The 230686-nt window shown below is 65.4% G+C and carries 181 protein-coding genes, 2 pseudogenes and 1 CRISPR repeat array; of the genes and pseudogenes, 96 read left to right on the top strand and 87 right to left on the bottom strand.

The features are described 5' to 3' along the window. Nucleotides 1-60 precede the first annotated feature (60 nt). Nucleotides 61-1053, top strand: coding sequence for an aldo/keto reductase (locus tag RYH80_RS15465; RefSeq protein ID WP_370904919.1), 993 nt, complete (start codon nt 61-63; stop codon nt 1051-1053). Nucleotides 1054-1080: 27 nt separating this feature from the next. On the opposite strand, the gene RYH80_RS15460 is transcribed toward RYH80_RS15465, so the two are convergent. From RYH80_RS15460 to thiE, 3 genes are all read right to left on the bottom strand, one after another. Then, complete coding sequence (locus RYH80_RS15460; RefSeq protein ID WP_370904918.1) at nt 1081-3039, bottom strand: ATP-binding protein; 1959 nt, start codon at nt 3037-3039, stop codon at nt 1081-1083. Nucleotides 3040-3148: 109 nt separating this feature from the next. Next, nucleotides 3149-3373 (bottom strand): hypothetical protein, encoded by a 225-nt coding sequence (locus RYH80_RS15455; protein ID WP_370904917.1) that lies wholly within the window; start codon nt 3371-3373, stop codon nt 3149-3151. Between the two features lie 6 nt (nt 3374-3379). Further along, nucleotides 3380-4087, bottom strand: a complete 708-nt coding sequence (gene thiE, locus RYH80_RS15450) for a thiamine phosphate synthase (protein ID WP_370904916.1) — start codon at nt 4085-4087, stop codon at nt 3380-3382. Between the two features lie 169 nt (nt 4088-4256). Here thiE and RYH80_RS15445 point away from each other — a divergent pair, with 169 nt between their 5' ends. Beyond that, complete coding sequence (locus tag RYH80_RS15445) at nt 4257-5003, top strand: SDR family oxidoreductase (RefSeq protein ID WP_370904915.1); 747 nt, start codon at nt 4257-4259, stop codon at nt 5001-5003. A 93-nt stretch (nt 5004-5096) separates the two neighbouring features. Here RYH80_RS15445 and RYH80_RS15440 read toward each other — a convergent pair whose 3' ends face one another. Further along, nucleotides 5097-7751: a PAS domain-containing protein gene (locus RYH80_RS15440; RefSeq protein WP_370904914.1), complete on the bottom strand. Its 2655-nt coding sequence runs from the start codon at nt 7749-7751 to the stop codon at nt 5097-5099. 97 nt (nt 7752-7848) lie between these two features. Beyond that, nucleotides 7849-10185, bottom strand: a complete 2337-nt coding sequence (locus RYH80_RS15435) for a PAS domain-containing protein (protein ID WP_370904913.1) — start codon at nt 10183-10185, stop codon at nt 7849-7851. Between the two features lie 1245 nt (nt 10186-11430). Between RYH80_RS15435 and RYH80_RS15430 the strand changes: the two genes are divergently transcribed. Further along, nucleotides 11431-21516 carry a DUF8128 domain-containing protein gene (locus tag RYH80_RS15430; protein WP_370904912.1) on the top strand — a complete coding sequence of 3362 codons (10086 nt, stop codon included), beginning with the start codon at nt 11431-11433 and terminating at the stop codon, nt 21514-21516. Between the two features lie 2184 nt (nt 21517-23700). Here RYH80_RS15430 and RYH80_RS15425 read toward each other — a convergent pair. The 3 genes from RYH80_RS15425 to RYH80_RS15415 all read right to left on the bottom strand — a co-directional run bounded on the left by RYH80_RS15425 (nt 23701) and on the right by RYH80_RS15415 (nt 31454). Next, nucleotides 23701-25965 carry an ATP-binding protein gene (locus RYH80_RS15425; RefSeq protein WP_489753333.1) on the bottom strand — a complete coding sequence of 755 codons (2265 nt, stop codon included), beginning with the start codon at nt 25963-25965 and terminating at the stop codon, nt 23701-23703. A gap of 1908 nt (nt 25966-27873) precedes the next feature. Continuing rightward, complete coding sequence (locus RYH80_RS15420) at nt 27874-30309, bottom strand: PAS domain-containing sensor histidine kinase (RefSeq protein ID WP_370904911.1); 2436 nt, start codon at nt 30307-30309, stop codon at nt 27874-27876. After that, on the bottom strand, nt 30306-31454 hold the full coding sequence (locus RYH80_RS15415) for an FIST signal transduction protein (RefSeq protein ID WP_370904910.1): 1149 nt from the start codon (nt 31452-31454) through the stop codon (nt 30306-30308). The genes RYH80_RS15420 and RYH80_RS15415 overlap by 4 nt, the downstream gene beginning before the upstream one ends. 518 nt (nt 31455-31972) lie before the next feature. On the opposite strand from RYH80_RS15415, the gene RYH80_RS15410 reads away from it, so the two are divergent. After that, nucleotides 31973-32209, top strand: a complete 237-nt coding sequence (locus RYH80_RS15410; protein ID WP_370904909.1) for an antitoxin VapB family protein — start codon at nt 31973-31975, stop codon at nt 32207-32209. A 1-nt stretch (nt 32210) separates the two neighbouring features. Further along, a complete protein-coding gene (locus RYH80_RS15405; protein WP_370904908.1) occupies nt 32211-32600 on the top strand; it encodes a type II toxin-antitoxin system VapC family toxin in 390 nt (129 codons plus the stop codon). Between the two features lie 14 nt (nt 32601-32614). On the opposite strand, the gene RYH80_RS15400 is transcribed toward RYH80_RS15405, so the two are convergent. From RYH80_RS15400 to RYH80_RS15375, 6 genes are all read right to left on the bottom strand, one after another. Then, complete coding sequence (locus tag RYH80_RS15400) at nt 32615-33421, bottom strand: transcriptional regulator TbsP domain-containing protein (RefSeq protein ID WP_370904907.1); 807 nt, start codon at nt 33419-33421, stop codon at nt 32615-32617. Between the two features lie 215 nt (nt 33422-33636). Next, the gene (locus RYH80_RS15395; RefSeq protein WP_370904906.1) at nt 33637-34671 is read right to left on the bottom strand and encodes a Cdc6/Cdc18 family protein; all 1035 of its coding nucleotides are present in this window, start codon (nt 34669-34671) and stop codon (nt 33637-33639) included. Nucleotides 34672-34900: 229 nt separating this feature from the next. Next, nucleotides 34901-35743: a hypothetical protein gene (locus RYH80_RS15390; RefSeq protein ID WP_370904905.1), complete on the bottom strand. Its 843-nt coding sequence runs from the start codon at nt 35741-35743 to the stop codon at nt 34901-34903. Nucleotides 35744-35786: 43 nt separating this feature from the next. Beyond that, nucleotides 35787-37265 carry a hypothetical protein gene (locus RYH80_RS15385; protein WP_370904904.1) on the bottom strand — a complete coding sequence of 493 codons (1479 nt, stop codon included), beginning with the start codon at nt 37263-37265 and terminating at the stop codon, nt 35787-35789. Between the two features lie 124 nt (nt 37266-37389). Further along, nucleotides 37390-40632 carry a tubulin-like doman-containing protein gene (locus RYH80_RS15380; protein ID WP_370904903.1) on the bottom strand — a complete coding sequence of 1081 codons (3243 nt, stop codon included), beginning with the start codon at nt 40630-40632 and terminating at the stop codon, nt 37390-37392. Between the two features lie 325 nt (nt 40633-40957). Continuing rightward, a complete protein-coding gene (locus tag RYH80_RS15375; RefSeq protein ID WP_370904902.1) occupies nt 40958-42799 on the bottom strand; it encodes an AAA family ATPase in 1842 nt (613 codons plus the stop codon). A gap of 201 nt (nt 42800-43000) precedes the next feature. On the opposite strand from RYH80_RS15375, the gene RYH80_RS15370 reads away from it, so the two are divergent. The 4 genes from RYH80_RS15370 (at nt 43001) to RYH80_RS15355 (ending at nt 47723) form a co-directional block, all read left to right on the top strand. Beyond that, entirely contained in the window at nt 43001-43780 is a 780-nt protein-coding gene (locus tag RYH80_RS15370; protein WP_370904901.1) for an HFX_2341 family transcriptional regulator domain-containing protein, read from the top strand. A gap of 363 nt (nt 43781-44143) precedes the next feature. Then, nucleotides 44144-45853 carry a pentapeptide repeat-containing protein gene (locus RYH80_RS15365; RefSeq protein WP_370904900.1) on the top strand — a complete coding sequence of 570 codons (1710 nt, stop codon included), beginning with the start codon at nt 44144-44146 and terminating at the stop codon, nt 45851-45853. A gap of 219 nt (nt 45854-46072) precedes the next feature. Then, nucleotides 46073-46594 carry a pentapeptide repeat-containing protein gene (locus tag RYH80_RS15360; RefSeq protein WP_370904899.1) on the top strand — a complete coding sequence of 174 codons (522 nt, stop codon included), beginning with the start codon at nt 46073-46075 and terminating at the stop codon, nt 46592-46594. Between the two features lie 748 nt (nt 46595-47342). Further along, nucleotides 47343-47723: a hypothetical protein gene (locus RYH80_RS15355; RefSeq protein WP_370904898.1), complete on the top strand. Its 381-nt coding sequence runs from the start codon at nt 47343-47345 to the stop codon at nt 47721-47723. 66 nt (nt 47724-47789) lie between these two features. On the opposite strand, the gene RYH80_RS15350 is transcribed toward RYH80_RS15355, so the two are convergent. Then, nucleotides 47790-48002 (bottom strand): hypothetical protein, encoded by a 213-nt coding sequence (locus RYH80_RS15350; RefSeq protein WP_370904897.1) that lies wholly within the window; start codon nt 48000-48002, stop codon nt 47790-47792. A gap of 405 nt (nt 48003-48407) precedes the next feature. Here RYH80_RS15350 and cas6 point away from each other — a divergent pair, with 405 nt between their 5' ends. The 7 genes from cas6 to RYH80_RS15315 all read left to right on the top strand — a co-directional run bounded on the left by cas6 (nt 48408) and on the right by RYH80_RS15315 (nt 62856). Continuing rightward, a complete protein-coding gene (cas6, locus tag RYH80_RS15345; RefSeq protein WP_370905126.1) occupies nt 48408-49118 on the top strand; it encodes a CRISPR-associated endoribonuclease Cas6 in 711 nt (236 codons plus the stop codon). After that, nucleotides 49115-51229 carry a type I-B CRISPR-associated protein Cas8b/Csh1 gene (cas8b, locus tag RYH80_RS15340; protein WP_370904896.1) on the top strand — a complete coding sequence of 705 codons (2115 nt, stop codon included), beginning with the start codon at nt 49115-49117 and terminating at the stop codon, nt 51227-51229. The genes cas6 and cas8b overlap by 4 nt, the downstream gene beginning before the upstream one ends. Beyond that, complete coding sequence (cas7b, locus tag RYH80_RS15335) at nt 51226-52251, top strand: type I-B CRISPR-associated protein Cas7/Csh2 (RefSeq protein WP_370904895.1); 1026 nt, start codon at nt 51226-51228, stop codon at nt 52249-52251. The genes cas8b and cas7b overlap by 4 nt, the downstream gene beginning before the upstream one ends. Nucleotide 52252: 1 nt before the next feature. Then, a complete protein-coding gene (gene cas5b / locus RYH80_RS15330) occupies nt 52253-53056 on the top strand; it encodes a type I-B CRISPR-associated protein Cas5b (RefSeq protein ID WP_370904894.1) in 804 nt (267 codons plus the stop codon). After that, nucleotides 53053-55734 carry a CRISPR-associated endonuclease Cas3'' gene (locus RYH80_RS15325; RefSeq protein WP_370904893.1) on the top strand — a complete coding sequence of 894 codons (2682 nt, stop codon included), beginning with the start codon at nt 53053-53055 and terminating at the stop codon, nt 55732-55734. The genes cas5b and RYH80_RS15325 overlap by 4 nt, the downstream gene beginning before the upstream one ends. Before the next feature lie 309 nt (nt 55735-56043). Further along, a CRISPR array of direct repeats spans nt 56044-61626; the repeat unit is 31 nt; unit sequence GTTCCAGCAGGACCCCACGAGGGGTTGAAGC. Nucleotides 61627-61783: 157 nt separating this feature from the next. After that, entirely contained in the window at nt 61784-62584 is an 801-nt protein-coding gene (locus tag RYH80_RS15320; protein WP_370904892.1) for a CAP domain-containing protein, read from the top strand. Between the two features lie 20 nt (nt 62585-62604). Next, the gene (locus RYH80_RS15315; RefSeq protein ID WP_370904891.1) at nt 62605-62856 is read left to right on the top strand and encodes a hypothetical protein; all 252 of its coding nucleotides are present in this window, start codon (nt 62605-62607) and stop codon (nt 62854-62856) included. A 606-nt stretch (nt 62857-63462) separates the two neighbouring features. On the opposite strand, the gene RYH80_RS15310 is transcribed toward RYH80_RS15315, so the two are convergent. Together RYH80_RS15310 and RYH80_RS15305 are read right to left on the bottom strand one after the other, a co-directional pair. Then, nucleotides 63463-63816, bottom strand: coding sequence for a hypothetical protein (locus RYH80_RS15310; protein ID WP_370904890.1), 354 nt, complete (start codon nt 63814-63816; stop codon nt 63463-63465). A gap of 78 nt (nt 63817-63894) precedes the next feature. Further along, nucleotides 63895-64218 (bottom strand): hypothetical protein, encoded by a 324-nt coding sequence (locus RYH80_RS15305; RefSeq protein WP_370904889.1) that lies wholly within the window; start codon nt 64216-64218, stop codon nt 63895-63897. 78 nt (nt 64219-64296) lie between these two features. Here RYH80_RS15305 and RYH80_RS15300 point away from each other — a divergent pair, with 78 nt between their 5' ends. The 3 genes from RYH80_RS15300 to RYH80_RS15290 all read left to right on the top strand — a co-directional run bounded on the left by RYH80_RS15300 (nt 64297) and on the right by RYH80_RS15290 (nt 67997). Continuing rightward, a complete protein-coding gene (locus RYH80_RS15300; protein ID WP_370904888.1) occupies nt 64297-64812 on the top strand; it encodes a winged helix-turn-helix domain-containing protein in 516 nt (171 codons plus the stop codon). Then, entirely contained in the window at nt 64802-65461 is a 660-nt protein-coding gene (locus RYH80_RS15295; protein ID WP_370904887.1) for a hypothetical protein, read from the top strand. Before RYH80_RS15300 ends, RYH80_RS15295 begins: the two co-directional genes overlap by 11 nt. A gap of 2290 nt (nt 65462-67751) precedes the next feature. Further along, on the top strand, nt 67752-67997 hold the full coding sequence (locus RYH80_RS15290) for a hypothetical protein (protein ID WP_370904886.1): 246 nt from the start codon (nt 67752-67754) through the stop codon (nt 67995-67997). Between the two features lie 2 nt (nt 67998-67999). Here the strand turns inward: RYH80_RS15290 and RYH80_RS15285 are convergent, their stop codons facing one another. After that, nucleotides 68000-68308 carry a hypothetical protein gene (locus RYH80_RS15285; protein ID WP_370904885.1) on the bottom strand — a complete coding sequence of 103 codons (309 nt, stop codon included), beginning with the start codon at nt 68306-68308 and terminating at the stop codon, nt 68000-68002. A 526-nt stretch (nt 68309-68834) separates the two neighbouring features. On the opposite strand from RYH80_RS15285, the gene RYH80_RS15280 reads away from it, so the two are divergent. The 8 genes from RYH80_RS15280 (at nt 68835) to RYH80_RS15245 (ending at nt 76499) form a co-directional block, all read left to right on the top strand. Beyond that, on the top strand, nt 68835-69215 hold the full coding sequence (locus tag RYH80_RS15280; protein WP_370904884.1) for a hypothetical protein: 381 nt from the start codon (nt 68835-68837) through the stop codon (nt 69213-69215). Next, a complete protein-coding gene (locus RYH80_RS15275; protein WP_370904883.1) occupies nt 69202-69906 on the top strand; it encodes a hypothetical protein in 705 nt (234 codons plus the stop codon). The genes RYH80_RS15280 and RYH80_RS15275 overlap by 14 nt, the downstream gene beginning before the upstream one ends. A gap of 97 nt (nt 69907-70003) precedes the next feature. Next, nucleotides 70004-70900: an FtsB family cell division protein gene (locus RYH80_RS15270; protein ID WP_370904882.1), complete on the top strand. Its 897-nt coding sequence runs from the start codon at nt 70004-70006 to the stop codon at nt 70898-70900. Nucleotides 70901-72291: 1391 nt separating this feature from the next. Continuing rightward, on the top strand, nt 72292-72486 hold the full coding sequence (locus RYH80_RS15265; RefSeq protein WP_370904881.1) for a hypothetical protein: 195 nt from the start codon (nt 72292-72294) through the stop codon (nt 72484-72486). A 159-nt stretch (nt 72487-72645) separates the two neighbouring features. Next, nucleotides 72646-73266, top strand: a complete 621-nt coding sequence (locus tag RYH80_RS15260) for a hypothetical protein (protein ID WP_370904880.1) — start codon at nt 72646-72648, stop codon at nt 73264-73266. Next, on the top strand, nt 73263-74552 hold the full coding sequence (locus RYH80_RS15255; protein ID WP_370904879.1) for a hypothetical protein: 1290 nt from the start codon (nt 73263-73265) through the stop codon (nt 74550-74552). The genes RYH80_RS15260 and RYH80_RS15255 overlap by 4 nt, the downstream gene beginning before the upstream one ends. A 139-nt stretch (nt 74553-74691) precedes the next feature. Beyond that, nucleotides 74692-75690, top strand: a complete 999-nt coding sequence (locus RYH80_RS15250; protein WP_370904878.1) for an ABC transporter ATP-binding protein — start codon at nt 74692-74694, stop codon at nt 75688-75690. Further along, nucleotides 75687-76499, top strand: a complete 813-nt coding sequence (locus RYH80_RS15245) for an ABC transporter permease subunit (protein ID WP_370904877.1) — start codon at nt 75687-75689, stop codon at nt 76497-76499. Before RYH80_RS15250 ends, RYH80_RS15245 begins: the two co-directional genes overlap by 4 nt. A 351-nt stretch (nt 76500-76850) precedes the next feature. On the opposite strand, the gene RYH80_RS15240 is transcribed toward RYH80_RS15245, so the two are convergent. From RYH80_RS15240 to RYH80_RS15230, 3 genes are all read right to left on the bottom strand, one after another. Then, nucleotides 76851-78761 carry a methyl-accepting chemotaxis protein gene (locus RYH80_RS15240; protein ID WP_370904876.1) on the bottom strand — a complete coding sequence of 637 codons (1911 nt, stop codon included), beginning with the start codon at nt 78759-78761 and terminating at the stop codon, nt 76851-76853. A gap of 130 nt (nt 78762-78891) precedes the next feature. Continuing rightward, on the bottom strand, nt 78892-80352 hold the full coding sequence (locus RYH80_RS15235; RefSeq protein WP_370904875.1) for an ICP22 family protein: 1461 nt from the start codon (nt 80350-80352) through the stop codon (nt 78892-78894). A gap of 16 nt (nt 80353-80368) precedes the next feature. Next, nucleotides 80369-82159 (bottom strand): hypothetical protein, encoded by a 1791-nt coding sequence (locus RYH80_RS15230; RefSeq protein ID WP_370904874.1) that lies wholly within the window; start codon nt 82157-82159, stop codon nt 80369-80371. Between the two features lie 120 nt (nt 82160-82279). Between RYH80_RS15230 and RYH80_RS15225 the strand changes: the two genes are divergently transcribed. Continuing rightward, the gene (locus RYH80_RS15225) at nt 82280-82879 is read left to right on the top strand and encodes a DUF7437 domain-containing protein (protein WP_370904873.1); all 600 of its coding nucleotides are present in this window, start codon (nt 82280-82282) and stop codon (nt 82877-82879) included. Between the two features lie 58 nt (nt 82880-82937). On the opposite strand, the gene RYH80_RS15220 is transcribed toward RYH80_RS15225, so the two are convergent. Then, nucleotides 82938-84179 (bottom strand): carboxypeptidase regulatory-like domain-containing protein, encoded by a 1242-nt coding sequence (locus RYH80_RS15220; protein WP_370904872.1) that lies wholly within the window; start codon nt 84177-84179, stop codon nt 82938-82940. A 240-nt stretch (nt 84180-84419) separates the two neighbouring features. Here RYH80_RS15220 and RYH80_RS15215 point away from each other — a divergent pair, with 240 nt between their 5' ends. Continuing rightward, nucleotides 84420-86819, top strand: a complete 2400-nt coding sequence (locus RYH80_RS15215; RefSeq protein ID WP_370904871.1) for a serine hydrolase domain-containing protein — start codon at nt 84420-84422, stop codon at nt 86817-86819. On the opposite strand, the gene RYH80_RS15210 is transcribed toward RYH80_RS15215, so the two are convergent. Continuing rightward, nucleotides 86752-87201 (bottom strand): CPBP family intramembrane glutamic endopeptidase, encoded by a 450-nt coding sequence (locus RYH80_RS15210; protein ID WP_370904870.1) that lies wholly within the window; start codon nt 87199-87201, stop codon nt 86752-86754. The two genes, RYH80_RS15215 and RYH80_RS15210, sit on opposite strands and share 68 nt — an antisense overlap. Before the next feature lie 56 nt (nt 87202-87257). Here RYH80_RS15210 and purT point away from each other — a divergent pair, with 56 nt between their 5' ends. Continuing rightward, nucleotides 87258-88493 carry a formate-dependent phosphoribosylglycinamide formyltransferase gene (purT, locus tag RYH80_RS15205; protein ID WP_370904869.1) on the top strand — a complete coding sequence of 412 codons (1236 nt, stop codon included), beginning with the start codon at nt 87258-87260 and terminating at the stop codon, nt 88491-88493. Between the two features lie 44 nt (nt 88494-88537). Here the strand turns inward: purT and RYH80_RS15200 are convergent, their stop codons facing one another. After that, a complete protein-coding gene (locus RYH80_RS15200) occupies nt 88538-90478 on the bottom strand; it encodes a sensor histidine kinase (RefSeq protein ID WP_370904868.1) in 1941 nt (646 codons plus the stop codon). Nucleotides 90479-90943: 465 nt separating this feature from the next. Between RYH80_RS15200 and RYH80_RS20165 the strand changes: the two genes are divergently transcribed. The 9 genes from RYH80_RS20165 to nirK all read left to right on the top strand — a co-directional run bounded on the left by RYH80_RS20165 (nt 90944) and on the right by nirK (nt 102732). After that, a complete protein-coding gene (locus RYH80_RS20165) occupies nt 90944-91249 on the top strand; it encodes an HVO_A0114 family putative DNA-binding protein (RefSeq protein WP_489753332.1) in 306 nt (101 codons plus the stop codon). 153 nt (nt 91250-91402) lie between these two features. Beyond that, nucleotides 91403-92095 (top strand): nucleotide exchange factor GrpE, encoded by a 693-nt coding sequence (locus RYH80_RS15190; RefSeq protein ID WP_370904866.1) that lies wholly within the window; start codon nt 91403-91405, stop codon nt 92093-92095. 123 nt (nt 92096-92218) lie between these two features. Further along, entirely contained in the window at nt 92219-93769 is a 1551-nt protein-coding gene (locus RYH80_RS15185) for an Hsp70 family protein (RefSeq protein ID WP_370904865.1), read from the top strand. Nucleotides 93770-93812: 43 nt separating this feature from the next. Then, nucleotides 93813-95717: a hypothetical protein gene (locus RYH80_RS15180; protein ID WP_370904864.1), complete on the top strand. Its 1905-nt coding sequence runs from the start codon at nt 93813-93815 to the stop codon at nt 95715-95717. Nucleotides 95718-95828: 111 nt separating this feature from the next. Continuing rightward, nucleotides 95829-96443: a sodium:calcium antiporter gene (locus RYH80_RS15175; RefSeq protein WP_370904863.1), complete on the top strand. Its 615-nt coding sequence runs from the start codon at nt 95829-95831 to the stop codon at nt 96441-96443. 37 nt (nt 96444-96480) lie between these two features. Beyond that, entirely contained in the window at nt 96481-97932 is a 1452-nt protein-coding gene (locus RYH80_RS15170) for an APC family permease (RefSeq protein ID WP_370904862.1), read from the top strand. Then, on the top strand, nt 97933-98808 hold the full coding sequence (locus RYH80_RS15165) for a universal stress protein (protein ID WP_370904861.1): 876 nt from the start codon (nt 97933-97935) through the stop codon (nt 98806-98808). 144 nt (nt 98809-98952) lie between these two features. Beyond that, nucleotides 98953-101517: a heavy metal translocating P-type ATPase gene (locus RYH80_RS15160; RefSeq protein WP_370904860.1), complete on the top strand. Its 2565-nt coding sequence runs from the start codon at nt 98953-98955 to the stop codon at nt 101515-101517. A gap of 141 nt (nt 101518-101658) precedes the next feature. Further along, a complete protein-coding gene (gene nirK, locus RYH80_RS15155; protein WP_370904859.1) occupies nt 101659-102732 on the top strand; it encodes a copper-containing nitrite reductase in 1074 nt (357 codons plus the stop codon). A gap of 145 nt (nt 102733-102877) precedes the next feature. Here the strand turns inward: nirK and RYH80_RS15150 are convergent, their stop codons facing one another. The 3 genes and pseudogenes from RYH80_RS15150 to RYH80_RS15140 all read right to left on the bottom strand — a co-directional run. Continuing rightward, nucleotides 102878-103540, bottom strand: coding sequence for a helix-turn-helix domain-containing protein (locus tag RYH80_RS15150; RefSeq protein ID WP_370904858.1), 663 nt, complete (start codon nt 103538-103540; stop codon nt 102878-102880). A gap of 120 nt (nt 103541-103660) precedes the next feature. Beyond that, nucleotides 103661-103969 (bottom strand): cupin domain-containing protein, encoded by a 309-nt coding sequence (locus RYH80_RS15145; RefSeq protein WP_370904857.1) that lies wholly within the window; start codon nt 103967-103969, stop codon nt 103661-103663. A 68-nt stretch (nt 103970-104037) separates the two neighbouring features. Then, nucleotides 104038-104304: pseudogene (locus RYH80_RS15140) on the bottom strand (CGCGG family putative rSAM-modified RiPP protein); the annotation flags it as partial. A 217-nt stretch (nt 104305-104521) separates the two neighbouring features. Between RYH80_RS15140 and RYH80_RS15135 the strand changes: the two are divergent. Continuing rightward, nucleotides 104522-105877 (top strand): hypothetical protein, encoded by a 1356-nt coding sequence (locus tag RYH80_RS15135; protein ID WP_370904856.1) that lies wholly within the window; start codon nt 104522-104524, stop codon nt 105875-105877. 21 nt (nt 105878-105898) lie between these two features. Here RYH80_RS15135 and RYH80_RS15130 read toward each other — a convergent pair whose 3' ends face one another. Then, nucleotides 105899-106597, bottom strand: coding sequence for a DUF7998 family protein (locus RYH80_RS15130; protein WP_370904855.1), 699 nt, complete (start codon nt 106595-106597; stop codon nt 105899-105901). 94 nt (nt 106598-106691) lie between these two features. Between RYH80_RS15130 and RYH80_RS15125 the strand changes: the two genes are divergently transcribed. Both RYH80_RS15125 and RYH80_RS15120 read left to right on the top strand, forming a co-directional pair. Further along, on the top strand, nt 106692-106973 hold the full coding sequence (locus RYH80_RS15125; protein WP_370904854.1) for a DUF2249 domain-containing protein: 282 nt from the start codon (nt 106692-106694) through the stop codon (nt 106971-106973). A gap of 108 nt (nt 106974-107081) precedes the next feature. After that, nucleotides 107082-107609: a hypothetical protein gene (locus tag RYH80_RS15120; protein WP_370904853.1), complete on the top strand. Its 528-nt coding sequence runs from the start codon at nt 107082-107084 to the stop codon at nt 107607-107609. A gap of 57 nt (nt 107610-107666) precedes the next feature. Here the strand turns inward: RYH80_RS15120 and RYH80_RS15115 are convergent, their stop codons facing one another. From RYH80_RS15115 to RYH80_RS15105, 3 genes are all read right to left on the bottom strand, one after another. Next, complete coding sequence (locus tag RYH80_RS15115) at nt 107667-108080, bottom strand: SRPBCC family protein (protein ID WP_370904852.1); 414 nt, start codon at nt 108078-108080, stop codon at nt 107667-107669. Then, nucleotides 108061-109251: a TIGR04053 family radical SAM/SPASM domain-containing protein gene (locus RYH80_RS15110; RefSeq protein ID WP_370904851.1), complete on the bottom strand. Its 1191-nt coding sequence runs from the start codon at nt 109249-109251 to the stop codon at nt 108061-108063. The genes RYH80_RS15115 and RYH80_RS15110 overlap by 20 nt, the downstream gene beginning before the upstream one ends. A 75-nt stretch (nt 109252-109326) precedes the next feature. Continuing rightward, the gene (locus tag RYH80_RS15105) at nt 109327-109896 is read right to left on the bottom strand and encodes a halocyanin domain-containing protein (RefSeq protein WP_370904850.1); all 570 of its coding nucleotides are present in this window, start codon (nt 109894-109896) and stop codon (nt 109327-109329) included. A gap of 271 nt (nt 109897-110167) precedes the next feature. On the opposite strand from RYH80_RS15105, the gene RYH80_RS15100 reads away from it, so the two are divergent. Next, nucleotides 110168-112456 carry a nitric-oxide reductase large subunit gene (locus tag RYH80_RS15100; RefSeq protein ID WP_370904849.1) on the top strand — a complete coding sequence of 763 codons (2289 nt, stop codon included), beginning with the start codon at nt 110168-110170 and terminating at the stop codon, nt 112454-112456. Nucleotides 112457-112512: 56 nt separating this feature from the next. Here the strand turns inward: RYH80_RS15100 and RYH80_RS15095 are convergent, their stop codons facing one another. The 5 genes from RYH80_RS15095 to RYH80_RS15075 form a co-directional block, all read right to left on the bottom strand. Continuing rightward, a complete protein-coding gene (locus RYH80_RS15095; protein WP_370904848.1) occupies nt 112513-113085 on the bottom strand; it encodes an HPP family protein in 573 nt (190 codons plus the stop codon). A 64-nt stretch (nt 113086-113149) separates the two neighbouring features. Further along, entirely contained in the window at nt 113150-113854 is a 705-nt protein-coding gene (locus RYH80_RS15090; RefSeq protein WP_370904847.1) for a DUF47 family protein, read from the bottom strand. Between the two features lie 63 nt (nt 113855-113917). Then, nucleotides 113918-116167 carry an LUD domain-containing protein gene (locus tag RYH80_RS15085; RefSeq protein ID WP_370904846.1) on the bottom strand — a complete coding sequence of 750 codons (2250 nt, stop codon included), beginning with the start codon at nt 116165-116167 and terminating at the stop codon, nt 113918-113920. Continuing rightward, nucleotides 116164-116688 (bottom strand): LUD domain-containing protein, encoded by a 525-nt coding sequence (locus RYH80_RS15080; RefSeq protein WP_370904845.1) that lies wholly within the window; start codon nt 116686-116688, stop codon nt 116164-116166. Before RYH80_RS15080 ends, RYH80_RS15085 begins: the two co-directional genes overlap by 4 nt. Nucleotides 116689-116798: 110 nt before the next feature. After that, nucleotides 116799-117812, bottom strand: coding sequence for a phosphotransferase family protein (locus RYH80_RS15075; RefSeq protein ID WP_370904844.1), 1014 nt, complete (start codon nt 117810-117812; stop codon nt 116799-116801). Between the two features lie 382 nt (nt 117813-118194). Here RYH80_RS15075 and RYH80_RS15070 point away from each other — a divergent pair, with 382 nt between their 5' ends. The 4 genes from RYH80_RS15070 to RYH80_RS15055 all read left to right on the top strand — a co-directional run bounded on the left by RYH80_RS15070 (nt 118195) and on the right by RYH80_RS15055 (nt 120781). Beyond that, nucleotides 118195-118812, top strand: coding sequence for a hypothetical protein (locus RYH80_RS15070; protein WP_370904843.1), 618 nt, complete (start codon nt 118195-118197; stop codon nt 118810-118812). A 78-nt stretch (nt 118813-118890) separates the two neighbouring features. After that, on the top strand, nt 118891-119217 hold the full coding sequence (locus RYH80_RS15065; protein WP_370904842.1) for a NifU family protein: 327 nt from the start codon (nt 118891-118893) through the stop codon (nt 119215-119217). Nucleotides 119218-119293: 76 nt separating this feature from the next. Then, entirely contained in the window at nt 119294-120517 is a 1224-nt protein-coding gene (locus RYH80_RS15060) for a cytochrome P450 (protein WP_370904841.1), read from the top strand. A 120-nt stretch (nt 120518-120637) separates the two neighbouring features. Continuing rightward, nucleotides 120638-120781: a hypothetical protein gene (locus tag RYH80_RS15055; RefSeq protein WP_370904840.1), complete on the top strand. Its 144-nt coding sequence runs from the start codon at nt 120638-120640 to the stop codon at nt 120779-120781. Nucleotides 120782-120797: 16 nt separating this feature from the next. On the opposite strand, the gene RYH80_RS15050 is transcribed toward RYH80_RS15055, so the two are convergent. The 4 genes from RYH80_RS15050 to RYH80_RS15035 form a co-directional block, all read right to left on the bottom strand. After that, the gene (locus tag RYH80_RS15050; protein WP_370904839.1) at nt 120798-121223 is read right to left on the bottom strand and encodes a hypothetical protein; all 426 of its coding nucleotides are present in this window, start codon (nt 121221-121223) and stop codon (nt 120798-120800) included. 143 nt (nt 121224-121366) lie between these two features. Beyond that, nucleotides 121367-122839 carry an ABC transporter permease gene (locus RYH80_RS15045; RefSeq protein ID WP_370904838.1) on the bottom strand — a complete coding sequence of 491 codons (1473 nt, stop codon included), beginning with the start codon at nt 122837-122839 and terminating at the stop codon, nt 121367-121369. Beyond that, nucleotides 122836-123861: an ABC transporter permease gene (locus tag RYH80_RS15040; protein ID WP_370904837.1), complete on the bottom strand. Its 1026-nt coding sequence runs from the start codon at nt 123859-123861 to the stop codon at nt 122836-122838. Before RYH80_RS15040 ends, RYH80_RS15045 begins: the two co-directional genes overlap by 4 nt. 39 nt (nt 123862-123900) lie before the next feature. After that, nucleotides 123901-125739, bottom strand: a complete 1839-nt coding sequence (locus RYH80_RS15035; RefSeq protein ID WP_370904836.1) for an ABC transporter substrate-binding protein — start codon at nt 125737-125739, stop codon at nt 123901-123903. 241 nt (nt 125740-125980) lie between these two features. On the opposite strand from RYH80_RS15035, the gene RYH80_RS15030 reads away from it, so the two are divergent. From RYH80_RS15030 to RYH80_RS15020, 3 genes are all read left to right on the top strand, one after another. Beyond that, nucleotides 125981-127024 carry an NAD(P)/FAD-dependent oxidoreductase gene (locus tag RYH80_RS15030; RefSeq protein WP_370904835.1) on the top strand — a complete coding sequence of 348 codons (1044 nt, stop codon included), beginning with the start codon at nt 125981-125983 and terminating at the stop codon, nt 127022-127024. A gap of 136 nt (nt 127025-127160) precedes the next feature. Continuing rightward, nucleotides 127161-129380, top strand: a complete 2220-nt coding sequence (locus tag RYH80_RS15025) for a prolyl oligopeptidase family serine peptidase (protein ID WP_370904834.1) — start codon at nt 127161-127163, stop codon at nt 129378-129380. A gap of 74 nt (nt 129381-129454) precedes the next feature. After that, the gene (locus RYH80_RS15020; RefSeq protein ID WP_370904833.1) at nt 129455-130705 is read left to right on the top strand and encodes an outer membrane protein assembly factor BamB family protein; all 1251 of its coding nucleotides are present in this window, start codon (nt 129455-129457) and stop codon (nt 130703-130705) included. A gap of 173 nt (nt 130706-130878) precedes the next feature. Here the strand turns inward: RYH80_RS15020 and RYH80_RS15015 are convergent, their stop codons facing one another. Further along, a complete protein-coding gene (locus RYH80_RS15015) occupies nt 130879-131361 on the bottom strand; it encodes a hypothetical protein (RefSeq protein ID WP_370904832.1) in 483 nt (160 codons plus the stop codon). 381 nt (nt 131362-131742) lie between these two features. On the opposite strand from RYH80_RS15015, the gene RYH80_RS15010 reads away from it, so the two are divergent. Beyond that, nucleotides 131743-132918: an MFS transporter gene (locus tag RYH80_RS15010; RefSeq protein WP_370905125.1), complete on the top strand. Its 1176-nt coding sequence runs from the start codon at nt 131743-131745 to the stop codon at nt 132916-132918. Nucleotides 132919-132936: 18 nt separating this feature from the next. Here RYH80_RS15010 and RYH80_RS15005 read toward each other — a convergent pair whose 3' ends face one another. Both RYH80_RS15005 and RYH80_RS15000 read right to left on the bottom strand, forming a co-directional pair. Continuing rightward, nucleotides 132937-135309 carry a methyl-accepting chemotaxis protein gene (locus RYH80_RS15005; protein ID WP_370904831.1) on the bottom strand — a complete coding sequence of 791 codons (2373 nt, stop codon included), beginning with the start codon at nt 135307-135309 and terminating at the stop codon, nt 132937-132939. 224 nt (nt 135310-135533) lie between these two features. Continuing rightward, nucleotides 135534-135953, bottom strand: coding sequence for an ATP-binding protein (locus RYH80_RS15000; RefSeq protein WP_370905124.1), 420 nt, complete (start codon nt 135951-135953; stop codon nt 135534-135536). Between the two features lie 193 nt (nt 135954-136146). Between RYH80_RS15000 and RYH80_RS14995 the strand changes: the two genes are divergently transcribed. Beyond that, nucleotides 136147-136857, top strand: a complete 711-nt coding sequence (locus RYH80_RS14995; protein WP_370904830.1) for a hypothetical protein — start codon at nt 136147-136149, stop codon at nt 136855-136857. Next, nucleotides 136850-138334, top strand: coding sequence for a response regulator (locus tag RYH80_RS14990; RefSeq protein WP_370904829.1), 1485 nt, complete (start codon nt 136850-136852; stop codon nt 138332-138334). Before RYH80_RS14995 ends, RYH80_RS14990 begins: the two co-directional genes overlap by 8 nt. A gap of 8 nt (nt 138335-138342) precedes the next feature. Here the strand turns inward: RYH80_RS14990 and RYH80_RS14985 are convergent, their stop codons facing one another. Further along, nucleotides 138343-140751 carry an ATP-binding protein gene (locus tag RYH80_RS14985; protein WP_370904828.1) on the bottom strand — a complete coding sequence of 803 codons (2409 nt, stop codon included), beginning with the start codon at nt 140749-140751 and terminating at the stop codon, nt 138343-138345. Between the two features lie 219 nt (nt 140752-140970). Continuing rightward, nucleotides 140971-141792, bottom strand: a complete 822-nt coding sequence (locus tag RYH80_RS14980; RefSeq protein WP_370904827.1) for a helix-turn-helix transcriptional regulator — start codon at nt 141790-141792, stop codon at nt 140971-140973. 284 nt (nt 141793-142076) lie between these two features. On the opposite strand from RYH80_RS14980, the gene RYH80_RS14975 reads away from it, so the two are divergent. After that, entirely contained in the window at nt 142077-143042 is a 966-nt protein-coding gene (locus RYH80_RS14975; protein ID WP_370904826.1) for a DMT family transporter, read from the top strand. A gap of 31 nt (nt 143043-143073) precedes the next feature. Here RYH80_RS14975 and RYH80_RS14970 read toward each other — a convergent pair whose 3' ends face one another. The 5 genes from RYH80_RS14970 to RYH80_RS14950 form a co-directional block, all read right to left on the bottom strand. Next, nucleotides 143074-143526: a VOC family protein gene (locus RYH80_RS14970; RefSeq protein ID WP_370904825.1), complete on the bottom strand. Its 453-nt coding sequence runs from the start codon at nt 143524-143526 to the stop codon at nt 143074-143076. Between the two features lie 208 nt (nt 143527-143734). After that, on the bottom strand, nt 143735-144511 hold the full coding sequence (locus RYH80_RS14965; protein WP_370904824.1) for an MBL fold metallo-hydrolase: 777 nt from the start codon (nt 144509-144511) through the stop codon (nt 143735-143737). A 62-nt stretch (nt 144512-144573) separates the two neighbouring features. Further along, a complete protein-coding gene (locus tag RYH80_RS14960) occupies nt 144574-145560 on the bottom strand; it encodes a DUF7260 family protein (protein ID WP_370904823.1) in 987 nt (328 codons plus the stop codon). A gap of 1 nt (nt 145561) precedes the next feature. Then, nucleotides 145562-146590: an FAD-dependent oxidoreductase gene (locus RYH80_RS14955; RefSeq protein WP_370904822.1), complete on the bottom strand. Its 1029-nt coding sequence runs from the start codon at nt 146588-146590 to the stop codon at nt 145562-145564. Beyond that, entirely contained in the window at nt 146590-147828 is a 1239-nt protein-coding gene (locus RYH80_RS14950; RefSeq protein WP_370904821.1) for an ABC transporter substrate-binding protein, read from the bottom strand. Before RYH80_RS14950 ends, RYH80_RS14955 begins: the two co-directional genes overlap by 1 nt. A 323-nt stretch (nt 147829-148151) precedes the next feature. Here RYH80_RS14950 and RYH80_RS14945 point away from each other — a divergent pair, with 323 nt between their 5' ends. After that, nucleotides 148152-149780, top strand: coding sequence for a methyl-accepting chemotaxis protein (locus tag RYH80_RS14945; RefSeq protein WP_370905123.1), 1629 nt, complete (start codon nt 148152-148154; stop codon nt 149778-149780). Between the two features lie 54 nt (nt 149781-149834). On the opposite strand, the gene RYH80_RS14940 is transcribed toward RYH80_RS14945, so the two are convergent. Together RYH80_RS14940 and RYH80_RS14935 are read right to left on the bottom strand one after the other, a co-directional pair. Continuing rightward, on the bottom strand, nt 149835-151517 hold the full coding sequence (locus tag RYH80_RS14940) for a histidine kinase N-terminal 7TM domain-containing protein (RefSeq protein WP_370904820.1): 1683 nt from the start codon (nt 151515-151517) through the stop codon (nt 149835-149837). An 86-nt stretch (nt 151518-151603) separates the two neighbouring features. Then, a complete protein-coding gene (locus RYH80_RS14935; RefSeq protein WP_370904819.1) occupies nt 151604-152605 on the bottom strand; it encodes a DUF7351 domain-containing protein in 1002 nt (333 codons plus the stop codon). 102 nt (nt 152606-152707) lie between these two features. On the opposite strand from RYH80_RS14935, the gene RYH80_RS14930 reads away from it, so the two are divergent. Beyond that, nucleotides 152708-154444: a S41 family peptidase gene (locus RYH80_RS14930; RefSeq protein ID WP_370904818.1), complete on the top strand. Its 1737-nt coding sequence runs from the start codon at nt 152708-152710 to the stop codon at nt 154442-154444. 139 nt (nt 154445-154583) lie between these two features. Then, complete coding sequence (locus RYH80_RS14925; RefSeq protein WP_370904817.1) at nt 154584-155123, top strand: hypothetical protein; 540 nt, start codon at nt 154584-154586, stop codon at nt 155121-155123. Between the two features lie 55 nt (nt 155124-155178). Here RYH80_RS14925 and RYH80_RS14920 read toward each other — a convergent pair whose 3' ends face one another. Both RYH80_RS14920 and katG read right to left on the bottom strand, forming a co-directional pair. Beyond that, a complete protein-coding gene (locus RYH80_RS14920) occupies nt 155179-155547 on the bottom strand; it encodes a hypothetical protein (RefSeq protein WP_370904816.1) in 369 nt (122 codons plus the stop codon). Nucleotides 155548-155666: 119 nt separating this feature from the next. Further along, entirely contained in the window at nt 155667-157805 is a 2139-nt protein-coding gene (gene katG, locus RYH80_RS14915) for a catalase/peroxidase HPI (RefSeq protein ID WP_370904815.1), read from the bottom strand. 191 nt (nt 157806-157996) lie between these two features. Here katG and RYH80_RS14910 point away from each other — a divergent pair, with 191 nt between their 5' ends. Both RYH80_RS14910 and RYH80_RS14905 read left to right on the top strand, forming a co-directional pair. Further along, a complete protein-coding gene (locus RYH80_RS14910) occupies nt 157997-158689 on the top strand; it encodes an SDR family oxidoreductase (protein WP_370904814.1) in 693 nt (230 codons plus the stop codon). Nucleotides 158690-158824: 135 nt separating this feature from the next. Beyond that, complete coding sequence (locus RYH80_RS14905; RefSeq protein WP_370904813.1) at nt 158825-160483, top strand: sensor histidine kinase; 1659 nt, start codon at nt 158825-158827, stop codon at nt 160481-160483. Nucleotides 160484-160503: 20 nt separating this feature from the next. Here the strand turns inward: RYH80_RS14905 and RYH80_RS14900 are convergent, their stop codons facing one another. The 5 genes from RYH80_RS14900 to RYH80_RS14880 form a co-directional block, all read right to left on the bottom strand. Beyond that, nucleotides 160504-162537, bottom strand: a complete 2034-nt coding sequence (locus RYH80_RS14900; RefSeq protein ID WP_370904812.1) for a glycosyltransferase family 2 protein — start codon at nt 162535-162537, stop codon at nt 160504-160506. Beyond that, on the bottom strand, nt 162534-163892 hold the full coding sequence (locus tag RYH80_RS14895) for a HEAT repeat domain-containing protein (protein ID WP_370904811.1): 1359 nt from the start codon (nt 163890-163892) through the stop codon (nt 162534-162536). Before RYH80_RS14895 ends, RYH80_RS14900 begins: the two co-directional genes overlap by 4 nt. A 13-nt stretch (nt 163893-163905) precedes the next feature. Continuing rightward, complete coding sequence (locus RYH80_RS14890; protein ID WP_370904810.1) at nt 163906-164280, bottom strand: response regulator; 375 nt, start codon at nt 164278-164280, stop codon at nt 163906-163908. A gap of 304 nt (nt 164281-164584) precedes the next feature. Continuing rightward, complete coding sequence (locus tag RYH80_RS14885) at nt 164585-165754, bottom strand: sensor histidine kinase (RefSeq protein WP_370904809.1); 1170 nt, start codon at nt 165752-165754, stop codon at nt 164585-164587. Nucleotides 165755-165771: 17 nt separating this feature from the next. After that, nucleotides 165772-167427, bottom strand: coding sequence for a glycosyltransferase family 39 protein (locus tag RYH80_RS14880; RefSeq protein WP_370904808.1), 1656 nt, complete (start codon nt 167425-167427; stop codon nt 165772-165774). A 185-nt stretch (nt 167428-167612) separates the two neighbouring features. Here RYH80_RS14880 and RYH80_RS14875 point away from each other — a divergent pair, with 185 nt between their 5' ends. From RYH80_RS14875 to RYH80_RS14865, 3 genes are all read left to right on the top strand, one after another. Continuing rightward, nucleotides 167613-168395 carry an SDR family NAD(P)-dependent oxidoreductase gene (locus tag RYH80_RS14875; protein ID WP_370904807.1) on the top strand — a complete coding sequence of 261 codons (783 nt, stop codon included), beginning with the start codon at nt 167613-167615 and terminating at the stop codon, nt 168393-168395. A gap of 67 nt (nt 168396-168462) precedes the next feature. After that, nucleotides 168463-169548 carry an ABC transporter ATP-binding protein gene (locus tag RYH80_RS14870; RefSeq protein WP_370904806.1) on the top strand — a complete coding sequence of 362 codons (1086 nt, stop codon included), beginning with the start codon at nt 168463-168465 and terminating at the stop codon, nt 169546-169548. Next, on the top strand, nt 169545-170381 hold the full coding sequence (locus tag RYH80_RS14865) for an ABC transporter permease subunit (RefSeq protein WP_370904805.1): 837 nt from the start codon (nt 169545-169547) through the stop codon (nt 170379-170381). Before RYH80_RS14870 ends, RYH80_RS14865 begins: the two co-directional genes overlap by 4 nt. Nucleotides 170382-170396: 15 nt before the next feature. Here the strand turns inward: RYH80_RS14865 and RYH80_RS14860 are convergent, their stop codons facing one another. Further along, nucleotides 170397-172754, bottom strand: a complete 2358-nt coding sequence (locus RYH80_RS14860) for a hypothetical protein (RefSeq protein WP_370904804.1) — start codon at nt 172752-172754, stop codon at nt 170397-170399. A gap of 152 nt (nt 172755-172906) precedes the next feature. On the opposite strand from RYH80_RS14860, the gene RYH80_RS14855 reads away from it, so the two are divergent. From RYH80_RS14855 to RYH80_RS14845, 3 genes are all read left to right on the top strand, one after another. Next, nucleotides 172907-173527: an alpha/beta hydrolase gene (locus RYH80_RS14855; protein WP_370904803.1), complete on the top strand. Its 621-nt coding sequence runs from the start codon at nt 172907-172909 to the stop codon at nt 173525-173527. A 128-nt stretch (nt 173528-173655) separates the two neighbouring features. Continuing rightward, nucleotides 173656-175218 (top strand): M23 family metallopeptidase, encoded by a 1563-nt coding sequence (locus RYH80_RS14850; RefSeq protein WP_370904802.1) that lies wholly within the window; start codon nt 173656-173658, stop codon nt 175216-175218. A gap of 72 nt (nt 175219-175290) precedes the next feature. Continuing rightward, nucleotides 175291-176571: an MFS transporter gene (locus tag RYH80_RS14845; RefSeq protein WP_370904801.1), complete on the top strand. Its 1281-nt coding sequence runs from the start codon at nt 175291-175293 to the stop codon at nt 176569-176571. A 48-nt stretch (nt 176572-176619) separates the two neighbouring features. Here RYH80_RS14845 and RYH80_RS14840 read toward each other — a convergent pair whose 3' ends face one another. Beyond that, the gene (locus RYH80_RS14840; protein ID WP_370904800.1) at nt 176620-177003 is read right to left on the bottom strand and encodes a hypothetical protein; all 384 of its coding nucleotides are present in this window, start codon (nt 177001-177003) and stop codon (nt 176620-176622) included. A 186-nt stretch (nt 177004-177189) separates the two neighbouring features. On the opposite strand from RYH80_RS14840, the gene RYH80_RS14835 reads away from it, so the two are divergent. Continuing rightward, nucleotides 177190-178020: a CPBP family intramembrane glutamic endopeptidase gene (locus RYH80_RS14835; RefSeq protein ID WP_370904799.1), complete on the top strand. Its 831-nt coding sequence runs from the start codon at nt 177190-177192 to the stop codon at nt 178018-178020. A gap of 56 nt (nt 178021-178076) precedes the next feature. Here RYH80_RS14835 and RYH80_RS14830 read toward each other — a convergent pair whose 3' ends face one another. Then, a complete protein-coding gene (locus RYH80_RS14830; RefSeq protein ID WP_370904798.1) occupies nt 178077-178604 on the bottom strand; it encodes a hypothetical protein in 528 nt (175 codons plus the stop codon). A 184-nt stretch (nt 178605-178788) separates the two neighbouring features. Between RYH80_RS14830 and RYH80_RS14825 the strand changes: the two genes are divergently transcribed. Further along, on the top strand, nt 178789-179550 hold the full coding sequence (locus RYH80_RS14825) for an SDR family oxidoreductase (protein ID WP_370904797.1): 762 nt from the start codon (nt 178789-178791) through the stop codon (nt 179548-179550). Between the two features lie 5 nt (nt 179551-179555). Here RYH80_RS14825 and RYH80_RS14820 read toward each other — a convergent pair whose 3' ends face one another. Next, nucleotides 179556-180821: a saccharopine dehydrogenase family protein gene (locus tag RYH80_RS14820; protein ID WP_370904796.1), complete on the bottom strand. Its 1266-nt coding sequence runs from the start codon at nt 180819-180821 to the stop codon at nt 179556-179558. Nucleotides 180822-180968: 147 nt separating this feature from the next. On the opposite strand from RYH80_RS14820, the gene RYH80_RS14815 reads away from it, so the two are divergent. After that, entirely contained in the window at nt 180969-182075 is a 1107-nt protein-coding gene (locus RYH80_RS14815) for a DUF8054 domain-containing protein (RefSeq protein ID WP_370904795.1), read from the top strand. Here the strand turns inward: RYH80_RS14815 and RYH80_RS14810 are convergent, their stop codons facing one another. Continuing rightward, the gene (locus RYH80_RS14810; protein ID WP_370904794.1) at nt 182076-182636 is read right to left on the bottom strand and encodes a DUF7344 domain-containing protein; all 561 of its coding nucleotides are present in this window, start codon (nt 182634-182636) and stop codon (nt 182076-182078) included. It abuts the gene before it with no gap. Nucleotides 182637-182801: 165 nt separating this feature from the next. On the opposite strand from RYH80_RS14810, the gene RYH80_RS14805 reads away from it, so the two are divergent. The 9 genes from RYH80_RS14805 to RYH80_RS14765 all read left to right on the top strand — a co-directional run bounded on the left by RYH80_RS14805 (nt 182802) and on the right by RYH80_RS14765 (nt 195132). Then, on the top strand, nt 182802-183641 hold the full coding sequence (locus tag RYH80_RS14805) for a hypothetical protein (protein ID WP_370904793.1): 840 nt from the start codon (nt 182802-182804) through the stop codon (nt 183639-183641). A 140-nt stretch (nt 183642-183781) separates the two neighbouring features. Next, nucleotides 183782-184783 (top strand): hypothetical protein, encoded by a 1002-nt coding sequence (locus RYH80_RS14800; RefSeq protein WP_370904792.1) that lies wholly within the window; start codon nt 183782-183784, stop codon nt 184781-184783. Between the two features lie 148 nt (nt 184784-184931). Next, nucleotides 184932-186332 carry a signal peptidase I gene (locus tag RYH80_RS14795; RefSeq protein WP_370904791.1) on the top strand — a complete coding sequence of 467 codons (1401 nt, stop codon included), beginning with the start codon at nt 184932-184934 and terminating at the stop codon, nt 186330-186332. After that, complete coding sequence (locus tag RYH80_RS14790; RefSeq protein ID WP_370904790.1) at nt 186325-187278, top strand: hypothetical protein; 954 nt, start codon at nt 186325-186327, stop codon at nt 187276-187278. Before RYH80_RS14795 ends, RYH80_RS14790 begins: the two co-directional genes overlap by 8 nt. A gap of 515 nt (nt 187279-187793) precedes the next feature. Continuing rightward, a complete protein-coding gene (locus RYH80_RS14785) occupies nt 187794-188249 on the top strand; it encodes a hypothetical protein (RefSeq protein WP_370904789.1) in 456 nt (151 codons plus the stop codon). A 34-nt stretch (nt 188250-188283) separates the two neighbouring features. Beyond that, entirely contained in the window at nt 188284-189963 is a 1680-nt protein-coding gene (locus RYH80_RS14780; protein WP_370904788.1) for a vWA domain-containing protein, read from the top strand. Nucleotides 189964-190193: 230 nt separating this feature from the next. Beyond that, nucleotides 190194-192179 carry a vWA domain-containing protein gene (locus RYH80_RS14775; RefSeq protein WP_370904787.1) on the top strand — a complete coding sequence of 662 codons (1986 nt, stop codon included), beginning with the start codon at nt 190194-190196 and terminating at the stop codon, nt 192177-192179. A gap of 91 nt (nt 192180-192270) precedes the next feature. Then, nucleotides 192271-193812 (top strand): SipW-dependent-type signal peptide-containing protein, encoded by a 1542-nt coding sequence (locus tag RYH80_RS14770; protein ID WP_370904786.1) that lies wholly within the window; start codon nt 192271-192273, stop codon nt 193810-193812. A gap of 162 nt (nt 193813-193974) precedes the next feature. Continuing rightward, nucleotides 193975-195132 carry a SipW-dependent-type signal peptide-containing protein gene (locus RYH80_RS14765; protein WP_370904785.1) on the top strand — a complete coding sequence of 386 codons (1158 nt, stop codon included), beginning with the start codon at nt 193975-193977 and terminating at the stop codon, nt 195130-195132. A 178-nt stretch (nt 195133-195310) separates the two neighbouring features. On the opposite strand, the gene RYH80_RS14760 is transcribed toward RYH80_RS14765, so the two are convergent. Together RYH80_RS14760 and RYH80_RS14755 are read right to left on the bottom strand one after the other, a co-directional pair. After that, the gene (locus RYH80_RS14760; RefSeq protein WP_370904784.1) at nt 195311-195532 is read right to left on the bottom strand and encodes a hypothetical protein; all 222 of its coding nucleotides are present in this window, start codon (nt 195530-195532) and stop codon (nt 195311-195313) included. Between the two features lie 125 nt (nt 195533-195657). Beyond that, a complete protein-coding gene (locus tag RYH80_RS14755; protein WP_370904783.1) occupies nt 195658-195945 on the bottom strand; it encodes a HalOD1 output domain-containing protein in 288 nt (95 codons plus the stop codon). A gap of 517 nt (nt 195946-196462) precedes the next feature. Here RYH80_RS14755 and RYH80_RS14750 point away from each other — a divergent pair. Then, nucleotides 196463-197260 carry a TrmB family transcriptional regulator gene (locus RYH80_RS14750; protein WP_370904782.1) on the top strand — a complete coding sequence of 266 codons (798 nt, stop codon included), beginning with the start codon at nt 196463-196465 and terminating at the stop codon, nt 197258-197260. A 60-nt stretch (nt 197261-197320) separates the two neighbouring features. Here the strand turns inward: RYH80_RS14750 and RYH80_RS14745 are convergent, their stop codons facing one another. Beyond that, nucleotides 197321-197761, bottom strand: coding sequence for a DUF7344 domain-containing protein (locus RYH80_RS14745; protein ID WP_370904781.1), 441 nt, complete (start codon nt 197759-197761; stop codon nt 197321-197323). Between the two features lie 195 nt (nt 197762-197956). Between RYH80_RS14745 and RYH80_RS14740 the strand changes: the two genes are divergently transcribed. Further along, nucleotides 197957-198439, top strand: a complete 483-nt coding sequence (locus tag RYH80_RS14740) for a helix-turn-helix domain-containing protein (protein WP_370904780.1) — start codon at nt 197957-197959, stop codon at nt 198437-198439. A gap of 153 nt (nt 198440-198592) precedes the next feature. Here RYH80_RS14740 and RYH80_RS14735 read toward each other — a convergent pair whose 3' ends face one another. Both RYH80_RS14735 and RYH80_RS14730 read right to left on the bottom strand, forming a co-directional pair. Next, complete coding sequence (locus RYH80_RS14735; RefSeq protein ID WP_370904779.1) at nt 198593-199168, bottom strand: DUF2267 domain-containing protein; 576 nt, start codon at nt 199166-199168, stop codon at nt 198593-198595. A 3-nt stretch (nt 199169-199171) separates the two neighbouring features. Next, nucleotides 199172-199603 (bottom strand): CBS domain-containing protein, encoded by a 432-nt coding sequence (locus RYH80_RS14730; protein ID WP_370904778.1) that lies wholly within the window; start codon nt 199601-199603, stop codon nt 199172-199174. Between the two features lie 157 nt (nt 199604-199760). Here RYH80_RS14730 and RYH80_RS14725 point away from each other — a divergent pair, with 157 nt between their 5' ends. The 8 genes from RYH80_RS14725 (at nt 199761) to RYH80_RS14690 (ending at nt 207899) form a co-directional block, all read left to right on the top strand. Beyond that, complete coding sequence (locus RYH80_RS14725; protein ID WP_370904777.1) at nt 199761-200063, top strand: HalOD1 output domain-containing protein; 303 nt, start codon at nt 199761-199763, stop codon at nt 200061-200063. 157 nt (nt 200064-200220) lie between these two features. After that, nucleotides 200221-200817, top strand: a complete 597-nt coding sequence (locus tag RYH80_RS14720) for a DUF7344 domain-containing protein (protein WP_370904776.1) — start codon at nt 200221-200223, stop codon at nt 200815-200817. A 199-nt stretch (nt 200818-201016) separates the two neighbouring features. Beyond that, nucleotides 201017-201655 carry a DUF7344 domain-containing protein gene (locus RYH80_RS14715; RefSeq protein ID WP_370904775.1) on the top strand — a complete coding sequence of 213 codons (639 nt, stop codon included), beginning with the start codon at nt 201017-201019 and terminating at the stop codon, nt 201653-201655. A 57-nt stretch (nt 201656-201712) separates the two neighbouring features. Further along, a complete protein-coding gene (locus RYH80_RS14710; protein WP_370904774.1) occupies nt 201713-202186 on the top strand; it encodes an ArsR/SmtB family transcription factor in 474 nt (157 codons plus the stop codon). Between the two features lie 103 nt (nt 202187-202289). Further along, a complete protein-coding gene (locus RYH80_RS14705) occupies nt 202290-204194 on the top strand; it encodes an ATP-binding protein (protein WP_370904773.1) in 1905 nt (634 codons plus the stop codon). A gap of 37 nt (nt 204195-204231) precedes the next feature. After that, on the top strand, nt 204232-205380 hold the full coding sequence (locus RYH80_RS14700) for a sensor histidine kinase (RefSeq protein ID WP_370904772.1): 1149 nt from the start codon (nt 204232-204234) through the stop codon (nt 205378-205380). A gap of 174 nt (nt 205381-205554) precedes the next feature. Next, nucleotides 205555-206772, top strand: coding sequence for an ABC transporter substrate-binding protein (locus tag RYH80_RS14695; protein WP_370904771.1), 1218 nt, complete (start codon nt 205555-205557; stop codon nt 206770-206772). Nucleotides 206773-206774: 2 nt separating this feature from the next. Beyond that, nucleotides 206775-207899, top strand: coding sequence for an FAD-dependent oxidoreductase (locus RYH80_RS14690; RefSeq protein ID WP_370904770.1), 1125 nt, complete (start codon nt 206775-206777; stop codon nt 207897-207899). A gap of 187 nt (nt 207900-208086) precedes the next feature. Here RYH80_RS14690 and RYH80_RS14685 read toward each other — a convergent pair whose 3' ends face one another. After that, entirely contained in the window at nt 208087-208887 is an 801-nt protein-coding gene (locus tag RYH80_RS14685) for a TrmB family transcriptional regulator (RefSeq protein ID WP_370904769.1), read from the bottom strand. Nucleotides 208888-209054: 167 nt separating this feature from the next. Here RYH80_RS14685 and RYH80_RS14680 point away from each other — a divergent pair, with 167 nt between their 5' ends. Beyond that, on the top strand, nt 209055-209387 hold the full coding sequence (locus RYH80_RS14680; protein ID WP_370904768.1) for a DMT family transporter: 333 nt from the start codon (nt 209055-209057) through the stop codon (nt 209385-209387). 26 nt (nt 209388-209413) lie between these two features. Here RYH80_RS14680 and RYH80_RS14675 read toward each other — a convergent pair whose 3' ends face one another. Together RYH80_RS14675 and RYH80_RS14670 are read right to left on the bottom strand one after the other, a co-directional pair. Beyond that, nucleotides 209414-210688 carry an ABC transporter permease gene (locus tag RYH80_RS14675; protein WP_370904767.1) on the bottom strand — a complete coding sequence of 425 codons (1275 nt, stop codon included), beginning with the start codon at nt 210686-210688 and terminating at the stop codon, nt 209414-209416. Between the two features lie 178 nt (nt 210689-210866). Further along, complete coding sequence (locus tag RYH80_RS14670; protein WP_370904766.1) at nt 210867-211043, bottom strand: hypothetical protein; 177 nt, start codon at nt 211041-211043, stop codon at nt 210867-210869. A gap of 25 nt (nt 211044-211068) precedes the next feature. Between RYH80_RS14670 and RYH80_RS14665 the strand changes: the two genes are divergently transcribed. Next, nucleotides 211069-212037, top strand: coding sequence for an ABC transporter permease subunit (locus RYH80_RS14665; RefSeq protein WP_370904765.1), 969 nt, complete (start codon nt 211069-211071; stop codon nt 212035-212037). An 85-nt stretch (nt 212038-212122) separates the two neighbouring features. Here RYH80_RS14665 and RYH80_RS14660 read toward each other — a convergent pair whose 3' ends face one another. Further along, entirely contained in the window at nt 212123-212953 is an 831-nt protein-coding gene (locus tag RYH80_RS14660) for a hypothetical protein (protein WP_370904764.1), read from the bottom strand. Nucleotides 212954-213062: 109 nt separating this feature from the next. On the opposite strand from RYH80_RS14660, the gene RYH80_RS14655 reads away from it, so the two are divergent. Both RYH80_RS14655 and RYH80_RS14650 read left to right on the top strand, forming a co-directional pair. Next, nucleotides 213063-213251 carry a hypothetical protein gene (locus tag RYH80_RS14655; RefSeq protein WP_370904763.1) on the top strand — a complete coding sequence of 63 codons (189 nt, stop codon included), beginning with the start codon at nt 213063-213065 and terminating at the stop codon, nt 213249-213251. A 66-nt stretch (nt 213252-213317) separates the two neighbouring features. After that, the gene (locus tag RYH80_RS14650) at nt 213318-213752 is read left to right on the top strand and encodes a low molecular weight phosphatase family protein (protein WP_370904762.1); all 435 of its coding nucleotides are present in this window, start codon (nt 213318-213320) and stop codon (nt 213750-213752) included. Nucleotides 213753-214468: 716 nt separating this feature from the next. On the opposite strand, the gene RYH80_RS14645 is transcribed toward RYH80_RS14650, so the two are convergent. The 7 genes from RYH80_RS14645 to RYH80_RS14615 all read right to left on the bottom strand — a co-directional run bounded on the left by RYH80_RS14645 (nt 214469) and on the right by RYH80_RS14615 (nt 219795). Further along, nucleotides 214469-215032: an archaellin/type IV pilin N-terminal domain-containing protein gene (locus RYH80_RS14645; RefSeq protein WP_370904761.1), complete on the bottom strand. Its 564-nt coding sequence runs from the start codon at nt 215030-215032 to the stop codon at nt 214469-214471. Between the two features lie 245 nt (nt 215033-215277). Beyond that, nucleotides 215278-215739 (bottom strand): hypothetical protein, encoded by a 462-nt coding sequence (locus tag RYH80_RS14640; RefSeq protein WP_370904760.1) that lies wholly within the window; start codon nt 215737-215739, stop codon nt 215278-215280. 10 nt (nt 215740-215749) lie between these two features. Further along, the gene (locus RYH80_RS14635) at nt 215750-216151 is read right to left on the bottom strand and encodes a hypothetical protein (protein ID WP_370904759.1); all 402 of its coding nucleotides are present in this window, start codon (nt 216149-216151) and stop codon (nt 215750-215752) included. A gap of 176 nt (nt 216152-216327) precedes the next feature. Beyond that, a complete protein-coding gene (locus tag RYH80_RS14630) occupies nt 216328-217113 on the bottom strand; it encodes a TSUP family transporter (RefSeq protein ID WP_370904758.1) in 786 nt (261 codons plus the stop codon). Between the two features lie 84 nt (nt 217114-217197). Further along, the gene (locus RYH80_RS14625) at nt 217198-217950 is read right to left on the bottom strand and encodes an ABC transporter ATP-binding protein (RefSeq protein ID WP_370904757.1); all 753 of its coding nucleotides are present in this window, start codon (nt 217948-217950) and stop codon (nt 217198-217200) included. Then, nucleotides 217947-218744 carry an ABC transporter permease gene (locus tag RYH80_RS14620; RefSeq protein ID WP_370904756.1) on the bottom strand — a complete coding sequence of 266 codons (798 nt, stop codon included), beginning with the start codon at nt 218742-218744 and terminating at the stop codon, nt 217947-217949. The genes RYH80_RS14625 and RYH80_RS14620 overlap by 4 nt, the downstream gene beginning before the upstream one ends. Then, nucleotides 218737-219795 carry an ABC transporter substrate-binding protein gene (locus RYH80_RS14615; protein ID WP_370904755.1) on the bottom strand — a complete coding sequence of 353 codons (1059 nt, stop codon included), beginning with the start codon at nt 219793-219795 and terminating at the stop codon, nt 218737-218739. The genes RYH80_RS14620 and RYH80_RS14615 overlap by 8 nt, the downstream gene beginning before the upstream one ends. 477 nt (nt 219796-220272) lie before the next feature. Between RYH80_RS14615 and RYH80_RS14610 the strand changes: the two genes are divergently transcribed. Continuing rightward, the gene (locus RYH80_RS14610; RefSeq protein ID WP_370904754.1) at nt 220273-220698 is read left to right on the top strand and encodes a hypothetical protein; all 426 of its coding nucleotides are present in this window, start codon (nt 220273-220275) and stop codon (nt 220696-220698) included. A 107-nt stretch (nt 220699-220805) separates the two neighbouring features. Here RYH80_RS14610 and RYH80_RS14605 read toward each other — a convergent pair whose 3' ends face one another. Both RYH80_RS14605 and RYH80_RS14600 read right to left on the bottom strand, forming a co-directional pair. Beyond that, nucleotides 220806-221966, bottom strand: a complete 1161-nt coding sequence (locus RYH80_RS14605; protein ID WP_370904753.1) for a PAS domain-containing sensor histidine kinase — start codon at nt 221964-221966, stop codon at nt 220806-220808. 65 nt (nt 221967-222031) lie between these two features. Beyond that, nucleotides 222032-222196, bottom strand: a complete 165-nt coding sequence (locus RYH80_RS14600) for a hypothetical protein (protein ID WP_370904752.1) — start codon at nt 222194-222196, stop codon at nt 222032-222034. A 263-nt stretch (nt 222197-222459) separates the two neighbouring features. Between RYH80_RS14600 and RYH80_RS14595 the strand changes: the two genes are divergently transcribed. The 4 genes from RYH80_RS14595 to RYH80_RS14580 all read left to right on the top strand — a co-directional run bounded on the left by RYH80_RS14595 (nt 222460) and on the right by RYH80_RS14580 (nt 225516). Then, nucleotides 222460-223425, top strand: coding sequence for an ABC transporter permease (locus tag RYH80_RS14595; protein ID WP_370904751.1), 966 nt, complete (start codon nt 222460-222462; stop codon nt 223423-223425). A gap of 1 nt (nt 223426) precedes the next feature. After that, nucleotides 223427-224452: an ABC transporter ATP-binding protein gene (locus RYH80_RS14590; RefSeq protein ID WP_370904750.1), complete on the top strand. Its 1026-nt coding sequence runs from the start codon at nt 223427-223429 to the stop codon at nt 224450-224452. A 336-nt stretch (nt 224453-224788) separates the two neighbouring features. Next, on the top strand, nt 224789-225196 hold the full coding sequence (locus tag RYH80_RS14585) for a DUF2178 domain-containing protein (protein WP_370904749.1): 408 nt from the start codon (nt 224789-224791) through the stop codon (nt 225194-225196). Nucleotides 225197-225297: 101 nt separating this feature from the next. After that, on the top strand, nt 225298-225516 hold the full coding sequence (locus RYH80_RS14580) for a helix-turn-helix transcriptional regulator (protein ID WP_370904748.1): 219 nt from the start codon (nt 225298-225300) through the stop codon (nt 225514-225516). A gap of 315 nt (nt 225517-225831) precedes the next feature. On the opposite strand, the pseudogene RYH80_RS14575 reads toward RYH80_RS14580, so the two are convergent. The 5 genes and pseudogenes from RYH80_RS14575 to RYH80_RS14555 all read right to left on the bottom strand — a co-directional run. Further along, nucleotides 225832-226468 (bottom strand): annotated as a pseudogene (locus RYH80_RS14575) (IS6 family transposase). 77 nt (nt 226469-226545) lie between these two features. Then, the gene (locus RYH80_RS14570; protein WP_370904747.1) at nt 226546-226941 is read right to left on the bottom strand and encodes a hypothetical protein; all 396 of its coding nucleotides are present in this window, start codon (nt 226939-226941) and stop codon (nt 226546-226548) included. Beyond that, nucleotides 226938-227336 (bottom strand): hypothetical protein, encoded by a 399-nt coding sequence (locus tag RYH80_RS14565; RefSeq protein WP_370904746.1) that lies wholly within the window; start codon nt 227334-227336, stop codon nt 226938-226940. Before RYH80_RS14565 ends, RYH80_RS14570 begins: the two co-directional genes overlap by 4 nt. 107 nt (nt 227337-227443) lie before the next feature. Further along, nucleotides 227444-228556, bottom strand: coding sequence for a methyl-accepting chemotaxis protein (locus tag RYH80_RS14560; RefSeq protein WP_370904745.1), 1113 nt, complete (start codon nt 228554-228556; stop codon nt 227444-227446). Between the two features lie 339 nt (nt 228557-228895). Then, the coding region (locus RYH80_RS14555; protein ID WP_370904744.1) for a bacterio-opsin activator domain-containing protein at nt 228896-230686 on the bottom strand (1791 nt) is incomplete at its 5' end.

The raw sequence follows: 230686 nt of genomic DNA, 5'->3' as shown, positions 1-230686 counted from the left end.
CCCTCGCACGCGACCGCCGGTGTCCACAGCGTTTTGCCGCCCGCGCCGCAGTCGGACCGTATGGAGACACGACCACTCGGGCAGACGGGGATCGACGCGACCGTGATCGGCCTCGGGACGTGGAACGTCGGCCCAGTCTGGGAGGACGCGAGCGACGAGCGGGTCCGGGAGGCGATCCGGACGGCCCTCGACGAGGGAGTCACCTTCCTCGACACGGCCGAGGTGTACGGCGACGGACGGGCGGAACGGCTGATCGGCGACGTGCTCGCCGAGCGGCCGGACGGCGACGAGATCGACGTGGTGACGAAGGCGAAACCCGATCCCGACGGCGGTCACTCGGAGTCTGGACTCCGGGCGTCCGTCGAGGGGTCACTCGACAGACTCGGCGTCGACTGTCTCGACCTCGTCCAACTCCACTGTCCCGACACGGCGGCGTACTACGATCCCGACGTGTTCGACGTGTTGGAGACGCTGGAGGCGGAGGGGAAGATCGCGAGCGCGGGTGTCAGCGTCGAGTTGATCGAACAGGCACAGAAGGCGATCGAGTACGACGTGGTGGAGTCCGTCCAGATTATCTTCAACCCGCTGCGACTCCGGCCACGCGAGCGGTTCTTCGAGGCGGCGAGCGCACGCGACGTGGGCGTGATCGTCCGCGTGCCGCTGGCCTCCGGGCTGCTCGCGGACGCCTTCGACGCGGAGACGACCTTCGAGGAGAGTGACCACCGTCACGCGGCCATCCACGAGGGTGTCGCGGCTGGCGTCGGCACGAAGGGAGGCGAGACGTTCGCGGGGGTCCCGTTCGAGGCGGGGCTGGCGGCCGTCGACGCACTCCGCCCGCACGTCCCCGAGGGACAGACGATGGCGCAGTTCACACTCCGGTGGATTCTCGACCACGACGCCGTGACGACGGTGATCCCCGGATCGACCACACCCGAGCACGTCGCCGAGAACGCGGCCGCGGCCGAGTTGTCGCCGTTGTCACACCAGACCCACGGTGCCGTCCGCGACGTGTACGACGAGTACGTCCGCGAACACGTCCACCACCGCTGGTGAGGTCGACCCCAGACGCTCCGCCGAGAGTCACTCGTCCGCGGCGGTCTCGACGCCCGCGAACACGAACTCTGCGCCGTCGGCTGGACTCTCCGTCACCTCGACCGTCCAGCCGTGGGCGGCGGCGATCTCGCTCACGATCCCGAGCCCGTAGCCGGTGCCGTCCGGCTCCGTCGAGTAGCCGGACTCCAGCACCTGCTCGCGGTCCGCCGGTGGGATTCCGGGGCCGTCGTCGCCGACGGTGAACCCGTCGTCGGTCGTCCGCACGGTGACGGTCACGTCCTCCCCGCCGTGTTGGACCGCGTTCCGCAGGAGGTTCTCGACCAACTGGCGGAGTCGCGTCTCGTCGGCACGGATCGTCGCCGTCCCCTCGACCCGCAGCGTCGCGTCGGCCGTCGCAACCTGGTCCCAACTCTCTCGAACGACCGTCTCCAGCGACTGCGGCGCGGGGTCGTCGCGCAACTCCCCACTCCGGGCCAGTGTCAGGAGCTCGTCGATCATCGTCTCCATCCGCTCGACGGAGCGGCGACACCGTTCGAGGTGTTCGGGGTCGTCACTCGTCGCCACCAGTTCCAGCGACCCGTCGAGGACGTTCAGTGGGTTCCGGAGGTCGTGGCTGACGATGGAGGCGAACTCCTCGAGGCGGTCGTTCTGTGCGGCCAACTCCTCGCGACGGCGTTCGCGCTGGAGTTCGTAGCTGGCCCACTGACTGAGTAGGTCGACGAACGTCACCTCCCAGTCGGAGAACTGGCCGTCGCGCGGCTCCGTGTCGAAGAAACAGAAGGTGCCGTACACCTCGTCGCCGAGGAACACCGGTGCACCGAGGTAGCAGGTGATCCCCCACCCCGTGTAGCCGGCTCGGTCCGCCTGCTCGGGTGCGTCGCGCAACACGTCACCCAGCGCCAACGACTCCTCGTCGGCCGCGACGATCTCGCAGTTCGTCGCCGCGGTCGGTGCCACGTCCCCCTCGGCGACGCTCCCGTCGCCGGAACTCACCACCTCGAAGACGTACTCCTCGCCGTCGATGTGCGACAGCGTCGCGTTGGTCATGTCCAACTCGCGACGCCCCAACTCCAGGAGGGTCCGCACCTGTTCGCGGAACGACTTCTCGCGATCCGCGATCACGTCGTGGATCTCTCGCAGCACCGTCTCGCGGTGGGCGAGTGCCTCTCGCGTGCGTCGCTCCTCCGTACAGTCGCGGAAGTAGACGGACAGTCCCGACGGCGAGGGGTACGCTCGCACGTCGAACCACGTGTCGAGCGGGGCGTAGTACTCCTCGAAGGAGACGGACTCGCCGGTGGTCACAGCCTCCTCGTAGCGGTCGTAGAACGGGGTCTCCTCGGCGTCGGGCATGACCGCCCAGAAGTCGAGGCCGACGACGCTCTCGTCGGGGTCGCGCCCGGTCGCGGTCGCGATCACCTCGCGAGCGGTGGTGTTGGCGTACACCACCCGCCAGTCCTCGTCCAACGCGAGGAACCCGTCCGTCATCCGGTCGAGGATCTCGCCCGAGTCGGGGTCGTCGTCGGTCCCGACCGGCCGACTCGTCACGACGTAGCCGCCGAGGTCGTCGCGGCGACGCCCACTCGACCGCGTCGCGAGCGCAACCCAGGAGTCGTCGGCCGCTCGCACCCGGACCGTCGCCTCGTTCGGTTCACTCGCAGCTCCGGACTGCGAGATGTCACCCGTCGGGGGTCGATCGCCGTCGGCCGATTCGGTGGCGTCGTCGAGCGGCTCGGTCCCGCCGTCGGCTCGCGAGTCGTCACTCTGGGAGTCTTCACCTCGTTCGAACAGCCCTGCGGCCCGACTCGCGTCCTCGGGGTGGAGGAACTCGCCGACGTGTGCACCCTCGAGACGCTCGGGGCCGTAGCCGAGCACAGGCTCGCTCGCCGGGTTCTGGTACTGGACGACGCCGTCCGCGTCCACCACCGTCACGAGGTCCACGCTCTCTGCCAGGACGGCGCGACCCACGTCGGAGGGCTCTGTCGTCACACACCCCTGTACGCACAGGTGACTGATAAAGACCCGACCAGGGGTCGGTGTCGGTCCCGGCTCCAGAGTGACCGCCACCGTCGGGGCCGGTCGTCGGCCAGCCGTCCGTTCACTCCCGGTCGTCGCGACGGTCCTCCACCCAGACGCCGACGGACCCAATGGAGCCGGAGCCGCCGCGGTCACTCGGCGGCTCGATCACCAACTGCAGCGGTGCGCCACAGCCGTCACAGGTGAACCCGACGGTCGCTCGGCCGTCGCCGACCTCGCCGGGGTAGCCGGCGAACTCGCCGGGTCGCTCGCCACACCGCGGACAGTCGGTCTGGCTCAGATCCACGTGTGGTCACTCACTCTCTTCGGTCGTCTCGCTCCCCCTCGTCGCGCTCTCCCTCTCGCCCCGTTCCTCCTCGTCTCGCTCCCGGCGACCGCTCTCGACCGCACGACGCAGCCGTCGCGTGGCGGCCGCCGGGTCGTCCGCGGCGGTGATCTCGCTGATCACGGCGACGCCGTCGGCACCCGCGGCGACGACCTCGCTCGCGTTCTCGGCGGTGACGCCACCGATTCCGACGAACGGCACGTCGACGGCCTCGTCGATGGCCTGGATCGGGTCCAGCCCGAGGTCGTACTCTGCGTCGTCGATGTCAGACTTCGAGTCCGTCGCGTAGATCGCACCGACGCCGAGGTAGTCCGCGCCGGCAGTGACGGCGTCGCGTGCCGCCGACGCAGTCGACACGGATCGCCCGATCACCGCGTCCGGGCCGAGCTGCTCGCGAGCGACCGACACGGGGAGGTCCTCGTCGCCGAGGTGGACGCCGTCGGCGCCGATGGCGACGGCGAGATCCACACGGTCGTTGACGATCAACGGCACCCCGGCCTGGCGCGTGAGTCGTCGCACCTCCCGTCCGATCGCGAGCCTGTCGCGGGCCGTCGTCCCCTTGTCGCGCAGTTGGACCACGTCCACACCACTCTCGAGAGCCGCCTCGACCACCTCGGGCGTCGTCCGGTCGCCGGAGAGACTCCCCTGCGTCACGAGGTACGTACTCCAGTCCACGACACACCTCCGTCCGCGGCGAGTATCAGTGTACCGTCCGGCACGATCCCGTCCGGCACGACCTCGGCCACCACGAGTTCGTCCACCGAGATCGGGGACCGGGCGGCGGCACCAACTCTCCCGCGCCGGAACCCGAACGGTGAGGCGTCGGGCGCCCCGAGGGACGGGTGTGACCACGACAGACCGACCGGTCGCGGTGATCACCGGCGCGAGCCGCGGGATCGGCGCGGCGACGGCCAGACGACTGGGTGCCGACGGGTACGATCTCGTCTTGGCCGCCCGTAGCGAGAACACACTGCAGCGCGTCGCGAGTGAGGTAGCACGCGAGCACGACGTGACTGCACACGCGGTACCGACGGACGTGACCGACCCCGACGAGGTGGCGGCGCTGGCGGAGACAACCGTCGACCGACTGGGTCGGATCGACGTGACGGTCGTCAACGCGGGCGTCGGCGAACGGCGGAACGTCCCGCTGGACGAGTTGTCTCTGTCGGAGTACGAGACCGTCCGCGCGACGAACGTCGACGGCGCGTTCTACACCGCACGGGCGACGCTGCCGGCCCTGCGCGACACCGAGGGGACGCTCGTCTTCCTCGGCAGCTACAAGGGGAAGTTCCCGAGCACGTCGACGCCGGTGTACGCCGCCTCGAAGTGGTGGCTCCGCGGGTTCGCTCACAGCCTCGCGGGTCGTGTCGGCCCGGACGGCGTCGCCGTCTCCGTGATCAACCCGACCGGCGTGCCAACCTCCTTCGGTCGGGACACCCGCGGGACTCCCAACGCCCAGACACTCGACCCCGACGCGACCGTCTCGGCCGCCGACGTGGCCGACGCGGTCGCCACGGCCGTCACACAGGACGCACCCGGTGCCGTCGCCGAACTCGACCTGTTCCGTCGGGACGTCCACGAGCGGTTCTGACCGCAGTCGGATGCTGATTACGGTCTGGGTCTGATCGCGCCTCGGTGGTGTCACTGTCCGGTAGTCACCACTCGGCCGTCACCGCCGACTCGCTCACTCCACGGCACCGAAGGGGTCCTCCGCCGGGTCCTCGGCAACGAAGGTGACACGATCGAGGTCGACACGCGCACCCCCGCTCTCGGACACCGTCGCTCGCACGTCCCACCCGTGTGCCTCGGCGATGTCGCGGACGATGGTGGTCCCGAGTCCCGGGGCGTCTCGCTCGCCGGCGTTCCCCGCCGCGAACACGTCGATGTCGTCCGGGAACCCCGGGCCGTCGTCGGCGACGAACAGTGTGTCGGCCGCCGCGCCGACGGTGACCGACACCTCGGGGCCGGCGTGCTCGACGGCGTTGCGGAAGAGGTTCCCGAGCAACTGTTGGAGTCTGTCCGGGTCCGCACGCACCTGCCGGTCGGTCTCGACCGACAGCGTCGCGCCGGCACAGTCGTGCGGTGCCCAGGCCGACCGCGCTATCTCGCCGACCGCGACGGTCTCGAGGTCGTCCTCGTCGACGAGTCGGCCCTGTCTCGCCAGTGTCAGGAGACTCTCGATCAACTCGTCCATCCGTTCGTGTGCCTCCCTGACGGTCGCGACGTGGTCGCTGTCCGTCTCCTCTGCGAGCAGTTCGAGGCGGCCGCTCGCCAGGTTCAGTGGGTTCCGCAAGTCGTGGCTGACGATGCTCGCGAACCGCTCCAACCGACGGTTCTTCCGTGCCAACCGCTCTGCGCGCTCCGTCCGCTCCGTGATCTCCTGTCCGACTCCCATCACACCCTCCAACTCGCCGGTCGGCCCGTAGTACGGGAACTTGTTCACCAGTAGGATCACGTCGCCGTCGGGCCGTGGCACTGTCACCTCCTCCGTCACCGACTCCTCCGTCTCGAGGACACGCTCGTCCGTCTCGCGGCTCGTCGCCGCGACCGATGTCGGTTGTAGCTCCGTCGACACTGTCCCGTGTACCGCCGCCGGATCGCGGTCGAACAGACTCGCGAACTCGTCGTTGGCGAGTCTGTACCTGCCGTCGCGGTCTTTCAGGAAGACGACGTTGCCCGTGTTCTCCAACAGGGTGTGGAGTCTGTGTTCGGCCAGCCGCCGGTCGGTGACGTTCCGTGCCACGGCCATCCCGGCCGCGTCCGCCCGCTCCAGCGGTGGGTCGACACGGTCGTCGTCTCGCGGTCGCCGGTCGGCGCGGGCCACGCCGTCGGTTCGCTCTCCGCTCCGTCCGTCAGGGTGGTCGTCCCCGTCGTCCGTGTCGAGCGGGTAGAGGTCCACGCTGTACGTCTGGCCGTCGTACTGGACTTCGAGGCTCGTCTCCTCGCCGTCGAGGACGCGTCGCTGGTGGCGTTCGATCCGCGCCGCCATCTCGTCGGGGAACACGTCGGCTGGACGACGACCGACGTACTCGCTCGGGTCCACCGAGCCCGCCTGTACGTCGCTGCCGCCGACGAGGACGAACTCGCGATCCGCGTCGAAGAGGAACACCGCTCCCTCCGGGAAGTTGTCCACGAGCGTGCGGTACCGCTCGTCGGCCGCCGCCAGCGCCCGCCGGTAGCGTTCGCGTTCGTCGACGTCCGTCGCCACACCGAGCAACCGACGGCTCCCGTCGTCGTCTTCGAACACCTGTGCGCGGGCGGCGACCCAGACGACACCACCGTCCGTGTCGAACATCCGGAACTCACACTGGTACGGCTCGTCGTTCTCGAGGGCCGTCCTGGCGGCGCGCTCGACGCGCGGCCGGTCGGCCGGGACGACGCGGTCGAGGAACGCCTCGTAGGTGCCCGCGAACGAGCCGGGTTCCATCCCGAACAGTCGCTCCATCGTGTCGTCCCACACCACCTCGTCGGTCGCTGCACGCCACTCCCAGATGCCGGTGTCCGTCTCCTCCAACGCCAACGAGAACCGCTCGCGGATCCGTTCGAGTTCCGTCTCGCGGCGAACCTGGTCGGTCACGTCCGTCAACGAGAAGACGACGCTGGACAACTCCCCGTCCTCGAACACCGGTGCGCCGCTCACCTCCAACACGCGCCGCTCGCCGTCGGGCCACTGGATCGAGTGGCGCACGTCACGGATCGGTTCCTCCGTGTCGACGACGCGCCTGAACGGGAGTTCCGACTCCGGCAGCGGCTCGCCGTCGGGGTCTCTGATGTCCCACTCTGGGTCGTCGTACTCCCTGTCGGACAGCTCCGACTCCGTCAACCCGAGCACCTCGCGGGCCCGGTCGTTGGCGAACACGAACTCTCCGTCGGGGTTCAACTGGACGACACAGGAGGGGACCGTCTTGAGGATCTGGTCGAGTCGGTGTCGTTCGCGGTCGGCGGCCTCGCGGGCCGTCCGTGCCGAGACGGCGTTCTCGATCCGGTTGGCGAGCAACTCGAACTGTTCGGGCGCCTGCTCCTTCTGGAGGTAGTCCGTCACGCCCGCCGAGATCGCCTCGCTCGCGACCGCCTCGGACCCACGACCGGTGAAGAGGACGAACGGGAGATCGGGGGCCCGCTCGCGGACCGCACGGAGGAACTCGACGCCGTCGCGACCGGGCATCTCGTAGTCGGACACGACACAGTCGACGCTGTCGTCGAGCCGATCGAGCGCCCTCTCCGGATCTCCGACTGACACCACCTCGAACGCCGTCGCCGCCCGGTCCAGGTGGAGTTCGGTCAGGTCGAGGAACTGCGGGTCGTCGTCGACGTGGAGTACCCGGATCGGCTCGCCCATAGGTACCACGTGTCACGGCGACACACAAAACAGTTGTCGGCGGTCTCGACACGAACGTCTCCGACACGAGGAGTGACGACGCCCCCCGAACCGGCGGTCACTCCTCGGTCGCCACCGGGAGTTCGAGCCCGAACACCGCTCCGCGCGGGTCGTTGTCCGTGACCCACACGTCACCGTCGACCGTGTCGACGAACGTCTGGACGAGGTAGAGGCCGATCCCAGTCCCGTCGCTCCCGAGCCCCTTCTCGCCGCGCCCGAAGATGGTCTCGCGGTGGTCCGGGTCGACACCCGGTCCGTCGTCGGCGACGCGTAGTGTCACTCGCTCGCCGTCGTCGGATCGCGTCGCGGAGACGGTCACACGTGGCTCCTCGGTGTCGTTGTGCGAGACGGCGTTCGTCAGGAGGTTCCGCACGGCCGACCCGAACATGTCGTCGACGAGGACCGCCACCTCGGGGAGGTGCCCGTCGATCTCGACGGTCGCCTCGGGTGCGGTCGCACGGATCGTCTCGACGTGGTCGCGGACGGTCGCGGCGAACGGCGCGGGGGCGACACTCTGCTCGGGGTCCAGAACGGTCCGACTCAGTTCTCGCGCGCTCTCGGTCACGTCGATGGCGTCGTGGGTGTTGCGCGCGATCCGGCTCGCCAACTCGGCGGGTTCGCCCTCGGTCTGCTCCTCGATGGCGTTGGCGAACGCCAGCGACGCCTGGAGATCGTTCCCGATGTCGTGGCGCATCATCCGGTTGAGTACCTGCAGATCGTCGCGCTGCTCGCGGACGCGCCGCTCCGAGGAGAGCCGGTCGAGTGCCGCTCGGACGTTCCCCGCGAACAGCTCGGCGAGTCGCACGTCGCCGTCTGTCAGCCGACCCGCCGGCCCGACGCCCAGCACGAGCACGCCGTGATCGCCAAGCGGGAGACAGACGGTCGACTCGACCGGGGACCCCGTCTCGACGCCCGCAGGCGAGTCACCCGCGGTGGCCTCTCCCGCCCGGAACGCTCGTGCCTGTGGACTCTCGCCGTCGACCGGATACGCCGTCGACGCGGGTGTCTCGGTGCGGTCCCGCTCGGAGTCACCGTCGTCGACCTCGGCGTCTGTCGCTCCGGTCTCGTCTCTCCCCGTCGTCTCCTCACGGTCGACGGCCACCGGCTCCAGCGTCTCCGCCCGCTCGTCGTGGAACCAGACGCCGGCGACGGTCAGATCCAGCGCACGGCGGGTGGCCTCGACGACGGTCGTCGACACCGCCTCGGGAGTCGTCGTCTCGTGGAGGTGTTGGATCGCGTCGGACAACTCCTCCCGTCGTCGCTCTCGTCGCACCCGTTCCGTCACGTCGCGGGCGACGTACAGTCGGTACGTGTGGTCGTCGAACTGCGTCTCGCGGGTCGTCACCTCCGCCGGGAACCGCGTGCCGTCGGCTCGCACCAGCGTCCGGTCGGCGGTGTCGGTCCCCGGCACCGTCTCGTCGATGTCGACGCTGCCGTGGTAGTCGGCTCGCTCCCGCGACTCGAAGGCGAGCGCCGAGACGTGTTCCGCCGTCAGCGTCGCGTAGTCGTAGCCGAGCGCCTCACACGCCGTCTCGTTGGCGTCGACGATCTCGCCGGTGTCGGCCTCCGCGACGAGGACGATGTCGTTGGCCTCGTTGACGAGCGTCCGCACGAGTTCGGCGTCGCGGTGGGCGCGCCACTCCTCGGTCACGTCTTCCTGGGAGCCGAGGAAGTGGACCAACTCCCCGTCGCCGTCGTAGATCGGCGTCACCGTCAGGCGGTTCCGGAACAGCTCCCCGTCGGCGGTGTAGTTGTTCAACTCCACCGTGACGGGTTCCTCGGCGGCGATTCCCTCGCGGAGCCGGTCCAGTGTCTCCGTCTCCGTCCGCGGCCCCTGGAGGAACCGACAGTTCCGCCCGACACACTGCTCGGCGTCGTAGCCGGTCACGCGCTCGAACGCCTCGTTGACGTACACGAGCGGGTTGTCCGGCTGCCGTGGGTCACTGAGCGTCAGCGGGGTGTGAGCCGCGTCGATGGCTTGTTTGAGGAGTGTCGGATCGAAGGTCTCCTCGTCGGTGTACTCCGCGGCGGCGTCGGCCAGGGCCGACGCGCGGCTCTCCCCGTCCGGCGTCGTCGCTCGCGCCGCGACGGGGTCCGTCTCCTGGCCCGCCGCGGCGCGTCGCGTGACGCGGTCGACGGTCTCCCCGATGGAGACCTGGCCGCCGTCGGAGACGACGACCGGGAGCGAGGCCGTGAACAGTTCGTCTGGATCACCGGTGTCCAACACGCTGGTCGGGACGACGGCGTAGTCGAACGTCGTGCTCGGGTCGGCGGGGATGTCGTCGATCGGACGGACGGTCACCTCGACCCCCGACGCGTCGTCGAGTGCCCCCTCGAACGCGACGGTCTCCGAGCCGGGCGGAGACAGACAGAGAACGGCGGTTGACGCGTCCATTGGCGGCTGGTCTCTCCAGACACACTTAGCCTCTTCTGCTGAACTTTTCGACTGCTGTTGTATGATATTCGAACGACTCGGACACTTCATAATCCGATCCTGTCGAAACGGCACCGGCTCACCGTCGCGTCGACCACGACCGCCGTGGCAGAATCATGACATCTCTATTACCTTACTTACGGAACGGATTACCGAACAAGGCTGTAATTCCCACGAGAAGTTGGCTTGGAAGCGGTCAGAGTGTTCTATATTCCCTCGAGAGAACCATCTCGAGCGGAAAACTGCTGCACCTGACGCTCGGAAGCGGCAAATAGAATTTTGACGTAGAATAATACTCGTCCCTTCACACACCACCGTACGAGTGTTCTCGCGCATGGGCTCACGTCGTCTCCGGTTGAACACCGGCGACCACTCCATCGCCCATGGGCCCGTTGCCAAGTGGAGTCGCCGCACGCCACAGAATCGCTTCCAGATTCCTGCGGCTCGTCACCACGGCTCACCACGTGTCGGGAACGCCCACAACACTGTTACTACTCGGCGAGTAGTTGTCTGTAGACCGATGGACGAACTCGTCACAACCTGCCCGTACTGTGGGGTTGAGGGGCGTGGGATCGACCCTAAGGTGCGCCACCACACTGTTTACACTCATGTTGAGTCCGTCCATCCTGAGCGCGTTGACGAGTTCCCAGGTAGTCCGCTGGAGGAGTAGAATCTGAGAAAATAATTAAAATTATATGGTTGACTTATTTATTGGATATACTCCACCAGGCACTGCCATACACTGGAGCAAAGCTGGCGGTCAATGCTAAACGGGCATATCACACGAAAAGGATATATACGAAGCTTAACGTACGGGTGGATCAGGTGCATGTTGTCGGTGAACTATGTCCTGGGACTCAGATAATCCCAAATTCTCAGAGTGAGATGATACGGCTATTTTCTCCCACAACAATTTCGTATAATTAATGTTAATTAATATAATATTAATAGTCAGAATAATCGGGCGAATTAAACAATCTACGATTAGTTTGTTAACTTATAAACCAGCCACTCTTTTGACTCAGCTACAGTGGTCTCGACAGGTTTGCTCTGATCACCGTCTGGAGGCGTGTTTGATTACCCGCTCAACAGGTGCGGCGGTTAAGATAGTCACAACATAATATGACCGGAACAAACAGCTCACAACTGACCAGTCCCTCAGGAGCAGTTAGTAGTATCATAGAAACTATCATTCAGAAATATAAGATGCAGGTTCCGTACGAGCCAGTTCACTTCAATAGGGAACTTCGCACTGCGTTACAAGAGGCTCTATCAGTTCATAAAGACTCAGCAGTGCTTGGGCTTCGGCCATATCGGGAAGGTGACGGACTCCTCGTCGGGGAAGAGTTTGTCTCAGGACTTCACACTTATATATGGGAATATTCAAAAACTCAACACCTGTTGAGTGGGGAGATTATAGGTGCACCAGACCCCGTCTCATACGAGTTCTGGTGGGATGGTGAATACCTGGATTTGAACTATATAGTGCCGAACGACCGATCTTATGCGGCACTTAACGAGCTTGTCTCTGATTACTATCCCGACTCAGAACTCACGACACGAGAGCGAGTCTGGCCTGAGGTTGGTAGCCACTACTATGTCAGTGGAGGGACTTTTGAACTCAAAAACCCACGCTACCGACCAATTGAGACATACGAGATTGATGAAGAGGCTAATTACAAGCCAGACCGGGACCCAGACCCACTAAAATCACTTACGGGGTCAATTGCTGCACGCACCGATGAAAAAGTCCTCGTCCAAGTCGTGATGCGGCCCGCCGCGAATAACTGGACCAAAGGCCGCTTCTACGAAGAGCCGGCCGAAACCATCGGAAAATACTATGACATGCAGCAGTTTGAGAAGACCGGTCCATTCTCCTACCGCAACCGCGATCCGAAAGAGTGGGAGCAGGACTACTCTGACTATCTGAAAGGCCTAGATGAGCAGACGGCCTTCGATGTCAACATCCGGTACTTTGTCTTCTCCCCACGCGCCCAGTCGGCTTCAAGAACAGCCAGCGACATCGGCCAGACGTTTGAACGACGGTTCCAGACGCCCAAGTACAAACAGCGCTTCAAAGCACTTCCCATCCACGCGGTGAACATGGAGGACGCGCTCACCCGGGCCGGTCGGCGTGATCTCGTCGACCGAGAAGTCACTCTCACCGCCACAGAACTCGCTGGGATCGTCCACCCGCCAAACAAGACAGTAGTCTCACCGGCTATCTCTTGGACGAACAGCGGTGGTGGTGGGATCGGTCGTACAGAAGGCGATCACGCTGGCGAAGAATCGTTCACTGAAGCCACCGGCGAAACCGACATCACTGAGAAAATCACCACCGACACCTCGATCACCACCACAGCCCCACCAATTCCAGATAAATTCCAAGGCAAACACGTCGAGCCAGGTGAGGATAACCGGAGTCTCCGCTGGCGCTACCACCGTTACAAGCAGACGTGGAACCGGCACCCATTCACTCAAACAAAGGCACTGATCACGCAGCCACTCAAGCGTGTCACCCGGCTCGCCCAGTCCGCCAGCTCAATCGCGCACACACGCCTGTCGTCGGGGTCGGCAGAAACGGGTGACGGAGAAATCCTCCACGATACTCACGGATTCGATGACCCGGAAGACTTCGCCTCGATCCGTCAACTCGATGACGACGAAGTGGAACTGCTTCGGAACATCCTCACGACCAGCGGGTACGACACACACTACGAGAAATACCACAACGCTGGACTCAGCATCGACGCGATAGCAGGCGTGTACACAGGTCATGGAGACAAGGTCACGTGGGCAATTCAAAACGAGATTGAAACGCCCGATGATCTTGACACTGCACTGTACGACGAAGGGCGACGCCCGGACTGTCTCGTCACAACCCACACAGAAGGATCTCCCACCCCGCACCCAACACCCGAAAAAGACATACATACTGAAGAACCCACAGCAGAGGGAGAGACGGTGTCGGAGGAAGCCGAGACGTCGCCTGCCGACCAAACCCAGCAACAAGCACCCTCACCCGACAACTCCACGCCGAACTCCACCGTATCCGCTCATCGATCAGCTGACAGCGGGCAATCGCCAATTGAGGACACGGCCACCACAGAGACGCACGCACAGTCGACCACTGATCCGACACCCAGCAGTACCACTGATACCACAGCAGCTGCATCCGCAGCAAGTCACTCAGAAAACCTTCCCGAACGGACTTCCACCGCTGACGACTCGGAGCCCGGCTCAACTGACACAACCTACGCAGACAGCAGTGAAGACGATGTCGAAATCAGACCCTCTGAGCCGGGGCCTGTCGAAGCTCCCAGCGGAGCATCCTACGATACACCGCTTGACCTCACTATCACAGACACCAAGCGCGAACTGTACACGTCACCAAAGTCCGGCTGGCGAGGCGAGATCGAGACTGTCGTCCACACCGAAGAAGAGGGGCCGCTCCTCGGTCGAGACCTCGACGAACTACTCATCCAGAGCCAGAGCGAACATCCCGATCAGCCCATTTTCATGGGACTCGCCCAGGGACGGAGTGCTGGCTATCGCGAAGTCGGGATTCCCAAAGCGGCGTGGAACGTCCACGGCTGGGAATTCGGATCCTCCGGAGCCGGGAAGACGACATCGTTCATCAACAAAGCGCACCAGGTAATCGAGAAAGGTCATGGGACGCTCTTGATCGATCCGAAGGGCGACTTCGTCACCGAAGTACTGCGCCGTGTTCCCGAAGACCGCTGGGACGACGTGATTTACATCGACCCGGCCGACAAGCGGTTCAGCAAATCAGTGGCTCTCAACTTCCTCGAAGAGCCGAACAAGCCGTCCGAGATCGAGAAGAACACCGCCATTGAGTCACAGATCGAAGACCTCGTCGGCGCACTGAAAGGCGACGACGTGTTCGGCGCTCGAATGGATGGAATTGCTCAAACGATGGCGAACGCGATGATCCGCTCTCGGCGCAACTACACGCTGGTGGATATGTTCAAGATCCTCAACGACCCCGAGGCACTGGACACGTTCGTCGACTCGGTGAAAGACGAAGGCCTAGAGATTGAGTCTGAGTTCGCCGAGACCATCCGGCAGATGGACCATGAGTTAATCGAGCCGTTGATTCGCCGGATCAAGCAGTGGGCTGAAAATCCCATCACTCGGAGTATCATCGCCAACCGCGAGTCAACCGTCGACTTCGACAAGGCTGTCGACGAGGGGAAAATCATCGTCGTTTCTCCCTCCGTTCAAAAAAGATCCTCAAAGCGCTTGATTGCGGTGGCTGTCATCCGCCGGATCTGGTCTGCAGTGCGGTCCCGGCAAGAGGAGGGCAAAGACCTGCCCCCGTTTTTCGCGTTCATCGACGAGCTACACGAGATCATCAACAAAAATTTCCGACTACCGGAAATCCTCGCTCTCGCCCGATCGGCCAACCTCGGGCTGTATGTCGCCTCGCAGAACCCGTCACAGATCGACGCCGACGTCTTGGATCAGATTTTCGGGAATACCAAGTATCAGGCAGCGTTCCAGTTGGAAAACGACGAAGACGCCGAGCGAATCGCCAAGCAGTTCGATGAGACGGTAGAGGGAGGTGACCTCAGTGGGCTCCCGCAGTACTTGTTCAAACACAAGCCGCTGATTGACGACGGCTTGGACGCTGGGATCGTCCCTGGGAAGGCCACGACAGTTCAATCACTCCCGCCGACGCCACCACGCTGGACCCGCAACGAGGTGACAGAACGCCTCCGAGAGCGACTTGATGAAACCGGGAAAGAGCCAAACCAGGATGCTCTCTCAGAACTTGAGTTGATCCTTGATCGTGCCGAGCGCGACGGCCTCGCCCGGCACTGTATGCTCGAAGCAATCTGGGAAAGCGAAATCCGGAATGACACCGGAACGGGACGGCTCCCACTCAAGGAAGTAATTCCGCAGTTCAACCAGCGATACAACACCGACTTCGAAGATCTCACAGATGGCGTGTACATCCCGACAGCGTTTGTCGACTGTGTGTACCCACGAGACGCAGAGCGAGCAACAAACACGGCGACTGAGCAGCACGAAGACAAAGAGGTTCCACTCGAGCATCTTGCCCACCCATCGATTGAGGTGAGTATCACTGAAGCCGGGATACAGCACGTGCTTCAGAGTGGCGATCCGACTAACCGACAAAAGGACTCTCACAAGTATGGGATCCGTGAGATCTTTGCTTTCCTCGCAAAAACCGGCTATGTTCCAACTGTCAAACAGCAACAAGCACAACAAGAGGCTCCTGACGGGGAAGGTCTCATCCCAGTTGATCGTGATAGCGCTCCGATCTCTGTCCTCAGCGAGCGGCTCGATGCATTCATAGAGAAAAACGAGGTAGTGTCTCGTTTATCTGACGGCCGACCGCTCCGGATCGAATCTGAATCGAGCACGTTTAAGAAGCCTGGTATGGTTATCATGAAAGCATCACGAGCGGATGATGCTGGCCGAGTCCCCGTCTACGTGACCCCACACGTGAATGATATCAACGATGGTAGAGACCGAGACATAGGATACGCACCAAGCGTGCTTACTGATGTATTTCAAGAGCCAGTACTACGGAAGGAGCAAACACTCACACCACCGGGGATGTCGGAGTCTCACCCATTAAACCGGGAAGCCGATATCTTGTATAATAAGCGCAACCCACTCCCACTTAATATCAACTCAAACGCCACCTTCTACCCGCTGATTGAGCGGTCTGGAAGCGGACGCGACCAGGCGTGGTGGGTATCGCGTCCAGACGACGACAGGATTCGACTTTACGATGACCGAGGACCAGACGCGACAGAGTGGGCGTCACTGAGTCCTGAAGCGGTAGCTAACGCTGATTGCACTGAATTTAAAATATACGCTGAAGAGAATTCAGATGGTAGTTATACTGTTCATCACTCTAGTGGTGAAGAGACGGTTGATAACAAGTCCACACTTGAGCGAGAGTATCTAATTGTTCCACAACCACTTGTTCCGCGTGTCGAATTCAACATTGACGACCCGACGCAGTTCGACTATCAGGTCCTCCATAGAGCGCCTGCAGTGACACGCCAAGCAGACGCACAGCAAAGTGCAGACGATGGTAGCTCGCCCGATGATAACCCCATAAACGAAAATAGAGGTGATAAGACTGAGGCGGGCCACAGTGGCCGTCTTGCACATTACACGCCGCCCCAGTACCCAGCAGATGCAGATGCTGACGAAGAGGTGTGGATTCGTGCCTCCAAGCTTCCACTGATGTATAATCGCGGTGACTATGAGTGGCTTTTCTCCCCCGATGAGTGGGAGGATAAACAGATCGTCGACGACATTACAGGCAACCCAAAAGCAGGTGAACAGCATATCAAGCTTCTGACCGAGTACCGTGAGGGGGTCCACCGGATGGAAACACTTGCTAGTCGAGACACAGCACTTGAGCCTGTCAGTAGCCACCCGAGCGACGAACTCGCCGAGCAGGACGGAGAGTATCTCGGCGACGATACCGCATCTGAGCAGTCTGCATCCAGCACTGTCGACACACCATCCCGACCAATGAAACATCTTGATCGATACACACCCGCACAGACGACAACCTACACTCGCTTCGACCCCACGAAGGCAGACGTCGTCAAGCAAGCCGCAACGACCGCCGAACAGGCAAGTACCTACGACTTCTGGTTACAACTGGTTGAACCTGAACTCACAGGTCCCGAAGACACACCGGTTGATCAGAACATTCCAGATACCAAACTTGGAGACGGCGAAGTCGTTACGCGGAACCAACTTCGTGGGATGATTATCCAGAACACCGGCATCACTGTTGACGGCCCCGCGGACGACGCGATTGATATCGGGCTTGAAGCGGGCTGGCTCCTCACAACGACAGCTGAGGACTACTTCCGGCAGATCGGAGGCGACGCATGGGAGAGTGCTATCATGCAACTTCCTGACGTGGAGGCGGACACACCGTTCTTCACAGTTGTCACGCCAAAAACCCGGCCAGGTGAACTCATCCCGCCAGAACACCGGTTCACAGCGGCCAACTGGGAATCCATCTTCGAAGCCGCTGGACCGCCGGAGGCAGCGAGGATGGAGCGTGCGCTCACGCAAGCCATCAGAGTCGCAATTAGAAGGAAAGATGAGAACGTCACTAGGGGCGTCCCGACAGAGATTATCACAAAATCTCTCCTCCAGCTAGGTGTAATCAATACTCATATTCAGCACGTCGAGACCCGACCCGAGAGCGAGACGGGGCCCGACACTGATCGACACCTGTACGAACGAATCAGGACACGGTACGATCCGCGTGTCGTCGACATCTGGGAATATAGCCCGTACACAATCGGAGAAGATCCACTCACCTGGGACTTGCTTCTCGATAGCGCTCAGCAAACATCATCCGCTGGTTTTGAACAAGCAAAGGCAGAAGTCACCCGACTCGTTGACGCAGGGGCAATCGAAGAAGACAATGGTCAGTACAGAGCGGTCCCAATTGGGCTAGGAACCGGATCAGGGCATGCGAACGCTCACTGGGAGGACGACAACGACGATGATCCAGGACCCAACTCGGAATCCAACAATCCACAGAAAAATAATACCAACACCGGGGACACCAATGACCACACTGTCGACACCCATATGTCGGAACTCGCTGGCAGCGATAACGACCGAACAAACACTTCCGATGACTCTACGACCGGAGCCGACGCTGATGGGACCGAGACTAACCCCGGGGTATTGAACGCAGAAAACGAACTTGACGATGATTCAGACGGTGAATCCGACAGTACCGACACTGAAACCGAACAGCCCTATGACACTGTACGCGAAGCAGTCATGGCAGACACCAAGGTCAACACACCTGACCTTGGAGAGGTGGATAGCGAACCAAGCACTCCAGTTCAGGAGGCACTCACGGCGGCGGCAGAGGCCTTCCGCGCGGCTGCGCTCGCCCCGCAGACACTTGAGCAGGCGAAGGCCGCAAGTCCATTCCTCACCGCGACGACGCACAGCGTAAACACGTGGCTTGATAACGTCCAATCGATCGTTGACGAGAACGGCGGAGAACTCCCTCACTGGAGAGTTCTCGAAGCAGCTCGACGCTACAACGGCGAACGCGGTTACGAAGACGCGAACTGCCGGTGGGAACAAACGCTCCCGTACGATCCAGACGCTTTTCCTGGCGACTGGACGGTTGAGGAGATCGCCACACTCAGTCCCCCGACCGACGAAGGCGGGCTCCCACCGATTCATCCTGAGGACTACTTCACCGACGCGCTGTACGAGTTAACAGTCGACAATGGGGATGTCAGCCTCACTCGCCACTCCCCAGACAGACTCTCGGACCACCGCAAACACGACCTCAAAGGTCAGCTCTACACTGTCACCTCACGCGGGTGGAGTGAGGACATCGCTGACGAAAAGTACCTCGGGTATGCTCTAAACGATTCAGAAGCGCTGCTTAAACGCCTCCTACAGAAAGATATCACCCGCGAACAGATGCTCGCTGCCTCCCTATTCAAGCCTCACGCCGATCTTGATGAGCTCGGTCCCAGTGAGACAGCCCGAGAACTCGGCTACATTCCAGCAGACCCATCCTCGATCCCCACGACAGAAGAGGAATCTGCGTACCCGGTCGATCCGATGCCTGACGACCACGACGGCTCACTGACTGAGTATTACGATGTGAAGGTCCCAAAGACGTTCAAAAACCGCTTCGTCTTTCCATACTTCAACAGCCAGGGAGACCCTGTATACTTCATCACGAGACGGCCGCCACACACAGACGACGGCCCGAAGTATAAAAAACTCTCCCAGAGCGCAGACCACACGTTCGTTGAGGAGCCAATCTATGGGATTCCCTCGATCAACGAAGGCGAACCACTCGTTATCACGGAGGGGATTGCAGACGCGATCACCTGCCACGACTTCGGCATTCCGGCGATCTCACCGGTGACGACCCAATCCAAGGACAAATATATCGATCCAGTAACCCGACTCATTGATGAATTCGACATTCCGACCGTCTACATCGTCAACGGTACCGATGTCCCCACTGCTGTAGCCGCAACTGAGGCGGAGAACACTGAGAAAGTGACACTCAGGACCAACCTCAGTAGTTCTCTGGAAGCAACAGGATACGGTCAAGATGTCCCGACAACTGATACAGAATACAAGCGAGACGCACAAGCGCAACGCGTCGCAGCCCGTCCCATCACACGAGAGAACCTAGTTATCGAAAATACAGGTTCAAACCCTGATCCGGAATTCGCTGACCAGGTTATCGGCCTTGACGGAACTCAGGACCCCGAGAGAGGTCAAACCGTCACTGATGTCACCGTGCCAAATGCACTCGTGTCCGACTCCTACCGTGTGAAACTAAACTTCCCTGTCCCCGCAGGTACAGGAAGTGAAGATATTGATGGCGCACTGTCACTCCACAACGCGGGACACAACGTCAGTCTCGGCCAACAAGGCCCCATCGGTGACGTACTCAACGTCGAATGCTCCGGCGCTGGAATCAAAAGGGCAGTCACACTCTGCGAAAAGCTTGAGAACGGCAGCGATGTTGATGCCCGGATACTGTACCTCCCAGGATTCGATCCCGAAGGTGTCGACCTCGACGACTACCTCCGGGGCGGGTGGCTCGAACTCATACCCCCTGTCCCGTGGGTGTTCCACGTCTACAGCGAAGTTGGAACCGACGACATCGACCAATACGATCCCGGCCCCGATGACTCGTGGATCACTCAGCTAGCGTGTGACGGGCACATGCAAATCAGCTCCCGGGCCACCGATGTCGGTCACACCGCTGCGTGCATGCCTCAGCACACGAGGGGGGCTTCAAACGCGCCAGACAGAGGCCAGCCGCCATTCGAAGATCCCACACCGGAGGTGCCAACAGACGCCACCATCGACAGCCGCGAGGACCTCTCGCCAGCAATCAGGTGGGCCGACAAGCCTCATATCCCCTCCTCAGCGGGATCGAGTCACGCCGCTCCCGACGATGATCCCTACAGCCAGATTGGCTACGACAACGACGAGCCGGTCACGAAAGGCCGTGAACGGCAGTGGATGGACAGGCACTTCGGTGACGCCCTCTCCCCGACCGATGAGGCCGGCAACTGGACGCCCACCCGTAATCCAACAGCGGACATTCCTGAAGACCTCCCGATAGCAGACTGGTTTGGAATGGTCCCGGCGATTGACGCGAAGTACCACCCTGCTGCCTCGCCGGATATTGCGGCCATTCCTGGATTCAGTGTGCCCAACCAGCTGGCCGATACATTAGACAACGCGTCTGGAACTGAAAAGACAGCCGTCTATGATGTCGAATTCAGGGATGTCTGCCAGAAGAGTGTCGGCTACCATGGCCCGAACCCCTTCGGTAATCACGGCGGTTCCGACGACTACTTCATGATCGTTAACAAGGACGCTGGGGTCAGAGGCTACGACTTCAATACGAAAACGTGGTACGACGGGACGACCGCGCTCTTGGTCGCGTCCGGGGCCCGCTGGCCGTCCTCTAATGACCTTGACCGCGACATCAGTGCTGATGAACTCCTGCAGATATGGACATACGCGAAGCACCAAGGCCTCCTTCCGGAGGACCGAGACGAAGGGAAAATCCCGTCGCGAGCACTCACGGCCTACGCCAAACGCCACGGGATCATTGACGGCCCTGACGATCTCGAAAAGGTGCCCGTACAGAGAGACGACGGTGATAACAGCTCATTCATCGGTCTCTCAGATGAGGCCTACAACCGAGCGATCACACACTTCAGCGAGAATCAGTCGATCGATCCAGTGTTGACTCCCCGCAGCGGATACCAGAACGAACCTCAGAACAATGAGACTGGGAGCGCCCAACGTGGTGAAACTGATGGTAATACCAGCAACAATTCGTCTGTATCTGCTGCATCAGCAGAAACATCATCCCCTGGATCTAAGCTATCACCATCTCTATCTAGAAATTTCCAGTCGAAGGAAGATGCGCTGGGGAAGTTTGTTGAAGACATATTAGAAGTGAAAGAGAGCCCTAGTGAACCGGATGTAGGTCCTGATTGGAGGGTTTCGACGCGCGCACTTATGTTGATGTTTGAAGAATACGTGTCACAAACTGAAATTGAGCCATACTCCAAACAGGAGTTCTCATCAGATGACAATCTTATGAGCCTTCTCCCAGAAGAAGCTGATAAGGACAAAAAGTGGATTGACAGTTCTACTGGATCCGTGCAAGCAGTGTACCCATGCCAACTGACCAAGCTTGGTGAACAACTAAGAGAAAGGATTGAGCTCTGAACCACTAACGACAGAGTAATCTCTTTTTAGACCCTCTCCCTACTTAAGAGACTACTCTACAGAGTAGCATATGTGGTCTACGTCGCCAGGAAGAGCGTTTTCGCCCATATCTATACACAGTGGACTAGTTGAAATCATAAACCCGGAATTAACCATACAGCGTCGGCCTTCACACCTCCTTCACACCTGACAAGAGCCGTCATTTGTCGCAACTAAATAATTGTGTATATTCGATTTTCACGCTTAGTACCCCACTATCTGGTCATGAAGGTGTGAAGGTTCACCCCACTTTTTTGCACATATAAATATAGCCCTGCTGACAGGTGCTATCCAAACTCGAAAATTACCATACTGCGCGCCTTCACACCCCCTGAAGGTTGAAACCTTCACACGCACCTTCACACCCCCTGAATGTTACCAAGAATCAGCGTTTTAGGACTTTAGGGGTCACTTTCCTAGTCTCCTCTGCTGGATATAGTCTGCTTAACTTACCTTTCTTGCAGGGGTTTGGAGCACCCCCGCATTTCGGGGTGGTCGTCTGGTATATGGTATTCTCTATTTGCGTAACGGGGGGCAACCGGGCCCCACAGACATGTAGGGGAATTGATAGTGGATCGAGCGCAGGGTGGGACTACCGCCTCCGGCGAGGCACGGCGACACGAGACGAGAGTGCCTCCGATGAGGTACAGAACATGTGGCTACCACACCTCCGACGAGGAACGCTCACCACACACGCACCACCCCGGAGTCGAGCGACGCTGACCACGAGCTCCACCTGATGAGACAGCCTTCGACGAAGTATCTGCTGACCACGAACTCCACTCTGACGAGACACCCCCCGACGAGGAACCCGCTCACTACGGTGGACTACTCACCACCGACACCACCCTGATCGCGACGCCACTCTAATGAGACAGCCTCCGACCAGGGCCAGTGGGTCACAACTGCCGTCTCCGACGAGATTGCCTCTGCCGAGGCACCCGTTGATCACGACGTGGTTGCACCTCCGTTAAGGGGGGACGCTGATCACGACTGCTGTCTCCGACGAGGGCACCCGTTTGCCACACGCTCGTCGCGTCGCTGAGGAAACAACCCCGTGCTCGTCGTCGGACCCCGAGACGAGCGCATCACACTCGGTGCCAAATGCTCAACGCCACCGCATCGCGGTCGCCGCTCATACAGGGCGGTGGCGACGGTGCAGCAGCGTCGCCGTAGCGACGCCGACAGCCCCGGTCGGGTCACCACACTCTCGTACACGGACACCCCACGGGAGCTCGTACACGAAGGAGTGGATGCCGCGGTTGCTGGCCTGTCCGAGTGGCCAGGCTGCCGGCCGCGGACACGGCCGTGTCGTCAGGGGGACACGACGGCGTGCCCCACGTACACTTGCATGGCTCGACACCACATACCGCGTCGACACGCTCACATCTCGTCTGGCAACGCAACGCACTCGCGCTCAGCGCAGTTTGTCCGGACAGGGGTACCAACAGCCAGCACTCACCAGGCCATCGGCAACCGGGTGCAAGGCTCGGGGAAGGACCACACCAGTACCGTGTGGGCACACGATAGTCTGGTACGTGGAATACACCCGGTGACTACACTAGGTGACTGCATTACTTGAGCGCTTGGTGATCAAGCATCACACTCACAGCTGCTGCGTGCGTTGAGTCGTCACAATAACGCTCAACTGGTGGGCACCAGTTCCGTTCCACTGACCGAGCCACTGCGCACTGCGCCCCTCTCAATTCCTGTGTACAGCCAGTCCCTGCTCGTTGAGGGCACAATCCCAGTGAATGGCTCAACGGACTACGCGATCGCTCACGCCGTCTCAGGCCACTCACACTAGCTGACAGATGGAGCGTACCAGACATGTAGCTACTCACCCCTGTTTCGCTATCCTCTACGGTGTTGGTTAGTAACACCCCCACCGATTTCGAAGCACTGAGTCAACGGGCTGGATCCTTCACCCGTGGTACTGACAGTAGCTACCCTCAATGACCCCTCTCATGGCCAGTGGTAGAGCGGTTCGAACGGTGGTGTTCTCGTCTGAATTGCATACCTGCGCGACGGCGAGCCTTGACTGACCGACAGTCAGTCGGTTCATGGGTTCACGCACTCCAGTCCCCGGGACTGACCACCTCAATATAGATGTCGTTGACACGAGTCGGACACTGGCAGCGGGTACTATTTTGACTGCTTGAAATTGAAGCGTGCGCCACCATCGGTGCCGTCTGTCACTGACACCGTCCAGCCATGTGCCTCCGCAATATCGGCTACGATCGAGAGCCCAAAGCCAGTTCCACCGTCATGTGACGTGACGCCGTGGTCGAACACATCGTCTCGCATTGCTTCGGGAATCCCACTGCCAGTGTCCTCAACGTAAAATAACCTGTCGTCTAGTCCACCCACGGTCACAGTTACGTCGGCACCGCCGTGTTCGACTGCATTCCGGAAGAGATTCTCGAAAAGTTGGGTCAACCGCTTTGCATCACCGGCAACCGTGGGAACGTCATCTGCAAGGGTGAGTGTCGCCGCGTCAGTGTCAACGTATCCCCACGCCTCCGTCGCAACATCCTCTAGTTCGATCTGCTCGGTATTCTCGATTGTTGTCTCTCCACGCGCTAGCGTCAGGAGATCATCAATGAGCCGTCCAATTCGATCGTGGGCAGATTCAGCTCGCTCAAAATGTTCTGCTTGCCCAGTCTCTTTTGCCACTTCGAGGAACCCACTTGCGACAGAAAGTGGGTTTCGAAGATCGTGGGCAACGACGCTCGCGAACTGATCAAGTCGTTCGTTCTGCCGTTGTAACTCTTCTTCTCTGCTCGCTCGTGCGAGTGCTGCCTCGACAGTCGCACCGAGAATCCGAAATAAGTCGATATCTGTCTCTGAGAAGACTCGCTTGGACGCTGATCCAGTCGCCATGAGCCCGTATCCACCTAGTGGGACGAGGATTTCACTTCGAATTTCCGTGTTCGGATTGAGGGGCTGTCCCTCGGCTTGAACATCATCGTATACATTGATTTCTCCGGACTCAAACGCATCCCAGGCAAGACTGTCGCCAGGCGTAAATCGCGGAGACTCGCCAATAAGATCTCGTGCTGTGGGCGTTTCCGTAATCGGGACGAGCGCTTCCTCTTGTTCGTCGTATTCCCAGATTCCAGTAATCTCAAGATCAAGGATCTTGGCAGCCGCATCCACCGCGATGGTCCCGATTTCGTCGCTCGATTCAGCGTGGCTCAACTGTTGGGCGGTTTCTTGAAGTGATCGAAGACGCGTTTCTAACTGTTTCTGTTCGGTGATGTTACGGGCGACAGCGAGCACTTGATTGCTCGCTTGCGTCTGGAATGTGGTTGCCCGAACGTCGAACGTCTGTTTGCTGGTCCCGACCACGATGTCGAGCTGGAGGTCTGTATCATACAACCCGCTGGACCCACGATCGTTGTTGGCATTGGCACGTGCTGAGTTGATCGCCTTGGAGAACCGCGTCATATCGGAGTCGCTGATTCGATCACCGACGACCGTTTCGAGCCGTTGTCCTGTGAGTTGGGCTGACTGATTTCCAGCGAGGACCCGCTTTGCAGCCGTATTTGCGAACGTGATGTGTCCCGTCTCATTGAGCACGAATACGATGTCGCGAATGGTTTCTACAATCGCGGCACCAGGCTCTGCCTTCAGTTCCTGCTTTTGATCGTCGGTGATCTCACGCGAGAAGACAGTCAGCCCATCACTGTCTGGAAACACTCGCACTGCAACCCAGTAGTTGAACGGCTCTTCGAGATACTGTTCAAAAGAAACCGGCTCACCGGTCTCCATCGCTGTTCGGTACTTGGCTTCGAGTTCTGTCCCGACGATTGATGGGAACTCCTCCCAGATGGTCTTGCCAACGACCGCGTCCGGGTCACGATCAACTCGCTTGGCCATTCGCTCGTTCATATACTCGATACGCCACTTGCTATCGACAGCGTAGACCGCATCAGTGGTGCGTTCGAGCGTTCGTTGGAAGCGCCGTCTCGTCTGCTCGGCATTTTCGCGTTCGCGAGCAGCCCTCGTGAGCGTCTGAATGCGGGCCGCGAGTAATGTGAAGTTATCACGTTCTGACCGGAGTGGAATGTAGTCTGAGACCCCGGCCCGAGTCGCTTCGCTTGCAATCTCCTCACTTCCCTGTCCAGTGAAGAGGATTATTGGGATATCCTCGTCCCGTTGCCGAATCGAATCCGTGAGTTCGATTCCGTTGGCATCATCAAGCGAGTATGCTGTCACGATACAGTCGATCCGCTCCGTGTGGAGATTATCTAGGGTTTCGTCGACACCGTTGGCACGCAGACAGTCGACCTCAGGACTTGTCTGTTGAAGCTTGGTTTGAACTAGTTCTGTAAACGCAGAATCTGGGTTCACGTAGAGGACGCGGATTGGGTTGTCCAGTATGTCACTCGCACCGAGCACAGTCACTTGTGGTGGGTTGAGAATCTTATTAAGTATTTTTGTGAGACGCTCCTATGGGTCGATAAATAGAGCCCAGTCATCGGTGATAGGTAGCTACGGTGTCGCACAGCGACTGAAATAAATAAAGAGGACTTGTATTGTCGTATTAGCAGTCCTATCGCTCTTATTCCGGTTTTAGAACTGCTTGCTCCCGGTATCAAGCTCATACAACCGGTCGTATCGCAGACGGACTTCTTCACCAATTCCACAACATCCCACAGAAGCTTAGTAGGTCGAACACGCATAAAGCGTCGTGAATCGGCGGCACGTACTTGGTGTACTCGCGTCGACAGTTGGAGCCGGATGCCTGAGGTTGACTAGCGACAACAACTCTACGGCATCACCGACACGCTCATCAAGTAGTACGTCAACTGCGACCCAGTTTCCAACTGACTCACCGACCCGGACACCAACAGACAATCCCACAGAGACTGCAACTGACACAGAGAGTCCAACACCGATCGACCCATCCTACCCAGAAGGGCTGACTGATCAAGGTGTCAGTAATATCTTATTCCCTTTCCACCTCTCGACGTTGGGGTCAACCAGCTTTAGAGTGAAGTGGTCGAAACTCAATCGGGATAGGTCTGAGTTCAGATGGCGAAAACAGTACGATGCCGGGGTCGGACAGGCCGTTGGTCGGGCAACTGCACGAGAGATGGGCGGTCCAGCCGATATCTACCGATCACGTACCGACGGGTGTCTGTGGCGGGAGAATACCGGTGATGGCTACACGTACGGCGAAGATAGTGTCGGCTGGAGCATTGAGCAGATAACGTGGGCTGAAGAAATCAAATCACTGTTTGAGGCTGGCAACTGGAGCTCCCCGACAAGAGTTAATGACACGCGACCGGCCATCTGGGAAGTTTCCACAGAGACGGTTTCCGAGGGAGCTGATGCACCTGGTTACCGGAACGAAACGCTGACGTCTCTCTCAGCAACTATGCAGATTGATCAACGCGGGGTCATTCGGAGTGTCGAGGCGTCATATCAGACTGCCGATTCCCCCGAAGAGGGTGGCACGAAAGAGAACTTCACGACGAGGTTCGCTATCAGTAACATCGGGGAGACGAGCGTCACCAAGCCGTCGTGGGTATCCACTGCAAAAAAGAAGCGACCGACGGTTTCAGCAGAACTGGTCGATGATAGACGATTTATACGGTTCCGAATCGGCTCGGGGAATCCACTCAAATCCAGGTCATTCGTGTCAGTGTTCACTGATAGAATCCCCTCTAGTTCATACAGCATCAGGCTCGACAATCGGCTTTCGACAAACACAGATGTGTATCTGTATCGATCTGGTGAGGCCGGTAACTTCCCAAGTCTCGGACTAGCTCGTGGCACGCGGCCATCCAACGTGTCGCCGCAACCATTTGGAGAGAACGTTGATCTCTACTCGCGACGAGCAGTTCTCGGGTACTTCAAGAAGAGCAATATATAAAACCTCAGACGTAAGCTGTGGCAAAGACCAGGTTCTTACAACTAGTGTATAGAACATCCCGCCTTCGGGCCGGGGATGAATCCGATTCCCCCTCCACGCCTACACACCCCTCCACACCCACACACTGACGCTTCACTCGCTTATTCAAAAAGTCGTATAAGTACAGGTGGGGCGTTGGAGGCCACGCACAGAACACACGCTTGTTGCTTCACCAATCACTCACAGGCCAGAGAAGCGCTAGACTGACAGGTATGGTTTGTATCCAAACTCTGGAACGTCACTGTCCAAAATATTTAGTGATTCGGAATGAAATAGGAGATATTCTTGCGAAGACGACCTGAAACCCAAGACTCCACGGCGACCAGAACTCAATCCTGTTTTGAGTAGCAATACTAGTCAAATCTAGCTCAAACCGGCGCTTGGCACGTAACTGACTACGTCGGACTCTCGAGTGTCTTACCTGAAATCGCCGCTCGACCGAGCGTGATGCGGACAGTTGTCCCACTATCAGACATATCGAAATCAACAACGCCGTTCGAATAGTCCACTACCCGGTCAATAATCCACAGGCCTGCTCCGCTTCCATGGACGACCTGCGTTTCTTCGCCTGCGACGAGCGGTTCGAGCTCGGACTCGGGAATCCCTGGCCCGTCATCACGCACTTCGATGGTGAGATGACCAGCAGAGTGTCTTGCGTCGATCTCGACATGTGGCCTGGAACCACTCTGATGCTGGACTCCGTTCTCAATGGCGTGCCTGATAGCCAACTCGAACTGTGGGTGGACGGAGACCTCAACTGGTGGGATATCACCGAGGCTAATGTCTGCACCCGGGTGTGTCTCGGTAAGACTCGAGACAACCCTGCTGACAATTCTGTCCAATTGAAGCGTTGCCTTCTCCCGACGCTGGTTCACAACTTCGCGAATTTCACTCGCATGGTCTGCTGTCGAGATAATCCGGTCGGCCGCTGATACGATCTCATCCGCGTGGCTGCTCAACTCTGATGACCCTGCCTCCTGTATTAGTGACGCACGCCCTCGGATCACGTTGAGTTCGTTACGGACGTTGTGACGTAGCACACGCGCAAGAACCTCGTCGAGCATATCCAGTTCCTGCTGCTGATTGATGATCCGGAGTGCCGACTCCGCCGTTGCTCCGAGTGTTCGAACGAACTCAAACTCGGTCTGTGTGAAGTCACGGGGATGTTTCGACCCAACCGCTAACAGTCCATAATCGTCAATGGGAATCAGTAATTCGGATTCAATCAGCCCATCAGGGTCTACTCCCCCTGTCTCTGCTTGCACATCACGAACACGCCGTGGCGTCCCATCTTGAAACACTTCCCACGCGATGCTTTCATCCGGGCCGAACGTCGGAATTTGGCCAAGGGCCTCTGCCGACTCGTCTGTCCATGCGATGGGGACAAGGCCTTCTCCTCCTGGATCGTGTCGCCAGACCCCGACGAAGGGACCACTGATTGTCATCGCAGTACGTTCAACGAGCCGATTAGCGACACCTGTCGCGTCTTCGGCTGTGATCATCTCTCTGGCAGCTTCTTGAATCAGGGCGTACGACTGTTCACGCCGTTCTCTGTTAAGAGCGATGTGAACCATTCGGGCGAGAAGATTCCCGAATTGACGATCAGATCCGTCAAATGCATTTGGTACCTGTGACGAAGCAATCATCACTCCCTCATCGCCGAGCGGTAACACGAGTGCGCTCTCTACTGGTGTATCGGGGTCTGGCAGACGATAATCAACATCTGCTATATCATTAATCACTGATGTCTCTCCCGACTCGTAAACTTCCCAGACGACTGTTTCCCGATCTGTATAGACCGGTGGCTTGTCGCTGAGGACATTATCGGTACCTGTTGTGGCTACTGGAGCCAACCCCTCACGATCTCGATCATAGAGGTGGATCCCAACTGTAGAAAAGTCGAGTATATCGGTTGCAACTTGGACAGCTCGGTTGCAGACCGCTGTCCGGTCGGTAGTAGTAAGAATATCACCAGCGGCTTGATATAATTGTTCTAGCGTCTTTTCGCGCTTCCGCTGTTCAGTCACGTCAACGTACAGACCGAATCGCTCGGTCCCATCTGTCTGTGGTGAGACAGACGCAGACCGGAGAGAGAATATTCGAGGACCATCAACGGTTTGCCGTTCGACATCGCGCTTCTCTGGACCGCCACTAGTCGTCCATGACACGTCCGGGGTACCACCATTCGGGTCGACCAGTAGTTCATCTAATGGCTGACCTATCACGTCAGCCTCATTACAGCCGAATACCCGTTCGAACGCTGTATTAATTGTTCGAACGACTTGTTGGCCTTGTTGCTGTGCGACGCTGACCATTGGCTCTGGAATCGTCTCAAGAAGCGTCTCAAATCTAGTTTTTTGCGTCCGGAGTGCGGACTCAACACGCTCAGCCTGACAGGCGTCGGCCAACTTCTTATTAAGCTCTCCAAGAGCAGCCAATACATCTGCTGGAATCTCACCGCTGGAGTTGACCAACAGGAGAACGCCAAACTGAGGGAGCTTCATGATATGAGCAGTGGCCCCCACATCGATTGAGGACCTGACGGGTAGGGCGTCGTCTATCTGTCCGTTCACAACGAGGTCGGAGAGTCGCTGATTAGCGGTCTGAAACGCCTCGTTGACTCCAGGCTGCGAAGGAATCGCAGTGATACGGTTGAGCACCTGCCCGCTGACTGCATCGTCTGTCAGTTCGAATACTGCCCCAGCCGAACAATTCAGTTTTCGAACATAAGCTGATAAAGCCTCTCTTGCGACTGCCTCAACGCTGCCACCACGGCCGATTGCAAGGGAGATCTCATACAGGATCTGCACCTGCTGTTCTCTGGAACTCATTCGTTAGACAGCGATGCAACAACTGTAGTTTTGTTGAAATACTCAAGATGCCCGTGACCGTCGTTTGCAACCTCACCAATTGAGAGTGCTCCATGGAGACGGTGGCCATTGGCCCCAATAGCCTCTAGTTCACGCTCGAAATCGTCGTTGAGGTATAGTACACGCGAAATACAATCAAACGTAAGCAACGCTTCCTCCTCGCTGGAAGATGTGTCGGTGTTATCACCAGCAGTGGAGTCTGTTGGTCCGTCAATTGCAGTTGTCGCAGCCGCCCCAGCTGCGTCGACTAACTCTTGTGAGTCGCCATGAAGAATATGAACGTATTCACCTGTTGGAATCTCGCCAAAACATTCCATCGATCCATCATTATTCACTGTATATGGATCTCTAACGATGGGTTCGGTCCCCATTCGACTGAGACCGAACGGATACGCCTTTGCGGTCTCAAAGAAGTTTGCTCGGTCAATATCCACATCAGCCTCTGATGTAAGAACACGTTTGTACACCTGAAACGCTGGCTCACCGTCCAGCGATTTCATTGTTGTCCCGTCTGCCTCTGTGACCCGAAACGGTCCGTCAATATCTTTCCACCCATGATTGACGCCAATAGAACTTGATAACGGAACGGTCGCAATCACGGCAGCATCTGTATGGAGACCAGACTCAGTGAACAGACTCGGATGTTCCTCATCGCTGAGCGTCCCTGTGCCACCACCGATGAAATTGAATTCAACACCGTATGTATCGAACAGTGATCTGATCATATCACCAATCCGGTCAGCATACGAGTCAACAAAGACGAACGCCGTTTGATTTTCTGTATCAAGTAGTGACGGGTCCAGTTGTGCGCTCAGGTCTGCCGTCGGGTCGCTCAGGTCTGTCACCTCTGTCACAGTAGGGCGTGTTGGAAGCCCGAACACCAGTGCCCCATCCTCTACGGTCTGTCCATCATGGACTAGCGTTGGAAACACGCCGCCAAAGACCGGCACGGAGAAATCACGGAAGGTGGAAAGACTGTCCTGAACAACCGCTGCACCGCCGTCTGTGACAAACACAAGGAGCCCCTCAACTCCCTCAGTTGCTGCCACTTCCGTCGCAGCGTCACAGAGTTCGTCTGCGCGGAGGGCTGTTAATCGTGTAATCATGTTCTCTGTATAGGGCGCTCACCATTTAGCCTCATCGCTGGCGGTATCCGCGCTGTGTGGGGCATCTGATTACTCTGTGGTTGGACATAATCTGGTTATATCCTCTACGGCGCCATTACAATACAAATCAAAAAGGATCAGACAGTCCGTGGTAGCTACACATCCCGTCATAGACTCACCAGGCCTCTGGGCTGGTTTGAGGACACGCACAAGCAGGCGCAGCAATCCGGAAGCGAAGGGATTGATCGGCAACCGATGGGATTCGGCGTTACAATCGTGCCCGGCTGGTTCGATACGACCGTTGGGACACACGAGTTCCCCGTGCTGGCGTACGATGGCGTCTAGTGGCTCGTGTACACGCTCGGCAGTCTCGCCGACCTCCGCGTCCTCGGGGGCGACCTCGTGAGTCGAAGAGCCCACGAGTGAGCGGCGTGGTGGACAGGCCGTCGACGCGCGACGGTCGGTCGGCCCTACGGTCGGGGAAAGCCATTTGAGCGGCTGCACACAACTGTATGCACATGTCGAAGAGTATCAGGCTCTCGGACGAGGCCTACGGACGTCTCGCCGCCCATAAAGAGGATGACGAGACGTTCTCGGATGTGGTTCTCCGGCTCGCCGGTGAGCGATCGTTGCTCGACCTTGCTGGGATTCTCGACGACGAGGAGGCGGACGCAGTCCGGGAGGCTGTTGCCGAGCGGCGCGAGCGGCGGCGTGGCGATCTCGAGGCGACGGCCGATCGACTGGAGAACGCGTAGCGTGCTGCTCGACACTCCGTTCCTGATCGACCTAATGAACGGTGACGCGGATGCTGTCACGAAGGCGCAGGAACTCGAGGCGAACCTCATCCAACAACGCCTCTCGGCGATGACGCTGTTCGAGTTGTACTACGGCGTCGCCCGGGCGACGGACTCCGAGGCCGAGCGCTCGACCGTCGAGGAGGTACTCGCCTCGAAGCCGGTGCACCCAGCCGACACGGCCGTGATGCGGAAGGCCGGCCGACTCGCCGGGGAGTTACAGAACGACGGGACGCCAGTCGATGACGGCGACGTGATCATCGCCGCGACGGCGGCCGTCATCGACGAGCCCGTGCTCACTCGGAACGTCGACGACTTCGACCGACTCGATGTCGAGGTCGAGACGTACTGACTGCTCCGCGTCGTCTACAGTTTCTGCTGTGCGACGGTCGCGAACGCGTCCAGGTCGGCCGCGGCGAGGTCGTCGTCGGCGAGGAGAAGGCGCAGTCGCGGCCGCCCCACGTCGATTGGGACCTTCTCCGTGGTGACCAGACCGAGATCCTCGATGTTCGTCTTCGTACGAGAGAAGGTCGCCTTCGAGGCGACACCTGTGTCCTCGCCCCACTTCGAGATGTCGTACAACAGTGCCTCGTTGCGCGCGGCGATGAGCAACGAGAGCGTCACGGCGTCGATCGTGTCGTCGCTCACCTCGTCTAGGGTCCCGAGCACGGCCTCGAAATCATCACGGACACCAGCGCCGACATCGGAGGCAAGCTGGTCCAGCGCCCGCGCCCGGCCTGGTGTACGGAGGTCGAACGACTCGGCTTCGTCGAACCGCTCACGGTAGGCCGTGTACACGTCGGCGATGACGGTATCGTCGGTTGCGGGAACTGCGATCGGTCGAAGGCCCTCGGTGTCGACCACAGTCGAGAGCGTATTCTCGCTCGCAAGGAGTGTCGTCTCGTTCGTCCCTGTGAGCGCACGCAGTTCCAGGCGGTCGGCTTCGATGTGGTCTGCGAGATTCGAAGCGACAAGGAAGTCGCTGCGGGCAGTCTTCAGTGCGTCCTCTCGGGCGAGGACATCCAGCGTCGCTGGAAGTGCGTCTGTGTCTACCTGTCCGAGCGTTGCCAACAGCGATGCTGGCGGGGCGACGAGAATCGCAGTCCCGTCAACGTCGGCGAACAGTTCTGCAAGGAGGTCTTCCCCCGTCTCTGCGTCGATGTGATCTGCCATACTGCTAGATACTTGTTGCTCTAGTACTTACTATTAGCGATCCGTCAGACATGGTGTAGCACCAATTTATGAATGGAACTATACGATACTGTGACGAAAGGTGAGTACGAAAAGCTAACCAACACAAGCGTCTGACTGGGTGTCGCTGTTGGTTAGTACAGTCTAACCTGATAGTCGGCGAGCAGTGCGTGTATTCGGGCAGGGTGCTCGTGAGCCTACAGCGTGTCACGGTGACGGAACGTGCGTCGCTTCCTGCACTGGCGCGTACGTTCGCGTCGGGCCGTTCCCCGATCGCTCGACGAGGTTGTAGTGGGCGAGTTTCTGGAGCCACGACCGGACGGTCCGCTTGGTGGGCGGGTCTGAGCGTGTGGCGGCGAACTCCTCGTACAACTCGCCGGGGGCGATCTCGCCTGCCTCCTGGAGGTGGCGGAACAACTCCCGTTGTGGTTCTCGGAGCGTGTCGAGTGTCTGGGCGCGCACAGCCTGTTTCCGCGTGGGATGGCGTCGTCGATGTCGCCGTCGGTGATCGTGGCTCGCTCCTCGTACGCGGCCGTCTGGGCGGCTGTGCGGAGGATCGAGAGGGCGACGCGGGCGTCACCAGCGGCGGCGTCGCTGATCTCCAGGAGTTGCGCTTCCGAGATCGCGTCGGCGACGAGCCCGTGGTCGACACGTGCCTGGAGGATGTCTGCGAGTTGCCGGGAGGTGTAGGCGTCGAAGTGGATGTGATCGGCCGTTTGCAGCCGGGACCGCACGCGGCTGTCCATCCCGTGCAGCAGTTCGCCTTCGTCGTTCGTGATCAGGATCGTGGTCACGCCCGCCGTGGCGTAGCAGTCGTAGACGACACTCGCGTCGTCCAACTGATCGACCTCGTCGAGGATGAGCACCACCGGCGCGTCGACGTCGGCGAGGCGGTCGAGGAGTTCGTCGTGACTCGTCGAGGTGCGGTGGAGGTCCGTCGCCAGTTGGAGTGACTCGAGGGCGTCGAACAGGGCGGCCCGACGTGTGTGACTCTCCCAGCAGTTGACGTGGACCGCTCGTACCTCGGGGACGGTCGCTTGGAGTTGGTCAACGGCGAAGCGCGCAAAGGTCGTCTTCCCCACACCCGACGGGCCGGTCAGGAGGACCGGGTCGGTGGCGCGGCCGCGGGTGAGTGGGTCCAGCGAGCGCGAGAGGGCGTTCACCTCGCGGTTCCGGTGGATGGAGTCGTTGGGGACGAACCCCTCCTGCAGGACGCTCGCGTTCGTGATCATGGCCGAGTGGTTCGGTGCCAGACTGAAAGGTTCGATGGGGGTGTTTCCGGGTTTCCGGGTTTCCGGGTTCGGGTGATTCAGCGCATGAGTACACGCTCTAAGTGCTGTATCGACTACTGAATGAGAATAGATGCCTTTAGACAGGGTATCCGAATGTTGACTCCTCCTGCTCAGTAAGCTCGTCTTGGATGCCACAGCTGAGCCGGTCCTGGCCTTCGATGTGTGATCACTAGCGGAGCCGACTGATGAGACGCTGCGTGACTGCAGGACGCTCAGGCCATGCGGAAAGCAATGCACGCCAGATCCGCGCTCGATCGAACTTGGTCGTCTCAACCAGCTTATCGGCCTCATGGGCCACAGCCTGCTGGAAAGCCGTAAGCCGTGCCTCGTCAATGGCAGCTTTAGTCGCGTCAGTCGGGCGCACCGCTGTCGACGGGCTGGCACTATCCACACGGATGACAACCGTCGGCGTCGACTGCCATCCGAGATCTTGCTCACCGGCAGTCACCAGGACTTCGCCTGTTGACAACTGCTCGCTGGCAATCCGTCCGGCGATGACAGCCGTGCTGACCCGACCCGTTGTCCACACGACCGGGGCCTCAGGCTCAAGTTCCGTCCCCAAGACTTGGAGCATAGCCTCGTCACCAGGCCAGGCACCACTCTCGAAGACCTTGCGGTGGACTTCGGCGAACCGCTCCCCGTGCGCGACGATATCGATATCCGCCACCTCACGGATTGTGGCACGAAGCCACTCTGGACCGCCTGCCGTGGTCTGACGACTGCCCGCGTGAGTAGACCGGGCCGTGGAGTGCTGCTCCGCGCGCACTGTCGTAGGCTCGCTCAACGGCAACTCGTCAGCCTCAGGGTGCAAAACGGCATAGAACTGGTCGATCCGACCAGCACCGTGCCGCTGCCCTCGAAGGACGATAGCCGTCGTGCCATCGGCACGGAAAACGGCACACACGTCCTCGTGGAACCAGTCTCTCACCGGCGGCGCCTCGTGCCCCCGTCCAGCAGTATCGCCGGTCGTTGTGATACGGCTGCCAGTCGTCTCGTAGAGTGTGACGTTCATGGGATTGGGTGGATGATGGTGGTTTGCAGACGGTGCCGCACGACTAGCGGATCTGTTTGAGCAACTCCACGAACCCGTAGGGATGGCGACTCCCGTTGTCGGTGACCGGCTCGCGGTCGACGACGCCATCGACCGTCTCCGGATCAGCCACCGCCTCAGACGCGAAGTACGTGGGATAGATCGTATCCTGGTCAGCCGCGTTCAACAGCGCCCGGATAGCATTATGATCGCCCAGCTTGGTGCTGACCCACTCGGTGAACACCGGGAGGTTCGTGGAATCAAACGGGTTGAGCTGGCGAGCCTGGCGGAACTCCTCAGCGAGGTAGTCGGCCTTACTCGCCGCGAGGAGCACCTGCGTTTCCGGGTCGATCTCACCCAGGATGGTCTCATACGCGTCAAGCCCCGCCGGCTCACCCTTCTGATAGGCAGCAGTGTCGATGAGGAGAATGATGGTGTCAGCCGCAACCACTTCCTGACGGAGTTCCTCAACCTTCACACGACCGAGCCCCTCAATCTCCTCTTTCCCCTCCATCGACATAGCCAGACCCTTGAGATTCTCGCCGGCGTGGTCAAGCGTCGAGATGGTAAGGTCAGTCGGGAACAGCTGCCCGCGCTGCATCGTAAGCGAGCGCTCGATATTCTCCCGCGTGTTACTCACCGTCGCGGTGTCACCGTCGGTGCCGTGACCACCGATAGAGAGCATATTGTCCGACCCATTCATCTCGACGCCAGCCGACCGCTCACAATCAGCCAGCGCGCCGCGACCGAAGGTCGTCTTGCCGGACCCTTTCGGGCCGAGCACGACAACCGACCGCGTCGACTTGTACGCGACAAACCGACGCGTAACGGCCAGAAGCGCCATCGCCGCGACAGAATCGATCGCGAGACGATTCGGGACAATGGTGACCTCCAGCAGCGTCCGCTGGAGCGTCGCAATCGGCAGTGTCGGCAGGGTGGTAACCGCAACCGGGAACACGACGTGCGCCTCGACCCAGGCACCGATGAGGACCATCGCAAGCCCAGTGACGAGGGCCAGCGGCGCCCGCGGGAACCGCCGGGTCGACGGGATCGTCCCGTTGGTCAGCGCCCGCCAAGCGGCGAGCGGCAGCAAGAGCCGGGCGCCGACGATGGCCCCGACAACGAAGACCGGCAGGTGCGCCAGCGGGTTCACGGCCACCTTGAACAGGAACCCACGAGTGACGAACTGCGTGGCCGCGACAGCAATCCCGAGCCACAGCAGCGCAGCCTGAATGCGCTTAGCCCGATCGATTGTCATCAACACGAGAGCGACAGCGCCGAAGCCAAAGACAAAGGCCTCGATCGTCGCGAGGCCCAGCCCGACATCGGCCACGAGCGTCACCAGCTGGTAGACGACAGAGTGCGGCTGCTCCCACCAGCCTCGGACGATGAGGTTGGCGACGGGCTGGGCGAGCCCCACCAGCGCCACGATATAGACGCCGAGCATCATGAACTCGCTCTTCGAACGCAGGTACGACACCGGGCCGGTTGGTTCCGTGGACATAGGGTGTGTGGTGTGGGTGTAATGGCAGTTGGCGCACGAGACGCGATGGGCGATAGCGGTCACGGCGGAGGTCGATCGACGCGATCTCCGCCAGGACGGTGGTCGGGAGAGCAGGCCGGCATCGCTACTCGGTCACCTCCACGTCATCAGACCTCGTGGCCAAACTGGTATCCGTCTCCTTGCCGGCATCCTGCCCGCTGTCATCAGCACTGTTCGCGGCGGCGGTGGCGGTGGTCGCCTGCCGCGTGGCAGCGACGGGACACTGCTCAATGTACTCCTCGCGAATCGTCGTCAACGGGTCGGCCGCGAAGTAGACCGCGAGGTCACTACTCCGGACGTTGACCATGTCCGCACGCCGGACGAGCCAGCCCTGCTCGAGCCCCAGGGTGTGGTGCAGGTGAATGCTGCTCGACCCGTCGCGGGCACGCGCCTGGTACGACTCCCTATACTCGGTGGCGTTCCGCAGGTTGTCGAGGAACACCCCATCGATGAAGACGGCAACGCCCATATCCCACGGCCCACCGACATCGGCAGTCAGCGTCCCGAAATCGGACGCCGAGTTTTGCAGGCCGAAGGCGTTCGTCATCATCTGCTGGAGCCCGAAGTCCGCGCCCTCAAACCGGTCGAGCGCCGCGCTGACGAGGCCGACATTCACCTTGAGATCGCGGTACCGCGTCGCATCATGCGTCAACCGACGCTCCCGGAGGCCGCTGTACTCCGACTCCAGCGACGTCTTGGCCAACTGCTCGACCTCCCGAGCAAAGCGCTGCCGCTCGGTCTCGTCAAGGAGGCTCGACGCCGCCAACGAGTCGGCCGTGTTCACGTGCTGCAGCGGGTCCTCCGGGTGAACCCGCTTGATGTACGTGTACTCGTCCGCACCGTCGCCAACATACTGCGTCTCGTCAATCTCATCCATCGCCGCCTGACGGGTCGCCCGCGCGTTCGCGACCGTATCGAGGTAGCCAGCAGACACGACCGTATCGAAGTACGAGTCCAACGCCTGCAGACGCTCCTGCTTATCGATAGCCGCCTCCAGGTCCGCTTTCGTGTCAGCGAGGTCCGTCTTGAGACCCGTCGGACCATCGACACTCGTGTCGATGCAGCCAGCCACCCGCTCTTCAACACGCTCCAGGTTACCCTCCAGCAACTGCGTCTCCAGGTCGCGCTCAGTCGCCTGGTCCATCGTCGCAAGGTCACCCGTCACCGCCAGCACCTGGTCGACCGCGGCCTGCACCCGCTCGCGAGCCTCGGTCTCGACCACAGCCGGGTCCACAGTGACCGTCGCACTGAACGTGTCGTCCGTGACCTGCACGTCAAACACGCCATCGCGCCGGAGCGACGTCGCAAGCTCCTCAGCACGCTTGTGATGCTGAGCGAGCTCCTGCTCAGTCGCCGTCATCCACGGCAGGTGACTCCGCATGCCAGGGTCAGCCTGCCCTTTGAGGAAGACACAGCGGGCCTGCCGGAGCTGGTCCGCAGCACCCGCGATGTTCCCCCACCAAGCCGGCTGCTCAGTCTCCCAGGTCTCAGCTCCCTGCTGGAGAGTCGTCGCCAACTCCCGGGCAGCCGCCTCCAACTCGTCAGTCGGCACCTCCGTCGCCTCCGTGGGGTCCGTCACGGCATCGAGGTCGGTGATGAACTCGACCAGGGCGTCCTTCAGCTGCACCGCCTGCCGGCGAGCGTGGGTCGGGTCAAGCGCCAGCACCGTGTCACGAGCGCTCTGCGTCTCCACGCGCCACGTGTCCATCCGGTCAGCGACGGTCTCCTCGTGCTCACGCATCGCCGTCTCGTACGCCGTCTCCTTGTCCTCGACCGTGGTTTCCAACTCACGGACCGTCTCCGTCGTGTGGTCGAGATTAGTCTGGAGCGTCGAGCGAATCAGCGACACATCGTCAGTGTCGGTATCGCGCAACTGGAGCGTCTCCCGAACCCGCTTGGCCATCCGGCTGTTCTCGATATCGGCCACCCGCTGGAGCACTTCCGACCGCGTCTGCAGCGTCTTCACAGCCTGCTGGAGGACCTCCGCCAGCCGCCGGTCCGTTTCATCCACGAACTCAGTCTGGTCAGACGCCAGCGTCTTGGTGAGGTACTGCAGCGTCTGGATCACGTCCACGATATCATCACCACCCTCGTCACGCGCATCGGCGAGCTTCCGCTGGAACTGCGTGGCCGTCGTGAACTCCAACTCGTCGAACAACTCCTGGTCGACGAAGTCAGCAATCCACTCCAGCCGATTCCGGAGACTCCGACGGTCCTGCTTCGTCAGCTCGGCGGGGCGCTGACTCGCCCCGCAATTGCTCAGGAACTCCGCTGTCGTCTCATACAGGGCAGCCAGCGCCGAACACTCCGACTCAAGCGCGTCGATCGCCTCCTCGACAGCAGCCGACGCATCGTCAATATTGCCAACCGTATACCGGGCAATCTGGGGCACCGCGACGGTGAACGGACCGTGCGACGGCGTCTTATCGAACGCATTCTCCTCCTGGTTGTGATAGTAGGAGACGAACACGGAACTGAACGCCTCATCGAACTCCGCGAGCGACGTGGCCGTCCCAAACGTATCACCGCCCTTCCCCTCGTAGCCAGTCGCGTCGATCGGCGTGATGACGACATCACGGAAGAGCGGTCCCGCATCCTGGTGGGCCTGCGCGTACTCCAACTCGGAGAGCGCAGCGAAGGCGTTCGCCCCGACGCGGTCATCCTCATGCTCGTACTCACTCGGCAACACGCCGAACAGCGTGACATCCGAGGACGGCGCATTCTCCTGAATCAGCCGCGCGACATCGAGCGCGAGCCCAGACCCGGTGCCGCCACCCAGCCCGACACAAATCGCCACCTCGCCCTGCATAATCATATCCACATCGCTGATGAGGTCGCGGTCCTCAGTCAGCGCTTTGAACAGCGTCGCTTTCGCCAGCCCGCGCCGCCGGTAGACCCCCTGCGCGAAGTCCAGCGTCTCCGAGACATCAGTCTGGTCAATCCACCAATCATCTGGGTCAAACCCACGGTCCCGAGCAACATCCTCAACGACGGCAGGCCCGCACAGGTCCACCGCATCCGTCTGCGGGATGTTCTCGGTGACAATCGTCGTCTCGAAACTGATGTCACCGAGATCGCCCTCCCCCGGCGCTCGCAACTCGGCCTGCCGCTCGGCGATGGCCGCCTCCCGCTCGCTACACCAGGTCGTCAACTCGTTTGCCTCCGCAGTCGCCGTATCGATGAACTGGACCGTCACCTCGTTCCGGTCACCATGACGCGGCGCCAGGATGGCATCAAGGTACCACTCCTGCTCGAAAAGCGTCTTGACAAGCTCGATACCACCGTGGCCAATCCCAATGACGCGGTCCGGCGCTGACAGCGAGGTCATACACGACTGAGTACTGGAGGAGGTAGGTTAGAAGGAAGTCACCAACAGTACTGGAGGTGTATACAGGTCGCTTATTGTGTTGATGGCCTGGGGGGTGCTGGTAACAATCACACCCACGTGCATCGACACCAGGGTGGTCCTGACAGTTTGCAGCGAGAGTGTGGTGCGGATCACAGCCGGTCTCATCAATGGCAGGACCACAGAGGATGCGACGCGTTTCGCGGAGGACGTTGGCGGGGGCTATGGCTGGTCTGTATGCAGTTCCGAGGAGGACGGCTTGTCACAGTGGCGACACAATCAAGAAACAATGGTGCGCGTGGGATGCCTAACAGAACATCCGGTCCATCTCATCAGACGACTGCCCACTCCACTCGGCACGCTCGGAGATCGCCGTCGTGACATCGCACCGATGCACGACAGGCGGCTCCTCGGCCGCGTGCGGCTGCCGCCGGATGGCGACACGGACGGCCTGCTCAGCCAACGCCGCAATCTCGGCCCCAGACAACTCCGCCGGCGCCGTCCGACTGAACCACTCCGGGGTCACATCGCCTGCAAGGGGGACCTCGCTGGTGTGCACCTGGAAGATCTCCGCCCGGGCAGTGTCAGTCGGCGTCGTGACCTCAACGAGATGCTCGAACCGTCCCGGCCGCAACACGGCCGGGTCGAGCGCGTCCAGCCGGTTGGTCGCCGCCATGACGATGACATCCTCGTTGTCGTGGACGCCGTCCAACTCGGTCAACAGAGTGTTAGTCACGTCGTCACGCGCACCATCGTAGTGCCCACGCTGCACGCCGATCGAATCGAACTCATCGAAGAAGATGACACTCGGGGCATTCCGACGCGCTTTCTCAAACAGCGCGTGGATGCGCTCCTCTGCGGAGGACATGACGCCCGTGAGTTTCGGGCCAGTCACCGAAATGAACGTCCGGTCGGTCTCCGTGGCCACCGCTTTCGCGAGCATGGTCTTGCCATTGCCCGGCGGCCCGTGCAGGAGGATACCCCCGCCGGTCGTGAGCCCACACGCCTCGTACGTGGCGCGCCGCTCAAGCGGCTGCGTGAGCAGTTCCTGAAGATGCGCTTTCGCGTCGCGCAGCCCGCCGATATCATCAAAGCTAACCGAAGCAATATCCAGGTCAGCAACCGCCGTCCGCGCCTGGATATTCGCAACGCGCTCCGTCCGACACGTCTCGATCGTCTCTCGCAGCACCGGCGTAGTGATTGTTGGGGTCTCGTCATCGTCGGCAGTGGCCGTGGCCCGTGCAGCCGCACGCCGCACAACACCGCTAATCTCACGCGGGCTATAGCCATCCAACTCGACGGCAAGCTGGTCGTGCACATGCACCGGCACTTCGACAGCAATCGCATCCCTGTCGGCGATAGCCGCCAACTCCGAGGTGAGCAACTTCGCCCGCCGGTCGCGGTCCGGAATTTCAATGCCAACTCGCACATCGAACGCCCGAGCATACTGTGCGAGCACCTCATCCTGGACATACTCGGTCATCACCGTCCCGATCACGAACACGTCAGCGTCCGTGGCCCGCAGATGCTCCATCTGCGTGTGGAGCTCGTTGATGGCAGTCTGGTCGTAGATGTCGTCGAAACACTCCAAGAAGAGCACGACAGGCGCCGCAGCCCGCGCCTGCTCGAACAAGTTAGTGAAGTTCTCAAACTCGCCCGTGTGGTGCCCGACGGCATCAACGTACGCGTACGCATACCCACGGTCACCCAGCGACCCGGCAACACTCTGCGCGATGGCCCGGTACCCGCTGCCGCGCTGGCCGTGCACCAGCAGGCTCGGCGTCGCGGCCGGCCCCGCCTCCGTCTCGGCCGTCTGGAACACGGTCTGCTGAATGCGGTTCTTGACGTCCGGCAGCCCAGCAACGTCATCAAGCGACTGCGTCGGGGGCGTCTGCAGCGTCAACGCCGTCGCCTGCTCCGACGCAGGCGGCTCGCTACCAGACCGCGACTCAGCCCCACCAGTGGTCGGCGACTGCTCCTCGGGGGTGCGCTGGTCAGCAGGCTCCGTCGTATCGGTCGACTCGCTCGACGGCCCCGTGGCCGAGTGAGACAGGTCACTGTCCGAGTTCCTGCCCGCAGACGCCGCGGTATCCAAACTACTCGTCTCCGTACACGTCTCACCATCAGCGTTCGACGTATTCTCTGTCATGTGTGGGCTCGGGGCGCAAGTGGCGGCGCCACCTGCGTCGTACTACCCAGTCGTTGTGATAGGTGCAAAAGTGGGGCCTGGCGATTGTGCTCTCCCACCGACGGGGTGGAGGTACAGTATCGATACCCCACCGCCATTTTGACGGCGGATGTGTACTGTTAACGACAACCTCTTATCAGTCGCTGTCTATCAGCCGTACCAATGGACGTTACTCGTCGTGTACACCTGTTCTTGTACAGTGGTGAAACAGACATTCCGACGATGGTCCAGGCTGCTGAGGTGTTGTCTCCCGACATTTGTTACCTCCTTGTGCACGAACACCTCGATGCTGATGTGATGGCTGCACTCGAAGCATCTGCATTTCCCGATGCTCGCGTAGAGCAGATCTACGAGTGCGATCACACTGACCTCTACGATGTGCTGGGGCTCGTGACTACACTCGCAGATCAAGATCAGCATGAGTCCGACACGGTGTACCTCAACGTCTCGACAGGCAAACGACCGGCCAGTATTGGTGCTGCACTCGGGTCGATGGATACCTCGACAGATGTGACGGCGTACATCACGCACACTGAGGAGCAAGAGGGTGATGACGACCCGACTGAGCGGCTCGAGACATACCCAATCGACTCGCCGACGACTGATCAGGTTGCGTTGATGGCGATCATCCAAGAGCTCACAACGAACGGCACTGGCCCGAACAAGTCCGCAGTGATTCAGCGTGCTGACGACGTAGGGCATTCGCTCACCACAGATCTCGCTGATCCGACGAGTGGCACTGACAAGAACACGGCTCAACAGCGACTCCAGTCACAGTTGATCTCTCCTCTTGGGCCAGACTCAAAGTACGAGTACGTACGTGTGGACAGCAGTGGTAGGAGCAAGAAGCTCACCCTCACCGATAGTGGGGTACGGGCACTGCGTGCATTCAGGCACAAGTCACTTAACACATTACAGAATATTAATATTGATATAAAATAACTATAATTGCATGATTAAGTTAAGTTTAAAAGAAATATAGCACACTGCAGATGGATACTCTCCTACGATCTGAACCGGAATACTGAATAAGTAGCAATTCCTTGACAACTTATATATAATATGGGTGATCAGCCGTCTGACCGTTGCGGCTACACGTATACATCGGAAACGATATTTGGGAATAAAATAGGTTGCTGTTATCGAGAGTCACTCCCAGATACTAGCCGGTGTGCGTGGCATGCTTGTCCCAGCGAAACTGAACACAAGACAGTTGAAAACCTCCAGACAGCGCTCGCACCCTCTGATGTCCGAGAAATGAATTCTCCTGTAAATTGTATTTTAGATGGGTCAATAATAAAAAATATGGTATTAGATGACACTATAGATCTTTCTGGCTCATCTTTAAAAAATTCAAATATAAAAAATACAGGCCTCCGTACTGCAGATCTGAATGATGCGAAACTCGATAATGCCGAGTTGCATGAGGCGGAACTCCATAATGCCGAGTTGCATGAGGCGAAGCTCAATAGTGCCGAGTTGCATAAGGCGGAACTCCATGATGCCGAGTTGCATAAGACGAGACTCTTGGGTGCCGAGTTGCATGAGGCGGAACTCCATGATGCCGAGTTGCATAAGGCGAAACCCTTGGGTGCCGAGTTGCATGAGGCGAAACTCTTGGGTGCCGAGTTGCATGAGGCGAGACTCTGGGGTGCCGAGTTGCATGAGGCGAAGCTCAATAGTGCCGAGTTGCATGAGGCGAACCTCGATGATGCCGAGTTGCATGAGGCGAACTTCAATAGCGCCGAGTTGCATAAGGCGGAGCTCCATGATGCCGAGTTGCATGAGGCGAAGCTCCATGATGCCGAGTTGCATGAGGCGGAACTCCATAATGCCGAGTTGCATAAGGCGAAACTCTTGCGTGCCGAGTTGCATGAGGCGGAACTCCATGATGCCGAGTTGCCTGAGGCGAACCTTTACCGGGCTTTCCTAGATAACGCGGACTTCTCAAAAGCAGACTTAAGTAGTTCTAATTTGAAAGTTAAAAAATTAGAAAAAACAAAATTTATTAGCTCAAACTTAAAAGAATCAGTTCTGCCAGAAGGTTCAAAACTAAAGAAAGCCAACTTGACTAATGCATCAATGCAGGGCCAAGATCTTAGGGGAGAAAACTTAGCAGGGATAAAAATGGAAAAGGCAGACTTAACTGATGCTGACCTGAGCCGAGCGAACCTCTCAGAAGCTGACTTAGAACGGGCGAAGTTAAGCCGTGCTGATCTGTACGGCACACGACTGGCGGGCGCCCAATTAGGTGGTGCTGTATTCGGGAATGCACAAATAAATGAAAAGACATTTAAAAGCCTTGAGCCAGTAGACGATGAGCACGGTCGTGATCGTACTCTCGGGGAACGTCTCAAACAACTTCTTTTGGGGCCGGTAGGTCCTGATGCATATCGCTGCGTCTACGATCCCGTAAGTGCGTTTGATAATCCCGATTCAGGGTCTGAACCGGATGAGAATGCACCAGAGGATAACAACGAAGCTAGTGCAAATGAAGACAGAGGTGGTGACGCAGACGACCCTGCGGTCCGGGCTGGTGGGGTGTACCGAGAATTTGAGCGTTTGGCTCGAGAGAATTCGTTGCCAGGTTGGCAGCAGCAGTTCTTCATTCTTCGACAAGACATGCAAACCCGTCAGAAGTCCGGGTTAGATCGGGTGTTAGCACTTGTCCAGCGCTCGCTCTTTGGATATGGTGAGACCTTCGGGCGGGTGATTGGCTGGTCTGTAGTCATCATCATCAGTTTTGCAGCGGCGTATCTGGCTGGTGGCATGATTCGCCCTGTTGGCCCTGGTGGAACGCTGGGCCGTCCGGTCTCGTGGACACAATTGCCTGGTGATCCGAGTGTGCTCTGGGAGAGCCTCTACTACAGTACGCTCACGTTCACGGCGCTCGGCTTCGGTGACTTCCGGCCAGCCGGGACTGTGGGGCAGGCCCTGACGATTCTCGAAACAGCAACTGGCGCGCTGCTGCTGGCCCTACTCGTCTTCGTCTTCGGTCGCCGGGCTGCGAAATAGCCACTCCTGCTCAGCAGAACAGCATTCACAATTAGGTGCTTCCAGTGATATGGAACAAGAACGTGACAAGTCTCCGTCGGCACTGGTAACAAAGGTGTTAGACACTCCGAGGCACTTTGACTCGGTAACAAGCAGTGGACGGGTGACGCATTGACCCATAATGGTATAGGTCGGTTCGATTCCGACAGTGGGTGTCCCTCACAAGGGAAGTGACTAGCAATGACGGAGGACCCAGATTGGGATATCGAGGCGATTCGACGCGGGGAAATCAAGAACCTGGCTGAGGCTGACCTCACCGAGACAAATCTAGCGGACGCAGATCTAGCAGAGGCTGACCTCCAGAGGGCATGTCTAAGAGAAGCTGATCTTCGAGGAGCAAATCTATCGAACGCAACTCTGACCAAGGCTGACCTTCAGAGTGCTATTTTAACTGACGCAGACCTGAGAGATGCTGATATCCAGCTGGCGAATTTGCCGGTTGTCGACCTGTCAAACGCGGACCTCGCGCACACGGACTTGTCAACTGCAAGCCTAGTGGATGCTGGACTTCACGATGTGAATCTGTCCGATAGCGATCTGACAAGCGCAAAATTGATTGATACTGATCTTCAGGGCGCAAACCTGGCGAGGGTTAACCTGGATGATGCCGACCTGACGGGCTCGAATCTTCAGGAGGCAAACCTACGGAGAGCGAAGGTATCAATGGCCACGACTGGCGTCACCGTTGAGTTCGACACCTAACCAAGCAGGAGTAGTTCCATTCTCTCTGATAGTGCTTCGCTCAGCAGCAGCAGAGTGCGCCGTATACGGTGAGACGGAGTCCACTTGACAGTGCAACTACTTTGGGAGCCCACATTGTAACGAACACCGTCTCCCCGAGACGCACGACTGTTCGAGTCTCAGTCTCGCAACGCTTTCAGACTCAGATGACGACGAGGCGACTGGATCAAGATTGACTGGGACACCGATCGGGACCGTCCAGATCATTGGTGATGGGTCCGATGAAGCGTCGAGCGGTACGGAGACTGACTGTGAGGGGACGACCGCCAGTGCGGGGCCGACAGTGATCGGAGTGAGCGGACGGAGAACGGAGTGACCGGAACCGACGACGACGAGACACCAAAGAGCCCACGCGAGCGGTGGCGGGCCAGTGCGCCCTCGAGTCCCGACGTAGCACCCGACGGGAGTGTCAAACGAACAGACGAGGCGCCTGGTCTTGCGGATTAGTCGACAGCGTCGGCGGACGACTCGACGAGGACGCGCCGGGCACTCCTCGGGCTGCTCGGGCTCGTCGGGTTGAGCGTCGGCGGGGCAGCTGCGACAGGCCGACTGCCGATCGACGGGCTCGGGTCGTACCCGAGTTTGGGCGGGAACGGGCGCGGAGCGTGCCAGTGGCGCGCCTCCAGCAGCGAACCAGTCATCGACGCCGACGGCGAGTCCGACTGCGACGCCCTCGCCGACACCGACGCCGCGGCCACTCGGTCGGCGGGTGGGTGACGCACTCGTCGAGGCGCTCAACGCCGAACGCGAGGTGGGGCTCAAAAGCTCGGCACGACTCCAGGAGATCGCGCGTGCCGACGCGGCGGCGATGGCCGAGCAGTCGGCGCTGGTGGATCGACCCGATAGCACGACCCCCGAGTGTGACGGGGCGTTCCAGGTCCAGTACCAGACGTGGTGGGAAGAGCAGATCGACCACCCGACTGGCACGAAGTTCTACACGACAGCCGCGGAGTTGGCCGCTGGTGTGGTGGCGGCGCTCGAGCAGGATGAGCGGTACGCGCAGTTGTTCGGAAGTGGGTTTCAGCAGGTCGGTGCCGGGGCGGTTCGCGACGATGCCGATCGCGTCTGGATCTCAGTGTGGGTCTGTTGATCGTTGATCCAAGGGGCGGCTTCCGATGTCGACGACTCTGGATTCCAAGTGGTGGCGATCGGGCGTCTACTCGACAGTCGGGAGTTCACTTCCGATGCCGCCAAGGTACTCGTCGGGGTCGAACTCTTCGCCCGTCTCGGCGTCACGGTCGTCGTCCCCAGCTCGGTCGCTGATGAACTCCAGCGTCTCCTCCCGTTCGGCGTCCGTCAAAAGCGGGATGTCAGACTCACGGCCCAAGAACTCCAGCCGTTCCCGCTCGTCGGGGTCACGTACGCGCATCGGGAGTCACCTACCGCACCTCTACCGACTCCTCGGTCAAGATGGTTTCCCTGACTTCGCGCTGTCGGTCGGCAATGTGGCGTTGGCGATCCATCAGGGCCTCGACTGTCTCGTCTTCCATCTTGTGTTTTATATCGTACCCCTCTCGCAAGGCTTCGGCAGGAACCTGCTGTCTGGCTGAACGCGGTGGGGTGGTGAACCGAACAGCTACGATCAGACCCTGTCCTGTGCTACTCTGGGCTGATACTAGCAACCAGATTTATGTGTAGTGCCAGTAACCAGAGTGGCAGGCGTGCCAACTACAACAGTCGACACGGAGGAACCGTGGTCCGGCTATTAGCGCGACTCCGCGCTCGCGCGGATGCGGCGTACGACGATACGTACCACCACAAACTGCGGGGCCGGATGTGGCGGGCGCTGAGCGACACCGAGTTCGACGATCGCCACGGTGATGACGCGCCGACGGGCCTCGTCTTCTCGAATCCGTTCCCTCCGGGAGATATGGCGGAGGGGGACAGCCGGACGCTGCTCGTCGCCTCACCAAATCGTGAACTCCTAGGGGCGATCGCTGCTGACTTCGACGCGAACCCGGAGTTGAACATCGGTGAGATGCCGTTCGAGATCACCGACCAGACGGTGATCGCGCCCGATGTTGGCGAACCCGGAACGAAGGGTGTGATCGAGACTGGCACGGGCGTGTTGGTCCGGATCCCGCCGTGGAAGTTCGACGACTACGGGATCGATGTCGACTCCGACCAGTCGGAGTTCTGGAAAGAAGAGCACACGCTGGACCCGTTCCAGACGCAACTCGAGAACAACCTCGACTGGAAGCATGGCCACTTCGCACCCGACGACCTCGCTGGCCCGTCGGATACCACTGGTGACCTGTTCGACAGCTACGAGCTCATCAAGACGTTCCCGCTTCCGGTGACCGTGACCGAGGGTGAACAGGAGACGTGGATCCTCAGTAAGTGGCGGTTCGGGTATCAAGTGCGTGACAACGATCACCGCCGCCACCTGAACCTGGCACTCGACACTGGCATCGGCGAACGGAACGCGATGGGCTTCGGCTTCGTGAACATCCGAGAGAGCGAACTGGAGGAGCCGCCCGTATGAGTAACCCGGGGGTCGAGGATTTCCAGCAGGCAGTGGACAAGTATTGGCACGGACAGCCCGTGACATCCCTTGAGGATCTGATGACCTTCTACGGCGTGTTAGCAGTCGCAGAGGACGACTCCGGACTGTTCAGAACACCAGCCGAGTTATCGGCATACGTCGATGATGGTCGGCTAGTCACCATCCATATGGATCTGACCAGCGATCCAGCTGAATACACAGATTTGACCGTTGACACCCTCCGCGATGATGATCTCGCTCGACTCGGCTACGCTGCTAAAACGTCTGGTCGTGGTGCAGATTACAGCTTTACTCAGGCAGGATCCAAAACAGGCAACAAACCGGAGAAATTGAAAAATACGCATATTAATCGCCTTCGTTTGTGGTGTAACTACGATGCTGTACGCGGTGTAGTCGACTCAGACGAGGCACACCCTGACGGGTGGGTGTTGAATCGGCTGGGAACAATTTTCAAGAAGGATGGTAAGGTGCTGGAGGAGATCAAAGACGATCTTACGGACCTTCTACAGGGATCTGAACCGACAGTCCTGACAGTCGGAATGACCATTGACTTGAGCGACCTATCTGAGCACTCTGGTGAGAACGGAGTGGAGACGTTCTACCCTGGGACACTGGATGTAATGGACGCCGCGATGCGAAGGTATTTGACTGCAAACCTGACTGATGCGAATCTTGATCGGCGGACATCATCCGGAGAGGCTACCGGCTACGTTACTGGTGAAGAAGATCGCGTTGTTGGCACTCCGAAGACCGGCCCCTTCGAAATTTTCTCGATTAAACATCCAGACGTGCAACCAGGACTTCGACAGGATCAGTCTTGGCGGAACTACCCGGTCAGTGAACAAACAGGCCAGCTGATGAGCCAGGCGAAATCACTCTTAGAAGAGTGTGTCTTCAGGACAAGTGGGGTTGAGACGTACGCTATTCCTTACTTCGCTGGTGAAGTGACAGGCCTGAAAGCGCAGACGCTCTGGAATGCCGTGCAGTCGCTTGATCCAGAGGAAAACAATGACCGCCCGCCAATGGCGCGAGTGACATTTGACATCGAAGAAGCAGATAACCCGGCCATCCGAGCACTGTCCGACGAGTTGCGATTCTACTACCTCGTGAGCCCCATCAGTGATGACACACATATCGTTGCTGAAACCCCTTCGGCAAGCACGTACTGGGTAAACGAGATCGCCGATGGCCTGGTTTCGACGGTATATGAGTCACTCAGTGCTACAGCTTACGGTGGCCTAGGAGTGTCTACAAATTGGGACTTGCTGGAGTTACCGGATGATAGAGACCAAGCAAGACGCATCGCTTTCTACAAAATTGTCGGACATGAATTCACTAACGCTACCTTCAGACGGCGCGACGACGCCGAGGATGACTTCCGGCGAGTGGTTGATCAGCAACTCCTCGAAGGAAGACCAGTTGACGCATCCGTGTTGTTAGGGGAATTTGTAGACCGGCTTGGTGATGAACATGGAGAAGATGGCGTCCCATGGCAGGTTCCCGCGATGCAACTCGTTCAATTAGAGACCCTCTCACGCGCTGGGCTATTAGATGGCCTCAGTGGTGGTGCAACCCCTCGCGATCAATCCATGACACAGGACCTTCCCGAGCTCACAGATTTGACCAAAATCCGTGAGCACAGACTCGAATCGTTCCTTGACCGACCGATGTTCGATAGTGGCAAAGACAACACTGAGCGCCGCGCTGCGTGTCTCAGTGGAGTGCTGATCGGACAGATCAGCTGGCATCAAGAGCATGAACGAAACATGGGCCAGCCTCTCGATACGCGTGTCCAAGCCGACAAGCTCACACTCGACACGCTGCGCAAAACCGTTCAGACCGCACTTGACAACGCCCGTGTGTACGCGGCTGATGGGGAGGGTCACAACGTCCTGTACCCGGAAGTCGTCGATCGTCTGCTTGAGGCATACGAAGAGAACCCGACCGAGTGGTCCATCAGCCGTGATGATATGCGGTTCGCTGTAGCACTCGGAACAGCATTCGGACGTAGGGCGATGCCACAGGCGTTCGACCTCCACGAATCGGATAGTGAGTCAACCGACGAAGATGCAAGCGAGGCCACAGCATGAGTTCCCCAGACTTCCCACGTTCCGAGATGTTGTTTGTTACCGACGCACAGGACTGCAACCCTAATGGGAACCCACTCGCCGAGGACCGTCCACGACGTGATCCTGAAACTGGACAGGGAATCGTCACTGACGTTCGACTCAAACGGTACCTCCGAGATCAACTCCTTGATGACGGATACGGTGTGTATGTAAAGAAGGTTGACGGAGAATCGCAAGGTCGCAAGACACTGACGCTCGATATTCTGGACGAGATCTCCGAAGCAAGTGATATCGAGGAGGTCGAGGACATCGGTAAGAAATTCCTCAGCCGAGCGACCGACGTTCGGTACTTCGGCGCGGCACTCACCTTCGAGTCCAGTGATGACGACGATGATGATAAACTCCAGAACGCACTCCAAGGTGCGTTCCCAAACCAATACCAAGGTCCTGTGCAGTTTCTCCCTGCCAAGTCACTCAACAAGGTTGAGGAGAATCAGGACTACGACTCGCTCACCAGTGTCATCGCGACTGACGACGAGAACCGACAAGGCGGCTTCGGTCTCGATGACCACCGGATTGTGTATGGGATCTTCCCGTTCTACGGATTGGTCGACGAGAACGCCGCCGCAGACACTAATCTCACTAAAGATGATGTAGAGCGGTTAGACACGCTTTGTTGGCGAGCACTGAAGAACCAGCCAACGTCTCGAAGTAAACTGGGACAGACACCGCGGCTCTACCTCCGAGTGGTCTACGAGGAGGGAAAGTATCATACTGGTAACCTCCACAATATGATTGATCTTGCAGACGAGTCGTCTGATCCACTCCGCAGCATCGATGATGTCGTCGTAACGGTCGACTCCCTCTGTGACCGACTCGAGACTGAGAAAGAGCGTATCGATAAAATTCGATTTGTAGGGGATAGTCGATTTACCCTCTCACGAGGCGGTGAAACGTTCGGGGCTGATGAAATCGGGGAGAAGCTGCATCTAAATACCGAGCAAATCAACGTATACAAGGAGCGGGACCTTGCAGACGAATGAAATGACTACACCAAACATCGACGACAAGGGACTGCCAGAGCACTGTCTGTCACTCCGGGTTGCCTCTGATTGGGGTCACTTCCGGCGCGTTGGTCGAACAGCGACAAAACAGACGTATCGAATGATTCCACGGACGACCGTGGCTGGACTCTTGGCAGCGATCGTCGGTGAACCACGCGACTCGTACTACGAGACGTTCGGTGAGGATGTCTCCGCCATCGCGATCACACCCGAGTCGGAGCTCCGGACGATAAATATGCCTATGACGTCGGTTGGCACTGATCCCAGTGAAGCAACAACGCAAACCGCTGGGTCTCGACGGTCGCAACTGGTTCGTTACCAAGACACGAGAGCCCCTCGGCAGATCCATGTCTATGAGACGCTTGTTGACCCCGTGTACCGGCTTGATGTTGCTGTCGAAGATGAGGAATTCTACACCCAACTTCGGAGGCACCTGAAGAATGGCACGTCACACTACCCACCAAGCCTAGGCCTCTCAGAACACCTTGCCCGGGTTGAGCTGCTCAACTCCAGTAGCGAACCGACGCCCGTGACAGGCGATGAGCCAGTGATTATAGACGCAGCCGTTCCAGGAACACTCAAGAACGTAGTGCCGCAGGCAGGCGTCGAGTGCGTGACAGAGCGATCAGCAGCCGTCATGGAGGGTATAGGTGGTGGTCGACGGACAACTCGGTTCGACGATCTTGTGTTCACGCCGACTCCCGACACCGGAGTGAAAGTGGCACCATCGGCACTGGATTGGCCAGTCGCGAGTGTCGGTGACAAGACTGTCGTATTCCGATGACGACCCCTGATGATCTTATCTCACATCCGGATCACCCCGATGGAAACCCGCACCTGTCGGTCCCTGCCCACAGTGCCGCTGTCCGTCGACGGATTCAGCCGTTGATTGACGACTCGGCAGAGCTCTCGACGGTCGCTAATGTGAGTAGTTATCTCCACGATTTTGGAAAAGTAACACCACAGTTTCAAGCGTATATCCATCCTGATAGAGAGTTCACCGGACCCGACGCTGAACGCTATCACGCACGGCTTGGGGCTATTGTCACGCTGTACGCACTGGACGCGCTAGACATTGACCTCTCGTGGCTCGGCGCAGGGGTGGTTGCAGTCGGTCGTCATCACCAGAGACTACCAGATGCGGCGAGTTACCTTTTTGATACACTTCGGAGTGGGCTGGGCGAGGATCCACTCAAATCTCAGATTGATGAGATTGATGACGCGTGGCCAGCGGCCGCTGATACACTCATTGCAGAAGCCACCAAGAGCGTGGGGTCATGGAAAGGCTTCCAGACAGCATTCAACAGTGGTCGCCTCAGTAATCTTCTGTTTCAGTTAGCCGGCAGAGAAGAGCTCACAGGAAGCTACGTGAGTAGCGACTCCATTCCATCAACGTTGTACGAGCGAACACTCCACCTGTGGGGCAGTCTCACGCTCGCCGACAAGAGTCATGCCAAGCCAGTCGCCCCGGAGAAGATCCACAACTTCGATACGCTTGAGACGGAACCGCTGGCAAAACACATTAATTCGCTTGCTGGAAGCGGCGACTCAGAGCTAGAGGCAGCGCTCAATGAGGCACGGCGCGGTGGGCTTCTGCAGGTTCTGGGCGGCATCCACGAGTGGAACAACCAGCCGGACGCGAGTCAAATTGGAGAGATTACCTTACCTACCGGTCTCGGCAAAACTTTTACTGGACTAATGGCGGCGTTAACACTCCGGGATCAGACCACACTACTGGGCCGTCAACCGTCTGTGATATACTGCTTACCGTACACAGCCATCATTGAGCAGACGCGAGAGCACTTCGAAGACCCGGCCATCTGGGGAGTCTCCCCGCAGGCGGATGCATTCACTGCTGATCACTATCTAACTGATACAGTCGTGCAACATGAAGACGAAGCGATCGCTGAGAGGACGTTTCTCGGAGAGAGTTGGCGATCGGGGGTCGTACTGACGACGTTCGTCCAACTGTTTGAGAGCCTTACCGGGCCGTCAAACCAAGCTGGAATGAAGCTCTCCGCGTTAGACAATGCAGTTGTTATTCTTGATGAGCCACAAGCGCTACCAAAGAGCTGGTGGGACGGCGTACAACGGTTGCTTGAGATCCTCACCGACGAATTCGGTGCTCGAGTAATCTCGATGACCGCCACGCAACCGGCGCTGCTTGACGGCGTTGAGACTGTGTCGCTGCTTGATGCAGGGATATCATACGATGGTGAAGTCTGTAATGCATGCCTGTCTGGTGATGTACCTGACCGGGCGGTTGAATCCTACTACGACGAGGCTGATCGAGTGACCTACGAGATCTGGCCATCGGCAACGTGTCACGCACTCGGTCACACGACAGAGTTTGTCGGTTACGACACCGCCGCCGCCGAGATACTCGAAGCTGCCGGATTAAGCGGTTCTGCGATGGCCGTGTGCAACACGATCGCTAGTTGTCGGACGCTAACCGATGCGATCGAAGCGGCTGGACCAGTCCAGCATATCGGCGCCACGTATCAGCGGCTTCTTGAGGAGGAAGAAGTGGCGCCGCGTGACGACATCGACGCGACGGTCGACACTCTCCTGAATGCGTGTGGCCTCACGAAGACAGGCGACGACTGGGAGACAGCAGGCCCTACAGATACGGTCTTCACAGCCTCGTTCAGTTCGCGGTTTCGCCCCGTCGATCGCGAGGTGTTGTTGGGTGTCGTCGATGCGTTGAGCACCAGTGTTGTTCCGTTCGTGTTCGTCTCGACACAGGCCGTTGAGGCCGGTGTCGACGTGAGCTTCCAGCACGTGTTCCGCGATATTGCACCGATCGACAGTATTGTCCAGGCTGGGGGGCGGTGCAATCGCAACTTCGAGTGGGGACGGCGTGGAGGGACGGTCACTGTCTGGACACTTGCCGGAATCGATGAGCCAAACCCAACCGAACCAGTCGCTCCCTGTCCGGCCTCTTTTGTATACGAACGAGACATCCCTGGCCACCTCCGACTCATCGCTGATACACTCGTGCCAGTCTCAGATGGGCCAGTGTCTGAGCGCGAGATGTGTTACGAGACAGTCCGTGCGTACTTCGACACACTCAGTAGCGAGAAGTCGGTTGCGACGACGGCTATCAGAGAGGAGATCGATCGAGGCGACGCAGCGGCACTAGCTGAGCGATCACTTATTGGCGGCTACGAGACAGTTGATATGTTACTCCCGTTGTCTGCTGACGAACGGACTGCCGTCGACGGGCTGGTCGCAGCACTGGAAGATGACGATACTGTGACTGCACAGGAAACCGTCTCTGCCCTTTCGGATATCCGTGTGTCGCTGCCTGTCGAGACCGTAGACGCCGTCACGACGGACGCTCAGATAGAGATTGGCTCAGAGTTCGAACTATTAATCGGCCCCACATCGCAGGTTGAGTATGACACAGTCGATGGAATTGTCGGTCCCGATGAGGCCGCAGGCGGCTCCACTGAAATCTGAGTGCCTGTGGCGGTTAGAATTGAATGTAACTGTATTCGGCGGAGTCAGTTTGATGGATGACCCGAAGCGGTTGTGGTGATCCTAGCATTACCGCTTGGGCTCATGGGGGTATGCGTCTTCTGTAATGACTAGCGTGAGCCGGAATGGTTGGATATTATGTGAGGAAGTGTACTAACGTTACAGTGGGCCTCACAAGGGATTGAAGCTCTAAATGAACACAGGCCGACATCTAATGGGCACCGATCTCGACAACACCTAACTGGAGATTGAATCCTTCGTGAACGTGTGTTGATGTCTATCAAGCCCGTCGTTACAGCAGAACCCCTTGAGGGGTTGAAGCGCTCGCGTCGAGTACGACCGTGACGACCTCCACGTGTTCCAGCAGGACCCCACGAGGGGTTGAAGCAGGATGTCCCGTGGCCGGCTCGGTATCGGCTCCACGTTCCAGCAGGACCCCACGAGGGGTTGAAGGGCCAATAACACCGACGCAGAAGTCGGGAAGATTCGACGTTCCAGCAGGACCCCACGAGGGGTTGAAGGGCCCCCGAACAGGTGTGGGACAACGACCTCCGCCCGTTCCAGCAGGACCCCACGAGGGGTTGAAGGGCCCCCGAACAGGTGTGGGACAACGACCTCCGCCCGTTCCAGCAGGACCCCACGAGGGGTTGAAGCAGCATCGCGGCGATAACGGTCCACACGACGGTGCCGTTCCAGCAGGACCCCACGAGGGGTTGAAGCCCCCTGGCGTAGCTGAGCAGGTCAACGAGGCTGAGTTCCAGCAGGACCCCACGAGGGGTTGAAGCAGGATGTCCCGTGGCCGGCTCGGTATCGGCTCCACGTTCCAGCAGGACCCCACGAGGGGTTGAAGCGATTTCAACCCCGAGCGGCTGCGGCTCTTCCTTAATGTTCCAGCAGGACCCCACGAGGGGTTGAAGCGTCCCGAAGACCGAGAACCAGATTCCCTCCGTCTGAGTTCCAGCAGGACCCCACGAGGGGTTGAAGCTCGGCAACAAGCCGCTTCAACCGACGAAGAATCCACGGTTCCAGCAGGACCCCACGAGGGGTTGAAGCGAGTGGCTCTCGGATGCGCCGGTTGAGAACTCCGCCCGTTCCAGCAGGACCCCACGAGGGGTTGAAGCGAGTGGCTCTCGGATGCGCCGGTTGAGAACTCCGCCCGTTCCAGCAGGACCCCACGAGGGGTTGAAGCGGTTTTATCACCAGTTCAGGCCCGGGACAGAACCGGGTTCCAGCAGGACCCCACGAGGGGTTGAAGCCCGCCCCGGACGGCCCCCACGTCGTCGTTGATCGTGGTTCCAGCAGGACCCCACGAGGGGTTGAAGCGCGTCGATCTCCCAGAGGATCTGTTCGTGCTCGGAGCGTTCCAGCAGGACCCCACGAGGGGTTGAAGCAGTTCGTCTGGGGCGAGACGATAGCGCGTGTACCCTGGTTCCAGCAGGACCCCACGAGGGGTTGAAGCACGGACTCATTCGATCCGGAGGAGTGGATCTCGTTCGTTCCAGCAGGACCCCACGAGGGGTTGAAGCAACCTCGGGGGGGCTGTGGTTGACGAACTGGACGACGGTTCCAGCAGGACCCCACGAGGGGTTGAAGCTCCACGACCCCGAGATGGCCGGTGACTACCGGTTGGGTTCCAGCAGGACCCCACGAGGGGTTGAAGCTGGGGAACGCCGCGTCGATCTGTTGGAGTGCTTCGTTCCAGCAGGACCCCACGAGGGGTTGAAGCGTCCTCAACCCCTCGACAGCACGCTAACCATGATCGTTCCAGCAGGACCCCACGAGGGGTTGAAGCGCCCAAGCGGTTTTCGGGATCGACGCCGAACGGAGGTTCCAGCAGGACCCCACGAGGGGTTGAAGCCTGTACTCGGAGGCCGGCGGCGTGATGTCGCTTAAGAGTTCCAGCAGGACCCCACGAGGGGTTGAAGCACCCACCGCCGCAGTGACGACGTACCGACACGCCCGGTTCCAGCAGGACCCCACGAGGGGTTGAAGCGGTGACGAGGCTCCCGTCGAGACGACCGACTCCCCGTTCCAGCAGGACCCCACGAGGGGTTGAAGCACCGTGGAGAGCGAGTACCGGACCATCTCGCCTTGTGTTCCAGCAGGACCCCACGAGGGGTTGAAGCTCGCGGAAGGTCCCATGAAGAAAGAGGCGCCAGAGGTTCCAGCAGGACCCCACGAGGGGTTGAAGCAACGTGATCGACATTTCACAGTTGGACCTCGCGAAGTTCCAGCAGGACGCCACGACGGATTGAAGCAACACCATCCCCGACGAGATGCAGTCGGACGTGCTTGTTCCAGCAGGACCCCACGAGGGGTTGAAGCCACGACGCGGTCGCGCGTGCGCCGATCTACCCGGAGCGTTCCAGCAGGACCCCACGAGAGGTTGAAGCGTGATCGAGAACGTCCCCGGTGCGACCCGCGCGGACGTTCCAGCAGGACCCCACAAGAGGTTGAAGCCTCTCCGAAGGCGACGCCCGCGCCGCCGGGCTGTGGTTCCAGCAGGACCCCACGAGGGGTTGAAGCGAGCTCGCGCTCGGCGCGGCTGGGGCGTCGACGACCCAGTTCCAGCAGGACCCCACGAGGAGTTGAAGCGGTCGCCACTGGGAGGAAAACCGTGAAGACCCGCCGTTCCAGCAGGACCCCGCGAGGGGTTGAAGCCACCTTGAGCGGGCGCTTGCGGCGGGTGGGGAGCGGGTTCCAGCAGGACCCCACGAGGGGTTGAAGCATCGGCGGCACGGACCCCGACGGTGCGCCTGTCGTTGTTCCAGCAGGACCCCACGAGGGGTTGAAGCAGCTGGCGCGTCGCGATCTGGCGAGGGGTTCGGCGAGTTCCAGCAGGACCCCACGAGGGGTTGAAGCTCGACGAACTCGAAGACGCGACCGGCGAGAAAACCAGTTCCAGCAGGACCCCACGAGGGGTTGAAGCTCCTCCTTCGCAGCCATGCCGAGTGCGACCGCGTTCGTTCCAGCAGGACCCCACGAGGAGTTGAAGCCGGCAGACAAGCGAGACGACAGGAACGATCGCGAACGTTCCAGCAGGATCCCACCAGGGGTTGAAGCAACCGAATCCTCGATGCGGCTCTCGACGAGCTGGGAGCGTTCCAGCAGGACTCCACGGGAAGTTGAAGAACCCCACTCAAACAGTGCCGGTGGTTCGTGTGGGTCAGTGTTCCAGCAGGACCCCACGAGGGGTTGAAACGGCGCAGGGACGTGGATGCTCGGGATCGAGTGGGTCGTTCCAGCAGGACTCAACAAGGGGTTGAAGATCCTGGACGAGCTGGCTGACGATCGCGTTCGTCTGTGTTCCAGCAGGATCTCGTGAGGAGTTGAAGCTGCGGCCACAGAAGAGGAGTCGATCGACGAATACGAGTTCCAGCAGGACCCCACGAGGGGTTGAAGCCCAGTCGGACCGGGAGCCGACGACTGGGACTACCTCGTTCCAGCAGGACCCCACGAGGGGTTGAAGCACGTCGAGCGTGTCGACGACGAGGTGGGCGAAGCGAGTTCCAGCAGGACCCCACGAGGGGTTGAAGCTGGCAGTACGCAACGGTCGCGACCGGCTCACCGAGCGTTCCAGCAGGACCCCACGAGGGGTTGAAGCAGCCTTGCACGCTTTGTCGCGTGTCTCTGCAAGGAGGGTTCCAGCAGGACCCCACGAGGGGTTGAAGCGTCGAACGGATGCGATCTCCCCCACTCTCGAGCGTCGTTCCAGCAGGACCCCACGAGGGGTTGAAGCGCTCACGCGGGAAGGTGCGGCACTACTGCGAGAACTGTTCCAGCAGGACCCCACGAGGGGTTGAAGCCACGACGACTCGGGGTCGGTGCGCTTGCCGTCGAGGTTCCAGCAGGACCCCACGAGGGGTTGAAGCGGGGTCTTACCGTCAGAGGCGATGAACCGCCCGGCGTCGTTCCAGCAGGACCCCACGAGGGGTTGAAGCGTCCCGTCGGACAGCTCGAACACGGCGTCGTCGCCGTGTTCCAGCAGGACCCCACGAGGGGTTGAAGCGACGCGTCCGGTAGTCCGTCGCCCGTCACGTCGACGGTTCCAGCAGGACCCCACGAGGGGTTGAAGCTCGGAGAAGGGCGGCAAGCGCGTCTGGCTGTCCGAGGCGTTCCAGCAGGACCCCACGAGGGGTTGAAGCAAATCCGAGTGGGTGTAGCGGCCGACGTGGCCGCTGTTCCAGCAGGACCCCACGAGGGGTTGAAGCGAGCGAGGTGTGAAGGTGTATCACGCCGAAAATTGGGTTCCAGCAGGACCCCACGAGGGGTTGAAGCTCCTCGTTGTCGACCCGGCGGCCGCCAGCGACTCCGGTTCCAGCAGGACCCCACGAGGGGTTGAAGCTCCTCGTTGTCGACCCGGCGGCCGCCAGCGACTCCGGTTCCAGCAGGACCCCACGAGGGGTTGAAGCACCTCGCTGTCCGTGTTCACCGTGTAACGGTTGTCGTTCCAGCAGGACCCCACGAGGGGTTGAAGCCTCGCGTCGTGAGCCACCACGACGACAACCGCTGTTCCAGCAGGACCCCACGAGGGGTTGAAGCAACCCCGACCTGCACGCGGACGTGTTGGACCTACGCGTTCCAGCAGGACCCCACGAGGGGTTGAAGCGACGACGGGACCGACCGGGCGAACGGGACGCACACGGTTCCAGCAGGACCCCACGAGGGGTTGAAGCAGGGCGCACTCCGTGACGACGGCACACGACCGACCGGTTCCAGCAGGACCCCACGAGGGGTTGAAGCACCTGCTTGCCCTCCTGAGAACTGTCGATCTTCACCTGTTCCAGCAGGACCCCACGAGGGGTTGAAGCCACGCCAACGATTGGACGAACAGGGGCCGAGACGACTGTTCCAGCAGGACCCCACGAGGGGTTGAAGCTCCCCCAGATTGGCGTGTGTGTCGCCAGAAGTTCGGTTCCAGCAGGACCCCACGAGGGGTTGAAGCTCCGGGAGTGGCGAGGACGGCAACTTCCGAGCGTTTGTTCCAGCAGGACCCCACGAGGGGTTGAAGCATGTTCGTACCGCTTGCGTGCATCGCGCATCGTGCATGTTCCAGCAGGACCCCACGAGGGGTTGAAGCGTCTGCGGGTCGTGGGCGCGCGGCGAGGCCCATCAAGTTCCAGCAGGACCCCACGAGGGGTTGAAGCTTCGACGGGTGGTGGTGCGACGGCTGACGGCGTGTTCCAGCAGGACCCCACGAGGGGTTGAAGCTCCGCGTCTGCGGTTGCGGAGTCCACTGCCGACACCAGTTCCAGCAGGACCCCACGAGGGGTTGAAGCTCCTCGATCCGCGAGCTCAACCACGAGATCCTCCGGTTCCAGCAGGACCCCACGAGGGGTTGAAGCTCCTCGATCCGCGAGCTCAACCACGAGATCCTCCGGTTCCAGCAGGACCCCACGAGGGGTTGAAGCTCGGCGTCGACCCCCACGATCAACGGAGAGTGGGAGCGTTCCAGCAGGACCCCACGAGGGGTTGAAGCGATCTCTCGGCGGTTCCGGAGATCCTGGAGAGGGTTCCAGCAGGACCCCACGAGGGGTTGAAGCACACAGTAATGGTCTTTGAAGACCTCAGCGTCACGTTCCAGCAGGACCCCACGAGGGGTTGAAGCGCAGCGGACTCGATCGACTTCACCGACGCGGGGACCGCGTTCCAGCAGGACCCCACGAGGGGTTGAAGCACCTACGGACCGATCACCGGGTCACTCGCAAAGGGTTCCAGCAGGACCCCACGAGGGGTTGAAGCCTGAACTGATGCGTTCGGGCCACTGGGGTTCTCGATGTTCCAGCAGGACCCCACGAGGGGTTGAAGCATTCGCGCCTCGACGTCCGAGCAGACGCACCAGAGTTCCAGCAGGACCCCACGAGGGATTGATCCTCTCGCCCGCCACAGTTATCAAATTCCGCGCCAGACGGTAGGAGTAATGGCCAAGTGCGAGATCTGCGACGGGCACACACTCGTCAGCAGCTGCAACTACTGTGGCAAGAAGGTCTGTAACGACCACAGCCTCCCGGAGAATCACGAGTGCCCGTCAGTGACGACGACGGACGTCGAGGACCTCGACACCTCGAACGCCCGGACTGTCAGTGCGGGGAAGCCGGAGTCAACCGATTCCTCCAGCGGCGTGGTAACCCGGCGGCGGCTGCTCGGACTCGCCGGACTCGGCGCTGTCGGTGTCGGCCTCGATCGCGGAGTCTTCAGTATCGGTCTCCCATCACTCCCGACAGTGAGCCTGCCCACGCTGTCCTCAAGCGACAGCGCAGCGGCGTCGAGTGCGAACGCGACGGCGACGCCTACGTCGGCCGCCACCGAGACCGATACAGACGACGGCGGTGGTGGGTTGTTCGGCGGCGACAGTTGGGACGCGAGCAAGACCGCGGAGCTGACCCACGACGAGATCAACTCCCGACGCATGGAGGAGGAACTGCAACCGTTGACGTGGAACAAGCGCCTCCACCAGATCGCCCAGAACTACGCCGAGCGCATGGTCGAAGAGGGCTTCTACAGCCACACCGATCCGGAGACGGGCGGGAACTTCGAGGACCGCTACGCCAACGCCGGCTTCGAGTGTCGCGTCCCGATCCCCGACGACAGCGATCGCTACGCTGTCGGCAGCGAGAACATCCTCAAGACGTACTGGTACCAGGAGGTCGACACCAACGAGGGGACCGCGATGTACACCACACCCGAGGAGTTGGCGACCGGGATCGCGAACTCGTGGATGCGCTCGACGGGGCACCGCGAGAACATTCTCAAGCCGTACTGGCGCTCGGAGGGGATCGGCGTCGCGAAGACGGAGGAGGATACGGTCTACGTGGTCCAGAACTTCTGTTGACGGGATCTCGGTGTGCCCCGGTGAGCGGGACCGCACGCGACGGCGTTACAGACGACCAGGTCCGAGCCCGAGGTATGGTGAACCTCGCACCGCCCCTCGAACCGCCGCGAGATGGGAGTGTGGCGGCGCTCATCCCAGGGGCGACTGTTGACGACGAACGTGAGACATCCAGCGAGACAGACAGAGATCTCCAGACGCTGCTCGACGAGCCCACTCACGACGAGGGTAACCGTGATGGGTCGGACGTTGGGTGTGGCTCTGTGTTCGAGTAGGCCTGACAGGGGTCAGTTCGACAGTAGCGTCTGGGTCTCGTCGTGGGTTCGCTAACGTTACGTCGGGACGCTGTGAAGGAGTACATCAGGTGCTCGATCCGGCTGAGCAAGCGGGCGAGCACAGTTTCCAGGAGGCCTCCACGAGGGGTTGAAGCCCCCACGCCGCGGGCGTGTGGTGGGTCGGTCCCACCGTTCCAGCAGGACCCCACGAGGGGTTGAAGCTTCTTCCTCACCGGCCACGACACCTTCGAGTTGCTCGTTCCAGCAGGACCCCGCGAGGGGTTGAAGCCGGCTCGGACTCACGGGACTCCGATCCGAGGAGATGTTCCAGCAGGACCCCACGAGGGCTTGAAGCGCCGACGGGCCGTGTGGTGTCGGGTACGTCTGCAGTTCCAGCAGGACCCCACGAGGGGTTGAAGCACAGGTCGCGCCCGCCGTCGCACATGACCTCGCGCTGTTCCAGCAGGACCCCACGAGGGGTTGAAGCCCGCAGGTCGTCAACGGTCTCCAGACCGGCGAGACGGTTCCAGCAGGACCCCACGAGGGAGTATCTCTTCAACCAGACTCGGAACCCGTCAGGGACACCAACCCCACCGTCGATCGCAATCAGAACGGGACCCCCATCGGCGTCAGGAGCATGAACACGCCGATCCCGAGGCCGGCCGCGTAGACGGCGTCGAGCCAGAACAGCTCCGCGAACGCGCACATGTAGAGTACCACGACCACGGGCCACAACACCAGCTGTGCAGGGAGGCTCGCCTGTTCAACTGCAGGCTCGATCACCCCGAGATCCTGAAACGAGGGAAACGCGTGCCACCCGACGCTCACCGCGAGCCACAGAAGTGCGTATCCGCGCAGGCCGACGCCGGCCTCGGCGTCGAACACCACGCCGTCCGGAGCGAGGACCAGCGCCGCGACGGCGAACAGCGCGATCGCGATGCTGTCGTCGGCACTCTCCAAAACGACAGCGCCCCACAGGGGGAGTCGAGCGGGCTTCGGATGTGAGGAGACTCAACAGAGTGAGAGGAGACAGAGGGGTTACTCCGAGGTCCAGTCGTGCTGGCTCCAGCCCTCGTAGTGTTTGAACCTGGATCGAAGATAGAACTCCTCGTACTCGCACTGCTGGTACATGTACTCGATCATCCTCCCGAAGTGGCTGTTATCGAGTTTGACATGATCATCAGACTCGATCACGTACGGTTCAGTCTCCGCCAAGTCGTCGAGCGCCTCCTTCGCAGCCCCCACCTGATCGCTGCGAACACCACACTGGTTCGCGACCGTCTCCTTCGAAACCGGCGAACCATAGTCGTGCTTTGCGATAAGATAGTTGAGAATACTACAATAGACCTCCGTCTCAGGCATTGCTGCTGCATTCGATGGGAGCCGATAAAAAGTGGGTGATAGGCTATCTTGGCACCGTCGGAAGAATTATCTTGGCACGTGACAGACACTCAGTCAGCAATGAGTCCCGCTCGTAGCTCCGATGACTTCGACCCGAAGGCCGCGCGACGGGAGAATCCAAGCGGGTGGTTCGCCCTGACCAGGTACGAAACGGTCCGTATCCTGATCGATGCGCTAATCGAGTCGCCACCGGGCTACCGATTCAACAAGTCAGAGATGGAACGGCGAACCGGTGTCAGTCGCGAGGCGATTCGAAAACACATCGGGTTCCTCGAGGATCTCGGCGTAGTGACCGAGGTATCGAATGGGCAACACGCCGAGTACGAACTGAACATGAGTAATGCGGTGATGAAGGAGGTGATCGAGCTGAACGCAGAGGTGGGTCACACGCTATCGAGTGAGGAGGGGCCGCGAACGGTGTCTGTCGGGGACGACGATCCCATGGAGGTCCCGACGGAGGCCGTCAATGCGGGCGATATAGACGACGGTGACAATGATGGGCAGCTATTCGATGCACCGAACGATGAGTCTCTAGGAGTTCTCAATGCCGACTAACGAACAAATCTCTGCGGCGATTCAGGATACATACGACAAACTTGACCAACTTGGTGTAACCGTTGAAAACGTCCACTGGCCCAACGAAGACTTAGAAGAGATTGGTAGTGACGAACCGAGTCGCGGTTCGATTGTGTTCGAGACAGCACAATCGAGCTTGTGGGTCTCATTTACTGAACGCGACCCATATGCACAGGTTGTTTATACATTTAGCTTTCCAAATATAATAGGGAAAAACCTAACCAAAGACGAAACAAGATCGCTAGCCGATCTACAGAACCCCGAAGAGTCAGTGTCTGAGATGGATGAGGAGAGGTTGAATATTACTGCTGGCAAGCAAGTACTCGACCAAACCCCAGAACAGGAGCTATCTGGCATATGGTCATATTTGTACCTGTACGGATCAAGTGAAACTGTCTCACTCCAGTTGTCGACAAGTGAAGAGGGGATTCTCACGCACTACCAGTGCCTACGTTCAATGTTTCCATACTCAGACGGCTATTCATTAGAAAAAATGAATGATGTTATTATGTCAGTGAACAACATGGGGTTCAGGACACGGCAGATGCTCAGCGACAATCTCCAGTTCGTACGCGACCCCGACAATAGTGAGGTTGAAGAGTATTATATTACGTTTGAAACGAATTAGCCCCATACGCACAGGCAATCGAAGCCTGGATATCGAGTTTCAGCAGGACCTAACGAGAGGTTGAAGCCTGAACAGCGACAGCGAACTGCCGGGGGTGGGCGCGTTCCAGCAGGACCCCACCAGGGGTTGAAGCAACATCATCTCCGACCGGAACCAGCCGATCGGCCAGGTTCCAGCAGGACCCCACGAGGGGTTGAAGCGAGGGCACCGGTGGCGCCGGGAACTTCGACCCGGAGTTCCAGCAGGACCCCACGAGGGGTTGAAGCGTTAGGTCCGACGAGCCGGCAGGCGAGATCTCGATGGTTCCAGCAGGACCCCACGAGGGGTTGAAGCGCCTGCAGCGTCTCTTTCTCGATGTCCGGCTCTAAGTTCCAGCAGGACCCCACGAGGGGTTGAAGCGACCACTACGGGCCGGATATGCAGCCGCTGCAGGTCCATTCCAGCAGGACCCCACGAGAGGTTGAAGCACGTGGCTCCGTGAGGAGTCGTGGGACGGCACTGGCGGTTCCAGCAGGACCCCACGAGGGGTTGAAACGTTGAGATCGAGAATCCAGACACAGGACACACGTTCGTTCCAGCAGGACCCCACGAGGGGTTGAAGCCGTTCGACGGTGGTGATCGTGCTGTCGGCGCGGACGTTCCAACAGGACCCCACGAGGGGTTGAAGCGTGACCACTCTGCGAGACGGTGAGACCTGCCTCGTGTTCCAGCAGGACCCCACGAGGGGTTGAAGCCCTTGTGCGAGACACCGCCGTCACGAGTCGACTGCAGTTCCAGCAGGACCCCACGAGGGGTTGAAGCCAGGCTGGACTCGTCGAGTTGGGAACGGAGACGACGTTCCAGCAGGACCCCACGAGGGGTTGAAGCACTGAACAGCGCGATAGAAATCGCATTTCCGGGTCGAGTTCCAGCAGGACCCCACGAGGGGTTGAAGCCATCAGGACGGCACGTCCACCGTCGTCGGGTCGGTCGTTCCAGCAGGACCCCACGAGGGGTTGAAGCCGGTGTCGTTGTCGGATAGACTCTTGGATTTGGTTGGTTCCAGCAGGACCCCACGAGGGGTTGAAGCGCGCTGAGGTCAGAACGCTCCGTGCCGAGTTGGACAAGTTCCAGCAGGACTCTACGAAGGGTTGAAGCAACATGGAGAACCACACCCTCTCACAGAACATCCAGTTTCAGCAGGACCCCACGAGGGGTTGAAGCCCCGGCGGGCTGGAGCCACGCGACTTGATCTACGAGCGTTCCAGCAGGACCTCACAAGGGGTTGAAGCTGCTCGCACTGGTGCCAGCACGTCGCAGAAGCCGTTGTTCCAGCAGGACCCCACGAGGGGTTGAAGCGGCATCTCCGTAGAAGCCGAGCCGGTCACACTCCCGAGTTCCAGCAGGACCCTGCCAGGGGTTGAAGCCAGATGCAACGGGCGGCCGGCGCCGACGCTGTGGCGGTTCCAGCAGGACCCAACGAGGAGTTGAAGCGGCAACGACTTCGAGTTCGCACTCGGCGCTGGCGTCGTTCCAGCAGGAGCCTACCAGGGGTTGAAGCGTCACGGTCCCCGGGTCGGAGCCATAGGCCGCGTCGTTCCAGCAGGACCTCACGAGGGGTTGAAGCCTCACGTCGCACGCGGGGGACGTGACCGCGGACGGCCGTTCCAGCAGGACCTCACGAGGGGTTGAAGTCGTGTCTGGCTCTCGTGTTCGTCCTGATACCGCTGGTTCCAGCAGGACCCCACGAGGGGTTGAAGCGCCAGCGCCGAAGAGGTGGACGGGTCCGCCGGGATGTTCCAGCAGGACCCCACGAGGGGTTGAAGCCACGTCCAGCCCTCGGCGATGTGTCGCTGGTTTGCGAGTTCCAGCAGGACCCCCCGAGGGGTTGAAGCATCGGCGACCTGTTCTCACAACAGTCGGTCTACCTCGTTCCAGCAGGACCCCACGAGGGGTTGAAGCGCCGCGATCTTCGCGCCACAACTCGCCGACCGGCTTGTTCCAGCAGGACCCCACGAGGGGTTGAAATGCCAGTGACGGTGTCGACGATGAACTCCCCGAGTGCGGTTCCATCTCTGTAGCAAATGGAGGATTAGGTTCATCGGCTGCCGCCGTCACTAACCAACAGTCAACCAAACCAACCCGAGTGTTGGTTAGCTGCCGAGCCGATGGATTCCGGAAACGACCTGGAAACTGCCCGTTCCCCAATTTCCTGGGGAAAGAAGGCGTGTAGAGTCGGGTTAAGTCGATCTGTGGAAACACGGAATCACCCCAGAGAATCTGAAGTCGAACCCGATTCCACTCCAGAGTGATGCGAGGCACCGAACAAATCCAGACCCGCGGCGGCACCGAAGTCAAGATCGAAGTCGTCGAACCACTCTCGGGTGGTGGCTGTCGCCTCGATCTCGCCGCCGACAACAGAGAGTGGCGTGTCGACGTGAGCGCGAGCGGGACACCAGAGCTAGTCACCGGCTGGAACAGTCGTGGTGAGGTGGACGCGGACGCAGAGCTACCGGACTGGATCGAGGATGCGCTCGCACACGTCGGAAGAAAGTGATGTCACTCCGTCTCGTCGACCGGCTCCAACTCGCTCGCGTCCAGCTCCTCATCGAGGTAGGCCAAGCCCTGGTCCGTGATCCGAAAAAGTCCGTCGTCGACGTACTCAAGAAGGCCGTACCTCGTGAGTTCCCGGCACCGCTCACCAGCGTACTTCCGCGATATATCCACCCTGTCAACTCGTCCCTCACGAGATACTGCAACAGGAGTCAGGTTGCCCTCGTCAGAAAACACTTCGAGTATCCTGTCGTCAGGCGGTTTCATCCAGTCAGCAGACTGTCGCACATCATCCTCGTGATGGACGGAACTCATAGATTCACCGGTTAGAGTGTTGTTGATGCCCTATGAACTTCAATCCAGTCCCTTCGACTGATGTCCTTCACCCATCGGGTGACAAGGTATTAGTGAGAGGGCAATCAACAGGTTGTTGACCGAGTTACCGGGCCGAAATCGCCCGGCACGTGTTCCAGCACGTGACGGACTCGGTCGCTGACGATACGCCCCTCACGGGGTCTTCCGAGAGCGACCTATGAACCAATCATACGAGCGGGGTCTTAGTCGTGACCCCTCACGACCCAGCGCACCGTCTGTCGACCACCAACGCACCGTCTGCGCCGTCTGCGGCGGGCCTCTCGTCCATGGCTCCACCACCATCGAGGGCGACACGCGCGTCGAGAACTACCGCTGTCGCGGGCTGTGTCGCGGTGGCGGCCACCGCCTCCGTCGGCACGGCACACTCCTCGCGAGCGGTGGCCCGGTATTCACCGGCGACGCGAACCGTACGCCGACGTACCCCAGCGAACTGACGGAGCGCGCCGTCGGCCGGGAGGTGGCGTAGATGAGCGACGCCACCTGTCCCAACAGGCGGTCCACCCGCAACGACCAGCAGGATCGCCCGGACCCGGCGGAGATGTCCACCGAGGCACTCCGCCGCGAGATCGAGCGCCTCGACGAGGCAGTGGACTGGTTCGGCTGTATCGCGGACACTCGCGAACAGTGGCAGCGGTACCAGGCGCTCTCCGACGAACTGTCGGATCGAGACCCGACCCGGGTCCCGGCCTGCGAGGAGTGTTGCGCGCGCCAGTGGCGCACCAGCCCCGGCGAGCCGATCCACTGCCAGTCGTGCGACACCACGCCCACCCGCGAACGCCGCGAGGAGATCCGCCGCGTCTGGACAACGATCACCCCGCGCGAGGAGGTGCCTCATGGCGATCACTGACAGCGATCGCGACGCCGTCGTCACCGCCCTCGAAGAGTGGACCGCCACCACGGGCGAGGCGTACGTTCGCGCCCGCGCCCTCGCCCGCCAGACCGACCGCTCACCCAAGACGGTCGGAACCGTCCTCGCCGCACTCGCCGGCACGGACGTGCGCGGCGTCGACCTCGAGCCACCACAGCACCTCGCGATCTCGGTGTGGAAGGAGAACTCCGAGTACGCCACCTACCGCGTCGTGGACACCCGCTCGGACGCGAGCACCGAAGAGGACGACGACGCAGACACAGCAACGGACTGTGACACGCCGACCGAGGAGACGACAGGCGAAGAGCCAGAGTCGGACGACGACTCCGCGCTCGTCACCGACGGCGGCCAAGCCGTGCCGACGTGTCCCGGCTGCGGCGGCCACGTCGCGGACGTGTGGAACGCCGAGACCGGCGCGTGTGAGTCCTGCGGCGAACCCCTCACCGACACCGCACCCGACCGCGACGATGCCATAGCGATTACGAACCCCGGAAGACATGCGGACAGTCTGCTACCCAGACAGCGCACTCGGCGGTATGCTGATTCCACCTGTACCGACCGCGGACGTTGTCCTGACTCTGAGCAGAGACACGCTCGTCAGCGACCTGTGGTAACTACAGCCGGCTCTCCCGCTTGGCCAGCAGTCCACGCTGTCGTCTCTCAGCGGTAGCGGGTGTGTTGCATCGTGACTCCGACCAGTACCAACAGACGCCGATCCGTCGTCCGATCCCGCAACAACACCCTCGGATTCATAGCCATCACGCATCATGTCACCCGACACCGACCAGCTTGTAGCGGACCGACTCGCACAGCTCGAAGCAACCGTCGAGGCACTGCGCGCCGAGAACGACCAGCTACACGACCGGATCGAGACGCTCGAGACGGAGGTCGCGGACCTCCGCGACGAGCGTGATCACCTCACCGAGCGTGTGGACACACTTCAGCGAGAGACAGCAAAGCTCCGCGGCCGCATCGACGACTGCACAGATCTCGAAGCCCGCATCACCACCCTCGAAACTCGCCCACATATCGAGTGGGACACGAAGGACTTCGATGACGCGGTTGTCACACGTCCGGACGGCCCAGACTACCCGATTGGGAGAGCATTTGCAACCCGGCCGCAGCACGACGAGATCGAGCGTGACATCGACGCGATCCTCGACCGTCTTGACGATGGCGAGGTCACCACACGCCAGCAGGACACGCGACTGAACGTCGCTCCCGAGACACCACTGGAGGAGCTGTGCGCCTGTCCCGACACCATCCAACAGCAGGCCACGGAGAAAGTCGACATCTACCGAGCTGTCACGTTCGCCGAGGAACTGTACAATCGGAGTAGCCAGACCCCCTACGACAACAAGCGCATGGTTCGAGCCTCAGACCTCTCGCGATGGCTCGCGACTCACACCGACTGCAAGACGAACGCTGCGGGTGACCGTGCTCACGGCCAGACGATCACGCGTGTAATCCAAGCACTCGACGAGTTCGGGAAAGACGGAATCGATGTTGAACGTGACGGTGGGCGCGGCGCGGAACGGCGTGTGATGATCGACGCCGAACTCGCGGACCGCTGTCAGCAGTACGGATCAGCCACGATGGAGGCGACGATCGTGAACGAATTGAACGCCGTCGACGCCGAGCATCACGAGCCGGTGAGTGGGTAGGCGGCGAATGCTCGTGATTCCACCACGCCCTGCCGGGCAGCCAGCCACAGCGTAAGTCCATTCCACACCGCACGCCGCTGCACGCAACCGTTGTGTAGCACCAGCTGGCGGGAGCCGCTCTGGCGTTTCAGTAGGTGGTGACGGAGGAAACGCGAATGAGCCAGTAGCTGCGCCATGAGTCGGTCACAGGGTCGTGATTCTTCAGCTTCCCACAGCGCATGTGAGCGGGTGGCTCTGCGACTCACAGCTAGGGAGCACAGCACCGCTCAGTGATGCCGGGGTGACTGTCCGCCTGCGATAGCATTTGTACGGACAGGAGTGGGTGAGCCGATTCGGGTTCCCGGTCGGCTTGCCCGCCTATGATTCGAGACCACACGACCAGTGAGTGTCCCGTATCGCGACCCCACCGCCGCCGGCCGTGGAGGTGGTTGCAGTGCCGCTGTTAGATCGACCGGCGATTGAGCGAGATCTCCTTGCGGTCATCGCTGATTGCCAGACACAGACCGAGAGTCCAACAGGAAGCGCGGTGATCTCACGTTTGCGCGACTACCGCGACACGTCGGTCAGCCGGTCAACAGTGTACGCTCATCTGAACCGGCTGACATCGGCTGGATATCTCAATGTCACGCAACGTGGCAATACGAAGCGCTATCAGCTGTCGCCACTCGGCACGCAGGCACTGCAGAAACATGTGCAAACACTGTCACGGCTATGCCGGTGAACACACCTGCATAGCGCTCCTGACAATCCCGATACATCCCACTGCTTATGGAGGTTGTAACCCTCTCTTAGTCATGATTGTATCAGTGTATGTAACTAAACTAGCCTCAATTCCGCGGACGAACACACCCCTCATGGCCACTGTTCTGCCGGGGGTGTGGAATTCCTACTCTCTTTTTCATCAGTCACAGTGGGCGTTTCTGGCAAGAACACTGGCCACAGGGGGGTGCGTGTGACACCTCAGCGTTGAGATTTGCGTGGCCGAGAACACTGGCCACGAGGGGGGTGTTGAAAACACTGGCCACGGGGGTGGGGCCACTCACACGGAAACCACTTCCAGTGATCTGTGAGAGGGCGACGGTGGCAGTGTCGGTGAACTCCACAAAAAGTACCCCGGCCGCATGACCGGGATGTCGACAATTCTGGACGGCGAGCCGTCAGGGCTCCCGTCCACGGCCGAGTCGACTGCGGCCCACGGTGCGCGGTAGGGGGGTCAGGGGGTCTTGTGTCGCACCGCAGCCTCTACTATGACGGGGGTCCACTTCGTTATCCGGTTCTTGTGACACCTCAACCGCGACAAGACCCCACAGCGTTCGCGGTACGGACGGCTTTCGCGGGGCACCGAGGCCGGTAAAGCGAACGTTCAGGTGGCTGCCCGGCCAAGTAATCGTGTGCTCGCGCTTGACTATTACGTCTGTCCCAACTGCGAGACGGTGTTCGCGACGCTCGACGCGGTCGAACGGTGTGACGAGTGTGGCGAGTCGACCGTCGAGCGGCTCGCACCCGAGGGGACGGCGGCCGCCTACTTCGACGCGCGAGCCCACCGAGAGGACACGGCGACCGACGCCGACGGCACCGGCGCGTGACCACGGACGTGTGGTCGCCGGGGGCTCCAGACGGCGGTAGCCTCCGATTGTCCGTCAGAAGCGTCACACACGGCTCGTCGCGTGGTCGCGCCGACGGGATCACCGCCGAGCGACCGTGTCCACGAGACTTATACCGACTCTCTCGGAAGCGCAGACGACATGGTCCCCTCCACACGACGCGGTCTCCTCTCGGTGACCGTCGGCGCGGCGGCGGCGCTGGCCGGTTGTGGCACACTCGCGGGCGACGCGGGCCGTGCCGAGACGGCGACGGAACCGGCAGACGGTGCCGACCCGGGCCCGAACAGCGTGACCGATCCGCCGACGTTGCGACTCCGCGGCGGCGAGATCCGGCCACCGGTCTGGATCCGCGACCCTGACGGCCAGCCTCGCCGGACGGCACGCCCCGGCGACGTGGACGTGGTCTCGGACGTGATCGCGTCACGCGAGACCGCCAACCGCGTCCGGACGGACGGGGTCGACGCCGACGCCGTCGCCGCCTTCCTCGCGGACACGGACTTCGAGCGCGAATCGGTCGTCCTCCAACTGATCCGACTGGAGGAGTGTTACACCGTCTCGCTGTGTTCGGTGTCGTGGGCGGACGACGGGTTCGACACTGACTACGCCCGCGCGTTGCGGCCGTACGACGAACGGTGTCGCGCCGAGGCGTTCACCTACGAGATCCGCCTGATCCGCATCCCGGCCGCGTTCGACGACCCGCCCGGTGGGTTCGGCACCTCCCTCGGGAGCGCCGACTGTCGCGTCGGGGGTGAGGGCGCGTGAGCGACGACCGCACGACGACGCGACGCGGACTCCTCGCGGCCGGCGGGCTCTGTCTCACCGCCGGCTGTGTGAACTCGCTACCGTTGGGTGCTGGCGATGCACAGCTCTCGGCACACGATCTCCCGGAGTTGGATCCCGACGAGGAGCGGCACCCGCCCGTGCGAGTGGCGGTGCCCGTCGACGTTGCTCCCGAGTACGTCGCCGCCCACCGCGACCGCGTCCGAGGGTTGCTGGCGACACTTCCGACGCCGCTCGGCCCCGACGAGATCCCCAACGGCGTCGTCCGCGAGCGACTGCTGGACGCCGCCGCGAGGGCGACTGATCACCTCAACCAGGCGCGTCGCGCCGAGACGGACCTGCTCGCTCTCTCGCGGCTCGGACGGGCGCGCGAGGAGGCGCGGTACGCGGCTGCCGGGTGGCGGTTCGTCGAGGACGAGGTCGCGGTTCCGGACCTCTACTCGGAGCTCCAGACGGTGACGACGCGGGCGACGGACGTGTTGGCGAGCCACGAGTACGTCGGGGACGACCCAGTGCGTGCGGCCGTGGTCCACGCCCAGATCGAGCGCACACTGGATGCTGCGACTCGAGACGATCCACTCGGGAACGCGGAGGACAGTGTCCTCGAGGCCGCCGAGGTCGCCGGAGCAGCCGAACGGACGACCGCACACCTCGCGGACGGGCGCCACCTCGCGGCACAGTTCGCCGCCTCGCTGCCGGACGACACGGGCTCCATCGAGGACCGACTCGTCGACGCCGGCGAGACACTCGCCGAGCGCGTGCGCTCGAAGGCAGCCGAGATTCCGCCGGAACCCAGTGAAGAGGCAGACTGGGGACCAGGCGAGCACGCGCTAGATGACCTCCGGCTCGAACTCAACCCTGACGGACGGCCGACGGACGACTGGCGGCGGCCTGGCGAACGGATCGCCGAGGCACACCGCTGGCTGGTCACGTTCCGTGCGATCCGGTGGATTAATCAACGCCGGACGGCCGGGGAACTCGACACCGTCACGAGTGCTGCGGACGTACGGGCGGTCAGACGGGCCGCGTACGACGCCGTCGAGACTGCGGCCGCCGAGACGCCTGCACTGTCGCTGTCGCGTAACCCGCTGCGTGACGCGGGGTATCACCTCCTGGCCGGCGATCGAGCGGTCGCCCGTGCACCGGGAAGTGGACGAATCGACGCCGACCGACTCAACGACGCCGTCACGGAGTACGTCATCGCGACGCCACTCGCCAGGTCGATCCCTGGCACCTGTCGCGAGGTGATCCGAGCGCTCCGTGAGTGAGAGCGTGGTTGCCGCGTGATCGGCACGTGTGTGACACCACCTGGAAGGACCCGTTCGTGGTCTCTCACGACCTGAAACACGGTTTCCGAAGAGAGACGACGTGGTACCTCTTACGCCATCCGTCCGTGAACGATGGGACGTGACCGACGATCAGCCAGCCATCGAGACGCGCGGACTGACGAAACGGTACGGTGACGTGACCGCCGTCGATAACCTCGACCTGACCGTTGAGTCGGGGGAGGTGTTCGGCTTCCTCGGCCCGAACGGCGCCGGGAAGTCGACCGTCCTCAACACCTTGCTCGACTTCGTGTCGCCGACGAGCGGTGAGGCGTCGATCATGGGACTCGACGTCGCCGCCGACAGAGAGACGATCCACCGGCGTATCGGTGTCGTCCCGGAAGATTACGGACTCTATGACCGCCTGAGTGGCCGCCGCCACGTCGAACTCGCGATCGAACTGAAGGACGCGACCGACGATCCGGACACGTTGTTGGACCGTGTTGGACTCGACCCCGACGACGCCCAACGCCCCGCGGGCGAGTACTCGACTGGGATGGGCCAACGGCTCGCGTTGGCGATGGCGCTCGTCGGCTCACCCGACCTGTTGTTGCTGGACGAACCGACGAGTGGACTCGACCCGAACGGTGCGCGCGAACTCCGCGAGATCATCCTGGCGGAGAACGAGCGTGGCGCGACGGTGTTCTTCTCGAGTCACGTCCTCGAACAGGTTGAGGCGGTCGCGGACAGGGTCGGCATCCTCAACGACGGCTCGATGATCACGGTCGACACCATCGAGGGACTCCGGTCGGAGATGGGGAGCGGTGCGACCGTCTCGCTCGATGTCGCGGACGACCCGACCGGCGACTTGCCTGACGCTGATTCGCTCTCGCACGTCGACGACGTGTCGTTCACCGACGGGACGCTCACGGCTACGTGCCGCCGGCCGGCTGCGAAGCTGACACTCCTCGACGAGGTGCGCGCAGTGACGACGGTCTCGGACGTACGGATCGACGAGTCGTCGCTTGAAGACCTATTCGCCGACTACACGGAGGGAAGCGACGAGCCGACGCAAACCCAGCACGCGTCGTCGGCTGCCGCTCGCGACGGTGCGACTCCGACTTCGGAGGTGGAAGGATGAGTACCCAGGTCGTTGCCCGGAAGGACCTCGCTGACGCCGGTCGGTCGCGGACACTGTGGGCCGTCACGGCCGTCGTCGTCCTGTTAACCGGCGGAATCGCCGCCCTGATCGCCACCACGCAACGAGAGGAGCCAGCAAGACAGATCCTCAGCTTCACCTTCCAGTTATCCGTAGGGACCCTCCCGATCGTCGGACTCGTTCTCGGGAAGGGTGCGATCACCGCAGAGCGCGAGTCTGGGTCGCTTCGGATGCTGTTGAGTCTGCCGCCGTCGCGCGGGAGCGTGCTCGCTGGGAAGTTCCTCGGCCGCTCGGTACTGATGCTCGCCGCAACGGCGGTCGGTGTGGGTGTCACCGTCGCCGCACTGGTAGGCTTCGGTATCGGCGGCGAACTCTCGCTGTTCGTGTCGTTCGCCACTGCGCTCGCTACGATGGGCGTGGCGTTCGTCGCCGTCGGTGTGGCGATTTCCGCCTCGGTTGAGACCGAGACACGCGCGACGGCACTTGCTGTCACCGTCTTTATGATCGCTGTTGTCCTGTGGAACGTCGTCATGCAGGCGATCCGGTTCATCGCGGTCGAACTCGGGCTATTGTCCGAAACGGCCGAGACCGCTCCACTGTGGCTCCGGGTTCTACAGACACTCCCACCGAACGAAGCCGCGAACGGCGTTTTCAATGCACTCTCTCAAGGAACCGCACTCGCTCCCGACCCGTTCGCGTCCGCGTGGTTCCCTGCACTGTTGCTGTTGGCCTGGATCGTACTCCCACTCGCCGTCGGCTATCTCCGGTTCCGAGACGCCGACCTCGGCTGACGTGTCGTCGGGCACTACCACCGATTCCGGTCGAGCAGTAATCCGAACTCATACAACACTATCCGATCTGAGGTCACTCGAAGAGACGACTACGCCGCCACACACCGTCACCACATCCAATGTCTACTGAGACGGTGTCCCCCGGCCACTCACGGGATCAAAGCGTCGCATTCGGTACTTTGGGGCCTTCAAAACGGGTGTGGACGTTCACATAGATCACGTCTGCTGCATCGCGTGAGACGACAGCGCCGGCAGACTGTCGTTGCCGGGTTCTCATGTGGATTAGTGGAAGTCAAATAATACCGCAAGAGAGGCAGGTCGAACGTTTGCGCCCCCTATCCGTGTGACTCGTCACTCCGTCCGACCGCCGTCACCCACCGCCGTCCCGCCGGTCGGTGCCGGTGTCTCGTCGGGGCCAACCCGGTCGTCGCCAGTCACCTCGAACGTCGCGAGCAGTTCGCGGAGCCGCTCGGCCTGTTCCGCCAGTGAGTCGGCTCGGTCCCGGACACGGTCCGTCGCCGACGCCTGTTGATCGGCTGCACTCGCCGCCGTCTCCGCCTTCGCCTCGTTGTCGCGACTGACGGTCGCCGCCTCTTCGACCATCGCGACCGCCTCCTCTGTGCTGGCGGCTTGGTCGTCCGTCGCGCCACTGATTTCGCGGACGCCGTCGTCCGTCTCCGCCGTGTTCTCGGCGACTTCCTCGAACACGTCGCCCGCCTCGGTGACTGCCTCCGAACTCGCCTCCACTGCCTCGCGCGCCGTCTCCACTTCCTCGACGGCGGCCGCCGTCTTCGTTCGGGTCTCCGCGATCAACTCCTCGATGTCGCCGGCGGCCTCGGCGGTCTCTTCGGCGAGACTCTTCACCTCGCTGGCGACGACCGCGAAGCCGTCGCCGGCCCCGCTCCCGTCGCCACCCGCTCGTGCGGCTTCGATGTTGGCGTTCAACGCGAGCATGTTCGTCTGCTCGGCGATGTCGGAGATCAGCCCCGTGATCTCGCCGATCTCGGCGACCTGCGACTCCAGCGACTCGACGCGAGCCGCCGTCTCGTCGATCGCCGTCCGCGCCTCGGTGGTGCGCTCGACGGCCGTCTCGGCCAACGCCTCGCCGTCGTCGGCTAACCGTGCCGTCTCCTCGGCGGTCGCTGCGACCGTCTCTGCGGAGGAGGCGACCTCCTCGATCGTCGCCGAGAGGTTGTTCATCTCGTCGGACACCTCTTCTAGCGAGGCCCGCTGACCCGCCGTCCCCTCGGCGATGTCGTCGACAGATGCCCGCACCCGGTCGCCCGCCTCGCTCGCCTCCGACAACTCGGCAGTCGTCTCTCCCGTCGCCGTCTCGACGGCCGCCGCGAACGTCTGGATCTCTTCGAGCGTCCCCTCGAACTCCGCCATCATCTCGTCGAAGGCATCCGCGATTCGGTCCATCGCCTCGCTCTCGCCGTGACGTTCGAGTCGGACGGTCAGGTCACCGTCTGCCGCGCGACCCATCGCCGCGCTGTACTCGTCGGCGACGGTCTCCAAGTGCTCGTTCAACTCGGCCACCTCCGCCCGCTTGGCGTCGGCCTCGGCGCGGGCGGCCTCGACCTCCTCGATCTTGTCGTCGCGTTCCGCCACCTCGGCGAGTCGCTGCTCCGCCTCCTCGCGAGACCGTTCCAACGAGCGCCAGTTCGTCATCAGTGCCGCGATCAACATCAGGATGAACGCGGCGTGGATGACGGCCCACGACCACGGGTACTGGATCGCCGCCTGGTGGTTGTACACGCGACTCGCGTCGATGGTCGCGAACACCCCATGCCCGACGGCGACGTACACCAACCCGACCAGGAACGGCACCCAGTCCTCGTAGATAGCGACGACGGCCATCACCACGAAGAAGTGGAAGTGCGCCTCGATGTACCCGCCAGAGAACTGGACGAGCAGCGTCGAGGAGGTCATCATTCCCACGGCTGCCAGCGTCGTCCGCGCGCGCCGTGACGGACGCGACCACGCCGACAACGCGCCGATGGCGACGAGCACCCCCAACTCGCCGAGCACCAGCCACGCCGGTGTCGCCGGTATCTGCGCCCCGGTCAGAACCGACTCCGTCCCCGAGTACAGTCCCAGTGCCAACAGGAACGGGACGTGTGCGAACAACGACAGGAGGATCGTCCGGTGGCGCGACTGCCACATGTCCTCCGGGATCGTCGTCCCGTCCGGCGTGTACCGCACGAACTCCTCGATCCACTCCTCCACCCGTCCACGGTCCGTCGACTGGTTCGCCCCCATGTGCTGTGCCTCTTCTTGACGACTATCGTCCTACGTGTAAATAATAACGCTCCGTCTATCTCCACCGATAATTCAAGCGTGGTACACAGTCCTTCACGAGGCGGTCGGTTCGGCTGCCTAGACGGTCGTATCAGTGTGGGTGTGTTCTACGACCCCGAACGACGGCTCCCCCGGCAGCGACGGTTGATCCGGCGAGCACGGCGGCCACCGCAGCCAGCGATCCCGGGAGGGGTCCAGTGGCGACCCAGCCGACGACGGCCGTGACGAGTACCGCCGGGAGGTATCGTCTCACGGCTCGTCCGAGCGAGTCGACTGGGTCCGTGGTCAAGGAACCCACACCGGACCTGTCCTCACCGGCGACTCCGGCACTACGGTCCGGAGCCCCGTTCGAACCGTCACTGTCCGGTCGCTCGCCGGAATCGGCGCGACCGCCGTCGCCGGTCTCACTCTTGAACTCGACACTCGTCGGGTCCGGGAGCGACTCCGCGAGGACACGGAGGCGACGCCGCCGTCGCTCCGCGAGTTCCCGTCGTGTGTCGCCGGCGAGTCGCACCGCGTCGGCCGCTACGTCTGGACGGAGCGCCACGTCTGGACTCGCGGTGTGACTCGTCGCTCCGTCCGTCTCCGTGTCGGTCCCTGACGACTCCGCGTCCGTCCGGCGCGTGTCCGACGGCGAGCCGGTCACCGAGAGCGTCGTGTCGTCAGGCCACCGACGGCAAACGAGCGGGAGGAGCCGTGCCGCCGCGCGCTCGCCGGGAGTCACCACCGTCGCCCGCGAGCAGGCGGTCAGCTCCGCCAGTGTCACCGCGTCGGCACCATCCGGAGCGACGGCACCGAGCGCTTCCTCGAGTGCCGTCGCTGCCGCGGCGTCCTCGTCGTCGACCTCGTCCCTCTCTGCCGTGTCACCGCTCGCGACCGTCGAGTCACGGACGACACCGAGCGCGTCGAACACCGGCTGCTCGGCGTCCGCGACGACCGGCCACCCGCGAGCGGCCAGTGTCTGATCAACGGCCGCTCGTGTCCGGCCGAGTACGACCGGGAGCGGTCCCGGTTCGACGGTCACCCGCGCTAGGACCTGTTCCGGCGCGACACGGTTCACGTTGCAGTAGACCGTCACGACGCCACGCTCCGGGTCGGCGAACAGTCGCACGTCGTCGCGGTAGTCGCGCCGTACGTCGGCCGGTCCGTAGTCATCTCCGTCGGGCCTCTCGTCGGCTGGCCCCTCGTCGTCGGCACTCTCTCCCCTCTCTGGAGTGGCCTGTTCTGCAGTGTCGAGCAGGAGGTCGCCCTCGTTGGCGTTGAACAGTCTGACGCGAGTGGCCGGCGTGTCTGGGTGCCCGGAGTCGTCGTCTCTCTCGTCGTCGACGGGTCCCTCTCCGGGGTCGAGTGAGCCGTCGTCTGCTGGCTCGTCGTCGACTGATTCGGGATCGAGTGAGTCGTCGCCTGCTGGTTCGTCGTCTGGGGTGTCGCCTGCTGGCTCATCGTCTGCTGGCTCGTCTACCGTCTCGTCGCCTGTCGTCTCATCGTCCGTCGGTTCGCCGTCTGCCGTCTCGCCGGCTCCACGCTCAGGGTCTCGCGTGTCGCCACTCACTGTCGGTCACCCCTCCTCACGGTCCGTCACCCCGCAGCAGATCGGTGAGTCGCCACCGCCCGGTGCGATCCAACAGCGACTCGGCACCGTGCAGTGGGAGTCGGTCGCTCTCCGTGTCCAGATCGACCGACAACTCTTTTCGCCGTCCGGGTGGCTCGTCGTCGGTGACGGGGAGGTACACAGGCACCGTGTCGTCGTGCAACACGGCCGGCATCGCGTCACCGACACAGTCGCGAGCGATCACACGCCCGAACGCCCGCCAGTCTCGGTCCGGGTTGACCCCGCTTTCGATCGCGGCGTACTCGCGGACGTAGTCGGCTTTCGTCGCGACGGCGAACAGGTCCGTCGTATCGGCGGCCGTCTCGACGACGGACGCCAGCGTCTCCGTGTACGACTCCCGGACACGAGGGTTCTCCAACTCGCCGTCGACGACTCTGGCGTACGGCGGCACCGTCCCCGACTCTACTGCCGGCTGCGCGAAGTCGTCCATCGGATACACCAGTCCGACCACGTCGGCGTGGTACACCGCGTCCGCGACCAACTCCGCGACGCGCTCGCTCCCACTCGTCTCCGCCAACCCCGAGACTGTCCCCGGATCTCTCCCCACCGGCTCGTCGCCACCTCGGAGTGGAGCGGCGTCCGTCTCCTCCGTGTCGGGCTGCGGTTCGTCGTCGGTGGTCTCGGCCGACTCACCAGTCGCCCACTCCGCGAACTCGCCCGCACCGCCGTCCGCCACGGCCGCCCGGTGGTAGAGGTACCGCGCCACCTCGAACACCGTCGTCGCGTCGTCGGTGAGGGTCTCGTCGGCAGATCGGCGCGGCTCGAAGTCCGCGAGGTGGTCACCCGCGTAGTCGAGCGTCCTGATCGTCACCTTCCGCGGGAACAGTCGCCCGTGTCTGTACGACAACGAGAGCGGGTAGAGCCGGTCGCGTCTGGTGCTCGGGAACGTCCCGTCGCTCTCCAACCCGTCCCGCAGCTTCGCGAGCGGTTCGTTCACGTCGGCCGTCCCACCTGCGTACGCCGGCGCGGACGCCGCCAACCCGGCGAGCGTGCTCGTCTTCCCGGCGCCCGTCGGGCCGAGCAACACCACCTCCGTGTCGGCGGTGTTCGAGCGGAACGTCCAGATCGACGCGAGGAACCCGACGACGACCCCGGCGTCGTACAAGAACCCACGCCAGACCACACCCCGGAGTTCGAACGCTTGCATCGTGATTCCGTCCGGTCGCGCGACGAGTGGACTGTCGTAGATCACCGCCGACTCGACTAAGGCGACCACCGCGACCAGCCCGACGACGGCGAACACCCGGTACAGCGCACGCGGGAACTCGCGGAGGCTCGTCTCCGGCCCGTCACGGAACACGTCGTGAGTGACGCCGAGCGAGCCACCGCGTCGCAGTCCGCCGACGGTCGCACCGAGCAGGACCCCGACGACGAGCGGCCCGACCTGCCGCGTCCAGTCCACGAGGAGCACGTCGACACCGTTCAACACCACGAGTCCGACACCAGAGAGGATCAACAGGAGGACGCCGTGGACGCGCTTGTACTCGTCGAGCGCGGTCAACAGGAACAGTCCGAGGAGGAACCCGCCGGCGACGGCCCGCGTCACCCCGGGGTCGAGCCCCAAGACCGCTCCCGGCGCGTACAAGAGGTGGTACGGGAGCCCCTTCGGTCGCTTCGTCACCGCCTCGCCGACCAGTCGGACGACCTCCAGCCCCGTGACGAGCAACACCGGCGGCAACGTACACAGCAGGAACAACTCCCGCCGGTGGAGTGGCGTGACCGACGCCAGTCGTCCGAGGAGTGACACGAGACCCTCTCCCCCGAGCGCCAGCAAAAGTCTGACGACGGGTCGTCGGTGGCTGTCGGTCTCGACCAACTGGTCGCAACGCTCTTTACCGATTCGCTGTAAACTGTAGTCGAGACCACCGTGTCACGCACCTCGACCCGCACCGACGGCGACGTCGTCCGAGACTTCCTCTCGGTCGCCGACCTCCTCGAGGAGCCACGACTCGCTCGATTGTACGCCTACCTCGATCGGGAGGGCGAGGCGACCGTCCGCGACATCGTGGAGAACCTCGACCTCGCTCAGGGGACGGCGTACAGCTATGTCGACCGCCTCGTCGACGCCGGTGTCGTCGCGGTGACCGACGACGAGCAGCCCCGGCGGTACACCACCCGCGAGATCGACCTGACCGTGACGACGGGGGCCGGTGACACCGAGTACACGATCACACCGGCACTCGTCGACGCCGTCGGTCGCCGAGAGACGGACGCGGACATCGACACCTACGTCGATCGCCACGGAGTCACCGGCCTCGCGACGGCACTCACGTACGCGGTCGACCGCGAGCGTGGCGAGGTGACTCACCGGACGATGGCTGCCGATCTCGACGTCTCGCCGCTGGCTGCGGAGCTGATTCTCCAGGCGCTCCGTCCACTGGTCCACGAACACTACGACGTCGGAGCGGCCGAAGCGGCAGGAACAGGACTCGACGAGGTAGACTTCGAGGACGTCGACGACACGTGAGCCACCTCCACGTCGCCGACACCCGATAACTCTCGGTTCGCTTGTCGTCTCGACTCCACTACTCGACACTCGACGCGTACCCGAGCACGCCGACGACGGCGACGAGGAGCCCACCGAGCGCCGTCGGTGCCGCGGCGAGGCCGCCGAAGTACACCGCCAGCGTCCCACCGCCGACCCCCGCCACGACGCCGGCACCACACACCGCCGGGAGGACTCGCTCTCGCCACGCCGCTGTCTCACCCGCGGCGTCGCGCTCGGTGGTCGTCTCGCGAGCGACGACGACGGACCGTTCGGCCGACGCGAGTGCGTCGTCCGTCCGGTCGTCGACGCGCGGTGACTTCGCGGAGAGCGTCCAGTATCCGGGGTCGAGCGCCAGCGACACTCGCCCCGTCGCGTCTGCCGTCGCGGTCACCGTCGTCCCGTCGGCTCCGTTCTCGGCAGTGACCCGCGCCCGCGGCAGCGATGATCCTGTCTCCGCGCCCTCGACGCGGACTTCGACCGGTTGCCCGGCCGGTACGCGCGGGTCGACACCGGCCGGCGTCTCGGCGTCGACGTGCAACCGCGGTCGCTCGACTCGCACGGCGTCGAACGCGACCGTCGTCTCGTCGTCGGACCCGCTCGCGGTCTCGGTGGAACGATCCGACTGGTCCGGGTCCGTCACGGGCGGATCTCCCTCGCGCCGGACGGTGACCGTGTACCGCCCCGGATCACTCGGCCGTACAGTCGTCTCTCCGTCCGCATCGAACGACACTCCCGAGGTGACACACTCCGACTCCTCCGCGGCGTTCGCTCCACGCTCCCGCTCCGACTCTCGTGCAGCCAGACTCCGTCGGCACACATCCACTCGGAGTCGGTCGACCCACGACGCCGGCGGCTCGTCCCCGTCCTCGTCTGCCGTGGTGACGGAGACCGTCACCGGCTCGGCGACGGCGACGGTGTCCGCGTTGGTCCGGAGCTGCGGCGACCCCCGGTACGGGTCGATCCCCGTCGACTCCCCGTCGTCACCCGTCGACTCCCTGTCTGGGGTCGCTCGCGTCCCCGCCGGTGACTCCGCGCTGCTGCCACTGCCTATCTTCGCGACCAATGTGTCGAAGTCGGCGTCGGACAGGAGTGCCTCCTCGGCGGCCCGGACGCGGTAGAACTGCTCGCGGGCGGCGCGCTTCTGCTCGTCGGGGTACCGGTCGGGGTTGAACTGCTGTTTCGCCACGCCGGCGGCGAGTTTGATCTCGTCGGGTGTCGCGTCTCCGCCGACTCCCAACACCTCGCGTGGATCGTCGGCAGACGGAGTCGGGTCGCCCATCACTCGTCGTTCGTGGGTCGGTACCCCCGCGCTTAGCGGTTTCGGCGACGAGGTCGCGTCGACACCCCTGCGCCGGTGTCGTCACTTTACCGTGTGAGCCGATCTCGTGAAACCCAGTTCGCAGAACGCTCTTGCGGGGTGCGACTCTGTGTGTGAACACGACCAGTCGGACGGGACCGAGCGGGGCCTCGGATCGATCAGTCGGGCCCCGACACGGTCCGACGATCCGACAGTTCACACATGACACGGACACGAAGACACGACACCGACGCCGAGACACCGGAGGAGTCTGCCACGGGGCGGCGAGCGTTTCTCGCAGCGGTCGGTGCGGGCACGACACTCGGACTGGCTCGACCGGTGACGGCCGCGGGCGCGAGTCGAGAGGGGACCGGTGTACCGGTGGCGTCGCCGAGAGACGGATCGCTCGCCGCCGGGTACACACACACAGGCGCAGCCTCGACCCGAGACTCGCCTCCGACGGGGGCGAGTCACACTCGCGACACCGCCACCCAGAATCTCACGACCACCCCCGACGGGACGGCGTCCGTCGGCGAGCGTGTCGACGCCGCGCAGATCCGGGCGCACCTCGACGACCTGCTCCCGGCGGCCCTCGACGAGCACGACGTTCCGGGAGCGACGGCGGCGGTCGTCGCGGGCGCGGACACCGTCACCGCCGGGTACGGGTTCGTGGACCGTGCCTCGGAGACACCAGTCGACGCCGAGCAGACGGTGTTCCGCGTCGGCTCCGTCTCGAAGCCGTTCGTCGCGACGGCCGTGATGGACCAGATCCAGCGTGGGAACCTGGCGCCGGACGATCCGATCACGAGCCACCTCGACGTGCCCGTCGACGACTACCGCGGCGAGGTCGCCACGATCGCGGAGTTGGCGACACACCGCGGCGGGTTCGAGGCGACCAACCGCGGGATGTGGATCACCGATCACGATGCGTTCGCCTCGCTACCGACGTACCTCCGCGAGCACCCGCACGCCTGTGTGCGACCGCCCGGTCGTGTCGGGTCGTACGCCAACTTCGGCTACGCACTGCTCGGACAGGTGCTCGCGGCGACACGGGACGCGCCGTTCCACGAGGCGATCGACGCGACGCTGCTGCGTCCGGCCGGGATGGACCGGAGTAGCTTCCGGCAACCGCTCCCGGACCCTCTGGAACGAGCGCACGCGACGAGTCACGCCAGTACTGGAACGTATCCGGACGGGACCTTCCCGCTACTCGGACTCACCCCGGCCGGATCACTGTCGACGACGGCACCGGACGCCGCGCGGTTCCTCCGGCTCCACCTGAACGACGGGGTGCTCGACGGCAGTCGCGTGCTGGCACCGGGGACAGTCGCGGCGACCCACGAGCAGTGGGCGACACACCACGAGGAACTGTCCGGGACGGCCTTCGGTCTCTTCGAAGAGTTCCGTGGCGACGTGCGGATCCTGTCTCACAACGGCGCGACGGTCGGGTTCTACAGTTACTTCGCCGTGGTTCCCGAGTCGGACGTCGGACTGTTCCTCGCGTTCGACGCACCTGCCGGAGGAGCGGCCGCGGGCGACGTAGTGGACGAGCTGTTCGCTGAGTTGTTCCCGACGAACTCGGAGTCGAACGCGACGTCGAGTGACTCCGACTCCGAGCCGACCAACGGGAACGCGAGCGCGGACTCCGCGGATGCGACTCCGACTCCGGTCGACTCGCCCACCCCGGCGGACGCGCTCACGGGGACGTACCGGTCGCTCAGACAGTCGTACACCAGTTACGACAGACTGTTCAGCGTGTTGGACGCCCGGTCGGTGACCGTCGACGCGGCAGGGGACGGTACGCTGGAGACGACGGCCGATGGCGAGACGGACACGTGGATCGAGATCGAGCCACGCCTGTTCGAACACGTCGACGAGAACCGCCGGATCGCGTTCGGGGACGGCGCCGGCGACACGGACGACGTGACGACGGCACAGTACCTCTTCTGTGACGGCGGACCCACTGCACTCGGCCGTGTCGACGGGACCGACCGACTCTCTCTGCACGGTGCAGTCGGCGGACTCGCCGCTCTCGGCGGTCTCGGTTCGCTCGTCGGGTGGCCCCTCGCGGCGGCGTGGCGACACACTCGCGGTGACGAGCCGGAGAGTGACTCTACGACGGCCGAGGAACCGGGTGACAGGGCGGTGACGGGAGCGGAGTCGGCCGACGGAACTGCGGCGGCAGCGTCGGAGACGGAGGCGACGCCGGACGAATCGCCGGGGACCGAGACCCCCGACGGCGGGGCGGGAGGTGCCGGAGATGCCTCCCCCGACGAGTCGGATGGGTGGCGGGGGGCGCTCCGCGAGCGGTCGACTCGGGTGAAGGCGCTCGCCGCCGGTGGCTACCTCGCGGCGCTGGCCGGACTGGCGGGTCTGCTCGCCCACTTCGCCGTCGACCCGCTGACGACGCTCTCCACGCCGAGTGTGACGTTCCAGTTCGCGTTCGCCGGGCAACTCGTCGGCCTCGTCGCCGCCGCGGGTGCCGTCGCCGGACTGGCGCACGTCTGGCGGAGCGACGACTGGGGTGTCGTCGGGCGACTCTCGTACACCGTCGTCACCGCCTCACTCGTCGGGTTCTACTGGCTGCTGTGGTACTGGAACCTGCTCGTCCCGCCGATCTGACGCGGCAGCCTCCTCGGGTGGTGAGGAAGGTCGCGACCAACAACACGGTGTTGTACGCGCCGTGGGCCAGGATCGGGACGACTAGGTTGCGGGTCCGCTCGTAGACCGTCCCGAACACCACGCCGCCGACGGTGATAGTCGCCGCACCGACGAGCGCGCCGACGACGGAACCGCCGAAGTTCACGAGGTGGATCTGTTCGAACACGTGGCGGCCGCCGAGCGGATCGGCGTGCCCGGGGCGCGTATCCTCTCCGAGAGGTTCGGGTAGTCTGGTCGGGGGGTTGCGGTACCTTAGCCTACGACGCCGACGTCTCGAAGACGGATCCGTCCCCCGACCGCGACACACGAAGACCACGTTCTCAGAGACGGGCGTCCGAGTCATGGTAGCTGACACCGACGACCACCAGAGGTATCCCGCAGCCCGCCGAGACGCTGTCCGTGACACACGACCCCGACGCGGCCACGCTCGGCTCGATCGGCACTCCAGATGCCGCGAACGCGACGACGCTCTTGCTCCTCGGGAGTGGCGAACTCGGCAAGGAACTCGTCTTCGCGGCCCAGCGGCTCGGCGTCGAGACGGTCGCGGTCGACCGCTACGAGAACGCGCCGGCGATGCAGGCGGCCCACGACGCGCGAACGATCGACATGACCGACGCCGACGCGCTCCGCGCAGTCGTCGAGGACGTGGAGCCGGCAGTGATCGTCCCGGAGATCGAGGCGGTGGCGACGGCCGAACTCGAACGACTGGAGGCGGACGGCTACGACGTGGTGCCGACGGCGGAGGCGACGCGACTGACGATGGATCGCGAGTGGATCAGAGAGTTCGCCGCCGAGGAGGTGGGCGTCCCGACGAGCGACTACCGGTTCGCAGACGGCGAGGACGCCTACCGGGCGGCGCTCGACGAGATCGGTCGCCCGGCGGTGGTGAAGCCGACGATGTCCTCCTCTGGGAAGGGCCAGTCCGTCGTCCGCGAGGGCGACGATCCGGCCGACGCGTGGCGGACGGCGACGGAGGGGTCGCGGTCTGACACCGGTCGCGTGATCGTCGAGGAGTTGGTCGACCTCGACTACGAGGTGACGCTGTTGACGGTGCGTCACGCCGACGGGACGACCGTCTGTCCACCGGTGGGCCACCGGCAGGTGGACGGCGACTACCGCGAGAGTTGGCAGCCACACCCGATGGACGACGAGGCCGCCGCGGCGGCCGAGCGGATGGCCCGCGCGGTGACCGACGGACTCGGCGGCCACGGCATCTTCGGCGTGGAGTTCTTCGTCGTCGACGGCGAGGTGTTGTTCAGCGAACTGTCGCCGCGACCCCACGACACGGGACTCGTTACGCTCGCCACGCAGTCGCTCGACCAGTTCGAACTCCACCTGCGTGCGATCCTCGGACTCCCGATTCCGGCGGTCCGGCTGGAGACGCCCGGTGCGAGTGCGGCGCTCGTGGCCGACGAGCCGTTGTCGGTGCCGGCCGTCGACGGCGTCGCCGACGCGCTCGCCGGCCCAGCCGTCGACCTGCGACTGTTCGGAAAACCGGACGCGTACGCCGGGCGCCGGATGGGTGTGGCGGTAGCCGCGGACGACGACACCGAGGGCGCTCGCGAGCGGGCCAGCGAGGCGGTGGCGGCGCTGACGCTGCGCGACGCAGACGGCGCCTCGGCTGCGTCGGAGTGAGTACGAACTGGGTCTCGTCCGGGAAAACTACTACAAGTGATACACTACTCCGACGAGAGAGGTTGTTTACTTTTGAAAGAGATAGGTAGTTCCAATTTAACCGTCGTTCCACCGTGTGTGTTTTCGGCTACGGACACTGCCCCCCCGATACGTCGGGTGAGCCACTGCATCGTCCACAGTCCGATGCCTGTGCTGTGAGCCGTCGGTGTCTCTTGAGCCTTCTCTAACGAACGCTTCTCTAACTCGGGGATTCCAGGTCCGTCGTCTTTGATGCTGACAACAGCGCGGTCCGATCTTGACGATGGCGCGGTCACTGAGATGCTCAACTCCGGTGCCTCACAGTGTTGGAGTGCGTTCTCAATAGGAATCTGAAAGATCACGCGAAGGACCTCTGGGTCACCGGTCACCGTCACGTTGTCGCCGGTGACGTTGATATGGGCCTCGGGAAACTCTTCGCCGTATTCGGTAACTAGGGCATCAATAACCGAGGTGAGTTCGATATTATCCACAGTGTCGATACGGTCAATTGCGTCGTCAAAGGCACGCACCTTCTCAGATAGCTCCGTGAGGTCTACCGAGGCAGTTCTGATCATATCAACACGCGTCTCAGCCTGTTCTACAGACGATTGTTGTAGGTCAGCCAATAATTTCTCCAACAGGCGAACCTCGGACTGGAGATCCCGGCCCTCTTTTGACGCCTTCTCGACCAATCTCAGTGGATTTTGCTCCTCTGTTTTTATTTTTTCCGGAATATTGAGTTTCTCAAGCTCGTCCTTCACCAGATCAGCATGCCCAAGTATGACATTCGCACGGTTCCTGATATTATGACGTAATACCCGATTCATCACGCTGAGCCGCTGCTCACGTTCCTTATCAACCGTGATGTCTCGGAGGACACCGCGGATCTTCTTTGTTCCCTTTTGTTCGACACGCTCTCCAGCCACACGGACCCAGCGTTCGTACCCGTCAGCCGTCCGCCGCCTGGCCTCGATCTCGAACGGAGAGCCTTCCTCCCGACAAGCGGTGATTGCGTCACGAATATCTTGACGGTCATCGGGGTGATACAGTGTGATGACTTCCTCTAGTGGGAGGGGATAGTCGTCATCTCCGTGCAGTTGGCTCATGCCGGCCGTTCCCCTGACGATGTCTGTCTTGAGATCAAGCTCCCAACCGCCGATGTCCGCCAGTTCCTCGCTTCTAACCAGCCATTCCAGTTGCTCTTCGCGAGACTTCACATGAGTGATGTCGTCGAGTCCGACAACGACACACTCAACATCACCTCCCTCATCCAACACCGGAGCAGAGTGGCTTGAAAGCCATTTTTTTGTTCCATCAGGAAGCACAATCCAATGTTCCAAGCCAAGAACTGGTTCTCCAGTCTGTAGGACTTTCGTCACTGGGTGCTCGTCGGAAGCAATCGGTGTGCCGTCGTCATATGTTATATTCCACTCTTGATCTTTGTACGTTCGATTAGTGATTTCTTCTCGCTCTAGATTAAGGATATCTTCGGCACGCGCATTCGCCCGTGATATGTTCCCAGACGGTTCTACGATAACGATACCAATGGGAGCGACCTCGAATACCCGGCTAAGTATATCACGATCACGCTGTCTGTCTATTTGCTGGGTAGTGTCTTCGATCGTCAACAACGCAAAGCGGGGCTCTCCGTCACCGACTGGACTCACCGTCCCCTCTACTTGTCTCGTTTTTCCCTCGACGCCGATTTGAATGTCGGCCAGCCGTGTCTCTCCACAGTCGAATACCTCTTCGATGGTGGTACGGAGATGCTCAACCTGAGAGGACCGAAGCGCGTTCCACAGCGTCTTGCCTGTCAGCTCTTCGCCGTCATAGTCGAGTAACTCGTGGTCGCTGTCGTTCCGGAGTTCCTTAACGACAAGACCGTCCGAGTCGATTAAAAACGCAACCTCGGTTGTGGCCTTAAGAAGGCTTTGAAAAATCAGTCTGGTTGGCGGGGTCTCACTCATGATTCGTCTCGCATCTCAGAGTGATAATCTGCCCAAGCAGACTTGAGCTTTTTGCCTCTGTTGAACTCCCCTTTTTAGATGTACTCTCGACTGAAACAGCTGACCGGTGAAGAGTGCGTATTGATCGTCGAGGATTCTGTCAACTTAGAGGAGTGTCTGGATAGTCGTGCGAGATACAGGGCGCGTGTCGGGTACCCCGAAAAGAGGTACTGGCTATTCTTTTTTATCAAAAATATATAGCATAACTTCACTACTCACAAAACTATATAAATTAGTTGCAATAACTCTGAGCGTACATAGCCGACACGATTCCTACTACATATCGAGCAGTTTGAGCACGAGGTGATCGACCGTGGACACGACTGGTGAGTCAGACGACAGTACCGAGCGTACACTACACATCTGGTTCCGCGACGGGGACGACGGAGATCTTGAGCGCACACTCACAGTGCTCGACAGAAGAGAGTGGCCGTCTCCTGCGTTCGGGGTCGTGTACACGACCCGGCGTACCTCCGCCGCGTCACTAGACCGAAGTCACTCGCGTTGCTCCGGGCTATCGTTCGACACGAGCCCGTAAGCATCAGGGAGACAGCCCGTCTCGTCGACAGAGACGTGAGCCGGGTCCACCGGAACCTGACCGAACTGGCCGAGTTGCACCTGCTCGACCTCGTCGACGAGGGGAACGCGAAGCGACCGGTCGTGTGGTACGACGGCGTCAGTGTCGACCTCCCGCTCGTGGACACCGGTGAGTCGGGCGAAGCGTCCGCGTGAGATCGCCGAGAAGGGCTGCTGGGACGCCTCTGTGTCCCCTGTCTCGGGTCTCGTCCCGATACCTGCGGATTTAGGTGACCGGCGACGAACAGTCCCGACAGACCGACGGGGCCGGGCCCACCCGGGTCCGTCACGAGCAGGAGTCAACGACACATGTCGGACGACGAGACGACGCGAGTTACGGCCGAGCGAGAGCACGCGGAGAGTGACGACAACACGGAGACCGATCCTGATACGGAGATCGAAGAGGCGGAGCGTGACCACGGCACGGCCGCCAACGCCAGTACCAGAAGCGGGCTGGCCGCGTCGGACACTGACCACACAGATGGCTCGCCTGCCCCGAACGCCGAACGACTCCAGTCTGAGTTGGAAGCGGCGAACGAACGGATCGCGGAGTTGGAGTCGGCGCTCGCATCCGAGCGCGAGCGCGCAGACGACCTGGAGGACAGACTCGCCGAGAAACGGGCGGAGGTCGACCGCTACGTCGAGCGCAAGGAGGCGGAGTTCGAGGAGCGGAAGGCCGCCGCGACGGCGGAGTTGGTCGCGGACCTCCTCGCGAACGTCTGGGGGCCGCTCGACCGGGCGCTGGACGCCGAGGACCCGGAGACGCTCCGGGAGGGCGTCGACCTGACCCGCGAGGAGTTCCGGCGCGTGCTCGCGGAACGCGGAGTCGAGGTCCTCGACCCGGAGCCAGGGGCACCACTGGACCGCGAGCGACACACGGTCGTCCGGAGCGTGCCACACGACGAGTACGAGCCCGGCCGCGTCGTCGACGTGGAGCGACCGGGATTCCGGATCGACGGCGCGGTCGAACGCGAGGCGCGTGTGTTCGTCGCCGAGGAGTGAGCCACAGAGGAGTCCGCAGGCAGCCACCGCCGTCCGACCCGGATCGACCGCACGACGGCACCGACTGTGTGAGACCCGTCGACACCCAAGGCTCATGTTGCCCGGCGCCGACCGAGCGGACGTATGACTTCCATCGGGATCGACCTCGGGACGACGAACACCGCGGCCGCGGAGAAGGTGGGCGACCTGCCGAAGGTCGTCGACTTCCAGGGGGAGCGGACGATGCGGTCCGTGGTGGCGTTCACCGAGGGCGACGACGAGGTGATCGTCGGCAACGACGCGGTCGGCTACGTGGAGACGGACCCCGAGGCGACGTTCGAGTCGTTCAAACGCGAGATGGGGACGGACACGACGTACGCAGTCCCCGACGGCTACACGATCTCGGAGTTCACGCCGGAGATGCTGTCGGCGCTCGTGTTGCGGAAGGCGGTCGCGACCGCCGAACAGTCGCTCGGCAGCGAGGTCGACAGCGCCGTCGTCACCGTCCCGGCGGACTTCCCGGAGCCGGCACGGCGAGCGACGGAACGCGCCGCCGAGTACGCGGATCTGGAGGTGTTGCGACTGCTGCCGGAGCCGAGTGCCGCCTGTGCCGCCTACGGACTCCGCGAACGCGAGGACCCGATCGAGACGGTCGCCGTCTACGACCTCGGGGGCGGCACCTTCGACATCAGCGTCGTCGAGATCGTCCCCGAAGCAGATCTCTACGAGGTGCAGGGCACCGACGGCCGCCAGCAACTCGGCGGCGACGACTTCGACGAGCGGCTGGTCGAACATGTCGCCAGCGAGTTCGAGGCCGAGACCGGAATCGATCTGCTGGACGACCACCAGGACCGCGAGCGGCTCCGGCAGGCCGCCAAGAGCGTGAAACACAAGCTGTCGAACGCCGACGAGGCGGAGGTACGCGTCCCGTTCGTCAGACCGGACACGAACCTCGAACAGACCGTGACGCGCGAGACGTTCGAAGACCTCACGGCGGACCTCGTCGACGAGACGATCGACGTGTGCGAGGGGCTGTTCGAGCAGCTGTCGGTGGGTGTCGACGACGTGGACACAGTCTTACTCGTCGGTGGCTCCTCGAAGATGCCACAGATCGAGACGGCCGTCGAGGAGTTCTTCGGCCTCGAACCCTCGAAGGAGGTGAACCCGGACGAGGCCGTCGCGATGGGTGCCGCGGAACAGGCGGCGGTCATCTCGGGCCGGTCCGGTCTCGATCCGGACACCGAGGACAGTGAGGGACTCGACGGCGGCGGCATCTTGGGCGTCGCGCCGGACCCGATCGGGATTCGCGTCCACGACGGCTCGTTCAGTCGGATCATCGACGACAACGAGACGCTGCCGGTTCGGGCGGTCGAAGACGGCTACAGTACCATCGAGGACGGTCAGGAGAAGGCGAGTATCGAGGTGTACCAGGGGGAGTCGGACGTGGCCGAGGAGAACGAGGCGATCGGCTCGTTCGTGTTGGACAACATCCGCGACGCGCCCGCCGGCGTGCCGAACATCGCCGTCGAGTTGGAGCTCGACGAGAGCGGTGTCTTGCGCCCCCGCGCCTGGGACGAGTCCGTGGGTGAGGAGGCCGGGGCGGGCCTGGACGACGGCGTCGAGATCTCCCACGACGAGGCGGAGTCGGAGGCGGACGTGGCCGCGATCCGCGACGACCTGCCGACGGTGAAGTGACCAACGAAGACGACTCGACGACGACAGGAGACGACAGGATTCGATGACGGAGGCACCAGTGAGCGACGACGCGCCGGAGGTCGACCCGACGGCGGAGACGCCCCACGAGTGTCTGGGACTCCCGCCGGAGCCGTCCAGAGCGGCGGTGAAACTCGCGGCGGCGCGAGCGAAGTCCGCGTTCAACCCGGACGGCCACCCGGAGGAGCAGAAACGCGTCGCGCGGGAGTGGTTCTACGTCGTCCGGTCCGCCGAGGCGGCACTGTTGGAGGACGGGGAGTTCCCGCCGTCGTCCGTCGACGTGCACGCGTTGACTGCGCCGTCCGCGGCGGCGGGCGACGCCGAGACGGACCGGGACGAGCGAGGTGGGGACACGGCGACGCCGAGCACCGCGACGGGCGAGGCGGGAGCCTCGTCGACTGCCGACGGACACGACTCCGGAGCGACGGCCGCGGGGACAGACTCGGAGACGACTGGAGCCGGACGCACCGGCGGCGAGGCGGCGACCCAGAGTCGACCAGTGGGTGTGTCCGTCGATCCGAGACGCGTGATCGTCGGTGAACCGGTGAGCGTCTCCGTGACGGCAGGCGGCGACCCGGTGGCGACGGCGCGTGTCGAGACCACCACCGGACAGACGGTCCGCGTCGCGGACGGGTGGGGGACGTTCGTCCCGGAGACACCCGGCGAAGTGACCGTTCGAGCGACCACCGGGGACGGGCCGGTGAGCGACGGCGACCCGAGCGGCACGGCGGCGACGACCGTGACTGTCGTCCCGGACGAGGGGTTGTCCGTCGTGCCGCGGCGCGAGACGGTCGCCGTCGGTGAGCCCGTCACCGTCGATGTCCGCGACGCGGCCGGGAACCGCGTCGACGGCGGTCGTGTGGAGGCGGTGGTGGGTGACCACGCGGCGGAGGACCTGTCCGGCCCAGCCGTCGACGGAGCCGCTGCGGAGGCGGGACCGGCGTCGTCGGACCGACTGACACACGGCACCGGGAGCGTCGCGTTCGACGAGCCGGGCGAGCGGACCGTCGCCGTCCACGCCGGCGGACGGACGGCCACCGCGACCGTCGACGTCGTCCCCGCGGTGGTGGACTTGGTGATCGAGCCGTCGGCGGCCCACGTGACGGCGGGCGAGACGGTCCGGATCGCGGTCCGCCGACGGTTCGACGGCCGACTCGTCTCGGGGGCGAGTGTCCGCACCGACCGCGGCCACGAACGCGTCGCCGAAGGGGGTCGAGTCAGCCTGCGACCCACCGAACCGGGGCCGCTGCGGGTGACGGCGACCTACGACGCGGGGACGACGACCTACGACGCCGCGGAGACGACAATCGAGGTCGGACGACCCGCGCGTCGGATCGCGGTCGAGTCGCCCGACAGTGTGACGGCTGGGGAGGCGTTCGCGGTCGTCGTCCGCGACGACCGCGGCGAGCGCGTGTCGGGGGTCCCCGTGAGCGTGCGGCCGGCGGAGTCGAGTGACGGCGCTGGCTCCGAGCAGGGTGAGTCCGTCGTCGCCCGCGACACGACGGACACCCGCGGTCGGGTGACACTCTCCGTCTCGGACCTCGGGGCCTACCGAGTCGTCGCCGGACGCGAGCCGACGGCCTCCGACACGGACGACGGACCGAGCGAGACGGGACCGGAGGCGTCGCGCGTCGTCCCGACGAGTCGGCCGCTCGAAGTCACGGAGCAGACCACGCAGTTGGCCGTCGCGGTCGTCGACCCGCCGACGGCGGACGACCCGGCCGCGTCGCTCGTCGTCCGCGACCAGCGTGGGACGCCGGTGGCGGGGGCGACGGTCGCCGTCGGCGACGCGGTGGGGGAGACCGACGACACCGGCCGAGTCAGACTCTCGGTCCCCGAGAGCGGCAGCTACCCCGTCACGGTCCGGAAGACGGGCGACTACGAGACGGTCGGCGACACGCTCACCGTCTCGGTCGACGGCGATCGGTGACGACTCCACGTAGCGACGGACGCGACGTGCCAGTCGGTCGCCGGACGGCGAGTGTGTGACCCACAGTTACGGCCGCAATTGTTTTTCCGAGGACCGCTCCCCGATCGAAGTGTGATCGTCGGACTTCCGCTGGTGTTGGGATTGTCCTTCGACGGGACAATCTCACGACTCGACGGGGTGATCCTGCTCGTCGGGTTCGTCGTCTACATCGGGTACAGCTACGTCAGGCGCCAACAGACGACCGCAGACGGCCCGCCGAGCACGAACGTCGGCCGTGACGTGGTCGCCACCGTGTTGTTATTGGGACTCGTGCTCGCCAGCGCCTCCGTGTTGCTCGCGGTCGTCGAAGACGTGGTCGCCGGTGTGGTGCTCGGCGGGTCGATGGTCGGGGTGTTGACGCTCGGAATCGCCTCCTCGTTCCCGGAGCTGGGGACGGTCCTTGACGGCGTCAGACGACGGACACCCATCGTGGCCGTCGGGACGCTGATCGGCAGCAACGTCGTCAACCCCGTGTTGGGGATCGGCCTCGGCGGCGCGATCTCGACGTACACCGTCCCGACGGCGGTGATCGTCTGGGACCTCCCGTTCAAGATCGTCGCCGCCGTCGCCCTCGCGGGGTACGCCCGCTATCGCGGGAACGCCCTCGACCGCCGTGTCGGGATCTACCTCGTCGGCGCCTACTTCCTCTACATCACCGGCCGGGTGTTGTTGTTCCCGGGCCAGTGAGACGGCCCCCACGCTCATCGCACCGGGGTGTGACGAGATGTCACACATGGCGACCGTCGACGACGAGGACGCTGGGGAGGGTACCAACCGCGACGGGGAGACGCCGACGACGGTCGCCGACCAGACGGCGGCCGTCACCGAGGAGACGACGGTCACCGAGGAGGGTTCGGAACTCGAACGCTCCATCGGACTCGTCGGCGGACTCTCCATCGGCGTCGGGACGATGATCGGCGCCGGGATCTTCGTGTTCCCGGGGTTGGCGGCCGGGCGTGCCGGCCCGGCGGCGGCCGGCTCGTTCGCCATCGGCGCGGTGATCGCACTCCTCGTCGCGTTGCCGGCCTCGGAGTTGGCGACCGCGATGCCGAAGTCGGGCGGCGGCTACTACTACTACGTCTCGCGGGCGCTCGGGACGCTCCCGGGAGCCGTCGTCGGGATCAGCATCTGGCTCGGGTTGGTGTTCGCGACGGCGTTCTACCTCGTCGGCTTCGGCAACTACGCCGCCGCGGTGCTGGCGGAGGCGGGCGTCCCCGTCGGCGGCGTGCCGGTGGTCGTCCCACTGGGACTCGTCTTCGGCGTCGCCCTGACCGCGCTGAACCTGTTCGGTACCGAGAACGCGGCCAAACTCCAGAACTACGTCGTCGGGCTGTTGCTGACGATCCTCGTTGTCTTCCTCGGCTACGGCGGCTTGGACGCCGTCGGCGTCTTCGGCCGCTCGACGACCCCGGAGTCGTTCCTCCCGTTCGGTCCGGTGCCGGTGTTCACGACCGCCGCGCTCGTGTTCACCTCCTACCTCGGGTTCGCACAGGTGGCGACGGTCGCGGGCGACATCAAACGTCCGGGCCGCAACCTCCCGCTGGCGATGGTCGGGTCGGTGCTGCTCGTCGGCGTGTTGTACGTCGCGACGATCTTCGTGGCGACGAGCGCGTTCGGCAGCGCTCGCCTCGCGGGGTTCGGCGAGACCGCGATCGTCGAGGTGGCACGCAACTTCGGCGGCCGGTTCGGAGCGATCGCGATCCTCCTCGCGGGGTTGTTGGCGACGGTCTCCAGTGCGAACGCCTCCGTGTTGTCGACCTCGCGGGCGATCTTCGCCGTCAGTAAGGACGCCATCGTCCCGCGTGGCGCGAGTCGGGTGAACCTCCGCTACGGGACACCACACGTCGCGTTGGCGATGGCCGGCGGGCCGGTGCTCGTGTTGGTCGCCACCGGCGAGGTGGCCGTGCTCGCGGAGGTGGCGTCGTTTCTCCACCTCGTGATGTACGGGTTGATCTGCGTCGCACTGCTCGCGATGCGTCGCGACGAACCCTCGTGGTACGACCCCGACTTCCGGGTGCCCGCACACCGACTCGTCGGCGGGGCCGGTGCCGTCGCCAGTTTCGGACTGATCCTGTTCATGCAACCGCTTTCTCAGATCGTTGGACTCGCGATCATGGTCGTCTCGGCCGTGTGGTACGCCTACTACGCCGCGGACGTGACACTGGAGGTGGCCTAGATGTCCGAGCACGGAGAGACGGACGGCACTGACGGGAGAGTCACGAACGCCGCTGCCGACGGGGACGAAAACGCCGCCGACAGGGACACGAACGGTGCCGACCACGGGGACGAAAACGCCGCCGCCGACGGGGACGCGGTCGCGATCCGCCGCCCGCCGACGGTGCTCGTCCCGGTGCGCGTGTTGGAGGGCCAGACACTGTCGGCGTCGCTCGTGGAGTTCCTCGCTCCGGCGCGGGTCGTCGTCCTTGGCTACCACGTCCTCCCGGAGCAGACCTCGACAGAACAGGCGGGGCTCCAGTTCGAGGAGCGCGCTCGCACGGCCGTCGACGACGTGGCGGCGGTGTTCGCCGAGGCCGAACACGAGACGGACGCGGGTGGCTCCGTCGAGACGCGCGTCGTCTTCACCCACGACCGCGACCAGACGATCGAGCGCGTCGCCGCCGAAGTCGAGGCGACGGCGGTGTTGCTCCCGAATCCGGCCGGCGAGATCGACGACGTGCTCGTCGCACTCCGTGGAGCCGTCGACACACGGCGACTCGCCGACCTCGTGGCGACGCTCGCCCACGAAGGTATCGACGTGACGCTGTTGGGGTACGAGAGCGAGTCGTTCGACGCCGCGAGCGAGGTGGATCGCGCTCGCCGACGGCTCCTCGACCGTGGGGTCTCAGCGACGCGACTCGCGATCGAGACGGGCACTTCCGAGGCGCCCGTCCGCGATATCGTCGAGCGCTCGGCGGAGTTCGACGCCATCGTCGTCGGCGAGGGTGGTCGAACACTGTTCTCACAGATCGTCGGCGACGACGCCGACCGCGTCGCCGCCGGTGCCGTCGCGCCGGTGTTGGTCGTCCGGAACCCACCCGTCGACGAGGCGTAGCCGACCGGCCGATCGCCGCTCGTCGAAACCGATGACTACGGCGAACAGTTAACAAAGTAGGCTGGAGAAGTTGTTAGAATCTGTCACCGAGAGTGGGGTCGACAACAGGCGAATTAATAGGTCCGGAGAGTCGAGGTGATCCTGATGACGAGGACAGACGAGGACCCGGCGGCCGGTGGTGACGCAGAGAGCGCCGACTGCGTCACGACGACTCTCGGGGTCCCGGAGATGGACTGTCCCTCCTGCGCGGAGACGGTCGAGCGCAGCCTCGAGGGACTGGACGGCGTCGACGGCGTCGACACACGTCCGACGAGCGGGACGGTGACCGTCGCGCACGACCCCGACGAGAGCACTCCGGACGCCGTGGCCGAGGCCGTGGAGGCGGCGGGATACGCCGTCGAGTCACAGACTGGAGCGGTGACGGAACGGTTCACGGTCCCGGAGATGGACTGCCCGTCCTGTGCGGAGACGGTGGAGAGAGCCCTCGACGACGTAGCGGGCGTCGCGAGTGTGGACACCCGTCCGACGAGCGGGACGGCAGTCGTGACGCTCGACCGCTCGCACACGTCGGCCGAGCGGGTTCGAGAGGTGATCGAGTCGGCGGGGTACGAGGTCACCGAGACGACGGCCGACGCCGAGACGGCGGGGAGTGCCGTCGCGGAGCCAGCGTCCGTCTGGCGGAGCCGGCGGGCGGTCGAGACGTGGATCGGTGCCGGGTTCACACTCCTCGGGTTACTGTTCGAGTTCGTGCTCCGTGGATCGAACGCGGAACTGTTCGCGGCAGGAGCGGTGACCCTGTCGACCGCGGACGTGCTGTTCCTCGCCGCGGTCGTCGCCGGGGGGCGAGAGATCGTCCGCGGAGGGTACTACTCGCTCCGGCAGCGGAGCCTCGACATCGACCTGCTGATGTCCGTCGCCATCCTCGGTGCCGTGACGGTCAGCGTCGGGTTCGGAGAGCGTCTCTACATGGAGGCGGCGACGCTCGCGGTTCTGTTCAGCGTCGCCGAACTCCTCGAGCGCTACTCGATGGACAAGGCACGCGACTCGCTGCGGGAGTTGATGGAACTCTCGCCCGACGAGGCGACCGTCCGCCGCGACGGCGAGACGGTGACGATTCCGGTCGAGGACGTCCGAGTCGGCGACACTGTCGTCGTCAGGCCGGGTGAGAAGATTCCGATGGACGGCGAAGTGGCCGACGGGGAGAGTGCGGTCGACCAGTCGCCGATCACGGGCGAGAGCGTCCCGGTCGACAAGCGAGCTGGCGACGAGGTGTACGCGGGGACGGTCAACGAACAGGGGTACCTCGAGGTGACCGTCACCGGCGAGGCGAGCGACAACACGCTCTCGCGGATCGTCGACGCGGTCGAGGACGCCCAGTCGAACGAGACGGACCACGAGCAGTTCGTCGAGCGGTTCGCGGGCTACTACACCCCGGTCGTCGTCGCCTTCGCGGTCCTCGTCACGCTGGCGACACCCTCGGTACTCGGCGTCTCGTGGACGGAGTCGATCGTCTACGGGTTGACGCTGCTCGTGTTGGCGTGTCCGTGTGCGTTCGTCATCTCGACGCCCGTCTCCGTCGTCTCGGGGATCACGAGCGGCGCGAAGAACGGCGTCCTGATCAAGGGTGGCGACCACCTGGAGGCGATGGGGCAAGTGGATGCCGTCGCCCTCGACAAGACCGGCACGCTGACGTGCGGCGAGTTGCGCGTCACCGACGTGGTGCCGCTGGGTGACAACACCGAGCGCGACGTACTCCAGTGTGCGCGTGGTTTGGAGACTCGCTCGGAACACCCCATCGGCGACGCCGTCGTCGACCGCGCCGAGGCGGCCGGGGTCGACGACCGGACGGTCTCCGAGTTCGAGAGTCTCACCGGGAAGGGCGTGCGGGCGGATCTCGACGGCGAGACGCACTACGCGGGCAAGCCCGGTCTGTTCGAGGAGTTGGAGTTCGACCTGAACCACGTCCACGCCGCGACGGACGGCGGCGTGGTGACGCAGACGAGCCAACGGCTCTGTGAGGAGAACCGCTGTCTCGACCTGCTCGACTCCGTCGTCCCCGACCTCCAGGCGGCGGGGAAGACGGTGATCCTCGTCGGGACCGAGTCGGAACTGGAGGGTGTGATCGCGGTCGCGGACGAGGTCCGCCCGGAGGCCGAGCGCGCGGTCGAGCGACTCCACGAGTTGGGTGTCGAGCACGTGGCGATGCTCACCGGCGACAACGAGCGCACCGCGCGTGCCGTCGCGGAGACGGTCGGCGTCGACGAAGTCCGCGCGGAGTTGCTCCCCGAAGAGAAGGTGGCAGCGATCAGAGAGTTGGACGAGGCGTACGACGGGGTCGCGATGGTGGGTGACGGCGTCAACGACGCCCCCGCACTCGCCACCGCCACGGTCGGCGTGGCGATGGGTGCCGCCGGGACGGACACGGCGCTGGAGACCGCGGACGTGGCGCTCATGGGCGACGACCTGTCGCGGCTCCCGTACCTCTACGAACTCTCACACGACGCGAACGGGGTTATCCGACAGAATATCTGGGTGAGTCTGGCCGCCAAAGCCGCCCTCGCGGTCGCGGTCCCGTTCGGACTCGTCCCCATCTGGGCGGCAGTGTTGATCGGCGACGCGGGGATGACGCTGGGTGTCACCGGCAACGCGATGCGACTGTCGCGGATTCGTCCAGAGGTGGCTGGAGACGGAGCGGCAGTCTCCGAGTGAGGCCACAGTCGGGGGAAGGTCCCGATCCGTCCGAACGGGTTCGGGACGGTCCCGCGTCGCGAGGCTCGTTCTCCCGGCTGTGGAACCTGAGACACCTCTTTTTCCCCGTCTCCCCTCGTCCCGAGTGTGAGGTGACAGACGATGCCCACCACCCGACGCACGACACTGAAGGCGCTCGGCACGACAGGAGTCGGCGCGGCAGTGGCCGGCTGTCAGGCCGGCTCCAGCGTCGACCAGGCTACCGAACGCGAACGACAGGAGAGTGAGACACAGCCGACGAAGCCGACCGCCGAGCGCGTCGCGGCGGACCCGACCGACGTGCCGGAGCCGATCGACCGGGACGAACCGAAACACCACGAGATCACACTGACCGTCGAGGAGGTGCGTGCGGAGGTCGAACAGGGTGTCGTGTACGACTACATGACGTTCGACGGGCAGATCCCGGGGCCGATGATCCGTGTCCGACAGGGTGACACGATCTCGTTCACCCTCGAGAACGCTCCCGAGAGCGTCATGCCGCACAACGTGGACATGCACGCCATCTACGGCACCGGTGGTGGGGCCGAAGCGACTCACGTGACACCCGGTGAGTCTGCCGCCGAGCGGTTCACGGCCACGTACCCCGGGGCGTTCATTTACCACTGTGCGGTCCCGAACATGGACTACCACATCTCCAGTGGGATGTTCGGGATGATCCTCGTCGAGCCGAAGGAGGGGCTCCCCGAGGTCGACCGGGAGTTCTACTTCGGCCAACACGAGCTGTACACGGACAAACCGGCCGGCGAGAAGGGGCACCACAAATTGGACATGGAGGCGATGAAGGCGGAAGACCCCACGTACGTCCTTCTCAACGGCGAGCAGTACGCGATCACGCCGAAGAAGTACGGTGCCGTCCAGGCGGAGCGCGACGAGACGGTCCGGGTGTACATGGTCTGTGGCGGGCCGAACCTGAACTCCAACTTCCACCCGATCGGGAACGTCTGGACGGAGGCGTACCGCGACGGAGGGTTGGCGAGTTCACCCGAGGAGTACCTCCAGACGGTGAACGTCCCGCCGGGGTCGTGTATGGTCGGCACGATGGACCTCCCGGTGCCGGAGACGATCAAACTCGTCGACCACGCCCTGACGCGCGTCGCCCGGAAGGGGATGATGGGCGTCGTCGCGGTCGACGGTGAACCGAACGAGGAGGTGTTCGACCCAGATCCCAACGCGTAGCGCCCGACTGGACCGCGACGACCGTCCCGACCGTGTAGCGACCGACCCGAGCGTGTAGTGGTCGACCCGAGCGTGTAGCGACCGATCCGACCACGTAACGCTCGACTCCGGCGGGCCGTCCCCGGAACTCCGACCCCGTCTCGACTCAGACTTCCTCCGGTGCGTCGTCGGTGAGGAACGCCTCGGCGGCCCAGTCGCGGATCACGCGACTCTCGGCGCGGTGGAGCCGCTCGCTGGCGGAGGACTTCGCCACGCCGACCGTCTCCGCCAGTTCCGTCAGCGTACACTCCCGGGGGGTGTCGTAGTACCCCTCCTCGATCGCCGTCACGAGGATCTCTCGTTGTGGCTTCGTCAACACCGCGGCGGGGTCGACGGACTCGTGGAGGTACAGCAGCTCGAAGGACATCCCGACCGTCTCCAGTTGGTCACCCAACTCCGAGATCCGGTCTCTCGTCGCCGTGACGATCAGCTCCGCCTCCCCGTCGGCCACGACCAGCGGCGTGTCGAAGGGGATCTGTGACGACTGGAGAATCCGGAGCAACAGCGGGCGGTCGGTCTCCACCTGCACGAGCGCGTTGTCGCCGACCACCCGCAGGAGTCCGATGTCCGTGACGGCCTCGTCGCCTTCGATCTCCTCGACGACGGTCCGGAGCTCCGGCGAGGTGACCTCGAGGAGTGCCGTCCCGGTCCCCGACTCCCCGTCCGTGAGTGCCGAGACCACCTCAAGTCGCGTGTCCGCGTACGTCTCCGTCACGCGCCGTGCCCACACGTCCTCGGGCAGCGTCACCGCCAACTTGGCTCGGGGCATACTGTGTGTTCCCACTCCCCCGTCTCGGTTCCACGCCCGAACCTGTTCGGGTTCGGGTTCGTGGCCGACGGCGTGCGGTGCGACGAGGTGAGGCACCCCCAGCCACCAGCGCGTGTCGCGTCACCCGTCGCCTCCGTCGAACCGGAGCAGTTCGCCGGCCGCCAGCTCGTGTTCGACGCGGTCGTCTCCGACCCGCGCCGTCACCGCACCCTCGATGACGTGGAAGTGGACCGTCGTCCCCGGGTGTTCGTGGAACGGGACTCGCTCGCCCGCGTCGAGCGCGAGGAGGACCGTCTGCGGGGCCGACTCGTGGACCACCGCGTGCGGCTCGGCGTCACCCGCGACCGCCCCGAGGTCGGTCACCTCCCCTCGCTCGGTGTCGTCGGTGTCGTCGGGGTGCCCCACTCTGTCGGACTCGGTCCCCGTCACGGCTCCACATCCGCGCTCGTCTCCGTCTCTGTTTCCGCCTCTATCTCCGCCCCTGCCTCCGTCTCTGCCTCCACCGCCACGCGGAGGACGTGGCCGCCACAGCCACATTGCTCGACGTAGGTCCAGTCGTCGACTGCGGGGTGGTCCGCGAGTCGGTCGACGAGGTACGACTCGGGATGCCCGTGTGTGGCGTGTGTCACCAAGTTCACGTGGTTCCCCGGGGCGGTATGGTCGATCGCGTCCAGTGCCGCCGCCACGAGGCGCTCGCGGTTCTCGCCGTGGCGTGGCTGCTCGAGGTTCGCGGACCACGACGTGTCGTGGACCCTGTCGGTCACCGACGCGTCGCTCGGTTGATCGCCGTTCGTGGGCGGTGTGTCGACTCTATCGCTCCGTTCGACTCGATCGTCGTCGTCATTCGTCGGTTCTGTCTGGGTCACACCCTCAGATTCCCGTCGTGCCCTCGTCAGTCCCGCCGCCAGTTCCGAGCAGCCGAGAGCCCGTCCGAACACGTTCGGGACACCACCGACGGGTGCGTGGCTCGAACGTGGAGCCATGCGTGTCGTACCCGACGCGGTGGAGACCGACGCCGGCCCGCCGCTGTCGATCCCACTCGCTCACTTCCTCGCGGCGCTCCCGGCGCTCGTCGGCGGGACGCTCCTCGTCGTGGCGCACGTCGCCGGGCGACTCCCCGTCGACGGACGGGCCGTCGTGGCACACCTCCTCTTGGTCGGGTTCGTCTGTGTCACGATCGCGGGCGCGCTGACGCAGTTCGTGCCGGTGTGGTCGGGCGTCGCGTTGCACTCTCGCCGCCTCGCCCGTTGGCAGGGGCGACTCCTCGTCGTCGGCCTCCTCCTGCTGGCGGGCGGTCTCTGGACCGTCGCACCGATCCCGATCACGGTCGGCGGCGTACTCCTGTTGTGTGGGTTCTGGCTCCTCTGCTACAACGTCGGTCGGACGTTGTGGACCGCCGCTCCGTGGGATCGGACGGAACGACACTTCCTCGCCGCGCTGGGGTTCCTGGTGCTCGCGAGCGTACTCGGCGTCCTGCTGGCCGTCGGCTACGCGACGCCGGTGTGGGGGCGTGCCGGTCTCGGCCGACTCGGCCTCGACAGACTCGCGGTGCGGAGCGCACACCTCACACTGGCTGTGTTCGGTGTCGTGATCGTCACGATCGTCGGCGCGCTGTCGCAACTGGTGGCGATGTTCACGCAGACCGACGCCGACGGACACGACCGCCGCCTCCAGTGGGTCGCGTCCGTCGCCTTCCCGGTCGGTGTGGTACTGCTCGCCGCCGGGCGACTCGCGAGTGCACCCAACGGCGAGACGGTCGGTCGGCTCGGCGGCGTCGTGCTCTGTCTCGGACTCGCGGCCGCGCTGGTCGCCGTCGGGCGCCGACTGCTGGCGAGTGTCGTCCCGTTCGGTGCGACGCTCCGGCGGTACGTCGTGGTCGTCGTGGCGGGACTCGGCTGGGTCGCACTCGCGCTCCCGACGTGGCTGGCCGCGCCGACGGCACCGACGACACTGCTCGGGCCGCCCGTCGCGGTGCCGCTGCTCGTGGGCGGTGTGATCGGCCACGTCGTCGTCGGGACGCTCTACCACGTCGTCCCGTTCCTCGTGTGGGTCGAGGTGTACAGCGACCGGCTGGGCTACGAGCCGGTCCCGTCCGTCGACGACCTCTACGACGGCCGCGTCGCGGTCGTCGACCTCTGTTGTTCCGCCGCGGGTGTGACGACACTCGTCGCGGCCGGATCGCTCGGCTGGCCGACGCCGGTCGTGCTCGCCGGGCTCTGTCTCCTCGCGACGAGTGCGGTGCTGGCGAGTGCGAACCTGATCGGCGTCGTCGTCCGGCACGACCCGGCGCCGCTCCGGCGACTGCTCCCTCGGTGGGTGACGGCGTTCCGGTCGTGACCGCTCCGTCGTCCGTCCGAGTCAGAATCCCGCGCTCCAGTCGGCGAGACGTGCGCCGACCCCGTCGCCGGTGTCGTCGCTCTCGTCGCTCGCGGTGGCGGTGTCGGTACCACTGTCGGCGTCGCCGGAGGCCGCTCCGCTCTGCTCTCCGCTACCGCCGACCTCACCCGACGCGACGAACTGTCGCTCCAACTCGCGGAGTCGGTCGTCGACCGCGGCGCTGTCGTGGTGTGTCGGAGCGACCCTCACCCGAACGAGCGCGTAGTCGTGCCGGTCCGCGAGGCCGTTCCACGCGCGGAACGCCCCGACGGTGAGCGTCTCCGTCTGCGGGCAGAACTCCGTCGTCGGTGTGAACTCGGCTCGGAGAACCGGTCCGTCGACCGCATCCAGTGGTGCCGCCCCGCCGTCCGCGTCCTCCCCGCCAGTGTCCGGGTGACCGCCCTCGCCGCCGGCCGACTGCTCGACGGCGTACCGGAACCCGGCCGTCTCGTGTCGCCGGTCCAGGTTCAACTCCGCCAGATTGTAGTCGAACGTCACGTCGTACACGCCCCGTTCCTCGAACAGCGTCCGCGTGAGTTCGTGGAAGACCACGTGGTCCTCGTCACGGAGGACGCGGTGTGGCTCGAGGAACGGTCCCGGATCGGGGAGGTGCTCGGGGACGAACGAACCACGGTCGTCGAACGTCGCGTCGCCGCCGCCGAAGGGTGTCCGGAGATTCATCGTCTCGACTCTCCCTTCGTCTCCTGTCACCGTAGGCCCCCGCCCGAACGTGTTCGGCACAACCCACCCGGATGCAGAGGCAAAACGAGTGGGTATGGCGACGACCGACCTGCTCGGCCGACTGGACGCCCCGGACGGACGACCGACGACCGAGATCGACGTGCGACAGTCGCCGCCGCCGGAGCCGCTGTCTCGGACGCTGGGGCGGTTGGCGGACCTCGACGACGAGGCGACGGCCACCGAGGCCACGCCAGTGTTGCTCCAGCGCAACGACAGAGTCCCACAGCACCTGTTCCCGAAACTGGACGACCGCGGGTACGAGTACGACCACGCGGCGGTCGACGACCACGTCGTCACCGCCATCTGGCGGCCGTGAGCCGTAGCGGCTCGACCCAGCCGAGGGGACACAACTCGACCGACCGTGAGGGAACGCGAGACACCGAAAACACCGGCGCTGGAGGTGAACGGAGTGAGTTCGAACGGCGTGACACGAGACACGAGAGCGATCGAGGAGTCGGAGGCACCGGGGATCGAACGACGGCCCGACTCGCGAGAGCGACGACCCGAGGCCCCGAACGGAGCAACGACGGGGTCCAGCGCGAACGGCTCGACCGACGCCGACAGCGACGGAGCCGACGCCGCCGAGCGACACGCGCGTGCTCGGCGAACACTCGACAGACACGCGGCGACGGTCGAGCGCCGGACACTCCGGCGTGCGCTCCGTCGACTCGAGGACCAGGGTGGGCTCTCGCCCGCTCAGCGAACGGTGGTCGAACGGCTCGTCGAACGCCTCGGCGACGGCGTCCTCGCCGGCCCACGGGCCACGCTCGCCGTCGCCGATGGAGACGCGTCCCGAACTGGCGACAGGGACCCGTCCCGCGATGTCGACGGCGACGGCTCTCGCACGGACGGCGGCGACGAGAACGGGACCGGGTCCGCACCCGGACGAGCCGACACCGCAGCGGTCGTCGACCGTCTCTTCGGGTCACCGGCAACCGAGTCGGACGAGTGACCGGGGAGTGACGGCGGTGTCGGCGGCGGAGCGTCCCGCCGCGGTTACTCGCCGCCGCTACCCGCTGCCACTCGCCAGCCAGTCGAGTTGGTCGGTCAACTCGCCGCGCCGCTGGCGCCGGATCACCGTCGCGTCGAGCACGTCCCCGAGGAGGGTCACGCCGAGTTCGAACTCCGTCTCCACGTCGATCCGCGTCCCGTCCTCGGTCCCGGTGACCTCGTAGCGTGTCACCATCTCCTCGAACAGTCCCTCGACCTGCTCGTAGGCCAAGTCCGCGTCCGACGACGGCCGGAGCCGGAAGGTCATCTCGACTCGGGCGAGTCCGACGCGGTTCTCGACGTGAACGGTGTCCCCGTCTCGCTCGACGGTGTCGAACCCCGCCGCCTCCGTGAGACGGACTACGTCCTGTAGATCCTCTCGCACTGCCGCGGACGACCGCTTCGTGTCGCGACTACAGACGACTCGTTCCACCGGGATCACCTCCTCCGAGTGAGCCGTCCCTCTCGACACACTCGACGCTGTCGTCGACCTCACAACGACTCTCTCCGCCAGTCGACTCGTGTGATCCGCCGTCCGTCACGGCCTCCTCGTCGGACGCTCCGGGGACGTACGGACACAGCGGGTCCGGTCCGAGGGGGTTCCCCGAGTGTGCGAACGCCCGCGAGCGACTGCCGCCACAGACGCGCCGGAAGGCACACTCACCGCACTTCCCCTCCAGCGCCTCCGGATCGCGCAGGCGCTGGAACAGCTCCGAGTCGCGGTACAACTCGACGACGGACGCCTCGCGGACGTTCCCGACGGACTCCGGCAGGAACCCGGAGGGACACACCTCGCCGGTGTGCGAGACGAACGCGAACCCGTCACCGGCCAGCGCCGAGGGACGGGTCGCCGGCGGCCCCCGCGTCGGGTCGATCTCGTCGGGATCGACACCGTCGCGTTGCAGCCCGACCCGCCGGAGCATCGGCGCCTCGGTGGTCTTGACCGCGAAGTCGGCGTCCGCGCGCACCTCGTGGAGCCAGTCGAGCACGCGGTCGGCCCGCTCGGCCGACACCGGCTCCAGTGTCCGGCCGCGACCGACCGGGACGAGAAAGAACACGGCCCACCGCGTGGCGCCGAGATCCGCGGCCAACTCGCGGACGGCGGGCAACTCGTCGACGGTCCGAGCACAGACCGTGGTGTTGATCTGGAGGTCCAAGCCGAGATCGTCGGCCCACCGCGCCGCACGGAGCGTGTCCGCGAAGACACCCTGTTCGCCGCGGTAGCCGTCGTGGATCGCCGGGTCGCCGGCGTCGAGACTCACGGCGAGGCGACCGAGCCCGGCGTCCGCGAGCGCCGCGAGTCGCTCTCGGGTGAGTGCGGTCGTGCCGCTCGGGGTGAGTGCCATCCGGAGTCCCAACTCGTCGCCGTAGCGGACGAGTTCCGTCAGATCCGGTCGCTTCAGCGGGTCGCCGCCGGAGAAGACGACGATCTGGCCCTCGCCGAACTCGCGTGCCTGTTCGAGCAGTCGCTTCCCCTCGGTCGTGGTCAACTCGTCCGGGTGTCGTGCCGGCGTCGCCTCCGCACGACAGTGGTCACACGCCAACTCGCAGGCGCGCGAGACTTCCCACACGAGGACGATCGGTCGTCGGCTGGTGTCGAACATACGTCGGCGTCGAACGGTGTGGTGTGTCGGTCGCTGGCCTCGACGGCTGTGTCCCTCGCGTGGGTCAGTCTCGGGTTACTCCACGATAACGACCCCCTTCATTCCCATCGGCTCGTGAGGCCGACAGAGGTACTTCACCGTCCCCGCCGAGTCGAACGTCTGCTCGAAGGTGTGACCCTCCTCGGCGGTGAGCTCGCTCTCGAAGCCACCTCCCTTCTGAACCACGTTGTGACTCGCCCCCTTCCCCGTCCACTCGAAGGTGACGGTCGTCCCCGTCGACACACGGACGGCGGCGGGCCCGAACCCGTACGCGCCGGCTCCGTTCTGGACGCCGACTTCGACCGTGACGGCGTCACTACCGGTCTCGTCGACGACGCCGTCGTAGTTGTCGACGTCGGAGAGCCAGCCGTCGAACGAGGCGCTGGCGCCCCCACTCGACCCGCTCCCGGCACCCGACTCGCCGCCACCGCCGGACCCGCTCGACTCGCTCGCCATCGCGGACGGCGTCGACTCGCCACCCGACTCACCCGAGTCGGCGGGTGTGTCGGTCCCGTCGGAGCCACCGGAACAGCCAGCCAGTCCGACTGCGACCGCGGCGGCACCGGCCCGTACGATCTCGCGTCGACTGACGGTCGTCTGCGACATGGACGGCCGTTCCCTCCTCGTACTCAATCCCCCCTCGCCGACTCCCGCGGCGTGGGACCGAGACCGAACACGTTCCGGTGTTCCCGCGACCCGAACGTGGGACCGAGGTCGAACACGATCCGGTGTTCCCGTGACCCGAACGTGGGACCGAGGTCGAACGCGGCCCGGCGTTCTCACGCCGTGGGAACGGGCCGAACACGTTCGAGACCGGGCCACGGGACGGGAACGCGGTCGCCGATACAAGGGGACGCGAGCGGAACGCCCAGCCGTGATGCAGGTGACACGTCGTACCCTCGCGAGACTCCTCGTGGTCGCGTTCGTCGTCAACCTGATCGTGATGGGCGCCGGCGCGTTCGTCGCGTACCAGGAGGCTCCCCCGATCCCCAAGGAGACGGTGGGGCCGGACGGCGAGCAGATCACGACCCGGACGGCGGTTCAGGAGGGCAAGGCGGTGTTCCAGCGTGACGGGCTGATGAACCACGGGTCGATCCTCGGCAACGGGGCGTACTTCGGTCCGGACTACACGGCCAACACGCTGGAACTGAAGGTACAGTACATGCGGACCTACTACGCCGAGGAGCGCTACGGTGAGCCCTACGACGCGCTCCCCGGCCCCGAACAGTCCGCGGTCGACAGCGTCGTCGAGTCGGACCTCTCCGACGGCACACCGGCGGACGGTACGGTGGACTACTCCGCAGCCGAGGTGTACGCCCACGAGCAGGTCCGCGAGGAGTACGTCGAGCGGTACCACGAGGGCGCCGCCGAGCGCGGCGTCCCGGTGGACATGATCGACTCCGAGACGGAGGCGCGGCAGTTCGCCGACTTCGCGCTGTGGACCGCGTGGATCTCACACACCGACCGGCCGAACGGCGACCACAGCTACACGAACGAGTGGCCCTACCAGCCCACTGCCGGCAACGAGCCCCCGGTCTCCTCGATGACCTGGAGCGTGATCGCGATGGTGTTGCTCGTCGCCGGCGCCGGGATCGGCGTCTGGCTCTACAAGTCGATCGAACTCCCCGAGCCGGACACGACGGGGGTGAGTGTCCCGTACCCGGACGAGTTGGACCTGCTGCCGAGTCAGCGTGCCGCGGTGTTGTTCGTGCCCGTCGCGGCGTTGCTGTTCACCGCACAGGTGTTCCTCGGCGGCCTCCTCGCGCACTACTACGTCGAACGCGGAGCGTTCTTCGGGATCGAGGAGGTGTTCGGCGTCGGTATCCTCCAGGTGCTCCCGTTCGCGATGGCGAAGACGTACCACATCGACCTCGGCATCCTCTGGATCGCCACACTGTGGCTGGGTGCCGGGCTGTTCCTCCCACCACTGTTGACGGGCTACGAGCCGCCGAACCAGGCGCGGTACGTGAGGGGGCTGTTGGGCGCACTCGTCGTCGTCGTGGTCGGTGGGTTCACCGGCATCTGGCTCGGTGCACACGGCTACCTCGACGGGCCGCTGTGGTGGATCCTCGGCAACGAGGGTCTGGAGTACCTCGAGGTCGGCAAACTGTGGCAGGTCGGTCTCCTCGCCGGCTTCCTCGGGTGGGCGGTGCTCGCGGCACGGGGCCTGCGACCGCTGCTCGCCGAGGAGCCACGCTACGGGCTCTCGCACATGATCCTCTACGCGGGCGGTTCCATCGCGCTGTTGTTCACCGCCGGGTTCTTTTTCACCCCCCAGACGAACATCGCCGTCACGGAGTTCTGGCGGTGGTGGGTCGTCCACATGTGGGTGGAGGGCGCCTTCGAGTTCTTCATCGTCAGCGTCGTCGGCCTCACACTGGTGTCGATGAACCTCCTGCGGCGTCGTGCCGCGGAGAAGGCGGTGATGTTGGAGGCGCTGCTCGTGATGGGCACGGGCGTGATCGGCGTCTCGCACCACTACTGGTGGATCGGGATGCCCGACGTGTGGATCCCCATCGGGAGCGCGTTCTCGACGCTGGAGTTGATCCCGCTGGTCGTGATCCTCTTCGAGGCGATCAACGAGTACCGGGCGATGGCGACGGCCGGCGACTCGTTCCCGTACACGCTGCCGTTCATGTTCATCGTCGCCTCCGGCCTGTGGAACTTCGTCGGCGCGGGCGTGCTCGGCTTCTTCATCAACCTCCCGTTGGTGAACTACTACGAGCACGGCACCTACCTGACGGTGGGCCACGCCCACGCGGCGATGTTCGGCGCGTTCGGCTTCCTCGCGCTCGGGATGGCCGTCTACGCGCTGCGGTTCACGACCCGGAACTGGAGCGAGCGGTGGCTCCGCCGGTCCTTCTGGACGCTCAACGCCGGGTTGGTGCTGATGGTGTTCGTCTCCGTGCTCCCGGTGGGGTTCCTCCAGTTGGAGACTGCCTTCACGCAGGGGTACGACGCCGCTCGCTCGCTGGCGTTCTACGAGGGCAGTCTCGTGCAGGCGCTGTTCTGGGCGCGGCTGCCGGGTGACACGCTGATCATCCTCGGGACGCTGCTGTTCGCGGGCGACGTGGTCGCGAAACTGTTCCGTCGCCGCGCGGCCGACGACCCGGACGACACGGTCACCGGTGCCGCGGGGACCCGCGACGCCATCGCCGACGACTGAGTGCTCGGGCAACGGTCCGTCGACTCCTCCCCTCGCGTGGCTCTCTCCCCGCCGTGCTACGCGTCGACGAGCGCGCGTGCCGCCTCCCGCCCGACGAACTCGACGACGAGCAGCGCCGTGACGGCGGCGACGACGACCGCCGCGTCGCGCGGCGAGGTGAGCAAGCCGAGTGAGACGATCAGCGTCGTCGCGCAGGCCGGCGCGTGACGTCGCTCGGTCGCGAGCATCCCCAGCGTCGTCCCGGCGACGGACAGCGTCCCGGCGAGTGCGAGCGTGCCGCGGCCGACGGCGTCCACACCGCGGAACGTCGCGAGCGAGGGTGTCTCGACGCCGGTCTCCACCACTCCGGCCGCGACGACCCCGTGGAAGGCGACGAGGCCGGCCGCGAGGCCGATGACGTGTGCCCAGAACACGTCGCCGCGGTCCGGCACTCCCTCCTCACCCGTCGCCAGCGCGTACGCCGTCGGGCCGAGACTCGGGAAGACGAACGGCTCGCCCGTGCTCCACGCCACGACCCCCACGACGACGAGGAGGAACCCGGCAGTCGCGGCACTCTCGACGGTGCTGGTGCTCCCGGGGCTCGCGTCTGCCGTCCCTACGGACTCCGGATCACTGGTGTCGCCGGCCACGCTGGGGTCGACCGGCGGTGGAGGGAAGTATCTCTCCGTTCGGGAGAACGACGCGTCGACGCTCTCACTCCCCGTCCGCCTCGACGACGAGACTCGGATCGTCGCTCGCGATCACCCACATCTGGTCGGTGATGTCCTCGACGCCGTCTACGAGGCGGTCGAACAGGAGTGCGAACTCGCGGTAGCGGTGCGGATCCGGCACCGTCTCGTCGCCGAACGCACTCGCGAGCGTGTCGTTGCGGTGGCCGTCGCAGGCGCTCTCGATCTCCCGGATCGTCGTCACCTCGTCGCCGAGCGAGCCGGACGCCTCCGGCGCACTCAACAGGTCCACGAACTCCGTGACGACCGTCTCCAGTGCCGCCACGGCGCGCGTCGCGTCTGCGGCCATCTCGACGAGCCCATCGAACGCCGCGGTTTCGGGGTCCAACGGGACGACGAGGAGCTCCTCGGCGATCCGCTCCGCGAGGTTGACGACCGCGTCGACCTCCTGGTAGAGGTCGAGCAACGACGGCGTGTTGACGTGGACCCGCGAACTCAACAGGCCCATCTCGCGAGCGTCGGTGTTCGCCAAGTGGGCACTGATCGCGCGCAGCGTCTCGTCACAGTCGCTCTCCAGCCGCTGGATCTCGTGGGCGACCGCCTCGTAGTCCTCCTCGGCCGCGTACGCCGACAGGAGATCGGGCAACAGGTCGACACACGCGGCCGCGTCCTCGAGGTACGCCTCGGTCCGGGTGAGCAGGGTGTCTCGGAAGTCTCCGTCCGTGGTCATCGACTCGAACTTCGCGCCGGCGTCACCTATAGGTTCGTGCGCCGGGCCGTGGACCCGTCCGACTCACGCTCCGTCCGGCGCGACGATCTCGACGGGGTGACACGCCGGCCGGTCGAGCAACGAGTCCAGTTGGTCGACACACGAGGTCCCACTCGCGACGACGCGGCGCTCACGCGTCTCGGGGGCGTCGAACTGCTCCGCGAGACGCTCCCCGACGTCGACGCTCAGCTCGTAGAACTCCGACTTGTAGCCGAACGACCCCGCCATCCCACAACACTCCACGTCGGAGGTGACGACGTCGTACCCCAGCGTCTCCAACACCGCGACCGTGTACTCCGCCACCCCGAGCGTCCGCTGTTGACAGTGCGCGTGGTACGCCAACGCTGGCGTCTCCGCCGACGCGGCCCCGCGCAACCCGCCCAGATCGGCGCCGTGCGACGACAGCCCGTAGAGGTACTCGAACACCTCGTAACTCGCCGTCGCGAGCGGCTCCGGGTCGGACAGCAGCCGGTCGTACTCGCCGCGGAACGCAGCCAACGCGGACGGTTCGACGACCACCACGTCGCGGTCTGCGGCGAGGTGCGTCTCCAGCGCGTCCCGCACCGCCTCCGCCTTCGCCTTCGCCGTCTCGATCAGTCCCTGCGAGAGCGGCGCGCGACCGCTCCCGCCGACCGACGGGACGCGGACGTGGACGCCGAGTGCCTCCAGGGCGCGGACCGTCGCCTTCCCGCGTGCCACGTCGACGTAGTTCGTGTACACGTCCGGGTACACCACCACGTCGCGCCGTGCCGCCCGCGGCGCGACTCGCGACCCGCCGCGCCGCCGGAACCACTCGACGAACGACTCGCGTCGGAACGTCGGCAACTCGCGGTCGCGCGAGACGCCGAGCCAGCGGTCCATCGCCCACCGGACGGGGCGTCGTTCGGCGAGCCAGTTCGACACCGGCGCGGTCGCACTCGCGAGGCGGGCGGTCGTCTCGACGGTCCCGAAGAAGCGTTTCCGGAGACTCGGCCCGTGTGACTCCGCGTCCGGGGACAGGCCGTCCACGAGCCAGTCGAACGATCCGGCGTCCTCTCGGCGCTCGATCCGGTCTCTGACGACGGTGTTGATCCACGGAATGTCGATCCCGACCGGGCAGGCGTCGACACACCGCGAACAGCCGGTACAGAGGTCCTCGAACGTCGCCGCCGTGTCGTACCCCTCGACGCCGGCCTCCCACCCGGTCGCGATCCCGCCGGAGTACGTCTCGCCGCCGAACTCGTGGCCGCCGACCGCCTGGAAGTTCGCACAACTGTTCGAACAGGCCGAACACCGGATACAGTACAGCGTCTCGCGGAGGTCGTCGTCCTCCCGCATCGCCATCCGGCCGTTGTCGAGCAACACGAGGTGGAACTCGCGGTCGGACTCCCCCTCCGTCAGCGGCCGGTCCGGCGCGTCTGGGTCGAGCGACGGGTACGACACCGGCGGTGTGAGCAGTGTGAGGTACGAGGTGAGATCCTGCCCCGTCCCCGAGCGGCCGATCAACTCGACGAACGGCTGGAGGTCCTCGACGGACGGGAGCAGTTTCTCGACGCCCGCGATCGCGATCTGCGTGTCCGTCGCGGCGACGGTCTTCCTGGCGTTGCCCTCGCTGGTGACGAGCGCGAGCGAGCCCGAGTCCGCCGTGACGAAGTTCGCGCCGGTCATCCCCACGTCCGCCCGCTCGATCCGCTCGCCGAGGCGCTCCCGAGCGAACCGCGTCAACTCGGCTGCCGTCTCCGGTGGGTCGTCCAACTCGAACTGCTCGGCGAACAACTCGGCGATGGCGTCGCGGGACTTGTGGATCGCCGGGGCGACGATGTGCGAGGGACTCTCGTCGGCCAACTGCAGTACCCACTCGCCGAGGTCCGTCTCGATCACCTCGCGGCCGTCCGCCTCGACGGCGGCGTTGACCTCGATCTCCTCGCTCGTCATCGACTTCGACTTCACGACGGTCTCGGCGTCAACGTCGTCCAACACGTCTCGGACGTACCGGTTCGCGTCGGCGGCGTCGTCCGCGAGGTACACCGTCCCGCCGTTCGCCGCGACACGCTCTCGGAGTCGCTCGATCAGCTCCGGGAGACGCTCGATGGCGTCCTCCTCGATCTCGCGTGCGGCCCGGCTGTAGCTGTCCGCCTCCGGCAGGTCGGCGAGCGACTCGTAGCGCCCGCGGTTGAACCCGCGGGTGTTCTCGCCGACGGCCTCCCCTTCCGTCTCGAGCAGGTGGCGGATCCGCGCGGCCCGCTCCTCGCGGGTCAACTCCGACCGGTCTGGCCCCGGCGTGTCCGTACTCATCCGTCTCCCTCCCGCAACAAGACGACGTGGACCGCCTCCGGCCCGTGCGCTCCCTGCACCAGCGCCCCCATGTCGGCGGTCGCACTCGGACCCGTCGCGACGACGGCAGACGCCTCCTCGGCGCGCAACAGTGGCCCCAACTCGGCCAGCGCGCTCGCCACGTCCGGGCGGAGGTCGCGCTCCGCCAGCACCACCACGTGGTGGTCGACGAACAGACTCGCGGCTTCGGTCAGGTCGTCCGTGTCCGTCCGGAGGACGACGCTCCCGTACGGGACGATCCCCAACGTCGCGTCCGTGATCCCCGTGTGTGCGTCACGGAGCGTCTCTAGCGTCGGCTCCGTCTCGACGGGTATCGGAAGCGTCTCGGGGGACACGCACTCGTGGTCCGAGGGTGCCGCGACGACCGGTGGGTCGGCGGCGGCCGCGAGTACGTCCCCCACCTCCTCGGGCGTCGTCTCGCTCCACTCGACACCGAGTGCGTCGAGCTCCGCGGTGAACGTCTCTACGTGGGTCGTCGACACGTCACACCGTTCTCGCGGTTCGAACTTGGGTGTTTCCCAGGTTCGACTGCGTACGGCTCACCAGTGGGTCGGGAGTCACCTGTCGCCCCGAGCGTCCCCGAGGACCGGTGCTACTCGATCTGCGACAGGCGCCGGTCCAAGTCCTCGTGGAACCACTCGGTCAGTTCCGCGACGGACTCCGTGCGCCACTCGGCGAACCGCTCGACGTAGCCCGCGGTCCCGAGTTGGATCACTGCCTCGTACACCGGCCCACGCGCGCCGAGACCGTCGGGGAGCGAGCCGGCCACGTCCCGGTAGCCCGCGTGGAACGCCTCGACGAGGTTTGTGGGCGGGGACTCGCGGAGACTCGCCAGCGCCTGGACGCGAGCTCGCGCCACGTCGCGTGCGGGGTCGCCGACCTCGGCGTTGCCCCAGTCGAGCAGCGTGAGTCGGTCGTCGCCGGTGTCGAAACAGTTCGGCGTGGCGGGGTCACAGTGGAGCAGTCGGGCCGGACCGTCGGTGAGACGGTCCCGTTCGGACTCGATCGCGTCGAGCAGCCGCTCGTACGCCGCGTCGAAGCGGTCCGTCTCGGCGTGCCGTCGGTTCTCGCGCACGTCGGCGGCCACCACGTCCGGCCACGGCGCGTGGTCGACGGCGAGCCCGTCCGCGTCGCCGTCCGTGATCGTCCCCGGCCGCTCGAACCGTTCCTCGTGGGTGGTCGCCAGCGTGCGCCCGAGTCGTCGCGCGAGCGTCTCCCGGCGCTCGGTGGTCGTCTCCTCCGCGTGCCACTCCGCCGAGACGGCGTCGCCCGCCACCGGCGCGGTGAGGAGTCCGGGCACTGGGTCCCTCGTCGTGGCGACGACCCGCGGGACGGACACTGGCGTGTTCGCGGCGACGTAGCGGAGCGTCCCCGCCTCGGCTCGCAGTTCGGTGGCCGTCTCGGCGTCGGGCGTCACCTTGCAGTACACCGGCTCCCGGTGGTCGAAGGTGACCCGTGCGACCCGCGTCGTTCGGTTCCACGACGGCCCGGCGTCCGCGACGCTGGCGACCGACGCGTCGGGGAGTGCCCGCCGGACGACCCGCTCGAAGAGCGTCTGCCCACCGTCGGCCCCGCTCGCTCCTCTCTCGTCGTCGTCTCGGCTCACGAGGTGACCCTGCGGTGTCGTCCGCATAGCCGTTGTGGCACCACGAGAGTACCTCACACGCTCCGCCCCTCGGTGGACCGGTGTCGAGTTGGGTGTGGTCAGTCTCTACACCCGTAGACGGGTCGCGCGACGGACAGACTGTTGTGGGCGGAGTCCGACGGGTCGACGAGTACCCGTGACCGCTCACACGCCCTCTTCCGATGGCACCGACGGCTCTCCGGACCCCGGCGTCGGCGAGTGCTCCGACGACCACAGCGGAGGTGCGGACGCCCTCCTCGACCCCCACACGGAGACCACCGGAGCGACCCGCCGACCCGCCACTACCCCTCGGCGGTCGTCCACGACCACACGCCGAGCAGCCCTCGCGGCGGGAGCAGTGCTGGTGACCGGCGGCTGTGTCGGACTCGGTGGGTCGGCACGCGGCGTCGCCGACATCACCCTGTACAACCCGACACGGAGCCCACGCGAGGTCGGCGTCACGGTCACCGGGACCGAGGAGACATTGGTCGACGCCAGTCTCACCGTCCCGCCGCGAGCGACCGTCAGACTCCACAACCGCGTGGTGATGGACCAGCGCGTGTCGCTCGCCGTCCGTACCGGCGACACGGAGACGACACGCGAGTGGCGCGTCGACGGGACGCTGGCGGCGACACTGGGGACGGAGGTGGCCTTCGAGACGGAGTCGGAGCGCGCCACCCCACGTGGGACTCGACCCGACGGTCGTCTCGACGTGGGCGTCGCAGCGGGTGGCGCCGACAGGACTGCGACAGTCCGGCTCGACCGCGGCGAGGAGTCGGTCTTCGAGACGCGACGGACCTTCCCGGCAGACACCAGAGTCGTCTACCACGACCGCGTCGCGGCGACGGGAACGCTCGCGGTGACCGCGACCACCCGGACGGAAGAGGTCTCGGAACGTGTCGACGCCTCCGGGACGACGCAGGTGATCGTCCACCTCGACGGCGGGTTCGTCTCGACGGTCGACTCGACCGAGGCGGGGTGAGGTTTAGGCCGCGCGAAACTTTGTTAGGTCTACCAAATCCCCTAATTATATACCGTGACGGGCACTAGGTGGTCGTGTATGAGCGCAGAAGGTCTGAAGCGACAGACGCGCAGCTTCCTGAACGCAGAGGTCCCGCAGATCCAAGACCACGGTGGCAACTTCGAGGTCCGCGACGTCGACGAGGGGTCGGGGACGGTGACGGTCGCCATCGGCGGCGCCTGTTCCGGCTGTGGCATCGCCCCGATGACGATGAAGGCGATCAAGGAGCGACTGCCGGCGGAGGTCGACGACCTCTCCGACGTGGAGGTCGTCCGGACGAGTGGCCAGCGCGCGGCCGTGATGCCGGAGAAGACGGACGAGATGGAGGAGATGGACGAGTACGAGAACTACTCGCCGCCGTTCTGACGGCGTCACTCTCCATCTCGTCGACTGAGCGCGAGCAGAACAGTTTTGTGAGTCGTCTCGGCAGTCACAGAGACGCGTGACCCAGACACCCCTCGACGCGTTCCCGCCGGAGTTGTCGACACCGGACCGACGGCTCCGGCCGGGACCCGTCTACGCGAGTCTGCACGACGAGGGCCCGGTCCGCTACGACGAGACGCGCGAGTGTTGGGACGTGGTCGGCCACGCGGCCGTCGAACGGGTGGCGGCGGACCCGGAGCGGTTCTCCTCGCGACCGGCCACGGACCCCGCGAACGACCCTCTCGACGGATCGACACTTCTCGGCGAGTCCCTGCTCCACGTCGACCCGCCGCGCCACGAGCGACTCCGGTCGGTCGTCGACGAGTGGTTCCGGCCCTCCGAACTCGACCCTCTCCGCTCGTTCGTGACGACGCGAGCAGACGAGTTGCTCGACACGGCACTGACGGAGGGTGACAGCCTCGGGAGCGACGCCGCCGACGCGGGCGGTCACGGCGAGGCGCGGTTCGATCTGGTGTCGGCGTTCGCCTACCCGCTCACGGTCGCGACACTCGCCGAACTGCTCGGCGTCCCCACCTCGGAGCGCGAGGCCTTCTCCGAGTGGACGAGGTTCACCGCGACCGCACCTCACGAGCCGTCCGACCCGGGAGCGCTGCGGTCGCGACTGCAGACGTACCTCGGCGAGTTGGTCGACGGCGAGCGCGACGCCGAGGACAGCGACGTGTTGCGCGTGATCCGAGCGGCGACGGACCGCTCGACGACCGAACGGCGGAGTCTAGCGACCGTGATTCTGTTGGGCGGGCTCTCGACGACCCACCTGATCGACAACGCGATCTGGTCGCTGGCAGAGGCGGACGCACTGGCTCGGGTCCGGGGAGACGACGACGCGGTCCAGGCGGCGGTCGAGGAGACACTCCGGCACCGCTCGCCGGTGCGCGCGGCCGCCCGGTACGCGACGACCGAGACGGAGCTGGCGGGCCACACCGTCGCGGCCGGCGACCACCTCTGTCTCTGGTTCGGCGCCGCGAACCGCGACCCGAGTGTGTTCGCGGCGCCCGCGGAGTTCGACCTCGACCGGAACCCGAGTCGGCACGTCGCCTTCGGCCACGGGCTCCACTACTGTCTCGGCGCGGCGCTCGCACGCCTCGTCGCCCGTGTCGCGCTCACCCGGCTGCTCGCTCGCTGTGAACCGCTCACGGTTCACACCGACGAGCTGGAACCGACGGGGAGTATGCTCGTGTACGGCCCCTCGATACTCCCGGTCACAGTCGGGCGGTCGACCTGATTCCGAAGAGGCGACACCCGGACCGAGAAGACCGTCCACCGCGCGCCGAGTCGACCCACGAGCGGGCTGATCGTCCCCACTGCCAGAAAACTGATGTTCGTCGCCTCGGCAGTACTTCGCATGCTCGACTCCGACTTCGAAGTGTGCACAGACTGTGGGAACCTCCACATGGAAGACGGGGCCGGGCCGCGACACGTCGACGAGTGTGTCGTCTGTGGTGGCCACGTCACGGACGTGGAACTCGACGACCTCGTCGGGCTCTGAACGACGAGTAGTCGTCTCACGCGAGTCCGGCGACGAAGGGTGCGAGGCGCTCGTGGTCGAAGACGGCGGCACGCTCGTTGAGCGTCGCGACGACCGTCTCGACCGGTCCCGGATCCATCGCCAGGAGGTCGTCGTGGTCGACACCGCCGGCCAGCAGGAGGACCCCCGACTCGGTGACGATTTCGACGTGCAGGAACCGGACCCCGTCGGCGTCGGCGACGGCGACAGTCGACCGCTCGGTCGTCCCGGGGTCGGCCACCGTGGTGACTCGCTCGGCGGTCTCGCTCCCGACCGTGAACTGTACCGCTCGACGGTCCGGAGCGACGGCAGTGTGGTCGGCGAGTGCCCGGACCACTGTCCGCCCATCTGCACGCAGTGTCGCTGCCCTGTCTGCCGTCTCTGCTCTGAGTGACTGCCAGACGTTCGTGAGTGGTGTCGTCATCGGTGGTTCGGTGTCGTCGTATTCTGTCGGTCGATCGGATGTCGGTGCGTATTGTGTCTCGTCGATCGGTCAGCTGTCGGTACCACGTCGTGTCGTCCGTCGGTGTTACTCTCCGACCCGTGATCCAAACTCGGTCCTCCCGATCACCCCCCGGCTCCGCTGGCAGCGGCACTGGCCTCCTCCTCGTCGCCGACACCGGCTTCGGCGTCGATGGCGTCGCGAACGCCGTCACCGAGCGCGTTGAACCCCGTGACGACGATCACGACGAGCAGTCCCGGTACGACGGCGATGTGCCACGACGTCGTGGCGAGGAACGGCTGCCCGACGTTGACGAGTCGTCCCCACTCCGGTGTCGGTGGGGAGATCCCCAGCCCGAGGAACGACAGTCCGGCGATGCCGATGATGATCCCGCCGAGGTTCATCGACGCGTACACCATCAGATAGCCGGCCACGTACGGGAGGATGTGGCGTCGCATCGTCGTCTCCGGAGACTGCCCGAAACTGTCCGCGGCGTCGACCCACGTTCGTTCGGACACTTGCAGTGCCGGACCACGGATCGCCCGCCACAGTCCGGGCCACCCGGTCAGCGCGAAGATCACCGCGAGCAGCACACCACCGCTGTACAACGAGGCGATCCACGTTCCCGAGAGGACGACCGACAGGAGGATCACGACGAGTAACTGTGGGAGCGACTGTGTCGCGTCGCCGAGCAGCACGATCGCGAGATCCACCACACCCCCGTAGTAGGCACTCACCATCGCCAGTGTCGCCGCGAGGACGCCGCTGATGGTGATCGCCAACAACCCGACGAACAACGACACCCGCGAGCCCATCGCGACCGCCGTGAACAGGTCCTGCCCGCTCGGGAGTGTCCCGAACGGGTGGAACCGGCCGTACGCGTCGTACTCCATCGGACCGACGTTGCGATCCTCGATCCCCTGTGAGACACTGTCGAGGTTCGCCGCGCCGACGGTGGTCGTCGCCACGGTGTCCGCTTCCTCGTCGTAGTACGAGAGTTCGTAGCTGTACGGCTCGGCAACGTTCCGTTCCATCGTCGTCGGCCCGAGAGCGGGTGCGAAGATCGCAGAGAGTACGAACAGCGCCACGACAGCCAGCCCGAACTGTCCCCACGTGTGTCGTCGGAAGCGTCGGAGCACGTCGTCTCGCGGCGTCCAGTCGGCCGCACGGTAGTGTCGGCGGTACACCCAGTAGCCACGGTAGAGCCACACGAGCCAGAGCCCGCCGTAGAGGTAGACGGCGACGACTCGCAGTCCCCAAGCCACAGCGGGCGAGAGACCGAACACCGGGCCACGCCACCCACCGAGTGACAGCCCTAACGTCGTCGATCCGGAGCCGGGCACGTTCGCACCCTGGTTCGGAATCGTCTCTCGCGACAACAGTGTCGGGATCGCGTCACCGAGCGCCCGGAGCCCGAGATCCACGGGCACCGTCGCGCCGAGGAACGACACCAAGGCACCCACCTCCGGAAGCGTCAACAGCACCGCGACGGCGACCCAACGAACTGCCGGTGTATCCCACCTCGGCGACTCGCTCGTGTCGGACGTGGCGGTGCCACCCGCCGTCCCGACCGCTTCGGTGTCGTTCGCGGCAGTCATGCTCTCCCCTCGTACCCGACGCGTGGGTCGACGACCGTGTACAGGAGGTCTTGAACGATGTTTATCGCAACCGTGATCAGGATGAACACGTACATCAGCGACCCGGCGAGTGGCAAGTCTCCGGCGACCATCGCGTCGTAGAACAGGGTCCCGATACCGTTGATCCCGAAGACGACCTCGACGAGAACACTCCCACCGACGAGGAGGTACGCCTCGCTCGTGATCACTGGAATCAACGGGATCAACGCGTTCCGGAGGACGTGTTTCCCGACGATTCGACGCTGCGAGACGCCGATCGCTCGCGCTGTCTCGACGTAATCCTCGGTGATGATCTCCAGAACGGCAGTCCGCGACAGACGGAGTTCGTTGCCCATCGACGCTGATCCGAGGACGAACGCCGCCGGAAGTACCTGTTTCGTCGCCTTCAAGAACCCACGCGGAGTCGTCAGAGTGGTCAAATCCGGTGGCCCGACGAGTTCGGTCTCGATCAGGAACGACTCCCAGCCGACGCCGAAGAACACGGAGTCGGTCAGCGACAACAGCGCCAACAGGACGACGGCGAGCCAGAAGTTCGGCATCGCACGCCAAACGATTCCACCGACGGACGCCGCGTAGTCCCGTTTCGTGTTCGGGTTGAGGCCGGCGTAGATTCCGAGTGGGATACCGACGAAGATGGGGATCAAGACGGCCCAGAGACCGAGCCACACCGTTCTGGGTCCGAACTCGACGAGTAACGAGACCGTGTCTTGTCCGGGGTAAACGACCCACGACTGCCCGAGGTTGAACGTGACCAGGTCGAGCATGTACGTCGCGTACTGTTCTGGGAGCGGCTCGGTCAACCCGAGTTGTTGCTCGATGCGAGCGAGTCGCTCTCTGGCCGCTGCACTGTTGACTGGTCCGACGATGGCTGCTGCAGGGTTCAACGGCCCCAGTCGGACGATCAAGAACGTCACCGTCGTCCCCAGCCAGACGACCGGGATCGACAGTGCCAGTCGACGTGTGAAGTAGGTTAGTCGGTTCACGTGTCGAAGTCGTCGTGAGTCGAGGTCAGGACGGGTCGTTCACAGCTGTACGTCGTCGTAGAGCAGATCGTGGAACCCACTGGACTGTACCGGCACGTCGACGTCGTCGTACCAGAACTGCTGTCCACGCGGGTGGTAGTTCGTCAGGTAGATTGCGTCCTCCCAGATTGCCTCCTCCATCTGGACGATCATCTCGTCGCGCGTCTGTTGGGCCGCCTCGCCCGGACCGAGGTTGTCTTGGATCGTGCTCCACGCCGACGCAGCGCGCTCGGAGGCGTCGGACGGGTCCTTCCGCCACCGGACGAGGTTCCCCTCGTACGGTCGCCCGAACTTCAGCATGTCCACCGGCGACGGGTACTCCAACCCGTTTCCGAGCGTGTACATGTCGAGGTTCCCGTTGATCGCCTCCTCGATGATCGTCCCGAACGGCGCACGTTCGATCGTGAGGTCGATGTGGATCGACGACGCCTTCGTCCGAATCAGGTCGGCGATCCGGGAGTACGCGTCCGGGTTCCGGTCGTTGTACAGGGTGAGCGTGATCGACGCACGATCACTGTCGGAGTAGCCCGCCGACTCCATCACACTCCGTGCCTTCTCGACGCGTGCCTCGCGGTACCCGTACGGGAAGTTCTCTTCGGCGTGACGGTCGTAGGCTTCCTTCCCACCCGGGTACACCGACGGCGGCGACTGGTGGAAGGCGGGCTCGCCGACCCCTTTGAAGCCCTGTTCGACGAAGTTCTCTTGATTGACGGCGTAGTTCAACGCACGCCGAATTGGCCGTTCGACCCGCGAGCAGTCGAAGATGAAGTACGCGGTGTACGCTTCGTCCCAGGTGGAGTACCGAGCAGTCCGGTCGTTCGAGAGGGGGCCGTACGTCCCCACCTCCTGCCCGAGTGACCGCGTCTCCTCGATGGAGACCTTGCTCGGATCGAACCGAGAACTCGGGAGTTGGAACACGTCGACGTTCCGGTTGATCGCCCGCTGGAACCGCGTATCGGCACTCTGGACCACCTGCATCTCGATCCGATCTGGACCGGGCTCACTCCCGTGGTACTCGTCGAACGCGTCGAGGGTGACGTTGGTACCCGTCTCGACGGATCCGATCCGGTAGGGGCCGGTCCCGATCGGTCGCTCCGCCGAGAACGTAGCGTAGTCTGTCTCACCCTCGTACCCGTCGATGTCACCTACGATTCCCTCTGGGACGGGACTCAACGAGCCGTACGCGAACCAGAACAACGCGTCGAAGAACGGCGACGCCAGCGTCACCTCGAGCGTCCGTTCGTCGACGGCCTCCACGGCCAGCGTCCCCGGCTCGTACACCTCCTGTTGTTCTCCGTCGACGGTCTCCGTCGTCGTCTCGTGTGCAATCTGGAACCCACCTTCGAGGATGACCTGTGCCTCCTGACTGTTGTCGGAGGCGGCGAGCCGCTCCCACGAGTACACCACGTCAGCCGCAGTCAACGTCGACCCGTCATGGAACTGCACACCCTCCGCGAGCGTGAAGGTGTACGTTCGGCCGTCATCGGACACCTCGTACTCCTCGACCAGTTGTGGTTCGGGCGTCAGTCCACCCTGTGGGAGTGTGAACAGCTCCTCGAAGACGTGATCCGACACCCGCTGTGAGCCGTCACCTTTGATCTGGACCGGATCGAAGTTGGCCGCCTCTGGAATAGACAACGACAGCGTCCCGGTCTCTGCACTGGAGCCACCCGACTCCGTCTGGTCGTCGTCGGCCTCCGGGGTCGCGGAGTCGGCGTTCGTCGTCTCTGCGTCGTCCGTCTCACCAGCACACCCTGCGAGTGCGGTCGTCGCAACCGTTCCGGTCACGGTCAGTACGTCTCGACGGGTTCGCTCCCCGCTCGCTGTGTCTTCGGACACAATACACGTGTCGTCGGCCGACTGTCTCAAACGACGCCTCTCGGAAACACTAGCTCGTACCACTACCTATTATACGAATAAGTGGAGAGTGTATGTGGGGTTATATAGCTGTATAGAGCGGAGCACAGATACGGGGTTCTGGGTGCCGACGAGCAGGAACGGACAACGGGGACGTCGTAGGTCTCCCAACGATCTCGTGATCCTCCGACCGTTCACATCGGCCGAACACCTGCCACCTCTCGTGACACGAGTCGCCATCATCGGCTGTGGCGCGGCGGGTGCGGCGACGGCGTACGTACTGGGGGCCACCGACACCGACTGTGTCGTGTTCGAACGACGCGAGTCTCCGGGTGGTCGCGCGGCGACACGGCGTCGCGAGACGGCGAGCGGAACGGTGACGTACGACTACGGAGCCAACTATCTGGAGACTGAGGACGACCGCGTCACCGACCTCGTCGAGACGGTCGCCGCGCCGAGAGACACACCGGGACCGATCTACACGTTCGACGGCGACGGGACTGTCACGCCCGGTCGCGACGCAGACGAGCAGAAGCTGTCGACACCGGACGGCGTGACGGCCCTCGTTCGACGCCTCGTCGCCGACAGCGACGCCACGCTGCGCCCCGACACTCCGGTGACCCGACTCCACCACGAGACGGCGAGCGACGGCGCCGATGAGTGGGTCGTCGAGACACCGAACGGAGACCACGGTCCCTTCGACGCGGTCGTCTGTACGCCGCCCGCCCCGGTGACGGCAACTCTCCTCGCGGACAGCGAGTGGGACGAACCCGTACGAGATCGACTGGTCGCGGCGGCACGCGACGTACCGTACGCGACCGTCTGGAGCGTCGTCGCGGGGTACGAACGAGCACTCGACCGCCCGTACTACGCACTCGTCGACACGAGCGACGATCACAGTGTCGGGTGGATCGCTCGGGAGTCCCGCAAGCCGGGGCACGTCCCGTCCGGCGAGGTCCTGCTCGTGCAGGGTGCTCACGACTGGTCTGCACGGCACGCGGACGCCGAGGCGACCGACGTCACTGCGGCGCTGGTTGAGGCCGCTGGGAGTGTGATCAACGAGCCGTGGCTCCGCGATCCCGACTGGACGGACGCTACACTCTGGGAACGGGCACTCCCGGAGGGGCGACTCGTCCCCGGTCCGCGCCGCGCCGCCGAAGCCGCCGGCTGCTACGTCGCCGGTGACTGGGTCGTCGGCGAAGGCCGACTCCACGCCGCGCTCCGATCGGGGCTGGATGTCGCCGAACGGCTCGTGTACGGGCTGTGAGGGCCGCCCACGATCGAGGACCGATGCTGCGGATCCAGGTCGATCTCACCGTAGGCTCCTCCGTGAGTACAGTGGTTCGTCGTCACGTCTCACGCCTCCGCCGGACACAAGTCGCTCGCGTGTCTCCGAGTGGTCGATGGCCACAGATCAGACGGAGGCGCCCTCCCCACCGGAGACGGACCGCGACCCGGTGACGGAGGACCGTCACGGCGAGACGTTCACGGACCCGTACCGCTGGCTCGAAGACTCGGACGACGAGCGTGTCCAAGCGTGGACCGACGAGCAGAACGCGTACGCGGACTGCGTGCTCGACACGCCACAGGCGAACCGGCTCGAAGCGGTCTACGAGGATCTGGCGCGTGTGACAGACTACGAGACCGTCGAGGCCGCCGGCGACCGGTACTTCCAGCGGATCGGCGGCCCGGAGGAGGACCACCGGACTCTCTACGTCTTCGAGTCGCTCGCGGCGCTGCGGGCGGGTGACGGCCGCGTGGTCGTCGACCCGAACGAACTGGGTGACACCACGACCTCCGTGGACTGGTACGTTCCCGGCCCCGAGGGACGGACGCTCGCGTACGGCGTCGCCGAGGGCGGCGACGAACAGTACGACGTGGTCGTCGTCGACGTGGACGACGGCGACGAAATCACGCGGCTGGACGCCGTCGGCCGGGCGCAACCGAACGCGTTCGGGTGGGTGCCGGCAGCGGGTGACGAGGCTGTCGAGGGTGACGAGGTGGCTGTCGACGACGAGGCGGCCGCCGGCGACGACGGCACCGCAGCGTCTCCACGTCCGCGTGGGTTCTACTACGTGGCGACGGGTGGCGTCGGCGACGGGTCACAACTTGAGAAGGCGGTCCGCTACCACGCGCTGGACGGCGAGACGGACCGGCTCGTCACGGACGCGTTCGAGCCACAGGAGTGGCCGAGTGTCGACACCGACGGCGAGACGGTGGTGGTCGGGCGACACGACGGGCGAACACAGTCGGACGTGTTCCTCGCTCACGGCCCACCCGAGGAGACGAGTCTCACCCCGGTCGTCGAGGGACGCGACGCGACGTTCTTCCCCTCGGTGTCCGACGGCCGACTCTACCTCTCGACGGACCTCGACGCGCCGTTCCGACGCGTCCTGACCGCGGGAGTCGACGAGATTCTCGCGTCCGAGTCGACGAGCGAGGTGGACGAGGGCGGGGAGACGAGTGAGACGGACGCGACCACCGAGACGGATACGCTCGATGTCTTCACCGAACTCGTGCCGGAGTCGGACGCCGTGATCCGCGACGTCGTCCCCGCTGGCGACCGCGTGTACGTCCACGCACACCGGGACGCCCGCTCGGTCCTCACCCTCCACGATCCCGAAGAGCCAGACGCCGAGCCGACGACCGTCGACCTCCCGGCGTTCGCGAGTGTCGACGGCCTCGCCGGCACCGACGACGGTACGGTGTTCGCGGTCGTGCAGTCGTTCTCGGAGCCGAGATCCGTGCGCCGTGTCACGCCCGACGGCGAGACGGAGACACTGGTTCGACAGGACGTGGCTCCAGCGTTCGAGATCGAGACGAGCCAGGAGTGGTTCGAGTCGGCCGACGGGACGGAGATCCCGGCGTTCGTCGTCCGCCGTGCGGGTGTCGAGCCCGATGGAACCAACCCGGCGGTCGTGACGGGGTACGGTGGGTTCCGGATCAACAGTACGCCGTCGTTCGCCCGCTTCCGGATACCGTTCCTGCGAGCGGGCGGCGTATTCGTTGTGGCGACGCTGCGGGGTGGTGCGGAGTACGGCGCCGAGTGGCACGCCGCCGGTCGCCGCGAACACAAGCAGAACGTCTTCGACGACGCGATCGCCGTGAGCGAGGGGCTGATCGAGCGTGGCTGGGCCCACGCCGACCGCCTCGCCGCCGTGGGCGGCTCGAACGGCGGCCTGCTCGTCGGCGCGCTGCTCACACAGCGACCGGATCTCTACCGTGCCGTGGCGTGTCACGTCCCGCTGCTCGACATGCTCCGGTTCCACGAGTTCCTGCTCGGGGAGTCGTGGACGCCGGAGTACGGTTCCCCCGACGATCCGGAGGCCTTCGAGTACCTCCGGGAGTACTCCCCGTACCACAACGCGCCGGAGACGGCGTACCCCGCGACCCTGTTCACCACCGCGCTCGGTGACACCCGCGTCCACCCGGCACACGCCCGGAAGATGACCGCGCGGGTGCAACGACGCAACACCGGTCCGCACCCGGTCGTGCTCCGTATCGACGACGACGCCGGCCACGGGACCGGCAAGCCCCTCTCGAAAGAGGTCCGCGAACAGACCGACCGCTGGGGCTTCCTGTCTCACGAGTTGGGGATCGACCCCGACGCCCTCGCCCGGTAGTGACCTCGGGCGGATCGTCACTCGGACGACACTCTGTCGTCGCCGTTATGGGATCGGCCCCACCACTCCCGTGAGTGTCCCACCACACGAGACGTAGTCTGCTCGCCGCCCTCGGGACGACGGGTGTCATCGGTCTGGCCGGGTGTTCGAGCGGTCGGCTCGGAACCGAGTGGCCCGAGACGGTCGAGTCGACCACCGATCCGCTCCCGGGTGAAGACGATGGGTGGCCGCAGTTCGGCCGGACTGCCGGACACGTCGGGTTCGCACCCGAGGTCCGGATCGACGACCCGGAGCCCGTCTGGACAGTCGCGTTCCCCGGTGGACTCTCGTCGCCGGTCGGCGCCGGAGATCGCCTGTTCGTTCAGACGGCTCCCGGTCCCGAGACGGACGGTGCCGGGACGGTCGTCGCACTCGACACCGACGGCGGCGAGCGGTGGCGACGGGAGCTCCCCGGTGGCGGTGGTGGCTGGTCCGGTTGCCCACCGATCCTCCACCGGGGGTCGGTGTACGTCGGCGGGGTCGGGGGCGTCTACGCGATCGACGCTCGAGACGGGACTCCCAGGTGGGGGCGAGAGACCGACGACTCCGTGAACGAGGCCGTCCTCGGGCGCGAGGGACGCGTGTTCGCCTCCACCGGCGAGACGCTGCTCGCACTCGACACGGCCGGCGGCGACGGGTGGCGGTACGTCACCGGCGACGACCGGTTCTCGACGGCCGTCCCGGCCGTCGGTGCGGGGCGTGTCCTGTACACGACCCGCATTCTGGGGAGTGTGGTCTCGATCCGTCCCGGAACCGTCGGCGATCCACAGACGGAGTGGCGCTACGCACCCGGCGGGACCGGGTTCGGGACGCCGACTGTCGTGGACGGGACAGCATACGTCCCGGGGGACGACCTCCACGCACTGTCGGCTGCGACCGGGTCGGTGCGGTGGACGGTACCCGTCCGGGCGGCTGCCGGCGTCTCGACGGACGGCGACCGCGTCTATCTCTCGACAGAGGACGGCGACCTGGTCGCACTGGCAACCACAGACGGCACCGAGCGCTGGCGCGTCTCCGTCGCTCCCGGCGAGGACACGTACCTCCGGACGCGCCCGCTCGTGACCGAGCGATCCGTCGTCGTGACCACGGAGAAGCCCGGTCGCGACGATCCGGTCGACACTGTCGCCGTCGACCGCCGAGACGGGACCGAACGGTGGCGACGCGAGCAGCCGGGGAACATCGGGTACGACGCCGTTGCCCTCGGCACCCAGATTTACGTGCCCGTGTTGTGGGGCTTCACGCTCGACCGCGAGTCCGGTGGGACGCTGGTCGCACTCGACGACTGAACTGCCCCCGCGACAGCCGTCGACGAGACTGCGTCGGAACCGAGAAAGAAATCACGATTTCCGAAATCGTGTGCTCCGAACGCGGGATTTCGGACCGCGTGACTTCGGACCGCGTGACTTCGGACCACAGATACCACTCCCGTCTCTCGGCGGCACCTCGCCGACTCGATCACCTACCCCTCGACTGCCGACTCGACACGCGAGACGACGGTCTCTGCGACGGCGTCGACCGCCGTCTCCCAGTCTGTCGGGAGCTCGCCCCCGCGCTTCGGCGGGTCGAGCGCCAGCGTGACCGGCTCGTACTCGACCCCCGGCTCCGAGGCGGCCGCCCGCTCCCCGACGAACTCCGCGTTCTCGCGTTTGGAGGACACCCCGCCGCTCGCGAGGTCGTACTTGCCGGTGAACACCTGGACGACGACGACCGTCTCGGCGTCGAGTGTCCCCGCCGCGAGGTGCCGGAACAGTTTCGCGGTGTTGTCCGCGGGGTCGGCGCGTCGCCACTCCAGTTCGACGACGACCGTCGCCCTCTCGCCGAGGCCGGCCACGTCGACCGGGGTGGCGGCGACGTGGCGCTCCGTCTCCCAGTCGAAGCCGTCGAGTTGCGTCCGCAGTCGCTCACACAGTGTCTCCTGTACGGTCGTCGCGAGTCGGCCCATCTCCTCGTGCCTCCGCGTCCGTCTGGTGGCTCGCCACTCGTGTAGCTTCGTAGCTACGAAGCCGACGGCACACCGTCGTGCTCTCGTCTACCCACACTCGCCGGTCCGACTCGGACACCGAACCTGACTTCCCCACGACGGTCCAACCGGTGGACGGAGAAGAACGACGGAGTTCACCGGCCGCTCGGCGACGAGGCGACGCCGGTCGGTCACCCGTCGACGACACCACCCGGAGCCAGATCGACCACTCTACTCGTGCCCGAGGAACCGACAGCCGCGGACCGCGACCGCGCGAGAGCCGGTCGCGACCGCACGACCGACGACAGCGACACCACGCCAGACGGCGGCGACACCACAGTCGCCGACCGCGACCGCCGCCGACTGGCGCTCGTCGTCTGGTCGGTGCTGGTCTCGCAGGTCCTGTTGTACCCCGGGCTCGCGGAGACCGTCGCCGCGCTGGGCGGTGGCACCGGGATCCTCGCCCGGAGCCAGTTTCTGATCGCGGAGTTCGGCGCCCTCGTCGCGTTCGCGGTCGTCTGGGGAGCGGTCAGCGACGCCGTGGGCGCACGGCGACCGCTGATCGTCCTCGGCGCGGGCGGCGGTGCGGCGAGCTACCTGCTCGTCGCCGCGAGTCCGACGCTCGGCCTCGGGTTCGGCGCGGTCCTCGGCCTGCGAGTCGTCGGCGGTGCGTTCGTCGTCGGCGCGTTCTCGTTGGCGATCACGACGCTGATGGATCTGGGCGGCGGGAACGGCCGGAACATGGGTGCGGCCGGCACCGCGATCGGGCTCGGTGCCGCACTCGGCTCCGTCGTCGGCGGCCGACTCGCCACGGCCGACCCGTTGGCACCGCTGTACGGTGGCGCGGTGCTCCTCGTCGGTGCGGGACTGCTGGCGGCGACCGTCCCGGACCGCGTCGACGGCGGCGGGCTCCCGGTCGGCGAGGTCGGCGAGCGACTGCGGTCGCGGCCGACCCTCCTCGTCCCGTACGCGTTCGGCTACGTCGACCGCCTGACGGCCGGATTCTTCGCGTTGACGGGTGTGGCGTACCTCCGGGACACGTTCGGGATCGACGCCACGGTCGCGGGCGGGGCGCTGGCGCTGTTCTTCCTCCCGTTCGCCGCGTTGCAGTACCCCGTCGGGTCGCTGTCGGATCGCGTCGGCCGGTTCCTCCCGGTCGTCGTCGGCTCGATCGCGTACGGACTCGGGATCGTCGCCGTCGCACTCGCACCGACGTTCGTGACCGCCGCGGCGCTGCTCGTCGTCGTCGGCGTCTGTGGCGCGTTCGTCTCCCCGACGACGATGGCGCTCGTCACCGACGTGACCCCGCCCGCAGAACGCGGCACGGCGATGGGTGGGTTCAACGTGTTCGGGAGCCTCGGCATGTTGAGCGGGTTCCTCGTCGGCGGTGTCGTCACCGCGGTCGCCGGCTACTGGCCCGCCTTCCTCGTCGCGGGCGGGCTCGAAGTCGCGATCGCCCTCGTCGCGTCGGGTGCAGTGCGACGGATCGCGACCGGCTCCACACCTCGGCCCCCCACGTCGGCGGATCGAGGGGACTGATCCCCGGCGGTCGTCGGGTCACTCGCCCTCCGTCACGCCGGGTGGGTCTCTGGACGTAGCGTCGTCGGTGTCGCTCTCCCTTCTCTCGCGTTCGTCACCGTCAGTGCCTCCGTCGGACGCACTACGCTCGCCGCCCGCCGTCTCCGCCGCGACGGTGAACCGATCCGTCGCCGCGCGCAGGTCGTCCGCCTCGCTCGCGATCTGTTCTGCGGTACGAGCCACCTCGGAGACGGTGGCGGTCTGTTGCTCGGCGGCCGCGGCGGCGTCGCTGGCCTCGTCGGCGTTCTCCGTCGCGATCTCGCGCACCTCCTCGACCGTCGCCGTCACCTCTTCGGTCGTGGCCGCCTGGTCGTCGGTGGCCTGGTCGATGTTCTGGACGCCGTCGTTCGTCCGCTCGACGACCTCGCCGATGTCGACCAACGCGTCGATCGCCGTCTCGACCGTCTCCACGGACGAACGGAGCCGTTCGTTGGTCGTCCGCATCCGATCGGCCGTGGCCGTGGTCTGGTCCGTCACGTCGCTGACGAGCGCCTCGATGTCGTCGGCGCGGTCGCCCGCCTCCTCGGCGAGTTGCTTGATCTCGTCTGCCACCACCGCGAACCCGTCGGAGTCGCTGTCGGTCCGTGCCGCCTCGACGTTGGCGTTCAACGCGAGCATGTCCGTCTGCTCGGCGATGTCGCCGATCACGTCCGCGAACTGCTCGATCTGTTCGACCTGCTCGACCAACTCGTCCACCTCCTCGACGGCCTCGGCCGTCACCCCCTCCACCTCGTCCAACGCCGCCACGGCGTCTTCGGCCGCGTCACGTCCCTCGCGACTGAGTTCTGCCGCCGTCGCCGCGTTGTCTGCGACTTCTCCGGAGGTGGCGGCGACCTCCTCGACCGTCGCCGACATGTTGCCCATCTCGTCGGCGACGGAGGCGAGTCGCTCGCGCTGTTCGTCCGTCCCCGCACTGATCGACTGGACCGTCCCGGAGACGTCTGCCGTCGCACTCTCGATCTCGTCGGCGCTGGCCGCGAGTGCGGTCATCGAGTCTGCGACCTCCGTGGCGAAGCCCTGGACACCCGCGAGTGTCGTCTCGAGGTCGCCGACGACCTCGTTGAGCGTCTCGCCGATCTCTCGCATCCCGTCGTGATCGCTCTCCGGGTCGACGCGGACGGTGAAGTCTCCCTCCGCGAGGGTCTGGATCGCCACGCGGTAGTCGTCGGCCTTCGTCTCTAGGTGGTTCGAGAGGGCCTCTGCCTCCTCCCGTGCGGCCTCGGCGTCCTCGCGAGCGGCCTCCGCCTCTTCGGTCGCCCGCTCCGCCTCCTCGATCCGTTCGCGGAGTCGGGTCCGCATCGCCTCCAACCCGTCGCCCAACTCGCCGAACTCGTCGCGTCGCTCCGTCTCCACCGCGGTTTCGAGATCACCCGACTCCATCGCGCCGACGCGTCTCGTCAACCGCCGTAGCTCCCGCACTGCCGGGCGTTCGACCACGAGCCCGAAGCCGACGAGCGCGACCGCGACGCCGCCGAGTAACACGAAGAGGTTGTTCCGCACTTCACCGACGGAGGCGAACAGGACGGACGGTTCGGCGTACGACACGGCGACCCAGTTCGTGGAGCCGATCCGGGCACTGTGGCCGACGACCAACTCCGTCCCCGTCGCGCTGTTCGCGCCACTCACCGACGTCGAACCTGTGCTCCCGTTCAGCCCCGCCCGGACGGCGGGCGAGGAGACGCCCTCGCCGTCGGTGTGTTGGGTGCCGACCGCGGCGGGCGTGCGACTGTCGTAGACGACGACGCCGGCGTCGTTCACGATCCGAACGCGACTCCGATTGACGAAGCCGTCGACTGCCTCGTCGACGTACGAGTACGGCGTCCGCTGGACGATCAGGTTCCCTTGGTTCGTCCCGGCGTACACGACCCACGAGCCGTTCTCACCCGCGCTGTCGACGTACGCGATCTGGGTTCCCCCTCGTTTGACCGTCTCGGGGAGTGGAATCCCGACGGCGGTGATCTGGTCGCCGACCGCCGCGGACTGCGAGGATGCCAAGACCTCCCCAGACTCGGGGTCGACGAGGTGGAGTCCCGCGACGTTGTTGGCGAAGCTCCGCCGCTGGTAGCGACTGTTCAACTCGTCGCGCGTCTCCGCGGAGATCTCAAGCCTCTCGCGTGCTCGGCTCGTCTCGTCGGCAGCCGTGATCGCGGAGCCACGGAGGTCGTCCAGTGTGGCCTCGACCACGTCTCCGACGGCCGTCGCTTCGCCCGAGATGGTCTCGACGTTGTTCGCCTCGACGGTCTCACCGACGGAGACGACCGTGAACGCGCCGAGTGCGGCGACGACGATCAGGACAACGCCGAATCCGGCGACGAGTTTCGCCGGGTAACTCCGACGCGGGTCGACTCTCACGCCGTCTCACCCGCCGTGTGATTCGACGCAGTGAACGGTCGTGGCCCTCGGACAGTCCGTCGAGCGTCCGGTGTCCGCTGCACGTCGCGACCGGCGTGTGGTGCCACCGACATGATAACTGTCACACGTTACCGCGGTCCCCCCCGTGAAACTTCGGGTGACGGAGATCAGGTGTCGTCTCCAGTGAGGTCCACACCGTCGGTGGAAGAGTCGACCGACTCGTGTCACTCGATCTCCAGTGGCGCCGGTCCGGACGTGTCCGTCGGAGCCGACACGGCGTCGGGCGCGAAGACTCTCTGTGGATCTGTCGGCCCGTGGTCGGCCACTGGCAGCCGGATCGTGATCGTCGTCCCGGTCGGCCCGGTCTCGGTTAGTTCGACTTCGCCGCCGTACCGAGTGGCGAGCGTCGCGACGATCGAGAGTCCGAGGCCGTGGTCGGTACCGTTCTTCCCGACGTGCTCGAACAGTGTCTCTCGGTCTGTCTCTGGAATTCCAGGTCCGTCGTCTTCGATCTCGATCACGACGGTCCGTCCGTCGACCGTCGCACGTACGTCGACCCGACGGGTGTGGAGTCGTTGTGGCCGACACTGTTCTCCAGTACGTTCGAGAACAGCCGCGAGATCAACGAATCGGCTCGGACGGATGGTTCTGTTGGTGCTTCGGTATTTCAGATAATTGTAAAATATCTATATTTTAGACTTGTGATTATATAGAAATTTATTTTGACTTCGTGAAGCATCCAAGCTCCGGACAAAGCCAGTTGCCGGCTCACAGTTGGCTAGCTTGTTTATAGATAATAAATTATTTGTACCCTCCCGTTGACTAGCTGATGCTGACATGAGTACTGGTGACGTAGACCACGTCGAGCGACCCGGCGATAATCAAAATGCGACAGCAGCACGGATGGCTCGAGAGGTCTGCCGTGGGTTTCGTGCGCACGACCGCGGACGCAGAGCAGAAGCGATCGAGGCCTTTTCTACCGTTGATAGACTACAATTCAAACATCTTAACACTAAGGCAGCTAAAGAGGCGGCTCAGGCATATGTCGATGCACTGTTCCGAAAAGATGAGGTTGAGTTCGCTGCACTCCAGTCGTCCGTAAGTGCTGGTGATGATGGTCACGATGAGAGTACCAACGGGTCAAAAAGTGAAGACACCAACTGTCCGGAGACTGACAGTCCTCAAGCAGCGTACAACTGTGTCGACTGGGCTCCGGTCGCATCGAAGTTTCGTGAACGTGCGGCTATCGTCGGTATGAATCCAGCATACGCGAAACAGAGCACCGTTGGTTGGCGCAAACACAAGTCAGGCGGCAACTATCATGAGCATCTTCAGCGCGCGCAAATGTACGAACTGCGGGCAGCCATCGGTGACCAGTCATACCCAGACAAGCCAAAACACGGACAGTCAGGGTACGGACCAGAGGCAGCCCGGTATACGCTCGCCGTCGAACTACACGATATGCACAGTGAAAACCACTGGCAACAAGCTGTCAACGTGATGATACCGTATTTCAACCGAATCCTGAGGGGGCACCGCGATGACTAATCGGAGCGACCCCACCGACGCCAAATCACTTCGTGACGGGTTGCCACCGTTCCTCCGTGGGACCATCGTGCCGTCGACGGTTGACGTGCTGGTGGTTGACGACGATCCTGCAGCCGCTGAGTTGACAGAGTTATATCTTGAACGTGAAGAGGAAGGATTTGAGGTCCAAACCGAAACGAGAGTGCCACCAGCTGTTAAGACGGTTGAGGCCGGCGACATCGATGCTATCGTCAGTGATTATGAAATGCCGGGACAGGATGGACTTGAGTTTCTTGACAGTGTCAGGGCAATTGACGACGAACTGCCATTCATTCTTTTCACTGGTCGTGGCTCCGAAGAGATTGCTAGTGAGGCAATCTCGAAGGGAGTCACAGACTACCTCCAGAAAGAGACAGATCCAACGCAGTATTCCGTACTGGCAAATCGGTTGTCCAACGCTGTTGAGCAATACCGTGCAAAAGGAGCAGTCGAGGAGGCACACGAGTGGTACAGTACCGTCGTTCAGAATGCGTCAGACGTAGTATCGATCGTTGATGAGAACGCGCGGTTCCAGTACCTCTCGCCCGCCGCACAGCAGGTACTGGGTTACGACCCAGATGAACTTGTTGGCGAGTACATTTTTGACTACGCGCACCCAGATGATCGCTCTGAAGCAATGGAGAAGTTCTTCGAAGCCGTTGAAGATCCCACATTGGAACCGATAGTTAACTTCCGGTTTGACGACCCAGACGGAGAATGGCCGGTTTTAGAATCTCGTGGGCGCAATTTACTTGATAATGAAGTCGTCTCAGGGTTTGTTGTCAACAGCCGAGATGTGACAGAACGACACGAACGAGAACTCGAAGTGCGACAGCAGAACGACCAACTCCGCGAGATGCGTCGGACAATTTCCCGGGATCTTCAAGATCCGCTTGATGTCATTCAGCAGTCACTCTCGTTGTATGCTGAATCCGGTAACGAGGAATACTTCGAACAGGCTCAGGATTCAGTCGATCGGATGGAAGTACTTCTGGAAAGCGTTTTACGCCTCTCGGATCAAGAGATGCACCTTGACGACCTCCAACCGGTTCCACTATCCGAGGTCGTTGAGGCAGCAGCAAGTGCGGTCGACGCTGACCCCGACGTGACCTGTGAGGCTGACCGCGAGATTGAGGCTGACCCGAGTCGTCTCCAACGACTTTTCGAACACCTGTTGTCGAACTCTATCGAATACGCTGGAAGAGATGTTTCTATCCGAATTGATATCGATGGTGGAACACTCCGATACCGCGATGACGGACCGGGTATCGATCTTGAAGACCCGACTGTCGTCTTCAATTCTGGGTTCACGACAAACGACGACAATCCTGGATTCGGGATGACGATTGTTCGACAGATCGCTCTAGCACACGGGTGGGATATTGAGGTAGCCGAGAGTAGTGGTGGTGCAGAGTTCCTCGTGTCTGGCATCGGGACTATCCCGGTACCGACTCGCTGACTCCGAGTTTATTTTGTTTCGTCATATCTCGTCTCGACACCAGTCACTTCGACACGGACACCGCCAGCAGCGCTCTCCATCATCGATACTTCCCACCCGTGCTCGCTGGCCACGTCAGAGACGATTGCGAGGCCGAGGCCCGTCCCAGAGTCAGCTGTCGTATATCCGTGATCGAACACGTGGTCGTATTCGTCAGTCTGCAGACCCGAGCCGTCGTCTGTGACCGCGAATCCGACAGGCTTGTCGTCCGAACGGACTGTCTCGACCGTCACTGTGACTGCCGGACCACCATGTTTGACGGCGTTCCCGAACAAGTTCGCTATCAGTTGACGGAGTCGTGACTCTGTGGCGGTCACATTGACTCCAGTCTGGATATCGAGTATTGCCTCGGGTCCATCGATGGTCGTCCACACCTGCTTGGCGATAGTTTCGAGGAACACAGTGCTCTCAGAATGGTCGGATTCCGAATTGGTCAATGTGAGGAGATCGTCGATTAACTGCTGACTCCGGTTGATAGCCTCTTCTGCCGCCGCGAGGTGATCACTCCCACACTCGCGTTGAGCGAGTTCGATCCGGCCGGACGCAACGTTCAGTGGATTTCGGAGGTCGTGTGATACGACAGACGCGAATTTTTCCAACCGGTTATTCTGGTATTTAAGGTCCTTTCTTGATTCTAAAAGGTCCAGCGCATTCTCGGTGTACTGTGCCAGTGTCTCGGCAAGTTCGCGATCGGTGGCGTCGAACGCACCCGGCCGTTCTGCGGCGGCCTGCAAGTTCCCGTGGTCACCAATCGGAACGCTGAGTAGTGACCGATATGGTGGATCATCATATACTCTCTCCTCCACGGTTGTGTCGTTGACGATCATTGACTCGCCGGTCCTGTACGTCCGTCCAGCGATTCCTTCGTTGACGGGTATTTCGGAGAACTCCTCTGACGAGAGGTCTTCTGTAGTCGCTTGGGGCACCAGCCTATCTTCAGAAACGAGGCTGACGAGGGACGCAGAGAATCCAAAAGCAGCTCTACTCGCCTCAACGGTTCGCCGACAAATCCCCTCGACGGAATCGGCGACCGTGATCGCATGTGTGAACTGGTGGAGCGTCTCGAGTTGGTGTTCTTGCTGTTTCTCGATAGTTACATCGGCGGAATGCCCAACGAGTTCGTGGTGAGTGTCAGTTTCTCTGACAAATCCGTCTACGGCGAGCCACCGCACGTCACCGTGTTCGGGGTGTGTCCGATAGGTGATGTGGACTTCTTCTTGACGTCGATCTCGAACCGCCTCGTAGGCGTCGACGACTCGTTCTCTGTCGTCTGGATGGACGATGATATCAAAGTACTCGATTACGGAGGAGACATCTGGGGCCGCTTCCGGAAACAGACATTCGGTGGCTCCTTGGAGAAATGAGATTCCATCCCCGTCAAACTCGATACTCCAGGTTGCTGCGGTCGTCGACTCCAGGACCCACTCAGACCGCCTCTGTACGCGCCTGAGTTTGGATTCCCGCTGTGACCGTTCGGTCACATCACGCGCGATCAAGACGGCCTGATCGGTCCCATCGACGACGATAGGAGTCACAACGCCCTCGAACACGCGGCGGCCTTCGACTGCATCGACTGGGTACTCGACGGTCTGTCGTGTGTCAGTCTCGACTGCGGTCCGGATTGCATCGTGAATCCGACTTGCTGTCTGCGCCGGGAATACGTCTGTGAGCGTCGACCCAATGAGTTCCTCACGAGTAATGGCAGATACGTCACGTTGACCCAAGAGCACGTCTTGATAGGTCCCGTCGGCATCGTAGAGGAAGGCGTAGTCAGGGTAAACCTCTCGAATAACGGCTGGTAAGATATCTTCACTGGACAAATCTGAGGCGGTCGTGGTGAATTGGTCACGACTTACCCCATCGTCTACAAGATGGAGTGCTGTCCCAACTACTGTCGCGAACCGAGACAGCCGATTGTGATTTATGATTAGCTCTCGATCTGATTTAGGTTCTACACCGACGATCAGTCCGCCTTCACCCGTCGGTGCCGCACACCATTCACTGTCTATTGGTATCGCACTCGGTGGAGTACCGCTCACAACGGTACCATCGTGGAGAAGTTGACGGAGTGTGTCGTGCTGGATCGAGAGGTGCTCAGGGAAGGGCGTTTTTGTATCTGTATTTTCGGTGACTAAACATAGTCGCTCGCCGACACGCTCGTACAATGCAGCCCGCTTGAGGTCGAACGATTCGACGATGAGTTGGACCGTGGTCCTGGCTACCTCATCGGTCGTTGAGGCACTTAGAACATCGTCGACACGTTGTTGAAACCGCTCGTGGTTAGCCGATACGGTTGTTGCCTCTGTATCCTCCTGATATTGTCTGTCCGTCAATCCTCGTCGTGCTTCGTCTTGGGAGCCGTCTGCGTCGGGACTCATCTGGTTGTATATAACTCTGTGAAGATAGTGTTCATACTAATTAGCTTGCTACACTGCCTGACGTGATGCTGTTCCCATTCACCGTGTGTTGACTCCGGTAGGCTTGGTATGGCCAGTCCTTGTATTGAATGTGCATGCTGACCTCGTGGACAAGAAGTAAAACTTGTCCTTTAAAACTGGATCCAAGTGAGTGCATCAGCACGGGCAGGGCGGGGTAGTTCACTCCCGTGGAGACTGACCTGTTGTCTCCAGTCTGCTCGCCGTCTCGCGGTCGACTTCGGTCGCCGTCCGCCAATAGTGGTCGAACGTCTCGCCGGCCCACGCGAGCACCGCCGCGTCCGTCGTCTCCAGTGCAGCCTGCAACAGCCCCTCCTCGTCGCGCAACAGGAGGTTCACGCGGTCGTCCGACAGCGTGACCGCCAGTGGAATGCCCTCTTCACGCACACGCAGTTCCGCGTTGGGCGCGTCGATCAACGCCAGCGTCCGCTGCCACACCTCCTCGTCGTCGGCCAAGGCGGTGTACGCCTGTCGCGAGAACACGCCCGCGAACGTCTGCTCGCCGCTCGTCACGCGGTCGTGGACCGTCGCGAGACTCTGCTCGTTGAACGTGTGCGAGAACGCCCGGAGGTCGGTCGCGGTGTCGGCCAGATCGAGCGCGGTCTGCAGCGGTGCACTCGGCCGCGACCGAGAAGGGGTCGTGATCGCCGCGTCGGCGAGTCGCCGGAGGTCGAAGTCCATCGCGTGTGTCGGCAGGTACCGCACCACTCCTCGCAGCGTCTGTTCGGCGGCGAGCGTGTCCAGTAGCTCTCCGATCCCCGTCGCGACGAGTCGCCCGGTGGCGGTCGCCACGTAGCCGTCTCCCTCGTGGCGGATCCACGACCGCTCCTCGAAGTCCTCGAGGATGCGGCCGAGCGTGGCCTGTGACACGTCGACCTCGGTCGCCAACTCGCCGCGGTCGTACCGCCCGGTCGCCAGCAGGCGCAACAACGCCACCCGGTTCTTGGAGCGGGCGAGGAACTCCACCTCCGCGAGCGCGTCCATACGCCGGATTCGCTCGCCCCCGGTAAACGACCTTCGCAGACGGCGACTGGTCCACCTCAGGTACCTGAGGTGAACCAGGTGCACGAGGTGGCTTCACCGAGGCGTATCGCGACGGAGCTCGAAGTCGACACTGTTCGCGAGCAGCGCACGGCGTGCAATCCGTGCACGGCGTGCGAGACGACGGCGGCGCGTAACAGTTCACGGCTCCGCTCAAGCCCGTCGCGCCCCTACGAGCGATGTGAGAGAGACACCGAGCGAGACGGCGGCGACGGGGTGGCGGTAGCGTGTCGCGACGACGACACGCCGGGGCGTTCCTCCTCACCGCACTGTTGTTCGGTGGGACGTTCGTCGCGGTGAAGGCCGGATTGGCGTACCTCCCGCCGCTGACGTTCCTCGCGATCAGGTTCGACGTCGGAGCGGTCGTCCTCGCCGGCTACGCGGCGACACGGCTGTCCTGGAGTGACCTCAGACCCCGAACCGCGGGCGACGTGGTGGCCGTCCTCGCGACGGGCGGCCTCGTCGTCGGCCTGACGAACGCGCTCCTGTTCGTCGGCCAGGAGTCGACGAGCAGCGGCGTGGCGGCCATCGTCTTCAGCCTGAACCCAATCCTGACCGTCGCCGCGGCCGCGGTGTTGCTGCCGGGGCGGCGGCCGACCAGACTCGGTCTCCTCGGCACCGCGCTCGGACTCGTGGGTGTGATCCTCGTCGCCGGGCCGACCGCACTGCTGACGGGTGAGGCGGCGGGTGTCCCGCTGTTGGTGGGTGGCGCGGCGAGTATCGCCCTCGGGAGTGTGGTGATCCGGTGGGCCGAGCCGACGCTGTCGACCACCGCACGGACCGTCTGGGGCGTCCCGCTGGCGGCACTGCTGTCGCACGGGCTGGCGGTCGCCGCGGGGGAGTCGCTCGCGTCCGTGACGCTGCCGCCGACGGCACTCGTCGCCGTCGCCTACGTCGGCGTCGGCTCCGGTGCGGTCGCGTACCTCGCGTACTTCGCGCTGGTGGACGGCGTGGGGCCGCGGCGTGCGAACCTCGTCTTCTACGCCGTGCCGGTCGTCTCGACCGTCGGCGGGTGGGCACTGCTCGGCGAACGGATCGGCGCGACCGCACTGGCGGGGTTCGCCGTCGTCGCCGCCGGCTTCGCGCTGCTCGTCGCCGAGTCCGTCGACCGGCGGCGACTCCAGCGGCTCGTCTACTGGCATCGAGAGGGTGAGCGTGCAGAGACGCGCGCCGAACCGCGGCGGGCGGACTGAACGCCGGTCTGACCGGTTCGCGTGTCGCGTCTCACCGCGGTCCGTCCCACCACGTCAGTTCCACTTCGTTGCCGTCCGGGTCGTCGAAGCGGAGTGTGTTCACCCCGGTGTCGTACGGCCAATCTCTGGCCTCCAGACGGCGCTCGACAGTCCGAGCGTGTTCCGTGGTCGTCCCCAGTGCGAGCATCTCGACCTCCTCCGCGAGTGGCGCTCGCTCCGGGTCGACGGCGAGGTTGACGAACGTGTCGTCGCCGACGGCCAGCCAGTAGAAGGTCGCCGTCGCGACGGTCTCGTCGGGGTCGTCGGGCCGAAGCGGCTCCGCACCGACCACCGTCGCGTAGAACTCGACGGCTCGCGGGAGGTCGCTCACCAACACGAACCCGTGGTGGAGTCCACCGAGTCCGTCGTCAAGACGCGCCGCGTCTGCAGTTGACACCGGCGCGACTGTCTCGGCGTCGGACGAGATCTCGTCGTCACCTGTCACCGCGTATCACGGGCCGTACCCACCCCGATCGGTCTGCTGCGGGTCGGGTCGACTGATCGTAGTGACATCGTTGTCGACTCGGCTGACCCGTGGACGTGGACTGGATTACGCTTTGTGGCACGGGTGAGGTGGACCGTCGTCTGCGCTCGTCGTGTTGGGGGTCTCCCTCGTCGCCGTGACGAACTCGGCGGTCCACTGGGCTGACGTGTCAGGAGAGTGTGTACTCGTCGAAGTCCGCGCCGAGTTCACAGCCGAACTCCCTCGCACGCGCGGCGAGTTCCTCGGTGTGTTCGCGACGGCCGTGTTCCGTGGCGTTGACTAGGACCGTCCGGTCGGCGTCGACTGCGTCGACCGCGGCGCGGAGTTCCTCGACGGTCCCGTGGCTGCCTCCGACGACCGGAGACCCCTCGCAGACGAAGAGGTCGACGTCGGTAGTCGGCGGCTCCCCCACGAACGTCGCCATGTCCGGCGCGTACGCGAGGACGCTGTCGCCGTTTCGGACGAGGAACCCGACGGTCTCGTACTCCGGTCGCATGTGTTCGACGGGGAACGAGTCGACCGCCAAGCCGCCGACGGTGGTACCGTCCGGGTCCCACTGCGGATCGAGCGTGTCTAGAAAGTACGCGAAGGAGTCCCGGAGGTGCTCGGTGGCCGTCTCCGTCATGTAGAGGTCGAACGCGTGACCGTCTCGATCCTCGTTCCAGGCCGCCTCGGTCCCGGTACGGAGCGTCTGGAGCAGTTCGAGCAACCCGTCCGCGTGGTCGCGGTGGAAGTGTGTCAGAAAGAACGCGTCGACACTGTACGTGTCCGTCCGCTGGAGTTGGTCGCAGAGGTCCGGCCCGACGTCGAGCACGACGGTCGTGTCGTCGTGCTCGACGAGCACCGCGGGGCGAAGACGGGGCGCACTCCCGACACAGTACTCGCAGTCACAGAGCGCGGCGGGGACACCCGTCGCGTCGCCGGTCCCCAGCAGTGTCACGTCCATGCGCCCAGTGGGATAGCGGGTGTGCAAAGTTCTTGCTCTCTCCCCCGACGGGTCGACCCCACTCACACCCGCCGTGTCAGGTGATCGCGCAGCGTCCGCTGGGCCTCGCCACACAACTCGTCGAGGCGGCCGAGTGTCCCCAGCGCCGGGTGGTCGTCCGCGAACGACGAGTAGAGGTACGCGACGAGATCCTCGTGGCGGATGCCGACACGCGCTCGTTCTCCGGTCGCCTCGTCCAAGAACGCCTGTCGGGTCTCGGCCGCGTCGTCGAGTCGCCGTCGGAACGTCGCCAGCCGCTCGTGGTGGGCTGCCAACTCGTCGAACGACAGCGACGACAACGGCGTCGGGTTGTGCTCGCCGAGCCACTCGACCACCGCCCGCTGTGTCTCGCGTGTCGTCGCCAGCGAGGACGCCTCGCGTTCGAGTGCGGTCTCCATCACCGACAGTTCGGCCTGTCGCCGCTCCGTCTCGTTCACGACGCCGCGTTTGAGTTGCGGCGTGAACAGCCCGCCGCCGTTCCCGCTCGCTAGGGAGACGGCGATCTCCTCGGAGAACTCCGCCGCGATCGCCTCGTGGACCGTGTCGTGACTCTCGTCGGCGTCGCCGCTGTACCCGCCGACGCAGTCCGCGAACGCACGGCGGACGGCGGCACAGCCGCTCGTATCACCACTCCCGGAGGCTGCGGATCGCGACCCTCCGCCGTCGTCGCCACGCCCTCCCGTACCACCGCCGGCACCACCACGGATGCCCCCGGGTCCGGCGGGACCACCACCGGCAGCGCCCGCTCCGCGTCCACCACCCGCACCGAACGCACCGCCGGAGCTGCTCGCCCCGGCCGTCCGGGGGTCCGTCGCGTCGATCTCGCGGACCCGTTCGTGGAACCGGTCGAGTGCGTCGCGTTTCGCCGCCGTCCGCTCACGTTCGGCGTCGACACGCTCGACGGCACTGTCCAGCCCGGAGGTGACGGCGTCGGTAGTCACGCGGGGCTGCTCGTCCGCCTCCCGTCGTCCCCCTGTCGAGGAGTCGCCGCCCTGCGGCGGGGACGACACGTCAGATCACCTCCTCTGCTCGTGCCTCGTCGTCGAGCCCCGCGACGTACTCGCGGATCACGTCGTCGTCCAACTCCTCCAAGAGGAGTTCCTGCCCCCGACGCTCTCGTTCCGCACGCTCCGACTCGTCGACACACCGGTCGAGGAACGACTCCTTGGCGGCCTCACGCACCTCGGCGAGCTCGCCGTCGTCGACATCGTCCGGTGCACCGGGTGCCATCTCCCGGTCGAACCAGTCGTCGAAGTCCGCCGCCCACTCCTCGCCGCCGTAGCGGTCGTCGTCGACGACCCAGTCGACGTAGATGTCGGCCAACGCGTCCCAGTAGCGGTCCCGCAAGTCGTCGCGCGCCAGGGCGACGGCAGCGCGTGCCCCGTCGCCCGCGTTCACGATCGCCTGGTGGACCGTCTCTCGAGTGAGCCACCCGGCGGCGTACAGTCCCTCGACCGGCGTCCGTCCGGCCTCCGCCTCGACGAACCCGTGTTCGGCCTCCCGGTCGAGGTCGTCGACGAGCGGTTCGAGGTAGTCGCCGTCGTAGGCGCTCGCGACCAGGACGTACCGCGCGTGGAGTGTCCGGTCGTCCTGCGTCTGGACGCGGAACCGTGCGGGGCAGAGTCGTTCCGTCGAGTCGCCGGTCTCGGTCGCGTCGTCCGCAGCGGCAGACCCGTCGGTCGCCGTTCCTGTCTCGTCCTCCTCGTCCGCCGTCGTCTCGTCGTCGTACACCTCTCCGACGCGTTCGACCCACTCGACGAGGTCGTCGACGACGCTGGCACCCTCGTGAGTCGCCTGCCGCCGGCCGAGCGCCAGGAACCGCTCGGGCGAGATCCCGCCGGGGAACCCGAGGTAGTTCTCCAGGTGGGCACACTGCCGGATCGCCGAGTGACCGCGGGCGAACACGGTCGTGTCGAGTCCGTAGCGGGCGAGGAACGTCGCCGCCGACAGTCCCGCCGCGCCGCCGCCCACGACCACCACGTCCGTGTCGACGGCCGACTCCGGGTCGCGGGCCGGCGTCTCGTCGGGCAGCGTCGACATCAGATCTCACCTCGGACGATCTCGCGGACCCGGCCACGGTCGAACAGTCGTCGCTCGCTCGCCACCGCGGGAAACGCCTCGGCGTCGAACTTTCCGAACGCCTCCGGGAACAGTTGCTGGGCCGTCATCTCCGTCTGGAGCAGGTTCGTGATGGGTCCCTGTTCGCCGTAGGCACCCGGGTAGACACGACGGTTCTCGACGGCGGTCAACTGACTCCCGACCGGGTGGTCCTCCATCGGTTCGACGTACTGCTCGCGGAACGCCGCCCGCGAGAACCCGTCGCCGTCGCCCGTCCGGCCGATCCCCCAGTGGATCACCAGGATCTCCGGGTCGACGGCGAGCAGCCGCTCGTAGTCGATCGCGGCACCGGTCGCGGAAGCCGGGAACGCGTTGCCGACCCCGAGGTCGCGGTACGGCTTCGTCTCGTACCCCGGCGCCGTCGGGTCCAGCGGGAAGAACTGTCCCTTCTGGGGGCTCGAGCCGCCGTTGAGCAGTCCGATGGACGGCCGCTCGGAGGCGGGCGGGAGTCGGGACTGGATCGTCGACTGCACCTCCTCGTGGACCGCCGCGAACGCCTCGTACCGCTCTCGCTGCTGAAACGCGTCCGCCAGCCGCTCGAACGCCTCGTACAGCGTGTACAGTTCGTAGTCGTGGAACTCGCGGCGGCGACGGCAGTTGTTCCCGAAGAACGGCGCGACGTTCCGCTGGAGTTCTCGCGTGTCGGACTCGTCCCACGAGCCGTCCCAGCCGGTGCCGTGCATGAACTCGGGGTCCATCAGGATCACGTCCGGGTCGAGTTCGTAGAACACCTCCTCGTCCCACCCACCCGAGAACAACTCGGGGGTGTCGGCCGCGGCGGGCAGGTCCAGGTCGAACGGCTCGTAGAAGAACCGCGGGACGGCGTTGCCGACGGCTCGGAACCCGTCTGCCTGGCCGAGCGCGAACGCCATGTCTGCCCAGCCGCCGTTGTACGCGACCCACGTCTCGGGGACGGACGCGAACTCGACACACCCGACCGGCTCGATACACGCCTCGTAGCTGGTCCCGCTCGTCGACGACTCGGCCGCGCCGTCGGACCCGTCTTCGCTCTCGCCCGCGGTGGCAGTCGGTGACCCCGTCGCACCGGCGGCGCCGCCACCGGCGTCGGTTCGTGTCGACTCGGCGCCGGTGCCGGAACAGCCGGCCAGCCCGGTCCCGACGACCGCGCCCGCGGCACCGAGGACTCGTCGGCGCGTCACCGAACCCGTCCGGTCGGTGGGCCTGTCCGCCGATTCTCCACCGTGATCTCTCTGTCCGCTCGTGCTCCCGTTCACGGGATTTAGGCGAGCCTAAAGAGTACAAGTACGTTCCGGTATCGGTGGCGTGGACAGGCGAAGTCGAGACGAGAGAGCGGTCCGGTCGGGTCGGGTCACTAACCGTTCCGAGTGGACACACGCCGAACGAATATGGACTCTCCCGTACACTCGTGTACAGTATCGGCGAGATTCGACTCGTTTGCACTATCGATCCTGAGAACGTGCGAGATAGAAATAAGTAGTGGTGAATATCAGCTTGAATTGTGATGCTCGGGGTCTTGGGGGCGATTCGAGACCGGGGGGACAGCCCGTCCGAGAGTGCGGCTCGGTCGAGTCAGGCGACACAGGTGGGTGCGGCAGACGGCGAGGAGGCGATCGACAGCGTGTTGAACGGACTCGCGACGCCGGCGTACATCACGGACACCGCGGGGTACGTGACGAACCTGAACGAGCAGGCCTGCGAGTTGTTCGAGACGGACCGGTCGGCGGCCGTCGGGCGCCCGGCGACGGCACTGCTCGACGACGAGAGCGACTCGTCGGACTTCGTCGAGCGAGTGCTGGAGACGGAGGAGGACGTCCAGCAGGTGAGAGAGACCATCACCACCGGGGCCGGTCGGGACGTGCCGGTCGAGCGGACGACGACGCCGCTGTACGACGCGAGTGGCTCGCTCGTCGGCGTGATGGAGTTGAACCGCGACGTGACCGAGAAGGTGCGCGAGGAGGAGAAGGCCGAACAGTTGGAGGCGTACCAGACGACGCTGCTGGCGGACCTCCGAGAGAGTCTCTCGGCGTTGGCCGACGGCGACCTGACGATCTCGCCGACGGTCGCGGAGCCGCCGGCGGAGTTCGCGGAGATGCAGACCGTCCACGAGGAGTTCGCGGCGATGAACGACGACCTGGAGCGGGCGGTCGGCCAGATCCGCGAGCTGGTCGACACCGTCACCGACTTGGGTGACTCGCTCGCCGACACGAGTGACGAGCTCGGGAGCACGACGGAGGAGGTCTCGGTGTCGATCGACCAGATCGGCTCCGCAGCCGAGCAGTTGACCGACGGCGCCGAGGATCTCGCGGAGCAGTCTCAGCGGGCCAGTGGGAACGTGCAGGAGCTGAGCGCCGGGGTCGAGGAGGTGACGAGTTCCGTCGAGACGATCGACACGCAGGCCGATCAGACGCGCTCGCTCGCCGGGGACGGGGCCGAGGCGGCGACGGAGGCACTCGCGGAGATCGACGCCGCGCTGTCGGCGACGGACCAGATCGAGTCCGAGGTGGCATCGCTAGACGAGCGGATGGACCGCGTGGCTGAGATCACGGAGTTGATCGGCGAGATCGCGGACCAGACCGACATGCTGGCGCTGAACGCCAACATCGAAGCCGCACGAGCGGGTGGCGAGGGCACCGACGCCGGCGACGGCTTCGCGGTCGTCGCCGAGGAGGTGAAGAGTCTCGCCGAGGAGTCGAAGGCGGCGACCGACGACATCGAGTCGATCATCGACGAGACGGCCGATCAGACCGCCACCGTCGTCGACAGCGTCCAGACCGTGACGGAGCGTGTGTCGACGGCCGCGGAGGCGGTCGACGGCGTCGAGGGCCGCCTCGGCGAGATCCAGGCCGCCGCCGAGCAGACCGCCGACGACGTGAGCGAGGTGCGTGCGACGATGGAGACGCAGGCCGCCACGGCCGAGGAGATCGCGACGATGATCGAGGACACCTCGGCGCTGAGCGAGGAGATCACCGCCTCCGTGCAGGAGGTGTCCGCGAGTGTCGAACAACAGGCCGCCGCGACCGACCAGACGGCCGAGACGGCCGAGACGCTCAGCCGCCAGAGCGACGAGCTGGCAGAGCGACTCGACGTGTTCCGGACGAGTCGCGACGAGACCGCCGATCTCGGAGAGTGAGCCGAGCGCACACTCTGCCGGGAGTGAGCGGGACGGCCACTCCACAGAGAGCGGTTACGTCCCGCCGGTTCGTGGGATCGTGACGGTGACGGCGGTACCGGTGTCGTCTGTGTCGAACGTCACGGACGCGGCAGTGCTGTCGACGACCCACTGGACGATCCACAGGCCGATCCCGGTGCCGTGTTCCAACGGCGTCTCCTCGCCGTCCGCGAGCACCGAGAGTTCGTGATCCGGAATCCCGGGCCCGTCGTCGGTCACCGTCGCCACGACGGCGTCTCCCCCGTCGGTCACCGTCACTGCGACCGACGGATTCGGGCCGTCGTTGTGTTCGGCGGCGTTCTCCAGGACGTTCTCGAAGACCAACTCGACGGCCGGGATCGTCTCCACCTCGCACGACTCGGGGGCGTCCACGGCGAACGACACCGCGGGGAACGCCTCGTTCGTCTCGGCGACCTGTCGTCGGAGTGTGACCGCCAGGTCGAGCGTCCGGGGCGACTGTTCTCTGTCGACGAGTCGCTCGACGGCGCGCGCCTTCTCGCTGACGGAGAGTAACGCCTCGGTCCGCTCGCTGGCGCGTTCGACGATCGGTCGTCGGTCGTCGTCGACCGTCTCCAGGGCGGCCTCGACGGCGGGTTCGATGATCTGGACGTCGTGTCTGATGTCGTGTCTGAGCACACGGGACTGCACCTGCCGCATCAGGTCGAGTTTCCGCTCGCGCTCGCGGACGACGGTCACCTCCGACAGCGAGACCACGCGGCCGCGGTCGGTCTCCTGTGGTCCGGCAATCGGCGTCGTGGCGAGCGTGAAGTGGCGTGTCCGACTGCCGCCGTCGACGCTGACTTCGGTCTCGACGGCTGGCTCTCGCCACAGTCGCTCTCCGTCGACCGGGAGGGGGTCGAAGAACGTCGCCGCGGGTGTCCCCTCCCACCCGTCGTCGGCGTCGACCAACTCGCGTGCCGCCGGGTTGCTGTCGACGACACGGCCCTCGGCGTCGAGCGTCACGATGGGGTCGGTGGTGTCCTCGAAGACGCGACGCCGAGCGACGCTCGTCACGTCGAGGAAGCGACCACTGTACAGTGCCACGGCGAAGACGCCCAACGAGAGTGCCCACCCGACCACCGTGTAGTCGTAGGACACGTCGGCGGTCGCCATCACGACGCCGTTGAGCACACTCGCGGCCAACGCCGGCGTGATCGCGAGCGCGAGCAACCCGGTCTGTCTGCGACGGAGCCCACCGGTCGTCGTGAACTCCACGACCAACAGTCCGGTTCCCACGAGCACCTGTACCCACGCGCCCCCGAGGAGGAGCCAGAAGCCGACGCGGCCGACGACCTCGAACTGCGTGCCCGACACCCCCGCGCCGCGAGCGAGCACCACGCCACCCGGGTTCACCCAGTTGAGTGTCCACTCCGCGAGGACGACGACCACCAACGCGGCGACGAGATGCCGCGAGTCGTCGACGCGGTCCGTGACCGACACCGCCAGCGCCAGCCACGCGGCACCGACGAGGACCCCACAGGCGTTGACCACCTTCTGGAGCGCCAGCGAGACGGCGTAGTTCGTCGTGAAGAGGTCGAGTCCGGACGCCGACGCGTACCCCGCGACGGCGACGGCGAAGACCGCGAAACTCCTACTCCCCGGGTCCGACCGGTTGCGCCAGGCGGGCCACAGTGTCGCGAGCGCACCCACGCCGGTCAGGAGGAAGGCGACACCGACGAGACGCACCGGCGGCCACATCGAGTACACACTCTCCGACTCGGGTGATGAAAATTGCGGACGCCTCGGTGGGAAGAATCCCAGCGGTGGCCAGCGGGAGGGCGACACTACTCGTCTCTGTCGTCGGCGAGTGACCCGGAGACGCGGTACCGCCCACGAACGTCGCCGTCACGGTCCAGCGTGAGGTACAGCGACGGCCCGTCGAGGTCTCGTCCGACCGGGAGACACACGCGGAACGGCTCCCGGGAGACGAGTTCGGCCGTCCCACCGCGGCGGAAGGGGTGCCGCCACGGAGACGACCGCCGGAGGTCGACGCCCTGGGTGGCGTACAGGGAGATCACCCGCGGGTCGGTCGCCACGCAGCCGCCGACGGGCGTCACGAACAGGTTCCCGCAGGTGTCACACGGCGCACGGTAGACGTAGTATCGCGACCGATCGTCGCTCTGCGTCTCGGGGACTGCGCCTCCGTCTGGGTCCGACGCGCCGCCGTCACCGAGGTCGTCGACGACGGGGAGGCGGCCTGCGACGCCCTCCGTCCGGAGCCGCTCGACCCGCCCGTCCACCGGGGCGTGACACGTCGGGCAGACCCCGTTCGTCCCGAGTTCGACGGCGTGTGTGGTCAGCAGGGCGAGCGCCTCCGTTGCGCTCGCCGAGTCGTGGTCGACGACCAGCCCGGGTGAGGCGACCAGCCCGGCGTCGACGACGTGGTCCCGCTCACAGACGACTCTGAGGACCGCCTCGGCGAGTTCGACGCGCACCGCTCCACCACAGATGGGACACGACCCCTCGACGGGCAGGTCGTCGACGGCGATGTCGGGGTCGTAGTACCCTGTCGCCATCGGTCGCAGGACCCGGCGTCCGAACTTCGACAGCCGGTATCCGTCGTCCGTCTCCGTCACGAGCGTCCCGACGAGTTCCCCGAGGTGGTAGTTGAACCGGCCCGTGTCGTCGATCCCCGCCCGGCGCTTCAGGTCGCTGAACGCCACGCCAGTCCCTTCGCCCGTCGCGTCGGCCGCCAACAACGCCTGCAGAATCGCCATCTGCGCCTCCTGGCCGACCAACTCGAACGGACTCGTCGGTGCGTCCGTGTCTGGGTCGTCGTCGGTCACGGTCTCTCTCGTCGGCACACTCGTCGCGGCGCGACTTATCAGTTAGCGTCGAGAAACTGGCTTCTCACAGCGCCTTTGCCGTCGGGGCACGAGCGTGAAATCGTGCCCAGTGGACCAGAGCAGACCGCGGGCGGCGGAGCCGTCTACACCAGACCGGAACTGCGGGAAGACCTCGGCGAACTGGTACGTCTCGTCGAGCAGATCCACCCGGAACCGTACGCGGGCTACGACGGACGGGTCGCCCTCCACGCCGCGGTCGATCGCACCGCACGACGACTCCCGGAGACGGCGACACGAGAGGCGTTCTACCGCCTCGTCGCGCCACTCGTCGCCGGGCTCGACGACGCCCACTCGCTGGTGCTCCCGCCGGACGACGTAGGCGGCGACGAGGGTGACCACGGGGACAACTCCGGCAACAGCCCTGCGAACGACTCCGAGACAGCCGGCGGTTCCTCGGTCGCTACGGACCGACGCCTCCCGCTGTCGCTCCGGGTCGTCGACGGCGACCTGTTCGTGACGGCCGTCTCCGACGACGGACTCGACGACTGGCTCGGGTGTCGTGTCCCGTCGGTGTGTGGTCGTCCCGCGTCGGATCTCGCCGACCGCGCGGCGTCGTTCTACGGGACCGAGAACGCAACCGGCAGACTGGACCGACTCGCCGGGCTCGTGGAGGCGTACGACCCGCTCGCACGGCTGCTCGATCGGTCCGAGCCACCGGAGCGGCCGACGGTGGCCGTCGTGGACGGCGGCTCCGAGCAGCGTCGGGAGCTCTCCCCGGTCGCGGCGGAGACGGAGCCAGTCGCCGAACTGCCGACCACGGTGCCGACGCCGAGCGGCAGCGGTCCCGACTACCGGTCGTTCCACGACGGGGCCGTGGCGCTGTTCAACCCGGGGAACCTCTCCGACTACCGGGAGAGTCTGGAGGCGAAGTACGCCGCAGCCCCGGACGCCGCAGCCTCGCAGGTCGAACGCGCCTACGAGCGACAGGTGGGCGGTGATCCCCCACCGGAGACGGAGAGCGCCATCGCGGCGCTGCCCGCCTCGACCGCTGCCGTCGAGGAACTCGCCGAGCGGATGGCGGCGGCCGAGACGGAGGCGCTGGTCGTCGACCTCCGCGACAACCCGGGTGGCGACTCGCAGTTCGTCTTCCACCTGGCGTACACGCTGGCCGGTCGCAAGGGACTCGCTCGGTCCGTCGAACGGGTCGAACTCGTCAGACGCCGCAGCGCCCCGTACCGCGAGCGGTACGGGGACGGCGTCGCCGAAGACGGCGGGGGCGCCGACGCCGACGACGCAGACGGCGAAGAGAACGACGGTGGCGCAGACGCCGAGAGTGCGGACGACGACCGCAGGGTCGCGGCGCCGACGGAGTACGACTTCACGGGGGTGACCGACGGAGAGACGACGGCGGTCGATCCGGTCGAGATCGTCCGCGCGCGGCTGAGCCGGTCGCCGACCGCCACCGCGTTCCTCGACCGCGTCGACGAGACGGGGGTTTACAGACCGGAGCGACTGATCGTCGTCACCACCGCCAGGACCATGAGCTCCGCCTTCGGCGCCGCCGCACAACTCACCGCGCTCGGTGCCGAAGTGGTCGGTGTCCCGTCGGGACAGGCACCCACCTCTTTCGGCGAGCCGGTGGTTCGCTCGCTCCCGCACACTGGACTCGACGTGCGCCTCGCCGGGTCGATGTACTGGTGGTACGGCCGCGACGCCCCAGACACACTGCAGCCGACGCGGGAGCTGACCGGCGACCGCTTCGCCGCCGAGCCGACAGCCGACGCGGCACTACGGCTGGCGTTCGATCACCTCGACGGTGGCGTACCCGGCGACGAGTGAGACCCCTGTCGATCACACCGGTCGTCGGGGGCGATGGGGTCTCGACACCCTGTCGATAGACTCAATCCTCGGCCACAGATATTCAAGCTATCTTCAGACCTGGGAAGCTATTATACCCCTAGACACCGTGATATCAATCATGGCCCGAGCGAAGGTGGCAACGAAGTACGTTGAGGCGTTCGTCACGAGTGCAGGGGCAGTCTCCGCGGTCTACGAACGGAAGACACACGAGATTCTTTCGAAACACGGCGTTGAGAACGTCGAAGACGCCGACTGGGTGGACATAGGTGCGTTCACGGACGCGCTTGCGGAGGTGGAGTCTGAGGTCGGTGAGATGACACTCACCGAGGGTGGCAGAGAGATGGCGGCGCGCAACGATGTCCCCGACCACGTCGATACAATCGCCGGTGCGCTCAAGAACCTCGACGAGTCGCACCAACTCGCCCACAAGGACGGCAGCCAGTCCGACTGGGGGTCGTACGCCGTCGAGAAGGTCGACGCCACACAGTACCGCATGAGCTGTTCTCCCGACTACCCATACCCGTACCCGCTGGCGAAAGGCGTGTTCGAGGGACTCGCTCAAGAGTTCTCGGACGGAGACGTGTCGTTGACGACACACGAGATCGACGACGCAGATCTGCGGTCGGACGAGGGGTTCGCGGTCGACATCAGCTGGTGATCGAGTTCGAACGCACTCTCGTCCGTGGACGGTGAGTGTGCCGTCACGACGGTCGTCAGTCGTCGAGGCTGGTGGCGACGACGGCACACGAGACCGCGACTGGGAGCCACGCCGTGCCCCCGCTCGCGGCGACGCCACCGACGACGAGCGCCCCGACGAACACCGCAGCCGTCGCGGCGGGTCCCGCGAGTCGCCAGTTCCGTAGTCGTACGAGCAGCGCCCGCGCCCGACTCCGCTCTGAGGGTTCTGTGTCACCCTGTCGGAGCAGCACTACGGCGGCGACGCCGACTCCGATCCACGGGAGTTGTCCGATCGCACCGTGGAATGCGACGACTCCCACGATCCCTCCGAACAGCGCGTAGACTGCCGTCCGGGTGCTCGGTGCCGTCCAGCCTCTCCCCTCCACCGTCTTCCTGGCTTCCATGAACCGACTACACCGGAAGAGTATAGAAGTGTTGTCGCAGCAGACAGACAGGATCGAGCGTGAGTCGTGGCGCCGAGGTGACGACGGGCAGCCGGTGTCACCTCACACCGGAGTCCGAGTCACTCCAAGTCGAAGCGGTCCAGCGTCGTGACCTTCTGCCAGGCGTCGACGAAGTCCTCGACGAGTTTCTCCTCGCCGTCGTCGGCGCCGTACACCTCTGCGATGGCACGCAGCCGCGAGTTCGAGCCGAAGATCAGGTCGAACCGCGTCGCCTCCCAGCGGAGTTCGCCGGTCTCGCGGTCGTACCCCTCGAACAACTGCCGCTCCTCCGTGACCGGCTCCCACCGGGTGTCCATCCCGATCAGTTCCGCGAAGAAGTCGTTGGTGAGCGCACCGGGCTCGTCCGTGAACACGCCCACGTCCGTGTTCTGGTACGTGGCTCCGAGTGCGCGCATCCCGCCGACCAGCGCCGTCATCTCCTGGGGCGTCAGGTTCAACAGTTCCGCGTCGTCGACCAACAACTCCTCGGCGGTCCGATCGGCGTCTTCGGGCAGGTAGTTGCGGAACCCGTCCGAGGCGGGCTTCAGCGCCTCGAAGGACTCTGTGTCCGTCTGGTCGGCCGAGGCGTCGACACGACCGGGCTCGAACGGCACCGTCACGTCGTAGCCGGCGCGCTCGGCGGCGCGCTCGACGGCCGCGTGCCCGCCGAGGACGATCGTGTCCGCCAGCGAGACGCCGGTGTCTCCCTCGGCGTCCGTGTTGAACTCGAAGCGCACGTCGTCGAGCGTCTCCAGCACCGTCGACAGTTCCTCTGGCTCGTTGACCTCCCAGTCCTTCTGGGGGGCGAGCCGGACGCGAGCACCGTTGGCGCCGCCGCGCTTGTCGCTGTCGCGGTACGTGGACGCCGAGGCCCACGCCGTCTTCACCAACTGTGGGACGGTGAGGTCCGTGTCGAGGATGGCCGCCTTCAGCTCGGCTGCCTGCGCGTCCGAGATCGGCTCGTACGTCGGCTCCGGCAGCGGGTCCTGCCAGATCATCTCCTCGTCGGGCACCTCCTCGCCCAGGAACCGCTCCGGCGGACCCATGTCGCGGTGGGTGAGTTTGTACCAGGCGCGAGCGAACGCCATCCCGAACTCCATCATGCTATCCTGGAACTCCTCCATCACCTCGCGGTAGTCCGGGTCCCGCTTGAGCGCGATGTCCGTCGTCAGCATCATCGGCGTGACGGACTCACCCTCCTCGTGGGCGTCCGGGACGGAGTCTTCCAGTTCCTCGGACTTCGGGGTCCACTGCCAGGCGCCGCCGGGGCCCTTCTCGGGTTCCCACTCGTACTCCAGCAGGTTGTCGACGTACCCCATGTCCCACTCCGTCGGCGACTGGGTCCACGGGCCCTCGATCCCGCTGGTGATGGTGTCTGCTCCCTTTCCGGTACCGTGGTCGTTCTCCCAGCCGAGGCCCTGCGCCTCGATGGGTGCCTCCTCCGGCGGGACGCCGAGGTTCTCCTCGGGATCGTCGGCGCCGTGGACCTTCCCGAAGGTGTGGCCGCCCGCGATCAGCGCGGCCGTCTCCTTGTCGTTCATCGCCATCCGCGAGAACGTCTGACGGATGTTCTTCGCCGACTGCTCGGGATCGGGCTGGCCGTCCGGCCCCTCCGGGTTCACGTAGATCAGGCCCATCACCGACGCACCGAGGCCATCTTTGATCTCACCCGGTTCCTCGAACCGGTCTTGGGTCTCCAGTTCCGCCTCCGGTCCCCAGTCGACGGGTTCCGGCTCGAAGGCGTCTTCGCGCCCGCCGGCGAACCCGACCGTCCGCGCGCCCATCGACTCCAAGGCGACGTTGCCCGCGAGGATCATCAGGTCCGCCCACGAGAGCTTACGGCCGTACTTCTGTTTGACCGGCTGGAGGAGTCGCCGCGCCTTGTCGAGGTTCGCGTTGTCCGGCCAACTGTTCAGCGGGGCGAACCGCTGTTGGCCGGAGCCGGCGCCGCCACGGCCGTCGCTCGTCCGGTAGGTGCCGGCGCTGTGCCAGGCCATCCGGATGAACAGCGGCCCGTAGTGGCCGTAGTCGGCCGGCCACCAGTCCTGGGAGGTCGTCATCACGTCTTCGATGTCCGCCTTCACCTCGTCGAGATCCAGCGACTCGAACGCCTCGCCGTAGTCGAACGCCTCGCTCATCGGGTCGACCGACCGGGCGTTGCGGTCGAGCACGTCCAAGTTCAGTCGTTCCGGGAACCACTCGCGGTTGGAGCTACTCATGTGACCGTACTTGCTCGCTTTCCCTCATAAGATTGTCTAACCCGGAACGAAGTATTCGAGGCCACCAACGTCTCTTCGTGGTGCGTCAACCGTGGACGAACTCCCGTCGAATACTGCGAGCGGGCGCCGATCGTGTCACCGGCACCCACGGAGGCGGAAGGGACAAGTCCCGTGCCGGTTCCAACGAGTCTGTGACACTGGACGACGCAGTCGCGGTCGTGACCGGTGCCTCCTCTGGCATCGGCGCGGCGACGGCTCGAGCACTGGGGCGAGAGGGCTGCTCCGTGGTCCTCCTCGCACGCCGCGAGGAGCGGCTCCGAGAGGTGGCCGCCGAGATCGACGGGGAGACGCTAGCGGTCCCGACGGACGTGACGGATCCCGAGGCGGTCGACTCGGCGGTCGAGCAGACCCTGGACTCGTTCGGTCGGATCGACGTGCTGGTGAACAACGCCGGGATCGCCCGCGGTGGGCCGGTCGGCGAGGGGCACCTGGACGAGATGCGCGAGACGATCCGCGTGAACTTGGAGGGTGTCGCGACCGTCACCGAGGCGACGCTGTCGGCGATCCGCGAGGCAGAGGGTGACGTGCTCACCGTCTCCTCGCTCAGTGCACGCTACCCGCAGGAGGGCGGGAGCGCCTACACCGCCTCGAAGTTCGGGGTCAACGGGTTCTGCCGCTCGCTCCGGAAGGAGGTGGCCGACGACGACGTGCGGGTGACGACGCTGATGCCCGGTGCCGTCTCCACGGAACTCAACGACTGGGCACACTGGGACGGGCGGGCGATGGAGCCCGAGGACATCGCCGAGATCGTCGTCTTCGCGCTCTCGCGGCCCCCACACGTCGAGTTCACCGAGGTGAGCGTCGACACGACGGACAAGTTCTGAAGAGACACGGACCGCTCCCGAGGAAACGTTCTCCACCAGCGAGCGCTCGTCGGAGTTCGGTTCGCGTCAATTGTTCTCACAGTACCGTTCGTAGTCAGATTGATACCACGGCCCGGCGGAGGCGCACACGAGGAGATGGTCCCCGACCCCCGCCACGAGACGGAGGACACGACGAGTCGACTCGAACGCGAGTACGTCGCCCTCCACCGCGAGGCGGCCGCGTTGTTCGACGCCGAGAGTCCGACGGCGATCAGACGTGCGACGACGGCGTCGGTCGCCGAGCACCTCGGTCACGAGGCCGTCGCCGTGTACCGTGTCGACGACGGGTCGGAGACGCCGTGTCACCGGACCGATGTGTTCCGTCGCCGACACGGGCTGGGGAGACTCGGTGCCGCGGCGAGGACCGTCCAGAGTGTCGCCGAACTCGGTGTCACACAGACCGTGACCGAACGGGTACCGTTCGACGGCGCCGCCGCGTACTGTGCCGCACCGACGGGGTTCGGAGAGGTCGTGGTCTGTCCGTTCCGGAACGCCACGACCCCCGGTGAGCGGTTCGAGACCCACCTCGGAGAACTCGCGAGTCTCGCCGGGGCGGCACTGCACCGGCTCGTCGCCGACGCCGGACCGCTCCCGGCGGAGAGGACGAGCGGTGTCGATCCGACGACCGGCGTGGACCCGACACCGGACGACCCGGGCCGCGACTCTCCTACCGAGCCAGACCGCTCGTGGGTCGCGACGACTGTGCCGGAGAGAGACGGCGGCGACGAGCGACCGGATCGGTCGGCCGTGCTGGACGCCCTCGACCGCGCGTTCCCAGACTACGCGTTCCTCTACGACCGCAAGGGCCGGTACGTCGACGTGTTGCTCGGGCGCCGAGACATCGGCGAGGCGAGTCGCGAGAACTTGGTCGGCGAACGCGTCGACGACGTGTTGGCGGAGACGGCCGCGACGGCGATCCGCGACGCCGTCGAGCGGGCGATCGACGAGTGGGACAGCGTCTCCGTCGAGTACCCGATGACGACGTTCGGCGACGAGCGGTACTTTGAGGCGGTGGTGAGCCCGCTCCAGTTCGACGGCCGCGACACGGCGGTGCTCGTGGCACGCGACGTGACGGAACTGCGCGACCAGCGCGAGCGACTCCGCCGCCGGAACGGTCGCCTGGAGGCGTTCACTGCCATCGTCTGTCACGACTTGAAGAACCCACTCAACACCGCACAGGGGTACCTCGGCCTCGTCGAGTCGCGGCTCGCCGAGTCGGGGGCCGGCGACGCGGTCGCCGACGAGATCGAGACCCTCCAGCACGCGCTCGACAGGATGGAGGAGATCTCACAGGGGGTCCTCGCGCTCGCCCACCACGAGGACGTGACGGTGGAGACCGAACGCGTCGCCGTCGCCGAACTCGCCGAGGAGTGTTGGGAGCTCGCCGGGAGCGACGCCGGCTCGCTGATCGTCCGGGAGTCTGTCGCCGTCGAGGCGGACCCGCGGAGTCTCCGGCACGTGTTCGAGAACTTGTTCGCCAACAGCGTCACACACGCGGGCCGCGACGCGACGGTCACGGTCGGGCCGACGGCCGACGGCACGGGCTTCTACGTGGCCGACGACGGCCCTGGAATCCCACCGACAGAGCGCGAGCGGGTGTTCGAGCCCGGAACGACCGACGGCGACGGCGACGGGATCGGACTCGTCGTCGTCGAGACCGTCGCCGCGGCCCACGACTGGGACGTGTCGGTGGGGGAGAGTGTCGACGGTGGTGCGCGGTTCGAGTTCACCGGCGTCGAGACGTACGTGGAGTGAGTCGCCGACACAGCGTCTGCTCAGTCGTCGTCGAGTTCGCTCCGTTCGCGCTCGGCCGTCTCGCGGAGTCCCCACTCGAACCCGTCTCGTGACGAGACACGCCCCCAGAGCCAGTCGTCGGTGGGGTCGGCAGGCGTCACAGCGAGTTCTGTCGCGGCCGTCGGCCTGTCGTGTGGAACGAGACCGGCGACGACGCGCTCGCCGTCGCCGACGACCCACTGGAACCCCGTCGCGAGCGGAGCCGCCCAGACGAAGCCGTCCCCGTCGGTGGCCCACAGGGCGGCGTCCCGCTCGCCGCCGGTGCCCCACCGGAAGCCGTCGCCTCCGGTACTCCACTGGAACTCGTCACCCAGACACCCTCGTCGACTGTCGTCTCCCATCGGACCCCGGCGGAAGCCGTCACGACCCGCGCCCCACCGGAACCCGTCGCGGCTCACGCCCCACAGGAAGCCGTCGCCACCGGCACCCCAGAGGAAGCCGTCCGTCTGGTGCCGTTGTCTGCCCGTGTCACGCAGGCCCGCCCCGTCCCCGTCGCCAGTGCGCCCGTCCGGTGTGACGGGCGTCGCCCAGACGAAGCCGTCCTCGGTCTCGCTCGTCTCTCTGGCCGCTCTCGTTGCCCCGTCGTCGGTCTCTCCCTCCCCGTCGTCGAACCCGGCACGGTCCATCACACCCCACGAAGAGTCGCCGCGGAGGTACTCGAACAACCCACGCCACGCGAGGTACGTCTTCCACTGTCTGTAGCCGAAGTTCTCAAGCACACCGTCACCCAGCAGTGAGAGAATCTCGCGTGGATCGTCGTACCGCCGGAAGGAGGTCACCTCGCTGTAGACGCCGAACCACGAGAGGAACACGCCGAACCCGGTCGTCACGACGAAGTACAACACGAAGAACTCCACGTTCAACGCCCCGAAGTACACCGCCAGCGGGATCAGGAGGTACCCCAACCCTTCGATCAGCGGTCCGAGCAACTCCGCCAGGGCGAAGAAGGGGAGGATGTACACGCCGATCCGGCCGTACGTCGGGTTCCCGATCATGTCGCGGTTCGTCCACAGCGTCTCCACCATCCCGCGGTACCACCGCCGCCGTTGCCGACTGAGGACGGCCAACGACTCCGGCACTTCCGTCCAGATCACCGGCTGCGGGAGGAACTCCACCGCGTACTCGCGGTCCTCCTGCATCAGGTGGCGGTGGAGCCTGACGAGCAGGTCGAAGTCCTCGGTGATCGTGTCCTCGCGGTAGCCGCCGATCTCGCGGACGACCTGCGTCCGGAACAGGCCGAACGCGCCGGAGATGAGGATCAACCCCTTCAGCCGGCTCAACCCGAGCCGCCCGGAGTAGAACGCTCGCAGGTACTCCATCACCTGCACCGCGACGAGCGGTGCCTGGTCTAGCGACACCTCCGTCACCTGCCCGTACTCGATCGTACAGTCGTTCGCGACTCGGACGGTTCCGCCGACGGCGACCATCGAGCGGGGCTGCTCCAAGAACGGGCGGACGATCTCCAACAGCGAGTCCTTGTCGACGACGGAGTCGGCGTCGACGGCACAGAACAACTCCTTGTCCGTCAGCCAGAGTCCGGCGTTCAACGCGTCGCTCTTCCCGCCGTTCTCCTTGTCGACGACGAGGAGGTCGCCGCGGTCGCCGCTGCGGTACACCGCCCGGATCGTCTCGCTAGGAACGTCGATCGGCACCTCCGCGGCGACTCGGTGGAGGTCGTAGGACTCTCGGAGGCGATCGAGCGTGTCGTCCGTCGACCCGTCGTTGACGACGATCACCTCCTTGTCGGGGTAGTTGACGGTCAGCAGTGACTGCACACTCTCGCGGATCACGCTCGCCTCGTTGTACGCCGGGACGACGATGGCGATGCCCGGGAGGAACGGCGTCGTGAACGGCTCGTAGGTGGGGTCCCACTGGTCCTCGCGGACCTCCTCGCGCAGTTGCAGCAGCGCCACCACGTGGACGAACAGGTAGTTCCCGTTCACCAGCAGGTAGTAGCCGAAGATGACGACCCCGGTGACGGCGAGCAACTGCGTGAACGCCGCTTCGGGGGTCACCGGTCGCTCGCCTCCCGGTCTGCGCGCACCCACGCCAGGGCTCGGTCGAACGCCGTCGGGTCCGGTGTCAGGGACTGACCCCCGGCGTCGACTGCCACGTCGACCGCCTGGTCGGCGTCGGCGGGCTCCGCTGCCGCGGGATCGGTGGCGCCGGTCTCTGTCGGCGAGCCGGCGGCGGTGCCAGCCGTCACCTCGCCGTCGTCTTCGGTGTCGACCGTCGGCGCTGGCGGGGTGGTGTCGGCGGCAGCGTCCCCTGCGACGGGAACGGACGGCACCGGTCCGTCGTCTCGGTTGTCGTCGGCCGTGGGAACTCCAAGTTCCAGTTCGGTGAGTTGGTTGTCGTCCAACGCTTCCAAGCCTCGCAGACGGGAACGCTGGTCCGGTTCCGTTCGCAACGCCTCCCGGAGCAGCTCCAGCGAGCGGCCGTCGCCCCACTCCGCGAGCACTTCGTACGTCGCGCGTCGGACGTTGCGGTGTGGGTCCGCGAGCAGTCGCTCGACGGGGACGGACTCTCGGAAGGCCGGGTCCCACCCCGGCGGGCCGAACGCCTGCGCCGCCGCGGCGCGGACGGACGGCGACTCGTGGGTCGTGTGATCGCGGACGAACGACCAGTCGGCGTCCTGCGCCAACAGGCCGGTGTGGCGGATCACCGACAGCACCTGCACGACTAGGGAGAGTCCCCACTCGTCCCCTTCCGCGGCCGCCCGGTCGAGCAACGGCTTCGGATCCGTCTCGTACAGTCGGTACAGCGTGTCCAACCCGTGGGTGGTCAACGTCGTGGAGCCGTCACCCACCAGCAGGTCCGTCCCACGCTCGCGGGCGTCCGGATGGTCGGCCTCGTACAGCACGCGGGCGGCCGCCGCTCGGAGATCGTTGCCGCCAGTACAGGTCGCCTCGAGCCGGTCGGGATCGACGCCTTCGCCGGAGAGCGCGAACCAGCCGAGCGCCTGGAGCTTCTCGTGTCTCGCCCCACCGTCCAGCGTCTCGCGTGCCTCCGCGAAGATTCCCAACTCGCGGACGAGTTCGACGAGGTTCGCTCGCTCCGTCCCCTCGACGGTCCGGAGGTAGTCGTCCAACAGTTCGCGCGCCACGTCTCGTTCCGGGGTCGACGCAGACGCCACCCACTCGTCCCACTCCGGATCGGGGTCGGACATCCGAGACAGCAGGGCCAACTCTACGTCCTCACGGACGCGGTCGCGTCGGCGGTCGCGACGGTACTGGTAGACCGACTCTGCGAGGGTCAACACGGCGACGGCGATCAACAGCGCCAGCAGGACGATACCGGCGAAGATTGCTGTCTCGGCCGTCGGCCGTGGCAGTTGCGAGACGACGGGGTGTGCGTAGTCGGGGGTCATACCTCGCCGTCTGTCACTCCTCGCCGAGCCGCAGTCGGACACGCGAGAGGAGTTCGCGCGGACTGAACGGCTTCGTGACGTAGTCGGTCGCTCCACTCTCCAGTCCGTCGAGTACGTCCGCCTCGCGACCCCGCGAGGAGAGGACGACCACAGGCACGTCCGCGAGGGCCTCGTCGTCGCGCATCCGCTCGACCACTTGGAGTCCGGTGAGTCCCGGCATCATCACGTCGAGCACGCACAGGTCCGGGACGGGAGCAGTCTGGAGGTGGTCCCAGGTTCGGCTCCCGTTGACGAAACTCTCCACCTCGTACCCCGCAGCGGACAGTTTGTGCTCAACGAGTCGCCGCACGGAGTCGTCGTCGTCCGCGATCACGATGGTGTGTGTCATCCGTCGGTCAGTCTCCCGGGGACTGGTCGCGGAGGTCGCGTCGGGACGGGCTACAGTCGCTCACGTGGGCCGTCTCCCCTTACCGCCCCCGGTTCGTGTCTCTCGGAAGATGGACGCCCGACGGGAAAAACAGTGCGGCGCCGTCGTCTCTCGGAGGCGAGGTCTGTCCGTCGTGAGACTGTGAGAGGGTGGTCGTGTGACTGCGAGCGGCGGGTGGGGTGAAGAGATGATCGTGTGGCGGCGAGTGGTGGTCTCGTGGCGACCAGTGACAGTCGCGTGCCGGCGAGTCGCGAGTCCGACGCGATCACGAGGCAGACGCCTCGCCCTCGGGATGTGTCTCGGGCCCGCGCTGGACGCCCGTGACACGGAACGTCGTCCCGTCGTCGCCGCTCTCGACGCTCACGTCCCAGTCGTGGCCGCGAACGATCCGCTCGACGATGAGGAGTCCGAGGCCGCGCCGCTCGCCGTCGCCGATCCGGTCTCTGTCGAACAGGGTCTCGGCCAACTCCGCCGGCAGTCCGGGCCCGTCGTCGGCCACCTCGAACCCGTCGGGCGTGCCGCGGACCGTCACGCTCACGCCCGGGGGACAGTGTTCGACGGCGTTCCGGAACAGGTTCTCGAACACCTGTCTGAGTCGCGCCTCGTCCGCGAACACCTGTCGATCCGTCTCGACGACCAGCGTCGCGTCGCGCGTCTCGATCGTCTCCCACGCGGCGTGTGCGAGCTCGTCGAGGCGGACGGGGGATCGCTCGCCCACGTCGTGGCCCTGCTGAGCCAACAGGAGCAGCCCGTCGATCATCGACTCCATCCGGTGGAGGTTCTCCGCGACGACCTCCAAGTGGTCCCGCTGTTGCCCCTCCAACTGTTCCGAGACGAGTTCCGTGTAGCCGATGGCGGCCGTGAGTGGGTTCCGCAGGTCGTGGGCGACGATGCCGGTGAATTCGTCGAGTCGCCGGTTCCGTTCCACGAGTTCCTCTGCGTGGAGTGCCGACTCGATCTCGTAGCTCACCCACTCCGCGAGGAGCGTCACGAACTCGTGATCGGCACGCGTGAACTCGTCGCCACGGGACTCCGTGTCGGAGAAGCACAGTGTCCCGTACGTCTCTCCCTCGACGACGAGCGGGACGCCGATGTAACAGACCAGCCCCGTCTCCTCGCGGGCCACGTCGTCGGCGTACGGCGTCCGGTCCACGTCGTCGAAGGCCAGCGTTTCACCGTCGTCGACGACGTGGCGACACCAGGTGGTCGAGAGGTCCGTCACGGAGCCGGCGGCGTACTCCCCCTCGCGGATCGAGGACGCCAACACCTCGTAGGCGCCGTCGCGGGTGTGCGTGACGACACCGTGCTCGACACCGAGCCGGTCGCAGCCGATATCGATCGCGGCGTCGATCTTGGCGTCGAGGTCGTCCTCGCGGAGGTTCAGGAGGTCGTAGAGGTCGCCGAAGAACTCGGCACGGCCGGGTTCGTCGCTCATCCCGTAGTACGTGGGCACTACCCGGTTAATTCGTTTTGCCCGATCCGGGTCGGTGTAGCCGGTCGAACGTGGGAACGGTGCCGCTCGTGATCCGCCGCGTGGGTCGACGGCGGTGTCTGTGTCGCCGCTTCCGAGTCTCTGGCGGACGTGGTCGTGTCGCGTTCGAACGCCACCACGACGACACTCACGTACTCCCGGCGCTCGGTGGGTGCCGTCCCAGTGGCGTTCGCGACGCGGTCGACGACCGCCGCGCGCTCGTTCGTGTAGCTCACCACGAGAACCACGTCGTCGTGGCCGACGACTGCGTCCGCGAAGCTCCCCCGCGGACTGAACGAGTACAGCGGTTCGACGGCCACGTCCGAGCGGTCGAAGTAGTAGGCGAACGCGTCACTCGGACCGTTCCACGTCCACCCGGGGACGACTACCACTACGTCGTCGCCGTCGACGCGGTCGGACACGTCTGCCGCGGCCACGTCCCACTGGTCGCGCGTCGGTTCGGCGTAGTAGCTCGGGAGCGGCGCGAGCGTCCCGAGCAACAAGAGTCCGACCAGCACGTATCGTACCGGAATAATAGAGACGGCTCGACTGCCGCGTGCTGCCAACAGCAAGACCGCCGGACTAGCGACGGTCAGGTATCGCAACTGGAAGATGGGCCGCACGGTCGCAGAGATCACCAGCGGAACACCGACGGTCGCGAGGAGCCACACCGTCAGCAGGCGGACGCTCCACCCTCGCTCCCCGAAGGCACCCAGCGTGTAGAACGCGGCGACGGCGAAGAGACACAGCCCGACGACGAAGACGAACACGTCCGACGGCGCCGCGAGCGCGTCGTACGGTCGCGTGTCACGCGTCGCACCGACCGACAGCAGCCGAAGTGCGTCGGCCAGTTCCAGCCCAGTGGGTGCCCGGAGCCACGCCGCCGCGTCCGGCGGGAACCACTCCGGAACGAGTGTTCGCGCGACGAGCAGCCCGGTCCACGGCGACAGTCCAAGCAGGAGTCCGCCGTACAACGCGACGATCCGCCGCCACGAGAGGCTGCGACCGCCGCGCCACCGGCGCCGGACGGCGTCCGTCCCCTGCGCCAGTAGCACGAACAGCCCGTACACGTGGGTGTAGCCGAGAACGAGTGCGGCGACGACGTACACCGCTGTCGACCGGCGGTCGGTCGCGTCGGGCAGGCGCCGGTACGCGAGGAAGGAGACGAGCGTCGCCGCCACGAGCAGCGCGTACATCCGCGCCTCCTGTGCGTACCAGATCTGGAGCGGTGAGACGGTGAACAGCAGTGTCGCGGCCGTCGCCGTCCACCGGTCGAACAGGTCGCGACCGAGGGCGTACACGAGCGGAATCGCCGCGACTCCGAAGATCACCGACGGAGCGCGGAGTGCGACCGCCGACTCGCCCGCGACACGGACCCACACCCACACGAAGACGTTGTACAGCGGCGGGTGTGGCTCGAACGTCGGGACCACGAAGAGCAGTTCCCGGAGCGTCCGCTCGGTCGCCATCGTCGTCGTGAACACCTCGTCGATCCAGAGGCTCTCGGCCCCGAGATCGTAGAGTCGGAGTGCGGCACCGAGCGGCACCAACACGGCGAGTTCCGGCGGGAGACCTCGGTGGTCGAGACCATCGGCCACCCGTCGCAACGACACTACCACGTCCTCCGGGAGTCGCATCGTGCTTCCCTGCGACTCCCTCGGTTAAATCGTGTCGCATCCGGATGGGGGTCGTCGAGTCACGTCTCACCGAGGTCGCTCACCCTAGGGACGGGAACGTACCACGTCCCGTAGTGTGAGTGAACACCGCACCCGTTGCCCGTGGTGCACGAACACTGATACCACACCCTCCCGTCACCGGCTGTATGGACTTCGGCTTGGACGACAAGACCGCACTGGTCACGGGTGGCGCGGGCCGACTCGGGAGCGAAGACTGCCGCCACCTCGCGGCGGAGGGCGCGGACGTGGTCGTCTTGGACGTGGACGCGGACGGCGCGGAGACGGTCGCCGAGGAGATCACCGACAGCGACCGCCCAGGGACGGCGCGAGCCGTCGAGTGTGACCTCACAGACCGCGAGGCGGTGACCGACACCGTGGCGGCGTTGGAGAGCGAGACGGACGGGATCGACATCTTGGTCAACAACGCCGGGTTCGTCGACGCTGTCTCGCGGATCGAGTCGTTCGACGACGAGTTGTGGGACCGCGACGTGGAGCTGAACCTCACCGGCGCGTACAACGTCACGAAGGCGGTGTTCCCGCACATGAAAGAACGCGGGTGGGGCCGGATCGTCACGATGGCGTCTATCGCCGGCTGGCGCGGGAGTTTCGCGCAGATCTCCTACGCGACGACGAAGTCCGGCCTGATCGGCTTCGGCAAGACGCTGGCGCTGGAGGGTGCGAAGCACGGGATCACCTCGAACGTGCTCACGCCGAGTATCGTGGTCGGCGACCTGGCGGACCTCTCGCCGGAACAGTTAGAACAGTTCGAACCCCAGTACGAGCGCGTCCGGCAGGCGACGCCGATGAAGGAACTCGGTCGCGAGGAGGACGTGGCGCCGCTGATCTGTTACCTCGCCAGCGAGCAGGCCCGTTACGTCACCGGACAGGTGATCGGTGTCACCGGCGGCGCGGACCTGTTCTCGACGTGACGCCGTGATCAGCGGCCGTCGAACCCATGCCAGTACGTTTTTTGACGCCCGCCTGGATTCGGGTGGCGTGCACGAACAGCCGGCACCTCCACCGGCGATCGAGACGGACGGTGTGACCAAACAGTTCGGGGACACGGTGGCGGTCGACGATCTTGATCTCCGCGTCGACCGCGGCGAGGTGTTCGGATTCTTGGGCCCGAACGGCGCCGGGAAGTCGACGACCGTGGCGCTGTTCGCCGGGTTCGTCAACCCGACACACGGCTCCGTTCGGGTGTTCGGTCACGATCCACGGACAGAGCCGATCCGCGTCCGCAAGCGGCTCGGCGTCCTCCCAGACGACCGCGGCGTCTACCCGAACCTGACGGCACGCGAACACCTCGCGTCGCTCGTCCGCTTGACCGGCGCCGCCGACGACCCCGATGCACTCCTAGACACCGTTGGTCTCTCGGAGTCCGCGAGAGAGCGGCCCGCGGGCGAGTACTCGACGGGGATGCGCGGGCGACTCCTGCTCGCCACGGCACTCGTCGGCGACCCCGACCTCCTCGTTCTGGACGAGCCCTCACTCGGACTCGACCCAACGGGCGTCGCCGAACTGCGTACCCTCGTTTGCGATCTCGCCGCGAACGGTACGACCGTGTTCCTCTCGAGTCACCGCCTGTCGGAGGTCGAAGCCGTCTGTGACCGTGTCGGCGTCTTCGTCGACGGTCGGTTGGAGGCGGTCGCGGACGTCGAGACGCTGAGCGAGCGGGTGGGAGCCGGCGACCGACTCCACCTCGCGACGGAGACGCCGGTCGACCCCGACACTGCTGCGTCCGTCGAAGCCGCCGACGGCGTCGCGGACGTGTCGACCGGCCCTCCAGACACGTCGAGTGGGTCACCTGTCTCAACTGACGGCGCTATCTCGCCGTCAGACAGTTCGCCCACGTCCCCCCTGCCGCCGGGTGTCGCTTCGGACACGGCCGACACGACTTCGCGGTCGGGACTGACGGCGGTCTGCACCGATCCCACAGTCAAGGCGACTATCGTCCGCCGTGTCGACGACCGCATCGGCGTGTCCGACATGGACGTGACACGCCCGTCGCTGGAGACCGTCTTCGAAGCGTACACCGGTGGCGAGTCCGACGACCGGTCGCCGGAGGGGAAGTCGTCGTGACCGACCGAAACCGGCCGAGCGAGCGAGATCTTCAGAAATCGGGCGTCGGCGTAGCCCAGTTGATCCGACACGAACTCCTCGTCATCCGGCGCTCTGCGCTCGGTCGGACGACTGTCGCCGTCTGCGTGCTCGCACCCGTGTTCGGTGCCCTCCTCGGCGTTTCGAACGGGAGTCCACGAGACCCCGTCGCCTTCCGTTCCGTCCTGTTGTTCGCGTGGTTGAGCACGTCCGCCGTCGTTCCACTGGCGGCCATCGTCGCGACGGCGGGCGTCGTGGCAGGTGCCGCAGAGACTGGGACGCTCCGACTCCTCGTCGGGTTGCCGGTCCGGCGAGAACGGATCGTTCTCGGAGCGTTTCTCTCGCGAGCGCTCGTCGTCCTCTGCGGAACGACACTCGGAACGCTCGCGACCGGCCTGCTCCTCGTTGCTGCGCCGCCAGCCGTCGGCTGGGGACGATTCGTCGGATTCGGAGTATTCACAGCCCTGCTCGTTGTGAGCTACGTCGCTCTCGGCACAGCAGTGACGACGAGCGTCCGCGGTCGGACCCGCGCATTCGGGTTGGCACTCGCGGTATTCGGTGTTTCTGTCGTGTGGCCTCAAATCGCTGCCTCCGTCGGGGAGACTCTCTCCCTGTCGGCTTCGACACACCACGTCGTCGGGACACTCAGCCCCTTCGGAGCCTACGCACAGGCGATCAGCGACCGGAACGCGATCCTGGGTGCAGCACCCACGACGCCGCTGTTGGGGACCGGTGCGAACGCGGCCGTGCTCTGTGCGTGGACACTGATCGGACTCGTCGTCGCAAGACGGCAGTTCGCGGTCGCTGACCTCTAGTCCATCGGCGAAAACTCACCGCCCGTCGGCGTACCGGCGGTACGTCTCGGCCAACACGTCGTACGACTCCTTCGTCCGTTCGCGGTAGCGAGGCGTGTTCCACGTGTCCCACCCGAACCGGGCGAAGCCGCCGAACCCCTCCGACGACGCCGGGAGTACGTCGACCGCATTCCACGAGCCGGAGGTCTCGACGGCCGCCCCGTCGGCGTCCGGCGCGTAGGTCACGGCCGCGAGTCCCACGTCGTCGATCTGCCGGTCCGCGGACAGTCCCTCCTCCCACACGTCTCCGACGACGGTCCGACTACTCGGATCGCGGACGTTCAGGGCCTGCCACGGGAGGCGCACCTCGACCGTGTTCCCGTCCGTGTCGACGAACACGTCCGCCAGCGAGTCGTAGTCTGGGTGGTCTGGATCGGCGGTACCGTAGCGGAGCGCCCCCGTCTCGACCGACCGGAACGGAATCGTCCGATCCTGGTTCGGAATCCGCAGCGCGTAGCTCGTCGCGAGTCTGACCGGGTGGTAGACCCCGTTGTCGGGATCCGCGGCGTACGGGCCCGCCTCGATCGCCTCATCGCGCTCCCCGTACTCGTAGTAGAACACGTCCTGGTGGCTGGCGACCCACAGTCGCGAAGCCGACGGGCCTCCGAGTTCGACCGCGAAGTCCACACCACGCGTCGTCTCGCCATCGAGCCCACGCGGGAGTGTCGTGTTCCCGCGGTCCGGCGTCGTGTCGAGTAACAGGAGCGTCTGTGTCGCGTCCCAGTCGACGGCTTCGCCGAGGTCTTCGTAGGTGGCCCGGAGGTTCAGGTACGCCTCGTCGACGCTGGCACGGAGTTCGCGAAGGTCGCGGGACGCGTCGTCGCCGTCCCCGAATGGGTGCTGCACACCGCTGGCCCCGCTCGCGACGCGGGTCGCGTCCGTCCACTCGTCGTCGGTCCCGGAGAGCGTGATCGCGTCCTCGGGGTCGAACGACAGCAGGCCGAACCGCTGTTCGGGCGACTGGACGTTCAACCAGAAGGGCCGCCGGTTCGGGTCGGTGGTCTCCATCGTGTTCCAGGTGCGCTTGAACCACTCGTCGTGCCACGCGAACACGGCACCGCCGGCGGTCCCCGTCGCGACCAGTCGTTCGAACAGCTCGGCGTCCATCTCCCCCTGCTCCCGTTCCGTGTGGTGCCCCTGGTCCAGCCCGAAGACGTGTTCGTGCGCCGTACCACGCGAGGCCGGGACACCGAACTCGCCGACGAACACCGGGTGGTCGACGGCGTCGACGAGATCTGTCAGGTAACCGGCGTAGCTGCTCTGCTCCCCGTCGGCGGTCGTGTGCGACGTGTACCGCTCGGAGAAGTTCATGAAGTCCGGGTAGTACGGGTAGACGTGGTAGGTGGCGAAGGCTCCCGGCGCGAAGGCGTCCGTCGTGACGACGTGGTTCGGGTTCACCGACGCCTCGTCTTCCCACACGAACGGCTCCGCGGGGTGTGTGAGGTGGTCGGTGGTGGGCCAGTTCGCGAAACTCACGGGCCGGCGGTGGTCGTACGTGTCGGCGGCGTACGTCGTCAGCGCGTCGAGTCGCTCCGCGAGCCACCGCTCGAACCCGCTCGCGTCGCTCGTCGCCCGGACGAACCGTCCGTCGGTCGCGCCGCCCTCGTGGCGCTCGTCCGTGCGGGCGACGAACCGTGGTTCCCACTCGATCCCGACGACGTAGCCGAGTGTGTACGCCGACACGTCCGTGTCGTAGCTGCCAGCCGCGTAGCCGCGCCGCTCGGGGAGTTCTGCGTCGCCGTTGACCACGTCGACGACCGTCTGAAGCCGGTCGTCGAACGTCGTCGTCACGGTATCGTCGTAGGCGGTGGTCTCCCCCTCGATCAGTCTGGCGGGGAGCCAGTTGCCGTGTAACAGGTAGAGTGGGCGGTCGGTATCGGCGTTGTGAGCGGCCAGCGCCTCGTAGAACGCCGGTGGGTGGACCGTGTACACGCGGATCACGTTCGCGTCCATCGCGGCCATCTGTGCGAGCCAGCGGTCGTACTCCTCGCGAGTGATCGCCGTCTCGCCCGGGAACCGCCCCGGCTTCCCCATCCCGAGGTTGACGCCACGCAGGAGTGTCGGCTCCCACTCGCCGACGCGTCGGACACGGAACCCCTCGTCGTCGACGCGGACCGCCTCCAGCGCGTTGCGCGGGTCCGGTGTCGCAGTGTCGGCGTCCGAGGCTGTCGGAGACTGGACGGTCGTCTCCGCTTCCGTCGAGTCTGGGGCGGTATCCTCGCTTCCCCCGTCGGCTCCGTTCCCGCCACACCCGGCGAGGCTGCCGACGAGGCCAGTCGCGGCGAGCGAGCGGAGCAGGAGGCGTCTGTCCACGCCCCGACTGTCGTCGTCCATCTACTACGTGTGTGAGGACCACACCAGTCTATGTCTTACTCTCCGGAGGCGTGCCACCTCTCGTGTCTCCGGGAGGAGCCCGGAGCCTCTCCTGGGCAGAGCCAGGCTATCGTGGGCGACAGTGATTTGTCTCGGTGGAGAGACGCACTGGCGTGTCCAGAGAGACGACCCTCCACGTCGACGACGAACGGTACCCCGGGCGGGTGACACGGCCGGACGAGCCGACGGACGGCGGACTCCTGATCGTCCCGGGGGCGACTCACGGCCCGTTCGAGGACGTGTTCGACGACCTCGCGACGGCGGCCGCCGCGGACGGACACCTCGTCGCGCGGTTCCAGACGTGGGCCGACACAGATGTCCTCCAGACGAAGACCGCGTCCGACCACGCCACCGACCTCCGCGCGGCCGTCGCGTGGCTCCGCGACCGCGGCTGCGAGTCCGTCGCGGTCGTCGCGAAGAGTTTCGGCGGGCGACTGGTGCTCGACACGATCCCGGAGGTGCCAGACAGACTCGTCCTGTGGGCACCGGCGATCCTCCACGGCGACCACGACGACGCCCCGTCCGTCGACGACGAGACTCTCACCGCGATCCGGACGCCGACACGAATCCTCCAAGGTGACGCCGACGAGACCGTGACGGTCGACAACGCCGCCGGCTTGGCCGACGCGCTCCCGAACGGTGAACTCGTCACACTCGCCGGCGAGGACCACTCCTTCCTGGGAGATCGCGAGCGTGTCGTCGAGGAGACTCTCGCCTTCCTCTCGGAGCCGTAGCGGAGGGGCGTACCGGCCGCCCCGTTTCCACGACCAGCCGACGACCGCCACCGTCCGAGTGTGGTAACGTCTCACGTGAAACACAGTTCGCAGAAGCTACAAGCCGTCCGCAGCCCTGGGAACTGTCGATGACGGACGGCACGGCACGAGCGCGAACGACGGCGGTCGTCTCGCGAGCGGTCGACAGGCTCACTGCGGTGAATCCGATGTCGCTGGGGCTGGTCGGGGTCGTCGGACTGGTCGGCAGCGACGTGTTCGGGGTCGCCGCGTTCGAACCGCTGGAGCGGTTCTTCCTGTTCTTCCTCTGGCCGCTGGTCGGACCGGTCGTCCGGAGTGTCGGAGCCAGAGTGGGTGTCGTGGACCCGGTCAGACCCCGTAGCTGGATTCAGATGGGTGGCGGGCCGTTGGCACTCGTGGGGATGGTGACGACGTTCCTGAACCCGCTGGCGCTGCGGCAGGACGCGACACAGTTCTTCGGGAGTCTGGTCGCCGCGATCCGGCACCGCGGCTCGCTGCCGCGTCCCAACTCGTACCGACAGTCCGTCTCGTACCGGCTCCCCGTCGAGGGGACGTGGACGGTCGCGAACGGGAGCCCCCGGAAACAGCACTCCCACTCCTGGTTCCCGGCGACCCAGCGGTACGCCTACGACCTCGTTGTGACCGACGAGGAGGGGCGAACCCACGATCCCGACGGCGAGGGGTTGGAGAGCTACTACTGTTACGACGAGCCGGTCCTCGCGCCGGCCGACGGCGTCGTGGTCGCGGTCGGCGACGGCGACCCGGAGTGGGACGGGACGAGTGGGCTCTCGCACCCGTGCAAGCGGCGCGTGGCCGGCAACTACGTGACGATCCGGCACGCGGACGACGAGTACAGCTACCTCGCCCACCTCGTGCCGGGGAGTCCGACCGTCGAACCCGGCGACCGCGTGCGGCGTGGCGAGGTGGTCGGCCGGTGTGGACACACCGGTAACTCCTCGGAGCCCCACCTCCACTTCCAACTGCAGGACCACCCGTCGTTCGGGTTGGCAGCCGGGTTGCCGGTCGCCTTCGCGGACTGTGTCGTGGAGTCGCCCGGACCGAACCTCGCCGAGGTCGGCGACTGGGACGCCGCTGCCGCCCGGGGACAGTACGTCCACGTCGGCCAGCGTGTGCGACACGACCCCGACGACGGGGGCGACGCGGCCGACCGAACGGCGGACGAATTGTCCGATGCCGACGAGTCGGCCGACTACGACGAGACCGAGTCGGACGACCGGTCGGATCGGGACACCCCGTGGGTACCCGGACGCGGGTGGAGTGCGGTCGCCGTCTCCGTCGCCGAGGGACTGCTCGTCGCCGGGGCCGCCACGTTCCTGACCACACTCGTCGTGACGCCGTCCCAGACGCTCCTCGCGGGACTGCTCTGGGCCGGCGGGCTCCTCGGTCTCGTCGTCCGCCGCGTTCGCGCTCGCCGCGGCCTCCCGGTGGGACCCCGCGAGTCGCTGGGACTGATCGCGGGCGTCTGGCTCGTCGCCCTCGTCGCCGCGCTGTTCGGCAGGCTCCCGGCGCTCCCGACGATCGGCGCTCGGACACTGGCTGGGGCTGCGATGCTCTCGGGGGTCGTGCTCTCCGTGCTCGTCTGGGAGTACGCCCGCCTGCGGTCCGGCGACGGCCAGAGTTCGTTCGCGACCACGTCGGCCGCGACGGAGTGAGTCGTGGCGAGCGGCGACCCTCGCGCCGTGGAATCGTCGGGCTGATAGGCGTCTCGGCGTTGTCGGGAGACAGTGACGACCGAGACGGGGAAGACCGAACAGCGGGCGGAGACCCGGAACGAGTCCGGTGGCAACGGCGGCCAGTCGACCGACCGGGAGCCCGAACGGCTCGGAGCCGGCTACACGGGCCGCCTCCTCGCGAGTCTGAGCCTCGCGTGGGCGACGCTCCAGGTCGGCCGGTTCCTGCTGTCGCCGCTGCTCCCGGCGATCATAGCGGACCTCCGTGTGAGCACGGCGACTGCGGGGCTGGCGTTGGGCGCACTCCAACTGCTGTACGCCGTGACACAGTTCCCGAGCGGACGGCTCTCCGACGCCTTCTCGCGGCCGCCACCGATCGTCGCCGGTCTGGTCGCCATCTGCTGTTCGTTCCTGCTGTTCTCGGTCGCGACGAGCGTGGTCGGGTTCGTCGCCGCCGCTCTCGTCTTGGGACTCGGGAAGGGGCTGTTCGCCGTCCCGTCGCGCGCCCAACTCTCCGACGTGTTCGTCGAGAAGCGTGGGCAGGCACTGGGTGTGTACGCGGCCGGGACAGACGCGGGCGGACTGACGGCGTCCGTCGTCGGCGTCGTCGTCACGAGCGGCGCGGTGGCGGGCGTCACCGCCTTCACCGAGCCACCGTCCTGGCGTGCGCCGTTCCTCCCGCTGGCCGGGCTGGTCGGGCTCACCGCCGTCGGCTACGTCGTCTGGAACGAGGCGCCGTACCGCGTCGGGTGGCCGGAATTCGGGTTCCGGGCGACGGTACGCAGACTCCTCACGACACGCGCCCAGCGGGAGGCGTTGACGGCGTTCGCGCTGTTCTTCTTCGTCGTCGGCGCGTGGGTCGGGTTCCTCCCGACGTACCTCGCGACGGCGAAGGGGTTCTCGGAGGCGACCGCCGCTGGCGTGTTCGCGGTCGTGTTCGTCGTCGGGTTCGCGGTCAAGCCCGTCTCCGGACGGCTGGCCGACCAGTTCCCGCGGCGGGCGGTGGCGGTCGGTGGCCTGGTCCTCTCCGTCGGTGCGCTCGGCGCGGTGATCGTTCTGGAGGGTTTGGGTGCCGTCGTCGCGGCGGTCGCGGTCTACGCGGTGGGGTACAAGTCCGTCTTTCCGGTCGTCGACGCGCTCCTGTTGGACGCCGCGCCGGACGCGAACGTCGGGGGCGACCTGGGTGCCGCACGGGCGGTGTTCCTCGGTGTCGGCGCGTTCGGTCCGGTGTATCTCGGGTGGATGGCAGACACCGCCGGCTACCGCGTCGGCTTCCTCGGACTGGCGGCCTGTCTGCTCGTCGCCGCCGGGTTGTTGGCGCGTGACCTCCGGTGAGAGAGGCGCTCAGTTCTCGGCCGCGACACTTCGCGTGGCGCGCCGGGACTACTGCTCGCCGGTCCGCGCCCAGTGGATCGCTCGCTCGGGGTCCTCGAACGTCTCGATCTCGGCGTCCGGCACTCTGAGCTGTCCCTTGAGGCCGTACTTCAGGATCCCGTCGGCGACGAGCGCGGCCCGCTCGTAGTTGGGGAGCTGTGACGACTCGCGTGCCGCCTGCTCCCAGATGTCGAGCACGTCCTGTCCCAGTGCGTCCTCCAACCTGACGATGTCGGCCGTCGCGACGATGTCGGTCTCGTGTTCGCCCAAGATCCGCTCGAACGCCGGGTACGCCTCCTCCTCGAAGGCCGACAGCGGCATTCCACGCTCGAACCGCCCGATCACGACTCCGTCGTCGTACTCCAACGACCAGTTCTCGCCACGCTCTAGCATACCACACGACTGTCGCACGGGCACAAGTATGTTACTCGAGACCGGCAGGAGAGACCGGCCGCTGACTTCCCGAGACGAGTGCTCCCTCCTCCGTACCCGTGACCGTCTGTTACGATCGGTGAGATCCGGTCTCTGGCGGAGTCACTCGCCGTCGTGGCTCAAGTGCCGTCGTCCGAGAGGAGTGGTATGGACACGAGAGTCGTCTCGGTCGACGAGCGCCCGAGTCGCCTGATCGCGTTCCTCGTCGCCGTCGGTGTGTACTTCGCGGTGGGTCACTGGGCCGACACGGCCGCAGCGAGCGAGTCCGAGTTGGTTCGAGACGTGGTCGAGGGACTCTGGTTCCTCGGTCTCGCCGGTCTGGGTGCGGTGTTCCTCCGGGTAGACGGTGCGGGTGCGACGGACATCGGGCTCTCGCGTCGGTTCCTGGTGCCCGGCGTCGGTGCGTTTCTGCTCGTCTGGGTCGCGCTGAACGCGGTGGGTGTGGGGATCGCGACTGCGAGCGGTAACCCGTGGGGACTGGGGCCTCTCCAGCAGACGACTGCCGGGAATCTCCTCGTGGTTCTGTACCTCGCGTTCGTCGAGGAGTTCGTCTTCCGTGGCTACCTGCAGGTGAAGGTGCGGAGCGTCTTGGGTGCCGACAGTGCGGTCTCGCGGACGGTGACGATCGGTGTCGCGGGTGTCCTCTTCGCGCTCGCTCACGTCCCGCGGATCCTCGCCGAGGGTGGCTACGTCGGCGGCACCTCCGTCGTCGGGACGCTGCTGGTACTCACGCTCTCTGGCGTCGGGTTCGGCGTGGTGTACGAACTCACGGAGAACCTCTACTTCGTCGGGTTCCTCCACGCGTTCGGCAACAGTTGGCCGCTGCTCGTCGACGGGTTCGCGTGGGACGGACACGCGCAGGTCGCGTTCTTCGTCGCCGTCGGTGTCGTCTACTTCGGTGTCACCGGACTCTACCGACGACTCGCGACGGGAACACTGGTCACACCGCGCGTCCGCGTCGAGGGCGCTCCCGAGTGACTCCCGCGAGGGAACCGATCACTCGAGTCACTGCTCGGTCCGTGATCGTGTCCAGTTCACCACCCGACCTCGAACCGGGCGAACACGTCGTCGGGTGCGTCGACCCGGTCGACCGTCACTCGGGTCGCCTCGGACTCCGTCTGCTGGACCGTTCCCTCGATAGCCCCGTGCGGCAGCGACAGCGGGAACGGGTAGTCGCCGAGTACGTCGACGCGACAGCTGTCGTCGCTCGTCGAGAGCACATCGTACCCGCCCGCCTCGGCGACGGAGTAGTCGCGGTGGATGCCGGCGTGTTGTTCGGCCATCGTCTCCAACCCCGCCACGGCCGACGACTGCGAGACGATCGGCTCGTTCACCGCGATCATCTTCTGTCCGGCCCGTCTGACCGTCCGCTCACCGGCTTTCTCTTCGATCTCGGCCAGCGCGGCGCCGAACTCGGCGTCGTCGTAGTACCCCTCCGGGTCGGGTTCTTCGATCCCGTGACTCGCGAGCGTCTCCTGAGCCTTCTTCTCGAACACCGCCGACACCTCGCCGGCACTCTGGACGAACGCGGCGACGTACTTCCCCGATATCTTCGCAGTCACAAGTTCGTTCGACTCTCCAACCGAATTTAACTCTGACGAGCACGGTATTCGTATTCGAGATGTGTTTACGCTTCTCTTCGTTACTGTATCGGTCCGGCCGACGACCGCTGGACGGTCCGGGTCGCGGTCGGACCGTGGGTGTCGGGACCGGAAGACCCGTGTCACGCCGGACCCGACGGAACCTATGGTCGACAGACCCACACAGCGCGAGACACCACTCGCAGACGCGACCGCCGTCGTGACCGGGGCGTCGTCGGGCATCGGCGCGGCGACGGCGCGTGTCCTCGCGGCCGACGGAGCCGACGTGGTGGTGGCGGCGCGACGCACAGACCGGCTAGAGAACCTCGCTACGGAGATCGAGGCCGAGAGCGACGCGACGGCTCACGTCGTTCCCACGGACGTGACCGACCCGGAGGCCGTCGCGGCGCTGGCGGCGGAGACCGAGGACACGTTCGGCGGGATCGACGTGGTGGTGGCGAACGCCGGCGTCGGTATCGCCAGCCCCGTCGCGGAGATGTCCGACGAGACGTACGAGAGGATGCGAGGCGTCAACGTCGACGGGATGTTTTACACCGCCCGCGAGACGATCCCCGCGCTCGTCGAGTCGCGCGGCAACCTCGTCTTCGTCGGGAGTATGGCGGGCCAACACCCCCGCCCAGCCAACCCGGTGTACGCCGCGACGAAGTGGTGGACGCGCGGGTTCGCCGCCTCGCTGCAAGCGAGTCTCGGCGACGACGGTGTCGCGGTGACCTGTGTCAACCCGACGGAGGTGCGGACGGAGTTCGGCTCCGAGAGCGGCACCCCGGCCGCCGACGCCCACGACCCGGAGAGCGTCACCGAACCGATCGAGGTGGCGGACGCGATCAGTTTCGCCGTCCGCCAGCGGTCGCGCAACAGCGTCACCTCGCTGGACCTCTACCGCCGAGACAAGCTGACGCACTTCTGAGTCGCTCACTCCGCGTCGGCCTCGTAGTCGCCCACGGAGACTGTCATCCCAACGTCGCGGAGGCGGTCCGCGAGTCCGGTGCCGATCCCGGTCGCCGGCGTCAGGACACCCCCGGACAGCGGGGCGTCGGCGGCGTCTCGACACAGCGCTACCGCGGACTCGCCGAGCATCTTCGCCGTCGCGCCGTACCCCGGGTCGCGGTCCGCACCGATCTCGGCCGCGACGGTGAACGGGCCGTCCTCGCCGGTGCCGCGGCCCAGCACGCGGACCGTGAACCGCCCGTTCTCGATCGTCTCCTCGCTCGGCCCCTCACCCGGATCTGGGAAGACGTGATCCCGGAGCAGCTCCCGAACCGGGTCGACGGACATGGCGACCGTCGCCAGTCCCGCACCCGCGGCGACCGCACCCGCGGCGGCCGCGCCCCCGACGCCCGTGCCGGTCGGGATCACCTCGGTACAGTCGAACGCACGTCCCCACGGGTAGTCCAACAGCGCGTTGGATCGCCGGACGACGCGTTCGTTGATCGGCGCCATCGGGGAGGGGCCAGTCCAGCCCGGACGGAGTGGGTCCCGCCGGGGTGCTGCCTGTTCACCCTCGTCGGGCCCCTCCCGTTCGCCCGGCGGGGCGATGGAGTAGGGGTTCGCGAGGGTGCGGCGTGCCTCCCGGTCGTTCGAGGCGGCCGCGAACAACTCGGCGCCGCTGGCGAGCGTGCCGCCGCTGACGCCGCCGATCACGTCTTCCAGGTAGATCCGGACGGTGTCGCAGGGTGCGTCGTCCGTCTCCAGCGCGTACTCCTGTGCGAGCGCCGTCCCGAGGTCCGCCGGGACGGAGTCGAACCCACAGCCGGTGACGATCCGCGCGTCGGCCGCGACCGCCGCGTCGTGGTACTCGTCGACGATCTCGCGCACCCACGTCACCTCGCCGGTGAGGTCACAGTAGTCGGTGCCGGTCTCGACACACGCCGCGACGAGGGGCGTCCCGTAGGTCGTGTACGGCCCGACGGTCGTGCAGACGACATCGGTCGTCGCCGCGATCTCGCGGAGCCGGTCGGGCTCCGTCGCGTCCCCGATCACGAGCGGGATGTCGTCCCACTCGGTGTTCGCCTCGCAGTCGGCCGCCACCGCCGCGAGTCGCTCCTCGCTGCGGCCGCCGAGCGCCAGCGAGAGCTCCTCGGGCGAGTGGTAGTCCGTCAGGTGAGCGGCGACGAGCGACCCCGCCGTCCCGGTCGCACCCCACACGAGCACGTCGTAGTTGCCGTCTGTCTGTGACACGGTGATGTGGAGCGTAGACGGTGGGGGTGGTTCGGACTTGCGGTCGCCGACGGGTGTCCTCTCTGCCGGGCCACTCCGTCGGAACAGTCGCGCGACGATCGAAAAGGCGGAGGCTAACGAAGCCGGTGGCGCTCCCAGACGACGGCGATGTCACGCGCAGGACCCAGTGGACTGTCGGATCGCGTTCGAGCGGCGGCCGCGGGCGTCGCCGAGACCGTACGGCAACCGGCCTACACCGGCGAGAACAGGTGTACGCCCTGTACGGTGGTCAACACGGTGCTACTGGCACTCGCGAGCGGTGCGGTGGCACTGCTCGTCTCGCCGGTCGCGGCCCTCCCGGTCGCGCTGGTGGGTGTGGGGGCGATCGCCCTCAGGGGGTACCTCGTCCCGTACACGCCGACGCTGACGAAGCGGTACCTCCCGGACGCCGTGCTCGCCCGGTTCGACAAACTCCCCGAGCGGATCGAGCCCGCCGAGAACTCACGACTCACGGGCGAGGGCAGTACAGGAGTGACGGCAGCCGTAGGAGGCGAGAGCGACGCGAGCGACGGGAGAGACGTGGGTTCGGCGGGCGCGTCACCCACGTCGGAGCCGGAGACACCGACCGTCGAGCGACTGCTCGTCGACGCGGCGGTCCTCGTCCCGGCGGGTGCCGACTACCGTCTCGCGGAGTCGTTCCGGACCGTCTGGCGCGACCGGATCGCCACGCGGGACGCCGCGGCCGACCCGGAGGCACTGCTGTCGCTCGGGTCGTTCTCGGACGTGTCACCCGACGACGTGACCTTCGAGCGGCGCTCGGACGCGTTCCTCGCCAGCGTCGACGGCAGACTCGTCGCCGACTGGGAGTCGGCCGCCGCGGCGCGCGTCGACTTCGCCGCCGCCCCACTGCTCGCGGAGCGGTCCGACCACTGGGATCGGTTGGACTTCGACGCCCGCACGGAGGTGCTCGCCGGCCTCCGCCTGTGGCTCGACGCCTGTCCGGACTGTGAGAGCGCCGTCTCGCTGGGGCGCGACACCGTGGAGTCGTGTTGTCGCGCGGTCCCCGTGATCGCCGGCTCGTGTGACGGCTGTGGCGTCCGGCTGTTCGAGGCGCCAGTACCGGAAGACGTCGACCCGGACTCGGAGGTGGCCCCCGACTCGGCGGACGTCGAACCCGACTCGAGACGAGAGTCGGCGTCGAACTCCCACACCGAGTCGGCGTCGGCCGCCGAGGGGGAGCGGTCGGCGGGCGTCCGCGAGACGGAGTCCGCCTGATCACTCCCCGTAGACGAGCAGGTGGAGGTAGAGCCGCCGCCGTGTCCACACTTGGTACAGCAAGGAGAGCGTCAACACCCCCAGCGCCAGCGAGGTGACCACCAGCGGGTTGAGCCCGGAGAACGGGGGCCAGTCGAGGTGGACGACGAGCGACGCCCAGAACCCGACGAGTGCGACGCCGCGGTACCACTCGCCCCACGACAGCCCGAACGGCCCCTCCGGACGCCGGTACCGCGCGAGGTGTCGCGCCTGGGGCCGCAACGAGACCGTCTTCCTCTCTCTGTCGTAGGTCACCAGCCCCAGTCCCTCCAGCTTCGGGAGGTGCGTCTGGTGGAGCGAGTTGTAGACGCTCTCGCGGAGGCCGTCCGGTGGCGGCGACTCGTCGGCTTCCGTCGTGGCGAGACCGTCCGCTAGGTCGTCCAGTCTGGCGCCGCCGACCTCCTCGCCGAGTCGTTCCAACACGCGCCGCCGCCGGTCGTTCTGCAACACGTCGTACGCCTCCGCCGCCGCGAGCGTCTCGTCGCCCGTGCCGCGGCCGAAGAGCCCCTGTCCCGTTCCCATCCTGTCGACGCCTCCGTCGAACACCCGGGGCGTCGCCCCGATAACTACCCTCCGGCTTACCCCGCGTCGCGTCCGGTTCGCCGGACGGTAACCGACGGTAACGCGACCGGTAACCAAGTGACGAGTGGGAGAACACAGACGCGAACCCGTGGTGGGAGGAGACAGATGGACCCCGACAGAACGACGACACGACGAGGCGTGCTCGCGGCGTTGGGCGCCGCGGGCGTCGTGACGGCGGGTGCCGGCGCACTCGGACGCGACCGCACACCGCCGTTCACACGGTACAGTTACGCGGCCACCCCGGACGGCGACACCGACGACGGTCGACTCCGCGTCGCCTGGTACGAGTCCTACCGGGGCACCGTCCAGGAACGACAGAACGGTACTGCGGGTAGGAACGGCGCCGCTCCGAACGCGAGCCGGACGCTCGACCCCGCCGCCGACCCACAGTACGTGGCGGAGGCGAACGGCCCGGTGATCGCGTTTCACGACGTCGTCCCCGGGGACACCGGCCGACTGCTCGTCGGACTGCAGAATGCCACGGGTGACGACGCCGGGGGGAGTGGCGCCGAGAGTGGCGGTACGGCGGGAGAGACCACCGAGGGCGTGGCGGTATGGCTCCGCGCCGACATCGCACAGTCGGAGAACGGCGTGATCGAACCGGAGGCGAACGCCCCCGGCGAGGGTCCGGGCGGCGAGCTCGGCGAGGCGGTGCAGACGACGTTCTGGCTCGACGACGGCCTCCTCGGTAGCTGTGACGGGACGCTGGGTGTCGACGAGTCCCCGTTCGTCGACGACACACTCGCGGGGAGTGCGGCCGCGCTCGCGGACGGACGACGACTCGTCGACTGTCTGGCGCCCGGGGACCGGCGCTGTGTCGGGATCGCGTGGGAACTGCCCGAGACCGTCGGCGACAGCGTCCAGACCGACCGAGTCACGTTCGACCTGGTGTTCGCCGGTGTCCCGTGTGGGAGCGAGAACCCGTTCGGCGACGGGGCTGGCTGACGCGTGCGGCACCGCGCGTCGGCGGGTGACTCCGGACCGGGAGGCGATAGGGACGGGGCCGAGCGCCCGTTAGCACACGAGAAACTCGGGGATAACTGCCGCATAGCAAACCCCCCACCGTGGGACCGGAGAGACGTGCGATGAGTTCCGATCACTCCCGGCGACGACTGTTGCGGTCACTCTCCGTCGCCGGTACGCTGGGGTTCGTCGGGGGCGCGGGGACGTACGCGGCACTCTCCGACGAGGCGGTCGTCGAGGGGAACGCACTCCAGAGTGGGGCGCTCGACCTGGAAGTCGCGGCGACCGGAGCGGACGGCGGCCCGCCGGCACCGCCGACGACGTTCTCCGACGAGACGGTGGTCACCGTCCCGTTCGACGACGTACGTCGTGGCGACACCGGCGGCGCGACGATCGCCGTCCGGTCGTGTGACAACCCCGGTCGCGTGTGGCTCCGCACGCACGGGGCCGTCGACTCCCCACTCGCGACGGCGACGCGGGTCGAACTCGTCTCGCGAGTCCCCTGCGACGGGTCGTCCGAGAGCGTGCTGTACGAGGGGACACTCGCGGGACTGAGCGACGCGCTGTCCGACGGACTCCTGCTCGGACGCGACACGACCGCGACGGCGACGGTGGAGTACGAGAGCGGCCAGTTCATCGTCGAGAGCGAAGACGGGAGCGACGGCGAGGTGCGCTCGCGGGACCCGCCGCAGTTCGCCTTCGACACGCCGGACGGCGAGGTCGTCGTGGAGCTGCGGAACGTCCAGACGAAGGAGGGCGACGAGATCGTCTCCGTCGACGCGGTCGTACTCGACGGCGGCACACTCGACGCAGTGTCGGTGACGGGTGGCGGCGGCCCCGGTGTCGATCGGACCGTGAGGTACGATCCGTCCGGCTGTCGGCGGCGACTGACCGATCTCCAGCCGCCGGAGAACCCGAACAACGACACCCGGTTCGAGTTGAGCAACGCCGTCTTCGAGTTCTGTGGCTCGGCCGTCTGTCTGGAGTGTCCGCCGGGCTGTCTGGAACTCACCTGGGAGTTACCGACGGACGCACCGGACGCGGTGACCGGCGAGACGGCGGAACTCGTGGTCGAGTTCTCCGCGAGACAGTGCAGACACACCACACCGAGGAACCCATGGTAACGGAGCTTCGTAGTCACCACGGCGGACCGGGGCAGCGAGTGACGGGCGAGGGCGGTCTGTCGGCCACCGCGAGTCGGTGGCGCCGGGCGTCGACGACCCGTGGCGTACCGGATCGTCGGCGACCGCCGGCTGTCGGGGAGGTGGAGCCGTGACGCCGCGTGGGGCCGCCCACGTCGTCGGGGCACTCCTGCTGGTGGCGCTGGTGGTGCCGTTCGTGATCTACGCCTGGCCGGCTGCGGTCGGCGCGGACGCGGGGTACGTCGTCCTCTCGGGGAGCATGGAGCCGGCCATCTCGACGGGCGACGTGATCGTCGTCGACGGTGTCGAGCCCGGAGCCGTCGAGACCGGCGACGTGATCACCTTCCGACGGCAGGGAGAGCGCGTCCCGACGACACACCGCGTGATCGAGGTGGTCGACTCGGACGACGGGCGGGCGTTCGTCACGAAGGGGGACGCCAACGAGGAACGCGACCCCCAACCGGTGCCGGCCGAGAGCGTCGTGGGTCGCGTGGCGATCACGATCCCGCTGATCGGCTACGTGATCCAGTTCGCGGACACGCCACTCGGGTTCGGGCTGCTCGTCGCGGTGCCGTTCGGACTGCTCGTCGTCACCGAGTTGTACGACCTCGTTCGGGGCCGCGACGACGAGAGCGGCGGCGCCGCGGGCGCGGGTCCACGCGGCGACAACTCACGCGGAGACGGTGCTCGGAGTGGCGGGCTACCGGCGGACGGTGATCCAGTCGCGGGCGGCGGGCTCGGGGGGCGTGACCCCGACGCCGGTGGTGGACTCGGCGGACGCGTCGAGGTCGGCGAGAACGGCAGCGCCGGACTCGACGACGCCGCGTCCGGGGCGGCCGCCGGACCGACGTTCGACGTGGACGCCGACGATGTCGTCGAGGCGTTCGTCGAGGACGACGAGTCGGAGCCCGAGGGGATCGTCCTCACGCGGTCGGACCTGCGACTCGGCGGAGTGGTGACGCTCGTGTTCACCGGGTACGCGCTGTGGGTCCTGTCACAGACCGGGATCACGGCGTGGTCGGTCGCCGCCGCCGCAGCGGGGGTGCTCGGGTCGCTGTTCGTCGGGGTGGTGTACCTCACGTTGGGGCCGGCAGAGGAGGTGTCGACGGACGAGCGACTGTTCCTCCCGACGAACCTCGCGACGGTGACACCGAACGTCGCGACGACGACGCAGGTCGACCGGCTGAGTACCCTCGTCGGCGTGGCGGACCGCGTCGGGCACCCGGTGTTGGCGGACTTCTCGGCCGACCGTTACGGTGTCGTCGTCGACACACAGCTCTACCTCTACGAGGCGCCGACCAGACCGCCGGAGCCTACCGGGTCAACCGAGCAGGGAGCGACCGACGTGTCGCCGCCGACGAGTACCGACGAGCCGACGGACGCCGATCTCGCGGACTCGACGGCCGGTGCCCGGCGAGAGAACGGCCGAGCGGACTCGGTCGAACGGGCCCGACCGAACGGTCCCCTCGCGGACGAGGAACGCACCGAACGTCCGGAGCCAGACCGACGACGGGAGGACGACGATGCGTGAGACGCACGACCGGCCGCTCGTGGCGGTGGTGCTGTCGGTGCTCGTCCTCGGCACGTCGGCGACGGGCGGGTTCGTCACGGTCGGCGCGTTCACCGACGGAGAGGTGACTCGCGTCGAGTTCGCCGCGGCGACGGCGACACCGACGGCGGGGAACACACCGACACCGACCGCGGGGAACGCGCCGACGGCGACTCCCACGAAGACCACGACGGAGACCGGTCGCCGGGGTCCACCGTCGAACCCCGGCCGCGGTGACGAGCAGGGTGTGGGGCCGTCGTCACGGGGTGCGACCGCGACGGTGGCACCGACCGAGACACCCGCAGCCACGGTGACGGAGACCGCGACACCGGAACCAGTCGAGACGGCTACGTCGCCGACGGCGAACGGGACCGACACGCCGACGGCGACACCCGGGACGGCGACCGCCACACCCGACACACCGGAGGCGACACCGACCGAGACACCGGAACCGGCGTCGACTCGGACTCCAGAGCCGGACCAGACGCCGGTTCCCACCGAGAGTCCGACACCGACCGAGACGGCGGGCCCGACGCCGACCGAGACAGCGACTCGGACTCCGGCACCGGCCGGGAGCCCCACGCCGACCGACACGCCGCCGGCGACACCGACGGACACGGACACACCAGAGCGGTCCGAGACCCCGACCGACACACCGGAGCCGAGCGAGACGGCGACGCCGACCGACACACCAGCCTCCACCGAGACGACGCCAGACGAGACCTCGACCGAGACTCCGGCCCCGACCGAGACGGCGACGCCGGGGGGAACACCTGCCGAGACACCCGAACCCACCAAGACGGCGACGGCCACACCCGATCCGTCCGACGGACCCACGAAGACGCCGTCCAGTGAGTCCACCGGTTCGGGGGTCGGACCACCGCTCGCGAGGGAGTCCGACCTCGCCGCCCGCGCCGTCGACGAGTGACGAGCGTCAGTGGTCGAGCCTCTCGACGCAGTTACGTTCTCCGACTCACGCGCTCACCGTCTCCCGAACCCGCACGACGAGCGACGAGGGTGACGACTGTCTCTCGTGCCCGACGATCTCTCGCCCGATCGACGGCCCCGGCCGGCCGACGATCCCCTGACCGACCGGTCGACCTGCACCGACCGACGATCCCCCGGCCGACCGGTCGACCTACACCGACCGACGATCCCCCCGGCCGACCGATCGACCTGCACCGACGAGAGACGCCACCGCGCCGGCGGCGATCGCCCCACCGCCACGAGCGTGTGACACCACCGAAGAGCGGGTTTGCCCGGTGGTAACACACGGTTCGGGAGTGGCCAAGGTCGGCGTCGGTGTCGAGCGAACGACCTAATCGGCCGTTCTCGCGGGCGACGGACTCGTTATCTGCGGTAATCCGGCGGGTAGCAAATACCCCGTCGGCGGAAGGGACGGACACCCTGCACCGGGACGGACCGGGCGGGGATACCCAGACGATGACGGACCAACGGTACGAGCTGTCGAGACGGCGAGCACTGGCCGCCACCGGTACCGTCGGCACCACGCCGGCCGGTGCAGGTGTCGAGACCAGCGCGTACTTCGCCGACGCGGAGACGGTCCGCGGGACCCGGCTCGTCGCGGGCGAGTCGGACCCGGAGGTGTCGTACGCGGAACACTACTCGGACCGGTCCGTCGACGAGACGAACGGCGTTCCCGTCCCGGGGAACGGCCCCACCTCGGACGCGAATGGGAGCGACCGCGACTGCTACTCGGCCGCACCGAGCGTCCACGCCGTCGGCGTCGGGTGGTACCTGCCGGTGGACCGCGCCGACGGGACCCAGCCCGACTCGGTCGCCTCCGGTCTCGGGCCGTACACCGAGCAGTGTCGCCACGACCACGGGAACGGACGCCCGTCCGGGGAGACCGCGACCACGACGCCGACACCACGGTGAGTACCGCACGCGAGACACACGAAATATCAGAACGATGACAGACGACACACAGACGGACGGACGGATCGCACTCTCACGACGGAACGTGCTGGCCGGACTCGGCACCATCGGGGCCGCGTCGGCCGGCGCGGGACTCGGCACCAGCGCGTACTTCTCCGACACCGAGGAGTTCACCGGCAACTCGCTGACGGCCGGTTCGCTCGACCTCAAAGTCGACTGGGAGGAGCACTACTCGGACTGGTCGGACGACGAGGCGGAGGGGTTGGAGTTCCCCGTGCTGATGGACCCGCCGGGCGACGGGGACCCGGACGTTCCCTACGTCGGACTTCCGGACCCGGAGAACCCGCTGATCTACGTCGCACAGTCGGATCTCGCGACGTTCATGGACAACACGTCCGTGGAGGCGTACCCGGACCCGGACGACGACGGCGTCCAGAATGCTCCCGAGGAGTACGTGGTGTGTGAGGACGGCGCGGACACACCCGACGACCTCGACCCGACGGCGGACGGCGCACTCCGCACGCTGAACGCGGACACGTACGACCAGGAGACGGAGACGGCGAAGCCACTGGTCGCCATCGACGACGTGAAGCCCGGTGACTTCGGCGAGGCGACGCTGTCGTTCCACCTCTGTGACAACCCGGGGTACGTCTGGCTGCAGGGCGAACTCGACGAGGAACTCACCGGGGAGAACGGCGTGACGGAGCCGGAAGCCGACGACCCCGACGAGGAGGAGGGTGTCGTCGAACTCCTCGACGAGATCCAGACGACCTGGTGGTACGAAGACGACGGCGACAACGTCATCGACCAGGGTGCCGGCGAGACACCGTGTGTCGAGTTCGTGCTCGACGCGTCCGGGTCGATGAGCAACACGGACGGTGACGGCGTCTCCCGGAACCAGGAGGCGATCGACGGCGCCAAGCAGTTGGCGGCGGAGATCGTCGGCGCCGGCGGCCGCGTCGGTGTGACGTTCTTCAGCGCGTCCGGGTACGACAGCGGCGCACAGAACCAGCTCTCGCTGGCCGACCCCGGATCGTCGGACTTGGCGACGGTGGAGTCGACCATCGAGAGTCTGCCGGCAAACGGTGGCTCGACGGCCATCGGCGAGGGGATCGAGACCGGCGACGAGGACCTCCAGAACTGTGACGCCGACGAGCGCGGGATCCAGGTCGTCGTCACGGACGGGGGCAACAACGCCGGCACCGATCCCGGCGACGCGGCCGACGACGTGACCGGCGGCGACTCGGACGACTACACGGACGAGATCTTCGCCATCGGTACCGGCGGGTCGAGCGAGGCGGCGCTGTTGGACTTCGCACGACCGGCCGACGACGTGCACGCGGAGTTCACCACCGACCTGACGGCGGTGATCGCCAACCTCTCGCAGGTGATCCTCGGCGAGAAGGTGATCTTCCGCGGGTCGCTGCGGGAGGCGCTGGGTGCTCTCTCCAGCGGCAACGGCATCCCGCTGGACGGCAACCGCGCGACGGCGTTCGACGAGTTCGCGGACGGTGCCGACGCCGAGGGCCGCGAGTGTTACCTGCCGGAGATCACCCACTACGTCGGGTTCGCCTGGTACCTGCCGGTTGACCACGCCAACGAGGTCCAGACCGACTCCGTCGGGTTCGACCTCGGGTTCTACACCGAGCAGTGTCGGCACAACGACGGCAGCGGGATGGAGCCGGAGGAGACTGCGGCCACGACACCGTCGTAGCGACGGCCACGCGACGGCGGTGACGGACTGGCTCCGGACGCCACCGACACGGACGGACCGGACACCGGCGAGGCGGACACGGACGACAGAGACGCGGACGATCGAACCGCAGACGGCGGGACCGGCGACCGCGATCGGAGCACAGGACGACCGACCGACACCCGTCGTCGGGTGCGGTGGCTGTGCGTCACCGCGCCCGCGACACCACAACGGACCACAGGAGACACACCATGACAGACGACGGACGGAACGGACGACTCGCACTCTCCCGCCGCCGGGTGCTGGCTGGCCTCGGCTCGATCGGGGTCGCCTCTGCCGGCGCGGGACTCGGCACCAGCGCGTACTTCTCCGACACGGAGGCGTTCACGGGCAACTCGCTCGCCGCCGGCTCCCTAGACATGAAGGTGTCCTACGAGGAGCACTACTCCGACTGGTCGCCCGACGAGACGGAGGGAATCGACGAGAGCGATGTCTCGATGGAGCAGCCAGACGACCTCGGCAACACGACCGGGATCCTCGGCGACGACGTCGGACCGGTGTGGGTGAGTGACGGCAACGTCTCCACCTTCCAGGACAACACGCTGAACAACGACCCCGAGGACGGCGAACCGATCCGGCTCGACCCCGAGGATCCCTGCGGGTCGGCGGACGACGCGAACGACGACCCGGCCGCGAAGATCGACCTCGGGGACGTGAAGCCCGGCGACTTCGGCGAGGTGACGTTCGACTTCGCGCTGTGTGACAACCCCGGGTACGTCTGGTTCCAAGGGGCGCTGGAGTCCGCCAGCGAGAACGGGGTGACGGAGCCGGAGGCCGAGGACCCCGACGAGGAGGAGGGTGTCGTCGAACTCCTCGACGCGGTCCGCACGCGGGTCTGGTACGACGAGAACTGTGACAACGTGGCACAGCTCGCGCCGGAGCCGGCCTGTGTGGACCTGGTCGTCGACACCTCCGGCTCGATGGAGGACCCGGTGTACGCGAACGGCGACCCGACGATCACGAAGGCGGAGGCCGCCAACCAGATCGGCCGGGAAATCGTCACCACCGTCGACGCGCTCGACGGGAACGACGACGGCGTGCTCGGCTCCGGGCCGCCGGGCAGTCTCGACAACTTCCGGTTCGCGGTGAACTCCTTCGCCGACGTCGACACGATCCAGACCCCGCTGACGGACGACGAGCAGGCCGTCCTCGACGGGTTGGACCAGGCGTTGACGAACACCCCGGCCGGCGGGACGAACGTCGACGACGCGCTGGACCTGGCGGCGAACTCCCTCGCGGACTGTACACACGACGAGCGGTACGCCGTCCTGATCACCAACAATCCGTCGCCGGACTCCTCCGAGCGACAGAGCATCCGCGACTCCGCGGCGAACCTGAAGGACGTCGAGGGCGTGACGGTGAAGGTGATCGCGCTGGACGTGGACCCGACCGGCGCGGACGCCGACTTCTGGCGGGACGTGGCGACGGACGCCTCGGAGACGTTCTTCGTCTACCAGGACGGTGGCGTCGGCTCGCCCGGCGGGGACGACGACGTGCGCGCCGAGATGTCGGCCGCGGCGGCCAACGTCGTGAGCCAGATCGCCGGCGGCGGCAGCGAGGAACTCGTCTTCGACGGGACGCTGCGGGAGGTCCTGACCACGATCGAGTCGGACGTGGGGCTGCCGTTGGACGGCGACCGCGAGGCGGCGGCACGGCAGTGTTTCGACCCGAACGAGCGCCACTGTGTCGGGTTCGGGTGGTGGCTGCCGGTGAACCACGCCAACGAGATCCAGACGGACTCCGCGACGTTCGATCTCGGGTTCTACACCGAGCAGTGCCGCCACAACGACGGCAGCGGGATGGCACCGGAGGAGACCGCGACCCCCGACGGCGGCGAGGAGACGACGACCGTCACCGTCGAGGGGTTCCCCAGCAGCGACGACGCGGGCAACTCGCTGGAGTCGCTGGACCTGAACGCCGACTTCGACGCCTCTGGCGTCGTCGTCGAGAACCTGTCCATCGACGGTCAGTCGCTGTCGTTCGGCCGAAGTACGTCGAACGGCGGGCAGACCGTCGAGCTCCGGAGCATCGGCGGGAACGTCTCGCTGTCGACCGACTTCCCGGCGAGGGTCGAGCTGAGCGGCGTCCCGACCGGGCTCGGCACCCAGACTGTCGGGTTCGTCTTCGAGCCCGACGACGACAGCAGCGAGGACGACACGGACACGTTCACGACCTGACACGAGCGGCGGCGCGAGCGGTGCGGTCGACCCACACGGTGTACGGCGGTTCGACTCCGCCGGTGGGTCTCCCCGAGAGGGGACGACTACCATGACAGAGAGACGACTCGAACTGTCCCGGCGGCGTGTGCTCGCCGGGCTCGGCACGATCGGCGTGGCATCGGCAGGGGCCGGCCTGGGGACCAGCGCGTACTTCTCCGACACGGAGGAGTTCACGGGCAACCAACTCACGGCCGGTTCGCTGGACATGCAGGTGGCGGCCTCGGAGTACTACTCCGACTGGTCGGAGGACGAGGCGGAGTTCGCCGGGATGGCCTCCTCTGCGGAGTCGACCGACGTCCGTCTACCGGCACCCGAGGGGAGCCCCGACGCGAGAGACATCGCACTCGACCTCGACGACGAGACGGAGAACGTCTACGAGCAGTTCGTCGAGACGCTCCGGACGGGCGACGACATCAACGGCGGTGTCCCGGTCGACGGAGAACTCTGCGGCACGGAGAGTGACGCGGACGGCGCTGCGATCCTCGAGATCGACGACGTGAAGCCGGGCGACTTCGGCGGCGCACAGTTCGCGTTCGAGCTGTGTGACAACCCCGGCTACCTCTGGCTGAACGGGATCTTGGAGGACGCCAGCGAGAACGGCGTGACGGAGCCGGAGGCCGACGACCCCGACGAGGAGGCGGGTGTCGTCGAACTCCTCGACGAGATCCAGGTGGCCGTCGGCGTCGGCGGGATCCAGGACTCGACGGTGTTCGAGGACACCCAGTCCGGGTTCCAGCCGACGAACCAGCAGAGTCTCCGCGAGTTCCTCGCCGACACGTCCTCCGACAAGGGGATCCCGCTGTCGCCGACCGGCGTCGCCGACGAGGCGACCGGACGGGAGTGTTTCGCCGGGTCGACGGTCGGCCAGGTGAGCGTGCTCTGGTGGCTGCCGGTCGACCACGCGAACCAGATCCAGACCGACTCGGCGACGTTCAGGCTGGGGTTCTACACCGAGCAGTGTCGACACAACGACGGCAGCGGCCAGGCACCGGACCGGGTCGTCCTGACCAGCGACGCGACCGGCGGCGTCCGAGAGACGGACGAGTGGATCACCGCCTCCGTCGGCGCCGGCCCGACGACGACGATCGAAGTGGAGTTCGACGGCGCAGTGTACGGCGACGTGGCCGGCGAGTGGCCGAACAACCCGAACAGCTACGTCGTCGAGGCGGTCCTCAACCACGACTTCGACGGGTTGGCCGCGGCCGACTCGAACGGGTTCACCGACGACTTCCGGATCGGCTACGGCGGCGCGACGAACAGCGAGCGCACCCAGGCGGGCCAGTCGACGGCCGGCGGGTACGTCAAGCGCCGCCAGCCGGACGGGACCTTCGTCGTCGTCGCAGAGGAGGACCTGCCGGGGTTCTCGACGACGGAGTCGGGTGACCAGCTCTCGTACACCTTCGAACTCGACTGGACGAGCGACCTGAGCGCGACCGGGTCGAACGTCGGGACGCCGGGCGCCCTGATCGTGAACGAGGTGTTCGCGGGTGACGGCGGCGAGGGCGTCGCCTCGAACCCGAGCCCGAGCAACCAGGACGGGCGAGAGGACGTCGACAACACGACCGACGGCTCCGGCGTGATCTACCTGTAGGCGGTGGGTTCGACGCGACCCGGGAGGGTCGCCCGCGACGGAGCCACCCACACGGGCGTCTCGCCGCCGGGAGACCGGCGACGCGGGCGGCGGTTCGACTCCGTCGGTGGGTCTCACCGTGTCGGCGGCGGGGCCGGCGCGGCACACAGGAGGACGAGACACATGACACGAGATCGACGACTGGAGCTGTCCCGGCGACACGTACTCGCCGCGGTCGGAGGTGTCGGCGCCGCCGCCGCCGGTGCGGGTGTCGGGACCAGCGCGTACTTCTCCGACTCGGAGGAGGTCACCGGCAACAGACTGGTGGCGGGAGAACTGGACCTCATGGTGGACTGGGCCGAACACTACTCGGACTGGTCCGTCGACGAGAACGACGACCGGGTGTCCGAGGGCGTGTTCGACGGCGACCCGGACGAGAACGACACCGACACGGACGGCGACGGCGTCGACGACTTCGACGTGGTCACGACCGACGGTGACCCGGCGGCGATCCCGTCGGGGTACGTCGGTATCCCGACACCGACGGAGCCACTCGTCGCCGTGCCGGCGGAGTCGCTCGACGACTTCCAGGCCAACACCGCGACGGAGGCGTACCCGGACGCGGACGGCGACGGACGACAGGATCCGATCCTGTCGCGCGACCAGATCGCGACGGCGAACCCCGGGTTCGACCCCGAGGAGATCGAGGCCGCCTACCGCGACCAGTTCGCGCAGGTGCCCGACGATCTCGAGGCTCCCGTAATCGCACTCGACGACGTGAAACCGGGCGACTTCGGGGAGGTGACGTTCAGTCTCCACCTGTTCGACACCCCCGGCTACCTCTGGTTGACCGGCGGGCTCGTCGACGCCAGCGAGAACGGCGTGACGGAGCCGGAGGCCGACGACCCCGACGAGGCGGACGGCGTCGTCGAACTGTTGGACGAGGTGCGAGCCGCAGTGTGGCACGACGACGGAGACAACGTCTTGGAGGCCGAGGAGGTCGTCTCCTCGCCACACGCCGTCGACCAGCCCTCGAACGTCACACTCACCGCCGAGGAGGCGCGGATCACGAGCGGGACGCTCCGCGAGGTCTTGGCGGAGCTGTCGAGCGGGAACGGGATCCCGCTGGACGCCGACAGCCGCTCCGAGCCGCGGGACTGTTACCCGAACTCGACGACGCGCCACGTCGCGTTCGCCTGGTGGCTACCGGTGGACCACGCCAACGAGGTCCAGACGGACTCCGTGACGTTCGATCTCGGGTTCTACACGGAACAGTGTCGCCACAACGACGGCGGCGGGCTGGAGCCGGAAGCGACGGCGACGGAGACGACACCGGAGTAACGGACGGTGTCGAGAGACGACATCTCCGGCAGCCGCCCGCTCGCGTCGTCGCCGACCGTCCGGAACTGCCCCACACGGCGCTCCACCACGCGCTGGCCGCACTCGTCGGCGTGTCCGAACGCCAGCGCTCGCGACACCGTCGAGGACACCACCGACGAGCGACCGCCGGGAGCGTCGCTCAGCCGGTCGAGAAGATACCGTCGTCGGTCACCGTGATCTCCTCGTCGGCCAGGAGTCGCTGGAGCGCACGGCGACTCTCCTCGTGGTCGAACCCGCGCTGCTCCATCCGTTCGAGCACGCGGTGTTCCGACACCGGCACGTCCGGTGGACTCGCGTCGAGGATCTCCAGTGCCGTCTCCTGTGCCGCGGCGGTCGGGACGTAGTCGTACTGGTGTGCCATACCCGAGATCCGGATACGACGGGAATAGTTATACGGGCGTTTCGGGACGGTAGCAGGTCGTTACGGTGCCGTCTCTCTCGACAGGGGTCGTCTACCCGACAGCGGCGACCCGACCGGAGTGGGTGTCACGGGCGGTCGACGTCGCGGACTACGACGGCGCCGTCACTGTGGACGGTCACGAGCGTGTCGGCGTACCAGAGCGTCACCGACGGACCGTCGAGGTCGGGGTCACCGGAACGGATCAACCCGTCCAGTCCGTCCGGATCGACCGCGTCGTGGAGCGTCGGGAGCGTCTCCGGCTCCTGGCCGACGGCCTCCGCGACCGTCTCGACGACGGCCGACGACGGCGCGACGGCCGTCCAGTCGTACTCGACACGGACCGACTCACCCTCGTCCGACGAGTCGTGTCTCACACCGGTCACGACGGTAGCCAGCGACAAGAGTCTGTTGTGAGTCGGCGAGTGACGTGTCTGTGCCTGGCCGCCAGACTGGGCTGTCGCTGTGGAACTGTGTGTCGACACCCACTCCGACTCTCCTCCTCTCGCGAACCGGCCACGGGAGGGCCGGTCGGCACGTGCGAGGCCGTGGTTGGGACACGAGTCCGAACACGTGCCAGTAGTTCGCTAGCAGTCGCCGCGGTAAAACGATTTTGTGATCAATCGAGTGAACTCGACTCACTACCGTGTCGAGAGACGACTACAGCGGGTCTCCGAGACGGTCTTCCGGCTCGAAGCGTGTCGATTCCGCCCACACTCGTCGTCGTCTTGATCCGAGTCGTGACAACAGTAGGTCGACTGTCGGGGGTCCTCCTCGCGAGTCCCGGCGGACGGGACGGTGGCTCGCGGACGGTCCCAGCAGGTGACGACGGCTATTTCCACCTCCGCGTCGAAGGTACAGAGACCTGGATTCCTCCAGGCCGTGGTTGGGACAATGAGTAGAGACGACGCGGAGACAGAGGCAGCAGAGATACTCCAACAGCTCGGACTACGAGAGTACGAGGCGAAGTGTTTCGTCGGACTCACCCGGCTGTCGACCGGGACGGCCAAACGGTTGGGCGAGATCACCGACGTACCACGGACACGGGTCTACGATGCGGTGCGTGTCCTCGAGGCACAGGGGTTGGTCGAGGTACAACACTCCAACCCGAAGCGGTTCCGTGCGGTGCCGTTGTCCGAGGCGATCGACACCCTCAGAGGCCAGTACGAACGGCGGGTCGAGCGGCTCGCCGACGCACTCGACAGCGTCGAGCAAGCCGAGACGGACGCGTCCGAACCCGTCCAGGAGGTGTGGGCGATGAACGGCGCGGACGCCGTCGCAAACCGCACGCGTGAGACGGTCGCGAACGCCGACGAGGAGGTCGTCCTGGTGCTGGGCCACACCCGCGCCTGGACCGACGAGTTGGCCGAGACGCTGGCCGAACTCCCGCCGGACGTAGAAGTCGTCGTCGGGAGTGTCGACGAGACGTTGACGGACAGTGTGACGGAAGCCGTTCCGCGTGCGACGACGTTCGTCTCTGGACTGGACTGGTTGCGTGGAGCCGACGGCGACGACGTGACGGTCGGGCGACTGTTACTGATCGACCGCGAGAGTATCCTCGTCAGCACGGTCGACCTGGAGACGGGCGACGAGCAGGCCGTCTTCGGGAGTGGGTTCCGCAACGGACTCGTCGTCGCCACACGCCGGCTGATGGCTCAGGGACTGCTCCCGGATCGCGACCCCGGTGGCTAGACGGCGTAGCGGGGTATCGTCGGGCCAGCCGAGACACCCCAGTGGGGAGCCGACGACGAGTCACTCCCCGCCGGCGACTGGCCCCGCGCGATCGACCAACGCCCGTTCGGCACGCGTGACCAGCGACAGCGCCGCGTCTGTCAGTTCGGTCCGTGCCACCGCGTCCGCGGCGGTGTCGTAATCGACCAAGTTCGCGTCCGCCAGCTTCGGGACGTGGACGTGTCGCAGCGAGACGTACGTGTCCGGGCGATCCGACGACTCGGTCGGCCCCGTGGCAGCCGCGCGCCCGACGTAGCTCCGCCCGAGATCACCCACCTCGCGACAGCGCAGTCGTCGGGCAGCCGTCGCGAGTGACAGCGACTCCGCGGGTGACTCGGGGAGTTCCGCCAGCAGGTGCCGTCTGCGCGGGTGTGCCAGCGACGCGAACGTCTCGTCGAGACGCGCGTCGAGCGTCGACCCCCCACCGTCCGTCTCCGACGTACTGCCACTCCGTCGAACCATTGACAGAAAGCTTCACGAACCGCACACAAGAGTATTTTGGGAGCGACGATTAGTTTCGCAAATTACAACGTGTGGGCCGGTGAGTGGAAGTCGCGTGTCTCGGTGGGCTCGGAGTAGGAGGAGGATAACTAACTCTCGGTCGGTGGTGTGGAGGTCGTGGGGCCGTGCCGGGAGCCGGCCCCCAGGGTGATCACAGTGTGTGCAAGTCACGGACCCGCGGCGAGTCGAGACGGGGAGAGAGCCGACGTTGAGAGCGCACGGCGCGACGCCACGGGTGTCGGCGTCGAGGGAGTGCCGTCCGACGCCACGGGTGTCGGGACCGAGCGTGCCTCCTCCGGTAGCCGCCCGGAGACGGCGAGTGAGGTGGTCCGCTCCGAGTCGGACGACTGCGCGGCGGCGGCCGTCGACGCGGTGAGCGACGGCGACTGTCGGCAGCTCCTGGCCGCCGCGACGGACGACCCGCGATCTGCGAGCGAACTGGCGGACGCGTGCGGCGTCGCGCTGTCGACGGCGTACCGCAAACTCGACCGGCTCGTCGAGGCCGGGCTCCTCGAACAGGGGACTCGGGTGTCCACCGTCGGTCGGCACCCGACCGTCTACACCCGTGTCACTCGTCGCGTGACCGTGACAGTGGCCGACGACGGGCGGCTCACAGTCGAGCGACACCGATCGAACTGAGCCACTCGCGGCCGGACCCCGAGCCACTGCACGACGAGCGTGCGGGGACTGCTTCACGACGAGTGTGCAGGGACTGCTTCACGACGAGTGTGCAGGGACTGCTGCACGACGAGCGTGCGGGGACTGCTTCGCAACGGGTGTTCGGAGATCACCTCACGAGAGGGTGTCGACCGACGCGATCAAGATGAAGAGATCCTCGTACGCCGCCGGGAGTGAGTCGGCGAGGCGTGCGAGGTCGTCGGTCGACCCCGTGTCTGTGGCGACTTCGAGAACGACCATCGCCCGATAGGCGGTGGTGTCCACGCGGGGTCGCGTCCAGGTGAACCCTCGCCCGTCGGTACGTGCAGTGTGGCCCCCGATCGGCCCGGTCGACGCGGTCGTACTGCCACCGTCGACCGCGGTGGCTCGTGTCGTCTCCGAACCGGACCCGTCTCTGGGTGTCCGTGGAGGCCGTGACCGTTCGGCGACTCTGTCGAGGAACGTCTCGTAGTCGAACGTCTCCGTCCGGTCCTCGGTGTCGAGGCGCACCTCTCGCCGGTCCTCGGTGTCGGGTCCCCGTGTTCCCGCGAGGAGATCCGTCGGGAAGACACGCCGGAGCAGTCCCCGCTCCCTCGGCGCGACGCGTTCCGCCAGCGTCACCACCACGGCCCGTGTGACGCGTCGTGCGGTCGTCTCGTCGGAGCGTCCGAGGCGAGTCTGGACCGTCGTGACGAACTCGTCGGAGTCCACGACTCACCACCTCGCGTCCGTCCGTTCGACGGCGGCCGCGAGCGTCTCGTGGCGTCGGGCGAGCAGAAGCGTGAGCGCGTCGAGCCCGACGACGCCGACCACGCGTTCGTCGTCGTCTACGACCGGGAGCCGACGGACACCGGCACGCTCCAGCGACGCACGCAGCTCGTCGACGCCCGCGTCTGCATCCACGGTCGGAGTCGTGGTCACCACGTCGATCACCGCGTGATCGTCCGGTTCCCACCCGTCCGCGAGCGAGCCCACTGCCAAGTCGTGGTCCGTCAACACTCCCACGGGCCGGTCGTCGTCCGTCGCAACCACCACCGTCTCGACGCACTCCGTGCGCATCCGCTGGGCCGCCGTCGCGATAGACTCCGTCGGTGACGCCGTCACCACCTCTGTCCGGAGCAGGTCTCGGACCGTCGCGTGTGTCATCGTGTGAACACTACACACGCGACGGGCTAATAGCCGAGTCGTTGTTCCCAGAGTCTGACGAGAACCGTCGGAGCATCCGGGCGTACGCTCCAGCCGACACAAGGCTTAGCAGTCTAGAGCCCCCAACTACGCTCAATATAGATGTCGGAGGGACCGAATGACTGAGTCGAGCGACGGCGAGACCCCTGGGGGGACACCGGTAGGGTCCAGTCACGAACGGGAGACGACGAGCGAGGAGGCGGTGTCGACGGGAGTCGTGATCGCCGTCTCGGAGGTCTTGGGGACGACGGCGGACGACCTCCGACCGATCGGCGAGGTACTCGACGCCGACGCGTTGGACAGTCTCGTCGCCGGAGACGGGGAGACGGACGTGAGCGTTCGATTCCAGTACGAGCGGTGTTCGGTGGTCGTCACCGGCGACTCGATCACCGTCGAGCCGCCACACCACACGCTGTCGTGATCGGCGAGTTGGCCGTCGGCGTACGGGGCGTGTGAGCCGGCGCCGTCGAGTTAGGCCGAAGAAACCGGCCACGAACTCGCCGTAGCCGACACTAACACGGTCGCACAGGCCCGTTAACGAAACCGTGTGGTCGCGTAGTGACACGTAGGCCGGGCCGATGGGCCAGGATCGACTCGACGACGACACCGTGTTCGCGCTGGTGAGCAACCGCCGTCGCCGACTCCTGATCGCATTGTTGTGTGCGTGTGACGGCACCGTCACCATCGACGACGCCGCCGAACGGGTCGCGCGCGCCGAGCGAGGTGGCGAGAGTGCGCCTGGTACCGACGAGAGTTCGGAGCCGACAGCCCAACAGGTTCGGAGCGTGTACGTCTCCCTGTACCAGACACACGTTCCGCGGCTGTCAGAACACGGTGTCGTCGCGTACGACCGCGAGGGACGGACGGTTCGACTCCGCCAGTCGCCGGCAACCAGACGGCTGCTGGCCGTCAGCGGACTGCTCGACCGCCGCCCCTGGTGGCTCTACTACCTACTGACCGCCGCCGGCGTGTGGACCGTGCTCTCGGCGGCGACGCTACAGACCGGCCTCGCGGGCGCCGTCGGTCCGGGGTCCGCCGTCCTGGTCGCCGCGGGCGCGCTCTTCGCAATCGTGGTCCTTCGACGACTGGCCGAACCGCGCTGGCGAGTCGACGACGGGCGCCTCCGCCGCTTCGCGCCCGGGCTCGCCGCTCGGTGTCGGGAGACGGGTGGGTGAGTCGTCCGGTAACCACCACTTGCTCTCGCTTTATGTAGTCGATTCAACAGTGTGCGGCGAGGGGTGGTTTTATCCACCAGTTGTGTGAACACCTGACACGCAGGTGGTTACGCACCCGGTACGCACACGGGACCACGGACACCGGTCGCGACCGTGGCTGGGAGGGTGGAGGGAGTGGCCACCGGGAGGCCAGGGAGCCATGAGCCTAACCAGAGAACCACGACCGGAGGAGGAACAGGGGCAGCCAGAGGGAGTGCAGACGGACCAGACGCTGGATCACGACGAGGTGTTCACGCTGTTGAAGAACCGCCGACGTCGGGCAGTACTGTCGCTGCTCTCGGACGTGCCGGAGACGACGCTGAGTGATCTGGCAGACGAGATCGCCGCCGACGAGAACGACACGACACCGGACCGACTCTCGTCGTCACAGCGCAAGCGCGTCTACATCAGTCTCTACCAGAACCACCTTCCGAAGCTCGCAGACGCGGGCGTGATCGAGTACGACCGGAACCGCGGCGACATCCGGCGACTGCCGACTGCGGACCGCCTCCAGCGGTACCTCGATCGTCTGGAGGGTGAGAGTGCCGACTCCGGCGTCGGGACGGTCCACCGCGTCGGCGGGGCCGTGGCAGTCGTGTCGATCGCGGGGTCGCTCCTCGTCCCAGGGTCGGCCGTGACCTGGGCACTGGTGGCGGGCGTGGCACTGTTGGCCGTCACGGCGTTCGAGCAGGTGGACAGCGTGGACTCGCCACTCCGGACGGCTCTCGGACGCATCGGCACGCTCGTTCGAGGTGCAGTCGGGCGGGCGTCACCACGGAGCCGCATCGGAAGACGGTGAGTAGCGAGTGGTTACCCGGCGTATAACCAAACTGTCCGGGAGCACAGCGGCCGGTGTATGAGTGAGTCAGGGGCGACTCGTGACCGGCGCACCGAGCGGGTCGAGCGTAGAGAGTTCCGCGATTCAGACTCCGTCTCGGAGGTACTGGACGTTCTCGGTGACGAGGTCTCACGACGGATCGTCACCGCCGTCGCGGACGGCGCACGGACCATCGACCCCATCGCGGCCGCGACCGACATGTCGCGCTCGACTGTCTACCGCCGCCTGGACAGACTCGTCTCGTTGGACATCGTCACGGAGTCACACGAGCACGTCACACGGAACGGACCGACGCGCTACTCGACGGATCTCGCCTCGGTACGGGTCGACTTCGACCACGACGGCCCGCGGGTCGTCCTCTGGTTCGGCGACTGCCCGCGGCCCTCGGACGGTACCGATCACGAGGTGAACGTCTCCGTCGAGACCGACCGGGACCACGTCGACTTCGGCTTCCGACTGCCGGCGGGGTCACTCGACGGCGAGACTCGGTGATCGAGAGAGTCTGTACTGTTAGCGTGTGAAGTGAGGTGGCTGGGGGCCCAATTAGGTGTATGCGCAGTACTCCTATCCTGTCGTCTGTCGCCCGAGGTCCGTCGTGAGTCTCCGTGTCTGTTGGGTCGGGTCCCCCGAGTCTGGCGCGCCGACACTCCGCGACCGCTCCGACCGCGTCGCGTCTGTCGAGGTCGTCGAGCGACCGCCGACGGGACGGATCGAGTCGTTCGACTGTCTCGTCGCCGTGGCCGACGCGGATCGGCGCGAGATCGATCTGACACGGCGGATCGCCACCCAGCCAGCCGCGCCGCCGGTGGTGGTGGTCGACGGGGGAGCGGCGACGACCGACGCGGACGCGACACCCTCGGGTCCGGCGGTCGCCGACAGTCCTGTCCGAGCGGCACACGAGGCCGGCGCGGCTGGCTACGTCCGACTGGACGGGAGCCGCGCGGCCGGCGACGTGCTGGCGACGACGGTCGAACGAGCCGCGGACGCGGGGTCGGCGGAGACCGCAACCGGCACCACGTCGGCGACGGAGACCGCCAGCGAGACCACCCGGGCGGACCGGACCGCAGTGACACCGGCCGACCCGGGGGCGTCCGGGACGGGTGGCGGGATCTGCCGAGACGGCACCGGATCGCCGGCCTCGGGACCGGACGCAGGCCAGCAAGACCCGTTCCGCGCTGGGACCGGGGAATCGACGGTCGCGACCGACGAGCCCGGCGACGCGTCCACGTCCACCACCGAGGAGGCAGACGTGGACGCGGGGGCCATCGGCGAGGCGGTCGACGACGAGACCGACGAGGCGTCCGTCACGGAGCTACTGGCGACGTTGGACGAGCTCAACGCGGCGACACGGGCGCTGATGGCGGCGTCGACGCCGGCCGAGGTGGCGTCGCGGGCCGTCGACGCCGCCGACACAGTGCTGGGGTTCCCCGCCAGCGGGATCAGACTCCACGAGGAGACCGACGAGACGGAACGGCTCCGACCGCTGGAGATGGCGGCGGCGACTGTCGAGGCGGCCGGGGACCGGCCCGGCTACGAACGCGGGACCGGCGTCCACTGGCGCGTGTTCGACGAGCGAGAGCCACTGTACTTCGACGACGTCTCGAACGTCCCGGACGACGTGACACGCTCCGGCGCGGGGGCCGTGATGTACCTCCCGCTCGGGGAGTACGGGGTCTTCTCCGTCGGGCGGACGACGGAGGGGGCCGTCGACCGTCGGGACCGGGAGTTGGCGAAACTGCTCGCGGCGAACACCGCGACCGCACTGAGACAGGCAGACCGCGAGGCGACGCTCCGGGCCCGCGAGCGGGAGCTACGCGAACAGCGCGACCGGCTCGAACAGTTCGCGGAGTCCGTCGCCCACGACCTGCGGAACCCACTGGACGTGGTCCGGCTGAGTCTCGAACGCCTGCGCGAGGAGCGACCGGACCCGGCTGCGGACACGACCACCCCGAACGAGGCGACCGCGTCGACCGATACCGAGCCGCCGGACGGTCTCGTCGCCGCCGAACGAGCCGTCGACCGCTCGTTCGAGATCGTCGACGCGTACCTCGCGCTCGCTCGTGACGGCGAGACCATCGACGAGACGGAGGTGCTCCCGCTGTCGCGGCCCGTCACGGAGGCGTGGGACACCGTCCAGAACGAGGCGGCGACGCTGGAGGCGGACCTCACGAGTGTCGTCGTCGGTGACCCCGAACGGCTGCGGACGCTGTTCGAGAATCTCTTCCGCAATGCCGTCGAGCACGCCGGTGACTCGGTCACCGTCACCGTCGAGGAGACGGCGACGGGATTCCGCGTCCGCGACGACGGGCCGGGACTGGACCCGGACGCGGCACACGCACTGTTCGAGGACGTACCCACGGACGACGAGACGACGGTGGACGGTGCGGGGCTCGGGCTCGCTCGCGTCCACCAGATCGTCACGGCCCACGGGTGGCGTATCGAGACGATCGACGACGAGACGGCGGGTGCGACCTTCGCCGTCCACACGACCGACCGATGATCGACAGGCTCTCGTCGGTCGTGTGCGGAGTCCACACGTGAACTGGGATCGACTCGCGGTGCCACACGCGGCGTTCGTGCTGGCGAGTCTCGGGGTGACGCTCGCACACGTCGTCGGGAACGACGGGTCGATCGCGAGTCGAGCCTTCGAGACGGCGCTGCCGCTGTCGCTCGCCGCGGTGCTCGCGTACTTCGGCGTCCGGTTCGGGCGAACGGACTACTCGCGACGACAGGCCGCACTCGTCGGCGGCGTCGTGCTCGGTGGGGGAGTGTACGGTGCCGGCTTCGTCGCCTTCATCGGCTGGTTCCAGACGACACACGGGGTCGCGTTGTCCGAGTGGAACTACCTGATCGCCGTCGCCGGGATCGGCGGCGTCACACTCGCCGCGCCGATCGGGGAGTACTACGTCCGGTACACGAACCGGCTCGCGGCGAGTCGCGCCAGCGAGCGGACGGCGAAGCGACTCCAACGACGGCTGAGCGTGCTCGACCGGACGCTGCGCCACAACGTCCGCAACGAGTTGACGGTCGCGACCGGGTGGGTGGACACGCTGGCGGCGGACGACGGGCGCGTCGACCGCGACCGTGCCGTCGAGATCGTCCGCGAGAGTCTCGATCGAATCGAGCGACTCGGGGACACCGCCCGCGAGATCGACCGCGCCGTCGAGCGCACACCCAGCGAGGGGGTCGACCTCAGGGAGGCGGTCCACACGGCCGTCGGCGAAGTCGACACTGGCGCGGCGACGGTGCGGACGGAACTCCCGGCGGCAGCCGAGGCGCGGTGTCAGCCACAGCTCGGTGACGCCGTCCGCGAGGCCGTCGAGAACGCGGTCCAACACAACGCGGCCGCGGATCTGACCGTGACAGTCCGACTCGAAGCCGCCGCCGACGGGTGGGAGATCACGGTGCGCGACGACGGCCGTGGACTCCCACAGACGGAGATCGACGCCCGCGAACACGGCGCCGAGCGGGCGCTCACACACGGCGAGGGGTTGGGTCTCCTGTTGATCGAGACACTCGCCGAACAGTCCGGCGGCGAGATGGACGTGCGTATCGGCGAGGACGGCGGCACGACGATCCGGCTGTGGGTGCCCGCCGCGGCGGCCGAGGAAGCGACGGTGGCCCCCGAGACACTCGACGGACCCGACGAGGACGTGGAGTCCGGCAGTGTCGCCTCACGCGGGTGAGCGTGGTTCGGAGGCGGAACACGACACCCGGTCGACTCGAACCCGAGGCCGGCGGCTCACGGCGAGAACCCCGACGAGTCGGCGTGACACGTCGTCTCTCCTCTCAGCCGTGCACGAGTTTCGGTCGCCGGCAGACCGACAGCCTCATGTATGGATTAGGCTCGCCTAAAACCCGTGACACGAGACACGAGCGGTCCGGCGGAGTCGACACGACGAGACTACGTGAAGTACGGTGGCGCACTGCTCGGGAGCGGGTTGGTGGCGGGGTGCACCGGCGACGGCACCGGCGACGCGACGGCGACGCCGACGGACACTGCGACGGAGACGGCGACAGAGACGGAGACAGCGGCGACGGACCAGACCGCGACCGAGTCCGGGGACGACTCCTACTCCGTCGAGATGGCGCCGGTCGGGACAGTGACGTTCGAGGAGCCGCCGGAGTCGGTCGCGCACTACTTCCCGGGGTACGCCGACATGGCCGTCGCGCTCGGGGCGGGTGACACGGTGAACAGCGTCGGTCTCCCGTCGCGGTACCACACGGACCACTACGACGAGCTGGACGGCGTGAGTGTCGACGAGTCCTCGATCACGAACCTGGTCGGCGACGCCGGCATCTCGAAGGAGCTGTTCTACGAGTTGGAGAGCGACCTCCACATGATCGACCCGGTGTGGCTGGTCGAGAACGGCGCGTTCAAGCTGGAACAGGCGGACATCGACGAGATCTCCTCCGGCGTGGCGCCGTTCCTCGGGAACACCATCTTCCGGCGGACGGACGACTGGCACGACTACCGCTACTACTCGCTGTACGAGGCCTTCGAGAAGGTGGCGAAGGTGTACGACGCCGAGGAGACGTTCACCGCGTTCCAGTCGTTCCACGACGAGTTCTTGGCCGAGGTGCAGGCGTCACTGCCCGGTCCCGACAGTCGTCCGAACGCGCTGTTGTGTTGGCAAGCGAAAGACCAACCGGAGTCGTTCTACCCGTACCGGCTGAGCGGGAAGGGGACGAACAAGAAGGCGTTCCGCGACCTCGGGATCACCGACGCACTGGCCCAGACCGGGATCGACGGGCTCTCCGAGAGCGACCGTGGAACCATCGACTACGAGAACCTGCTGGCGGTAGACCCCGACTCGATCCTCCTGCGCGGCCACGAGACGAAGAGTCGCGCGGAGTTCCAGGACACCGTCGTCGCGTACATGGAGGACCACGACGTGGCCTCGCAGTTGACGGCCGTCGAGGAGGGGCGCGTGTTCCGTGGTGGGCCGATCTACACCGGGCCGCTCCACCACCTGTTCCTCGTCGAGCGGTACGCGACGAGCTACTTCCCGGAGCAGTTCTCGGGTGAGCTGTTCGACCGCGACGAACTCGCCGCGATCGTCACCGGAGACGCCTGAGGATGCCGGACGCGAGGACCGATCCGACGGAGCCGAGTGCCGCCGACGCGGCCCCACAGGGGGAGTCGCCACACGACCACGCGGTGGTCGTCGTCGGCGGTGGGCCGGCCGGCTGTGCGGCGGCGGTGTTCACCGCACGGTACGGGCTCGACACGGTGGTGTTCGACCGCGGGCGGTCCTCGCTGCGGCAGTGTGCGTACCTCGAGAACTACCTCGGCTTCCCCGGCGGCGTCGGCGTCGAGACGGCGTACGAGCTGTTCCACGACCACGTCGAGCGGGCCGGCGCCGAACTCGTCGCCGACCGCGTGACGGCGGTCGAACGGTGCGCCGACGGGGCGGTCGAGGCCGACGGCCCGACGGGGGACGACGGAGCGGCCGGGACCGACGGACGGAGCGAGACCGAGAGCGTGTGTGACGCGGTACGGGGGAACGAAGCTGACGAAGCGACCGGGACTGAGAGCGTGTGTGACGGAGAGAGTGCAGCCGATCGGGACGGACCGACCGGCGGCTTCCGCGTCGAACTGGAGAGTGGCGACGCAGTGGTCGCCGAGCGGGTGATCGCGGCGACACGGTACGGGGGCGAGTACCTCCGGCCGGTCGTCGGCGACGACGCGTTCGAGACCCAGACCCACGACGGCGAGACACACACCCAGTTTGACCGCTCGTACGCAGCCCACGACGGGACGACCCCCGTCGACGGGTTGTACGTGGCCTCGCCGTCGGCCGAGTCGGATCGGCAGGCGCTCGTCGCCGCCGGACGGGGGGCTCGGGTCGGACTGCGACTGCTAGAGGCCCACCGTCGGGATCTGGGCTTCTTCGACGGCGTCGCCGCGCACTACGACTGGCTGCGGCGCGCGGCGTCACTCGACGAGGAGTGGGCCGAGCGAGACCGGTGGCGCGAGTGGGCGGAGACGAACCGCCCGGACGACCACGACGTGGCCGACGAGCGATGGAGAGAGGTGCGCGACCGGGAGATCGACCGCCGGATGGCGACCTACGTCGACGCCGAGGAGATCGCGTCACGGCGCGACCGGGGACGGGACGCACTGCTGGACGGGCTGGAGGAAGAGCGTCTGCTGGATCACCTCGACGACGAGCGGATGCGGGCGTACCTCGACGAGCACTGACCTGGGCGGGTGTTCGCTGCATCCGGACGGCCGCAGCGCCGGCTCGATGTCGACACTACGCGCCCGTTTACACTTCGACAACGGGGGGTGAGTCGGACGACGAGTGGACTCGAGTCGCGAGCGATGGTCGCCCCCCGGATTTACACATCGACAACGGGGGGTGCGTCCCGTCGACACCGCGGCTCACTCACTCACCCACTCGCTCGAGCAGTGGTGTCGCGTCGGCCCAGAGACGGCGAAACTGGCGCTCGAACGTCGCGACTACGTCGGACGCGTGGACGGCCAGCACCGCGACCCTGTCGTCGGGTGCAGTCGGTCGCGGCACGTCGACCGTCGTCACGCGGCCGTCGATCACGTCGAACGAGACGGGGACCGTGGGGTGTGCTCGGAGTCGGACTGTCCCGGCACGGGACGCGAGTCTGTCCGGGAGATCGGACGGCAGCCTCTCCAGTGTCGCGTCGCTGACAACGATCGACACCGCGACGCCGTCGTCGACACCGTCGAAGAACGCGTCCAGTTCGGCCCGGAGCCGCTCCCACGAGGCGGCCTCGTAGGGTGGCCCCACGGCGGCGAGGACGGTGTCGGACGCGGTCCCGACGTGTCGTCTGAGTGCCGTCTGCATCTCCCCGCCACCGAGCGAGCCGAGCCAGACGCTCCCGTCGGCCGGCGGGGTCGGGAGCAACTCCGCCCGGACACTGGCCGCCGCGTCGACGTACCGGTCCCACTCCTCCCGGAGGTCGCGACCACGCGCCGCGAGCAGGCGATCGACGGCCGTCGAGGGGTCGACGGCAGTGTACTCTCTGGGGTCGGTCGCCCGGGTGGCGACGAGTCCACGCTCGCGGAGCCGGTCGAGCACGTCGTAGATCCGTCCGCGTGGAACGCCACTCGCGTCGGACACGGCCGACGCCGTCGCGGCGCCGGTCACGGAGAGCGACCGGTACACCGTCTCCTCGTACTCCGAGAGACCGAGTTCCTCGAGCGCCGTCACGGGCGGACCGTCGACCCCCGGTGACTTGGCTCTCCGGGTTCCCCGTCCAGTGGCACTCCGAGCGACGACCTGGCGACAGGGCCCCCGGCGGTGACGGTCGCTGCAACGCGGTGCAAGTGGCAGCAGATTTCGGAACCGGTAGGACCCCCGTCACCGACACCGCGAGTGTGAATCCGTACGTCCTCCTCGCCGCGGCCATCCTGTCGGAGCTCGTCGCCACGACCGCCCTGAAGCTGTCCGAGGGGTTCTCGCGACCGCTCCCGAGTCTCGGAGTCGTCGTCGGGTACGGAGCCGCCTTCTACCTGGTGTCGCTCACGCTCGAGGACCTCCCGGTCGGACTCGTCTACGCGACGTGGGCCGCCGTGGGTGTGGTCGGTGTGGCGACGATCGGTATCGTCGTGTTCGACGAGTCGATGGACCTCGCCGGTGGACTCGGGATCGCACTCGTCGTGTGTGGCGTGTACCTCCTCAACGTCGTCTCCGACGCGTCCGCGCACTGACGGTGCCGGAGGTGATCCGCGACCCGTCACCGCCCTCGCGGGTCGAGTGCCGTCGCGAGGTGGTCGCCGAACACGTTCGCGGCGGCGACGGTGACCACGAGCACGACGGCGGGACAGCCGGCGACCCACCAGCCGACCGGGACGTAGCCGTCGACGAGCCCGAGGTAGATCAGTCGCCCCAACGAGATCACCGACGGGTCACCGAGTGTCGTCGCCCCCTCCGTCGACGTGAACGCGACCTGGAGGAACGACAGCGACGCCTCGACCAAGACGAAGTACGGCACGCGCAGCGCCACCGTCGAGACGACCAAGCCGGCGACGTTCGGCAGGAGGTGGCGCCGCAACCGTTGCCAGCGGTCGAGGCCGCCGGCCCGCGCGGCGTCGACGAACAACTCCCCGCGACGTTCTCGGATCTCGTCACGCACCAGCGTCGCCACACCACCCGCACTCACGAGACCCAGAGCGGCGATCAACACGACCAGTCGCTGTTCGCGCAGCGCCCAGAACAGCGCGAAGTAGACGAGGATCGCGGGGTACGTCTGGACCGCCTCCGCGAGCAGGCCGGCCGCACGCCCCAGGCGGTCCGACGCGACTGCCACGGACCCCGCGGCGACCCCGAACGGGATCGCCAGTGCCGCGCCGCCGAGAGCGACGCTCAGACTCGTCCGGAGGCCGAGCACGACCAACGCGAACACGTCCTGTCCGCGTCGACCGGTCGTTCCGAACGGGAACCGCAACGACCCCTGGCACCGCCCGTCGACCACCGGCCCGGCACACTCCGGGACCACGAACGCCTCTACGGAGCCCCAGATCGGTGGTTGTGAGCGGAAGAGGAGCCGCAACTCCGGCTCGGCGACGACCAGTGGACCGAACAGGCCGACGCCGCCGACGAGCGCGAGCCACGCCGTCGCGAGCAGCGCGACCGGACGACGCGCAGTGGTCCGCGCGAGGTCGCGCAGACGGTCGCGGTCCGGTGCCGCCGCGAGCCCGACCGTCGCGAGCGTCCCCACCGAGCCGACGAGCACCCAGTCGAGGACCGTCGGATCGTACACCGGGACCCCGACACGCCAGTCGACGAGGAACGCGACGGCCGCGAACAGCGACGGGAGGAGCGTGGGCGTCGACAGGTGGTCGACGGCCCGACGCAACCGCCGACGCTCCGGCGCCGCGACGCGGGACCAGTCGACGGCCGTGAACGGCGCCGGGTCGGATCGTCGCTCTGCCAGTGGCGGTGCGCCGTCGGACACCGCAGTGTCTGGCGAGCGAGCGGGTGACTCGGAACTGGAGGGCGAGTCGGACACGTCGGTGACCCTAGAGTCGTGACAACTTATATCACTCTCCGCGCCCGCCGGTTCGAGCGTCTCGGACGTGGTCTCCGTGCCCGAACACAGCCCCTCAGTGACCAGATACCGACGTGTGAGCCCACAGCCGACCGTCTGGACGCGACCGCCGTGTCACCGATCCGACACCGGTGGGTGTTCACGGGGAGCGCCCCCGGCGACTCCCGACCGTCGCACCGCCACCGGTCCGGAGCACTTCCACCACCGTCATCACTACCGCTACTGTCACCACCCCCACCGCCATCGTCACCACCCCCATCGCCATCGTCACCACCCCCACCGCCATCGACACCACCACCGCCGTCACCGTCACCACCACCGCCACCTCGGGGGTGAGGCCGGTGTCCGGTGAGGCGCTCCGGCGAGTGACTGCGAGGGCGACGCTCACGCTCGTGTTGGCGTTCGCCGGGGTGTTCGCGACGCTGGCGTTCGCGCCGAACCCGAGTGCGACCGACGGCGAGCGGTACCTCACCCGGTTCGAGGAGGTCGCCACCTCGACGGAGCCGGCCTTCGCACAAAGAGCCGAACCACTCTCGTCGACGTTGCTCACCTGGATCGAGCGGGTTCTCACGCTGGAGTTCGGCCGTGCCGGCCCGGGTGGTGCGCCGGTCGGGGAGTTGGTCGTCGAGTCGCTCGCGTTCTCGGCGGTGTACCTGCTCCCGGCGCTGGTCGTCGCCGTCGGCGTCGGGACGGGCGTCCAGCTGCTCGCGGTCGCGAACGGCGGCCGGGCGAGTCTCGTGACGCGTGCCCTCGCGGTGGTACTGGTCAGTGTTCCGGCGTTCCTCCTCGCGTTCGCGGCTACCCAGACCGTGCCGGTGGAGTTGGCGAAACGGATCGGTACCGACGTGACTGCGTTCGACTACCAACTCGAACTGTCGCCAGTGGCGGGACAGAACCTCCGTGCCGCGACGTTCCCGTTCGCCGCGGCGGTCGTCTACCTCACCGGCATCCAGATGCGGTACGCCGGGACGGAACTGTCGCCACTCGTCGACGAGCCGTTCGTCCGCGTGGCTCGGGCGAAGGGGGCCGGACGCGTCCGGCTGGCGATCCACCTGTTCCCACACGTCGCGGCACGGCTCGCGACGGCGCTGTTCACCGACACGCTCGGCACGTTCCTGTTGGGTGTGTACGTCTTCGAGTGGGTGACGGGAGTGCCGGGGTTCGGGGCGTTGACCATCGACGCCGTCGGCGCACGCGACCCCGGGCTGACGTTCGCCGTGCTGTTGCTCCCGGTGCTCGTCGGCGTGCTCGCGAGCACCGGCCGGGAGTTGTACTACGCGTTCCTCGACCCACGGGTCGACGCCGGGTGAGAAGACAGACGTGTGGTCGGGGCGACGCCCGCCCGAACTCGGATCGGGGTCGCCTCGTCCGTCGAATCGACTCGGACAGCCCCGTTCAGGCGGGTGTCGTCTGCGTGCCGTTCCGCCGGATCACCGTCGGGACCCACACCGGTCGCTCGACGGTCGTCCCGGTCCGCTCGGTGAGCCGGAACGACTGTGTCGTCTCGACCGGGACGCCGGCCACCCGGTCGTCGAACGTCGCCTCTGCAGACACGACGAGTCCGTCGGCCCGAATCTCGGCGACGACGGAGACGTTCCGCCGCGTCGCCCCAGCCACACCGGGTGCCGTGTCTGCACTGCCGCGAACCGTGAGGATCGTGCCGTGGTCGGTCTCCGTCCGGTCGGTCACGCGGAGGTCGACGCCCGACAGGAGTCGGTAGACGTACGTGGCACCGTCGGGCGCACCGGTCGCAGTGCCGCGCCGTCGCTGAACACGCCCGTCGTACTCACCACCGGCGGTGCGTGTCGTCGAGACGACCACGCTCTCGTTGGCGTACCGTCGGTGACGGTCGACGACCGGTGGACGGAGCGGAACGGCACCGCCGACGGTGGACTCACCGAGCCACTCCGTCCCCTCGACGGCGACGCGGAGGGTCGTCGTCCGCATCGCCGTCCCGTTCGCCGCTCGGGAGACGCTCCGGTAGGTGAACGAACGGTTCGCCGCGCGGAACGCCTCGGCGTGGGCTGTCTGGAGTTCACCGAGGACCGTCTCTTCACCGACGCCGGGTGGCGTCGGAGCGGCCGTCTCCGTCGCCGTGGGACTGACCGACGGCGTCCCTTCGAGCGACGGGTCGACGGTGTTCGCGTCGCCGGTGGTGCCGGCACCACACCCGGCGAGGATCAGGCACAGCGCGATCGCGATGGAGGGTATCTTTCTGCGGGGCACGTGTCGTGAGTCACGTAGGTTTCCACTTGATTCTTATGCAATATCTCGACACGAGCCGTTCGAGACCACGACGAGACAGACACGAGCCGTTCGAGACTACGACGAGACTGTGTACTCACACGTGGCGGCGGGCGCTCGCCGTGGTACCGTCGTCTGTGCACGCGACGACTGGTTCCTGGTCGTCCGCGAGACGACCGAGTCACTCCGAGAGGGCCACGAGAGGGTCACCGCGACGGTCGAGGACGCCACCCCGTCCCGACAACTCTATCAGAACGTCCCTCCGACCACACACTCGTGAGTCCACGACTAGCAAGCCTCGCCGTCTCACCACCGAGGAGACCGCCGACTGCCGTGGAGCCGACCGATGAGTGACCCGTCGACTCGCGTGGCGTTCGTCTGCGTCCAGAACGCCGGGCGGTCGCAGATGTCGACTGCGTTCGCCGAACGGGAACGGGAACGGCGCGGGCTGGAGGCTACCGTCGAGATCCTCACCGGCGGGACCCACCCTGCCGAGCACGTTCACGACGTCGTCGTCGACGTGATGGACGAGGAGGGGTTCGACCTGTCGAGTCGCACGCCACGACAGATCTCGACGGCGGAACTCGAGTCGTGTGACTACGTCGCGACGATGGGGTGTTCGACGCTCGATCTCGACACCGACGACTCCGGTGTCGACGTGCGCGATTGGGCACTCGACGACCCCGACGGGAGTGACACGGACCGCGTCCGGGAGATCCGCGACGAGATCCGCGCCCGTGTACGTGCCCTCTTCGACGAGATCGAACGGGAGACGGCCTGACGGGGACGACTGGGCGGGAGGAGACGACCGCACGAGCGGAGAGGACCGGACGCGAGGAGACGACTGGTAGCCGAGTCGGGCGACCTCCGGACGCCATCGGGAGCGAACGTCGACTGCTCGAACTGCACGACCCAACCGTGTGCGCCGTTCTCGTTCCGGGCCGACCCAGAACGGCGGACACGGTGGGGTGGGTTCCGAGAACGACTCGTGTTCGTCGACGCGGGGAACCGGATTTCACCGGGTCGGCGCCCGTCTGGAACGTCGGAGTGAACCGCGGTCACTCACCCGTCGACGGAGGTACCGGCGAGGTCCAGCGGCAGCCGCCCGAGATTCGACACCCGGCTCGACACGCCGATTCGCAGTCTGGTGCACGTCACGGGACCGAGGCGCGGTGTTCGTGTGCTCGTCCGGGAGGACGTGCGCGACTGCTACGGTAACCGGTGCCGCCTCGCCGACCCCGACGGCGGGGACCAACTGATACCGGCCCCCGACGTTCCGGTGAGAGAACTCCGCAGTGTGGCCAGCGGCGAACTGCGTGAAGCGTCTCTCGACGAATTGCAAGACACTGCACTAGAGGTGGTGTCAACTCGTGACAGGTGATCGACGGCCCTGTGCAACCAGTGGTCGGTGACGACCTCACACCAGTGACTCACTGTCGATTCAACATACCGAACCTCGTCTACCGCGACGTGATCGACACTGGAACAGGGGGTAGGTCACACGGTACCGGAGAAGATCACGAACCTCCGATCCTCCTCGTCGACCCAGACGACTGTTATCCTATCTCCCTCGTTGATCACATCGTAGACGTTCGGGTGACTGTAATTTCGGTCTTTGATGATCAGTGTGTCTCCCGTCTGGACTGTCTCTCCCCACTCGTTGACGGGGCTCGTCAGATCGTTCCAAGCGTTGTCGTCGATCTCAAGGATAACACCGTCAGTTTTCTTGTTCAGGCTCCCGCCAGAGAGCGTGTCACTGTTGACTGATCGATTGAAGACCATGTCTGGCCCGATGTGTACAGTTAGTTCGCCTCGTCTCAGCGAATCTCCCCCTTCGTGTGTCAAGATCACAGTATCGTCTCTCGGATACCCGTTAGAAACGTTCTTTGTTTCGGGTGTGATTACAACTTGGGGCGCAGGGTCTAGATCCGTGCTCCCGAATTGGCCGAGCGTCACAGCGCCAACTGCCCCAGCCAGGACCACGACGACAGCGACGAGCAAGACGACCCCGATCACTGGAGTCACCCCCTTCTGCTCCCCTGACCCCAGTTTATATCTCATACGAACAGTAGCTTCATGTCGGGATGTGAAGTGTCTTGCGCAACAGCCACCTTCGGGTGAATCGGCGCGTGAGACTCGCAGTCAGAGAGCTTCGGTCCACTCGTGGTCGCTCTGCGAGACGCCGCCCCTCCACAGCCTCGTCACTCGCCGTGCTCGCTCTCCCCTCGCGCGTCTCTCGCCACCCTTCCGCAACCGTCGGCTCGTCTGTACACCGCCGTCCGGTACCTTCCGAGGGGTTCGCCCTCTCACCGCCGTTCCTCGTCGACGGCCGACCCGACTACCGCGCCGACGGGGGCAACGCCCCGTACTACACTTCCGACGAGCGTGACGACCGAGAGACACGAGAGGAGGACTCCGACACCTACGAGCGACCACACGGGCTCGGGAGACAGACCGACGCCGAGCGTCAGTGCGAGACCGAACAACCCGAGATAGCTGCCGAAGACGAACGCTCCGACCGCTCCGTACACACCGCCGTAGTACGAGTACACACCCCCGATCACTCCGAAGGTGGGGATCACCAGGAAGTACAGTGTACTCGGGACGCTCGCGGTCGCCGCTGCGAGGCCGACCGTCGGCCGACGGAAGAGAACCACGAAGACGAGCAGGTACCCGACCACGAGGCTACCGCCACTCGTCCGCTCGCTACGTGTCACTGTGGCCGTGTGCGCGTCCTCGGGGCCCGGCCGGCGTTCTCGTGTCGTCACGTGTCTTGACTCACTCCTGTGCGCGCTCCATCTCGTAGCCCAACCGGTGAGGCATGATGCTCAGCGCCCGGACGATGGCGGCGAGTGCGACGAAGATCCCGACGAGGACGTGAGCGACGCCACCGAGTTTGAGCCACAACAGTGTCGAGGGCCACTTGTGGATCTCCGCGAGTGCCCCGTTGACCGCGGCACCACGTGTCCCGCCGCTCCCACCGGCGAGACTCGTGTCCGGGAACGAGGTGAAGAAGTCGTCCAACAGCGGGTGGAACTCCGTCAACTCGAAGAACAGTGCTGCGCCGACGAGCAGGTAGCCGGTCGCGGCGAATACCGCGCCGACGACGAGCATCTTCTTGATCGAACTGACTGTCGCGTCGATCTCCGTGATCGGTTTTCGAGCTGGGTAGTCTGACATACGCTCGTAATCGAGGAGACGTGCAAATAATCCTACAGCGGATATGTGGTGGCACTACATCGCCAACCAGTCTCTCCGACGCGTCCAGTGGGCCAGCGAGCCGCGACGGTGGGTCTCGACCGGACCGAAGCCGTCGCGAGGTCACCACGAGTCGAACGGACTCGCCTCGGCCCGGCTCACGCGAAGCCGAGACCGCCCAGGAGGAGACGGACACCGACGACGGAGAGCAGCCCCAGAACGACGCCGCGCCTGAGACGCTCCGAGATCGACGTCCGGAGTCGTTTCCCGAGTGCGACTCCGGCGACGGCTGGGACGGCGGCGGCCAGCGAGAGGGCGGCGACCGCGAGGTCGGGGTACAACCCGAGTGTGGCGGCGGCGCCGATCCGGAGGGTGTTCAACCCGAGGAAGACCATCGCAACGACGCCGACGAACAGTCCGTGTGAGAGATCACAGCTCCTGATGTACGCGATCAGCTGGACCCCGACGTTCGTCCCGCCGAACACGAGCCCCGAGACGGCACCGACACCGACCATCGCGGGCGTGCTCTCGACGAAACAGCCCTCCTTCGCGCGGTCGAGTCCGGGCACACGGACGAGGTTCTGGGTCGTCGCGACGAACCCCAGTGAGAGGAGTCCGAGCCCGACGCGGAGTGGCCCCGCGGGGAGCCGGTCGAGCGTCACCATCCCGACCAGCGTTCCGACGAGTGCGGCGGCGAGTAACGGGCCGAACCGACTGCCGCAACTCCGCAACTGCGGCACCGACAGGTCGCGCACGAGCGAGAGGTTGACCGCGAGGATCGGGACGATCATGAACACGACCGCGACGGCGGGCTCGACGCTCGTCGCCAGTGCCATCGTCCCCACGAGTGCGAAGCCGAAGCCGGCGACCCCGTTGATCGTTCCCGCGAGGAACACGACGGCACCGAGTGCGACCATCGAGACGACAGATAGCGACAGTGTCACGATCCGTATCTCGCCGCCGGCACAGTATACCTTTGTGCGGTCGGGCTCCTCGAGGACAGGTCCGCGGTCGTGTCGATCACGGGATCAGTCCTCGAAGTACGACAGGACTCGAGCTTTGGTGTCGGCGAACGACTCGCCGGCCCGGTCGCGTGGCCGTTCTGGCGGCCCCTCGACGACGTCCAAGACCGTCCCCGGGCCGTCGGAGAAGACGACGATACGATCGGAGAGGTAGACGGCCTCCTCGATGTCGTGTGTGACGAACAGGATCGTCTTCTCCGTCTGTCGCCAGATGTCGAGGAGTTCCCCGTGCAGTGTCGCCTTCGTCCGTGCGTCGACCGACGCGAACGGCTCGTCCATCAGGAGGATCGGTGGGTCGACGGCCAGCGCGCGGGCGATCCCGACACGTTGTCGCATCCCTCCGGACAGTTCCTTCGGGTACTGGTCGGCGGCGTCCGACAGGCCGACGAGGTCGAGACAGTGGTCGACACGCTCCGAGATCGTGAACCCGTCCGGCGGTCCGACCTCTTCGAGTCCGTACCGAACGTTCCCAGCCACCGTCCGCCAGGGGAACAGCGCGTCGTCTTGGAAGACCATCCCCCTGTCCGGTCCCGGTCCGGCCACCGGTGCGCCGTCGACCTCGACGACGCCGTCGGTCGCGGACTCGAGGCCGGCGATGATCCGGAAGACGGTCGACTTCCCACTCCCCGAGGGCCCGACGAGCGAGAGGAACTCGCCCGCACGCACGTCGAACGACACGTCGGTCACGGCTCTGACCGGGCCACTCTCGCTCTGGTAGGTCTTCCCGACGCCGGTCAGAGTGATCTCTGTCTCGGTCATCGCCACGCCAACACCCGGGTCTGCCCGATCTTGATCACCCTGTCGGTCACCAGGAACAACACACCGATCACGAGCATGTACGCCATCACGACGTCCATCTGGAGGAAACTCGCCGCGTCCCAGAGGTGTTTCCCGATTCCGGCGACACCCAGCAACTCCGCCGCGACCATGACCATCCACGCCTGCCCCGCCGCGGTTCGGAACCCGGTGAACAGTTGTGGGACCGCGGACGGGATCACGATCTTCCGAACCAGCCGGAGGTCGGTCGTCGTCCCCAGCGACTGTGCGACTTCGATCAACGACTGGTCGACGCCCTCGACACCGCTCTCGGCGTTGTAGTAGTTGATCCAGAACGCGACGATGGCGATGATGAACGCGGCACCGGCGTCGGTCAACCCGAACCAGATCACCGCGAACGGGATCCACGCGAGTGGTGGAACGGGGCGGAGGAACTGTGCGACGGTCCCGACGGTCTGGTCGGCCGTGTCACTCCACCCGACGAGGATCCCGATACTCATCCCGAGGAGACTGCCGACCACCAACCCGGGCACGTAGTGACGGAGACTCTGGAACACGAGTTCGAACACGAGACCGCTGGTCACGTCCGACACCAGCACCTCGGCGACGGCCGGTGGCCGCGGGAGGATGTTGCGTGGTGTGAACAGCGCGCCGACCCACCACGCGACGACGAACGCGACCAACGCTCCACCCTGAAGGATCGCGTCACGTGCGTCTCGGAGGTCGAGGCCACCGGCGTCGGTCAGGTAATCGGCGGTGTCGGCACCGCTAGCCACCACTACTCACCTCCTCGTAGAAGCTCCGGTCGAACACGTCGTCCTCGGAGAGGTCGGTGTCGACGTTCCCGAGCTGCTGGTGGAAGTCGTTGTACACGAGACTCTTGTCGACGATCTTCGCTGGATCACTGATGAACGTCGACGCCTTCGAATTGATCGCCGCCCGTGCGATCTCCGTCGGTAGAACGTCGGTCCCGACGACTTCACTCGCCATGTCGGCGGCCGTCTCCCGGTCGTTCTGGATGAACTCGGTCGCGCGGACGTGGAGGTCGACGAGCGAGCGGACGAGGTCTGGCTGGTCGTCGATCAGCGACTGACTCGGCTGGAGGACAGCCCCGGGTTGTCCCGGCATGATCGGCTTCGCGTACCGGAACGGCTCGACAGTCCCGTCGTCGCGTGCGAGTCGCGTCGCGATCGGTTCGATCACACTCCCGGCGTCCGCGTTGTCGGACAGCAGCGTCGACTGGAGTGCACTCGGGCTCTGCCCGACGATCTTGACCACGTCCGTCGAGAGTCCGAGTTTCTCCTGTAACCAGAAGCGGAGGAACACGTCTGGTGTGCTGCCGGCCGGGAGTGTCGCGAACGTCGGCTTCCGACCCTCCTCCTCGCGGAACCGCTCGAAGGCCTGCTTCCCGTGTTCGTTCCAGTACGACCGGAACGTCTCGCTCCCGACCATCACGTTCGGTTCGAGCACGTTCGCGGCGACGACCTTCGACGCGACACCGTTGGCGATCCCGACGAGTCCGGGGCTGATCCCGACGTACGCGAGGTCGAGTGACCCACTCTGGTAGGCCTGGACGAGCGGCGGCCCACCACCGAACGTCTTCACTTCGATCTCGGCGTCGAGTTCGTCCTCGTACCACCCCTGCTGGTCGATCACGAAGTACTGCATCATCGGGAAGACGTTGATCGTCCCGAGCGTGAGTGTCGTCGAACTCCCGCCACCACCGAGACACCCCGAGAGTCCGGCCGTCGTCCCCGCGACGCCCGCAGCCCCGGTTCGGAGGAGGTCTCGTCGCGATACTGTCGTACTAGTCGTGTCGTCAGTCACGATCTCTCCGTCGTCGCTCCGTACGGTTACGTCTCACAGTGTCGTCGTTCGTTGCCGCCGTCTCTGACGGCCAGTTCGCCGCCGTCATCCTCGGCCGACTACGTCGACCTACACACGACGAGCGTCTCGTCGGCCGTGTCGATGCTAGAGCCTGTCGCCGGTCGATCGGCAGTGGGTGGACCGACTGTCGTCGACCGACAGCACCCCCATCGTCGGCGAGTACGACGAGACCCGCGTCCCGTACGCCGTTCGTCCGTGTGATCCAGTCTGTCGTCACACTGCACACTCGGGGTGGAGTACAAAAACCGTAGCGCGGGTGTGAGCGTCGCCTGCAACTGTCGCCGGGTCTACGTGGCCCCCGTTCGGGTCGACTGCCGGCGGCGTGCGCTACCGGTATATAAACTCTTCCCACCGAGGCGTCGCCGCGGGACGACCGCGGTGTCGTTTTTCGGGTATCTCGCATCGGTCGAGTCACACATGACATCTCTCGTTGCAGGCGTGGTCGGTGGCCTCGTCGCCACCGTGGTGATGACGATCCTGATGAACGTGATGGGCGACGGTGGCCCGCCGCCGACGGCGATGTTCGTCGCGAAGTTCGCTGGCGGTGACCCCGAGGAGTACGCGATGCCGGGGATGCTGTTACACTTCGTCTACGGCATCGGTGCGGGTGCGGTGTTGGCCGTCGCCGCCCCGCTCGTGGGACTCGGGCTCGGATCGATCGCGATCGCCGCGGCTGTCGGACTCGTGTACGGACTCGTCCTGATGATCGTCGGGATGGGCTTCTGGATGCGCGTGGTCCTCGGGATGGAGCCTGACAAGGACATGATGATGATGTTCGGAACGGTCCACGCCGTCTACGGCGTCGTCCTCGGCGGGTTCCTCGGGACGGGCGTCCTCGCCTGATCGGGGCCGCTCGCGGGACCGACCCGACCCGTCGCCGAATCGGCGCCGGAGTGTGGCGCCGCTCGACAGTTCTCTCGACTGGCGGTGTGAACGGAGTCTCGACGCAGTCAGTCGTCGCCGAGATCCGCCCCGTTCCCGGCGTCTGCCCTGTCGAGTTCGACGACGAACACGCTCCCGGGGTGATCGCTCGACGCTCCCTCGGCCGATTTCCCGTCGTCTCCGGGGAGCGGGAACGCCTCGGGGTCTCTGTCTCCGACGGAGACTCGGCCGCCGAACTGCGTCACGAGCCGGTCGACGAGGTACAGACCGATCCCGGAGCCGTCGCTGTCCATCCCCATCTCCCCCTGGCCGAACAGCTCCGTCTTCCGGTCGTCTGGAATCCCCGGGCCGTCGTCGACGATCCGCACCTTGACCGTGTCGTCGGCGACGGCGACGGCGAGTCGGACACAGGGTGTCCCGGCGTCGTTGTGTTGGACGGCGTTGACGACGAGGTTCCGAAAGACCGACTCCAGCAGTGGGGACGCGGCGACCGACACGTCCGTCGTCGCGTCGGGATACACCGCTACGTCGGCCTCGGGGTAGGTCTGCCGGGCCGAGGCCGCCTCGTCCCGCAGGAGTGGTTCCAGCGGGACGGGCTCGAGGTCTGGGTCGGTCTCGCCGGTGATCACGTCGACGTACTCGCGTGCGAGGTCGGTGAGCGAGACGACGTGGTCGCCGTGGGTCCGGATGCGGTCGACGATCTCCGCACGTTCGTTCGGGTCGTCTGCCTCCGGGAGTCGGTCGGCCCACCCGAGGATCACGGCCATGTCGTTGCGGATGTCGTGTCGGATCAGGCGGTTGAGCACCGCCAACTCCTCGCGCTGGCGTTCGAGTCGATCGTGCGCGGCGACGTGGCTGCTCTGATCGCGTACGATCGAGAACATGTGTGGAACTCCGTCCAGTGTGACGCGCCGCGCGTGGACGGACGCCGGAACGGTCTCTCCCGACTCTGTCACGAGTTTCGCACGCGTTCCGTCGGGCAACTCCTCGAAGCGGAACGTCTCCTCGCCGGTCGAGGCTTCGAACAGCGCTCGGTACTGCTCCGTGTCCTCACTCGGGTGGACTTCGGTGACGGGGGAGCCGACGAGGTCGGACCGGTCGTACCCCAGTAGATCCGTCGTCCGATCGTTCACGTCCGTGATCAGCCCGGTCTCGAGGTTCACGAAGAACGTCGGGTCCGGCGACGCGTCCGCCAGCGCACGGTACGTGTCGCCAACCTCCTCGGTCATCGGTCTGGAACAGGGGGTCTCGGACAAAAAAGTGTGGCCGTCCCCCGAGCCGTGACACCGTCGCGTCACGCCGATCTCTCCGGACGGACGCCGTCTGGCGCACAGGCTCGTGCACCGTCGAGTGGGGTCTCGTGCTGGTCGGCGGCGACGTACCGTTCCGCGACGCCGCCGGTCCCTCGTGACATCTGTTGGAACTGGAGCCGCGTGGTCGCGTCCGACACGTCCGTCACGGACGGTCGTCGCCCACGTCCGCATCCCGTCGATCTCGATGAACCCGGTAGAGCGCTCCGATCCGTTCGCCAGACGAGATCTGCGGGAGGCCGCCCTCGAGCAAGTGACCGGCCCCACCGAACGAATTATGTAGTGTCGAGCACCCACGTGGTGTCAAGGACACTTTACGTAAAGCGTCCTTGACAACGACGATCGGAACACACCACTCGGACCAGTTCGGGCGAATCGGACAGCCGACCAGCGACCCCAGACGGAGGAGACGGTGACACAGACAGGCGACGACACGACACAGACCGAGACCGAGAACACGACAGCACAGTCAGCGACTACCGGACTCTGGGCAGCAGACACCGAGTCCTGGGGAGCGACCACAAGCCCTCGGACGGAGGACACAGTCGGCGCCGACGGATCAGTTTCGACGGCGCGTACCGCGTGGACACGGCAGGCAGCGGCGTTCGGAGTGCGGACACTCCGGGAGTTGTTCCGCAACCGCGCGGCGCTGGTCTGGGGACTCCTCGCGCCGGTTTTCTTCTTCCTCGTCTTCGGCGTGGCGCTCGGAGAGCCGGGCGTCGCACGCGGCGCGAACGCGGTCGTCTTCGGTGTCTTCGGCTCCTTCAGCGTCTCGTTGGTGATCTTCGCCACGGCACTCAGTGCAGACCTGAAAGCCAAACGCTACCGCAAACTCCGCTCGTTGCCGGTCGCACCCTCTGCAGACGTGCTCGGTCGGTTCGTCGGCGGGCTCGCGCTCTCCGTCGTCTCGTTCGGTCTCGTGCTGGCAGTCGGTGTCGTGACCGACGGCACGCTCAGGCTCCGGTCTGTCGTCTCCGTCCCCGTCGTGTTGGCGAGTCTGGTGTTGTTCTGTCTGCTGGCGATGGGGCTGGCGGTCCTCGTCGCGTCCGTGCTCGACGACGGCGAGTACGTGGTGGGTGTGACGAACATGGTCACGCTGGCGCTGTTCTTCCTGACCGGGTTCAACGGACTCGTGCCGGGGATGGCTCCCGGGCCACTCGGCGGACTCGTCAACTGGCTGCCGAACTCGCTCGCAACGCGGCTCGCCGTCTACTACCTCGTCCCAGTCGGGTCGGGTGCCGGTACCCCACTCGTCCCGCCCTCGCTTCCGCTCGGCTGGACGTGGGCAGGACTTCTGGTCGCCTACGCGGCGGTGAGTGTCACGGCCGGCGTGATCACGATGCGCCGCGCGATCTACGACGGGGAAGGGGGTGAGTGATATGTCCGAGAACCCTGCGGCAGTCGACGGCAGTTCGGGAGGCACTGGCGCGAACAGTGGGGGCGCTGGTGACACCGGTGGTCCGGGCGAGGGGTCTGGTGACACCGGTGGGCCAGGCGAGAGGTCTGGTGACGCCGGTGGGCCGGGCGAGGTGATCGTCGAAGCCACGGGTCTGACGAAGCAGTTCGACGGTAGTGATCCCGTGGTCGAGAACGTCGACCTGACGATTCACGAGGGAGAGACGACGATGCTCGTGGGACCCAACGGAGCCGGGAAGACGGTGTTACTCTGCTGTCTCGCGGGAGGCCTCGAACCGTCGGCCGGCACGGTCGAGGTGTTCGGGCGCCCCCCGAGGGAGGCACAGTCACAGTTCGTCTTCACGCTCCAGGACGGACTGGCGGTCGACGAGCTCTCGGGGCGAGAGAACGCCGCGTTCTACACGCGCCTCCACCCGGCCGCGACGGACCGCTGGACCGAGGTCGCCGACAGGCTGGCTCTCGACGAGGCGGCTCTCGACCGGCGTGTCGGCGACTACTCCGGGGGCATGACGCGAAAACTCGAACTAGCCGTGACACTGTCCGTCGACGTGCCGCTGTACGTGCTCGACGAGCCGACCGCGGCGCTCGATCCCGGTGCCGTCGAGCGCTTCCACGCGATACTCGACGAACTCGCCGCCGCGGGGAGGACCGTGGTGGCGACCAGCCACGCTCCGCGTGACCTGCGTGTGGCCGACCGCCTCGTCTTCGTCGGTGAGAACGGCCTGCTGGCCGACGGGTCGCCAGAGACGCTGCGTGCGTCCGTTCCGCCGGTCGTCGTCGCCGACGACACACGACGTGTCGAGACCCCCGAGGAGGTCGTCACCGACGGCCGACTGTTCGACACCGACAGCGGCCGACGTGGGTTCCTCGCGTCCGACGCCGACAGAGCGTCTGTGGCAGCCCGCGAAGACGTGGTCGAAGTGACCGACCCGACTGCCGCGGACACGTTCAACTACTTCGTCCACCTGCAGACAGAGCGCGACTACTGATCGGACGGGTGTGAAACCCTGAGAAGTCGACGCACGACCGGGCGGGAGTACGCGATTGCCAACTGGCCGGCTCCACCGAACAGCAGGAGAGAGACCGAGCAGGTACTGCCACGGTTCGGGAACGAAGACGGTGCCGACGGTCAGAGTCACGATCGGAAGTGCAACGATCCGACAGGATCTATCTCCTCGACGGTATCGAACGCGTTGCTAGTCGGCAGGTCCGTTGCCGTCACAGTTTCAAGCGTGCGTGACCGACGGTACAAACGACTACGTAGGACTCTCCACCGGGACAGCACCACGCGGCACGGGAGAGTCCGACACCCACCGAGACACAACATGGCAACAGACACGCACGGCCGCGACACGGAGTCACTGTACAGGCAGCTGTTCGTCGGACTCTGGGTCTGTTCCGGCGTCACGCTCGCGGTCGGCACCACCCTCGGCCACCCGCTGGCGGGAGTCGCGGGGTTCGTCGTCTGCGGCGTGGCGTCGCTCGCACTGTTCCGCAGGTACGAGGGCCCGCTGTTCGACGAGCGTGACGAGGCGAGACAGGCTGCCGCGAGCAAGCGCACTCTCGGAGTCGTCGGCATCTCTTCGGCGGTCGTCTTCCCGACGCTGACAGCCCTGTGGGCGCTCGACGTGATCGCGTGGCCGCGGTGGCTGACGCCCGTGGCGCTGTTCGTCGCCGCGCTCGCCTTCCTCCAAGTCGGGTCACTGATGTACGAGTCGACGACTGACGTGTGAGTAGCCTGCTGTGATCCACCTGTGACTGACGCTCGACCGTTCACTCCGCTCGGATCTGGTGTGGTGTACAGCGATCGACAGTGTGCGGTAGCCCGGAAAGTATGAACAACGACCTCCGCGAACGCCGCGAGCAGCGCGAGTTGACACAGAGTGACCTCGCCTCGGCGGTCGGTGTCACACGACAGACGATCAACAGTATCGAGCGTGGCCGGTACGACCCGTCACTGGAACTGGCGTTCGAACTCGCCGCCTTCTTCGACTGTCGAATCGAAGATCTGTTCCACCCCGACAGTGACGACGAGAGCGAAACGGATTCGTGAAAGTCATGTCCTACCCGTACTCTGTCTGTGTGTTGTCGTACATCGTCTGTGCCTCCCGTCGTGGTGTGTGGTCTCGCTCTGTGTGATCGTGTAGGGTCTGCCGTGTCGTCGCCCTCCGGCAATCTCGACTGTCCCTCTCTGGTCGGCCGCTCACACGTCTGGGTCGTCACCCCCACCCGAGACGGAGTCGATCTCGCGGAGGGCCTCGACTGCCTCGTCCAGTTCGTCGAACTGCGACGGCTCGTCGGACAGTGGAGTAGCGGGCACGGATCGACCGATACTTCGGTCTCCCGTGCGGTGGATTCACGGCGGTGTTCAGATAAGCCGGTTCCATGCAAAAGCGAAGCAACGTAACCACGCGTCGGCTGTCTCTCTAACGGCGTTGCTAAAGCAATAGGGGGAGCTGATAGGTTCTGCGTTTGACTTCTCGAAGGAAAGATTCGACGCTGTTGTGATTACCGGTGCGGACATACCGGAGACCGAGGCCGTGGCGATTGCACGCTTCGTGAAGTTGTGGTGCGCCGTCGACGAGAAACACCGTGTCGTCGACATCGTGTTTCTCACGGTGTTCTGCGAAGAACTTCACGGCGAACGCGTTGGTTCTCGTCGGCTCGAGCTTCGTGTGGAGCAATCCGTTCGAGTCGGGGTCGACAGCAGCGTACAGCCAGTAGTGCTCGTCGTCGAGTTGGATCACGGTCTCGTCGACCGCGACGTGATCCGGGGCCTGTCCCGATCTGGGCTGTAGATCGGCCTTGTGAACCCAGTTGTGAACGGTGGATCGAACACGGTCGACACCAAACACATCGAGAAACTGAACAGTATTCGGGAGTTAGTTACCAGTAAGATACAGCTGAATACCGAGTTTCATCAGCAGCCGTGGTGTCGCTTCTCGCTCCACAAACGCTACGGCGATCTGGTCGAGACATCCACTGAGGCGTGTGTTTTCGAGCATAGACCACTCGGAAAACGCCACGCCTCGTCCTCCAATCCTAATCTGAACAGTGCCCCCCGAGCCGTGACACCGTCGCGTCAGTCCGGTGGTTCGACGCCGTCTTCGATCCAGCGACGAGCGACGTGGACCGGATCGTCGTGTTCGCCGGCTTGGACGACGACGGAGTGATCACCGCCGCGAGACTGTTCGACGAGTCTGTCGATCTGCAGTTGCGATGTCACACTCCCGACGAGCGCGACACTCCGTGTCAGTCCCGACTGTTTCGCGTGTTTCATCAGCTGACCGAGTTCGTCGGTGGCGTCGCGCGGGAACACCTCGAGTTCCCGTTGGTCGGAGAGCACGCCGAAGGCGCCAGGTTGGTCGTCGACGGCCCGTCGCGCGTCGGTACAGAACGTTTCGAGATCAGCGGCGGTCGGTCGGCCGTCGTGTGTGAACCGGAGCCCGTACTCCGTCTCGGTGATCTCGTGAGTCACGCCGACCCCTCCGGACGGACACCGTCTCGCACCCAGGCTCGTGCGACGCCGAGTGGGGTCTCGTGCTGGTCGGCGGCGACGTACCGTTCCGCGACGGCCCCAGTCCCGCGTGACATCTGTTGGAACTGGAGTCGTGTGGTCGTGTCCGACACGACCGTCGCGACGCGGTCGAGTCCCTCACGGTGGCACTCGGTCTTCACTTCGGTCATCACGTCTTTCGCTTTCGGCGACATCGCGTCGAGGTCGCGCATGTCGACAAGACAGTGCCACTCGTCGCTCTCGTGTCCGTCCAGTGCGTCGCGGACGGTCGTCGCCCACGTCCGCATCTCGTCGATCTCGATGAACCCGGTGAAGGTCATCTCGTAGCCGTACTCCGTCGGTGTGTTGTCGTACATCGTCTGTGTCTCCCGTCGTGGTGTGTGGTTTCGCTCTGTGTAATCGTGCAGTGTCCGCCGTATCGTCGCCCTCCGGCAATCTCGACTGTGCCTCCCTGGTCGGCCGCTCACACGTCCGGGTCGCCACCCCCACCCGAGACGGAGTCGATCTCGCGGAGGGCCTCGACTGCCTCGTTCAGTTCGTCGATTTTCGTCGCCTGTTCCCCGTTCGCGGCGGCGATCTGTTCGATCAACTCGTTCACCGACTCCGCTCGTTCGGCGATCTCGTCGACGGTCGCCGTGACCGACTCCGTCGCCTCCGCTTGGTCGTCGGTGGCCGCCGCGATCTCGGACATTCCACTGTCGACCTCTTCGATAGCGGCGGCGATGTCGTCGAACTGCTCGACCACGTGGTCGACGGCGGTGACTCCCTCTCGGAGTCGGTCGGTCGTCTCGGCGAGGTTCTCGACGACACGGTCGGTGACACGTTGGACCGCCTGTACCTGTGACTCGATCTCGCCCGCTCGCTGCTGTGACTCCTCGGCGAGTGATTTGACTTCCTCTGCGACGACGGCAAAGCCATCACCTCCCGTATCTGCCCGGGCCGCCTCGATGTTGGCGTTCAGCGCGAGGAGGTTCGTCTGGTTGGCGATGTCGTCGATGACGGTGACGACCTCGCCGATGTCGTCCACGAGGTCACTCAGCTCTTCGATGTCTTCGGAGACGGTCGTCGCGGCGCTCTCGACGGTCTGGATCCGGTCGGCCGCCTCTCGTGCCGACGACTGGCCACTCTCGGTCTGCTCGCGGGCGGTCGTCGTCACGGACTCGACCTGGTCGGCTTCGGCGGCGATCTCTTCGATCGTCGCGCTCACCGAGGAGAGCTCCTCCGACATCGCCACCGTCCGGTCGGTCTGCTCGGCGACGGTGTCACACGCCCGCGTGGAACTCTCCTCGACGACCTCCGTGGTCGCCCCGATTGGACGGAGGTGTCGTTGCTCGATCTCGTCGAGTTCTGCCTCGAGGTCCTCGCGCGCCACCAACTCGCCATCGACTCTCGTCGTCGGGTCGTCACCCGTCTCGTCTGCGGGTATCTCGTCGTCGACTGCCGTGGCTTCCGTCACGTCTCGACTGTCGTTCCCGTTCTCGCGTGCAGTCGAGTCGACGACACCTGGTGCGTCGCTCGACCGCTCGACACCGCCGTCGGTGATCAGGCGTCGCTCCGTGTCGTCGACCCCGTCCACGTCTGACCACCTCCGGGAGACGAGTCGCGGAACGTGTGTGATCCGTGCCCAGCGTGGGAGAGACAGCTGTCGGAAACGGCTCGAGAGTGGCTGATGGACGAAGACGAACGGCGGTCGATCGGACGGCGACCGTCCCGAAGTCGTCTCGTGGTGCGACTCGCGTGGAACGCGCGACAGGTCGTCGATCTGCGACGGCTCGTCGGACAGTAGGGTACCGGGCACGGATCGACCGATACTACCGTCTCCCGTGGTGTGGGTTCACAGCCCAAACTGTTCGGCTGCCGGCACCTAGAGAAACCCGAGTCGTACCACCAGGTGAACGAAAGTCGCTGGGCGCGGTCACTCGACGAACGAGGCGACGATCTTCCGGTGTGCCGTCCGGAGGTGTTCGCTCAGTGTCGAGACCGAGATACCGAGTGACTCGGCGACCTGTTCGGCGGTTCGTTCGCGTGGCCAGGCGTAGTACCCCGCCGCGTGGGCGGCGGTCACGACTTCGCGTTGTCGGTCGGTCAGTCCGACCTCGTCGGTGTCGACTTCGCCGGTGATCGTCGCCTGTGGTGTGACGGTCTCTTTCGAGACGAGCGTCGCGTCGGTTCGCTCCGTGTAGCGGTCGATCAACGAACTCAGGCTGGCACTGAGCGGTGCGTCGATCACCAGCGTCCCGACACCGTCGGTCGCCGTCGCGGTGCGTGCGGTCCCGCCGGCCGCGATCAACTCGTTCGCAGCCGACGACTCGCGACGAACTTCGAGGTACGTCTGCGTCTCGTCGCTCTCGACGACGGACGCGGATCGCGTCGTGTCGAGCGCCTCGGCGGCCCGAACGGCGGCCGCCTCGTCACCGGTCTCCACCGTCGCGTAACAGAGTACTGTCCCGTCGTCCTCGGGGACGACCCGGTCGACCGAACAGTGACTCTCGACGGTGTCCGAGATCCCGACGGCGAGACAGGCTCTGTCGGTGACTTCGAACTCGAGACGGACGATCCGGTCGGACGTAACCAACTCCTCGATCCGTTTGGCGGCGACGACGTGTCCGAGCGTCTCGGCGAACGAGTCGAGTGCCGCCTCGGCGTCGGCGACGAGTTCGGCACCGTCGGCGAGCGTACACACGACCGCACCGTCGGCGGTGTCCAACCCGCCGAGTGAACAGCCGATGGTCTTTCCGTCTGGGTCTGCACGCTCTCGGAGGGCGTAGATCGCCGGGTCCGGCGAGTCACAGCGGAGTGGTGCCTCGGTGGCGACCGTGGTGACGAAGTCGTCGTCCAACGACAGGTCGTCGGTGCCGACGTGTTCGACGGCGATCTCTCCGTCTCGATCGGCGACAGCGACCGTCTCGACGCCACTGGCCGCCGGCTCGACGACGCGTGCAGAGACGAACTGGTCGGCCCGTGCCAGCGTCCGGACGGCAGCCGCCGTCGCGCCACGTGCCGTGTCCGCGTCGAGTGCCGCTTCGGTCGCGTCGTGGAGTGTCGCGCGGACGTGACGAGCGATCTCGAGGTGATCACGCTCGCGGACGGACGCGTCGAGTTCGTCGTCGCGTGCGATCTGCGTCTCGACCCGCTCGAACTCGGTCGCCACGACGCGTGCCAGTCGACAGAGACACGACTCCACCTCTCGGCCGGGCGCACCACCCGACTCCAGCACGACCGTCAGGACACCGGCGTCACCGACGGGCGTGTGGACGCCCGTGCCGGCGAGTGACTCACTCGACAGGCAGGTGTCCGTCGCGGCGTCGTGGGTGATCTCACCGGCTCTGAACGCACGCCCCGCGAGCGTCTGGCCGAAGTCGAACCCCGGCACGTCCGTGGTCAGTCTGTCACCGGCTTGCGTGACCGCACCGCGGCGCAACCGGTTCGTCTCCGGCTCGTAGAGGTGACAGCACGCTACCTCTGCCTCGAAGGCGTCGGCCACCGCCGTCACGGCGACACGTGCGACGCCGTCGCGTGTATCGGCGCGTCGGAAGGCTGCCGTCGCGTCGGTGACCGCGGTCAGTGTCCTGTCCGTGAGTGAGTCGTCCGTTGGGATGTCCTCCGGCGACGACACCTCCGTCGTCGCGCGCACCGATCCGCCGTCTGTACGGATTCGCGAGGCTGCGGCCGCCCCATCATCGTGGCGGATGTCATCGTCTCTCAT

Source organism: Halobaculum sp. MBLA0147, assembly GCF_041361345.1.
In the GTDB taxonomy this organism is placed as follows: Archaea; Halobacteriota; Halobacteria; order Halobacteriales; family Haloferacaceae; genus JAHENP01.
This window is presented reverse-complemented; position numbering and strand designations above follow the sequence as displayed.

Coding starts and splice junctions, on each gene's coding strand:
- cas6 (WP_370905126.1), top strand. CDS start 48,408: ATGTGGCGGGCGCTGAGCGACACCGAGTTCGACGATCGCCACGGTGAT.
- RYH80_RS15380 (WP_370904903.1), bottom strand. CDS start 40,632: ATGACCTCGCTGTCAGCGCCGGACCGCGTCATTGGGATTGGCCACGGT.
- RYH80_RS15275 (WP_370904883.1), top strand. CDS start 69,202: ATGGCGATCACTGACAGCGATCGCGACGCCGTCGTCACCGCCCTCGAA.
- cas7b (WP_370904895.1), top strand. CDS start 51,226: ATGAGTTCCCCAGACTTCCCACGTTCCGAGATGTTGTTTGTTACCGAC.
- RYH80_RS14785 (WP_370904789.1), top strand. CDS start 187,794: ATGACGGACCAACGGTACGAGCTGTCGAGACGGCGAGCACTGGCCGCC.
- RYH80_RS14650 (WP_370904762.1), top strand. CDS start 213,318: ATGAGTGACCCGTCGACTCGCGTGGCGTTCGTCTGCGTCCAGAACGCC.
- RYH80_RS14955 (WP_370904822.1), bottom strand. CDS start 146,590: ATGTCGACGCTGCCCGACGAGACGCCGGCCCGCGACCCGGAGTCGGCC.
- RYH80_RS14690 (WP_370904770.1), top strand. CDS start 206,775: ATGCCGGACGCGAGGACCGATCCGACGGAGCCGAGTGCCGCCGACGCG.
- RYH80_RS14840 (WP_370904800.1), bottom strand. CDS start 177,003: ATGCTAGAGCGTGGCGAGAACTGGTCGTTGGAGTACGACGACGGAGTC.
- RYH80_RS15285 (WP_370904885.1), bottom strand. CDS start 68,308: ATGAGTTCCGTCCATCACGAGGATGATGTGCGACAGTCTGCTGACTGG.
- RYH80_RS14775 (WP_370904787.1), top strand. CDS start 190,194: ATGACAGACGACGGACGGAACGGACGACTCGCACTCTCCCGCCGCCGG.
- RYH80_RS15465 (WP_370904919.1), top strand. CDS start 61: ATGGAGACACGACCACTCGGGCAGACGGGGATCGACGCGACCGTGATC.
- RYH80_RS14810 (WP_370904794.1), bottom strand. CDS start 182,636: ATGGGAACGGGACAGGGGCTCTTCGGCCGCGGCACGGGCGACGAGACG.
- RYH80_RS14780 (WP_370904788.1), top strand. CDS start 188,284: ATGACAGACGACACACAGACGGACGGACGGATCGCACTCTCACGACGG.
- RYH80_RS14800 (WP_370904792.1), top strand. CDS start 183,782: ATGAGTTCCGATCACTCCCGGCGACGACTGTTGCGGTCACTCTCCGTC.
- RYH80_RS15440 (WP_370904914.1), bottom strand. CDS start 7,751: ATGGGCGAGCCGATCCGGGTACTCCACGTCGACGACGACCCGCAGTTC.
- RYH80_RS14995 (WP_370904830.1), top strand. CDS start 136,147: ATGAGTACTGGTGACGTAGACCACGTCGAGCGACCCGGCGATAATCAA.
- RYH80_RS15125 (WP_370904854.1), top strand. CDS start 106,692: ATGGCGACGACCGACCTGCTCGGCCGACTGGACGCCCCGGACGGACGA.
- RYH80_RS14905 (WP_370904813.1), top strand. CDS start 158,825: ATGGTCCCCGACCCCCGCCACGAGACGGAGGACACGACGAGTCGACTC.
- RYH80_RS14945 (WP_370905123.1), top strand. CDS start 148,152: ATGCTCGGGGTCTTGGGGGCGATTCGAGACCGGGGGGACAGCCCGTCC.
- RYH80_RS15370 (WP_370904901.1), top strand. CDS start 43,001: ATGGACGTTACTCGTCGTGTACACCTGTTCTTGTACAGTGGTGAAACA.
- RYH80_RS14635 (WP_370904759.1), bottom strand. CDS start 216,151: ATGTCAGACTACCCAGCTCGAAAACCGATCACGGAGATCGACGCGACA.
- RYH80_RS15190 (WP_370904866.1), top strand. CDS start 91,403: ATGTCGGACGACGAGACGACGCGAGTTACGGCCGAGCGAGAGCACGCG.
- RYH80_RS14815 (WP_370904795.1), top strand. CDS start 180,969: ATGTCACGCGCAGGACCCAGTGGACTGTCGGATCGCGTTCGAGCGGCG.
- RYH80_RS15210 (WP_370904870.1), bottom strand. CDS start 87,201: ATGACTCGGACGCCCGTCTCTGAGAACGTGGTCTTCGTGTGTCGCGGT.
- RYH80_RS14605 (WP_370904753.1), bottom strand. CDS start 221,966: ATGACCGAGGAGGTTGGCGACACGTACCGTGCGCTGGCGGACGCGTCG.
- RYH80_RS14610 (WP_370904754.1), top strand. CDS start 220,273: ATGACATCTCTCGTTGCAGGCGTGGTCGGTGGCCTCGTCGCCACCGTG.
- RYH80_RS14750 (WP_370904782.1), top strand. CDS start 196,463: ATGAGTAGAGACGACGCGGAGACAGAGGCAGCAGAGATACTCCAACAG.
- RYH80_RS14730 (WP_370904778.1), bottom strand. CDS start 199,603: ATGACACACGCGACGGTCCGAGACCTGCTCCGGACAGAGGTGGTGACG.
- RYH80_RS15185 (WP_370904865.1), top strand. CDS start 92,219: ATGACTTCCATCGGGATCGACCTCGGGACGACGAACACCGCGGCCGCG.
- RYH80_RS15065 (WP_370904842.1), top strand. CDS start 118,891: ATGAGCGCAGAAGGTCTGAAGCGACAGACGCGCAGCTTCCTGAACGCA.
- RYH80_RS15385 (WP_370904904.1), bottom strand. CDS start 37,265: ATGTCCACGGAACCAACCGGCCCGGTGTCGTACCTGCGTTCGAAGAGC.
- RYH80_RS15400 (WP_370904907.1), bottom strand. CDS start 33,421: ATGGCAGATCACATCGACGCAGAGACGGGGGAAGACCTCCTTGCAGAA.
- RYH80_RS14895 (WP_370904811.1), bottom strand. CDS start 163,892: ATGACCCCCGACTACGCACACCCCGTCGTCTCGCAACTGCCACGGCCG.
- RYH80_RS15325 (WP_370904893.1), top strand. CDS start 53,053: ATGACGACCCCTGATGATCTTATCTCACATCCGGATCACCCCGATGGA.
- RYH80_RS15375 (WP_370904902.1), bottom strand. CDS start 42,799: ATGACAGAGAATACGTCGAACGCTGATGGTGAGACGTGTACGGAGACG.
- RYH80_RS14805 (WP_370904793.1), top strand. CDS start 182,802: ATGGACCCCGACAGAACGACGACACGACGAGGCGTGCTCGCGGCGTTG.
- RYH80_RS14580 (WP_370904748.1), top strand. CDS start 225,298: ATGAACAACGACCTCCGCGAACGCCGCGAGCAGCGCGAGTTGACACAG.
- RYH80_RS15350 (WP_370904897.1), bottom strand. CDS start 48,002: ATGCGCGTACGTGACCCCGACGAGCGGGAACGGCTGGAGTTCTTGGGC.
- RYH80_RS15365 (WP_370904900.1), top strand. CDS start 44,144: ATGGTATTAGATGACACTATAGATCTTTCTGGCTCATCTTTAAAAAAT.
- RYH80_RS15245 (WP_370904877.1), top strand. CDS start 75,687: ATGAGTACCCAGGTCGTTGCCCGGAAGGACCTCGCTGACGCCGGTCGG.
- RYH80_RS14790 (WP_370904790.1), top strand. CDS start 186,325: ATGCGTGAGACGCACGACCGGCCGCTCGTGGCGGTGGTGCTGTCGGTG.
- RYH80_RS15290 (WP_370904886.1), top strand. CDS start 67,752: ATGCGAGGCACCGAACAAATCCAGACCCGCGGCGGCACCGAAGTCAAG.
- RYH80_RS15025 (WP_370904834.1), top strand. CDS start 127,161: ATGGCCACAGATCAGACGGAGGCGCCCTCCCCACCGGAGACGGACCGC.
- RYH80_RS15435 (WP_370904913.1), bottom strand. CDS start 10,185: ATGGACGCGTCAACCGCCGTTCTCTGTCTGTCTCCGCCCGGCTCGGAG.
- RYH80_RS15305 (WP_370904889.1), bottom strand. CDS start 64,218: ATGCCTGAGACGGAGGTCTATTGTAGTATTCTCAACTATCTTATCGCA.
- RYH80_RS14770 (WP_370904786.1), top strand. CDS start 192,271: ATGACAGAGAGACGACTCGAACTGTCCCGGCGGCGTGTGCTCGCCGGG.
- RYH80_RS14965 (WP_370904824.1), bottom strand. CDS start 144,511: ATGGACGTGACACTGCTGGGGACCGGCGACGCGACGGGTGTCCCCGCC.
- RYH80_RS14990 (WP_370904829.1), top strand. CDS start 136,850: ATGACTAATCGGAGCGACCCCACCGACGCCAAATCACTTCGTGACGGG.
- RYH80_RS14860 (WP_370904804.1), bottom strand. CDS start 172,754: ATGGACGACGACAGTCGGGGCGTGGACAGACGCCTCCTGCTCCGCTCG.
- RYH80_RS14980 (WP_370904827.1), bottom strand. CDS start 141,792: ATGGACGCGCTCGCGGAGGTGGAGTTCCTCGCCCGCTCCAAGAACCGG.
- RYH80_RS15395 (WP_370904906.1), bottom strand. CDS start 34,671: ATGATCACGAACGCGAGCGTCCTGCAGGAGGGGTTCGTCCCCAACGAC.
- RYH80_RS15420 (WP_370904911.1), bottom strand. CDS start 30,309: ATGAGTTCCAGAGAACAGCAGGTGCAGATCCTGTATGAGATCTCCCTT.
- RYH80_RS14725 (WP_370904777.1), top strand. CDS start 199,761: ATGACTGAGTCGAGCGACGGCGAGACCCCTGGGGGGACACCGGTAGGG.
- RYH80_RS15260 (WP_370904880.1), top strand. CDS start 72,646: ATGGTCCCCTCCACACGACGCGGTCTCCTCTCGGTGACCGTCGGCGCG.
- cas5b (WP_370904894.1), top strand. CDS start 52,253: ATGACTACACCAAACATCGACGACAAGGGACTGCCAGAGCACTGTCTG.
- RYH80_RS15090 (WP_370904847.1), bottom strand. CDS start 113,854: ATGACCACGGACGGAGACTTCCGAGACACCCTGCTCACCCGGACCGAG.
- RYH80_RS15105 (WP_370904850.1), bottom strand. CDS start 109,896: ATGTCGCAGACGACCGTCAGTCGACGCGAGATCGTACGGGCCGGTGCC.
- RYH80_RS15270 (WP_370904882.1), top strand. CDS start 70,004: ATGTCACCCGACACCGACCAGCTTGTAGCGGACCGACTCGCACAGCTC.
- RYH80_RS15295 (WP_370904887.1), top strand. CDS start 64,802: ATGCCGACTAACGAACAAATCTCTGCGGCGATTCAGGATACATACGAC.
- RYH80_RS15220 (WP_370904872.1), bottom strand. CDS start 84,179: ATGGGCGACCCGACTCCGTCTGCCGACGATCCACGCGAGGTGTTGGGA.
- RYH80_RS14625 (WP_370904757.1), bottom strand. CDS start 217,950: ATGACCGAGACAGAGATCACTCTGACCGGCGTCGGGAAGACCTACCAG.
- RYH80_RS14835 (WP_370904799.1), top strand. CDS start 177,190: ATGGACACGAGAGTCGTCTCGGTCGACGAGCGCCCGAGTCGCCTGATC.
- RYH80_RS15130 (WP_370904855.1), bottom strand. CDS start 106,597: ATGAATCTCCGGACACCCTTCGGCGGCGGCGACGCGACGTTCGACGAC.
- RYH80_RS15280 (WP_370904884.1), top strand. CDS start 68,835: ATGAGCGACGCCACCTGTCCCAACAGGCGGTCCACCCGCAACGACCAG.
- RYH80_RS15100 (WP_370904849.1), top strand. CDS start 110,168: ATGCAGGTGACACGTCGTACCCTCGCGAGACTCCTCGTGGTCGCGTTC.
- RYH80_RS15050 (WP_370904839.1), bottom strand. CDS start 121,223: ATGACGACACCACTCACGAACGTCTGGCAGTCACTCAGAGCAGAGACG.
- RYH80_RS14765 (WP_370904785.1), top strand. CDS start 193,975: ATGACACGAGATCGACGACTGGAGCTGTCCCGGCGACACGTACTCGCC.
- RYH80_RS15085 (WP_370904846.1), bottom strand. CDS start 116,167: ATGAGTACGGACACGCCGGGGCCAGACCGGTCGGAGTTGACCCGCGAG.
- RYH80_RS14825 (WP_370904797.1), top strand. CDS start 178,789: ATGGTCGACAGACCCACACAGCGCGAGACACCACTCGCAGACGCGACC.
- RYH80_RS14720 (WP_370904776.1), top strand. CDS start 200,221: ATGGGCCAGGATCGACTCGACGACGACACCGTGTTCGCGCTGGTGAGC.
- RYH80_RS14710 (WP_370904774.1), top strand. CDS start 201,713: ATGAGTGAGTCAGGGGCGACTCGTGACCGGCGCACCGAGCGGGTCGAG.
- RYH80_RS15045 (WP_370904838.1), bottom strand. CDS start 122,839: ATGACTGCCGCGAACGACACCGAAGCGGTCGGGACGGCGGGTGGCACC.
- RYH80_RS14585 (WP_370904749.1), top strand. CDS start 224,789: ATGGCAACAGACACGCACGGCCGCGACACGGAGTCACTGTACAGGCAG.
- RYH80_RS14940 (WP_370904820.1), bottom strand. CDS start 151,517: ATGTGGCCGCCGGTGCGTCTCGTCGGTGTCGCCTTCCTCCTGACCGGC.
- RYH80_RS14920 (WP_370904816.1), bottom strand. CDS start 155,547: ATGGAAGCCAGGAAGACGGTGGAGGGGAGAGGCTGGACGGCACCGAGC.
- RYH80_RS15110 (WP_370904851.1), bottom strand. CDS start 109,251: ATGTTCGACACCAGCCGACGACCGATCGTCCTCGTGTGGGAAGTCTCG.
- RYH80_RS15415 (WP_370904910.1), bottom strand. CDS start 31,454: ATGATTACACGATTAACAGCCCTCCGCGCAGACGAACTCTGTGACGCT.
- RYH80_RS15160 (WP_370904860.1), top strand. CDS start 98,953: ATGACGAGGACAGACGAGGACCCGGCGGCCGGTGGTGACGCAGAGAGC.
- RYH80_RS15180 (WP_370904864.1), top strand. CDS start 93,813: ATGACGGAGGCACCAGTGAGCGACGACGCGCCGGAGGTCGACCCGACG.
- RYH80_RS14885 (WP_370904809.1), bottom strand. CDS start 165,754: ATGAGCGACGAACCCGGCCGTGCCGAGTTCTTCGGCGACCTCTACGAC.
- RYH80_RS15135 (WP_370904856.1), top strand. CDS start 104,522: ATGCGTGTCGTACCCGACGCGGTGGAGACCGACGCCGGCCCGCCGCTG.
- RYH80_RS14875 (WP_370904807.1), top strand. CDS start 167,613: ATGGACTTCGGCTTGGACGACAAGACCGCACTGGTCACGGGTGGCGCG.
- RYH80_RS14645 (WP_370904761.1), bottom strand. CDS start 215,032: ATGAGATATAAACTGGGGTCAGGGGAGCAGAAGGGGGTGACTCCAGTG.
- RYH80_RS15200 (WP_370904868.1), bottom strand. CDS start 90,478: ATGAGTGAGACCCCGCCAACCAGACTGATTTTTCAAAGCCTTCTTAAG.
- RYH80_RS15360 (WP_370904899.1), top strand. CDS start 46,073: ATGACGGAGGACCCAGATTGGGATATCGAGGCGATTCGACGCGGGGAA.
- nirK (WP_370904859.1), top strand. CDS start 101,659: ATGCCCACCACCCGACGCACGACACTGAAGGCGCTCGGCACGACAGGA.
- RYH80_RS14745 (WP_370904781.1), bottom strand. CDS start 197,761: ATGGTTCGACGGAGTGGCAGTACGTCGGAGACGGACGGTGGGGGGTCG.
- RYH80_RS14880 (WP_370904808.1), bottom strand. CDS start 167,427: ATGCGACTCCCGGAGGACGTGGTAGTGTCGTTGCGACGGGTGGCCGAT.
- RYH80_RS15150 (WP_370904858.1), bottom strand. CDS start 103,540: ATGCCCCGAGCCAAGTTGGCGGTGACGCTGCCCGAGGACGTGTGGGCA.
- RYH80_RS14850 (WP_370904802.1), top strand. CDS start 173,656: ATGACGGACGGCACGGCACGAGCGCGAACGACGGCGGTCGTCTCGCGA.
- RYH80_RS14760 (WP_370904784.1), bottom strand. CDS start 195,532: ATGGCACACCAGTACGACTACGTCCCGACCGCCGCGGCACAGGAGACG.
- cas8b (WP_370904896.1), top strand. CDS start 49,115: ATGAGTAACCCGGGGGTCGAGGATTTCCAGCAGGCAGTGGACAAGTAT.
- RYH80_RS15170 (WP_370904862.1), top strand. CDS start 96,481: ATGTCACACATGGCGACCGTCGACGACGAGGACGCTGGGGAGGGTACC.
- RYH80_RS15015 (WP_370904832.1), bottom strand. CDS start 131,361: ATGGGCCGACTCGCGACGACCGTACAGGAGACACTGTGTGAGCGACTG.
- RYH80_RS15430 (WP_370904912.1), top strand. CDS start 11,431: ATGCAGGTTCCGTACGAGCCAGTTCACTTCAATAGGGAACTTCGCACT.
- RYH80_RS15240 (WP_370904876.1), bottom strand. CDS start 78,761: ATGGGGGCGAACCAGTCGACGGACCGTGGACGGGTGGAGGAGTGGATC.
- RYH80_RS14565 (WP_370904746.1), bottom strand. CDS start 227,336: ATGTACGACAACACACCGACGGAGTACGGCTACGAGATGACCTTCACC.
- RYH80_RS15215 (WP_370904871.1), top strand. CDS start 84,420: ATGACACGGACACGAAGACACGACACCGACGCCGAGACACCGGAGGAG.
- RYH80_RS15410 (WP_370904909.1), top strand. CDS start 31,973: ATGTCGAAGAGTATCAGGCTCTCGGACGAGGCCTACGGACGTCTCGCC.
- RYH80_RS14985 (WP_370904828.1), bottom strand. CDS start 140,751: ATGAGTCCCGACGCAGACGGCTCCCAAGACGAAGCACGACGAGGATTG.
- RYH80_RS15390 (WP_370904905.1), bottom strand. CDS start 35,743: ATGAACGTCACACTCTACGAGACGACTGGCAGCCGTATCACAACGACC.
- katG (WP_370904815.1), bottom strand. CDS start 157,805: ATGAGTAGCTCCAACCGCGAGTGGTTCCCGGAACGACTGAACTTGGAC.
- RYH80_RS14590 (WP_370904750.1), top strand. CDS start 223,427: ATGTCCGAGAACCCTGCGGCAGTCGACGGCAGTTCGGGAGGCACTGGC.
- RYH80_RS14890 (WP_370904810.1), bottom strand. CDS start 164,280: ATGACACACACCATCGTGATCGCGGACGACGACGACTCCGTGCGGCGA.
- RYH80_RS15055 (WP_370904840.1), top strand. CDS start 120,638: ATGCTCGACTCCGACTTCGAAGTGTGCACAGACTGTGGGAACCTCCAC.
- RYH80_RS14925 (WP_370904817.1), top strand. CDS start 154,584: ATGGCCCGAGCGAAGGTGGCAACGAAGTACGTTGAGGCGTTCGTCACG.
- RYH80_RS14715 (WP_370904775.1), top strand. CDS start 201,017: ATGAGCCTAACCAGAGAACCACGACCGGAGGAGGAACAGGGGCAGCCA.
- RYH80_RS15165 (WP_370904861.1), top strand. CDS start 97,933: ATGTCCGAGCACGGAGAGACGGACGGCACTGACGGGAGAGTCACGAAC.